Origin of the sequence: Paenibacillus sp. MAHUQ-63 (genome assembly GCF_028765165.1) — a bacterium.
GTDB lineage: Bacteria > Bacillota > Bacilli > Paenibacillales > NBRC-103111 > Paenibacillus_E.
Genome location: NZ_JARADB010000009.1, coordinates 1 through 162,790 on the forward strand (window position 1 = coordinate 1; position 162,790 = coordinate 162,790).

Annotated in this window: 128 protein-coding genes, 2 rRNA genes, 2 pseudogenes and 1 other annotated feature; of the genes and pseudogenes, 98 read left to right on the forward strand and 34 right to left on the reverse strand. The window is 53.1% G+C overall.

Features of this window, described 5'->3' with window-relative positions:
* The first annotated feature begins 10 nt into the window (after positions 1-10).
* The 4 genes from rrf to PUT07_RS31195 all read left to right on the forward strand — a co-directional run bounded on the left by rrf (position 11) and on the right by PUT07_RS31195 (position 2,402).
* Positions 11-127 (forward strand): 5S ribosomal RNA (gene rrf, locus PUT07_RS31180).
* A 360-nt stretch (positions 128-487) separates the two neighbouring features.
* On the forward strand, positions 488-943 hold the full coding sequence (locus tag PUT07_RS31185) for a DinB family protein (RefSeq protein ID WP_274472692.1): 456 nt from the start codon (positions 488-490) through the stop codon (positions 941-943).
* Positions 944-1,125: 182 nt separating this feature from the next.
* On the forward strand, positions 1,126-1,533 hold the full coding sequence (locus PUT07_RS31190; RefSeq protein WP_274472693.1) for a MarR family winged helix-turn-helix transcriptional regulator: 408 nt from the start codon (positions 1,126-1,128) through the stop codon (positions 1,531-1,533).
* Between the two features lie 56 nt (positions 1,534-1,589).
* The gene (locus tag PUT07_RS31195; RefSeq protein WP_274472694.1) at positions 1,590-2,402 is read left to right on the forward strand and encodes an alpha/beta hydrolase; all 813 of its coding nucleotides are present in this window, start codon (positions 1,590-1,592) and stop codon (positions 2,400-2,402) included.
* A gap of 44 nt (positions 2,403-2,446) precedes the next feature.
* On the opposite strand, the gene PUT07_RS31200 is transcribed toward PUT07_RS31195, so the two are convergent.
* From PUT07_RS31200 to PUT07_RS31210, 3 genes are all read right to left on the reverse strand, one after another.
* The gene (locus tag PUT07_RS31200; protein ID WP_274472695.1) at positions 2,447-2,863 is read right to left on the reverse strand and encodes a RidA family protein; all 417 of its coding nucleotides are present in this window, start codon (positions 2,861-2,863) and stop codon (positions 2,447-2,449) included.
* A 499-nt stretch (positions 2,864-3,362) separates the two neighbouring features.
* A complete protein-coding gene (locus PUT07_RS31205; RefSeq protein WP_274472696.1) occupies positions 3,363-3,551 on the reverse strand; it encodes a DUF3934 family protein in 189 nt (62 codons plus the stop codon).
* Positions 3,552-3,576: 25 nt separating this feature from the next.
* The gene (locus PUT07_RS31210; protein ID WP_274472697.1) at positions 3,577-4,017 is read right to left on the reverse strand and encodes a HEAT repeat domain-containing protein; all 441 of its coding nucleotides are present in this window, start codon (positions 4,015-4,017) and stop codon (positions 3,577-3,579) included.
* A gap of 520 nt (positions 4,018-4,537) precedes the next feature.
* Here PUT07_RS31210 and PUT07_RS31215 point away from each other — a divergent pair.
* Both PUT07_RS31215 and PUT07_RS31220 read left to right on the forward strand, forming a co-directional pair.
* Positions 4,538-4,888 (forward strand): nucleotide excision repair endonuclease, encoded by a 351-nt coding sequence (locus PUT07_RS31215; RefSeq protein WP_274472698.1) that lies wholly within the window; start codon positions 4,538-4,540, stop codon positions 4,886-4,888.
* Positions 4,889-5,120: 232 nt separating this feature from the next.
* Positions 5,121-5,462, forward strand: a complete 342-nt coding sequence (locus PUT07_RS31220) for a DUF3139 domain-containing protein (RefSeq protein WP_274472699.1) — start codon at positions 5,121-5,123, stop codon at positions 5,460-5,462.
* A 358-nt stretch (positions 5,463-5,820) separates the two neighbouring features.
* Here PUT07_RS31220 and PUT07_RS31225 read toward each other — a convergent pair whose 3' ends face one another.
* The gene (locus tag PUT07_RS31225; protein ID WP_274472700.1) at positions 5,821-6,834 is read right to left on the reverse strand and encodes a zinc-dependent alcohol dehydrogenase family protein; all 1,014 of its coding nucleotides are present in this window, start codon (positions 6,832-6,834) and stop codon (positions 5,821-5,823) included.
* A gap of 118 nt (positions 6,835-6,952) precedes the next feature.
* Between PUT07_RS31225 and PUT07_RS31230 the strand changes: the two genes are divergently transcribed.
* The 3 genes from PUT07_RS31230 to PUT07_RS31240 all read left to right on the forward strand — a co-directional run bounded on the left by PUT07_RS31230 (position 6,953) and on the right by PUT07_RS31240 (position 9,176).
* Positions 6,953-7,342, forward strand: coding sequence for a winged helix-turn-helix transcriptional regulator (locus PUT07_RS31230; RefSeq protein WP_379241067.1), 390 nt, complete (start codon positions 6,953-6,955; stop codon positions 7,340-7,342).
* 275 nt (positions 7,343-7,617) lie between these two features.
* On the forward strand, positions 7,618-8,586 hold the full coding sequence (locus tag PUT07_RS31235; RefSeq protein ID WP_274472701.1) for an SDR family NAD(P)-dependent oxidoreductase: 969 nt from the start codon (positions 7,618-7,620) through the stop codon (positions 8,584-8,586).
* A 38-nt stretch (positions 8,587-8,624) separates the two neighbouring features.
* Positions 8,625-9,176: an SRPBCC family protein gene (locus PUT07_RS31240; protein ID WP_274472702.1), complete on the forward strand. Its 552-nt coding sequence runs from the start codon at positions 8,625-8,627 to the stop codon at positions 9,174-9,176.
* 191 nt (positions 9,177-9,367) lie between these two features.
* On the opposite strand, the gene PUT07_RS31245 is transcribed toward PUT07_RS31240, so the two are convergent.
* The 3 genes from PUT07_RS31245 to PUT07_RS31255 form a co-directional block, all read right to left on the reverse strand.
* Positions 9,368-10,279, reverse strand: coding sequence for a glycosyltransferase family A protein (locus tag PUT07_RS31245; protein ID WP_274472703.1), 912 nt, complete (start codon positions 10,277-10,279; stop codon positions 9,368-9,370).
* 119 nt (positions 10,280-10,398) lie between these two features.
* Positions 10,399-11,418 carry a DUF5667 domain-containing protein gene (locus tag PUT07_RS31250; protein ID WP_274472704.1) on the reverse strand — a complete coding sequence of 340 codons (1,020 nt, stop codon included), beginning with the start codon at positions 11,416-11,418 and terminating at the stop codon, positions 10,399-10,401.
* A 188-nt stretch (positions 11,419-11,606) separates the two neighbouring features.
* Positions 11,607-11,966, reverse strand: a complete 360-nt coding sequence (locus PUT07_RS31255; RefSeq protein ID WP_274472705.1) for a MerR family transcriptional regulator — start codon at positions 11,964-11,966, stop codon at positions 11,607-11,609.
* Between the two features lie 102 nt (positions 11,967-12,068).
* Here PUT07_RS31255 and PUT07_RS31260 point away from each other — a divergent pair, with 102 nt between their 5' ends.
* The 16 genes from PUT07_RS31260 to PUT07_RS31335 all read left to right on the forward strand — a co-directional run bounded on the left by PUT07_RS31260 (position 12,069) and on the right by PUT07_RS31335 (position 30,323).
* The gene (locus PUT07_RS31260) at positions 12,069-12,779 is read left to right on the forward strand and encodes an SDR family NAD(P)-dependent oxidoreductase (RefSeq protein WP_274472706.1); all 711 of its coding nucleotides are present in this window, start codon (positions 12,069-12,071) and stop codon (positions 12,777-12,779) included.
* 571 nt (positions 12,780-13,350) lie between these two features.
* Positions 13,351-15,087: a sensor histidine kinase gene (locus PUT07_RS31265; RefSeq protein ID WP_274472707.1), complete on the forward strand. Its 1,737-nt coding sequence runs from the start codon at positions 13,351-13,353 to the stop codon at positions 15,085-15,087.
* Positions 15,088-15,090: 3 nt separating this feature from the next.
* Positions 15,091-16,734: a response regulator gene (locus tag PUT07_RS31270; RefSeq protein WP_274472708.1), complete on the forward strand. Its 1,644-nt coding sequence runs from the start codon at positions 15,091-15,093 to the stop codon at positions 16,732-16,734.
* A 108-nt stretch (positions 16,735-16,842) separates the two neighbouring features.
* Positions 16,843-18,507, forward strand: a complete 1,665-nt coding sequence (locus tag PUT07_RS31275; RefSeq protein ID WP_274472709.1) for an extracellular solute-binding protein — start codon at positions 16,843-16,845, stop codon at positions 18,505-18,507.
* A gap of 112 nt (positions 18,508-18,619) precedes the next feature.
* Positions 18,620-19,513 carry an ABC transporter permease gene (locus PUT07_RS31280; protein WP_274472710.1) on the forward strand — a complete coding sequence of 298 codons (894 nt, stop codon included), beginning with the start codon at positions 18,620-18,622 and terminating at the stop codon, positions 19,511-19,513.
* Between the two features lie 15 nt (positions 19,514-19,528).
* Positions 19,529-20,407: a carbohydrate ABC transporter permease gene (locus tag PUT07_RS31285; RefSeq protein WP_274472711.1), complete on the forward strand. Its 879-nt coding sequence runs from the start codon at positions 19,529-19,531 to the stop codon at positions 20,405-20,407.
* Positions 20,408-20,480: 73 nt separating this feature from the next.
* Positions 20,481-22,136: an MGH1-like glycoside hydrolase domain-containing protein gene (locus PUT07_RS31290; protein ID WP_274472712.1), complete on the forward strand. Its 1,656-nt coding sequence runs from the start codon at positions 20,481-20,483 to the stop codon at positions 22,134-22,136.
* 15 nt (positions 22,137-22,151) lie between these two features.
* Complete coding sequence (locus PUT07_RS31295; RefSeq protein ID WP_274472713.1) at positions 22,152-23,048, forward strand: glycoside hydrolase family 43 protein; 897 nt, start codon at positions 22,152-22,154, stop codon at positions 23,046-23,048.
* A 120-nt stretch (positions 23,049-23,168) separates the two neighbouring features.
* Positions 23,169-23,642, forward strand: a complete 474-nt coding sequence (locus tag PUT07_RS31300) for a hypothetical protein (RefSeq protein ID WP_274472714.1) — start codon at positions 23,169-23,171, stop codon at positions 23,640-23,642.
* Positions 23,639-24,142 (forward strand): hypothetical protein, encoded by a 504-nt coding sequence (locus PUT07_RS31305; RefSeq protein ID WP_274472715.1) that lies wholly within the window; start codon positions 23,639-23,641, stop codon positions 24,140-24,142. Before PUT07_RS31300 ends, PUT07_RS31305 begins: the two co-directional genes overlap by 4 nt.
* A gap of 122 nt (positions 24,143-24,264) precedes the next feature.
* Positions 24,265-25,656, forward strand: coding sequence for an aminotransferase-like domain-containing protein (locus PUT07_RS31310; RefSeq protein ID WP_274472812.1), 1,392 nt, complete (start codon positions 24,265-24,267; stop codon positions 25,654-25,656).
* Between the two features lie 114 nt (positions 25,657-25,770).
* On the forward strand, positions 25,771-26,880 hold the full coding sequence (locus PUT07_RS31315; protein WP_274472716.1) for a flavin monoamine oxidase family protein: 1,110 nt from the start codon (positions 25,771-25,773) through the stop codon (positions 26,878-26,880).
* Positions 26,880-27,848: an alcohol dehydrogenase catalytic domain-containing protein gene (locus PUT07_RS31320; protein WP_274472813.1), complete on the forward strand. Its 969-nt coding sequence runs from the start codon at positions 26,880-26,882 to the stop codon at positions 27,846-27,848. The genes PUT07_RS31315 and PUT07_RS31320 overlap by 1 nt, the downstream gene beginning before the upstream one ends.
* A 24-nt stretch (positions 27,849-27,872) precedes the next feature.
* Complete coding sequence (locus PUT07_RS31325; protein ID WP_274472717.1) at positions 27,873-29,186, forward strand: MFS transporter; 1,314 nt, start codon at positions 27,873-27,875, stop codon at positions 29,184-29,186.
* A 151-nt stretch (positions 29,187-29,337) separates the two neighbouring features.
* Positions 29,338-29,451 carry a YjcZ family sporulation protein gene (locus tag PUT07_RS31330; RefSeq protein ID WP_274472718.1) on the forward strand — a complete coding sequence of 38 codons (114 nt, stop codon included), beginning with the start codon at positions 29,338-29,340 and terminating at the stop codon, positions 29,449-29,451.
* 365 nt (positions 29,452-29,816) lie between these two features.
* Complete coding sequence (locus PUT07_RS31335) at positions 29,817-30,323, forward strand: DUF3189 family protein (protein WP_274472719.1); 507 nt, start codon at positions 29,817-29,819, stop codon at positions 30,321-30,323.
* Positions 30,324-30,390: 67 nt separating this feature from the next.
* On the opposite strand, the gene PUT07_RS31340 is transcribed toward PUT07_RS31335, so the two are convergent.
* Positions 30,391-30,897 carry a C40 family peptidase gene (locus tag PUT07_RS31340; RefSeq protein ID WP_274472720.1) on the reverse strand — a complete coding sequence of 169 codons (507 nt, stop codon included), beginning with the start codon at positions 30,895-30,897 and terminating at the stop codon, positions 30,391-30,393.
* A gap of 373 nt (positions 30,898-31,270) precedes the next feature.
* Here PUT07_RS31340 and PUT07_RS31345 point away from each other — a divergent pair, with 373 nt between their 5' ends.
* Complete coding sequence (locus tag PUT07_RS31345) at positions 31,271-31,591, forward strand: helix-turn-helix domain-containing protein (RefSeq protein WP_274472721.1); 321 nt, start codon at positions 31,271-31,273, stop codon at positions 31,589-31,591.
* Between the two features lie 1,090 nt (positions 31,592-32,681).
* On the opposite strand, the pseudogene PUT07_RS31355 reads toward PUT07_RS31345, so the two are convergent.
* Positions 32,682-33,070, reverse strand: a pseudogene (locus tag PUT07_RS31355) (RNA 2'-phosphotransferase).
* Between the two features lie 484 nt (positions 33,071-33,554).
* On the opposite strand from PUT07_RS31355, the gene PUT07_RS31360 reads away from it, so the two are divergent.
* The 4 genes from PUT07_RS31360 to PUT07_RS31375 are packed head-to-tail and all read left to right on the forward strand — an operon-like array spanning position 33,555 to position 36,324.
* Positions 33,555-33,884, forward strand: a complete 330-nt coding sequence (locus tag PUT07_RS31360; protein WP_274472722.1) for a PadR family transcriptional regulator — start codon at positions 33,555-33,557, stop codon at positions 33,882-33,884.
* Positions 33,885-33,900: 16 nt separating this feature from the next.
* Positions 33,901-34,767, forward strand: a complete 867-nt coding sequence (locus PUT07_RS31365; RefSeq protein WP_274472816.1) for a pentapeptide repeat-containing protein — start codon at positions 33,901-33,903, stop codon at positions 34,765-34,767.
* An 18-nt stretch (positions 34,768-34,785) separates the two neighbouring features.
* Complete coding sequence (locus PUT07_RS31370; RefSeq protein ID WP_274472723.1) at positions 34,786-35,556, forward strand: ABC transporter ATP-binding protein; 771 nt, start codon at positions 34,786-34,788, stop codon at positions 35,554-35,556.
* Positions 35,557-36,324, forward strand: coding sequence for an ABC transporter permease (locus tag PUT07_RS31375; protein WP_274472724.1), 768 nt, complete (start codon positions 35,557-35,559; stop codon positions 36,322-36,324).
* Positions 36,325-36,491: 167 nt separating this feature from the next.
* Here PUT07_RS31375 and PUT07_RS31380 read toward each other — a convergent pair whose 3' ends face one another.
* On the reverse strand, positions 36,492-37,937 hold the full coding sequence (locus PUT07_RS31380; RefSeq protein WP_274472725.1) for a hypothetical protein: 1,446 nt from the start codon (positions 37,935-37,937) through the stop codon (positions 36,492-36,494).
* A gap of 302 nt (positions 37,938-38,239) precedes the next feature.
* Between PUT07_RS31380 and PUT07_RS31385 the strand changes: the two genes are divergently transcribed.
* The 4 genes from PUT07_RS31385 to PUT07_RS31400 all read left to right on the forward strand — a co-directional run bounded on the left by PUT07_RS31385 (position 38,240) and on the right by PUT07_RS31400 (position 42,161).
* On the forward strand, positions 38,240-38,878 hold the full coding sequence (locus tag PUT07_RS31385; RefSeq protein WP_274472726.1) for an FHA domain-containing protein: 639 nt from the start codon (positions 38,240-38,242) through the stop codon (positions 38,876-38,878).
* 18 nt (positions 38,879-38,896) lie between these two features.
* The gene (murA, locus tag PUT07_RS31390) at positions 38,897-40,189 is read left to right on the forward strand and encodes a UDP-N-acetylglucosamine 1-carboxyvinyltransferase (RefSeq protein ID WP_274472727.1); all 1,293 of its coding nucleotides are present in this window, start codon (positions 38,897-38,899) and stop codon (positions 40,187-40,189) included.
* A 145-nt stretch (positions 40,190-40,334) separates the two neighbouring features.
* Positions 40,335-41,042: a DNA alkylation repair protein gene (locus PUT07_RS31395; protein ID WP_274472728.1), complete on the forward strand. Its 708-nt coding sequence runs from the start codon at positions 40,335-40,337 to the stop codon at positions 41,040-41,042.
* Between the two features lie 402 nt (positions 41,043-41,444).
* Positions 41,445-42,161, forward strand: coding sequence for a hypothetical protein (locus tag PUT07_RS31400; protein ID WP_274472729.1), 717 nt, complete (start codon positions 41,445-41,447; stop codon positions 42,159-42,161).
* 438 nt (positions 42,162-42,599) lie between these two features.
* Here PUT07_RS31400 and PUT07_RS31405 read toward each other — a convergent pair whose 3' ends face one another.
* Complete coding sequence (locus tag PUT07_RS31405) at positions 42,600-42,758, reverse strand: hypothetical protein (RefSeq protein ID WP_274472730.1); 159 nt, start codon at positions 42,756-42,758, stop codon at positions 42,600-42,602.
* Positions 42,759-43,163: 405 nt separating this feature from the next.
* On the opposite strand from PUT07_RS31405, the gene PUT07_RS31410 reads away from it, so the two are divergent.
* From PUT07_RS31410 to PUT07_RS31435, 6 genes are all read left to right on the forward strand, one after another.
* Positions 43,164-43,643 (forward strand): carboxymuconolactone decarboxylase family protein, encoded by a 480-nt coding sequence (locus PUT07_RS31410; protein WP_274472731.1) that lies wholly within the window; start codon positions 43,164-43,166, stop codon positions 43,641-43,643.
* Positions 43,644-43,766: 123 nt separating this feature from the next.
* Positions 43,767-44,765, forward strand: a complete 999-nt coding sequence (locus PUT07_RS31415; RefSeq protein WP_274472732.1) for an AraC family transcriptional regulator — start codon at positions 43,767-43,769, stop codon at positions 44,763-44,765.
* Between the two features lie 186 nt (positions 44,766-44,951).
* Positions 44,952-45,743 carry an SDR family NAD(P)-dependent oxidoreductase gene (locus PUT07_RS31420; protein WP_274472733.1) on the forward strand — a complete coding sequence of 264 codons (792 nt, stop codon included), beginning with the start codon at positions 44,952-44,954 and terminating at the stop codon, positions 45,741-45,743.
* A 173-nt stretch (positions 45,744-45,916) separates the two neighbouring features.
* On the forward strand, positions 45,917-46,327 hold the full coding sequence (locus PUT07_RS31425; RefSeq protein ID WP_274472734.1) for a GNAT family N-acetyltransferase: 411 nt from the start codon (positions 45,917-45,919) through the stop codon (positions 46,325-46,327).
* 23 nt (positions 46,328-46,350) lie between these two features.
* On the forward strand, positions 46,351-46,911 hold the full coding sequence (locus PUT07_RS31430) for a maltose acetyltransferase domain-containing protein (RefSeq protein ID WP_274472817.1): 561 nt from the start codon (positions 46,351-46,353) through the stop codon (positions 46,909-46,911).
* A gap of 158 nt (positions 46,912-47,069) precedes the next feature.
* Positions 47,070-49,214, forward strand: coding sequence for an ABC transporter transmembrane domain-containing protein (locus tag PUT07_RS31435; RefSeq protein ID WP_274472735.1), 2,145 nt, complete (start codon positions 47,070-47,072; stop codon positions 49,212-49,214).
* Between the two features lie 90 nt (positions 49,215-49,304).
* Here the strand turns inward: PUT07_RS31435 and PUT07_RS31440 are convergent, their stop codons facing one another.
* The 4 genes from PUT07_RS31440 to PUT07_RS31455 form a co-directional block, all read right to left on the reverse strand.
* Positions 49,305-50,870, reverse strand: a complete 1,566-nt coding sequence (locus PUT07_RS31440) for a GGDEF domain-containing protein (protein ID WP_274472736.1) — start codon at positions 50,868-50,870, stop codon at positions 49,305-49,307.
* 154 nt (positions 50,871-51,024) lie between these two features.
* The gene (locus PUT07_RS31445) at positions 51,025-53,496 is read right to left on the reverse strand and encodes an S-layer homology domain-containing protein (protein ID WP_274472737.1); all 2,472 of its coding nucleotides are present in this window, start codon (positions 53,494-53,496) and stop codon (positions 51,025-51,027) included.
* A 315-nt stretch (positions 53,497-53,811) separates the two neighbouring features.
* Positions 53,812-54,924: an NADH:flavin oxidoreductase gene (locus tag PUT07_RS31450; RefSeq protein ID WP_274472738.1), complete on the reverse strand. Its 1,113-nt coding sequence runs from the start codon at positions 54,922-54,924 to the stop codon at positions 53,812-53,814.
* A gap of 110 nt (positions 54,925-55,034) precedes the next feature.
* The gene (locus PUT07_RS31455) at positions 55,035-55,352 is read right to left on the reverse strand and encodes an ArsR/SmtB family transcription factor (RefSeq protein ID WP_274472818.1); all 318 of its coding nucleotides are present in this window, start codon (positions 55,350-55,352) and stop codon (positions 55,035-55,037) included.
* A 496-nt stretch (positions 55,353-55,848) separates the two neighbouring features.
* Between PUT07_RS31455 and PUT07_RS31460 the strand changes: the two genes are divergently transcribed.
* From PUT07_RS31460 to PUT07_RS31505, 10 genes are all read left to right on the forward strand, one after another.
* Positions 55,849-56,733: an ABC transporter permease gene (locus tag PUT07_RS31460; protein ID WP_274472819.1), complete on the forward strand. Its 885-nt coding sequence runs from the start codon at positions 55,849-55,851 to the stop codon at positions 56,731-56,733.
* Positions 56,733-57,602: a carbohydrate ABC transporter permease gene (locus PUT07_RS31465; RefSeq protein ID WP_274472739.1), complete on the forward strand. Its 870-nt coding sequence runs from the start codon at positions 56,733-56,735 to the stop codon at positions 57,600-57,602. The genes PUT07_RS31460 and PUT07_RS31465 overlap by 1 nt, the downstream gene beginning before the upstream one ends.
* 87 nt (positions 57,603-57,689) lie before the next feature.
* On the forward strand, positions 57,690-59,237 hold the full coding sequence (locus tag PUT07_RS31470; RefSeq protein WP_274472740.1) for an extracellular solute-binding protein: 1,548 nt from the start codon (positions 57,690-57,692) through the stop codon (positions 59,235-59,237).
* A 121-nt stretch (positions 59,238-59,358) separates the two neighbouring features.
* Entirely contained in the window at positions 59,359-60,696 is a 1,338-nt protein-coding gene (locus tag PUT07_RS31475) for a Gfo/Idh/MocA family protein (protein ID WP_274472741.1), read from the forward strand.
* Entirely contained in the window at positions 60,693-62,879 is a 2,187-nt protein-coding gene (locus PUT07_RS31480; RefSeq protein ID WP_274472742.1) for a glycoside hydrolase family 88/105 protein, read from the forward strand. The genes PUT07_RS31475 and PUT07_RS31480 overlap by 4 nt, the downstream gene beginning before the upstream one ends.
* 100 nt (positions 62,880-62,979) lie before the next feature.
* Entirely contained in the window at positions 62,980-65,262 is a 2,283-nt protein-coding gene (locus tag PUT07_RS31485) for a helix-turn-helix domain-containing protein (protein ID WP_274472743.1), read from the forward strand.
* Positions 65,263-65,300: 38 nt separating this feature from the next.
* On the forward strand, positions 65,301-67,358 hold the full coding sequence (locus tag PUT07_RS31490; RefSeq protein WP_274472744.1) for a glycoside hydrolase family 65: 2,058 nt from the start codon (positions 65,301-65,303) through the stop codon (positions 67,356-67,358).
* A 36-nt stretch (positions 67,359-67,394) separates the two neighbouring features.
* Positions 67,395-68,534, forward strand: a complete 1,140-nt coding sequence (locus tag PUT07_RS31495; protein ID WP_274472745.1) for an oligogalacturonate lyase family protein — start codon at positions 67,395-67,397, stop codon at positions 68,532-68,534.
* 29 nt (positions 68,535-68,563) lie between these two features.
* Positions 68,564-69,706: a glycoside hydrolase family 88/105 protein gene (locus PUT07_RS31500; protein WP_274472746.1), complete on the forward strand. Its 1,143-nt coding sequence runs from the start codon at positions 68,564-68,566 to the stop codon at positions 69,704-69,706.
* On the forward strand, positions 69,690-72,236 hold the full coding sequence (locus PUT07_RS31505) for a glycosyl hydrolase family 95 catalytic domain-containing protein (protein WP_274472747.1): 2,547 nt from the start codon (positions 69,690-69,692) through the stop codon (positions 72,234-72,236). The genes PUT07_RS31500 and PUT07_RS31505 overlap by 17 nt, the downstream gene beginning before the upstream one ends.
* Before the next feature lie 281 nt (positions 72,237-72,517).
* Here PUT07_RS31505 and PUT07_RS31510 read toward each other — a convergent pair whose 3' ends face one another.
* Both PUT07_RS31510 and PUT07_RS31515 read right to left on the reverse strand, forming a co-directional pair.
* Positions 72,518-73,609 carry a sensor histidine kinase gene (locus PUT07_RS31510; RefSeq protein WP_274472748.1) on the reverse strand — a complete coding sequence of 364 codons (1,092 nt, stop codon included), beginning with the start codon at positions 73,607-73,609 and terminating at the stop codon, positions 72,518-72,520.
* Positions 73,606-74,298 (reverse strand): response regulator transcription factor, encoded by a 693-nt coding sequence (locus PUT07_RS31515; protein ID WP_274472749.1) that lies wholly within the window; start codon positions 74,296-74,298, stop codon positions 73,606-73,608. The genes PUT07_RS31510 and PUT07_RS31515 overlap by 4 nt, the downstream gene beginning before the upstream one ends.
* 190 nt (positions 74,299-74,488) lie before the next feature.
* Between PUT07_RS31515 and PUT07_RS31520 the strand changes: the two genes are divergently transcribed.
* The 10 genes from PUT07_RS31520 (at position 74,489) to PUT07_RS31565 (ending at position 84,866) form a co-directional block, all read left to right on the forward strand.
* The gene (locus PUT07_RS31520) at positions 74,489-75,523 is read left to right on the forward strand and encodes a DJ-1/PfpI family protein (RefSeq protein WP_274472750.1); all 1,035 of its coding nucleotides are present in this window, start codon (positions 74,489-74,491) and stop codon (positions 75,521-75,523) included.
* Positions 75,516-76,139, forward strand: a complete 624-nt coding sequence (locus PUT07_RS31525; protein WP_274472751.1) for a DUF2306 domain-containing protein — start codon at positions 75,516-75,518, stop codon at positions 76,137-76,139. The genes PUT07_RS31520 and PUT07_RS31525 overlap by 8 nt, the downstream gene beginning before the upstream one ends.
* A 74-nt stretch (positions 76,140-76,213) precedes the next feature.
* Positions 76,214-76,603, forward strand: a complete 390-nt coding sequence (locus tag PUT07_RS31530) for a VOC family protein (RefSeq protein ID WP_274472752.1) — start codon at positions 76,214-76,216, stop codon at positions 76,601-76,603.
* A gap of 73 nt (positions 76,604-76,676) precedes the next feature.
* Positions 76,677-77,075, forward strand: a complete 399-nt coding sequence (locus tag PUT07_RS31535; protein ID WP_274472753.1) for a VOC family protein — start codon at positions 76,677-76,679, stop codon at positions 77,073-77,075.
* 152 nt (positions 77,076-77,227) lie between these two features.
* The gene (locus tag PUT07_RS31540) at positions 77,228-77,764 is read left to right on the forward strand and encodes a GNAT family N-acetyltransferase (RefSeq protein ID WP_274472754.1); all 537 of its coding nucleotides are present in this window, start codon (positions 77,228-77,230) and stop codon (positions 77,762-77,764) included.
* A gap of 82 nt (positions 77,765-77,846) precedes the next feature.
* Positions 77,847-78,758 carry an SDR family oxidoreductase gene (locus PUT07_RS31545; RefSeq protein ID WP_274472755.1) on the forward strand — a complete coding sequence of 304 codons (912 nt, stop codon included), beginning with the start codon at positions 77,847-77,849 and terminating at the stop codon, positions 78,756-78,758.
* Between the two features lie 157 nt (positions 78,759-78,915).
* Entirely contained in the window at positions 78,916-81,183 is a 2,268-nt protein-coding gene (locus PUT07_RS31550; protein ID WP_274472756.1) for an AraC family transcriptional regulator, read from the forward strand.
* A 151-nt stretch (positions 81,184-81,334) separates the two neighbouring features.
* Positions 81,335-82,861 (forward strand): DUF3502 domain-containing protein, encoded by a 1,527-nt coding sequence (locus PUT07_RS31555; protein WP_274472757.1) that lies wholly within the window; start codon positions 81,335-81,337, stop codon positions 82,859-82,861.
* A gap of 196 nt (positions 82,862-83,057) precedes the next feature.
* Positions 83,058-83,978 (forward strand): ABC transporter permease, encoded by a 921-nt coding sequence (locus PUT07_RS31560; RefSeq protein WP_274472758.1) that lies wholly within the window; start codon positions 83,058-83,060, stop codon positions 83,976-83,978.
* Positions 83,979-83,990: 12 nt separating this feature from the next.
* Entirely contained in the window at positions 83,991-84,866 is an 876-nt protein-coding gene (locus tag PUT07_RS31565) for a carbohydrate ABC transporter permease (protein ID WP_274472759.1), read from the forward strand.
* 62 nt (positions 84,867-84,928) lie between these two features.
* On the opposite strand, the gene PUT07_RS31570 is transcribed toward PUT07_RS31565, so the two are convergent.
* Positions 84,929-85,360, reverse strand: coding sequence for a NucA/NucB deoxyribonuclease domain-containing protein (locus PUT07_RS31570; protein ID WP_274472820.1), 432 nt, complete (start codon positions 85,358-85,360; stop codon positions 84,929-84,931).
* Positions 85,361-85,389: 29 nt separating this feature from the next.
* A complete protein-coding gene (locus tag PUT07_RS31575; protein ID WP_274472760.1) occupies positions 85,390-85,797 on the reverse strand; it encodes an Lrp/AsnC family transcriptional regulator in 408 nt (135 codons plus the stop codon).
* 119 nt (positions 85,798-85,916) lie between these two features.
* Here PUT07_RS31575 and PUT07_RS31580 point away from each other — a divergent pair, with 119 nt between their 5' ends.
* From PUT07_RS31580 to PUT07_RS31590, 3 genes are all read left to right on the forward strand, one after another.
* Positions 85,917-86,678 (forward strand): MBL fold metallo-hydrolase, encoded by a 762-nt coding sequence (locus PUT07_RS31580; protein WP_274472761.1) that lies wholly within the window; start codon positions 85,917-85,919, stop codon positions 86,676-86,678.
* Between the two features lie 358 nt (positions 86,679-87,036).
* Positions 87,037-87,888, forward strand: a complete 852-nt coding sequence (locus tag PUT07_RS31585) for an SDR family oxidoreductase (protein ID WP_274472762.1) — start codon at positions 87,037-87,039, stop codon at positions 87,886-87,888.
* A gap of 240 nt (positions 87,889-88,128) precedes the next feature.
* Positions 88,129-88,890: an SDR family oxidoreductase gene (locus PUT07_RS31590; protein ID WP_274472763.1), complete on the forward strand. Its 762-nt coding sequence runs from the start codon at positions 88,129-88,131 to the stop codon at positions 88,888-88,890.
* Between the two features lie 77 nt (positions 88,891-88,967).
* Here PUT07_RS31590 and PUT07_RS31595 read toward each other — a convergent pair whose 3' ends face one another.
* Both PUT07_RS31595 and PUT07_RS31600 read right to left on the reverse strand, forming a co-directional pair.
* Entirely contained in the window at positions 88,968-89,138 is a 171-nt protein-coding gene (locus PUT07_RS31595) for a hypothetical protein (protein WP_274472764.1), read from the reverse strand.
* Positions 89,139-89,217: 79 nt separating this feature from the next.
* Complete coding sequence (locus tag PUT07_RS31600) at positions 89,218-89,646, reverse strand: MarR family winged helix-turn-helix transcriptional regulator (RefSeq protein WP_274472765.1); 429 nt, start codon at positions 89,644-89,646, stop codon at positions 89,218-89,220.
* A gap of 119 nt (positions 89,647-89,765) precedes the next feature.
* On the opposite strand from PUT07_RS31600, the gene PUT07_RS31605 reads away from it, so the two are divergent.
* Positions 89,766-90,353 carry an NAD(P)H-dependent oxidoreductase gene (locus tag PUT07_RS31605; RefSeq protein ID WP_274472766.1) on the forward strand — a complete coding sequence of 196 codons (588 nt, stop codon included), beginning with the start codon at positions 89,766-89,768 and terminating at the stop codon, positions 90,351-90,353.
* A gap of 134 nt (positions 90,354-90,487) precedes the next feature.
* Here PUT07_RS31605 and PUT07_RS31610 read toward each other — a convergent pair whose 3' ends face one another.
* Complete coding sequence (locus PUT07_RS31610) at positions 90,488-90,889, reverse strand: VOC family protein (protein ID WP_274472767.1); 402 nt, start codon at positions 90,887-90,889, stop codon at positions 90,488-90,490.
* Positions 90,890-91,090: 201 nt separating this feature from the next.
* Between PUT07_RS31610 and PUT07_RS31615 the strand changes: the two genes are divergently transcribed.
* Both PUT07_RS31615 and PUT07_RS31620 read left to right on the forward strand, forming a co-directional pair.
* On the forward strand, positions 91,091-91,573 hold the full coding sequence (locus PUT07_RS31615; RefSeq protein WP_274472768.1) for an SRPBCC family protein: 483 nt from the start codon (positions 91,091-91,093) through the stop codon (positions 91,571-91,573).
* Positions 91,574-91,593: 20 nt separating this feature from the next.
* Positions 91,594-91,992 carry a DoxX family protein gene (locus PUT07_RS31620; RefSeq protein ID WP_274472769.1) on the forward strand — a complete coding sequence of 133 codons (399 nt, stop codon included), beginning with the start codon at positions 91,594-91,596 and terminating at the stop codon, positions 91,990-91,992.
* A 539-nt stretch (positions 91,993-92,531) separates the two neighbouring features.
* Here PUT07_RS31620 and PUT07_RS31625 read toward each other — a convergent pair.
* The gene (locus tag PUT07_RS31625) at positions 92,532-93,044 is read right to left on the reverse strand and encodes a CBO0543 family protein (RefSeq protein WP_274472770.1); all 513 of its coding nucleotides are present in this window, start codon (positions 93,042-93,044) and stop codon (positions 92,532-92,534) included.
* A gap of 157 nt (positions 93,045-93,201) precedes the next feature.
* On the opposite strand from PUT07_RS31625, the gene ybaK reads away from it, so the two are divergent.
* Positions 93,202-93,675: a Cys-tRNA(Pro) deacylase gene (gene ybaK / locus PUT07_RS31630; protein ID WP_274472771.1), complete on the forward strand. Its 474-nt coding sequence runs from the start codon at positions 93,202-93,204 to the stop codon at positions 93,673-93,675.
* A gap of 335 nt (positions 93,676-94,010) precedes the next feature.
* On the opposite strand, the gene ilvN is transcribed toward ybaK, so the two are convergent.
* Together ilvN and ilvB are read right to left on the reverse strand one after the other, a co-directional pair.
* The gene (gene ilvN, locus PUT07_RS31635) at positions 94,011-94,529 is read right to left on the reverse strand and encodes an acetolactate synthase small subunit (RefSeq protein ID WP_274472772.1); all 519 of its coding nucleotides are present in this window, start codon (positions 94,527-94,529) and stop codon (positions 94,011-94,013) included.
* Positions 94,530-94,534: 5 nt separating this feature from the next.
* Positions 94,535-96,277, reverse strand: coding sequence for a biosynthetic-type acetolactate synthase large subunit (gene ilvB / locus PUT07_RS31640; RefSeq protein ID WP_274472773.1), 1,743 nt, complete (start codon positions 96,275-96,277; stop codon positions 94,535-94,537).
* A gap of 157 nt (positions 96,278-96,434) precedes the next feature.
* On the opposite strand from ilvB, the gene PUT07_RS31645 reads away from it, so the two are divergent.
* Positions 96,435-98,372 carry a LuxR C-terminal-related transcriptional regulator gene (locus tag PUT07_RS31645; RefSeq protein ID WP_274472774.1) on the forward strand — a complete coding sequence of 646 codons (1,938 nt, stop codon included), beginning with the start codon at positions 96,435-96,437 and terminating at the stop codon, positions 98,370-98,372.
* A 612-nt stretch (positions 98,373-98,984) separates the two neighbouring features.
* On the forward strand, positions 98,985-106,844 hold the full coding sequence (locus PUT07_RS31650; protein WP_274472775.1) for an S-layer homology domain-containing protein: 7,860 nt from the start codon (positions 98,985-98,987) through the stop codon (positions 106,842-106,844).
* 69 nt (positions 106,845-106,913) lie between these two features.
* Here the strand turns inward: PUT07_RS31650 and PUT07_RS31655 are convergent, their stop codons facing one another.
* Positions 106,914-108,983 carry a LuxR C-terminal-related transcriptional regulator gene (locus tag PUT07_RS31655; protein WP_274472776.1) on the reverse strand — a complete coding sequence of 690 codons (2,070 nt, stop codon included), beginning with the start codon at positions 108,981-108,983 and terminating at the stop codon, positions 106,914-106,916.
* A 196-nt stretch (positions 108,984-109,179) separates the two neighbouring features.
* Between PUT07_RS31655 and PUT07_RS31660 the strand changes: the two genes are divergently transcribed.
* A complete protein-coding gene (locus tag PUT07_RS31660; RefSeq protein ID WP_274472777.1) occupies positions 109,180-109,644 on the forward strand; it encodes a VOC family protein in 465 nt (154 codons plus the stop codon).
* Complete coding sequence (locus PUT07_RS31665) at positions 109,641-118,115, forward strand: S-layer homology domain-containing protein (RefSeq protein ID WP_274472778.1); 8,475 nt, start codon at positions 109,641-109,643, stop codon at positions 118,113-118,115. The genes PUT07_RS31660 and PUT07_RS31665 overlap by 4 nt, the downstream gene beginning before the upstream one ends.
* Before the next feature lie 56 nt (positions 118,116-118,171).
* On the opposite strand, the gene PUT07_RS31670 is transcribed toward PUT07_RS31665, so the two are convergent.
* Together PUT07_RS31670 and PUT07_RS31675 are read right to left on the reverse strand one after the other, a co-directional pair.
* Positions 118,172-119,158: a GNAT family N-acetyltransferase gene (locus PUT07_RS31670; RefSeq protein WP_274472779.1), complete on the reverse strand. Its 987-nt coding sequence runs from the start codon at positions 119,156-119,158 to the stop codon at positions 118,172-118,174.
* Between the two features lie 1,108 nt (positions 119,159-120,266).
* Positions 120,267-121,151 carry a TetR/AcrR family transcriptional regulator gene (locus tag PUT07_RS31675; RefSeq protein WP_274472780.1) on the reverse strand — a complete coding sequence of 295 codons (885 nt, stop codon included), beginning with the start codon at positions 121,149-121,151 and terminating at the stop codon, positions 120,267-120,269.
* A gap of 257 nt (positions 121,152-121,408) precedes the next feature.
* Between PUT07_RS31675 and PUT07_RS31680 the strand changes: the two genes are divergently transcribed.
* The 3 genes from PUT07_RS31680 to PUT07_RS31690 all read left to right on the forward strand — a co-directional run bounded on the left by PUT07_RS31680 (position 121,409) and on the right by PUT07_RS31690 (position 123,592).
* A complete protein-coding gene (locus PUT07_RS31680) occupies positions 121,409-122,116 on the forward strand; it encodes an MBL fold metallo-hydrolase (RefSeq protein ID WP_274472781.1) in 708 nt (235 codons plus the stop codon).
* Positions 122,113-123,201 (forward strand): AbrB family transcriptional regulator, encoded by a 1,089-nt coding sequence (locus PUT07_RS31685; protein ID WP_274472782.1) that lies wholly within the window; start codon positions 122,113-122,115, stop codon positions 123,199-123,201. Before PUT07_RS31680 ends, PUT07_RS31685 begins: the two co-directional genes overlap by 4 nt.
* An 82-nt stretch (positions 123,202-123,283) precedes the next feature.
* Complete coding sequence (locus PUT07_RS31690; RefSeq protein WP_274472783.1) at positions 123,284-123,592, forward strand: hypothetical protein; 309 nt, start codon at positions 123,284-123,286, stop codon at positions 123,590-123,592.
* 68 nt (positions 123,593-123,660) lie between these two features.
* Here PUT07_RS31690 and PUT07_RS31695 read toward each other — a convergent pair whose 3' ends face one another.
* Positions 123,661-124,218 (reverse strand): DJ-1/PfpI family protein, encoded by a 558-nt coding sequence (locus tag PUT07_RS31695; protein ID WP_274472784.1) that lies wholly within the window; start codon positions 124,216-124,218, stop codon positions 123,661-123,663.
* 167 nt (positions 124,219-124,385) lie between these two features.
* Positions 124,386-124,638: a binding site (T-box leader), on the forward strand.
* Positions 124,639-124,691: 53 nt separating this feature from the next.
* On the opposite strand from PUT07_RS31695, the gene ileS reads away from it, so the two are divergent.
* A complete protein-coding gene (gene ileS, locus PUT07_RS31700) occupies positions 124,692-127,775 on the forward strand; it encodes an isoleucine--tRNA ligase (RefSeq protein ID WP_274472785.1) in 3,084 nt (1,027 codons plus the stop codon).
* 69 nt (positions 127,776-127,844) lie between these two features.
* Here the strand turns inward: ileS and PUT07_RS31705 are convergent, their stop codons facing one another.
* Positions 127,845-128,717, reverse strand: coding sequence for an AraC family transcriptional regulator (locus PUT07_RS31705; protein ID WP_274472786.1), 873 nt, complete (start codon positions 128,715-128,717; stop codon positions 127,845-127,847).
* 117 nt (positions 128,718-128,834) lie between these two features.
* Here PUT07_RS31705 and PUT07_RS31710 point away from each other — a divergent pair, with 117 nt between their 5' ends.
* The 12 genes from PUT07_RS31710 (at position 128,835) to PUT07_RS31765 (ending at position 145,855) form a co-directional block, all read left to right on the forward strand.
* Positions 128,835-129,941, forward strand: a complete 1,107-nt coding sequence (locus tag PUT07_RS31710; protein WP_274472787.1) for a glycoside hydrolase family 172 protein — start codon at positions 128,835-128,837, stop codon at positions 129,939-129,941.
* Positions 129,942-130,144: 203 nt separating this feature from the next.
* Positions 130,145-131,494, forward strand: a complete 1,350-nt coding sequence (locus tag PUT07_RS31715) for an ABC transporter substrate-binding protein (protein WP_274472788.1) — start codon at positions 130,145-130,147, stop codon at positions 131,492-131,494.
* Between the two features lie 69 nt (positions 131,495-131,563).
* Positions 131,564-133,348 (forward strand): cache domain-containing sensor histidine kinase, encoded by a 1,785-nt coding sequence (locus PUT07_RS31720; protein WP_274472789.1) that lies wholly within the window; start codon positions 131,564-131,566, stop codon positions 133,346-133,348.
* 7 nt (positions 133,349-133,355) lie between these two features.
* On the forward strand, positions 133,356-134,972 hold the full coding sequence (locus PUT07_RS31725; protein ID WP_274472790.1) for a response regulator transcription factor: 1,617 nt from the start codon (positions 133,356-133,358) through the stop codon (positions 134,970-134,972).
* Between the two features lie 224 nt (positions 134,973-135,196).
* The gene (locus tag PUT07_RS31730; RefSeq protein ID WP_274472791.1) at positions 135,197-137,077 is read left to right on the forward strand and encodes a GH32 C-terminal domain-containing protein; all 1,881 of its coding nucleotides are present in this window, start codon (positions 135,197-135,199) and stop codon (positions 137,075-137,077) included.
* A 25-nt stretch (positions 137,078-137,102) separates the two neighbouring features.
* Positions 137,103-138,020: a carbohydrate ABC transporter permease gene (locus PUT07_RS31735; protein ID WP_274472792.1), complete on the forward strand. Its 918-nt coding sequence runs from the start codon at positions 137,103-137,105 to the stop codon at positions 138,018-138,020.
* Positions 138,021-138,037: 17 nt separating this feature from the next.
* The gene (locus PUT07_RS31740) at positions 138,038-138,874 is read left to right on the forward strand and encodes a carbohydrate ABC transporter permease (protein WP_274472793.1); all 837 of its coding nucleotides are present in this window, start codon (positions 138,038-138,040) and stop codon (positions 138,872-138,874) included.
* A 77-nt stretch (positions 138,875-138,951) separates the two neighbouring features.
* The gene (locus PUT07_RS31745) at positions 138,952-139,926 is read left to right on the forward strand and encodes a carbohydrate kinase family protein (RefSeq protein ID WP_274472794.1); all 975 of its coding nucleotides are present in this window, start codon (positions 138,952-138,954) and stop codon (positions 139,924-139,926) included.
* An 89-nt stretch (positions 139,927-140,015) separates the two neighbouring features.
* Positions 140,016-141,425 carry a glycoside hydrolase family 32 protein gene (locus PUT07_RS31750; protein ID WP_379241113.1) on the forward strand — a complete coding sequence of 470 codons (1,410 nt, stop codon included), beginning with the start codon at positions 140,016-140,018 and terminating at the stop codon, positions 141,423-141,425.
* 903 nt (positions 141,426-142,328) lie between these two features.
* A complete protein-coding gene (locus tag PUT07_RS31755; RefSeq protein ID WP_274472796.1) occupies positions 142,329-143,198 on the forward strand; it encodes a helix-turn-helix domain-containing protein in 870 nt (289 codons plus the stop codon).
* A gap of 120 nt (positions 143,199-143,318) precedes the next feature.
* On the forward strand, positions 143,319-144,587 hold the full coding sequence (locus PUT07_RS31760) for a hypothetical protein (protein ID WP_274472797.1): 1,269 nt from the start codon (positions 143,319-143,321) through the stop codon (positions 144,585-144,587).
* Positions 144,584-145,855 (forward strand): FAD-dependent oxidoreductase, encoded by a 1,272-nt coding sequence (locus tag PUT07_RS31765; protein ID WP_274472798.1) that lies wholly within the window; start codon positions 144,584-144,586, stop codon positions 145,853-145,855. The genes PUT07_RS31760 and PUT07_RS31765 overlap by 4 nt, the downstream gene beginning before the upstream one ends.
* A 95-nt stretch (positions 145,856-145,950) precedes the next feature.
* On the opposite strand, the gene PUT07_RS31770 is transcribed toward PUT07_RS31765, so the two are convergent.
* Complete coding sequence (locus tag PUT07_RS31770) at positions 145,951-146,652, reverse strand: 3D domain-containing protein (protein ID WP_274472799.1); 702 nt, start codon at positions 146,650-146,652, stop codon at positions 145,951-145,953.
* A gap of 121 nt (positions 146,653-146,773) precedes the next feature.
* On the opposite strand from PUT07_RS31770, the gene rpoN reads away from it, so the two are divergent.
* Positions 146,774-148,093: an RNA polymerase factor sigma-54 gene (gene rpoN, locus PUT07_RS31775; RefSeq protein ID WP_274472800.1), complete on the forward strand. Its 1,320-nt coding sequence runs from the start codon at positions 146,774-146,776 to the stop codon at positions 148,091-148,093.
* A 13-nt stretch (positions 148,094-148,106) separates the two neighbouring features.
* Here the strand turns inward: rpoN and ablB are convergent, their stop codons facing one another.
* A complete protein-coding gene (gene ablB / locus PUT07_RS31780) occupies positions 148,107-148,970 on the reverse strand; it encodes a putative beta-lysine N-acetyltransferase (protein WP_274472801.1) in 864 nt (287 codons plus the stop codon).
* Between the two features lie 165 nt (positions 148,971-149,135).
* Between ablB and PUT07_RS31785 the strand changes: the two genes are divergently transcribed.
* The 7 genes from PUT07_RS31785 to PUT07_RS31815 all read left to right on the forward strand — a co-directional run bounded on the left by PUT07_RS31785 (position 149,136) and on the right by PUT07_RS31815 (position 156,508).
* On the forward strand, positions 149,136-149,399 hold the full coding sequence (locus tag PUT07_RS31785; RefSeq protein ID WP_274472802.1) for a YokU family protein: 264 nt from the start codon (positions 149,136-149,138) through the stop codon (positions 149,397-149,399).
* Positions 149,400-149,418: 19 nt separating this feature from the next.
* Positions 149,419-150,759 carry an aspartate aminotransferase family protein gene (locus tag PUT07_RS31790; RefSeq protein ID WP_274472803.1) on the forward strand — a complete coding sequence of 447 codons (1,341 nt, stop codon included), beginning with the start codon at positions 149,419-149,421 and terminating at the stop codon, positions 150,757-150,759.
* Positions 150,760-150,771: 12 nt separating this feature from the next.
* Complete coding sequence (locus PUT07_RS31795; RefSeq protein WP_274472804.1) at positions 150,772-151,482, forward strand: CoA transferase subunit A; 711 nt, start codon at positions 150,772-150,774, stop codon at positions 151,480-151,482.
* Positions 151,449-152,111, forward strand: coding sequence for a 3-oxoacid CoA-transferase subunit B (locus tag PUT07_RS31800; RefSeq protein WP_274472805.1), 663 nt, complete (start codon positions 151,449-151,451; stop codon positions 152,109-152,111). The genes PUT07_RS31795 and PUT07_RS31800 overlap by 34 nt, the downstream gene beginning before the upstream one ends.
* Before the next feature lie 37 nt (positions 152,112-152,148).
* Complete coding sequence (locus tag PUT07_RS31805) at positions 152,149-153,522, forward strand: peptidase (RefSeq protein WP_274472806.1); 1,374 nt, start codon at positions 152,149-152,151, stop codon at positions 153,520-153,522.
* The gene (gabT, locus tag PUT07_RS31810; RefSeq protein WP_274472821.1) at positions 153,488-154,849 is read left to right on the forward strand and encodes a 4-aminobutyrate--2-oxoglutarate transaminase; all 1,362 of its coding nucleotides are present in this window, start codon (positions 153,488-153,490) and stop codon (positions 154,847-154,849) included. Before PUT07_RS31805 ends, gabT begins: the two co-directional genes overlap by 35 nt.
* 240 nt (positions 154,850-155,089) lie before the next feature.
* Positions 155,090-156,508: an aldehyde dehydrogenase family protein gene (locus PUT07_RS31815; RefSeq protein WP_274472807.1), complete on the forward strand. Its 1,419-nt coding sequence runs from the start codon at positions 155,090-155,092 to the stop codon at positions 156,506-156,508.
* A 771-nt stretch (positions 156,509-157,279) separates the two neighbouring features.
* Here the strand turns inward: PUT07_RS31815 and ablA are convergent.
* Both ablA and PUT07_RS31825 read right to left on the reverse strand, forming a co-directional pair.
* Positions 157,280-158,674: pseudogene (gene ablA / locus PUT07_RS31820) on the reverse strand (lysine 2,3-aminomutase); the annotation flags it as partial.
* 116 nt (positions 158,675-158,790) lie between these two features.
* Positions 158,791-160,212 carry a sigma-54 interaction domain-containing protein gene (locus tag PUT07_RS31825; RefSeq protein ID WP_274472808.1) on the reverse strand — a complete coding sequence of 474 codons (1,422 nt, stop codon included), beginning with the start codon at positions 160,210-160,212 and terminating at the stop codon, positions 158,791-158,793.
* Positions 160,213-160,397: 185 nt separating this feature from the next.
* Here PUT07_RS31825 and PUT07_RS31830 point away from each other — a divergent pair, with 185 nt between their 5' ends.
* The 3 genes from PUT07_RS31830 to PUT07_RS31840 all read left to right on the forward strand — a co-directional run.
* A complete protein-coding gene (locus PUT07_RS31830; RefSeq protein WP_379241115.1) occupies positions 160,398-161,096 on the forward strand; it encodes an ABC transporter ATP-binding protein in 699 nt (232 codons plus the stop codon).
* Between the two features lie 15 nt (positions 161,097-161,111).
* Positions 161,112-162,332, forward strand: coding sequence for an ABC transporter permease (locus PUT07_RS31835; protein WP_274472810.1), 1,221 nt, complete (start codon positions 161,112-161,114; stop codon positions 162,330-162,332).
* Between the two features lie 351 nt (positions 162,333-162,683).
* Positions 162,684-162,790 (forward strand): 16S ribosomal RNA (locus PUT07_RS31840); the annotation flags it as partial.

Sequence of the window (162,790 nt, forward strand, 5' to 3'; positions counted from 1 at the left end):
GCTTTGACTGTTTGGTGATGATGGCGGAGGGGACCCACGCGTTCCCATCTCGAACACGACCGTTAAGCCCTCCAGCGTCGATGGTACTTGAACCGCAGGGTTCTGGGAGAGTAGAACGTTGCCAAGCAGATAGACCTCACTTTTAATAGTGAGGTCTTTTTCTTCTATTTTAGCATATTAATTATTTACTTATTAAACTTAGCAGAGCTATAAGATCAATTCTTCAAATGCGTATCTATTGATAGAAACTCACTCGGCTAATGTATGTTTCAATCCAGAACTCTATCGTGTGTTTTTAAGGTTTGCCAATTATTTAATAGTGTAATAACATAGCTTCACGGAACCAATTTATTGAACTGGGATTACGAGAATATATCGGCTAAAGAGTTTCTACATTAAGCGTATGAACGAGCAAAAAGGCTGGAAGCATTACGCTTACGGGACCAGTAGGTTCAAGTAATCGATGAGACGAGAAGGGGGAACCGAAATGAAGACGATCAAGCGCATGATGGATCACCTGTACTGGGCGGACGGACGCATCTTGGACGCTCTCGACGAGAGTGAGACCAAGAACAAGGACCTGCTGAAGCTGGTACGGCACGTCGCGGTCGCGGAACGAGTCTGGCTGTCCCGGTTGCAGGGCAAGGGCAGCGCGCAATATTCGTTGTGGGAGGAAGCGGAAGACCTGACGGTGATCCGGACGATGTTCGAAGAAAACGCCGAGCATTATCGTATCTATATCGAAGGGCTTGAGGAATCCGAGTTGGACGAGATGATCGACTATGCGAACCTGAGCGGGGTTCTGTTCCGAACGTCCGTCCGGGACATCCTATTGCAAGTCCTCTTACATGGGCAATACCACCGGGGGCAGATCAACCGGGCACTTCGGATCGAATCGGCAGAGCCTGCTCAAGTCGATTACATTACGTTCGCGAGGCTCTAACAGGGCCTAATAATGTGTCAATGAGACAATATGGCTTAAAATCCATTTTTGATTTTCACCACAAGGCCGGCAAACCTTTGAGTTTACTGGCCTTGTGTAATTTGTCTCCCATCCAAACGATATGGATTCTGCTTGACATTGGTTTGATGTCAAACTATAATGCGAATATGGAAACAAGAGATGTGATTTCATTGATCTCCAAAATTAGGGAAGAGGTCAATCGGTTTATTGTATCGGAAATGGAGAGATATGGGCTGGACGGTATTGCCACGTCACATGGGGATATAATCTATTCCCTATTTAAGAATCCCAGACTCACGATGGCTGAGATATCCAAGGGAATTAATAAGGATAAGTCTACCGTCACTGCACTTGTTGAAAAGTTGGTCCGGCTTGGATACGTAACTAAAGAAAGGAGCAAAGAGGACACAAGGGTTGTTTATGTTGCTTTAACCAATAAGGGGAGAGAACTGGAACCTGCCTTCGATGCAATATCCGAAAAATTGCTAACCGTGTTTTACTCTAACATTTCAGATAAAGAAAAAAAAGATGTTCTTAGCGTGTTAACAAAGATTTATAACAACTTTTGATTTTTTTTGAACAAATAGTTTGATATCAAACCAACGTAAAGAGAGGGGAAAACATCGTGCGAGATTATACGAAAGCATTGCCTGACCATACGGAAACTTATATTGGGGAGAACGATTTATTCTTAGAGATTTTCGAAGGGGAGACCGTCTCAGAAAACAGGCCGCCGTTACTTTTTGTCCACGGTGCTTATACAGGCAGTTGGATGTGGAGCAAATACATTCCTCACTTTATAAGTGATGGGTGGAAATGCTTTGTCATGAACTTGAGATGTCACTACAAAAGCAGGGTGCTGGATATAACAAAGATCACTTTCGAAGATTATTTGGAGGATATTAAAGAGGTTATCGCGATGTGCGGAGTCCCGCCGATTCTAATCGGATTCAGCATGGGCGGAATTTTGGGCCAGAAACTGGCTGAAACTGTTGATCTTGCCGGTTTGGTGTTGATCGATTCAAGCATAAGCAGGGAAGTTCATGATCTAGTTCCTTACAAGGAATTAGCACAGATGTCTCCAGGCATGATTGTGCCGCCGCCGGTACGCGTTGAGCATTCAACGATCGACGAGTCGGCGGATGACATTGCATTCCAAAGAAAATATTTGGCGATGGAATCATCAAAGGCGTTTAGTGCTTTTTCTTATTTATATGGATCGAAGGGCATCTCTATAGAAAGTAACTCGATTTCTTGCCCATGCTTGGTTATCAAAGCAGTAAATTGTGAAGATGACGATCGTCGAGGGAGACTGACAGCTGAACACCTCCATGCCCAATATATGGGCATTAGTCATACAACTCACACGGGCTTGCTTGTAGGACAGAGATACAGGGAGCCGGTGGATGGAATCATGGAATGGTTAAAAGGTTTCTAAGAAGTCCTCCGGCTACCTTTCATTAACACTAGGGACGAAATAGCTTAGTCTATATCCTCAATAACAGCAATTCCATCTATTTCAAGAAGGCAAGAAGGACGGGCAAATTCCGAAACAAATAAAACGGTGACCAAAGGTGGATTTTCTAAAATACCAGCTACCTCTTGGAACGCTTTGTAACCAATTCGCGGGTCGCTCCCACTGACTAAATATATATTGAGTTTAACCAGGTTGGCGAAACTTGCATTTTCAGAAGCTAGTATAGTTGCGATATTATTAAGCGCCTGCCTTGTCTGCAATTCCAAATCGCCAGCCCCGATTAGTTCACCTGATGAATTAGTAGCGTTTTGTCCGCCTATGTAAATTGTTTTTGCCTTTCCACTTACTGTGATCGCTTGACTAAATGCTTTTGATACAAATAAACCCTCCGGGTTTTTATGCTCCATTTTGAAAGTAGACATTTGGTTTTCCTCCTTAAGAATCGTGTTCTACTTTTATTATAAGAAACTTCACTGACAGTTACTGTCAGTGAAGTTGCTAAACTAATTCCTGAATTCTACTTGCTGCGGTTTTTTGTTTAATTTGTTGAATTGGTCAAGTCCCCAGATCCAAACCGTTCCATCTTTTTTGATAATGGACTCTGTTGTCACAGCGTAACTGGTGATATTAACTGAAGCAGCGTCTTCAATACCATCCAATTTAAAAAATCTTTCCAGACCTTTTGGGGTAGAAGTTTCAAGAATTCATAATTTTTGAGAATATTTCCCTTGGATACTAACTATATGGAATTGCAATTTCAGTATCGATCTGGTTCAGGGGAAATTCCAGCCTCGGTTGTCGTGACCACAATAACGAGATCGCAGGAGCTAGGAAAGGGGGCGTCTTTCAGGCTTTTAAAACAAAAAAACAAGGACCAGCTGCCGCGGCATACTGTCCCTTGTTTTTTTAAATTGCACAATGCTACTCGGTTGTCTTCTCACTTTTGCTGCTGATTGCTGATTTTGCGGCGGCTTCCGCGGCGGCTTTAAGTCCCTTGCTTTTATAAGGCTTGGGGGCGCTCTTTGCTCGATTGGCACTTACTTGCCAACGATTCCACCCCTTTTTATCCGTCCCTCTGCCTGTACCGCCTTTACCTTTTGCTTTACTCATGTGTTCACTCCATTACGTTGTGTTTCTACTTCTTCAGTAACGAGGCCCACGTCGATTCAAGCCATTGGTCAAACTCTGGTCCCTTGTCGCCTTCGTAAGTATCATATACATCGCTTCTCGTTTTTTGTAACTTCTCCTTAAATTCTTCGAATGTGTGGCCATCTGGTAAGCTTTTCTTAATTCTTAGCAAAATTTTACCTGCACCTTTTATCAAGTCGCCTTTTTTCCTTGACGGTAGCTTGACATCCTCACCAAATGCTTTGAGTTTACGATAGGCGGCCTCTTGGATAGGGTAAACAGCATCACTAGTCATCAAACGCGTTAGTATGTTAATGGCTTGTTGGTCATTATACTGACCTAACTCTTCAACTGCTGCTAACCGTTCTCTCCAGTTGGATGTTCGATTGGCTGATTTCTTTAATTCTTCGAATTTCGCGGGGATTTCATTGGTACGTTCAATGTTCAACGGATTTAGGCTCCTTCTTGCTGCTGAAACTATAATAAGTTTCATTGATTAGACTGATGTTACACCTTTTTTGCGATGAATGCCAACTTTTGACGGAGTTATTTAATGGTTTCGTTGATTTTAGCGTAATCGCTTAACCAAATGTGAATGTGGAGCATCAAAATGCTGTTTAATTTTCGAACAATGACATTCTTTCAGAAGTTCCTTTCAACTGAAAATACGCATGAGTAAATTGGAAAAAAGCCGGTCAATGAAGGATCACGTTAACGGTGGTGAATGTGAAATGATCAGGGAGCAGATCGAAACGGTGGTTGCTGTCGCTGATTGAAGTAACGGGCAGGTTAAATTAAGGGTGTGACAGGAGTGGCTCTATCTTTATATATTGATGTATACTTTGAGGTCAAGTTGTGCTTTGTGTTTGGATAAATTACGGTGAGCCGCATCACAAGTGATGGTAGATTAGGTTTACACTTAAATTCATGGTAGTATAGAGCTACATTAAAGAGGATGTGAATCAATCGTGATCAATATAACCATACCGAAGCCAGACGTGACCCTAACCAAACAGAGTAATCCCCAGCAAAGCAATATTTATGGGTTTACCGATTTTCATTTAATTTCTAGAGAAACAGGCGGAATATTTATGTTTTACAATGATAAAGATGAGCTGCTGTTTGTGGGGAAAGCGAGAAAGCTGCGCCCAAGAATTAAAAAACACTTTGAAGATACGGTATCGCCAGTCAAAAACCACAGAGATGAAATTACGAAAATCGAGGTTTGTATCGTTGAAGGACTTCTGGATCGAGCTATCTATGAAATCTATATTGCAAATAAGTACAGAGCGAAGTACAATGCAGACAGAGTACTGTAAAACGAACGGCAGCTTACTATAATTAAAATAAAAGCACAGAACGTTATCCGATAGGAACTCGTTTTGTGCTTTTTTGAGTTTCCTTAACGGATTGCTGACCCATATGAGCAGGTGAAATCCCCCTGTTGTAGAAGATAATATGTACAAAGGAATAATGAGGAACGATAGATGGGGTGATCATGACTACCGGGGGAATCCTTCTGGTTAAACGATTTCAGGAGGTGGAAGCTCAATGAAAAATCGCCCTCTAAGATTCATTATTATTGGCCTTTCCGTTTTCTTATTAATGGTATTTTGTTTTGACGAGCTTCAAAAGATTTCTCTAAAGCATGATGTAACAAATTATTTATTACAACAGGGTTACTCAAAGGATCATATTAAAAGTATAAGAACTTACTCTTCCAAAGCGCCACGATATAGTGCAAGAGTAGTTTTTTCTGATGAAGATAACATAATTTATTATTATAAGAGTGACAAAAACGGGGTTAGGCAATTTGGCACTCCAAGTTTTGTAGGTGGGAATGAAGTGTCAGATGCCTACAAGTTAAAACATTCAGATGGACCTTTCAACTAACGAGGAGACGATGGCTAAGCTTCAGAAAGTCTGTCATGGTGGAAGAGGGGATGTTTTGGATAGAAGAAAACGAAAGTTAGTTGCCCTTATTATTTTTATTATTATGCTAAATGTAGTGGCAAACTTCCGATGGAATTATAACAACTTTGAAGGTGATATGAGATACAAAACAGATCGATGGACTAATAAAGTCTGGGTTTAATTTTATCCGCCCCTTGCAAAAAAGAAAGAATTTTACGAGAAGTAGTCTGTTGAGCTAAGCGGAGAACGATAGCGCATACAAAGGACAGCTGCCTGCCGTAGCCATCTGCCCCTTGTTTCCTTGAAGTAACGGACCTTATCTTAAAGGATTGACCGGTCAGAATTTGATGCATATTTTCCCGAAATGTTCACCACTCTCTAAGTATTGAAGCGCTTCTACTGCTTGTTCGAATGGGAATATGCGGTCCACGACCGGCCGGAGAACGTAATGCTCTATCGCCCGGTTCATCGCCTCGAACATAGCGCGACTGCCAACATTGATCGCTTGGAACCGCGCTTTTCTCAGTATAGCAGGAACCAGATCCAGCCCCTCCACACGAGCTCCGGACAGCACACCGACAATGCTGATCTGTCCGCCTACCCGCAATGCCGATATCGAGCGGTTTAAGGTAACGGCACCGCCCAAATCGACAATATGATCTGCTCCCAGCCCATTTGTCAGATTTATCACAGCTTTGTCCCAATCAGGGCTTTGTCTATAGTTAATCCCAGCATCGGCGCCCAGCATTTTCACCCGCTCGAGCTTCTCGTCGCTGCTCGAAGTCACGATGACGGTTGCTCCATGAAGCTTGGCGAATTGAAGGGCGAACAGCGATACGCCACCTGTACCTTGGACGACGACTGTATCCCCAGCCTTGACCTTTCCTTCCTCCACAATAGCGTGCCAAGCGGTCACAGCTGCGCAGGGCAGTGCAGCGGCCTCTTCATCCGATAGATACGCAGGTACATGAACTAAGCCATCTTCGGGAAGGACCGCGTATTCCGCCAGTAGTCCGTCTAATGGACTCCCGAGTGTGCTCATCCAGTTTGCTTTCGTAGGTTCACCGCTGATCCAACTCTGGGTAAAGATTCCGCTGACCCGATCCCCCAGCTTCAAGCGGGAGACCTGCTCTCCCAATGCAACAACCTCGCCTACTCCGTCGGATACCGGAATCAGTGGCTCCTGCAGATGCGGGTTATAGAAACCTCCAATCACGCCAAGGTCCCTCGAATTCAGCGACACTGCTCGCAGTTTGACAAGCACTTCGCCTGGACCGGGAACCGGTACGGGCCGTTCAGCAGCTACCAAATGATCGAGTCCAAAACCGCCTTGAATTTGATATACTTTCATAAGAATACGTCTCCTTTTCGATGGGGATGTATATACAATATTTCATTAACTAAAATAATGTAAGTAGGCACTTTGTGGTTCATTGGGAACCTTTAGGTGCATAAAGGAGGACGTCCTAGTGAAAATTCCAACGAAAGTTATACACGCGGACATCTCGCTTTCCGTTTGCGGATACAGTAAGGTGCTCGAGATCATTTCTAACAAATGGACGGCACTTGTCATCTATGCATTAGAAGATGGAAGCATGCGTTACGGGGAGATTGGGAGGCGTATAGACGGCATATCTAAAAAGATGCTCACCCAGACGCTGCGGCAACTGGAACGGGATGGACTAGTCAAACGCGATATCACGGCATCTGTCCCTCCAATCGTCGATTACTCGCTAACTGCGCTGGGTGAAACCTTAACGGTACCGTTGAAACATTTGAAGCAGTGGACCTCCGCCTATTACTCTGAAGTTGAGAAAGCGCGGGAAGCATATGACGAAATAGAAAGCCCAAGCGATTAATTTGTGATATCCTACAGATCCCACCGATTCAGTATATGGATTACCGGTCTCATATTGCTTTTGGTTGTGGTCTTATTTGGATCTTGCCGTTTGTGGGTCCGGGATAACTAGGGAGTGACTCGCCATGGGAGCTGCTCCCTGATTTCGTGTATTAGAACTGAGTCTAGGTTTTACATCAAAACTCCAAATTAGTGATTGACTAATCAATAACAAGATGATAAGATGAGTTCAAGTTAGTGATTGATCAATTACAAATCGAAATGAGGCTGAAGAGAATGAAAAATGCAATTGTTATTGGAGCAACGGGCGGGACGGGAGCAGCGATCACGGAAGAATTGGTCAAACGGGGGATTCGTACCATTGCTTTTGGACGTTCGCGTCAGAAATTAGAGCAGTTTGCTAGAAGGCTGGGTAACCCTAACCATTTGACGCTTGCCATAGGAGATGCAATGCGCCCTGACGATATTGTAGCCCAGGCAGGCGGGGCCGACGTATTGTTCCATTGCGCGAATGTACCTTATCACGAGATGGTGAACAAGCTAATTCCGCTAGGCGAATCGGTGATGGAGGCGGCAGAACGGCTTGCGATTAAAGTGGTAGCAATCGACGGAATTTATCCTTATGGAAGAAGGAAGATGGAGCTTGTCACGGAAGAGCATCCCAAACAGCCTCATACGATAAAAGGAAAAGTACGGCTGGACTATGAACGGATGTTGTTCAGCAAGCGGTGGACGAAGGCCAAGGTTATGATTGCTCGCTTGCCTGATTATTATGGGCCTACGGCCAATGAAGCCTCGTATTTAGGCTCGACTCTGGAAGCGATAGCTGCCGGCAAAATGGCCTTTTTCGTCGGCAACATGCATGTTCCCCGCGAATTCATCTATTTACCGGATGCGGCTTCGATGGTTGCCGAGCTGGCAGGCAAAGACTTCGCCTATGGACAAAACTGGCATATACCGGGTGCCGGGCTTATTTCGGGGCGAGAGATTGTACAGATTGCACAAAAAGCAAGCGGCCATGTTAAACCGGTCATTCCTTTGAAAAAATTAGGTTTATCGTTAATAGGTATGGGTGTGCCCGTGATGAAAGAAGTTGTCGAGATGCTTTATTTAACGGAAGAGCCGCTGACGCTAAGTGGTGAAAAATACAAACGGTTAATCGGACCGATCACCGCGACGCCTTTCCAAGAGGGTATTGCCGCAACTGTACTGGCATTGAAGAAGAGTAAGGCTTCTTTTGTTTAATAGTAATTGGTCAATCAATAATAAGGAGATGAAATAAAATGAATATATCGTTCAAGTCAAAAATATTCAAGATTAGCTTTCTTTTATTCATAGTTTTAATTGGTGGGGTCATTTTTGCGAGTCGCTTTGATGATTCAAAGCAGTCTACCATCGATGTCGATCGAAACGCCCAGGTCATCGTCGACCTGTCTGTCGAAATCAACGCTTCAGAGGAAACCGTATGGCGGATACAAACTGGTATCGACCAGTGGCCAGCATGGCAGAAAAACGTCACCCAAGCCCGGTTATCCGGCCCAATCGCGGTAGGAAGCACCTTCCAGTGGGAGACCCATGGGCTGCCTATCCATTCTACCATCCGCGAGGTTGATCCCATGAGACGGATTGTGTGGGGAGGACCGGCACAAGGCATCGAGGGTGTTCATGTATGGACCATCACTCCCACCGCCAAAGGAGTCATCGTGCATACGACGGAATCTTGGGACGGTCCGCCAGTAGCGGCTGATCCCGAAGGCATGCGTGCGGCTCTCACGACCTCGCTCAATACCTGGCTCGCCGACCTCAAGACGACTGCCGAGGCGCAGACATCTTAAAGTGGTGATGTGTGCTAGTCGAGTGGCTGGGATGGCAATCCTTATATTCAAAAGTTAAGGGCACTAATTGATTTTTACAGAGGACATTGTTCTGATCAAACGAGTTTATCCTGCCAGAAAGCTGGCAGGATTTCTAGTTCCAACACGTTCAAACGATGGAGAGATATATCATGGATTATTAGATTTCATAACTATAGAGATTCCTTCTTCGCAAATAACAGAAATTTCATCCCTTTTAAGTAACCTACTGACGCATCTTTATTTTTCTTAACCAGTTCTTTACCTATCGAATACACAATAGTCCATAATAGGGCCCCGTAATTCAAAAGCCCTGCTTGTTTCATTTTAAGGAAATAGTAATGATTTACGACCTTGGCCTTAGCCACATTTTCGGCTTTATCCCTGGATTGAGGCGATTCGTGATGGATGATTTTTAAACCCGGATCTATAACCAATCTGCCATATTGGCTTGCATAGCAGCACATATATAAATCATCGCCAACGGCATAATTTTCCATCCAGTTTAAAGGCTTCATGTCTTTAAGTGAACTCTTTTTAAATGACATATTGCACCCATGGAAAAATTCCGTTTCAAAAGTCGACTTGGCTTTATGCCAATTGGCTATAGATCCTGCTAAACCGCTTTTGGACAATTTCCCCAACGAACGGGACATTTGAAACGTAGCTATTCCGAGCGCATTTGCTAGTTTGCTAGAATATAAACCCTTGGCTATACCTCCTACTCCTGCCAGGCTTGCATCATCTTCGTAATTTTTTAGTAATTTGCTTATATAGTAAGGATCATCTAATTCAACATCATCATCTAGATAAAGGATAATTTCATGGGCGGCGATTCGGACACATTCAACCCTTGAAAGCCAAACTCCAGCTTTTAGTTTCTTAAAGTATGACAGCTTCATGCCTTTTATTTTTGATAAGATAGCTTCAAATATATGTAATTGTTCCTTATTGATATCTCCATCATCCACAATTAAAATCTCAACCTCACAATTAAGCTCAACCTGCCTACTGATGGATTCGATGCATTTGGTGATATCTGCAATTCGATTTCTAGTACAGATTGCAATTGTAATATTTTGCAATTTTAACGCCTCCGATTGGTTCATCTGTTCTATAAAAGTAAAAAGAGTGTATAACTTTGGACAAGCTATACACTGTTTTTTGCTTTTCATTCACGAAGAGTAGGTACCAATAGCAATGATTATTCTTGTTTATTTCCCTTATTCTTATCGTTTCCTCTACCGTGCTCATTCCAGCTGCCGCCATGTTGATTATTGTTCTTTTTTTCTTTTTCTTGCGTGGATCTATTTTTATCTTTGTTGTCTTTACCCTTTTTCATATGATCGGCTTGTTCCTCTACGGAGTCGTCTTGTTTTACTTGGATAGAGACAACAGCGTCGTTACGAACTTGTGATGTTGCTGGTGATGGAACTGGAGACGGTGACGGAACTGCGGATGGAACCCATGAAGCAACGGGTTGCGGCTCATCTTTATCAGCTTGATCTGTTACAACCTTGATTGTCTGCCCCTGTTGCGTTTTCTTTTCGATTTTAGACAGTTTTTTATCTAAGTGATCAAACGATTTTTCTATATTTTTCATTAGAGCTGACTGGGCTTTTGGATTCCCCACTTTTTCCAATGCGGAAGCCAAAGCCAGGATGTTGTGCTGTAAATCGGTTTTTACCTTCAGTACCTTCTCAGGGTGTTTGACTTCGATTTCACTATCGTTCTCAATTTTGGTTTCAGTTTGATCTGTTGCTGCAGTCGCTGTTTCCGTATTTACCGACGGTGTCGCAGACGCAGCGGGTGCAGATGTTTCGGATATCGACAAACCGGAAGCCTGTTCTGTTTTTTGGATCGCATTTTGTTGAGTTTCTAGCGACTTCTGAAGAGATAGGCTCGCTTCATTCGTTTTTCCCTTGGCGAATAAGGAGTTGGCCTCCCCAAGTCGTTCTTGGGCATAGGAGGTAAGCAATCTTGCTTCATTAATGTCATTAACAGTTAAGGCTAAGCGAATATTTTCGTACATGGTTTTTACGAAATAGAAGAAGTCTCCAGGCAATAAACTTGTGGTTTCCGTTTTATTCTCGGTTACGCTCACGGATGCAGGCGTAGAGGACGGTGTTGGTGTCGGCATCTCTGAAGCGAATACACTGCTTGTGCCTACGCTAAAAACGAGTAGGCTAAGCATGGCGCTTTTGGTTATAAAATTGTATTTCATATGTACTGCCACCTCTTGTTTGTAATTTGTCGGCCGATACTAAGGTATACGAGACCTATGATTATTTTCAGGGGGCATGGGAACGTATTCCCAGGAGCATTGTATCAGTTTGGGTGTTAAAAGCATAAAGGCAGCCGGCCCAGATGAAGAGGGTCGACTGCCTTTAGATTCTTATTCGCCGTGGTCTTTTAGTAATTTTCCCCGCGATAATAGCGCTTCAGTTTGTTCTCCAAATGAACGAGCTGCGCTTCCTTCTCTTCAATATCTTTCAGCAGCTTTTGCTTTTGATCTTCAATCAGTCGGATTCGCTCCGGCAGGGTTGAGGTTCCTTCGTTCACCTTATCATAATACTTCTTGATGTCCTCCACACTCATCCCGGTTTCGCGCAGACATTTGATGAAAACCAGCCAGCTCAGATCCTCATTCGTATAAAGACGGTTATTCTGCTCGCTTCGGGCAGCAGGTTTCAAAAGTCCTTTTCTTTCGTAAAAGCGGATGGCTCCGATATTGATTCCAACTTCCTTCGCCACTTCTCCAATCGTTAACATACGAACCCTCTTTTATATAAAATTAGTTGTTGACCTGCACTAAGTGTAGCATAGTAATTTATAAATTGTTAAAGAAAAATCAATTGGGAAAGAAGGATTCGCATGAAGAAGACCGCCTTTGTAACCGGAGCCAATAAAGGAATCGGATTTGAAATCGTTAAGCAGTTAGGTGAAGCAGGCTGGAAAGTTATCCTTGGCGCACGCAGTGCCGAACGGGGGGAAGCCGCCGTTACCGAGTTAGCTTCCAAGGGGTTAGACGTAGAATTTGTACGAATTGATATGGGTGACTTGAAAACTATCGAACAGGCAACCGACACGATCAGCAAGAATTATCCGGACTTGAAGCTTCTGGTCAATAATGCTGGTATGCCCGGCGCTTTCTCCCGTTCATTTACGGATACCCAAGAGGAGGATCTGCGGAATGCCTTCGAAACCAACTTTTTCGGGACCTTCCGTTTGAACCAGCGTTTGTTCCCGTTGATCAAAGAAAACGAAGGCACAATCGTCAATGTATCGACTGACATGGCTTCTCTGGACCATATGCAAAATGCCGAATTTACATTAAACGCATTCGATTATAACTCATCTAAAACGGCCAACAATGCCATGACACTATCGATGGCTTATGAAGTCAAAAACAGCAGCGCTCAAGTGTTCGCGGTAACGCCTGGCTTCACCACAACAGACCTTAACGGCAATGCTGCAGGCGGTAAATCGAAAGAAGCCGCCGCTGCGATTATAGTGGGGTATGCGACGGATGGCAAACGTCATAACGGCGAATTCTTGAATGAGAAGGGCGTTTACGCCTGGTAACCCGCGTAGGATGCCTCCTACTAACAGCAAATGAAAGATAGCCGGTTCATGGGGCTATCTTTTTTCATTTACATCATTCCCGCACAAGCAAGTATATGGAAATTTAATAGAATATAGTGAAAGAAGGTGGTTTTATGGCAGAAATTTTCAGCGTTGGGACAAGTGTTCCTGGTGCATCGAGCGGTTCTCTTTCTCGTACTCCCTGCAAGAGCTCACAATCACCTTTCAAGCCATCGATTCGAACGTTGCTTCAATATCCAACCAAAACTACTCCCTAACTGTACAGCTGGAACCAGGCTTGTTAGTCGGCGCAACAGTTACAGGTCCCGTCACGTTCTCCGGTATTTCCTACTTGTACTCATAATCTACGTCGTTCCTGGACGGATGTTTGTTTAGTTAAGGAAGGCAGCCGACTTCAAGTGGCTGCCTTTTCTCCGTTACCGTTTTTCTTCCTGTATATTTTTATCACTGGTGGAGACGCAATAATTCAGCTTATAATAGCTTAAATTCGATGAAATTGAAGACACATAGAGAAACTAGCCATTTAATTGTCAGACAAAAGGGGATAACTATGAATCTTATGAAACACCCGTGGAAGAAAAATGCGCTAAAAAGACTGATTCTCTCGTTTATTTGTATTCTCTTACCCCTCTATATCCTTAGTATGATTATCTACAATTGGGGGATACGAACGCTGCAAGACGAAATCTCCAAATCGATGATCTCGCAGGTATCGCAATATTTCAGTGGCTTGGAAGAGGATTTCAGACGGATCCAAACGCTGCAGTACGATGCCTTAACCGATGACAATCTTAACGCGCTCGGAGCGATTCCGGATTCCTTGAATGATATTGAGAAAATGCAAAGCATTTTACGACTTCAGCAGAGGCTCAATGCGATTCGAAACAGCTCCATGTATATCAAAGATGTTTACGCTTACATACCGGCGATCCAAAAGAATGTGTCGGCGTTAACGATTTCCGCCTTCGATCAACAGCAATTTGAAAATCTGCGGAACATTCCATTTACACTGGATTCGCAGGTCATGAATGTGAACGGGGGACTATTTCTAAGCGCTGTGTATCCTTTCTCCACGCCAAGCAGTAAAAGAAGTCCGCTGTTCATTGTGGCGATCGAACTGTCGAAGGAAAAGCTGGAGGAGCATCTCAAATTGATGGTGAATTCTCCGGATGAAGGCTTGATTCTCAATAGCTCGCAATTCGTGATCTCCACGAGTCCCGACGCTGACTTCGATAAGGAAATCTCGCAGCATATGGTCATTAGCGGGAATATTGGCAAAGTGCAGAAGCTGGTCATTCAAGACAAGCACTACCTTGCCGTGTATACCGCCTCTCCCTTTTTTGGCGCCGTGTTAAGCAAGTATGTGCCGGAAGCCGCCGTGTTCGAACCGCTGCAGAAATACAGAAGCTGGTTTATCCTGCTAGCTGCCGTAGCTCTTATTATTATCGTCATTTACTCCTTATATGTGTATAAATACATTCATAAACCGCTGGATAAGCTGGTGAAAGCTTTCCGCAAAATCGAGTATGGCGATTTCGATGTTCAGATCGAGCATGGCATCAACGATGAGTTTCAGTATATATATACGCGGTTCAATGTGATGTCGGGCAATTTGCAATCCTTGATCGACCAGGTATACAAACAACAAATTCTGACGCAGAAGGCCGAATTGAAGCAGCTGCAGTCTCAGATTAATCCTCACTTTCTGTACAACAATCTCTTTATTCTTGGCACGATGGCCCGCGTTGGCGATTACGAGAATCTCGAGCAGTTTACGAATCAATTAGGCGAGTATTTCCAGTTCGTGACCCGAAATAGCTCGGATGAGGTACCGCTGTGGAAAGAAGTGAATCATGCCAAAGTGTACGCGGAAATTCAAGCCATGCGATTCGCGAACCGGCTGCGGGTTGAATTCGATGAGCTGCCGGAGCATATCGGTCACGTCATGGTGCCACGGTTAATTCTGCAGCCGATTATTGAGAATGCCTTCGAGCACGGTTTGGAAAGGAAGGCCGCGAACGGTATTCTGAGGATCCGGCTCGTTAAGAGCGATCATGAGATACGGATGATCGTGGAGGATAACGGCGAAGCGGTGGACGATGAGCGAATCGCATCGCTTAATCAAGCATTAACCAAACATGAAGGGCTGGAGATAACCGGCATTCTGAATATCCACCAGCGCATCCGATTGAAGTTCGGACCGTCCAGCGGGCTGTATGTGGAGCGAAGCGAATGGGGCGGCTTTAAAGCAACAATGGTCATCGATTACATGGGTGGAGGCGTATAGACAATGTACAGGGTTCTGGTAGTTGACGATGAGATGATTATTGCAGACGGATTATGCGAGGTGCTGCAGGGGATTCCACAGCTGGAGTTAGACGTATATAAAGCCTATTCGGGCATGGAGGCATTGCGGCTTTTTGACCGGACTCGTTTCGATATTGTGCTGACGGATATCCGGATGCCGGAGCTCGACGGCTTGCAGCTGCTGGAGAAAATCCGTGAGAGATGGCCGCAGTGCAGGGTGATTTTCCTTACGGGTTATAACGAATTTGCCTATGTGTATTCGGCTATCCAGTATGAGGGGGTCAGTTATTTACTGAAAACGGAAGGCTATCCGAAGGTGATCCAGATGGTGGAGCATGCCGTTATGGAAATTGAAACCGAGTTCAAGGCGCAGTCCCTGCTCATGAATGCGCAGCAGCAGCTGGATGATATGAGAGGGATGCTGCAAAACGAGTATGTGAAGCGGATTCTAAACGATCAGCTGGATGTACGAGAGATTCATCAAGAACAATTCAATGAATTGGCGATTCCGCTGCAAGCCGACCGTCCTGTCCTCCTCATGATAGGCCGAATGAACGGTATGCCGGGCAAGATGACGTATTCGGAGAAATCGCGGCAGCTCTACCGGATTAAGCTGATCGCTGAGCCCTATCTGGCTTCGCATGTGTCTTTTGTGGCAGCGGTGAATGAACATATGGATCTGGTGTGGTTCATTCAGCCGTTCCAAGATCATATGGAGAGGGAAGGCTGGGATCGCACCTTGACCTTCATGAAAGGGACGGTGGAATTAATCCAGGCGGCGTGCCGCGAATCCGTCGGTGCCGTGCTGTCCTTTGTGCTGGATGACAGCACGGTTGTCTGGCGCGAGGCCGCCGAGCGGTTCTCGACGCTAACGATGCTGATGAATTATCGCATCGGCCAAGGCGGCGGCATGCTGCTGCTGGACAAGCAGCATGTAGAGGGCGGCCATCGCGAGAAGCCGCAGATCCGGCAAGCCAAGCTGGATCAGCTCGCAGATCAATTGGAGCACGGGCAGCGAGCCGACTTTAACAGTACGCTGCTCGCCTGTGCGGCCTCTGTACAAGAGATTGACAGCATGCATGATGTTCCTGCACAAGAGCTGTATTATGCCATCGGATTGGTCTTCTTATCCTATATGAATCGTTGGCATTTGGTAGAGACCGTGGCGGAGCAGATCGGACTTCATAAGCTGATGCAGCCGGGCGAGCATGAATCCTGGAAGGTGGCTTTTGACTATCTAGGGCGTGTTGAGGACATTCTGTTCAACCTTCAGAACCAAGAAGAGGAGAGAAGGGCGAATGCGATTATCGGATTCATTCAGAAGCATATTAGAGATCATCTGCACAACCCGGACGAAATCTCGCTGGTGAAATTAGCCGAGCTGGTATATTTCAATCCTTCCTACCTCTCCCGCTTGTTTAAGCAAGTGACCGGAACCAATCTATCCGACTATATCTCCGCTGCTCGATTGGCGAAAGCGAAAGCGCTGCTGGAGAATCCGAATATTAAAATTCAAGATGTGGCCGAACAGGTCGGGTATGGAACCGCTACGAACTTTACGAGGTATTTCCGCAAGGCAGCGCACATGACACCGCTCGAATATCGGGCTACGATCATGAACAAGTAAACAAGTGATTCAAATGTAAAGACATGAATATTGAATGCCGAATGAATGCGCTTTACCATTAGAGAGGTAGGCATGCTACTACATGATCGATCTTTCGGGGAGGTTCACATGAGAAAAAGAGATAAAGCCAAATCAGCCGTTATTCTCTCGGCAGCAGGACTAATGGTGCTCTCAGCTTGCAGTTCATCAAGTACGGAAGACAACACGGCCAAAGCAACGGAGAAGCCGGGCGCAGCAACGCCTCCAGCCAACCTGATGGCCAAGTATGAGAAGCCGGTCGATATTACCGCCTGGCGTTACACGGAAGCCACCTACAAGTACGAAAACGGCGATACCATTGAAAATAACATTTATACAAAAGCCTATCAGAATGAGCTCGGGATCAACTTGAAATACCAGTGGACCGTGCCCATCGAGCAATTCGATCAAAAGCTGAATGTGGCGATTGCCGCTGGAGATTTGCCGGATATCATGTGGCTGAAGAATAAGCAGCTCACCGACCTGACGGATAATGATATGCTCTATGATTTGACCGAGCTGTATGAGAAATATGCATCGCCTATGGCGAAGAGCATCCTGCAGCAGGATCAGAAGGCCTTCAACACCGCCAAAATCGGCGGCAAGCTGATGGCGATTCCACAAACGTCATCGGCGATTGACGGACTCCCGCTATTTTATGTTCGAACGGATTGGCTGAACAAGCTGGGACTCTCCGAACCGAAATCGATGAAGGATGTTCTGGCTGTAGCGGAAGCGTTCACGAAGAAGGATCCGGACGGCAACGGCAAGGATGATACGTTCGGGATGGCGTTTACGAAAACGTTTTTGACCGATTCCCATTTCGGCACGTCGGGCTTCTTCTCCGGCTTTCATGCCTATGCGGGCAAATGGGTGAAGAATGCCTCCGGCAACTTGGTTTATGGAAGCACTTTACCGGAAACCAAGGCTGCGCTGAAGCAATTGCAGGACATGTACGCACAAGGGCTGCTGGATAAAGAATTCGGTGTCAAAGACCGCGCGAAAGTTACGGAGTCTGTAGCCGGCGGCAAAGTGGGTATCTTCTATGGCAGCATGTCCGCGCCGCTCTCGATCACGCAGAAGAATATCGACAACGATCCGAAGGCGGAATGGAAAGCGATTCCACTGCTTTCTATCGATGATAAGAAGGCTACGCCAATCGGTAAAATGCCGATTCAACGGTATTATGCCGTCAGCAAGAAGAGCAAAAATCCGGAAGCGATTATCAAATTACTCAACTTCGCGATGGATGGCTATGACGAAAGCAAGAAGCCTAACCCAGAGATGAGCTTCAGCAAAACGAATATCCCTGTTTATCTCTACAGCTTAATGAATCCGGAGCCTGCGAATAAAAACTTGAACGCACATCATAATGCGCTCAGCGCGATTGCTGCGAACGATCCTTCCAAGCTGTCGACAGAAGAGAAGGGCTACTACGACAAAATCGTAGATTTCCGTAAAGGAAATAAAGCGAATTGGGGAACAGAGCGCGTCTTCGGTTCGCCAAGCTCCTTCGATGTCATCTCTCAATATGTAAAAGATGATAACTACATGCTGGACGCCTTCTATGGCGCAGCGACACCGACGATGGTGGAGAAGAACGCCTCCCTTCAGAAGATGGAGGAGGAAGTATTCACGAAAATTATTATGGGTCAATCCATCGATACGTTTGACAAATTCGTTGAAGATTGGAAGAAGCTTGGCGGCGATCAGATCGCGAAAGAAGTGAACGACTGGTACGCGAAAAATAAATAAGTATCGGACAGCCTAATAAGACGAGACGAAAGCTTAGGGGAAAGCGGTCGTAACACTGCTTTCCCCTTCGTTATTCGTCCACCAATGCAAACGGAGAGGAGTACAAGTGGAGATGAATAAAAAACTGCAGGAAATTCCTTTGCATCTCATGCTGCTGCCAGGCGTCATCCTTACCCTGATTTTTAACTATGTCCCGATCGCAGGGATTGTCATTGCCTTTCAGAAGTTTGTACCATCCAAGGGCATTTTCCATTCCAAATGGATCGGACTCGATAATTTCCGCTATATGCTGGAGATGCCCAATTTTTCGAGCGTTGTATGGAACACTGTTTTTATCGCCGTGATGAAAATTATTGTTCATTTAATCGTGCCTGTTATTTTTGCTCTGCTGCTGAATGAGGTTATTAGCACGGCATTCAAACGTACTGTACAAACCATCATCTATTTCCCCTATTTCCTGTCCTGGGTTATTCTGGGGGGCATTCTCATCGATATCCTTTCGCCATCCGCCGGCATTGTGAATCAATTTCTGGGTCTGATCGGCATCGAGCCTATCTTTTTCCTTGGCAATGAAAACTGGTTTCCTTTCACACTTGTCGCATCAGACACTTGGAAGGAATTTGGATATAGCACGATTGTGTATTTAGCCGCCCTGACGGCGATCGATCAATCTCTGTATGAAGCTGCGGTCATGGATGGGGCTAATCGCTGGAAGCAGACGCTTCATGTTACAATCCCCGGCATGATGCCGATCGTCACGCTAATGACCGTATTAAGCTTAGGCAACGTACTGAATGCGGGATTCGATCAGGTGTTCAATCTGTACAGTCCAATGGTTTATAGCACGGGTGATATTATTGATACGATGGTGTACCGAATCGGGTTAGTAGATGCGCAATACGGCGTAGCGACGGCGGTTGGATTGTTTAAATCCGTGATTGCCTTCATCCTCATCGTGATCTCCAATAAGCTTGCCAATCGATTTACCGGTTATCGGATTTTCTAGGTAGGGGGTAAGGTTATGCAAAAAATGACAGTGAGCAGAAAAATATTTCTGTTATTCAACTATATTTTGTTGGGGTTAATCGCCTTTCTATGTCTCCTGCCGCTGATCAACGTATTAGCTGTCTCATTTAGCTCCAGTAGCGCTGCGGCAGCGGGATTCGTGAAGCTATGGCCGGTGGATTTCACGATTGCCTCTTACAAACATGCCCTAACGAAGAGGGAGTTTATGGAGGGCCTGTACGTTTCGGTACAACGCGTAGTGCTGGGGTATGTGATCAATATGGCCATTACGATCCTCATTGCCTACCCGCTTTCCAAAGAAACGAGCGTGCTTCGTTCAAGGAACGTGTATGCTTGGTTCTTCATCATCACTATGCTGTTTCACGGCGGATTAATTCCCAGCTATATGACCATGAAAGCACTTGGCTTGCTGGATACGATATGGGCGTTGGTGCTGCCGGGAGCTGTGCACGTGTTCAATATGATTCTGCTGCTGAATTTCTTTCGGAACTTGCCGAAGGAAATTGAAGAGGCTGCCTACATCGATGGAGCGGGCCATTGGAAGGTGCTGTGGAGCATGTACATTCCATTATCCAAGCCTGCGCTCGCAACGATCACGTTATTCACCGTCGTGATGCATTGGAATTCTTGGTTCGACGGCTTGATCTACATGAACTCGCCTTCGAATTATCCGCTGCAAAGCTATTTGCAAACGATTATCGTCAATCCTGACTCCAGTACGCTGTCATCAACCGAGCTTTATATGTCCGAGGTATCGGACCGTACGTTCAAAGCGGCGCAAGTCTTCCTTGCGGCATTCCCGATTTTGATTTTTTACCCCTTTCTACAAAAATATTTCATGAAGGGCCTCGTCATGGGCAGCGTGAAGGGTTAAGGCAACCTGATCATAGACTGAGCGAATTGGGCTGCCTTTGGCAGTCTTTTTCATCAAGGAGGAATAAGAAGGTATGCATGAACAACTATTGAACCGGCTTCGGGGCCTCTCCGTAGAGGAGCAGGTGGGTCAGCTGAAAAAAGCGACGGACGGAGACGTGCTCCAAGCCTGGCAGCAATCCGGAGTGAAGTTCGCATCGACGGGCGGCCGTCTCGAGGCAACCTATTACACGGCGCTGCGCAAGCTGCTGGATTGCATCGTGCCAACGATGGGGGAAGCCCCTGTCCTGCACGAAGGCGGCATTTATTTGGGGTGCTGGATGGAAAGCACGGGAACGATCAATAATGAGCTGCTATCGCGTTTCCTGCCGGCGGTATCGGAGGACACCTTTGAGCTATTTGCGGACTATCAGAAGGAAGACGGGCAGATGCCCTATAAAATAACGGAAAACGGTCCGGCTTACCGGCAAATTCAGATGGTAACGCCGCTGGCTCGCAGCGTGTGGAATCACTATACGCTGAATGGACGCAATCAAGCCTTTCTGAGAAAAATGTATGAGGCGATGGCACGCTTTGACAAGTGGCTGGCGACGTACCGCGATACACGGCAAACCGGCTGCGTAGAAGCCTTTTGCACGTTTGATACAGGGCATGACCTGTCTCCGCGGTTCTGGCATGTGCCGGATTCCGCGCATCTTGACGATGCGAGACAGTATAATCCGGACTCTCCGATTTTGCCTTTCTTAGCGCCGGATTTGACGGCGAATGTATATTGCCAGCGGCTTTATTTATCGCGCATAGCCCGAGAGCTGGGGGATGCGGAGGCGGCTGCGGGCTGGGAAGCCAAGGCTCAACAAAGCTTGGATAGCTTGTTTGAACATTGCTACGACAGGGCGGATGCCTTCTTCTACGATGTGGATCGGAACGGTGAATGGGTCCGCATTCAGTCGGATGTTCTCTTGCGGGTGTTGGCTTGCGAGGTGGGCGATGGCGAATTCTTTGCGGCTTCGCTGCGGAAGTATTTGCTCAATACGAGCAAATTTTTCGCCAAATATCCGTTTACCTCCATTGCCATGGATGACCCCCGCTTTGATCCGTTCTCCAGCTACAATACGTGGGCAGGCACATCCAATTTCTTGAGTTTGATCCGTACGCCGCACGCCTTCGAGCATCATCATCGTTATGTGGAGCTGACGTGGGTGCTGAATCCGATCGTTACGGCCTTGGCGCAGATGACGCGTTTTGCGCAAACTGTTAGCCCTTGGACAGGGAAAGAGGGCTTTACGGAGTCCTATTCGCCTGCCATTCTGTGCCTATTAGACTTCGTTGAGCGGATGAGCGGCATCGTGCCAAGGCCTGATGGGGAACTCTGGTTCACTTCATTAATCCCGTATCCGCAGGACCATGGCGAGGTGACGGCCGCCGAGATCGGCTACAGCCGAATCATCGATGGGGTCACGTTTGAATGCCTGACGACAAAGGAAGGAAGCACCGTCTATCGTAACGGCGAAGCCTATTTGCAAATCCCGAGCGGGACTCGGGCTGTGACCGACAGAAGCGGCCGATTGAAAGCCGTCATCGGGATGAATGTGCGTACAATTGAAGGAACGGTTAGGTATGAAGGACAAGAGCTTCCTCTTGTGGTGAAGGGAAATGAGCAAGTCGAGCTGTCACAAGGACGATTCATCCGTGTGCGCGATCTAGGCATTATCTATCCAACGTATCGATAAAGGAGGTGTTCATCTATGGCTGCGGTTCATAATCATCAATTGCAAGTGCGGGATCCCTTTGTCATTCCCGTTCAAGCGGAAGGACTATACTACTTGTTCGGGAGTACGGATCCGAATATTTGGGGCAAGGGAATCGGGTTTGACGTGTACGTGGGGAGAGACCTGGAAACCTGGGAAGGGCCTTACCAGGTCTTCCGGCCCGATGCGGACTTCTACGCGGAGAACAATTTCTGGGCGCCGGAAGTGCACAAGTACGAGGGCCGCTTTTATATGTTCGCGACCTTCCGCCGGAAGGACAACAACTTGCTCGGCACCGCCGTGCTCGTCAGCGACAGCCTGTTAGGTCCTTTTACCCCGCATAGCGAGGGGCCGCTGACGCCGAAGGCATGGTGCTCGCTGGACGGGACTTTGTTTATCGATGAGGAGGGTCAGCCTTGGATGGTGTTCTGCAGAGAATGGCAGCAGGTAAGAGATGGCCAGGTTTGCGCGGTCCGCTTAACGAAAGATCTGAAGGGCACCATCGGAGAGCCTGAGCTTCTCTTTACCGCTTCACAAGCGAAGTGGCCGACTTCTTTCCAGCATGCGCGTTATCCAGGTCAAGACAACTACGTGACCGACGGACCTTCCATGTATCGTACAGCCAAGGGCGAGCTGATGATGCTATGGGCTAGTTTTATTCACAATACGTATGCTGTCGGCGTAGCGAAGTCCGTATCCGGTCGGGTACAGGGGCCATGGGTACAGGAGGAAGAAGCTTTATTTCGAAGCGATGGCGGACATGGCATGCTATTCCATGCCTTCGACGGAACCCTGATGCTCGCGGTTCATACGCCGAATCAGACACCGAATGAGCGGCCGCTTTTCCTGCCGATTGAAGAGGTGAACGGCACGCTGAGAGTGCTTAAAGAATAGGAACTAATTAGACACCTCCGCTGAGGTGTTTTTTTTACGGATAAACGATTTGGATGATTTCAGGCATGTATGGGAATAATTTGTATCTGTATCAGCTAACTTCTTCAAAGGATGATTGCAATGTCCATTGCGATTCTGGCTTTAATGGCATGGTTGGTGATGATTGTATTCTCGCTTGTGCCCAAAGGGTTAACACTTACGGAAATGGTTCTTCTATACTTCGTCATCGTCGTCTTAACCATTACGATATTCACTATCCTTGATGTTAATCTGAACTGGGTTCCACTCACTCGCAAAGTTGAAGGTTCCTTTGCCATGTATATTTGTCGTTTCTTCGTAATCCCTCTTCTTGTCCTCATGGCTGCCTGCGTCCTCCTTTCGAACATGAAAGTGAAATGGCGTGTGGTTTTATCGGCGATCATCGTCATGGTCTTATCTGGGGCGGATCGGATTTATTTGAGGCTTGATCTCATGGAGTTCGTGAGATGGAATGTAGGCTATTCCGTTCTCATGTACGGGGTATTTGTGATCCTCATCTGGCGTATTGCCCATTGGTATATAGGCCTGGATAAGGAGGTCTCAAAAGAATCTTGAGCGAAATTCGTTACGACTATTCCTTTAATCTGAATGAGTGGTTTATCGTCATTGCCCTCATTGTTGGAACCTTGATGGTATTATGGCTGCCACGACGTTTTTCTAAAAAGACGGCCTGCGTGTACCTGATGTGCGGCGTATTTAACGGTTTCTTTTTCGATCATACGTTGAGTGTGTTTCCGGTTAGTTTTTATGATATTAATGATACTTCCCGCTTTGAAGTGATGGACTTTTTTTCCCATGTGATGTACGCACCCTACAGTTATCTTTTCTTTTATTTATATGACTTCTTCCGTGTCAAAACGAGTAATGCTATGTTGTACATTCTGGTATGGGCATTCGTAAGTACCGGTTTCGAGCGATTGTGCGTGCTAGTTGGGATCTTTCATTACCAACAAGGATATAGCATCTATTACTCTTTCTGCATTTATTTGGTCGTCTTGAGCTTGTGGGTGACCATCTATCATGTCTTGAAGAATCATGGAGACCAACGTTTTTAGCTATTCGCAAGGCCGGCAGCAATTGATTATGGTTCTAGAGGGTTAGTGTAATGAAGGGTTCAAAGGTTATAATAGAGCATACCTCGTTCTTCAAACTAGTAAGATGACAAAGGATGCCGATCATGCCGATTAATTCTTTTGATAACTATCCAATGAGCTGGAAACCATCGATTGATAAAACCCAAAAACCTATTTATAAAGTACTCGCAAGGCAATTGTATCAGGATATTCTAAACGGAGTTCTGTTACCCGGAACAAGACTCCCTTCGCAGCGGGAACTGGCCGATTTCCTAGACTTAAATTTGAGCACGATATCCAAAGCGTTTAAGATGTGTGAGTTGAAAGGTTTGTTAAGTGCAGCCGTTGGCAGTGGAACATTCGTATCGTATGATGCGTTATCCAATGCGTATTTACTTGAAGATACCAAGCCGAAGCACTTAATCGAAATGGGAGCGACACTGCCGGATAATGCTTCATACGAGCCGTTGCTGCTTCAGTTGAAAAGTATGCTGCAAGATACGGATTATGAAAAGTGGTTCGGTTATGGCCGTTCAGGCGAAAGCCTCTGGCAAAGGGACGCAGCTCTTAAACTCATCCGAAGAAGCGGCCTTGAAACAACAGTCGATCGCATTGTACTGGCTAATGGCGGTCAGAATGCCATTGCGGCCACACTTGCAAGTTTATGTAAGCCTGGAGACCGCATTGGTGCCGATCCGCATACATACCCTGGTTTAAAAACGGCTGCAGCGATGCTTAGTATCCAAATTGTACCGATAAAGTCGGAGAACGGCGAAATGAGTCCGGCTGCTTTGGAATACGCGTGTAAAAATGACAATATGAAAGGCGTTTACTTAATTCCGGATTATCATAATCCGACAGCTAGTACGATGTCGGTAGAGAATCGCCAAAGGATTGCAGCCGTTGCCAAAAAGTATAATCCATTCATTATTGAAGATGCGTCTTACAGCCTTCTGAGCGACAAACGGCTTCCCGCAGTGGCCTCCTTCGCGCCGGAACAGACCATCTACATAGCGAGTTTATCCAAATCGATCGCACCGGGCTTGCGGCTAGCCTATGTAGCCGTTCCGAGTCCCTTCAAGGAGCTAATTGCCAAGGCTTTATATAATTTAAATGTTTATGTGTCGCCGTTGTTTGCCGAACTGGCAGCGCGTACAATTGTATCTAATCAATTCGAAAGCATAATTGATGGCCATCGGGAACAAGCCATTCGCAGAAATCGAATCGTAAACCGATACTTGTCAGACTATACGTGCTTGGGGGCTGAAACAGGTATCTTCCGTTGGCTGCTGTTACCAGGCAGTATCACAGGTGCAGAGTTCGAAAGGCTAGCCGCACAGCAGGGGGTTCAAGTGTATGCGGCTGACCGGTTCGTAGTGGGGAATAGTACCCCAGAGCGGGCTGTAAGGATTGCAGTCTGTGCACCGGCAACGGTCCAAGAGCTAGAGGAAGGATTAGCGATCCTTCAATATATACTTCACGAGATAACCGAATAGGAAAATTGTTTGCCATACAATTATGATATTGTATGGCATTTTTGTGCGTGTTATGATGGAGCAAATCTTGTTGAAGGGTAGCAAGAAGCTTGCTTGAAGGAAGGAGGAAGCCTTATGGACAATCAAGTGGTTATTGTTGGAGCCGGTTTAAGCGGCCTTCGGGCTGCCTCTCTGCTTCATGTGCACGGGATCTCATGCAGGGTGCTAGAGGCTAGAGACCGGATTGGCGGCAGGGTCATGAGCACTTCTGTTCTGAATCGGCCTGAGCTGGGCAAGTTTGACCTCGGACCGACATGGTTCTGGCCGCAATATGAGAGCGCGATTACCAATCTGGTTAAAGAATTACAGCTAGAAACCTTCATTCCGTACACCAAAGGGGAGATACTGCTGGAACGGTTTCACAACGAGCCGGCAGAGCGATATAGGCTGCCAGCTAACGCGAATGAAAGCTCGATTCGATTCACAGGAGGCGTACAGTCGCTTATTGATGCGTTAGCGGATACGATTCCTCCAGGGACCATCGAGTTAGAGACACGAGCTACAGCTCTTCGGCTCAATAGTAATGGTACGGTCACGGTTGATGCCGTTCATGCAGACGGAGAGCGTGAACAGATAACAGCAAACGCGGTGATTCTAGCCTTGCCGCCTCGCCTTGTGGCGCGGCATATGGCATTCACGCCGCTTCTTCCTCCAGAACTGGTTGCCGACCTTGTCAACAAACCTACGTGGATGGCAGGACAGGCCAAGGCCGTTGTCGTCTATGATCGTCCTTTCTGGCGGGAATTGGGGTTCTCCGGATTCGTATCAAGCCGGGTCGGACCCTTGCAGGAAATTCATGATGCTTCTCCTGGTACAGGCTCAGGAGCGCTATTCGGTTTCTTCGGCATACCAGCCCCCATGCGCCATAAACTAGGGCAGGAGGAATTGAAGAAAAGAATCATGGACCAATTGGTTAGGCTGTTTGGACCCCAGGCTTGTCAAGAACGTGCTTTTCTTTACAAGGATTGGTCGGAAGATGACGAAACGGCTGTTGAAGAAGACTTCGAACCACTTATGAATGCCCCGGCCTATGGTCAACCCTCGGTCGTTGGGAGATGGGAGAAGAAAATCTTCTTTGCCGGTACAGAGACGAATTCGCCATTCGGCGGGCATTTGGAAGGTGCGCTTCGGTCTGCTGACAAGGCAGTTTCAGAGATAAATAAATGGATAGGAGGCCGTGCATGATGAAAGTGATGAACGCCGTACAAATTCCCGCCAAAGGGGAAAAAATGCGATTGGTGCAGATTCCGGTGCCCCAGCCGGGAGAAGGGCAAGTCTTGCTTCGTGTAGAAGCATGCGGCGTATGTCATGGTGACTCGCTCGCCATTGGAGGGGCGTCCCCAGCGTATCCCCGCATCCCTGGCCATGAAGTCATTGGCAGCGTTGTGCAGCTTGGCGCCGGTTCCACGAAATGGAACATTGGCGATCGCGTGGGTATTGGATGGCATGGTGGGGACAACCACGTTACAGGCCTGACCATCGACGGCGGTTACGCTGAGTACATGGTTGCCTATGAGGAGAGCTTGTCATTGATCCCGGAGGAATTGTCCGCGGTAGAAGCAGCACCCCTTATGTGTGCAGGTGAAACAACCTTTAGTGCACTTCGGAACAGTAAAGCTCGGCCTGGCGATCTTGTAGCCATTCAAGGGATTGGCGGACTTGGGCACTTAGCGGTTCAATATGCCCGCAAGGCGGGGTTCCGCACGGCAGCGATTTCGCGCGGCAGCGACAAAGAAGAGCTGATACGTCAACTTGGGGCCCATCACTACATTAATTCCGACAAGGAAGACCCGGCTTTGGCCTTGCAGGCGTTAGGTGGGGCCAAAGTCATTCTCGCTACTGCGCCGAACGCCCAAGCGATCGCTTCCCTCATGAACGGGCTTGGATCGGATAGTGAGCTCATTATTGTAGCCGGCTCGGGTGAGCAGCTGGGTTTATCGGCAAGAGATTTCCTCAAAGGACCGAATACGGTGAGAGGCTCCTTTACTGGACATGCGCGAGAAATTCAGGAAGCCGTTAACTTCAGCGTGCTTACGGATGTACGGCCCATGATTGAAACTTTTCCGCTGGAACGTGTTAGCGAAGCCTATGACCGAATGATGGCGGCATCCACTCGGTTTCGGGCCGTTCTCCATATTCATGAAGGCAATTAATTGGTAATAGAAGGGGATGGGGACATGTCGAGCCGAACAGCACTCGATCAAGAACAAATAGAAAACGGGAGAGAATCACTGAAGCAATATGTGGATTCCCCTGAGAAACAGCGTCAGCTGCACCAAAGAACGATGATCATCGTCGTTGCCTCTCAAATTTTTGGCGGGGCGGGATTGGCTGCAGGAATCACGGTAGGGGCACTGCTCGCACAGGATATGCTCGGAACAGACAGCTTTGCCGGCGTTCCGACTGCCCTGTTTACGTTAGGCTCTGCTGCCGCGGCGCTAATCGTCGGCCGTCTGTCCCAACGCTTGGGGCGTCGTGCGGGGCTGGCTGCGGGTTTCTTAACAGGCGGGCTTGGCGCTGCAGGCGTCGTCCTGGCAGCCGTCTTCCATCATATCGGGCTGCTCTTGCTTTCGCTGCTGCTCTATGGAGCAGGGATGGCAACCAACCTGCAGGCCAGATATGCCGGAACGGATCTGGCCCTCCCGACAGGAAGGGCCAAAGCGATAAGTACGGCTATGGTTTTCACGACCATTGGCGCGGTTGCCGGGCCGAATCTTGTCACGTTGACAGGTCGGATAGCGACATCTCTTGGCGCTCCTGCGTTATCCGGGCCCTTTATGCTGGCGGCCATCGCATATCTGTTGGCGGGATTCGTGCTGCTCATCTTCCTGCGGCCTGATCCTTTGATCGTGGCCAAAGCCATTGCAGAGGTTGAGCGATTAAAAGATCGTCAGAACGGCACACTGCCATCATCGCATGTATTGGAAGCTGGTTTCAATAAACGGGGGATCATTGTTGGCGCGTCAGTGATGGTAGTAACCCAGATTGTTATGGTCGGCATTATGACCATGACGCCGGTTCACATGAAGCATCACGGACACGGACTTGGAGAGGTTGGTGTTGTGATCGGCATCCATGTTGCTGCGATGTATCTGCCATCGCTATTAACGGGTGTTCTCGTCGATAAGTACGGAAGATTGCCCATGTCCTATGCCTCCGGTATTACGCTGCTCTTGGCCGGCTTACTGGCTGCCTATGCACCCGGGGACTCAACAGTGCTGCTCGTTCTTGCACTTGCGCTTCTTGGATTAGGGTGGAACTTCGGGTTGATCAGCGGGACAGCGGCGATCGTCGATGCCACGACTCCCCAAATACGCGCGAAGACGCAAGGGACCGTAGACGTTCTTATTGCTCTGGCTGGGGCATCCGGAGGCGCCTTGTCCGGGATGGTTGTGGCTCAGTCCAGCTATTCGACACTCTCCTTGGCTGGAGGATTTCTGTCCTTGCTTCTTATTCCGGTTGTGTTGTGGTCCCGTAGAAAAGGGGGATGATAGGGAGCGGGAATAAGTGATAAAGACACAGCGGGGGCCGGCCATGAAGGGATAGGCACATGTAACTGATCATTCCGTCCAAGCAAATGCGCTAATAGGTTCGTACTTTATAAAGTCGTCAAACTTTTGATTACAAGAGGAGGAGCACTTTATGGGTTACACCGCGTCATCTGCTGGAAGCTATGGTGGAGGGTATACATCGGCAGCAACCGTCCTTGTTCTGTTCATCTTACTGGTTATCGTTCTCACTTCAGTATGCTTGTAAGGTCTTACACTTCCTTAATTGCGATTATGACACTTGGATGGAAATTGGCAGCATGGATTCCTCTCTATAGGTGATTGCTTTTTCCAAGGAAGGAGGATATGAACTATGGGGTATACAACAAGTAATACGACAAGCGCAGCCGCAATTTTAGTTCTCTTCATTCTATTGGTTATTGTTACTATGACATTCGTCTGGTAATTAGCAAAGAATCGTTCTCATCATTATTTTGATAATGTTGTTCAGCCTGTGGCGAATTAGCTGCAGGCTTTTTTAATTTGCACGGGGCTGCAGATGTCAAGCATTGTATCGATTGTTTTTGTCATTGTGGGGGATAATGATAATAAAGAGAATGAGGTGGCTTGCCAATGATATATATTTATAACGATTTCGGGGGGACGCATACGACGGCTTTGGCTGCAGCTTATCATCTGAAGAAGTTGGATGAAACTCGCGAGCCCACGAAGAAAGAAATCCTAAACACGCATAATTTTAATAAATTAGTGTATAAGGACAGAGGAAAGTTATACTTTCACGGGAAAGATGAGGACGGCAACAAGGTCTATACAATGGGGAGAGGCAGGTCTAAGATTCTTGTTCCCGGCATTTATAATTTGATCGATATGTTGATTGAGGAGGGGGTTCTGCATGAAAAAATTATATTATCCAATACGTCTCCGACGGTGCCTTTTTCAATGACATGTGGCGGCATGCTGTCACGGTGGCTGAAGATTGATTTTATAGGCGTACCGTTATTAATTATTGGAGCTAAACAAGCCTATCAAGACATTATCCATCTCGTTCATCATACAAAGAAAATCGCAAAATCCTCAAATACACAATTAATCATGCTGGAAAATAAAGAATTCAAATGATGGTAATATGAAAAAACGAACTACTAATCTCAAAGAGATCAATAGTTCGTTAACCGTTCTGTGGAACCTATTTAATCACACGGCGTGCTGTCATGTAGTGAGACTTCCAATAGGAGTTAATCGTAGTGATTTTCACACCGCCGGCACCGTAAGTGTTTAACATTTTGTTATTTCCAACGTAAACGCCTACATGGCCGACTCCGGGTCTGCCCGGAACGGAGAAGAATAGCAGGTCGCCTTTCTTCCAATTGCTTTTCGAAACATAACTACCGACTCTCGATTGCTGAGCAGCTGTCCGCGGTAGGCTAATGCCGTATTTCCCGAAAATATATTTCGTTAAGGTCGAGCAGTCGAAGTTGCGTGTCTGTCCGACTTTGGCCCCGAATTTATAAGGCGTGCCCAAATATCTTTTCCCTAAAGAAATAATTTTATCCGCTTTTGACGTTGCGGTGATTGTAGCAGCAGTAGCAGCTTGAGTAGGTTGTGGACTACTGATTAGCCCTCCTGAGATAGCAACTGTTGCTCCAATTGTCATAATTGCCAAGCGCTTGCTCCATTTATGATGTAGTTTCATAGTTGTCTTCCTCCTTGTTATGAGCGCTATTTCGTAGCTAAGCCTAGTATAGCAGACTGAAAGTCTCCTATAATTTACTAGAGGGAGAGCAAACCGTGGGCTCGAAAGGGATCAGACCGCTTTATTAGAAAACCATGAGAATCTTCTTTGAAAATTATTCTTGACTAGCTGTAGATCAACAAAAAGCTCGGTTTTAAGCCATTTATAAGGGCTCATCCTGGCCCCGACGCAAGCGTAACTGGAATTTCTCCTTTTATTTCAGCTTAAAAATCCTCTTGTAGAGATATAACTGGAAATTCCTCTTAGGCCCCTTAATTAAACTGGAGTCCTCTCAACCAATAAATTAAACTAAAAGCAAGGGAGATGATCCAGAATGAAAAAGAGGTTTAAAGAGGAAGAAAAACTTAAAATAGTTAACGAAGCATTGGCCGGTGTTAAGATTGGGGTACTCGCCCGCTTATATGACACACACCCCGAAACCATCCGTTTGTGGGTGAAGGATTACCGCGACGCCATCCCAGAATCGGAGATCCCTCGAACAGATGAGAACATAGAGGAATTACGGCGACTGCAGGAGGTGGAGGAGCGCTATGAAAAAGCGGTGAAAGTTCTTGGTGAGAAAGAACTCGAAATAGAAATCCTCCGAGAGCTATTAAAAAAGAAAAACCCCGCTTATCAGAAAAATTTGAAGTAGCAGACCCATTCATTAAGCGGGGTGAGCCAGCAGCAGTTGTACTGCGCATCCTTGGGATATCGGAGTCAACATACTACGAACGTAACGTGATCTACTCAGCCTAAGAGCATTTAATACGCTTGGGGAGGATGCTTCTGAAGCGTTCGAAACCTATATGGACTTCTATAACAACCGTAAAATGCATGGAAGCTTAGAATTGATGCCACCGACTAAGTTTTCAAATTGGGTGGACAAGACACCTATTTAGAGGGCCTAGCCGCGGAAATACAAGCCCTTATTTCAGTATAACGAGGGCCAATAGCCGTGGAAGCGGAAATAAGATGCGTTATTATGCTGATTGAGCTATGAAACACCCAAATTCAGCAAGGATAACGCGTTGTATTTCCGCTTTACCTTCCAGAACCGCTAATTCAGCCGTAATAGCGAACTGTATTTCCGCTGGCGTGAGAGTCCTTGGGCCACAATATTTCCAAGGGGGAACTCGTGGGGTTGTTAGGCAATAAATAGTAGCGAGGTCATTCCGGCGCGGCAGCTTGTTAGGTGGATGTGTGCGACATTGAAGGGACAGGCTCTTAAGGGTACGAGGATGGAGTTCTGCCGTGATGACAGTAGATTCGGTTGGGAAGCTTGGCGGCGCGTGAGCGGAACGGAAATACAGGCCCTTATTTTAGTAAAACGAGGGCCAATAGCCGCTGAAGCGGAAATAAGATGCGTTATTATGCTGATTGAGCTGCGAAACACCCAAATTCAGCAAGGATAACGCATTGTATTTCCGCTTTACCTTCCAGAACCGCTAATTCAGCCGTAATAGCGAACTGTATTTCCGCTGGCGTGAGGGTCCTTTGGCCTCAGCTCCGACCGTGGAACGCCCACAGTTACGTGGACGAATGCCGCGCTATGTCGCGCTTTCGCGCCGTCGCGCCGCCGCACCACCGGCGCCACCGCCGCCGCCCACCGGCATCGCCGCCCCCCATCCCGCTTACCGGGCCGCGACAAGCTGCTTCTCACGCTCGTGCCGGCCGCACCTTCGGTGACACGCCGGCTTCCAGCGCTCTTGCGACCGATCGCCATCGAACGACCGGCGCATGGCTCACGTCTCGCCTTCCTTATATAGTGAGATGAATTGGGCCGGCACAGCATCTGCAAGCCACACTTCATTGCCCGCATAGTAGAAGTTAACTCCCGCCGAACGGGCCTTAGCCAAATTTATGCATAGAATGACTAGCTCCCCTCTTCGCCTGCCAGCCAGCATGGCAAAATGCAGCCCTTCGGACATATGCACGTATTGGCAGCCATGGCCTGCATTCCTTCCTTCAGAATCACCGGCGCAGCCTTTGCATTCGTTCCATGGAAAAGAAGCACCGGCGGCTCTCCGACGGGGTATTGCACTTTATCGTGGCTACGCCCGTAACGGGCTCGAATCCGGTCGCCGTAAATTTCATAGTGCTGCTTCTCGCAGCAGGCAACCAGTTCTTCAATTTCACTTTGCGCCTATCCCAGACCAAGCCTTCTGCGCGCATAGAACTTCTAGAGATATAACTGGAGATTCTCCTGTTATCTCGATGAATAATGCCGCAAAGTGGCCTGTTCAGCCCTATTTTAACGGGAGAAATTCCTGTTATTCATCTCCCAAGGCCAGCTCTAGCTTCGATTAACTGGCGTTTTTCCAGTTATGCTGCAGACTTAAGGACTAGCCGCTGTGCGCTTGCTTGCTTATCAGGAAAGATGCTTGCGATAGAGGTAAGGATCATCAGGATGAAAGCTGCCTGGCGTCTGTCGTAAATCGCAGACAAGCTGAAGGAGCGGGAACAATCCCCGCCTTACATCATCCAAGAAAACCGCGCTCATGCGCGGGTTTTTTATTATGAATCCGCCGATTTTTCTAGGCAAAGTATTTAATTTAAAACAGTACCTTGACAGTCATAGTAATATGACTTATTATACGGATATGGAGGTGATTGAATTGAGCGAGAACAAGATCACATCCGACCTGCTTCGCGGACATACGGATACGATGATTTTACGGCTCTTGTCTGAAGCTGATCGCTATGGCTACGAGGTTGTCAAACTGATTGCCGAGCGCTCGGGAGGCGAGTATGAGTTGAAGGAAGCGACGATGTACTCCAGCTTCCGGCGGCTTGAGGCAGACGGGGATATCGAGTGGTATTGGGGCGATGAAACTCAGGGAGGACGGCGCAAATATTTTAGAATTACCGAGAAGGGCAAGGACACTTACACCCGTAACAAAAGCAATTGGGAATACGCCAAGCGCGTATTAGAAAATTTAGTATAAGGAGAGATTGGATATGATGAATCCCAAATTGACGGATTATTTGAACAGCGTTTTTACGCCATACGATGGGGTGAAAAGCGTCAACGAATTAAAGGCCGACCTGCTCTTGGATTTACAGGAGCGATACCGCGAACTCAGAGCGGAGGGCAAGGATGATGAAACAGCGTTTCAGATGACGATTGAGAGCATCGGCGATATTGAACAAACGATCCTGGAGGTCGCCAACCTCTCCCGTTCGCTGGAACGGCAAGTCGTGACAAACTTTAGCGCAAGCAACTTGGCCAAAAGCGACTTTGCAGGCGTTACCGCGCACAAAGGGCAGTTTAAAGGCAGCGCGCTGCATGGTTCCGATTTCTCGGGCGCAGATTTGACCGGCAGCTCGTTTAAGAGCAGCGACGTACGCGAAGCCATTTTTGACGGCGCGAATCTGACGGACTGCAGCCTATCCACGCTTGACCTGTCCAAGGCAAGCTTCCACAAGTCGATCCTAGTACGAACCAATTTCAGCAAGTCGGGGCTTGACGGCGTCAAATTCACAGGAATAAGAATGACCGACGTGACGTTTACAATGACCGATCTTAGAAAAACGATGTTTGAAGGTTGTTCATTTGATGGGGTTGACTTCACATACTCCGATCTGACCGGGCAGTGCTTCGACGGACAGACGTTTATCGGCGTTAAGTTTGACAAAGCGGGATTGAACGGAGTTTCCTTCAAGGGCGCTACTTTAAAGAATGTTTCTTTTCAGTCTGCGTTTACGTTCTCTAAGAAGTACTATCGTGCGATCAAAACCATCTGCTTTGACGGCGCAACGATGGATAAACTGACCTATGCATTGCTCAAAGGCATGGAAGCCAATTTGTCCCAAGTTACTGTCGTTTAATTTAAGGGAGGGAATCCGATGCCAACCGTGCAAACCAATCCCATTCAAGTAAAAGGACTGATTAAATCCTACAAGCAGCATCAAGTGCTGAAGGGCGTAGATTTCGAGGTGGAAAAAGGGAGTATATTCGCTCTCCTTGGCTCCAACGGGGCAGGCAAGACAACAGTTGTCAAAATTCTCACCACGCTGCTCCAACCGGATGGCGGCACTGCCGCTATCAATGGATTCGATGTCGCGGCTAAGCCCGATCATGTCCGTCAGGCGATTAGTCTGACCGGGCAATTCGCCGCTGTGGACGAAATTTTAACCGGACGGGAAAATTTGATCATGATTGCGAAGCTGCGATACCTCAAGGATCCGCGTCAAGTAGCGGACGACTTGCTCCGACGCTTCGGCTTGACAGACGCCGCGGACCGCAGGGTGGCTACTTATTCGGGCGGGATGCGCCGCAGGCTCGACATCGCCCTTAGCCTTGTGGGGAAACCGCAGATCATTTTCCTTGACGAACCGACCACAGGGCTTGACCCCGAAGCGCGTATAGAGGTTTGGAAGATTGTCAAGGAGCTGGCGGACAAAGGCACGACCATCTTCTTAACTACGCAGTATTTAGAGGAGGCAGAGCAGCTTGCCGACCGAATTGCCATTCTGCATGAGGGCAGGATTATCTCCAGCGGCACGCTCTCGGAGCTGAAAAAGCTGTTCCCACCCGCCAAGGTGGAGTATGTGGAGAAGCAGCCGACTTTGGAAGAGATCTTCCTCGCCATCGTCGGCACAAAGGAGGAGAAGTGAATGGAGACGACAAAGAACCATTTTTTCAGCGATATGGGCGTTATGGTTGGACGTTCGATGCGTCATATTTCCCGCAGTATGGATACCATCATCACGGTCACCATCATGCCGATCGCTTTCATGCTGCTGTTCGTTTATGTGTTCGGCGGTGCCATTCAAACCGGAACGGATAACTATGTGAATTACCTGTTGCCCGGTATACTGCTGATTGCTATTGCCAGCGGTGTGGCTTACACGGCTTATCGCCTGTTTACCGATGTGCAGCGGGGCATCTTCGAGCGGTTTCACACCATGCCGATTTCCCGTTCCACCTTGCTCTGGGGGCATGTCCTCACCTCGCTAGTATCCAACGCAATCTCCGTTGTCGTCATCCTTCTCGTATCGTTGATTATGGGCTTTCGTTCATCCGCTGGCGTGCTGCCATGGCTGGCCGTAGCCGGCATCCTTGCGCTGTTTACGTTGGCCTTAACTTGGGTTGCCGCTATAGCCGGCTTGTCCGCAAAAACGGTCGATGGCGCAAGCGCCTTCTCCTACCCGATTATCTTCCTGCCCTTTATCAGCTCAGCATTCGTGCCAACTGAGTCAATGCCGACCGTCGTTCGTGTCTTTGCCGAAAACCAACCGGTAACCTCGATTGTAGAAGCCATCCGCGCATTGCTGTCAGGACAACAAGTGGGGAATGAGATATGGATTGCGCTTGCGTGGTGCATCGGCATTGTGTTCGTCGCTTATTTCTTTGCCATGAAGGCTTATAAAAAGAGGGTATGACATTCGCGGGGTAGACGAATTTGGAGGAAGTACGCGTGCGAACAAGTTATAAAGTACTGAAAATCAGCAAACAATAAAAGCCATAAGATTCCCAGGAAGGGAGCTCCTATGGCTTTTTTATTGTACAATCCACTTGTACCCGCACCGAATTGCCCCGGCACCTCATGTTATTGATCCAAATCTGCATCAAACCAACGCCAAACTTCATCCTTCGCTTGGTCAACGATCGTGTTATTTGCCCGAATAATGTAAATTTTGTGTGTTTTATCCATGTAATAGAGGCCTTCCGCAAGCTCGGATACACGCTCCATTTTTAGTTCGGTTGTCATGGTGTACAGCCCGCTTTGCTCGTTCGGTGAGAAATCTTTTGAATTTATACCGTTCATCACGACGTACAACTTGCCTTCCCCGACGGAAGGATCTGCAAGCAGCGGGTTCGTTATGCCCAGCACCTGAACGTCCAGCTCACCAAGCAGGTCGTTTACGTCGTGAACATTTCCCTCCCGATCCAGTAAAGCTAGCCGCGCCGTGCCGGAGATCATGCCATTGCGGCCTGGCAGCAAGGCCGATGCGATCCACGTCGTCCCGTCTGGATTCGGTATGACCCGGTCCAGCCTTTGACTCAAATCAGCGAGCTGCGTCACCTTGCCGTCGCGGACCAAGAAGTTGTAGGTAGTTCCATAGTTCGGACCGATCACAGGGATTGGAAGTCTTAGATTGATAGAGAGAATATATGCGTTATTCGCCGCCTCGAACCTCGTATAGGAATGTACCGGCGGACCCCAGTCAGCTGCTTCCCATACATCGGAGTCCGTCAGTGTGTAGATCTTCAGGTTACCATCATATAAATCGCGGCCTTTGCGCGTCAACTCCACGGGTTTCCCGCCCATAGGGTGCTTGGAATCGATGAGTCGGTTGGTGAACGCCTCCAGCGCTTTGCGGTTTTGCAGCTCGGCTTGATGAGTGGACTTGTCGATTTTCACCATCGCCTTCTCGTCATCCGCACCCAGCAAAGAATAAAAATACAAGGCTTGATCATCGTCGCCGATGAGTCCCTGCATGACATTCTGACCGCCAATGATGCCAAGCCCCGTTTGTTCATTCCAAACAAGATCGAGTCGCAATAAATCATGGGCGAATTGCCATGTAAGCGGGATGTAGGTGATGTCCCGGAATGTTAAGAACGGATAAGGCTCTTCCGCATTCTCGATTTTCTTTTCCCCGAATTGAATCGGGAAACTTGCCAATTGAACGGAGTACGATGTACTGTTACGCGTTTTGCTCAGATCCTGCTCGGCCCGAGACGTCCGTATAGGAGGCGGATAATTACGATTTGGCCATAAAATCAGCCCCGCATCATCGCTCCACTGATACTCAATATTCAGCGATTGAAGATTGTTCCACGTCATAGGCATGTAGGTAATGTCTTTGTAAAGTAAAAATGGGTACTCACTGTAGGCCTGGTCCAATGAAGTGTTGTTAAGTGTAATAGGAAACTTCGGAATGGATGCACGGATCGAGGTACCGGCCGTGGCTTGAACGGGCAGCGCTGCACACGCAAGCAGCACAATGGCCGCACAGCTAAGTGCAATTTTTCGAACGGATAATAGCAAGCGATCAACTCATTTCCTATAAATTGAAAACCGCGTATTTCACATAAATAGACGTCAAGCCGGTGGTAAAGTTGCATGAATTTGGGAACTGCATGCATGCTTTCCGGTTCCCGATGTTACCGAAATGTGAGCGAGACGTCAGTGTCAAGGGGTTTTAATCAGCCTGCGTTTGGGGTACGATGATGACTGGGGTTATCCCATTAGAAGGGGGAAAGCTGTTTCAGCGAATGGAGGGGAGAATACTGGAAAACTTTGCATGCTTATACATCGTACGTGGTGAACCCTATCGACCGGGCACCATCGTGAATCTCAGTGAAGATGAAACGCGGGTCGGCCGGGTATCCAATCAGTTTACTCCGGACTTGGCCTTAACGAACGCTTTTATTTCCCGGGAGCATCTCGTCATCCGCAAAGAACAAGACGTGGCGGTGCTATATGATTTAGGAAGCCGGCACGGAACGGAGATCAATGGCGTACTGTTAACGCCGCACACCCCATATACGTTGAAAAATTTTGATATCATTAAGCTCTCAAAAGGGATGACCGTCATCCACTTTTCATATACGTTCGCCGATCAGACTCTAGAAATCGAACCGCTTAGCGTCACCAGGATGCTAGAAATTCCGGAACTGCCACTCACGATTCATTGGGAAAGAAGAGAATGTATCGTCGAAGGCAGGCGAATCCTCATGTCAGAGAAAGAATATTTACTGATTCGTGTGCTGCATGAGAATGCCAACCGGCTCGTTCCGCTCGAGGAAATTAAATCCAGCGTATGGCCGGAAAGGTCAACGGGAGCAGAAGGCTTCTCCGATGTGACGTTGGACGAGCTGAATGCCTTGATCTACCGGGTACGCAAAAAGTACGGCAAAGCTACCTTTCTGATTAGTGCAGTGCGAGGCAGCGGCTATATGCTCGAAACGGAATTGAAATCGTCATAACGAAAGTAGGGACACTTCATGAAGTATATACAGGCTGAGTTCTCAGGTCCCCTGAACGGAACGGTACATATACCGGGAGCGAAGAATAGCTCCCTTGCTTTACTTGCCGCCGCTTGTCTGGCGGACAGTATCGTAACTTTAGAGGGGATTCCCCGTATAGACGATGTCCGCATTATCGCCGATATCGGCCGGGATATCGGGATAAAGCTTAGACAGGAAGGCCGGCAAGTCATCATTGACCCGCGATGGATTCATAGCTCCGTGATCGATCCAGGCAAAGCTTCGAGCTACCGGGCGTCTTATTATTTCGCAGGTGCGTTACTGTCCAAATTCGGCAAAGTGACGATCGGATTGCCTGGCGGTGACGATTTCGTCTCAAGACCGATTGATCAGCATATCAAGGTATTCAAAGCGCTAGGAGCGCAGGTGCGTCTCTTCGAAGATTATTACGAAGTTGAGGCTGCTGAGCTGAAGGGGGCGGACATTTATTTCGACACCATTACTTCCGGCGCGACGATTAATGCGATGCTGGCGGCTGTGCTGGCCAAAGGACGGACACAACTGTACAACGCAGCTGTAGATCCGGAAGTGTGCGATACGGCAAACTTCCTGAACCAGTTGGGTGCGCGAATCTACGGGGCAGGTACGGATTTTATTCGAATTGAAGGCGTCTCCTATCTGAACGGTGGAACGCACACGGTGATTCCCGACAGGCTGATTGCCGGTGCCTTTCTGATGGCGGCCGGGCTCCACGGGGGGCAGGTTACCGTCATGGACGTCATCCCCGAGCATCTGGGCTCATGTCTGGCCAAGATGGAGGAAATAGGGATGCATTTGGAATGCGGCGAGAGCCACATTACGGCTTATGGGGCGAATTCGCTGAAAGCGACGCGTATCCGCACAGGCATGTATCCGAGCTTCGCCACCGATTTGCAGCAGCCCATGACTGCGCTCCTCCTGCAAGCGAAGGGCAAGAGCATCGTTACCGATCGTGTCTACCCCAAGCGGTACGCTCACGTTCCGCAGCTGCGGCGGCTTGGTGCAGAGATCGAGCTGCGGCAGGACAGCGCGTTGATCAGCGGAGGACGGCCCTTGCAAGGCGGCTGGGTGCATGCTACTGATGTGCGTGCAGGCACTTGCTTGCTGATGGCCGGTTTAGCGGCTGAGGGCAGCACGTGTATAACAGGTGTCGAGCACCTCGAGCGCGGCTACGAAGACGTTATCGGCAGCTTCAGATCGATAGGGGCCAAGCTATCGATGCGCGAGTTGGACGCACAGGCGCATCCAAGTCAGATTCGTGAATCTTATTGATGTTTCAAAATATGAACACCGTCTTGAAGTTGGCGGTGTTTTTTCGTTTGGTTAACTGGGGACTTCCAGCTCTGGTTGTACCACTAACGGGATGAATATATGGTAAAATAAGGGCGTAAACAACCCGCAGAAGGAGTGTTACAGTATGGATCTTGAAATGGTTATGCAGGAGCTTGAAGCCCTTGGCAAAGAACGGCTCAAGAAAATGTACATATCCAATGGCGCGAGAGAGCCGTTATTTGGCGTTGCGACGGGCGAGATGAAGCCGATTCTCAAGAAAACCAAGCTCAATCAATCTTTGGCGGAGCAGTTATATGCCACAGGCAATTACGACGCCATGTACTTCGCCGGCATCATTGCAGAACCGAATGTCATGACGGAGGCGGATTATGATCGTTGGATGGATGCAGCGTATTTCTACATGTTGTCCGATTATGTAGTGGCTGTCACTTTGTCCGAAGCGGACATTGCTCAGGATGTTGCTGATAAGTGGATTGGAAGCGGTGAAGATTTGAGAATGTCGGCAGGCTGGAGTTGTTATTGCTGGCTCTTGGGCAGCCGGCCGGACAGTGAATTCGCTGAAAGCAAGCTCGCCAAGATGCTAGAACAAGTGGAAAATACGATTCGCGATGCTCCTGAGCGTACGAAATATGCCATGAATAATTTTATATACACGGTGGCGACGTCCTATTCGCCGCTTCATGATCAGGCGGTCGCAACGGCTAAGGCCGTATGCCCGATAGAAGTCATAAATGACAAGGGAAAAAGCAAGTTTCTTAACGCTTTGGAAAATATTCAAAAGGCAGAAGCGAGAGGAAAGCTTGGTTTCAAGCGCAAGCATGTCAGGTGTTAACGGATAACTTGGCAGAATCAGGGGGAGTGCTTACATGTGGCTTCTCTTAAAGAGCAGGAGAACATAATCAATTCGCGAATATCTACATGTAAATATTTACCGGCAGTCGAAAACTGCTGGAGAGGATGCAGAGCAGAAACTTAACCTAAGGAAGGATGAAATGAGATGACTGCCAAAGATTCCGAATGGCCGATCACCGAGCCGAAGCAATCGGTCATCGCGTGGCTGCTTGACGGGGACCCTGCGATTCGTTGGCAAGTGATGCGTGATCTGACCAAGGAGCCCGATGACGTTGTTGCTGCAGAGAGGTCCCGGGTTGCCTCGGAGGGCTGGGGCGCACGGGTCCTTGACCTGCAATCCCCCAAGGGCAACTGGGGCGGTGACGCCGACGCACGCAACTGGTTGTGCACAAGCTACACCTTGCTGCTCTTGAAGGATTTGGGCCTCGACCCGTCGGGTGAGGAAGCCCGCAGATCCATCGGCCTTGTGCGCGAGCATATCACCTGGCCGCAGCAAATGGGCGGTCTGCCATACTTCGACGGCGAGACTGAGCCTTGCGTGAATGGGTGGATCCTTGGTGTGGGTGCGTACTTCGGAGAGGCAAGTGACCGGTTGGTCGACCGGCTCCTCAGCGAGCAGTTGGAGGACGGAGGCTGGAATTGCGACGCTCCTCAAAGCCGGCGTTCCTCGTTCCACAGCACCATTTGTATTTTGGAGGGACTATTGGAGTACGAGAAGGCGAAGGGCGCAACGGCTGCTGTCACCGAAGCCCGCGCCCGGGCACAGGCATATATGCTGGAGCGTCGTATGCTGAGGTCCCTGTCATCCGGTGAAGTCATCGATCCCGACTGGACGCGGTTCTCGTTCCCGACTACGTGGCATTACGACGTGCTCCGAGGGTTGGATTACTTGCGCAGCGCAGGTGTCGAACCCGATGAACGGGTTGCCGAGGCCGTCGGTCTGGTGGCGAAGAAACAAGATCATAACGGGATGTGGCCGCTGGAGAACGTTCATCCCGACCGAGTGCACTTCGACATGGAGGGTGCGGAAGGCGAGCCTAGCCGCTGGAACACTCTTCGCACCCTGCGTGTGCTGGACTGGTATTCAACACGGTATTAAGTTAGCGGATATATGATTTTGAAAGAGAAGAAGGAACAGTTTGCCATAGGGCAGCTGTTCCTTTTTTGATGGGGGAGAAGTCTCGAAAGACGGGCTTGGCGTAATCCGAAAATAAGTTTGCAAAGCCATCTCTGCTGTTCGAGAACGGCCGGCCGGCTGTATTGTACTGCGCGGTTGCGGCAGGTACGAACCGGAAGATCAACAACCGCCTAGCCGGGCAGCCATGGTCCGCACTCCGGCATTTTGGAGGGCGGATTTTTGGCGTGGCTAACGGACACAGTGGCCGTTATTTGCCGAGTTTGGGCGGGACGCGGGTTCTAACGGACACCAGTGCGGTTATTTGTCCCGTTTGGCTCTGATTTTGTCTTGAAATCGGCAAATAAGGTTCTTGGTGTCCGCTAGAATCCGGATGAGACGATTTACGGGGCAATAACGTTCCTAGTGTCCGTTAGCTTCGCGAGGCAGCGCGATACACCAATTACGGCGATGCCTGCTATGCCGTAAGCACAAAGCCTTGCCGCAGCGGCCGAGCAGTAAGCTGGCTGCCGTAACCCGGCGGATCAGAATTATCGCCGCTACGAGAAATTTCTTAGCCATATACCTAATTGAAATCCATGGACAGGCCCGAATAATTTCGGTAGAATTTCTTGCAACTTATTAACTACGTTAATTGTCGTTACGATGCTTCTCATCATGGTAACGAATTATTTTCGTTCTGTGGACGTGGTTAAGCGTGACAATAGCAATTATATGCAAGGGGGCATCTCTCAACTGAAGCAGACGATTGCAGCGAATAGCGAGCATATCGTTCGAATTCTCGATACCGTTGCTTACAATAGTCAGACCGTTCGAAGCTACTTCTACATACGAAAGTCAATATTCAGACGAATGATCGAAATAGTGAAGAAGCAATGTCTGCCAAAGTGTCACAGATGGAAGACCCCATTTGTCTTATTAGTGTCTTCGAAATAATAACTAATTAAAAATTGGAGGAATCTAATCATGACACAGCGTTTAAATTATATGCAGCAATCCCCGGAGCTTTTCAAAAAGATGATGGAATTCAGCAACGCCGAGAAGGAAAGTGCAATTGAAGAGAAAATTCTTCACCTTGTGCACATCCGCGCTTCGCAAATGAATGGGTGCGGGTTCTGTCTGGATATGCACGTCAAGCAAGCCAAGATGCATGGCGAGAGCGAGCTTCGCCTCTATCACACTTCGATTTGGCGCGAATCGACGCTGTTCTCTCCGCGTGAAAGGGCGGCACTCGCATGGACCGAGATTTTGACCAAGCTGCCGGAACATGGCGTGCCGGACGAATTGTACGAGCGCGTTCGCGGTCAATTCTCGGAGAAAGAAATCTCGGATCTGACGTTCTCGGTCATGGCGATCAACGCTTGGAATAGAGTCAACGTTGCCTTTAAGACGGTACCGGGCTCTGCCGACGCAGCATTCGGGTTGAACAAAGCCGGCTTGAGCTAAGCGTTCGGGAAATAAATCGAATGAGGAGATCCGCCTTGCTGCGGGTCTTCTTTTTATTTACTTTACTTTTCGTATAGACTGGAGTAGAGCAATTAGTAAGATACATAAGGAGATCCATTCGGCATGAAATTCGAACGTATCAAGTTTCCGAACGGGTTTTGGGCGGGTTTACAGCACTTGGGCATCTCCCCGCACGACGTAGTTCGCAAAGCGCAGCTGCCGCTATCCCTAATCACCGAACAAGCCGCGGTAACATCCGAAGAATATTTCAGCATCTGGCAAGCCTATGCCGACCTAATTGGCGGCACGGCCATCGGCATCGTCAAGCTTGTTAACGTGTTTGAAACGACACAATACCCGCCGACCGTCCTGGCGACGTACCATGCCCGTGACTATCGCGATGCTCTTAACCGAATGGCGCGGTACAAACAACTGTGCCCTCCGGAAAGCTTGCGTATCACCGAAGAGGGTGAGCGTTGTACAATCGAATTGGCTTGGATGCGCAGCGAGCAAGCGGGGCCGCCAGTGCTCACCGGTGCCACGCTGGCTTTCCTTCTGGAGCTTGGCCGGCGGGGGACGGGCAAGCCGTTGACGGCGCGATCCGTGGAATTTATTCAACCGATGGACGATATCCAATTACTTGAGGCTTACTTCGGGTGTCCTGTCCGGGCCGGAGCAGCCGTGAACCGATTGACGCTGCATCGAAGAGATCTGGAGCAACCTTTTACATCGTACAACCAAGAGTTGTTGGAGGTTCTGACGCCCATATTGGACCAGTCGTTGGATGAACATCGCAGCCGTCCGGTTCCGGAGATGGTCAAGTGGATACTGAAGCGCAGCCTGTCCGGAGGACACCTGGACATGCGGGCGGTGGCTCGTGAGCTGGGCATGAGCAATCGTACCTTGCAGCGCCGTCTTACCGACGAAGGGACAACGTTCAAGCAGCTGCTGACACAGGCCCGGCATGAGCAGTCGCTGGAATATTTGAAAGATCCCAAGCTGGAACTTAAAGAAGTGGCTTTCTTAATTGGCTACACGGACCAGAACTCCTTCTACCGCGCCTTCCGCCTATGGGAAGGGGATACTCCTGCCAATTGGCGTTCCGCATACGTAAGGTCGTAAGGTCACACCCGCTGGTGTAGAACGAATCGGCTCCAACCCACACCCTCTTTAAGGTGGCGGCATGAATGATGGCGTGTTGAACTAGAAATTTGGCGCCGCACGCTAGTTACTGAACGATCCAGACCAAGTAATATGATCTCTATTCGGGACGCAGAAGTCTTGAAGACAGCAAAGGAGACATCGGGTATGGATATGGGATTAAAGAACAAAACAGCTTTAGTAACGGGATCGACAAGAGGGATAGGGAAAGCGATTGCCATCGAACTTGCCAGGGAAGGGGTCCATGTTCTCATTAATGGGCGAAATCATGAAGAGGTAGAACGAACGGTAGCTGAGCTGAAGGCGGAGTTTCCATCCACCTTGCCTCAGAATGCAACCGCGGATCTTGTGGATAGGGAGCAAAGAGAAGCGTTATGCCGGAAATATCCCCGTGTCGATATTCTTATTAACAGTATGGGGATTTATGAAATCATGTCCTATGAGGACGTTGACGATGAAGTATGGGAAAGATACATTCGGACGAATGTCCTTGCGGCTAATGGATTATCTAAATGGTATTTGCCTGAAATGTTGAAGAACAATGACGGACGAATCATTTTTATCGCAAGTGAAGAGGCGGTTATGCCTTCAGGACAAATGCCTCAATATAGCGTGACCAAAACGATGTTGCTTTCGCTATCCAAAAGCTTATCTAAATTAACGGCGGGAACGGACGTCACGTCCAATGCAATCATGCCGGGACCGACGCTTTCCGAGAATGTATATCAAATTATCGATCATTTATTTCCTGATGATAGGGCATTTGCCGAGAAAGAGAAAGCATTTATGACTGCCAACCTGCCCCAATCGGAAATTCAGCGGTTTATCAGGCCTTCCGAAATAGCCAGGCTGGTTGCCTTCGTATGCAGCCCTTATGCGTCTGCATTTCGAGGCTCCGCCATCCGTATGGACGGGGGGATGGTACCTACCATTATTTAACATAAGCAGCAGGCTGCCGGTACTGGCGGCCTGCTGCTGTTTTTGAAGATTAAGGTCCTAAAGTTTTCACAATCTGCGGCGATCAGGCCGGCGTAATCGGATGTATCGGATCGTTTTTGTGTTAAAATATGGATATCGCGATGGCTAACGAGAAGACCAGGAGGGATCTAGAGGTGAAAATCGTAGCTGCAAGTCATTTGGACTATGCGTATATCCAAGAGCATGATCCTCATATTATGAAAGACCTGATCTTACATAAAATTAAGGGAAACGAGATTTACCTCCTGCGTGACGATGCAGATATGAATATCGGCTTCCTGCGGTATGGATACTTCTGGGATAACACGCCGTTTATGAATTTGATTTGGATCGATGAACCCTATAGGCGCCAAGGGATGGGGAAACAAGCCGTCCTTTTTTGGGAACGTGCGATGAAAGAGAAGGGGGTTGAACGGGTGATGACCTCTACCCTGGCCAATGAGGAAGCGCAGCACTTCTACAGAAAATTAGGCTATCGCGACTCCGGGTGTCTCTTGCTCGAGAATGAGCCATTGGAAATCATTTTAATCAAAAAAGTTGAATAGACAGGAAGGAGCTGCACATGGATCTGAGAACCGAGAAAGAGAAAATGTTAGCCGGAGAGCTCTATCAGGCGTCCGACCCGCAATTAACGAAGGATCGTGAAAATGCCCGGAAATGGACGCGCTTATTGAATGAAACGCTGGAAACGGAATATGAGAGACGTGTAGAGCTGCTCAAACAGCTTTTTGGTTCAACCGGCCCGAGCCTGTATGTGGAACCGACGTTCCGCTGCGATTACGGCTACAACATTCATGTAGGCAACAACTTTTACGCCAATTTCGACTGTGTGATTCTGGATGTATGTGAAGTTCGTATCGGTGAAAATTGTTTATTGGCTCCAGGCGTTCATATATATACAGCCACTCATCCGCTGAATCCGTTGGAACGAGCCTCCGGGGCAGAATTCGGGAAGCCTGTGACGATCGGCAATCAGGTGTGGATAGGAGGCAGGGCGGTCATTAACCCGGGAGTTACCATTGGCGATAATGTGGTTATAGCATCCGGGGCCATTGTGACGAAAGATATCCCTGCCAATGTTGTCGTAGGAGGCAATCCTGCAAAAGTATTGAAAAACATCGAGTTTTAATCGATTGTACGACTTCCTTAGACTGCCGGACGACCCATCGGCGGTCTTATTCGCATGTCAACGGACGGGGAGAAAAATTTGTTTAGATGATAGATTATTAGTATGGTAAAGTAAATACTACAGAGTTTGCCAATTGGTTGGATACGGGGGCGCTGATTTTGCATTTTATACGAGAAATGTTTCGACTGGCAGCGTCGTACAAGCTTCTTGGCGGCGTATTCCTGGCGGGCGTTCTGACAGAGGCGGCTTACACAGTCGCAGCTCCGCTCAGTTTGAAATTTATGGTGGACGGCGCTTTTTTGCAAAAGAATGTGCATATGTTCGTACTAATCTTAACGTTATTAATCATAGGAGGAGCTCTCAATGTTTGCGCCAATTTGGCGGGGGATTACGCGATCGGCCGGCTGAGCGCGAGCATCGTTCGCAAGCTTCGGGTCGACTTGTATACCCATATTCAGCGTCTGCCGCTATCGTTCTACCAGCGGTACCGCATCGGCGATCTGATGACCCGATTCGCAGACGATCTGCATGCCGTGGAGCGGACCGTTCGCCTGTTGAGCCCTTACTTTCTCAGGGAGACCTTCAGCGTAGCTATCGGATTAGTGCTGCTTTTCTCGCTTGAGTGGAAGCTGACCGTTGCCGTGCTTGCCGCTTCCGCGCTGATGTTCCTAAGTCCGCGATTGCTCGCGCGCCGTGCGGAGAACGCCAATCTGTCGTACAAGGAAGCGCAGGAGCGCTTCGCGAACACGATCGACGAAACGTTGAAAGGTCATAGAACGATAAGGGGATTGCATCAAGAGCGCCGTTTCCAAGAGAAAGCCCGCGAGCAAATCAACGAACTGTTTACGTTCGGAGTGAAGCTGCAGAGTGTGAACGCGCTGATGGAACGCGTACCGTTAACGGTACTGCTGCTATTGAACGGGATTATGATCGGTTACGGCGGGTCTCTCATCTTCCAAGACGAGCTGAGCGTCGGCGGCTTCATGGCTTTCTTCACGCTGTTTCTGAACGTCGGGCAATCGGCCACCAATCTTTCTACGATCATCCCGGCTATTATCGAATCGGGCGTAAGCTACCGGCGGGTTCGCGAAGTGTTCGACGAGCCGGTGCTCGACGAACCGGTTCAGCCGAAGGGGATGCCGGCGGTTCTGCAGCGTCTCCGCTTAGACAGCGTTTCCTTCGGTTACGGGGAGGACGCGCTGCAGCTGCATGACGTTACGGTCACGATCCCGGGAGGGACCTACGCCGCGTTCGTAGGGCCGAGCGGCTCCGGGAAGAGCACGGCCTTGCAGCTGCTTGCTCGCTTCTACAAGCCTAAGGAAGGCGCTGTAACGCTGAACGACATCGATCTGTTCGAGATCGATGAAGCGTCATTCCGCGGCGCGACGGCGCTTGTGTCCCAGGACGCGTTCTTCTTCCACGGAACGGTTCGGGACAACCTGGTCCTGGATCGAACCGGACTGACGGAAGAAGAGATCGGAGAAGCCGCGGCGCAAGCGAACATTCACGATGTCATCCTCCGCTGGCCGAACGGGTACGATGCGGCGATTCACGGGAACGGAGCTTCCTTGTCCGGCGGGGAGCGGCAGCGGTTATCGATCGCCCGAGCGCTTCTGCGGAGCCCGAAGCTGCTGCTGCTCGACGAAATCACAGCCGCGCTCGACCCGGCTTCCGAAGCGGAGATCCATGCATTGGTTCAGCGGCTCCGGCCGGATCGGACGATCGTATCCGTCACGCATCGGCTGGATTCCGTCGTCGACGCCGATTGTATTCATGTCTTTGACAGAGGCCGCGTCGTGGAATCGGGGACGCACGATGAGCTTCTGCAGCTCAAAGGGCTGTATAGCAAGCTGTGGGAGAAGCAGCACGGCTTCCGACTGTCGGATGACGGACTGCATGCCGAGGTGGAAGCGGAACGGCTGTCGCGCATCTCGTTCTTCGAAGGGATCGATACGTCGTTGCTGCATCATATTGCGGGCTTGTTCGCAACGGAGGTCTTTCAAGCGAATGACCTCGTCGTCCGTGAGGGAGACGAAGGGAATAAGTTTTATATTATTGTGCGCGGTCAGGTCGAAGTTCTTAAGCGTACGCCAGGCGGCGGAGAGGCTCGGGTCGCCACCTTGCAGGACGGGGATCATTTCGGCGAAATCGCCTTGCTGAGGGGAATTCCCCGAACCGCTACTATACGCGCAACGAGGCGATCGGTGCTGCTGTCGGCGAGGCGGGAGACGTTCCGTCAATTGATCGAGGGTTATCCGCAAGTCCTTGCAAGTCTGGAACGAACGCTGGAACAGCGGATGTGAAACGTGCAACCCATGATGTGACCGTTTCCGCGAAGATACGGGCAGCAGAAGATCCCCAGGAACAAGTTGTTCTGGGGATTTTCGATTTGCTCAATTCCAGGGTGCCGGAGCAGGCAGCTGCTTTCTGGCGCGTTTCATTTTGTACATAGCCTCATCTGCGATCTTCATTAAGGTGTCAAGGTCCGTACCGTCTCTAGGGGACAGACTGAAGCCGGCACTGAACGAAATCGGAATTTCAATCCCCTCATGCCGGAAGGGAATTTTATCCAGGAGGGACAACCCTCTATGGATCATGGTGTCTAATTCACTATCTTCCGCAGATGAAATGACCCATACGAATTCGTCCCCGCCAATACGTCCTATCCGATCATCGGGCCGGGAGCTATTTTCCAAACGATGAGCAATATGCTTCAGATAAAGATCTCCAACGAAATGTCCGTATGTATCGTTAATCGGTTTGAACTGATCCAAGTCGATCATGATGAGGGCAAAAGATTCGCGATGCGCTATTTTTTGCAGCAATTGCTCCTGAAGGGCCGCGCGATTGTATAAATTTGTCAGTGAGTCATGATGGGCCAAATATTTGTAGCGCTGCTCGGACTCCAGAAGTTTGCGTTCCGTATCCTTCAGCGAAGTAACGTCGGTCAGGTGCATGACGAACAGTTTCTCATCGGTCTCTTCCAGCAATTCAAGGCCGATGATCAGATCCATATCGCCTTTATTCGGATTAACCATTCGAGCTTCCCATTGAGCTTCATTCTCCCGTTCAACCCGTGCCAACCTGTCGGCCAGACTCAGTCTGTCTTCGAACTGGATATAACTCACGATGTCGGGGGCAGGGATTCCTTCCAGCCACTGTGTGGCTCTTGGATTCATTTCCTTAACGGTCCCTTTAGGGTCCAGAAGCAGAATGGCTGTAGGAGCCGATTGGAAAAGAATGTGAAACAGCTTGCGGTAATCCGGCATAATGTCATATTTGCCAATCAAATGGCGAAGTATAATTCCCCAGAATAAATAACCGATGAAAAATAAGATCATCGCATTCCGCGAAGTGGTTAGCTTCGATTGCAGGAGAAAGGTGACCAGGACAAACCAGGCAAAAAGCATAAATAAACTGAGCAGCAAGGAACGAAGAATGGTCCTATGCTTTGGTTCGCGAACCCGGTACCAGGAAACGGCGAGGATCACAACCGAAATCAGGATATAGCCCGCCACGAAGAGAACGGTAAGCAGCAGAAAGAGCGGATCGAGCGGACTTCGCCCATCCGTCACGGCGGCATTGTATAATACCCGATGATCCTTGGTAATCAGAAAAATCATCCACAACGTGTAGGGTGCGGCGTAAACGAGAGGCAGCCATCGCTTCAAGGGCGATGCAGCGGGGCCGCCGATGAGCATGCTGAGGTGGACCAAGCAGCAGATGACTAACAGAAGCATCGGGCTATTCCCATAAAGGACGATCTGCATTTGATACTGGGGCAGCAGCGACGTTTTGATATATTCCCCTAGGAAATAAAATTGAAAAGCCAGCATGAGTACGGCAGCAATCCGGTTCAGCATACTTTTCATATTTCGATGTATTAATGTGACGGCCATATAGAAAAAGAAATAAGTAGGGAGCAGAATCGCTAAGAAATCCATGAAAAGTTCGTTCATATCGCCATACCCTTTTGTGTTAATTGAGTCCATCTCACAGTAGCATGAACGTTACCGCCGACGCAATAAAAACCGGCTGAAAAAGATAGGCGTTCGAGCAAGGAAAGACGCCCTTCCGGTATGGGAGAGGGCGTCATTGGCAGGTCTATTTTTCTTAATAGCCTAATGTAACGTTGCACCACGACCGTTGTTGCGAGGGTGTGATGAGCTCGATGCTGAAGCTTTGCAACGTTTTCTTCGAATAGTCGAAGGAGCCGTCGGCTTTGCGGGCAGCAGGCTCATAATGCAGCCTGTACTTGTCGTCAATCCAGATTTTATCCTGTAAGGTCGCGTCTTTCACGCTCCACTTAGGCGGATATTTGTTATCCGTATCAATGGCCACTTGGACCTTCAGCAGATCGAGGTTATCCACGAAATCCGTGATGCCGCCATCGCTGGTGTTCTGGTATTTGTAGCCGAATTGATCGGTGGACTGAACGAAATATTTGAAGAAGCCGCTTTCGTATTTCACACTCTGCCCAAGATTGTCGCTGAATTTGAGAAACTCCCATACATAAGGGTTGCTTGCGAGATAGTCGGAGCCTCTGATTTGTTCGGATGTACCGTCTGATTTGACGATTGTATATACGGTGTTTAAATTGAATTGCAGCGCCGTATTTTTGAGCGCCACCGCTTTCGCGACAGGCACGCCGCCGTCAACGGTCACCTGGTATTTGGTTAATGTTTTCAATCCGCTTGGCGTATAGAACGTTACGTCTACGTTGAATAGCTCCGTCGGCTGGATGCCGTACGCCTTGTACACCGGAATGCCGGACGTATTCACGCTTGGGGCGGCCAGAATCGCATCTTTCGTATCGGGGGATACTTGCTGCACGACGGAAATCGGCTTGCCGGCTTTGTCTTTGAATACCTTGGTGATATCGATTCTCCGGTTTTTGTCATCGGAAGCGATAATGTTAATTTCTTTCCCGTAATAAGGATATTTGGCATTCAGCGCGGCGACATCATCCGGAGAGCCTAGTGAATGGCGTTCGAATAAATATTGGCCTGCCGCAAAATGATCATCGAGCATATCCAGCTCGTATTTCATGAAAGGGTCATAATCCTTCCAGTTGTAAATCTCTAAGGAAGACGTCGCCGAGGCTATCGATTCAGCGGTGTCTTGCTTGACGACAGAAGCTGTAAGTTGATAATGGGAGCCCTCCGGGCCTACCGGCTTCTGAAGGGACTTGAACATAAATTTATACAAATCGCCGCTTTTGTCTACTGGCAGCTGCCAAGTCAGGACGCTGCGATCGGCGCCATCGCTCCATGGCGACTCGAAGAACTCCCCGGCGCTTTGCAGACCGGGTTCGCCGGATATTCTCTCCAGTTTATAGGCTATCAGATAACGGTTGGGATCCTGGGAAGAAGCCGCACGGAATGCTTGGCCATATTGGTCTTTGATTGTAAAAGCGAGGCCTTGCGGCTGTTCATTCTCGGCGAGCACGACCATCTCTTTGGCATTCACCTCAACGCTCGCAGGAATGCGCATAGGCGCTACGGTAAGCGTCCGGCTCGCCGTGGCATCGCCCACATGCGTAAGGCTGGCCGTGATCGAGGCGTCGCCCTCCGCAGTCACTTCTTTGACGACAATTTTGCCAAGTCCCGCATAGCTTTGACCGACGGCCGGCTGATCGAGAACGATGCCGCCCGCGGCGGATATATCGATATAACCGCTGCTGTAGAGAGTTTCAATCTGACTCAGGGTAAATTCGTAATTGTCCGGCCCCGTCACTTTCAGACCGATCACCGGCGGCTGCCCCGTTGTCGAGATATGCCCGTCCGCATCATAATAAGCATCTCCTGCGCTCAGCTTAACGGCATTATCGAGTTCAATCTTAGTGGGCAGCACCGTAATACCCGCGGGCAGGCTCTCGGCTGCGGCGGGACTGCCGGAGACAGGACTCGCCTTGCTCTGATAAGCCTGTCTGGCTGCGAAGCCGGCGAGAGCAAGCGTCTTCCGGGTGGAGGGGGCTGTGCCGCCGAAGCTCCCCACGGCTACGTTCGTCATGAGCTTATTCTGAAGCGCCAGCGCGACATAGCCTTGTGCCCAGGCATCCACCGTACTGTCCGCAATCGGCGCAACACCGGCATCCTTCCACTTCAGCCCGCGGATCAAGAACGCTGCCAGCTCTTGCCGGGTGACTTGCCCTGCCGGATTGTACAGCTTGCCTTCTTCGTCGACGCCATTCGTAAGTCCGGCCGCAAGTAACGCTTCGATGTAGGGGAGGGCGTAGCCGTTAGCCGGGTCGTCGGAGCGGACATCGGCAAAGGACGATGCGGCAGCCGACAGATTGACCGGCAGGGCGAAGATGATGGCGGCAACCTTGGCGAACTGCGCGCGGTTCATTTTATCGTTCAATCCGAACCTATCGTCCGAAACTCCGTTGAATACACCGTCCTGAATCAACGAATCCAATTTGGCTTTCGTTTCCTGCGGCAAATCTATCAAATCTTTAAATTTCTCGGCTTGTTGCTCCGTAGAAGCTCGGTTAACATGAACGGCAGCATTCTCCGCATGAACAACCGGGATTAAAGTTAAGCTAATGAGGACCATAGGCAGTAATAAGGATAGCCACTTCATTCACGTACACCTTCTTATCCCATATTTTCATTTCCATTGCCTAACGATCAACCTGACCAAGCATGATGGATTGAGTGCCTTATCCGCCCCTTTCAGTTGCAGCTTTCTAGCTCACGTAACGATTATAGGGATAGATGCGGAAGGGAATATAAGCGCTTTCAATCAAAATATTAGGCTGAATCGACCTTTTGTACGAACAGCAGAAAAGGGCAGCCGGATGGCTGCCCTTCGAAGGGATGCATCAGCAAGTGCTGACGTCATCTGCTTATGATTGCATGTACCCCGGCCGGCTGAGAATCCGGGATTCCGCGTGAATCAGCTCAGCGTGCCCAGCGCCTCCCGGGTGAAAGGCTGCAGCTCGTCGGTGCGCTCATCGCGAATTTTGACCGCCCAGGCCGGATCGGTCAACAGCGCGCGGCCGACGGCGACGAGATCGAATTCGCCGCGCTCCAGACGCTCGATCAGGCTATCGAGACCGGCTGCCTGCCCGCCCTTGCCTTCCGAGAACAAGGAGGTGAAATCCGAGTCCAGCCCCACCGAGCCGACGGTAATCGCCGGCTTCCCGGTCAGCTTGCGCGTCCAGCCCGCCAGGTTGAGGTCGGAACCCTCGAACTCAGGCTCCCAGAAGCGCCGCGTGGAGGCGTGGAAGATATCGACGCCTGCCGCGGACAACGGGGCGAGGAAGCGCTCCAGCTCCTCCGGATTCGCGGCCAGCTTCGCGCTGTAATCGACCGGCTTCCATTGGGAGAAGCGGAAAATAATAGGGAAGTCGGGACCGACCGCGGCTCTTACCGCTTCGATAACCTCGACCGCGAAGCGGGTGCGGCCAACGAAGTCGCCGCCATAGGCATCCGTCCGCTTGTTGGTCACGTCCCAGAAAAACTGGTCGATGAGGTAACCGTGCGCACCGTGAATCTCCACCGCATCGAATCCGATACGCTTCGCATCGGCCGCTGCTTGGGCATACGCCTGTATGAGACCGCGAATCTCCTCGACGGTCAGCGGCTCGGATACCTGTTCGCCGGTCAGGCTCAGACCCGACGGCCCGATCGGAGCGGCATTCGAATCCGGGAATTTCTCCCTCGAGCGGGCCGTACCGACGTGCCAGATTTGCGGAGCGATTTTGCCGCCGGCTGCGTGCACTTCCCGGACGACGCGCGCCCAGCCTTCCAGAGCTTCCTCCCCGTAAAAGTGCGGCACGCCATGATCGGCGGCGGCAGCCGGATGGTTAATAACGGTTCCTTCCGTGATGATGAGGCCGACGGCATTCTCCGCCCTCCGGCGGTAATATCCGGCTACGTTCGGACCTGGAACGCCATTCGGCGAAAAGGAGCGGGTCATCGGCGCCATGACAACACGGTTGTCGAGCTGCAGACGGCCGCCTTCAAAAGGCTTGAACAAAGCCTTGGATGTTTGGGATAGGGTCATGATATTCTCTCCTCCTATAAATGAAAAGGTTATTTATTAATCTGTATATACAAATATATAGATTAACTTGGTGAAATGCAAGCACTACAGATCAGACCGTGGAAACATCCTTAGTCCTTTTTGGCCTGCAGCCCCGCGGCGAAGTTCTCCAAGAAGGCGGCGATCGCTTCTTCGTTGCGCCTGTAATAGGTCCATTGACCATAGCGACGGGACTCCAGCAATCCGGCTTTCTGCATGGAAGAGAGGTACGAGGAGATGACCGACTGCGCCAGGCCGGACTTTTCCTGAATGCTTCCCACACAGACACCGCCGGAGAACTCCTCTTTGATAACGTTCGGCAGCTTCATGTTCAGCTTCTCCGGCTCCCGCAGCCAGCACAGGATGTTGAGACGAGTCTCATTCGAGAGAGCCTTCAGCACCGCAAGCATATCTTCATTTTTCAACACTCGACACCCATTTCTAGTTGGTTTGTTCCCAGTATACCAAAAGTCCGGCACCTGAGAAATAGGATAACCGGATTCTTGTTGGTTCAAACGGGATGGCCAAATGAGCGCGATTCACATGAAAATGGTTCATTAATTCGAATAAACAAATGCTCCAAAACATCAACAATTCCTCTATGCAAGATAATCTTATATACCGGCCGCCTATATGCAGGCTATGTGCAAATCCCAGGCAGAATCGGTGTTCGGGGCATCAACCTATCCTCCAGTTCACTTACGAATTGCAGGGAATCAGCCGATTCGCGGATCGGTTCATGTCCTAGAGGATTGAACGATTGTATTCCAAGCGCCCCGGCGGGTAAGATGGCGGTACTAGACGTGAAGGAGGTTTGCGACAGTGGCAAAGCTGTATACAGAAGCGAAGGCCGGGATCGCAGATAGAGAATTGACACATTCGAAGTCCGCGCAAAACCGGTATCTGATGAATATGCGAAAACATTGGGTTCTGTATCTAATGATCATCCCCGGGCTCTTATACTACATTATTTTTAAATACGTGCCGCTCATGGGGAGTGCGATCGCTTTTCAGAACTATCAGATCTTCAAGGGAATCTTGGGCAGCTCGTGGGTAGGGTTCGACAATTTCAAATTCATCTTCACCTACCAGGACTTCTACCATGTATTAAGAAACACCGCCACGATAGCCGCCTATCAGCTTGTGTTCGGCTTCCCGGCGCCTATCATTCTGGCCCTGCTGTTCAATGAAGTGAGGCTGATGCTGGTCAAACGGGTCGTGCAGAGCATGTTTTATCTCCCGCACTTCTTATCCTGGGTCGTTGTAGGCGGCATCGTGTTCGAGCTGTTGTCCAATCAAGGCGTGGCTAACATGGTACGCGGATGGTTCGGTCTCGAGCCGGTCTTGTTTATGCAGCAGCAGAGCTATTTCCGCACCATTGTCGTGCTATCGGGAATTTGGAAAGAGGTCGGCTGGGGGACCATCATCTACCTCGCCGCAATTGCCGGCATCAATCCGAATTTGTATGAGGCGGCCGTGATGGACGGGGCGAACCGTTGGAAGCAGACGCTTCATATTACGCTCCCTGTCTTGTTCCCAACGATTCTCGTGCTGTTCCTGCTGCATATCGGCAATTTCCTGGAGCTTGGGTTTGACCAGATTTATAATCTATTGACGCCAATGACGTACTCCGTAGGCGATATTATTGAGACCTACGTCTACCGTGCAGGGGTTCTTCAAGGCCAGTACAGCGTTACAACAGCGATCGGGCTGTTCCAATCCGTCATCGGCTTCGTGCTGCTGTGGATCTTTAACCGGATGGCGAGAAAGTCAGAACAGGGGTTGTGGTGATGAAGCAGACATACGGTGAAAAGGTATTTCAAGCGTTGAACTATGTGTTTCTCGTTGCGGCCGCCGCCACGATGCTGATGCCGCTTATCCATCTGCTGGCCGTATCGCTCAGCTCGCCGATCGCGGCCGATTCGAAGCAGGTGTTCCTGCTTCCCGTAGAATTCACTTGGGCCTCATGGGTCCACATCATGCAAAATAAAGGATTATGGACCGCCTTCGGGGTGACGGCCTACATTACGGTTGTCGGTACGCTGCTGAGCATGCTGTTCTCGGTCTTAACCGCGTTCCCGTTATCCCGCAAGGAATTCCTGATCCGCAAGCCGATGATGCTCGGCATCATTATTACAATGATCTTCAACGCCCCGATGATTCCGTTTTTTCTGACGGTTCGGGAGCTGGGCATGATGAACTCGCTATGGTCGCTTATTTTGCCAGGATTGATCGGAACATTTAACATGATTATTATTCGTACGTTCTTCATGGGGATTCCCGCTGAACTGGACGATTCCGCGCGCATCGACGGCTGTACGGACGCCGGCATTCTGTTCCGGATTTACCTGCCTCTGTCCAAGCCCGTGCTGGCGACGGTTTCCCTATTTTATGCGGTCGGGTATTGGAATACGTTCCAAAGGGCTGTCCTGTTCATCCGAGATCCGAACAAATGGCCGCTGCAAATGAAGCTTCGCGCCTATCTGCAGTCGCCGGAAGAGCTGGCAGCCGTGAATTTGTTCCTGGGCGACTACGACTTTAATACGACGACTCTGAAAGCGGCAACTATTTTATTCGCGACGGTACCGATCATTCTGGTGTATCCGTACTTGCAAAAGTACTTTGTCAAAGGCTCGATGCTGGGGTCCTTGAAGGAGTAACAAAGCAGCGGGTATCAAGCCATAGAGGCTTCATATAAGCAATTGCAATCCTACGTTGACGTGCCACTAAAAAGGGAGGTTACATGCATGAAGAAACGTTTATTCGGTAAAAAGGTTGCGCTGACGGCAGCAGCGGCGTCGCTGCTCGCGGTCACCGTGCTTGCGGGCTGTTCGCAGCAAGGGGACAAGGCACCCGCCGCGCAGGGCGGCGAGCAGGGCAACAAGCTGGTTCAAGTGAAAGTATTCAAAAGTCATATGGGCGTAGGCACCATCCCGGATGCCAATAACGCGCATGTCAAATATGTAGCGGAGAAGACGGGGGTCGAATATCAACTGACAACGACGCCTCCGGGCTCCGAACCGACGGAGTTCCTGAATCTGATGATCGCATCGAACGATCTGCCGGATATTCTGCGCCCGATCGGCGGGATCGAGCAGACGCTGATCAAGCAGGGCGGCGCGCTGCCGCTGGAGGACTTGCTGCCGAAGTACGCACCGAATGTATGGAAGAACGTGCCGAAGGAGGCGTGGGACGTCGTGCGTTCGGCATCGCCGGACGGCCATATCTACTATGTGCCAAAGGTATTCCTCGTTCCCGAGCGGGCGCCGATGATCCGGAAGGATTGGTTGGATAAGGTCGGATTGCCCATGCCGAAGACGGTAGCCGAATACAAGGAAGTGCTGAAGGCGTTCCGCGATAAGGATCCGAACGGCAATGGCGTGAAGGACGAGCTGCCGACTTCGGGCCGGGAGTTCGGCAAGTGGATGGACCACTTGTTCGGGATCTACGGAGTCGCCATGTGGGAAGGAAGTCCGGAGTGGGACGTATACGACGGCAAGATTCAGTATGCGGGCGTTACGCCGAATATGAAGGCGGCCATCGGTTTCATCCGTGAGCTGTATGCAGAGAAGCTGCTGGATAATGAGACGTTCCTGAATAAAGGCGACGTCTGGCAGGCCAAAATCAACAACAATTTGGTCGGCAGCTGGTACCACCTTCCGGCCAATGTGCGCGATCGTTATACCGCGATGCTGAAAGGAGCGCCTGATGCGTATATTGTCGGCATGCCGATACCGAAAGTAGAGGGCTACCAAGGCTTCGTCACGATGAAGACGATGGGCGAGCCGGAATGGATCATCCCGGCCAGTGCCAAGGACAAGGCGGAAGCGTCCCTGAAGCTGCTCGACTTCTTCTACGATCAGAGCAACGATGAATTCATCCGCTTCGGCATCGAAGGACTGCAGCACCAAGTCGTGAACGGCAAGAAAGTGCTGCTGCCGCCGGAGGATAGCCGTCCGCTTGCCCTGGGCATGCGCAATCTGACGACCAAAGAGGATATGGACATTCGGATTAAGGAAACGATTCCGGAGAACATGCAGAAGATGGTGCAGGATATGTTCACCGTCAATACAGCCGATGCCCGCCGCATTGCGGGAGACGGATTGCCGAACACCGTGTACGAGGGCTTCCCGGATATTCAATCGCACAAGCTGTTCCAGGAATACTTGACCAAAATCGTGATCGGCGAATGGCCGATGGAGAAATTCGACGAGTTCGTCGACCGTTGGAATAAAGCGGGCGGCGACAAGGTCACGCAGCGCGTCCAGGAATGGTACGCGAAGGTGAAGAAGTAACGGTGTGAAGACCGGCGCGAGGTCCGCTGCAGAGCCTGCTTGGCCTCTGGCGGGCCCTGACGCGCTGCAAGCACGTTGGCAATGATAACATTACGGATGGCATGGAAAGGAATGGAATTTCATGAAAAAGCGCTATGCAATCTGCGGGGTTAGCGGCCGGGCATTGGGGATGTTCGCCAAGCCGATTCTATCGACGTTCTCCGGCAGCTGTGAGCTGGTCGGCTTGTTGGATCGCGACCAGGCTCGCTTCGAGCTGTTCCGGTCCAGATTTCCGGAGCAGCAGGAGATCGGTACCTATAGCGAGCACGAATTTGACCGGATGGTGAAGGAAACGCGTCCGGACGTCATCATCGTCGCAGGGCGGGACGATACGCATGCGAGATATATCATTGCGGCCCTTGAACATGATCTGGATGTAATCACAGAGAAGCCGATGGTGACAACGGGTGAAGACGCAAGGCGGGTGGCGGATGCCGAGCAGGCCAGCAAGGGAAAGGTGACCGTTACGTTCAATTACCGCTATGCGCCTATCCATACGAAGATCAAGGAAATGATTCTGGAAGGCAAGCTCGGCCGGATCACGTCGATTGATCTGAATTGGTACCTCGACACCTATCACGGCTCCAGTTACTTCAAACGCTGGAATCGGGTCCGAGAGCTGTCCGGCGGATTATCCATTCATAAATGTACGCACCACTTCGATCTGGTGAACTGGTGGATCGGGCAGCAGCCTGTCGAGGCGTTCTCCTATGGCGCCTTGAACTATTACGGAGCGGAAGGGGAAGCGAATCCGAAGAAGGAAGACGGCCGGTTCTGCAGCACCTGCGAGCTGACGGAAGAATGCGATTATTATTCGCGTTGGAATGCGCGCAGTAAGAACCTGCAAGTACAGGACGACCATCTCGGTTCGCTGGGTGCGGTGAAAAATAAATTTCCTTACTCCGATTACCGGCCGGATCAATGCATCTTCGATTCGCAGATTGATATCGAAGATACGTACACGGCAACGGTTCGGTACAACGGCGGCGCTCTCCTCAGCTATTCGGTCAACTTCTCCCTGCCGTACGAGGGATACCGGCTGGCCATTAACGGCACGAAGGGCCGAATCGAGTCGGTGGAGTATCATATGCCGAGCCGGACGCCATTCCCGACGCCGGTGCAGACGATCGATTACTTCCCGCTATTCGGTTCCAAGGAAACGATCCATGTCGTACACCGGGAAGGCGGGCATGGAGGGGGAGATCCGCTGCTGCTGGAGGATCTGTTCATGGGCGAAGACCGCCGGCGGCCGTACCGGATTTTGTCCGGAGCCGTAGACGGCGCTTACTCGGTTGCGACCGGCGAAGCCGTGTGGCGATCGGTGAAGGAACACCGGCCGGTGACTATCGCGGAAGTGCTGGGCGGAGGCTTGCCTCAGCTTGAACTCAGTCTGAGCGGCAAAGGAGGGGGCGGCAGGTGACGACTTCCTTAACCCGTTATATAGATCCGGAAGAAAGCATGGCCGCCCAAACGAACGGCACGGACATTCCTCATGTGCTGACCGTCATGGCGCAGCGTTATATCGGCGAGCATCCGCCTCACGGCCCGGTATACAGGGTGACGCGGGCGAGCGAAATCCGCAAGCTGGATAACCACTCGTATTCGTTTCCGATCGACCGCATGTTTCCGGAGATGCGTGCGGATCAACGGGTTTATGCTTGGGCGAAGCTGTGGATCGAGGAGCCGCATGAGTTTATATTTCTTCTTCGTTGTTTCGGTCCCGTCCGCTTGTTTCACAATGGGGAGCAGCGCTTCGGCTCTGCCCTGGAGGAGGAAGCGGAAGGGGCGCAGTCGCTCAAGCTGAAGATCGGTCTTGTCCGGGGCTGGAACCATTTCGTGCTGGAGCTTGGCCGACGGGCTGACGGGAGCAGCGGAGCTGAGTTCGGTACCGGTAACCGCAAAAATAAACCGTATGCCTTCCTTGCGCCTTCCTTAGAACGTGAGGGCGAGGAAGGGTGGATTCATACGGCTCCGATGGAGGGACCGCTTGTACCGATTCCCGCTGCAGCTCAGGCGGAAGCGGCCGCAGGCACGGGATCTTGGCTGCCCTTGCGAGCTTCCGGCAATCCCGGAGAAGGCCGCCTTGAACGGCTCTACGGCTTGCTTCCCGGGATGAAGGCGATCTCTTGGACATCCGTCCGGGTCGATCCGGCGATGACCGGTCCCGTTACCGTCTCGGGGACCGCCTACGGTCCGGTAACCTTCGTCTGGAACGGACATACGGTTTATGAAACGGCCGGAGCGGGCACGTTCAGCTTCAACCTGGAAGCGTGCCGGCGAAGCGGCAGCCTGGTGGCATACAGCACCTGCGGCGATGAAGGCTGGGGCTTCGGGCTGCTGGGGGATTTGACGAATGCAGCGCTGTTCGCGCCGGTCAAGGTTCACGGCTATGCCGGGGAATGGCTGCATTTGGGACCGTTAGCCGCGGACAGCACAGTTCGCGCAGAAACTTATATGCGCATGGATACGGTGGCGAGCGGACCTGCTGGCGAGGTGTTCTGGACGACGGATGAACCGGGCGCTTACGTTCGCCCCTTCCTCGAGAACGAGCTATTCGGCCGTTGGAATTATCCGTTGGGCGTGACATTGAACGGGCTGCTCGAGACGAGCCGTCTGCTCGCACGAGCCGATATCGCGGAATACGTAACCCGCCACGTGGAGTTCGCTACTTCAACCTATGCGTATTCGCTCTGGGACCGGAAGCATTTCGGAGCAGCGGGCTTGAATAATCAGCTGTCGCACATCGACAGCCTCGATGATTGCGGCTCCTTCGGAGCGCTGGCGATTCTTGCGGACCGGCAGCGGCAGCTGACGGGGGCGCGCGCGGTTGCGGAGGACATCGCCGATTACATCATGAACGTGCAAGACCGCCTGGAGGACGGGACGCTGTACCGCCGCATCGGCGTATCGCCAAGCATGCATAACACGATGTGGTGCGATGACATGTATATGAGCGTACCGTTCCTATGCCGCTATAGCGAGTTGTCCGGGGATTCACAATATGTCGAGGAAGCGTCCCGTCAAATGCTGTTGTACAAAAAGTACTTATATATGCCGCAGCGGCAAATTATGTCCCACGTCTATGACGTCGGCAGCGGCAAACCGTCGCTGACAACGTGGGGGCGGGGGAACGGCTGGGTATTCTTCTCGCTCGCCGTCCTGCTGCAGGCGCTGCCGAAGGGGCATGCCAACTACAAGGGAATTCTTCGCTTCTATCAAGAGCTGGCGGAGGGCTATCTCCGGCTGCAGGGCAAGAACGGCTTGTGGCATCAGGTACTGACGGATCCGGAATCGTACGAGGAGGCGTCCTGTACGTCAATGTTCATGTACGGCTTCGCGCTCGGCGTACGCCACGGATGGCTGCCGGAGCCGCAGGTCTATACGAAGGCGGTAATCGCCGGATGGATCGGCTTGTGCTCGCGCGCCATCGATAAACGCGGCAATCTGTACGGCGTGTGCAAAGGCTCCAGCTGGTCCTATTCGAATGCCTACTATAAGCATGACCTCGGCTGGAACTTGAATGACACGCATGGGATCGGCATCGTGCTGCTTGCCGGGATCGAAACGCAGGCCATGATGAACAGTTTAGGGATGACAATCTGATAAGGGTACGGGATGAGCATAAGAAGCCGGGCGGAACGTGTCGCGATTGAGCGGATCGCGCTATAATAATAAGATCTTGTTATAAGGTGGGAACCTCAACGTGACACAATCCATGATGAAGTGGTTGAAATACAATCTGGCCCATACGCAGACCCGGCTCGTGTTCATTTTAACCGTTTCGGTTTTTCTTATCATTTTGGCAGTGAGCCTGACCTCTTACTATACGTCCAAATCCGTGCTGCAGGAAGAGCTCAGCGAGCCGCAGCGCCAGTTGCTTCAATTGAATATGAACGTGATCGATGACGTGATCAAAGAAAGCGATAATGTCGCCATTCAGGTGGCTTTGAACGCGAATATTTATACGTTTCTGACGAGTGAGGAACAAAACTCGTATGGCAATATCTCGGAGCTGTATCAGCTGCTGTCTACCTTAATCAGCAATTCGAAGTATATCAAGAGCATCTATGTGTATGACACGGTCAGAGAGAGCTTCGTCGCGATTCCGCAGGGCTACAGCTCCAACAAGGTGAACTTCGATGACTCCGATTGGACCTCGGTGACGGAAGAGTTCGGCGGCGGCTTGAGGGTGATCAAGAAGCGTCAGGTGCCGGAAGGAGCGGGGCGCAAAGGGTCCGAGGTTACGCTGTTCCGGAAAATTATGATTCAAGGGCAGCTCAAAGGCGTAGTCGCGGTCAATCTCAAAGATGAGGAGCTGTTCGCCAAGCTGAATCCTCCTGTATTAAACAATTTGGACCGCATGCGGTACGTCATCGACGAGCATGACGAGATTCTGTATGCCGTTTCCAATTACGATTTCGATCAGGAGTCGATCCGGCAGGCGCTCACCGAGCTGCGGGAAGACGGCAGCGGCGACATTACTCATCAGAACCGCAAACTGCTGGTGAATCAACTTGTTTCGCCAGTCACAGGATGGAAATACGTTTCGATTGTCGTACAGGACAGCTTGCTGGCCAAGTCCAAGAAGGTACGCAATGCCGTATTGATCGTCTCCGTGGCTGCACTGGGGCTTGGCTGCGCGACGATTTTCTACATCAATGCCGCCGCCTTCCGCCCGGTCCGCAGGCTGAGGCAGCTGTTCAGCGCTTACGACCGCAAGTCGCTCAGTCCCGAAGGCATCGACCTGGAGAAGCTGGCGGGCGAGCTGCTCACGAACCATGCCCATCTGTCCCAGCTTGTCCGCGAGACGATGTCGGAAGCGTCGTCCAAGCTTCTTTACGATATGTACACAGGGAACTTGACGGGCAGACGGGACATCGAGGAGAAGTGGAGCCGCTATTTCGGAGAATGGACGGCCGAGCCGGTGACGGTAGCCGTTCTATCGATCGACCGTTATGAGGAATGGTCCCGCTCTTACAGCCGCGATGATCAATCCTTGCTCAAGTTCGCAATCGCCAACATTGCCGCCGAGCTGTTCGAGCAGAAGTGGCGGGTTGTCTGCGCCGACTTCGGCAAAGACAAGATGGCGATCTTGCTCCAACCGCTTGAAGCGGGCCTCCACCTTGAGCGCAAGCTGGAGGAATCGATCGAGGTCGTATCCAGCTTGCTCAAGTTCAGTGTTTCGGCCGGTGTAAGCACACCGCAGACGGAGATTGCACGCCTGCGCCAGACGATGCTGGAAGCGGAGAATGCCCTGCACTACCGGCTTTACCAAGGCTACGGGCAGATCATCCCGTTCCATGAAGTATCGGGGCATGAGGTCAAGGAGACGGTTGTGGATGAAGGAACGCTGGATGAACTGACGCAGTTGATTGAATCGGGGGACGAGGCCGGTTCGTTGGAGGCGGTCGAGCGTCTAATCGCCGATGTGCGAAGCCAATACGGGTATCCCTCAGCGGCTTTAACGTTCCTGCGAGCAGCGCTGGAGCGCATCGGGCAGCTGTCGCAGGCGGAGGACGAGGGGGCTGCCGAAAGCGCGTTCGAGAGGTTCGATACGCTGCATCTGGGCGACATTCAGGATGAACTCAGCAGGCGGGTCCTACCGCTCGTGCAGCGCTTCCACCGGCTTATCCAAAGCAAGGATTTCATTACATGCCACCGCATGATCGATTATATGAAGCAGCATTTGAGCGAGGCGATCGGCATCCCCGAGATTGCCGACGAGGTAGGGATCAGCAGCTCCCTGGCCAGCCAGATTTTCAAGCAAGAAACAGGGGAAACCATCTACAATTATTTGACGCAGCTGCGCCTGGAACGTGCGGACGAGCTGCTGCTGAAGAGCGAATATAAGATCTCGGATATTGCGGTCATGGTCGGTTATCAGCACGAGAACAGCTTCATCCGGAGCTTCCGCAAATTCAAGAATATTACCCCGGGCAAATACCGGGATATGATGAGAACCCGCACGGACGCTATGCTGGAATAGAGCGGCGTCCTGCCGGGCCAATGAGATGAGGAGGAACCATGGACAGACGACAAATCATTACACGGCATAATCCGGAATTGCATAAATGGGATCCGTTATCCCCTTTTTCCGTCGGTAACGGCGAGTTCGCTTTCAGTGCCGATATCACCGGGCTGCAGACTTTCCCGGAACAATACGAAGTGCCGCTTGGCACGCAATCCAACTGGGGATGGCATTATACAGGCGGACGCGATCGCTTCACCGATCAGGATGTTGAATATCAAATGTTCGAAACGCACGGCAGACTCGTCGGCTACCCGATGAAGCCCGGCAGTACGCCGGAGGCTTATCACTGGCTGCGGATGAACCCGCACCGGTTGCAGCTAGGGCGAGTTTCGTTCCGTTTCCTGCTGGAATCGGGCGAAGTCGCGGATGCGGCCGACGTGAAGGAGATCAGCCAACAGCTCGATCTGTGGACGGGCGTGCTGAACAGTTCGTATACGGTTCAAGGGGTGCCGGTTCAGGTGACGACGGCTTGTCATCCAACCATGGATGCCATCGGCGTGCGTGTCCGGTCGAGTCTGGTGACGCAAGGGCGGCTGCAGGCTTTCATTCGTTTCCCGGCGCCGGATATGACGAATACCGGCTGGGCCAAAGCGGTATTCCCGGACTGGGAGAACGATGACCGGCATAAGACCGAGATTCGCGAAGGAGGCCATGGGGAAGCGCTGCTGGTCCGAACGATGGATGAGGACAGGTATGAGGTGCGCTGGAATTGGAAGGACGGCAGCTTCGAACGGACCGGAACGCATGAGTTCACTTTGTTCCCTCCGGTAGAGCAAGAAGAATTGTTCGAATTTTCCGTCAGCTTCGATCAGCAAGCGGCTCAATCGGCACCGCCGGTAGAAGAGACGATCGCTGCAAGCGGAGACTATTGGGAGCAATTCTGGCTGAGCGGGGCGTCCATCGATTTCTCCGGCAGTTCGGACCCGCGGGCCTACGAGCTGGAGCGGCGCGTCGTTCTGTCGCAGTTCCTGTGCGCGATGCACAGCGGAGGCTCCCTGCCGCCGCAGGAGACGGGACTTATGTACAACAGCTGGTTCGGCAAATCTCACCTGGAGATGCATTGGTGGCATGGCGCACATTTCCCGCTATGGGGGCGGGCGAGCATTTTGCTGAAAAGCATGGATTGGTATACCCGCATCCTGCCGGTTGCCCGCGATCTGGCACGGTCACAAGGGTACGAAGGCGCCCGCTGGCCGAAAATGGTCGATTACGAAGGAAAGCCTTGCCCTTCGCCGGTCGCGCCCGGGCTGATCTGGCAGCAGCCGCATCCGATAGCGCTTGCGGAGCTGTGCTACAAAGCGGAGCCGACCAGGGAGATGCTGGAGCGATTCCGCGATATTGTCTATGAATCGGCCGATTTCATGGTCTCTTACGCTCATTGGGACGAAGAGAAGCGAGTTTACGATCTGGGTCCCCCGCTAATTCCGGCGCAGGAGTGCCATCCGCTTGCAGGCAGTAAGAATCCGCCCTACGAGCTCGAGTACTGGAAGTACGGCTTGACGATTGCGGTGCGCTGGGCGGAGCTTTTGCAGGAAACGCCCGATCCGAAGTGGGCGGAGGTTGCTGCGAACATGGCCCAGCCGCCGCAGCTGGAGGGGGTATATCTGGCCCACGAGCTGTGCCCGGATACGTTCACAGCCAAGAATCACGATCATCCGTCGATGCTCGGCGCGCTCGGCATTCTGCCAGGCACGATGATCGACCGCGAAGTCATGCTGAGCACGCTGCTGAAAGTGAAGGACGTCTGGAAATGGGGCTCCGCATGGGGCTGGGACTTCCCGATGTGCGCCATGACGGCGGCCCGGCTTGGCGAGCTGGACTTGGCCGTAGACTTCCTGCTCCTGGATGCGGCGAAGAACACGTATTTGACGAACGGCCACAATTACCAGCGTCCCGGATTGTCGGCGTACTTGCCGGGCAACGGAGGCTTGCTGGCGGCCGTCGCCATGATGGCTGCGGGCTGGGAGGGCGGACCGGAGGGCGGTAATCCGGGATTCCCGCAGGATGGAAGCTGGAAGGTGAGTTGGGAAGGCTTGAAGCCTTGGCTGTAAGCGAGCAGGACGAGAGAGGAATCAGGAGGCGATAACATGGGAAAAGGAACGGTATGGCCCTCGGAACGGAAATCGGCAACGGACCGGTTCACTGGCCTTGAGGTCACGCAGCTGACGGATTATAAGGCGCACAGCCATCATTTATATTTTACCGAGAGCGGCTGGTACGACGGGGAGCAGCGTCTGCTCTTCGTCTCGGACCGCGGGAATAGTACGAATTTGTTCAGCCTGCATGTGGAGAGCGGTGTCATCACGCAGTTGACCGATTATGCCGGGAACGACCAGCTCGATGCTTGTCTGCTGCCGGACGGCAGTGCAGCTTACGTGAAGCTGGGAAGACAGCTCGTGCGCCTCGATCTGGCGAGCCTGGAAGAGCAAAACGTCTATGAAGCGCCGCAGGGCTATCATCTTGGCAATGTTAGCGCCAGCGCGGATGGGAAACACATCTATACCTGTGTGCAAGAGGATTTGTCACACCGGATTCGCCTGGATCTCGGCAACGGGTATGTCGGGCACCGGGAGCTGATGGAAGCCGCTCCTCACAGCATGATCGTTCGCATCGATGCAGGAGCCGGCGGCGCGGAGACCGTCTACGAAGCCAACCGCTTCATCACGCATATCAATGCGTCTCCGACGGAGCCTTGGCTGTTGACCTTTTGCCATGAAGGGCCTTGGCATCTGGTCGATCACCGCATCTGGGGACTGGATCTGCGCACGGGTGAAGCGTGGAAAATTCGCGAACGGCTGGAACCGGGTGAGAAGGTGGGGCATGAATTTTTCTTTCCGGACGGCGTCACCATCGGTTATCACGGGTTCCGGACGAATGGAACGAATTTCTTCGGCAGCATCCGGTATGACAATACAGGGCTGGAAGAGACGGAGTTCGGCTTCGACACGTGGCATGGGTATGCCGACGGCCTGGGGCAAGCGATTGTTGACGGCAAAGGCCATGTGAAAACGCTGAGCATCTGGCGGAAACGGGACGGCGTTTATGACGGTCCCCGCATGCTGTGCGAGCTGCGCTGCAGCTTCCACTCGCAGAAGGTTCATGCGCATCCGCGCTTCGACGCGGGGGGCAAGCGTGTGCTTTTTACAAGCGATAAGAATGGATACGGTAATTTGTATCTCGTCGATGTGCCGGAGGATTTGACCGTGCTGCCGATGTTTACGCCATAACAACATCCAAACCGAAGGAGGCATAAGCTATGAAGGCTTCTATGCTGGATACGAAGATTGAACGCATGTCCGTGAAGGTTGGCGAGACCATTTTATCGCATAGCGTGGATGGCTATCATCCGAAAATTGCAAACCAGTGGGGCTACGTCGCAGGAATGGCGCTGGCGGCCATCGATAAGCTCGGCGATTGGACGGGCGAGGCCAAATATCATGAATTCGTCAAACGGCATATGGACGTGTTCGTTCAAGAAGACGGATCGATTCACGGCTATAAATTGGAAGATTACAATCTCGACCATATTAATAAAGGAAAAAATCTGCTTCGGCTGTGGAGGGAAACCGGCGAAAGCAAATATGAGAAGGCGGCGCGTTTGCTGATCACGCAGCTGGCCGGGCAGCCCCGAACGGATGAAGGCGGATTCTGGCATAAAAAAATATACCCGTTCCAAATGTGGCTGGACGGCCTGTATATGTCGTCGCCTTACATGGCTGAATATGCCCGTACCTTCGACGACAGCAGCTGGTTCGACGAGACGGCGCATCAGCTGCTATTGGTCGAGCGGCGGACGCGCAACCCGCAGACGGGCTTGCTGCATCACGCCTGGGACGAGACGAAGGAGCAGCGCTGGTGCGACAGCTTCGGCACGGGCCGTTCGCGACATGTGTGGGGCCGGGCGATGGGCTGGTACGCCATGGCGCTGGTCGATGCGCTGGAGCATTTCCCGATCGGGCATGCGAAGCGGGGGCAGCTGATGGGTATTTTCGAGCGGATGGCGAACAGCGTCGTGCGCGCGCAGGATCAGGACAGCGGCCTCTGGTACCAGGTCATGGATTGTAATGGCCAACAAGGCAACTATCTGGAGGCGTCGGGCTCCTGTATGCTGACTTATGCCATCGCAAAAGGCATCCGTCTGAACTATTTGGCGGAAATCGACCGGAGCGTCGTTGAACGGGCTTATGAGGGGATTCTTCAGCGGTTCGTGACGGAAGACGAGCAGGGTGTGCACCTGCATAGCATCTGTCACGGTGCGGGTCTTGGCGGCCGCAAATACCGGGACGGCTCCTATGCGTATTATTTGAGCGAAGCGGTTGTCAGCGACGTGCTGATGGGGGTCGCCCCGCTGCTGCTGGCCAGCGTGGAGATGGAGAAGCTGCGTGAACAATCGGCATGAGGAGACGGCGGAGCCGATGGAAGATCGCGATAAGGATAAGCTGACGCTGAGCTATCCGGCCTCCTGGTGGCGGAATATGTGGCGTGAGGCGCTGCCCGCCGGCAACGGCGTGCTGGGCGCGTCCGTATTCGGCGGCGTTCAGGAGGAAACGGTGCTGCTGAATCATGCGAAGCTGTGGCATTGGGGGCATCGGGATGAGCTGCCCGATGTCAGCTGCACGCTTGAGCGGACGCGGCAGCTGATGGACGAGCGGCGTTATCTGGAAGCGAGCTGGCAGCTGGCGGATGCGCTGAAGGAGCAAGGCTACGCGACGAAGCTCGCTTCGAGGTTCCCGCTTGCCGCCATCCGGCTGACGATGCCGTGCCGGCACGCGTTCCGCGGGTACAGCCGGGAGCTGGATATGGACAGCGGCGAAATTACAGTCGCTTGGAACGACGGGAATTGCCGATATAAGCGGACATTGTTCGTTTCCCGTGCCGACGATTGCGTCGTCTATGCAATTGAAGGAGAGGGCGGAAGCGGCATCGCCGGGGAAATCGGCCTGCAGCTTCATCCGAGCGACCGCTTCGCGGATACGCCGGAGTTCAAGGAACTGGAGCGTTCCGTGGCAACAGGGGCAGACGATGTGCATGCTTGGTACGCGGCAACCAATGATGACGGCACGGATTATGGCGCCGTGCTGCGCATTGTGCGGGATGGCGGGCTTGCGGTCCGGGCGGATGCAAGTGCAGATGCAGGTGCAGATACAAGTGCAAGTGCTAGTGCAGATACAAATGCAAGTGCAAGTGCAGATGCAGATGCGGCTGGCGTCATCCGATTCAATGGCGCCAGCCGAGTGCTTGTTTTGGCCAAAGTGTTCGTAGGCGGCAAACGCGAAGAGGACTGGCCGCGCTTGAAGCGCGAGCTTGCGGCGCTGCATTCGGCTGGAGCAGCGGTTCCAGGCGCTATGTATGAGCGTTTGCTTGAGCGGCATACCGCGCTGCATCGGCCGCTCTATCGCTCGGCACTGCTGGAGCTTGGCGATGATGTAGCGGAACCTCGCTCCAACGAACGGTTGCTGCTGGATGCCTATGAGGGAGAGGCTCCGCTGAAGCTTATCCGCAACATGTGGGCGTACGGGAGGTATTTGTTCCTCAGCGGCACGTCGGCTTCGGAGGAGGCGGAGCCCTTTGGCTTGTACGGCTTGTGGGGCGGGGATTACCGCCTCGTCTGGAGTCATAACATGGCCAACGAGAACATCCAGATGATGTATTGGCATGCGCATGTCGGCGGATTAAGCGAGCTTGTTCCGACACTTTTCCGCTATTACGAGCGGCTGATGGACGACTTCCGGACGAATGCGCGCAAGCTGTATGGCTGCAGGGGGATCTATATTCCGGCGGGCACGACGGCGGGCGTCGGCGTACCCAGCCAGATCGTGCCGGTCATTCTGAATTGGACCGGAGCCGCCGGCTGGCTGGCCCAGCATTATATCACGCACGCCAGGTTCACGGAGGAGGCCGGGTTTCTGGAGGAGCGCGCGCTTCCTTTCATGAGAGAGGTATTGGCGTTCTATCAGGACTTTGTTGTGACGGACGCTAACGGTCAAATCAACATGTACCCTTCCGTATCGCCGGAGAACACGCCGCTCAATTACATGCCGGAAGACGGCAAGCCGCTGGCGCATCCGATGCCGACAACGATCAACGCGACGATGGACATCGCGATCATGAAGGAATTGCTGCAGCATCTGATCGAGGCGACCCAGGCTATTGGCCGTGACGAGAAGGATGCGGCGGCGTGGCGGGATATGCTGGGGCGTCTGCCCGCATACCGGGTGAACCGCGACGGAGCGGTGAGCGAATGGATTCATCCCGATTTCGAAGACCGGTATGCGCACAGGCATTTGTCGCATCTGTATCCGCTCTTCCCGGGACATGAAGTGACCGAGGAGACCGACCCCGCTTTGTTCCGCGCTTTCGAGAAGGCTGTGAGCAAGCGCGAGATCGGGGCGCAGACCGGTTGGTCGCTCGGGCACATGGCCGCCATCTACGCCCGGCTGGGTGATGGAGACGGCTCGCTCGAGTGTCTGGATTTGATGTCAAGAGCCTGCCTGCTGCCCAATCTATTCACGCTGCACAACGATTGGCGCGGGATGGGAGTGTCGATGGACATGACGGCGGCGCCGGTTCAGCTCGATGCCAATCTGGGCTGGGTGAACGCGGTCCAGGAGATGCTGCTCCAAGTATCGCCGGGCTTCGTTAAGCTGCTGCCTGCGCTGCCCGGACGGTTCAAGCGGGGGAGATTATCCCGCTGGAGATTTCATACGGGACAGGTTGCCATGGAATGGGACACCGAGTCGGGGATGTTCCGCGCGGAGCTGACAGCCGAGCGGGAGACGGCCGTCATCGTCAAGCTGCCGGCATGGGTACGCTCCTGCGTAGTAACCGGTGCGTCTGTTCAGCAGTCGCCGCTGGGGGAGCTATACTACTCGGTACAGCTGAAGGCGGGGGATCCGCCGGTGGTTTTGGAGGCGGAACGGCGAATATGAGGCTGTTTACCCGGCGTGGTTTGCTCCCCCGGCGGGCTAACCGACACAGCTGCCGTTATTCGGCGAAAACGAGCCTATTTGAGATTGTAACGGACACCAGTACCGCTATTTGCCGCTTGGGGCTCGATTTCGCCCCGATTTTGGGCACATAACGTCGCTGGTGTCCGTTAGTTTTGTGGCGGAAGGATATTGGCGGAGTTAACGGCTGCAGTGTCCGTTAGCTATGACTTCCGCAGCGCGGGATCCCGTCGGGGGGCGGGCGGATTAACCCTGCCTCACCACTAGGCAGGCAGCCAGCCGGAGAGGACGGCTCCTCCGTCCGGATGGTTGCTCGCAGCAAGCTCGCCGCCATGCTGGCGGATAATTCGCTGCGAGATGGTCAGCCCCAATCCGGCGCCGCCCGTTGACCGGCTTCTCGATTGCTCCCCCCGGTACAACGGCTCGAAGATACGTTCGAGCTCCTCCGGCGCGAAGCCTGCCCCGGAATCATGGATCGTAAACGTGATTCGGCCGTCCTCCTGCCGGCAGTGTACAAGAATGCGGCCATGCTCGGGCGTATGCCGCACAGCATTATCCAATACATTGCTGAAGGCTCGCTCCAGCAAGTGCGCGTCCGCTTGAAGCTCACAGTCCTCCGGCGCGTAATGGACAGAGATCGCAATATGTTTCCGCAGTGCTTGCGGTCTCAGACTGTCGATCGCCTGCTGAACGATAGCGTTCAAGCTAACTGTGCGTTCCGCGATTTCCACGTGTTCCATGTGTTCCACGCGTTCGCCTTCCAGATACGCCATCTTCGTGAAGGTGAACAGATCCTCCACCAGCCGGTCCAATTGCGCCGATTTCTCTTTGCACACGGCGACATACTTCGCGATCTGCTCCGGCGATCTGGCAATCCCTTGCTCGAGCCCGTCCAAATAACCGCGCAAAGCAAACAGAGGCGTCCGCAAATCATGAGCGACGGCCGCAATAATGAACCGCCGCTCCTCCTCCAGCGCCGCTTGCTTCCGGTTCGCGGCTTGCAGTGCATCCACCATGATTTCGAACCCGTCCCGGACTTCGGCAATTTCCCGGATCGTCGTTCGGGGGAGCGTTACGTTCCAATCGCCCCCGGCAATTTGCCTTGCCGCCTGGCCCATCCTCTCCAGAGGGAGGAGAAGCAGCCTTCGCATCCTTACGGCGACAATAACGAAGGCGAGCAGCAGCCCTGCGAACGCCGCAACCATGGGAATCACGTATGACGAGTTCGGCCGGTCCGCTCCGAGCCGCAGCGACTGAGTTGTGATGAAGTGGGCCGTTACGAAGAAAATCCATGGCAGCGTCAGGAGGAGCACCAAGCTCAGCAAGGCATACGTGCGAACACGAAGTTTGCTCATAGGACGCCCCCCTCGAAGCGATAGCCGATTCCCCATACATTAGTCAAATATTGCGGTTGCTCCGGATCGAGCTCGATTTTCTCGCGAAGCCGGCTGAGATGAACGCGAATCGTATGCTTATCGCCGACGCCTTCCCAGAATTTCGCCAGCAATTGGTCATATGTAAACACATGTCTCGGATGCTCCGCAAACAATCGCAGCAGCTCATATTCCTTCGGCGTGAGCGAAACGGTTTGGCCGTCCACGAACACTTCCCGTGTTGATAAATCGAACTTGATACGGCCATAGTCCAATACTCTGGCCAAGTTTGGCTGCGACGCGTTCGTGCGGCGTAAAACAGCCTTCACGCGAGCCACGATCTCGCCGGGCGAAGCGGTTTTGACGATATAATCGTCGCCGCCTAGCGTCAGTCCGCGAATCTTGTCCACATCGTCGCTGCGCGCGCTCAAGAACAGGATCGGAACGCTGCTCTCCGCCCGGATGTTCCGGCAGAATTCGAAGCCGCTCTGGCCCGGCATCATAATGTCCAGGATGATGCCATGTACCGTGTGCTGTTGGAACGCCGTCCAAGCTTGTGCCGCATCATTCACCGTTACGACGTTAAAATGATCGTTCTCCAAAAAGTCCCTCAACAATTCAACGATGCTCTGATCATCGTCCACGACCAGGATCGTCGGTCTTTCATTCACACTAATCCCACCTTCACTAGACGGAGCGAAATGCTCTTCCTCTTCTATATCCCAGTGTAACATCTCTCCCGCCAAAACAAACGAGCCCCTCACATATTGTGACGGTTTGTTTATCGTTTTGTTACTTTTATGGGGCTTATTTCGAGAGGTTCCTCTGCTATTCTTACTAGACTAGAAGGAGGTTATTTCAATGTTAACCGTACAAATCGTGCTGTTCGACGGCTTTGATCTTATGGATGCGATTGCGCCTTACGAAGTATTTTGCGCTGCGGGGGCTGCCGCTCGTGGTACGCTGCATGTGGAATTCGTTGCGGCGGAAGGAGCGGGCCTCGTGACGAGCGGGGTGAACGGATTGAAAATCGAAGCGCAGAGCAAGCTTAGTCTGGATCATAAAGGTATTATTCTAGTACCCGGCGCAGCCGGCGAGGTGGAGGGAGACGGTCCTGACGCTATTCCGGTCATTCTGAACAGAGCCGTGAACACGGCGTTGACGGGCATCCTTGAGCAGGCGCTTCAGCAGCCGGATATCGTGGTTGCCACCGTATGCGGGGGTTCTCTGGTGCTGGCGATGGGAGGTTTGCTGGAAGGCCGGCCTGCTGTAACGCATCATATGGGGATGGGGCTGCTTGAGGCAGCGGGGGCACTGCCGGTTACGGCCCGCGTCGTCGATGACGGCAATCTCGTTACCGGGGGAGGCGTAACCTCGGGACTTGATGTCGCCCTTCATTTGGTAGAACGGGAACTGGGGCCTCGCATTGCACATGCGGTAGAGCGGTTGTTCGAGTATGAGCGGAGAGGAACGGTATGGCGCAATCATGGTATAGTCCCGAGAAGCGGGGGAGCGGTTAGAGAACTGCCGTCCGCACCTTGTAGACCTCAAGCTGCAGCGGATAACGGCGAGGCTCCGGCTTTCGACGGGGAATGGGATGCGACAATCACGACGCCGGTCGGCAAGCTGGAGGTGAAGCTCCGTATTCGGTCGGATAACGGCATCCTGCAAGGCACGGCGACTATGGGGGAAGAGGTGAGCCCATTCCTCGATCCTGAGCTGGATGGCCGGATGCTTCGCTGGTCGCTGCGGATTATGAAACCGATGCGGTTGAATTTGAAATTCGAAGCAGAGGTTGACGGGGACCGGATGACAGGTACCGCCAAAGCCGGTGTTTTGCCGGTGTCGAAATTAACCGGGAAGCGGGTATGGCATGAGGGAGGAAAGCATGAATAGGCATTTTTATAAAATCATCGCTTGTGTCTGTACCTTATACATCCTGTATGCTCTGATTAACAACTTCATCATCAACCCTGGCGCTGAGACGTTCCTAAGTCATAAAGCGGATCTGGAGCGTGAACTTAAGCCCCGAATCTGGCTAACGGTCATGTACATACATGTTGGATTCGCTTGTATAGCGATGGCATCGGGACTCGTTAACTTTGCCTCCCGCAGCTATGTGAAGCACCGTACCTTACACCGCCTGAACGGGTATGTCTATGCGGCGTCCGTGCTTGCTGTCGTGCTTACTTCCGGGTACATGGCACCGTTCGCCACCGGGGGGAAAATCAGCAGCATGGGCTTCAATCTGCTGAACATCCTCTGGTTGATCTTCACGGCAGCTGCTCTTATTCATATTTTCAAAAAGCGGATTCCCCAGCACCGGAGATGGATGATTCGGAGTTATGCTTTTTGTTTCACGAATATGCTCATTCACTTGTTCACCTTCGGACTTAACCAGGTTGCCGGCGTCGAGTACTCGACCAGCTACACCATCGGTTTATACGGCTCGATTGTACTGCTGTTGGCCGCCCCGGAAGCGCTCTTCAGGATCGAGAAGCGCATAGGCTAAAATTTCCTTTACAAGCGAACGTGTATTCGCTATTCTGAAGATGGGTGATTTTACCAGTTTCGAAGGAGTGATGAATGGTGGAAGTGATGAGAACGAAAGTCGAGAATTCGCTTACCGTCCTGTTGGTCTCCGATTTCGAGAAGTCCAAGCGGTATTATGAGAACGCCTTAGGGTGCGAAGTGAATGAACACTGGGCTATTCGTGACAATTTCGGCTTAGGCTTCAAGTTGCTTCAAGCAGCGAATCGAGAAGACGTCAGACCTAACCAAGGTACGTGGAATACATACGCTTATGTGAAAGACCTTCATGCTCTTGATTGTTTATATGAAGAACTGAAATCTAATGGCGCCATGATTGCTTCCGAGCCTCAAGTAACCGAGCATGATTGGGGAACCTGGAAGGATTTCTCGGTTCAAGATCCGGATGGATACGTGATCGGGTTCGGTTCGGGGAGCAAGAAATGATCAGAGATCCGCAGGCTTTTTTTAACTGATGAATAATTAATACCATTGATTATCGGAAGCGAGGACGGGTGAAATGAGAAAGTTCATTCCAAGAATCTCCGCCATTGAACTGCCGGTTTCGAATTTGGACAGGTCGATCGAATGGTATGTTAGGGTGCTGGGATTAGACATACAGTTCCGAAGTGCCAATGATGCCATGTTAACATTTAACGAGGTAGGTGTGCCGGGAATTTTCCTTTGCCAAACGGAGGATACGCACCGGCTGCAATTCGTTAATACCGTTAACGGTATTACCCACAGTGTAGTCGATTTCTATACGGCTGATCTGGAGGCGTTTCGAACCTATCTCATCGAGCAATCGGTTGAAGTCGGTGTGCTGAATATGAGCTCGGATCACGGTGGATTTGGTTTCGGAGACCCGGACGGTAATAGGTTGAGTGCCTGCAATGCTATTCAACGAGGGCAGGTATGAGTGGGTTTGCTGTCTCGGCAGCCGATTTATAAGGAGCGGGTCTGCCTAGGCAGCGGCTCGCGTTATGAGAAGCGAGAGGACTTTCGTCGAGGTAGGGTGGTGTTAACTTTGACGGAGGTCTTTATTATGTCAGAAGATTCGGAGGCCAAACCATGCACCAATCCGTCAAACTGATCAAGCCATCAGCAGACTACAAGCAGGAGTACATATCGTTTTACGAAGACTGGAAATCGACCGGCGAAGATATCGTTCCATGGGTAGTGGAGAAAGAGCCCTACGATTTTACGGCGATGGTGAATTTCCTGTACTCGCAAGATACGGAGGATAAAATCGAGGATCACAGCTTTGTCCCGCATTCGACCTATTGGCTTGTGAACGAGCACAACCGGATTGTCGGGGCCGTTAACATAAGGCACAGACTTAACGCGAAGCTCCTAAATAGCGGCGGACATATCGGTTACGGCATCCGCCCGTCAGAAAGACGGAAGGGATATGCATCCGCGCTTCTGGCATTGGCTTTACAAGTGACGCAAGAGATGGGTTTGGACAAGGTGCTGCTTGTTTGCGATAAGGGGAATGTGGGATCGGAAAGAACTATTGTCAAAAATGGCGGCCGCTTCGAATCGGAATACGTGGAGGAGGACGGAAATGTCGTCAGGCGGTTCTGGATTCAGCTTCAACGAAGCTAACCCGTCACGCTATCCATGACATAAACTGACATACTTAAGGGTTATACTTGGTAACAGATCAACCGAAGGAGTGTAACCCTAGATGAAACCTTTACAAGGAAAAGTAGCTTTGGTGGCAGGTGCGACACGAGGCGCAGGCAGAGGCATCGCGATCGAATTGGGAGCGGCCGGGGCCACGGTCTATGTGACAGGTCGCACGACACGGTCGCAGCCGTCCGAGTACAATCGCCCGGAGACGATTGAGGAAACCGCAGAGCTCGTTGGCGATGCGGGCGGACAGGGGATTGCGGTCCAAGTGGACCATCTGGATCCCGATCAGGTGCAAGCGTTAATAACCCGCATTGAGAAGGAGCAGGGGAGACTGGACATCCTGGTCAACGATATCTGGGGCGGCGAGCATTTGACCGAGTGGAACGTGCCGGTGTGGGAGCAGTCCCTGGAGAAGGGATTTCGCTTGCTGCGGCTTGCCATTGATACGCACATTATAACGAGCCACTTCGCGCTTCCTTTGCTAATTCGCAACGCGGGAGGGCTTGTCGTAGAGATGACGGACGGTACGGCGACGTATAACGATACCAACTACCGTTTATCCATGTTCTACGATCTGGCGAAGACGTCCGTCAATCGTATGGCCAAATCATTGGCTCATGAACTCGCTCCTCATGCATGCACGGCCGTCGCTTTAACGCCGGGATGGATGCGTTCGGAGATCATGCTCGAGCACTTCGGCGTGAAGGAAGCGAACTGGCGGGACGCTACGGCGGCCGAACCGCATTTCGGCATCTCCGAATCGACGCGTTACGTCGGGCGTGCGGTTGCCGCACTGGCCGGGGATTCGAAGGCCGCCAGATGGAACGGCCGCTCACTCTCAAGCGGCGAGCTCGCGAGGGTCTACGGATTTTATGACCTTGACGGTTCGCAGCCGGACTGCTGGCGGTATCTGGTTGAAGTGCAGGAGGCAGGCAAGCCGGCGGATACGACGGGTTACCGGTGAAAAGAGCAGGCCTGCCGCGAAAGCGGCAGGCTTTTTCCGCTGTCCACCGCCGTCCCGGCGCATGTTAAAATCCGCACCTTTTTGGTAAGATTCATACTGTACAATACACATCACCTGTCTTATGTTAGTTAAGATTGTACAGGAGGAATGATAGGGCATGTGGAGCCGGATGAAGCCGAAGAAAATGTATTTAAGCATCTTTTTGTATTCCTGTTTGGCTATAAGCCTGCTTACCCTCGTATTCACGATATTCCTGAGCCAGCAGTTTTCCAAGAGCGCGTTGGATGAAATGGATAAGTCGAATCAGGAGAAAATCAAACAAGTTGTGAAGACATCCGAATTCACACTGCAGAAGCTGCGCCAATTCGCTTTAAGAGTGTACTCGGACGACAGCATTGCGAGCTGGCTGAACATGAAAAGAGACGATTACTCCCCTTTATTCTTGAACAAAGCGGCAATCAGCGTCAGGGAATTTATGAGCAGCGAGCCGTTCATACACGGCATATATTTAATCAATTTCAATACGGATCAGATCTATACTTCGGACTCCAGTGTTTATACGACGAAGAATTTCTACGATCAAACGATGCTGAATTACATAAGGGGTCAGAAGACGCCGTACATGCAGTATTTTAACCATGAAGCGGATGGCGAATCGTTCCTGGCGCTTGTCGTCCCGGCAGCAGGGCCGAATCAGAGCTATCAGGGATATGTCGCGATTCTGTTCAGTAAACCGCTGCTGAATGAGAACATGCTGCAGATTGCACAGGAAGATCAGAATAAAGTTTATATCGAAGGCGCGAAACACGAATTCATATTAGGCAATACGGATCCAGAATTGACCGAGGAGCTGCAGGAAGCGGCGAACCGAACCACGGAACCTAGTTGGCAATGGAAGTCCGGCAACGAGACATGGTCGATTCGGACAGAGCGGCTGCCTATCGAAGGATGGAACGTATACCATCTGTCGCCGATCTCTCTATGGCAAGCGAAGGTCGCCAAAATCCGGGTGGAAATTATCGGATCTTCGATCGTACTTGTATTGGCTCTTTTATTATTCTTGTTTTGGCAATCGTACCGAAGCTTGAAGCCCATCAGCGATTTGGCTTCGCAAATCCAGAGCAAGCTGGGCAAAAAGCAGACCGCCTCTGAGACGAAGAATACGAATAATGAGATGGAGACGATTCATACCGGGTTCCATTCGTTGGTGGAGCAGCTCGAGCAATTGGACTTGTCGATCAAGAGCAGTCAAGCTTTGGTCAAGGATGATTTCTTGCGACAATGGATTCTGAATGCGCAAGCTTCCAAACCGATTGAACAATTCATTCGCAATGAAACGGCCATCCTGGCGACAGGTTGGTTTCGTATGGCTGTCCTGCGGTTGGAGTCGTACGGACGCTTCGAAGAGCAGTACGATTTCGCTTCGCGGAAGCTGCTGCGTTACGCCATGGGGAACATTATGGCCGAAGTCCTTGCGAATCACGGGTTCTCGGCCGAAACCGTCGATTTCAATTCGGATCACATCGTCGCCTTACTCTCCTCTTCCGGGTCGGAAGAGGAGAGGGCGCTGGCCATCCGGGCGATGGAGGATGTCAGGGAGCAGATCAGACGTTGGCTGAAGCTGGAACTGCATGCCGCGATGAGCTCCGTTATGGATGCGGAAGAGAATTTGCATATTATTTATACGCAGTTGTACGAACTGTCGTTATTGGGATTCATCCATCACGAGGACAGGGTGTTTACTTCAGAAGATCTGGAGCGCTATGAACGAGGCAAAGACAACAGCGATCTGGACGAAGTGCTGCTGAAACAAGTGATTCACTCCGTGCAGCTTAAGAACGACATGGCGCTGGAAGGATACTTGGATCAACTTACGATGCATATGCAGGCGTTGAGCTACGAAGAATGCAAGCTGCAGTTGACGCACATTATTTATTCGATTATGAAAAGCTTCAAGAGCTATACAACGTTTCAAGGGATGAAGGGGATTCACACTTTCCTGGAACAATTTGCAACCTTGGAAGAAGTGAAGACCTGGCTGTACCGAGAGCTGCTGCAGATTATGGACCAGCATCGCAAGAAGAGTACCGCCAGCCGGAAGGATGAGGTCGCAGCAGAGATGATCGAGTATGTGCGTAATCATCTGCATAATCCGATGCTTACCGTCGATGACATCGCGGCGCACGTCTCCATGTCTGTGAACTATGCCAGACAAATTTTCAAGGACCGTTTCCTGTGCTCCATTTCGGATTACATAACGAACCAGCGGATCGAATATGCGATCAATCTGCTGACAACGACCGATTGGACCGTTGCGGATATCGCCGTGCAATCCGGTTTTCAAACGAAGAGCACCTTCTTCTCTCTGTTCAAACGGGCAACCGGCATGACGCCGAACCAATACCGCTCGGAGCTTAAGAATTAAGGGAGTCGGAATTCGTACTCGGCGTGTTAGCAAATTCAAACTCCTTCTTTTGTAACAATTCATACTGATTGATAGATACCGGACTGTACGGCAACAGATCGTTCTGCGTATGATCTATCACGAATCGATCATCACACAGGAGGGGTTAGCAATGAGAGCAAGCAGGAAAAATATTTTATTATCAGCAGTCTCGCTATTATTAGCGGGTACACTTGCCGCATGCGGTTCGACCAATGAGACAGGCGGTGCGGCATCGCCAGAGGGCAAACCGGTGGCTTCCGACAGTGCCAAGTTGAGTCCGGTAACGCTGAAAATTATGTTCCCCGGGGATCCTCCGGCCAACTGGAGCGAAGTCAAAGGCGAGATGGAGAACCGTCTGGCCGGCACATTGAACGTGAAGTTGAACGTGGTCTTCATCCCATGGGCGGATGTCCTGCAGAAACGTCAGGTTGCCCTGTCGTCTGCGGAAGATTACGACCTGATCTGGGATAATAATCCGTACCAGAATATTGCCGCAGGACTCTACGAGCCATTAGACGCTATCCTCGACAAAGTGGGGCCGGACATCAAGAGCAACCGCTCCGCCCAGTTGATGGAAGCCAATAAGGTGAACGGCAAATTGTATGCGGTTCCGCTGGAAGTGAATTTCATCCGGCCGTGGACGTTCGTGATCCGCAAGGACATCCGGGAGAAGCTTGGCATTGAGCCGATCAAGAGCTATGACGATTTGGTCAAATTCATGTACGCGGTGAAGGAGAAAGCTCCCGAGATCACGCCGTACATTCCGAACGGCACCGAGCATGTGGGCATAAAGATGGCCGGTATGCTGGATCCCAAAGCCAATCTCGCTCCGATTTCGAATTATCCCGGGCTTTATACGAAAGGATCTGACGGCAAAGCATATAATATTTTCGATAACATGGATCCGATGATCATGAAAAATTTCGAGCAAAACTATAAGCTCTATCAGGACGGAATTCTCGCCAAAGATACGCTGATTCTGAAAAATGCGGAATTCGCTAAGGGGAAAGCGGCGGTATCCACCTTCAACGATTTCGGCGTTGCGCTGAGCACGCGGACTTCCTTGGAAAAGTCGGTTCCGGGGGCAACGGCAGAAGCCTTCAGTCTATACGATTCGAGCATGAAGCTGCCTTCCACGTTCAAAGCAGGCAACTTCATCGCCGTTCCGGTCGTCAGCAAAAATAAGGAACGCGCCGTTCAATTCGTCAACTGGCTGAATCAGAAGGATAATTACGACTTGCTCGCCTACGGGATCAAAGGGAAGAACTGGGAGGATGCGGGCGAAGGCTTGTATAAACCGATCAAAGAAAATCCTTACGCCGGCGTTCCCTTCGCATGGGGCTGGAACTCCAAGCTGGACCGCATTGATGCCAGCCTGCCGGAGGACGTCATTAAGCTGAACAAGTGGCAGCGCGATCCCAACAATTTCACCTCGGATATTTTGGCCGGATTTACATTCGACCCAAGCCCGGTATCCAACGAAATTGCTCAACTGAGTTCCGTAGGCAAGGAGATGTACGATCCGATCATTATGGGGGTCGTCGAGCCGAAGGCAGGGTTGGCGAAGTTCAAGGATAAGGCGTACGCCAATATCAAGAAGATTCAAGATGAGTATCAGAAGCAGCTGGACGCTTTCTTGGCCGGCAAAAAGAAATAAACGGCCAGCAAGCCGGCGACCTGGATGTCAGGTTCGCCGGCTTTTTCAATTGGTAAACTCCGTACTGCGTCGTGTGGTAGAATTCGTACCCCTACAAGCCGTTACCGTTCGAACTCATTGATAAAAGCAAGACTATACGCCGCCATCGGCAATGAGTAAGATACAAGCACAGACGAAAGGAAAGGTGAGCTTGGTCATGAGCATAATACAGGAACTCAGAAAAAATAGATGGCTGTACGTGATGGCGCTTCCTGTGGTGGTGTATGTATTCATTTTCTCTTACATGCCGATGTCCGCACATTTGCTGGCTTTTAAGCAGTTCATTCCGGTGAAAGGCATTTGGGGCAGCCGGTGGGTCGGATTGGATAATCTGACGTTCTTCTTCACAGGTCCCGATTGGCTGGCGGTTACTTTAAACACGGTGTTTTTGAACCTGTTGTTTATTGTTGCAGGCACCGTGAGCTCTTTATTAATTGCATTACTATTAAATGAGATTAAACAAGCGTTTTTCAAGAAGCTGACGCAATCGCTCGTCATCCTGCCCCATTTCATTTCCATTATTGTGGTCAATCTGATGGTTATGAATTTCTTTAACGGACAGGACGGCATGATTAACGGCATTCTGAAGGCGGCAGGTTTGCAGACGGTCGATTGGTTCCAGACGCCATCGGTCTGGCCGCTGCTGCTGACGATCATCTTCGTCTGGAAGGGAGCGGGCTGGGGGTCGATTATTTATTTGGCGACGATCACCGGCTTCTCGGAGGAATATTATGAGAGCGCCAGAATGGACGGCGCCAAGCGCTGGCAGCAGATTTGGTACATTACCCTGCCGCTCTTGCGTCCGACAATTATCGTCTTGACGCTGCTTGCATTGGGACGGATCTTCTACGGCGATTTCGGCCTGATCTATGGGATTATCGGGGACAATTCCTTGCTCTTCAAGGCAACGGATGTCATCGATACGTATACGTACCGGGCTTTGAGAGACGTTTCGAATATGAACAGCTACAGCAATGCGGCGGCCGTAGCCTTGTTCCAATCGGTCATGGGCTTTGTCACGATCCTGTTTTTCAATTGGGTTGTCCGCCGGGTCGATGGCGACTCGAAGTTATTTTAGGAGGAAGATCACATGATTGTGAAACAGAGAGATACATCCGGGTGGACGGTGTCTGCCATCGCGTATGTCTTCATAGGCTTGTTCGCCCTTATTTGCTTCATTCCCTTCTGGCTTGTGTACATCGGCTCTTTCACGGCGGAGCATCAGATCGTCAGGGGGTTCCAGATGTTCCCGACAGCCTTTACGCTGGATTCCTACCGGTTCTTATTCGATGGCAGCCAGGTGTACCGCAGCGGCTTCGTATCCATTTTCGTTACCGTAGTGGGAACCGTCGGCGCCGTGCTGATGACCTCGATGTTCTCCTATGTGGCCGCTCATTTGAAGGTGAAGTACCGGAATGTCCTGTCCTTCTACATTTATCTTACGATGCTGTTCGCGCCGGGGCTGGTCGGCTATTATTTGCTCATCTCCAACTGGCTGCACCTGCGGGACTCCTTATTGGCGCTAATTTTGCCGCAATTGTTTTCCGCATTCAACGCGTTCCTGATGACCTCCTACTTCCGTACGCTGCCCTTTGAGCTCAATGAAGCGGCGACGATGGACGGCGCCCATGAACTGTATATTTTCTTTCGAATCATATGGCCCATATCCATGCCTGTGATCGCGACGATTACGCTGTTCTATGCGCTGTCCTATTGGAATGACTGGTTCAATGCGCTGATGTTCATAGACGATCCGCATAATCATCCGCTGCAGATGATGCTTAGAAGAATCGTATCGAATGCGCAGAATCTCGATTATTTAAATACGAATATCAATATCCCCGTCTCTCCGTCCGGCGTTCAGCTTTCGACCGTATGCATCACGATAGGGCCTATCATTTTCTTGTATCCATTTTTGCAGCGATATTTCATTAAAGGAATGACGGTTGGGGCGGTTAAGGGGTAGACTTGTGGAAAAAGGCAGCCGGTCCTCTCGGACCGGCTGCCTTCTGCTGCTGTGGAATTATCTCATCTCACCATGATCTCAACTCTCGTGCCGTCCGGGTACTTCTCCAGCTGGTTCGAAATCCAGGAGCCTGCGCCGCGGTTATCGGACGGTGCGACATATTGGATATCCGCTCCGGCGCCGCCCTCTGCGCACATGGCCATAGGCCATTCATCGCGGTCATACCCTTTCTTGGTCGGTACTCCTTTCAACGATAAATCCCGGTTATGCTCCGCACCGGCTCTATCGATGGTACAAATGTTGGACTCCCCATGCTCAATGGCAGACTGAATGTGGGCTGCGGTTTCGGGATAACGATCCTTAGGGAAGACGAGGGTTACCGTCGAACCGTTATGGGCGGTTGGTTTGTCTGAGAGGAATCCGGACTTATTTACATAGAATACCGTAGAAATGAGGGCTAATAATACGATTAATCCGAGTAATTTCTTGATGATCCATCGACCTTTCTGCGTTTGTTTTCTTTTTACTTGATCACAATGGATAATTTATAGTTGGCATAGCCGTTCAATGCGTTAAGAAACTTATCGAGATCCTCGTTCGAAGGAAATCTGCCTTCCATGAGGTAGCAGCCTTCACCGCTAATTTTGAAATGGTTCATCACATAAGGGCGCTGTGATTCTATGAAGGATAATAACGGCCGATGATCGGGGCTTTTCGTAAAAATCGTAATAAACGCATGAACGGAATATCCTATCTTTCTATAGTTTAGGCGAACGGTATAACCTTCGATCACTTCCTCTTCTTCGAGTCTCATGACCCGATTGGCCGCCGCCTGACCGGTCAGATGGACGTTCTCGCCGAGCTTTTTCATCGACATACGGCCGTCCTTGGCCAGTTCCTCCAGAATACGTTGATCTGTGGGATCCAACATCGTCATAACCTCTTTCAACAATCAAGTCGTAGAGCCAAATTTCTTGATTTCGTTTATGTAAGAATGCTTTCTTAAATGGTAACCTAAAAAGGAGATTTATGAAAGGGAGGCACACCACCATGCAAATCAGACAAATCAGGAATGCGACGATCGTGTTGGAATACGGAGGCTTAACGTTCCTCATTGATCCGTACTTAGGAGAAAAAGGGGCTTATCCGCCCGTTAGAAATACGGCGAATCCAGTGAATAATCCAACTGTCGGGCTGCCGGTTGCCGTGGAGGACCTCGTCGCGACGAAGTTCGACGCCGTCATCATCACCCATCTGCACCCCGACCACTTCGATGCGGCGGCGATCAAGGCGCTGCCCAAAGATGCGAATGTCATCGCGCAATCCGATGAGGATGCGGAGACCATCAGGAAAGAAGGCTTTGTGAGCGTGCAGGCCATCGATCGCGTATCCCGGATAGGCGACGTCCGTTTGGCCCGGACCCGAGGTCAGCACGGTACAGGTGAAATTGGACGGTTGATGGGGAAGGTGTCCGGCGTCGTTTTTGAGCATCCGGATGAGAAGACGTTGTACGTAGCGGGCGATACGATTTGGTGCGGCGACGTCGAGGAAGCCATACTCGCACACCGCCCGGAAGTGATCGTCGTCAATGGAGGCTCCGCGCAGTTCCTGCAGGGAGATCCCATTACGATGGGCAAGGAGGACATCCGCCGGACCCACTCGGCGGCTCCGCAAGCAACGATTATCGTCTCCCATATGGAAGCGGTCAATCACTGCTTTTTATCAAGACGCGAGCTGACAGGCTTTATTGAAGAAATGGGCCTAGCAGCCCATATTTTGGTGCCTGCCGATGGCGAAACGATCATTCGTTGAATCAGGCGCAACTTGCGGCTTGCGCTTTGCTGCTGCATGAGGTTATAGTCTGGCATAACGGACACAGAGGACGCTATTGGTTGAGTTTGGGGCGATTTGAGCCGCTAACGGACACCAGCGCCGTTATTTGCTCATTTCACTGTGTTTTTAGCCGGATTATGGGTGAATAAGGTCACGTGTGTCCGTTAGAATTGAAACGCAGCGTTTGGATCGAAAATAACGGCGGTCGTGTCCGTTAGAAATTCGGCGGCTATTTGTGCAGCAGAACAGCAGAGAGCAATAGGCAAAATTGGCTTCAACCTCACCATTAATGGCATAATGATATCGTCGATATGTATCCGACGGGGAGGAGCCCATTATGAAACTTTTAGTAACCGGAGCAACAGGAAATCTCGGCGCGCTGGTCGTCGAAGCATTGTTGAAGAAAGTGCCGGCTGCGGATATGGCAGTCAGCGTGCGCGACCCGAAGAAAGCCGAACATCTAACCGCTTTAGGGGTCGATGTGCGTTATGGCAGCTTCCACGACTATGAATCGCTGGTAACGGCTTTCACCGGTATTGACCGATTGTTGATGATCTCATCCGGCGATATGCACAACCGGGCCGAACAGCATGCTACGGCCGTCAAGGCTGCGAAAGAAGCCAACGTTGGCTTCATCGTGTATACAAGCGCACCGAATGCGGCCGAAAGCCAGTTTGAACTAGCCAGTGACCATCGCGAAACCGAGAAGGCCATTATCGAATCAGGGATTCCCTATGCGATCCTGCGCAATAACTGGTATTTGGAAAATGAAATGAGCACGTTCCAAGCCGTACGGAACGGGGCGCCATGGATCATTGCCTCGGGAGCGGGGAGAATTGGTTGGGCAGCCCGCCGCGATTATGCGGAGGCAGCAGCCAATGTCCTTATCGGTACAGGGCATGAGAATACGATCTACGAGCTGTCCAACAAGCTGCTGACACAGGATGAGCTTGCCGCTATCTTTGGGGAGGCCTTGAACCGCGAGGTCCAGGTGATGCATGTGGATGACGAAGCGTACGGTCGAATATTGAGCGATGCCGGCGTCCCCGATAGTGTTATTCCGTTCCTGGTTGCCATGCAGCGCGGGATACGAGAAGGCGGGCTGAACGTCGAGAGCAATGATTTGGAGCGGTTGCTGGGGCGTTCGGCAACACCGCTGCAAGAGGCTATTCGACAATTGTTCGTTTAGCATTAAGGAGGCAGTCTGCTGAGGCAGCTGCTTCCTTTCCTTTTAGTGTCACAGGGGGATAACTTATGAACAAGATGGGAAGCTTCCAAATTTTATTCTTTACCGATCGTTCTCAATATGGTAAGGTAGTTGTAACAGTTCACCGAGAGCGAACTTATTTTTTTGCTCTAATTAGAATGATCATTCTCATTAAGGGGTGCTGTACAACTATTATTGTAAAGTGTAAAGGAGAAATGATAAATGAGCACAAATACGAACATGCTTGAGGGCAAAGTTGCTTTAATTACAGGCGGAAACCGCGGTATCGGTTTGGAAACAGCCCGTGAGCTGGGCAAGCTTGGCGCAACCGTCATTATCGGAGCGCGCAGCGGGGAGAAGGGGAGCGATGCCGCGGAGACGCTGCGTGCGGAAGGCATCAAGGCGGAGAGCATCAAGCTTGACGTTACGGAGGCTGAAGATCATCAGACGGCTTATGACTTCATTGAAGAGCGCTACGGCAAGCTGGATATTCTGATCAATAATGCCGGTGTACAGCTTGAAGTTGATCATCTTGTCCCTATGAACGAAACGAGCAGGGTTACTCCAGCGGTTCTGCGCGAGACATTCGATGCGAACTTCTTCAGTCTCATTGAATTGACACAGGGACTGCTCCCGTTAATTCGCAAATCGCCTGCGGGCCGAATCGTTAACCTTTCTAGTGTTCTAGGCTCATTAGCTTTGCATGCGAATCCGGACGCGCCAATTTATGGGATGAAGCTGCTGGCGTATAACACCTCGAAGACTGCCTTGAATTCATTTACCTTGCATCTTGCGCACGAGCTTGGGGATACGGCAATTAAAGTGAATTCCGCTCACCCGGGTTGGGTGAAGACGGAGATCGGCGGCAAATTCGCGCAATTGAATTCGTCAGAAGGCAGCAGAACCAGCGTTATGCTGGCGACTTTGCCTGAGGATGGACCTACGGGGAAATTCTATCATTTGGATGAAGAACTGCCTTGGTAATCATGAGGCGTGCATAGAGAACGCAGAACAACCAGCAAACGATAGTTTGCTGGTTGTTCTGCTGCTTGGCCATTTGATTAGCAGGTGGGCAACTCGTCCAGATATTGTGAAATGTTAATCAGATCCATTCTTATCGTCAGACAGGATCTCAGGATGTTGTTCAGTTCTTTCCAACCTTCATCCATCTCGGCAATCATCCTGGTAATATCCTCATTCGTGATTCGGCTTTCCTTGGCTTCGGCCAACATATGAAATCCCCTCGATCCTTCTTCGCATAGTTTCATATATACTTCGTTGCCCAAGCGGCGAATGAGGGTGTTGGCTTGCTTAATAAAATACTTTGCGCTGCAGCAGATCAAGAGCGCGCTCTATCTCTCGAAGTTCTTCTTCCGTAACGGCTCCGATCCGCTGAGCGAATAAAACCCCGACACGTTGAAAAACGCCGTTCATCAACGCTTCTCCCTCTTGGGACAGCCGGATCGACTGCTTGCGGCGGTCTTCGGGGGCGGCGACCTTCTCGCACAATTGCTTCTCGCTCAATTTCCTCAGCTCGCGGCTCGTGTTCGGCATGGACATATGCATGCAATCGCTGATTTCACTGAGCGTAACAGGCTGGCTGACGGCAATGTATTCGAGAATTTTATATTGAACGGGCGTGAGCGCATCGGCTCGCACGCCTTTGGTCATATCGTTCGTTATTTGATGAACGGAAGTGGTAAAAGCCACGAATTTCTGAAACAACGCGTTCTTGTCCATAGGATCACCTCTTCCTGCAACGATACCAAAATAATTATCAAAAAACAATTATCATTTGACAACTAATTAGGGGCGTGCTACGATTTGCTTATCAAATGATAAGTAAAGGAGCAGCCAACATGAAAACGTTAATCGTGTACACGCACCCGAATCATCAGAGCTTAAGCTATGCTTTCCTGCAGAAGGTCGTACAGGGAAGCGCGGAGAATCCCAGTATCGACGAAGTGAACGTACTGGATCTTTATGAGGAAGAATTTAATCCGCTGCTGGTGTTTAACGAGCATAAACGCAGAAGGGATATGCATGCCGACCCGAAGCTTGCCGTCTACCGGGAACAGCTCCTATGGGCCGATAAAATCGTGTTCGTCTATCCGATTTGGTGGGGGCGCCCTCCGGCTATGCTCATGGGGTATATCGACCAGATGTTTGCCTCGGGATTTGCCTATAAGGAGAAGGGCGGTCTATTGCCGGAAGGGCTGCTGAAGGGGAAATCGGTGGTCTGTATTTCGAGTATGAAAGGACCGGTTCATTATCCGCTGTTATGGCTGAACAATGCGCACAAAATTTTGATGAGGAAAGCGTTGTTTAACTATGTAGGCATCAAGAAGGTTAAATTTTTTGAGTTTGGCAGCATGGAAAGCCCGCGCGGCAAACAGCAGCAGAAGCTGGAGAAAGTATATCGCTATTTCAAAACGGTTGCCCAATAGATAGCAGATCTTATCCAGGTCCTGCTGCTCCGCACCGGTGCACTTATAATATATAGGTGAGGGGAAGTCTTCGCCGCGGAATACGACACCATGCTATGCGCTGCCGATGAGGGAGTGCATAGCTTTTTTTAAGACTACTTCTTCGGCAGATTGAGCTGCCAGGAGACGCCGTAACGGTCATTGAGCCAGCCGAACCTCTTGCTGAAGCCATAGTCGCCTAACGGCATAAGGGCTTGTCCTTCCTCGACCAGCTTCGCATAGAGCACGTCGAGCTCCTCCTCCGAACTGCAGTCGAGGAAAATTGAGAAAGAAGGCGTGAAGCCGAACGCATGCTTTACATAACTATCTATGCACATGAATGCTTGCCCTTTCAATGAAAAGGTGGCAGTCACTATCGTTCCTTCGGGACCTGCTTCATTCGCTCCGTAACGGACGATATCCGTAATGGCTGAATCTTCGATGATCGACGTGTAGAAAGTTATCGCTTTCTCGGCTTGTCCATCTTGGAACATTAAGAAGGGCGTTACTTTTTGCATGAAGACGTCTCCTTTTTTTTGATAAAATGGTCTTTTTCATATTAGTTATAAATCATTAATATTCCTTCGTGTTTACTTTTTTATTAGGGAAGAAAAGTCCTTGTAAAATACCTCTAATATTCCTTGACAGGAATATTCCTGATAAGGTATATTTAAACCATGAAGAAGAGGTACGCAAACCGAAATTGGAGGAATGAACAAATGTTGAATAACCAGGCAGCGAATGACACCACAGCAACCGTGAATGGCCCGGAACTGATCGTCACCCGAATGTTCTCCGCACCGCGAGAGCTTGTATTCCGCACATGGACCGATCCCGCTCATTTAACGAACTGGTGGGGCCCTCAAGGCTTCACGCTTACCATTCATTCCATTGATGTCAACCCAGGCGGCGTATGGCGCTACACGATGCACGGTCCTGACGGAACCGATTATGAGAACAAAATATCTTACATCGAAGTGATCCGTCCGGAGACTCTTGTCTACTCCCACGGCGATGCGGAGGAGGACGAACAATTCCGGGTTACCGTCAACTTCGCCGATCGCGACGGCCGAACGGAGCTTACCATGCGGTCTTTGTTCAAGTCGGCGGAAGATCTGGAATACGTTGTGAAGAACTACGGGGCTGTTGAAGGAGCCAAACAAACGCTTGACCGGCTGGCGCAAGAGCTGGCGAAACTGTAAATCCGGGAGGAGTAGAGGTTATGAGAAAAACAATTGTGATTTATTGGATTTTCACAGGTTTATTAGCCGCTCTTATGCTAATGGGATCCATCCCCGATGTCATGTCAGTACCCTCAGCCGTTGAACTATTTCAGCACCTTGGTTATCCGGCCTATTTGCTTCCTTTCCTCGGCATCGCCAAAATATTGGGTGTTATCGCGATCGTTGTTCCAGGCTTCCCGCGTTTGAAAGAATGGGCGTATGCAGGCTTTGTCTTTGATTTGGCGGGAGCTATGTACTCCAGTATTGCGGTCGGTGATCCGGCAAGCAGCTGGTTGATGTTTCCGATTGGTTTTATTTTGATCGCCGGTTCCTACGTCTATGCCAATAAAAAAGCAAACCTAGCGGTGCCAACGTCGAGAGGAATTGATTTGTCCTGAAGCGAATTTCGAAGTGGTATTTTCTCCTATTTGCAGCCGCCGCGCTTGCAGGAGGGATCTACTTTTACTTCGTTGGTATTTGAAAAACGAGCCGGAGGGCTCGTTTTTTTTCGCTCAATTCACTCCATACGTCATCCGCCGCCGCTTAAAATTCCTCCTAGGGTCGTTGCCTCACTTAGTTAACGCTGCTCTCCCCAGTATCCGTTGCACATTCTATTACCGCTTCTCTCACACCGTTAGCGTTCCCAGCCCTACTACGGTTGATCTGATTGATTTTACGAATACATGAATCGGAATTGACGCCAAAAGCCAGAATATATGCTATTTTTCATATCGATTTATCGATTTTGCTTCATTTGAGCGATATGTATATGATTTTTCATATAGAATCAGGCGAGCAGGTGTGGGGCGGGCAGGCTGGCAGTTTGTGGGGTTACCGCCGCCATGCGCCGGTTACACCGGCGGAGAAGAGGCAAGAGTAACGCGCAGGCGACAGCCGGGCCGTATAGAACGTCCAGCAGCCGACAACACGCGTCTACCTACTTCATTTTATCGAGGGATACATGGAACAAGAACATCAATAACCCCGTATACAGAACGGAAATACCGATGCCGAACAAAGGATGGCGGAAATGAATCCGGAGCATGATGAACATGATAATGTCAAAGAGCAGCGACCACCATAAATTCCATCCGTTATGGTAGGTAATGGATCCGCATTTGACAGAAACAAATTCAAGCAGCAAGAAAACGAACGTAAAGAACAGGATGTAATAAACTTGCGGAAGGAGCTTTGCATTCGCAGGGTATTTCGATAGAAACACCCAGGTGGATAGAGGCATGCCGATTAAAATAAGCAAAAGGATGGGGATTGTAGCCGCGGGAAGTCCATTCGGTTCCATTTGCCATAACTGGTGCTGGTAGCAAAGGATTTCATATAAGGCATTGGACAACGCAGCAAAGAGAAGTGTCGGATAGTACGGCTTCCAATCCCGGTCGGCGAAAGCCATTGCCGCAAGGATCCAGAGGATCGAGTAAATAATTGCAACCATAACTTCACAGGACTCCTAGAACCATAATAGTTACAATATTTCCAAATGTAGTAAAACCAATACGATCTGCGGGGAGTGCCCGTCGAAAAGGGCGAGGCTTTTTGGTATAGTCAATGTATGGATTGCGAGATGAACACGAAAGAGGTATCGTACACCTATGTCTATGAAAACGAATGCCTGCCGGAAGCTCGACTCGCTCCGCATGGCGTATTCCTTGCATGAATACGATTGGGACGAGGATCAGCTGGATGTGGGGACCGTTGCCGGGAAAGTGAGCTTACAACCCCATCAATTATTCAAAACGCTTATTCTGCGCGGTGACAAGACAGGGGTGCTCGCGGCCTGCATTCCCGGAGACCGCGAGCTGAACCTGAAGAGCTTGGCCGCCGTTAGCGGGAACAAGAAAGTGGAAATGGTTCCTGTCAAGGAGATTCAGGCTTTGACAGGTTATATTAGAGGCGGTGTGTCCCCCCTCGGGATGAAGAAGAAATATCCCTTCTACCTGCATGCCTCTATCTCAGGCATGGAGTTGGTCAGCATTAGCGGCGGCCGGCGGGGGTTGCAAATTTTTCTGCGCGGCGACGATTTGGCGGCGGCCTCGGAAGGCCAACTGGTCGATATCGTAAGCTGAGCCGGGCGAGCCGAGAATGAGAAAGGAGTTGAGCCTTCTGTGAGGCTCAACTCCTTTCTCGTTGCCAGGGCGTTGGCGGCCGGTTAACGGACACCACAGCCGTTAATGTCCCGGAATGCGGCATGATCCGAATCTAACGGACACCCGGTGCCTTATTCGCCGTTTTCGAGGCAAAAATATGCCTGAAACCGGCGAATAGCGCCTCGGGTGTCCGTTAGATTTGTAAATCGGCTCAGATGTGACGATTAAGAGCAGCTGTGTCCGTTAGCCGGCGGAAAACGCTGCTGTCACGGCGGCCATCGCCGGGAGCGCATCCGGTGCGCCGACGTAAGCTCTTACAGGCCTTCCGTCCGCAGAGACAACGCTGCAACGCCGGTCCTGACCATATTGACAATGGGGTAGCGTCCAATTGCTTCAATGAATTGTTCCACCTCCGCCGTCCCCCCGGACATCTCGACGAGACAAGCTCCCGCCTCAAGCTGCACGATTTTTCCTCCGAATGTGGAGACTTGCCCGGCTATTGCGGTTGCGGAATACTCCGGCCCTTCCTGACCCGGACCTGCTCCGGCGGCGAGCTTAAGCAGCACCAGCTCCCGCTCGAAAGGCTGTTCGACAGGCTGGACCGTGATCACATCAATTAGTTTACTTAATTGTTGAACCATCTGCTGCATGACCTTCCTATCGCCATAAGTGCGAATGGTCATCCGGGAGAAGCCGGTTTGCTCCGAACCGCCGACCGAGATACTGGCGATGTTGAAGCCTCTTTTCGCCAAGAGCATGCATACCCGCTGCAGCACGCCCGGCCGATCATGAACGAGCAGTGATAATAGGAAAGATTGTGCCGGATCAGCCATCTCGTTCAGTTCACCTCCTCAATCATTTCGCTCAGCGTATGGCCGACGGGGACCATCGGCAGCACCAGCTCCTGCTTATCGACTTGAAAGTCAATGAGCACCGGTCCCGGATGCGCGAGCGCCTCTTTCCACACCTGCTGCGCTTCCGCCTCCGTAGCCGCTCTTAGCCCCTTGACGCCGTAAGCCTCGGCCAGGAGTACAAAATCCGGGCTGCCGGACAAATCGATATGGCTGAAGCGGCTCTCATAAATCAATTCCTGCCATTGCCGGATCATGCCCAGGGTTTGATTATTAATGACGACAATCTTGACAGGAAGCTTGTGAATCGCACAAACGGCAAGCTCTTGAGCGCACATCTGCATGCCGCCGTCGCCGTTGATGGAGATGACCAGCCTGTCGGGATGGGCGATTTGTGCGCCGATGGCGGCAGGGAAACCGAAGCCCATCGTACCCAGGCCGCCTGAGGAAAGCAAGGACCGCGGATGCTGGAAACGGTAAAACAGTGCCGTCCACATCTGATGCTGACCGACGTCGGTCGTCACGATGGCTTCGCCTTGCGTGCTCTCGGACAGCATCTCGATGACATACTGCGGCTTCAGAAGCTCTCCGCCTCCCCGATAGCGGGGAGGCTGTTTCGCTTTCAGCTCGCTCAGATGGCGGACCCACTGTTCCAGATGCGCGGATGCGGGGGGAACAATCCTGGATTGCATGTGGGCAAGCACCTCCTTCACATCGCCGGCAATGGCCATGTGTGCCGTTACGTTCTTGCTCAGCTCTGCGGCATCGATATCGACATGGGCGATTGTCGCTCGGGGGGCAAAGCCGTCCAACCGCATCGTAACGCGGTCATCGAACCTGGCGCCGAGCGAGATCAGCAGATCTGCTTCGATGAGCGCACGGTTCGCCGCAGCCGTTCCATGCATGCCCGGCATCCCCAGCCATAACGGATGGACGGCAGGGAAGCCGCCGATGCCCATGAGCGTTGTCGTGACGGGGATCCCGCTCTTTTGGACGAAGGCGAGCAGTTCTCCGCTCGCCTCTCCGTGGACAACACCGCCGCCGGCCAGAATGACAGGACGACAGGCTGCTTCAATAGCGGCGAGCAGATCGTCGATGCTTTGGCGAGGGAGGGGAGGCTTCGGAACATATCCCTCTAACTCAACCTGGCCGGGGTAGGCGAATAGTGCCCGCGCAGCGGAGACGTCCTTGGGAATATCGATGAGGACCGGGCCCTTGCGGCCTGAACCCGCTATATAGAAAGCTTCGCGAATCGTTCGGGCCAACTGCTCGACATGGCGCACCTGGAAGCTGTGTTTCACGATCGGCATCGTAATGCCGATGATGTCCGTCTCCTGGAAGGCATCCGTACCGAGCTGCTCGGACGGCACATTGCCGGTTATGATGACGAGCGGCACGGAGTCCATCTGCGCCGTCGCAATGCCGGTGACGAGATTGGCCGCTCCGGGGCCGGAAGTTGCCAGACATACGCCGGTTCGCCCTGTGGAGCGGGCGTAGCCGTCCGCCGCATGAATGGCGCCTTGCTCATGTCTGGTCAGTACATGCCGGAAGTGCGGATTGCCGTGCATGGCGTCATATAAATAGAGGACGGCCCCTCCCGGATAGCCGAACACGCATTCGACCTCTTCCAGCAGCAGAGATCTCAACAAAATCTCCGATCCTGTCAGCATTTCCGGCAGCTGCAGCGTTTGGCGCCAATTCCGCTGCGTTTTGTAAATGGGGGTGTTCATTTTAAATCCTCCTTAGCGCAGTCGCAGTTCATGTGTTTGAAGTATAGCAAGCATGCGGAAGAAGGACTATTATACCGGAGTATAATAGACGTATACGGCTTGTTGTTTCAGGTTGTATACTGAGGGAAATTAGCTTTACATGAAGCAGGTGAATTTCATGAGTTCAATGGACATTCCGTCCTCTGCGGCAACCTGGGCTGAGCGCAAAGAATGGCTGGAGGCCTCCTATTTCGTGGGCAGGCAAGGGGAGCTGGCCATCATCGCTCAGTGGTACCGGGAAGAATACAAGCAGCTGCCTATTTTGCATCTCAAAGGACCGGCAGGCAGCGGCAAAACTTCGCTGATGCAAGCGGCCTTGAGGCAAGCGGGACGGGAAGGCTTCGCGGTGCATGCGCTCGATTGCCGAAGCTTCATGACCGCAGCGGATCTCCGCAGTGCCTTGAATCGGTTGGATTTGGAGGCGCAGCAATCGGAGCCGCCCGCCCTCGTATGTTTCGATCATTTTGAAGAAAGCGGATACTGGGAGAGCTGGTTCAGAGAAACATGGCTGCCCGGTCTTCCGGTTACGGTTCGCATTCTGATCGCCGGACGCGGCGGGATGGAAGGCGCTTGGCAGTTTCAGCCGGTGTGGAAGCGCTCCATACGCCTGCTTACGCTTGCTCCGCTCACTTACCGTGACACGGCCGCATACGCCAAACGGCATGGCGTAACGGAAGAGCGTCATATCGAGAAGCTTTGGATCATTTCCAAAGGTCATCCGTTGACCCTTTCGTTAAGTATCGAGTGGCTGCTGGCTTCCCGTCCCGAAGGCAATGTGTTCGAAATGGATACGTTTCAACATGTTCTGGCCTCTTGGCTGCAGGAAGTTCCGGACCCGGAGACCCGGAGACTGTTGGAAGCGGCATGCGTGCTGCGTTCTTTTGACTACGATAAATTAACGTTTCTCCTTGGCCCGCAAGCAACAATAGAGCGTTTCGACCAGTTGCTTCGGCTGACCTTCATTGCCAAATGCACTGATGGCTGGACGGTTCAGGCCTCCATTCGCGATGGCGTCCGGCTCGCTTTGCGGGCTAGAAGCCAGGAGCAATATTTGGCGCTGGAGAGAAGGGCGGCACGCTATTACAGGAATCAATTTCTGACTCCTTCCTCTGAGCCGACGCCGTTCCGAGCCCTGGGGGACCTCCTCTACCATACCGGAAATCCTCTGATTCGAGCCCATTATCACTGCTCCAGAACGTCTCCGAATTCCCTAGTCCGGGTTACGGCAACCAATATGCACGAGCTGCGGTCCTACTTGGCGCGCAGGAAAGCACAAAGCGGCAGTTACAGGATCGCATGCGGCGAAAATGATACCGGCCAGCTGTTCCATTACCAGCTTTCGCAAGAGGATAGCAGGCTGGGCCTGCCTGATGAGGAAGAGCTTCGCGAGCTGGCATCCTGCGGTGCCGAACTCATGCTCGTGATGAAGGATGACGGTCTGATCGCGGGCTTCAGCGCCGCTGTTCCATTGAGCGACCGCGCCAGGTCCTACTTGCAGCGCAATCCGTTCACCTGCGATTATTTCGGGACTGCCGAGTGGGAGGAGGCAAAGCGTTGCGGGGGCTGGTTCATCCGGCTGATCGATATCGATAATCCCGAGGACGAAGCGCTGCGGCACGACTCCTTCAGGCTCAGGATGTCTTATATTCAACCTGGGACGATCGTCATAGCCTGCCCGCCGCCGCTGCCTTTTTATGAGGATGCGCTCCTTCAACTCGGCTTTGCCCAGGTCCTTGAAGTCCGGCATACCGGCTATGGCGCAGAACGTCCTTCAATCTGCTATGTTTTGGATTTGCGCGGTGAGAGGCAAGAGGCTTTCCTGAACAAACTTGCGGAATGGGACGACGCCCAGCCGATTGCGTTCAGCTCAGAGAGATTGACCAAACAGGAAGCCAAGGTCGCCTCCATGCTGCTGCAAGGGCACTCCAATGAAGAGATGGCTGCGATGCTGTTCGTCAGCGTCATTACGATCAAGAAGCATTTGAGCGCTATTTACCGCAAAACCAACGTTCATAATCGCGTGCAATTCATGGCCAAACAACTTCATTTATCCTAGACCCGGGGATAATCCATCGCGGCTCAGCACAGAAAGCCTATTTTCTTGAAAAAGAAAGTAGGCCTTTTTGCATTTTCCCTTCGATTGGCAGGAAATTTTTCCCGTTCTCCTGGGAATTATTCCCGGCTCATTTTCCCGATTAGGGCAGGAAGGGTGCTCTTGCCCGCGGGAATCGGGCCTCGCTATGATAAGGCATGTAAAGCCTTAAGCCGCAACCGATGCAACATTTTGGAGGAACACTAGCCAGCTTCTAGCTATCCTATTGGCTCCCAAAAGTATGCTTAAGGATAATAGGGTTCCCGGACGTAAGCTGTCATAATTGGCTTTGCGAAACAAGAGAGGAGACACGTGACGATGGTCAAAACAAATCGTACTCCCGCGCTGCTGCGCACCAGCCTGGCTAGAGCCTGCTGGCTGCTCGGGAATATGCGGGGGAACGAGGCATTAACCTGGGAGGGAGCCGTCCGGATCTGAAAGTTTTTTTACCGAAGCACCACAGGCGCACAGGGTTCCATCTTGAGCCTTCTATTGCGGGCGTACATCATTTCTGCTGAACCTATCCCTGTAGCCGGACATTTTTCTACATTTGGAAAGAAATGAGGAACATAGAGAATGAGACGCTGGGTAGCTGTTCTGTTAAATATGAGTTTACTATTCGGCCTGTTTCCTGTGCCCGTTCCAGCAGCGGCAGCGATCACGGATCCGCCCGTATCCTCTCCGCGATACGCCAAGGAGCAGCATACGGTGAAAGTCGGCGACTTGATCGCCCTTTCGACGGAGGAAACGGCTGTAACCAAGCAAGTGTATGATCTTGGACCCATCAAGGCTGCGGCAGTTCCGGAGCTGGCGCAACCGGTGATCAACCCCTTGCCGGCTAAGACGAACCAGAACGAAGTACAGATTACCGGGACTGCGCCGCTGGATGCGGAAGTGACGATCAAGTATGGGCTGATCGAGAATGGGATGCCGGATACGGAAGAAACGGCCGTTGCTTCGGAGGTGTACGGACCGGGGCTGGGCCGGTTCGCGATGACGCTGCATTTGGCGGAAGCGGGGGTTTACCAGGTGAGGGCAATCGCCAAACGGGAAGAGCAAACGAGCGCGGAAACCGATCCGGTCCGGATCGAACTCGATCAGCTCCCGCCTTATGGCCGGTGGATGAATTTGCGGTCAGTCGGCTCAACCGACAGCCAGATCGAGCTGCAATGGGATCCCATCACGGGTGAGACGATTGATTATTATCAGCTGCAATGGAAAGACGGTGAGTCGTGGTCGGTTCTCAAGGAAACGAAGGATGACCTGAGATTCGTTCATACGGGTCTGCCGGAGGAAGCCTTCCAGCAATACCGGCTGTTCGCTTTCGATGAAGCGGGCAATGCTTCCGATGGGCTCTTGTTCTTCGGATCGACCTTTCATAGCGACGCGAAGGAAATTGCGAATACGTCTCCGGCGGAGCGCCATCGCGGGTTCTGGGACGCGGTCATGAGCAAGGACGGGTCGACGGCGGCTTTTATCTCGAACAGCAATGAGCTGCCGGGTTACGATCCGGAGAATCCCGATGTCGAACGCGTTTATGTGTATGATACAGCCTCAGGCAGCTTGACGAACATCGGTCACCTGGGCAATCGCTACCGGCAAGGAGAGATGATTGCGCTTAGCGCAACAGGACGGTATGCGGCCTTCGAAACTTGGGATGAGGGAGAAGAGGTCAACGTTCTGGAGGTATACGACCGAACTCTGGACCGGCATGAACGTGTCGTTACGACAGGAGAAGGGCACTTTGCGCATTTGTCCATGAGTGAAGACGGCAGCAAACTGGCCTTCGTCTCTGAAGCCGGCAACCTGGTGGCGGGCGATACGAACGGACGATTGGATGTATTCCTTGTGGACCGCAGCGGGGAGTCGGGCGGCACTGTGAAGCGAATCAGCAGTCCGGAAGGGAAGCCCGAAACGACCGCCGACAGCGAAGAGGTGGCGCTCAGCGGGGACGGACGGTATGCGGCTTTTGTCTCCCGTGCGCCTGAACTCGTACCGGATGGCGGCGCAGGCGACGGCAAGAACAAGCTTTTCGTCTATGATACGCTACTAGGCCAACTGCACTACCAGAATATCAGGCAGCCTGGATCCGACACTGAAGTGACGTCTCCGAGCTTGACGGCTGACGGACGTTACATGGCGATCCGTTATGCGGATTACCGTGGCGTGGAGATAGCCGTTCTGGAGCGTGCGGGGACCGCTTGGTCGAAGAAATGGCAGTGGAGTACGGCCGCTTCGAGCGTAGATCTCGGCGCGCCGCATTTGACAGCAGACGGCAATTATATTTATTTCCGCTATGAGAATTACGATTCACTGAACATGCAGGCTCCTTACCTGCAGTGGGCTACGATCCGTTTCGACTTGGCCGATACTTCCATGTACCGGTACATCGGCAAGCTATCTGCAGACAATGGAAGCATCTCGTTGAGCGGAGACGGCAAGAGAGGTGTATTCACGGAGGAGTACGGCGGAGAGTCGTTCGGAACGAACCGCGTGTTTACGGTGTGCTTGGATGATTGCAGCACAACTCCGCCCCCCTCTAAGGATACCGTGAAAAGAGCGGACGTAACTATCCCTCAACTTGTTCATGGTCAGGCTCCGATCGGCTCCGTACTGTCCATCCGGGCTTCGGCGGATGCCGGGAAGAATCTGCAGGCGGTTATTGCCTATGAGCTCGACGGCGATGCGTCCATACATGAAGACACAGTGGCGTTAAGCCTGTCGCCTAGCAATCCGCAAGTCTATATCGGCAGCTACAAGCTGCAAGAAGAGACTGTGCGTGTCGCTTCTGTCCGTGTGCAGCCGAAGGGCAGCCCGGAAGCTGCCAAGGCCGCATCGGGCTTTCCTGTGGAAGTTGCCGGAGAGCTGAATGTGAAGCTGGTGACGGATCATCCCGGACACCTGCGCGGAAGTCAAGTGACCGTGTGGAGCGAAAGCCGCAATACGGGCCGCTCCGCAGCGTTCGGCGAGGCGCTTGAGGCGTCCGTTGCGCTGGCTGCGGCCGACGACTACACCGTGCAAATCACGGATGCAGCCGGCCGGAAGCTGCTCGAGCGGCGAGGCGTCGCGCTTAAGCGCGCGGAGCGGACCTCTATCGCGGAGACCGTCTCGCCTCTAGCGGAATTCACTCTGCATGTTAGGGGAAGCCGCAATGAAGAGATGCCTGGAGTAACGGTTCATTTCCAGGACGCAGACGGGAAGCCGAACTATAGCGGGAAGACGGATGCGAGCGGGGCGATCAGGCTCAGAGGCGTTCATTCTGCGGGGGAAACCATCCGAGTGAAATTGGAGACGCAGCCTCCCTATGAGACCCCGGAAGTTATAACGGTTACCTTGGAACCGGGGAGAAATGAACGAACGGTTCAACTGAATGATTTGACGGACGGCATTCTACAAGGCGTTACGTTTGGGGGAGGCAAAGCGGTCCCCGGCGCACATGTAAGCATAGTCTCCGTTTCCGAGAATAACAGCACATCGGTCGAGCTCGTCTCGGATGCGAACGGGAAGTTCACGTTCCGGGGATCCCCCGGCACCTATGTGATTAATGCCAAACGGAAGGCGGCTCCTATGTATCATAACGAGCAGCCGCAGCGGGTGACGCTGGTTTCCGGGGAGACGACGGAATTGGTCGTCCCGCTGGTAAACCGGGGAATCGGGACGTTAGCGATCCGAGGCTGGCTGAAGCCGGTAGACGGGGATTACGGTCCGATTGACGTATCGGATTGGCGGGCTGCCGTTCATTACAGACTGACGGTCAGCTCCAAATCATCCGGCATGCAAAGCTCGCAAGGGATGCTATGGAACAATGGCGGCGGGCTGGCAGCGGGTAGCGTGAAGGTGTACGGCGCCTCGGGAGAAGGCTTCGAGGTTTGTCTGAACGGCTCGGAAGCCGGACTGACGACGAACTGTACGACGGCTGTTCTCGACGATGAGTGGAATGCGGTCGCCGAAGTGAAGCTGGAGGAGAAAGCGCGGATCGAGGGCGCTGTCCTGGATTTGGCGGATGCTTCCCAGTATCAGGTTACAGCCGGCTATAAGGAGGACGGAAAGAGCACGGCGATATACAACGCGATGGTGGAGACGGACGGCCATTTCTCCGTTTCGCTGCCTAAAGCGGGGAAATACGAGCTTGCCATAACCAAGCGCACGCCGATTGGCTACTATGGCGGTTCCCCGACCTACCGCATCGTGACGCAAGTGGCTGAAGGCCAGAAGTTAGTGCTGCCTCCGGTTGCCATTCCGAAAGGGGAGGTCATCTTCACCGGCGATCCGAATAACGGCTTCGCCGTCACGGAACTGACGGTATCGACGGGGCAAAGCGTCACGCTGCAAGCGCGCTACATGCTGCCGGGAGCGAAGCCCGCCGTCACCGATGCGGCGCTGCTGCTGACCGTGCCGGAGGGCACTGAGCTGCTTTCGGATAGCGTTGTACTTAATGGAACTACTATTGTCCCTGGAGCAGTGGAAGGCGGTACCTACCGCATCCCGTTAGGCAATTTGAAGCCGGGCAATAAAGGGACGTTGAATTACCGCTTGCAGGTCGGCCAGCCGGCAGACAGCAAGGTCGAAGCGGGCATTGCGATGGAATACCGCAAAACGGCGGATGCTTCTCTCACGGTTGAGCCCCTGGGCAGCACGTATATTCACGTTGCTCCTGTCACGCTGGAAGTGCCGTCGCGAACGCAAGGCCTGGAGATTCCGGTAAGCGGCCGTGCGCCGGCGGGGAAGGAAGTGCTAATCTTCGCTAACGATGAGCTGATTGGCCGGACGGTGGCGACACCTGGCGGACTCTGGTTTACGCGCGTCACACTACCGTCGATGGAGTCGCCCGGCATATGGAGCGATTCGGCGCAGTATTACCGGGTTACGGCCAAATCGGAGATCGATGGGGCTTATATCCAGTCGGAAGCCCGGCAGGTTACCGCAGATCGCTCGCTGCCCGCTGTGACTGAGGTCGTGCTCAGGCAGCCGGACGGGCGCGAGGTTACGTTCGACCCTTCGAAGGGCGTATCGCGTTTCCCTTATGTCGTTGTTCCTTCGAAGCCCTTGCTGCTTCAGGTCAAACTGGCTAACCCTGAGCGCGCGGAAAATGTGCGCATTCGCGTAGGCAACACGGAAGTTGCGGCCACTCCGGCGGGTGCCGGTCTCTACACAGCTTCCCTGCCTGTCAGCTCGAACGGGCTTGGCAGCGGCATCTACGTCAAGTACAATACGGCGCCTGCAGCGCCATCTCCGCGCCCCGTTCCGCCAACAACGGCCGAATGGCAGGCCGCCAGGCAGCAGCTGGCGGACACCTGGCGCAACGCAGAGTTCAGCATCGCCGACGAGAGCAGAGAAGGACCCGACGGAGATACCGTTTATACACCTACGTACCGCGCCGTTTTGGGTGATAAGAATCGCACGGCGATGAATCTGCGAGTCAGTATGAAAGCGGTCAAGATCACGGACAGCGGCACGGCAAAGCCTTATCGTGATTTCACGTACGGGCTGAATCCGAACGATTTGACCTTCCGGATCAGCGGCAATGTTGCGCTGTCCGCCATTTCGCAGCAGGACGCCGAGCAGCTGCGCGCGATGTTCCCGCAGACGCTGGGGGGCGACACCATCTCGACGGATTACGTCACGATTGCGTTGTCGCTGGCGTTCCCTGAAGCCAAGAAGGCGAATGAAGTTCTGGGCATTCTGGGCACGTTGAAAAGCCTTCTCTCGGACGCCGGAGATTCCATGACGTTCGCCGATCAGCTGCTCGAATTCCAGGATTATGTCATTAACAATGAGTGCAATTTACCGACTGTGAATTATTACATGAGACGGATCAATCTGCTCTACGATCATGCGGCCAACGGTCTGTTGGGCAAAAATCTGCTCACCGGCATCGGCGGCGTCGTTGGGGTGATCGATAAAATTCCGAACAAAGTGGGCAATTCCATCGCTGCCGTTTTAACGGCATTGGGCGACGGCATTCTCGCCAGCTGGCAGGCGGATCTCAATGAGCTGAAGGAAGAGTTCGAGAAAGAAAAGAAATGGCGCGACGATATGGCTGAAGCGGGTGCGATCGAGCGCTGCAACAAGAAGAAGGACGACGATGACGATGAAGACAAGGTGCCTCCCCCTAAGAAGCCGGATAAGCCGGATAAAGTAGCGGACCCGATCTGGATCTGGGACCCGAGCGGCTACGTCTACGAAGCTTTGCCGGAGAACCGGATTGGAGGAGTAACGGCTACGGTTCTGCAGCAGGACAGCAGCTCGCCGGAGGTATGGCGCGAGTGGGATGCCGGATGGTTCGGACAGAGCAATCCGCTAACCACCGATAAGCTGGGACGGTACGGATGGGATGTGCCGGAAGGCAAATGGCGGGTTATGTTTGAAAAAGAAGGCTATCTGCCGGCACAAAGCGCCGACTTGACGGTGCTGCCGCCTCATTTTGACGTCAATGTGGGGATGATTTCGCTGGCTCCGCCTACAGCTTCCGTCGGCCAGGTCGTTTATGGCTCCGGTATTCCGCTGAGCTTCAGCAAGTATATGGTGGCGGATACGGTGAACGATCTATCCGTGTATGCCGAAACCGAGGATGGTTTCCGCGTGGCCGGGCATGTAGAGGCTGTGGATCCCAAGCCGGATGCCGCAGAGGTTGCTCTTACCAAGCAATTCACGTTCATACCGGATGCCCCGCTTGCAGAAGGAGCGGTGTACCGTCTTCACATAATGGCTGACGTACAGAGCTATGCGCGTGTAGGCATGAATGAAGAGCAAAGCTTCACGCTCACGGTACAGCCTTCGACCGCCAGCCCTCTGGAAGCTGTCAGTGCTGTGAACATCACAGGAGGCTCCAGACAGCTGCTTGCGGAGTGGGCCGAGGATGACACTGTTGATTACGACCACGTTCACTTGACCGCTTCGCCTCTTGGCAGCACATGCGCAGCCGTCGATATAAACGTTCCTCGGGGAAGCGGAAATGCCGTTATTGGTGCGTTGTGTCCCAATACGGCATACGAGCTTCGCGTAGCGACCGTAGGTCGCAACGGTGTGGAATCGATAGGCGTAGTATCGTCAGGAACTACGTTAGCAGAAATGGAGCTTGTCCTGGATACGACAGCGCCGCAAGAGGCCGGCGAGATCGCTGCGGCTGCAAGTACGGACAGTCTGACCGTCACTTGGCGGGATCCGGCTGACGCCGACCTGCACCAAGTGCTCGTCGCCTGGAAGAAGAAAGGCGAAGCTCGTTATTCGCCGGTCACCTATGTGGACCGGGGCGTGCAGTCTTGGCGCATCGACGGGCTGGAGCCGGCAACCGACTATGAAATCCGGCTGCTGACGGCGGATTCGTACAGGAATACATCGAACGGAGCTACCGTTCAAGCAGCGACCAAGAACGGCGGCGGCGGTTCCCCAGGTCCGGGACCGGGTACCGGTTCCGGTGGTGCGTCAGGCGGCGGATCTGCTCCGGTGCCGGCGAAAGAGGAGACGGCGGAACTCGAATTGACGGGCCATTCGCAGGAATGGTCCGGGTTCGAAGGGCGTGTCCGGGTGTCGATTCCGGACGGAGCCTTCCTGCCTGGACGCAAGCTGACAGCCATCCGGGTCCTGGTGTCCGCAGCCTCCGAATCCGGCTACAAGCCAATCGGAGATTCGGTGGTGTTCACCACCGATGACAAGACGAACCCGAGCAAGCCGCTGCGCCTGTCGATGGCGGCGGGCTTGACCGAGGATTCGGCGATGGACCTGCGGCGTCTCGGCATCTATAAGCGGGACAGCGCTGCGGCAGCGGGCTGGACGTACATCGGCGGTGTCGCCGATCTCGCTAACCGGCGCATCGAGGCGGATATTGCGGCATTAGGCGAATATGCCATCTTCCTGTACGATCGGGCGTTTACCGATCTCGAGGAGCATTGGAGCCTGCCGGACGTGAGCGTGCTCGTAAGCCGCCATATCGTGAACGGCACGGATGCCGGGCATTTCCAGCCCGACCGCCCGATCACGCGAGCGGAAACGGCGAAGCTGCTTCTGGAGGCGCTGGGTCCCGTCGAACGGCATGCAAGCCGTACTGCTTCCCGCATCAGTGATGTTGCCGACGAAGCTTGGTATGCAGCGTATGTAGCCCGTGCCGCTGAGATCGGGCTTGTCGAAGGGGCGGACGGTCAGTTCCGTCCGAACGACGCCGTCTCGCGTGAAGAGCTGGCTGTGCTGTTCCAGCGCTTTACGGAGCTGCGCGGTTTGAAGCCGGCGGACGCTCCGGCGCCAGACGCTTTGGATGCCTTCGCGGATGCAGGCGCCATCTCCGGCTGGGCGAAGGACGCGATGGCTGCGGCTGTGGCGAGAGGCTGGCTGCAGGGAATGTCGGCTGCGCACATCGCGCCGGCAAGTCCGGCAACACGCGCACAGACGGCCGTTATGCTGCTTCGGGTTTTGGCGCAAGCGGGAGACATCGTGAAGTAAAAGCAAAGAAGACACCCTTCGATAACGAAGGGGTCTTCTTGTATAGCGCAGCTGGCACTCTGCAAGTATTCACTCCAACAGCTTCTTCAGCAGCTGCGTCCGGTTAACCGCATCGAGTTTAGCGAACATCGACTTCATATGTTTCTTGACCGTTACTTCGCTGATATAGAGCGTTGCGGCGATTTCTTTGTTCGTAAAGCCCGCTTCCAGCAGTTTCGCGACTTCCTTCTCTCTGGAGGTGATGTCCGTCCGTAGCGAGATACGGTCAAGCGCGGCAGCTGCTTCCTCCTGAACGGCAGGCGTGCTTTGCTGCAGCGTTGCCGCCGCTTCCTGCTGAAGCAGCATCTGCTGCCCGGTGAGTGCAAGCATGCGATGAATGTAAGCGACAACCTGCTCGTTCTGCATATCGAGAATGAACGTGTCTGTCGGCGTTTCACCGTCATAGTTCGTATGCCTTCCGTTAGGCGCAATTTCAAAGCCGAGACTCAAGTGCGTCTGGATGAAATATGGGATGGGTGCCGGGGACTCGACGAGCAATTCACCTGTAAAAATAAGCGCATGCAGCAAGTGCCCGATCGCAGCCTGCTGGGAAGCATCGGCGTAATCCGCCGTATCGATCGTCTCAATGAACCATCCGGCTCGCGTATGCGCGGGGACCGACAGACGTTCGTTCATTTCGGGCGATAAGCTGTTGAAATAAACGGAGGAACGCGGCGCCTTGCGTAAATAAGGCAATGTATCGCGGTGAATCGGGATGACGACGGCGATTCCGATAATGCTGCCATCCGCGTCCCGCATGGCCCGGACAACGTCATAGCCGAGCGAGAAGAGCGCCTTGAAGTCTAGCTTGTGCACGGTGAAGCCGGCTTCTTGGGCCGTCAGGTTGAAATTGAAATGACCGTTCGTCTGCGGGTCGTACAGCTCGATCCGTGTATCTTTGGCTGAGGCTTTCCGCTTGGCGACGTAGGCTTCCAACTCTGCGAGGTGATGGCTGCCGACGGTTTCGTAATGCCGGGGCGAGAGCTCGAACCAGTTCATGAAAGCCCGGATGAGGGAGTCGCCGATGTAATACATCAGCTCGAAGCCCTCCCGCCGGTCCGGCGCCGTCTTGCTGCCATCGGTCAACCGCTTGTAATAATATTGCAGCGCCCTGACCCGCACTTTCTCGTAATGGCTAGGGGTTCTGGAGAGAAGCTCCCGCGCCACGGCGTCGCGCATCAGGCTGTGTACGGTATATCCGCGGTCGACCCTCCGGATGAAGGAGAAGCGGATTAATTGATAAAACTCGGATGCCGTAATCTCTCTTTCGGTGACGAAGGAGAGGCTCTCTTGATTAAAATGACGGAGCACGCATGCAGCCTCGATATAAGGACGCAGATGTTCACCCGGCACCTCGCGAAGCCACTGGGAAATCAAATAGGGCAGCGATTCGTCCCCGCCGGGATGCTCGGCTCTATCTTCATAATCCGGTTGACTGAACAGGAAGGTGATCAGGGACAGCGTCAAGGGATGACCTTTGGAATAACGCCAAATCCGTCCGATGGTTTTCTCGTCGGTGATGTATGTATTTTCAGCAAACCGGGCGACAGCGGTGTAATCGAGCTCGGAGAGAGCCATTCTCGTCAGCTGCCTCCTCCACACAGGGGATAGATGCCAGGCTTCGCTAAGCGAATGCCGGCCGGCGATGACCGTGAGGATGTTGTTGTCGAGCTTTTTCAGAAAATAATCCCGCAGCCACTGGTCCATGCTCTCCATCTGCTCGTAGACGTCGATAAACAAAACGACCTGACGCTCTGATGCCAATTGATTCAAAGCTTGCAGGCAAGTTACGGGCAGATCCGTCGTTTCCGTTGCCCGCCCGGCGGTCCCGGCAGGCAGCAGGCGCAGGATGTGCTCGCACAACGCTTCCGGCGTTTTGACATCGCCTTCGCTGTCGATGGAGAGCGTCCACGCGCCTCCTGCTCTGGCCAGACGTTGAAACTCGTCGAGCAGCGAGCTTTTGCCGATGCCGGCGGTGCCGAAGACATTCAAGATTTTGTATGGTTTGGGGGAGGCTTCGAGCAGCTGCAGGAATTCGTCTATCTCCCGCTTCCGTCCTACGAGCCACTCGCTTTCTTCTTCATAGCGCTCATCGATCACGCGTATCCATCACCTGCTCTATCAGACTGGGTATCCTTTATTTCCCATTCTACATGGACGGATACACGCGGTATAGATACAAAATTTGCGGAGGTATCCATATGGATACCCCATTTGCAGCTAGTGGGATAATTATGCCTTCCCGTGAATAGTGATATTTTTGATGTAATAGCAAGTTCGAAAGGTTGTGTGTGCAATGAGTAATTGCTTGAGGCTGGGCAGTGCGGGCTTATATGCCCGCGACAGACGCAGACTGGCGGCATTCTATCAGTCGACGTTCGATATGCAGCTGCAGGATCCGGATGCCGATCAGGAAGTGTCTCTGCTGACGATGGGGCAGGCTCCCCATTACAGCCATCTAAGCATTGTCAGCGATCCCATCGCCGTGCGGATGGTGTTCCATACCGGATCTCTTACCGAGATGAAGCGGCTGTGGGAGAAAGTGAAAGCCGGCGGGGTCCCTGCAAGGGGATTGTATATACAGGACGAAGGGATCTCCTTTCACTTCCCGGATCCCGAGGGTAACCGGGTAACCGTGTTATGGCCCCAGGAGCTGCAGGACGGCCAAGGCGCTAAGGATTGGAGATTGCATGGCGACGCCGAGAACGTGCAGTGGGTTCAACATAATTTGGCTAGAAAGCCGAAAGGTGGGCAGGTATGAGCAGGACATGGAATTGCCATAGGATTATGGCGGCGGTACTTATTTTAAGCATGATCATGACCTCGTCATTTCCGTCGCTATGGCTGACCGAAGCGTCGGCAGCGGGGAATGGGGGACAAGGCTCCGTTATCTCCGGGGACAGTGTGACGAAAGAGATATGGCCCGATTGGGCGAAGAAGGAAATTGAGGAGCTGCTCGCAGCAGGGCTTATTGCCGGGTATGAGGACGGGAGCTTTAGACCGGACCGATTGGTAACGAGAGCGGAGCTGATCGCGTTAACGGCTCGCCTGAACGACGCCTTGCAGCCGGAAACGGATGAACAGTCCCTGAATGTAACCTTCCGGGATGTTCAGGACGAATGGTTTGCGGCGGATGTGCAGAAGGCTGCCCGGCTGGGCTGGGTGCAGAGTTCGGCCGACGGCCAGTTCCGGCCGAACGCGCCGGTAACCCGTGCCGAGGCAGCGGTTATTATGAACCGGCTGCTGAAGCTGGATGCGCAGGGGGCCGAGTCTTTCAAGGATGCGTCAGTCATCCCGGCTTGGGCGGCGGAAGCTGTCGCAGCGATGTCTAAGGCCGGGATGATCGGCGGTTATCCCGATGGCACCTTTCAGGGAGACAGACCGCTGACGCGCGCGGAGATTGCCGTGATTTTGCACCGGATATGGGTGTATTGGAAAGATAAGCAGGAGCAGGCGTTGACCGTCAACGTGCAGGGGCTGCAGGGCGAACCATTAGCCGGTGCGCATGTTACGGTGCACGACAAAGGCGACCGTTCCGTCCGCTTGTGGGGGATGACGAATGCCGAGGGCCAGCTTTCCTTGCAGCTGCCTTACGGTCAATATGAAATAACGGCAGGTGCTGACGGTCTTGCCGCTCATGAGGCGGTACATTTCCGCAAGGGCGTGCAGACCGCTGAGTTGAAAGCTGTGGAGGCCGCAGCATTCAAGGGAGTGCTGAAGGGCGAAGACGGAAAAGGGGCGGCAGGCGTTCTGCTCGCTTTCGCTACGAATCCTACCTTCTTTACGGTTACCGATGCTCAAGGCGCATTTACAGTTTATGTGCTGCCTGACCGCAATTACCGGGGGATGGTGCTGGAGGACCGATCTGCATCGACCCTCTATAGCGGGCAGGTTCCGCCTGTGCTTCGTTATTTGGACGGCAAGTCGTCCGAACCTGACGGATGCCAATGCCGCATTCAGGAATGGAAGCAGGAGTTGAAGGGAGCGAAGGCGGGGCAAGTCACCGATCTGGGATCCGTTGAGCTCGCGGATATCAACAAGCCTCCAGGTCATGGAGGCGGAGGTGGAAGTGGCGGTCATGGCGGCGGAGGCGGCAATGGCAACGGCAATGGTAATGGCAACGGTAATGGTGGTGGCACGCCTGACCGGACGCCGCCGGCCGTACCAGGTACGCTTACGGCAAGCGCCAAAACCGCAGCAGTTGAGCTGCATTGGCAGCAGGTGCCGGATGCCGACTTAGCCGGTTATCGATTATACACGTCAACGAATGGGGGCTTGCTTTGGGGGCCTGCCCAGCCGTTAGGGAAAGTGATTCAGTATACGGCGGAAGGACTGGTTCCCGGTACGCTGTACACGTTCGCCGTCACAGCGGTGGATGCGGCAGGCAACGAATCGGCGAAGTCGAACGTCGCGAATGCCGTGCCGCTCGCTGCTGTTGACTCGACGCCGCCGGACGTCCCTAGCGGATTGACGGCAGCAGCCGGGATGCAGACCGTCGGTCTTAGCTGGCAGGCGGTCAGCAGCAGCGATTTGGCCGGATACTATGTGTATACCTCGCATGATTTCGGCGCAACGTGGTCGTCTCCGCCTGCGACCGTTACGGGAACGACTTACAGCGCGCTGAACCTTACGGCCGGCGTACCGTATACGTTCGCGGTGTCGGCGGTGGACGGCAGCGGGAATGAATCCGCCAAATCGTCTCCCGTCACTTCCGTACCGCTTCCAGGTATCGATGTTACGCCGCCGGCGGCTCCCGGCGGTCTGCATGCCGTGTCAGGCGTCGGCCGTGTGGATCTGTCATGGCTGGCAGGCAGCGAGCCGGATTTGGCCGGATACCGCATTCATACATCGACGGATTATGGCCTCACATGGGGCGCGCCTTCCGTCACAGTCACCGGAACGACGTATTCGGTGACGCAGTTAACCTACGGCGTAACGTATACGTTTGCCGTTACAGCGCTGGACTTGAGCGGCAATGAATCGCCGAAATCCTCCTCCGTTCAGGCGGTACCGCTTGCCGAGCCCGATCATACGGCGCCTGAGGTGCCGGCGGAATTGGCCGCCACAGCGGCTGCAGGCAAAGTCAGCCTGCAGTGGCGCAGCGTAACGGATCTCGATCTGGCCGGTTATATCGTCTATTATTCGGGGGACGGCGGAGCCTCATGGACAGCAATTCCGACCGGGGGAACCGTACCTGCATATGAGGTAAGCGGACTGACTCCGGGTACATCCTATCTCTTCGCCGTTGCGGCCAAGGATCTGGCTGGCAATGAATCCGACCGGTCGGCTGCCGTTTCTGCAACCGTCACGCTCCCGTTGGAGCTTCCGCCCGATCCGGGCGAAGTGGCGACCGAGATTCCGGCTGACGGCACAGCGAAATTCGCCGACAATAATGCTTTCATCTACAGCGGAAGCAATCCGATTCAGACCGGCGTTACGCCGGGAGCGATGGAGCCGGAACGGCTCTCGGTGCTGCGGGGCTTGGCGCTGGATGAAGAAGGGAAGCCTCTCGCTGGGATAACGGTTTCCATTGTCGGCCACGAGGAGTTTGGACACACCTTGACGCGTGCCGACGGCATGTTCGATTTGGCCGTCAATGGCGGTTCGAATGTCACTGTTCATTATGAAAAGCAAGGCTACATGGCTATTGGGCGCAAAGTGCATGCATCCTGGGAGAGCTATGTGACGCTGCCTGATGTCGTGCTCAAAGCGTTCGATACGAAAGTAACAACCGTTGAACTGTCCGGAAGCTCCACGGATTTCCAGGTCGTTCAAGGCAGTCCGGTCACGGACGCCGACGGTACGAGACAGGCGACGCTGCTCATTCCGCAGGGGACCACGGCATATATGAAGCTTGCCGACGGCTCGACCGTACCGCTTCCAAGCATGAATGTCCGAGCGACGGAATATACCGTAGGAGATAAAGGCAAGCAGGCGATGCCAGGCGATCTTCCGGCATTCGTAGGCTATACGTACGCCGTGGAGCTTTCGGCGGATGAAGCGGTGGCTGCAGGGGCGTCCGAGGTTCGCTTCAGCCAACCGATCTATACCTATGTGGATAACTTCTTGGAGTTCCCTGTTGGGGAGACCGTTCCTTCCGGTTATTATGACCGTAAAGCAGGAGAATGGGTGCCTTCCAAGAACGGCAAAATCATTCAAATATTGCGAGTTGATGGCGGTAGAGCCGTCATAGACTCGGATGCAGACACCTTGGAAGACGACGCTGCGAAGCTTGCGGCGCTCGGGTTCACGGAAGCGGAGCTGTTGAAGCTCGGCGGCATGTATGAACCCGGCAAAACCTTGTGGCGCGTGCCGATTGAGCATTTTACCCCATGGGACTTCAACTGGCCTTACGGTCTGCCGGGGGACGCGGCGAATCCGCCGAACCGGAAACCGAATTCCAACGATCCTAATGTCAAAGATCCATGCAAGAGTTCGGGATCGGTGATCGGCTGCCAGGAGATGACGCTCGGGGAAGTCATTCCGGTGACAGGGACGAATATGACGTTAAATTACTACAGCCGCAGAGCCGAGGGCTACCAAGGCAAAGCAGCGCTGGAAATCCCTGTTCTCGACGGTCCGCTGCCGCCGTCCGTTGTGGCCGTTACGGTGGACATTCAGATTGCAGGACGCCGAATCACGGCAAGTATCCCATTATCGCAAGGAAGCAAGCCTTACCGTTACGTTTGGGATGGCAAAGACGCCTATGGCCGGCAATTAATCGGTATTCATGAATATCAAGTTACGGTGCAGTATCATTACATGCCTGTGTATTATTCTTCATCGGGCTCGTTTGCAAGCAGCTTCGGCCAAGCGGCAGGCGTGACCAAAGGATCCAGAAACGTCATCGGAGGGGGAAGAGCGGCGACGACGATTGCGACCTCGCGCACATGGAACGGCACTATCGAAAGCCCGATCGATCCGTACCAAGACATGGGCATAGCCGGCTGGAGCCTTAGCCCGCATCACAGCTACGATAAGTTGACCGGCACGCTTGGCAAAGGCAGCGGCTTCATCGAGCAGCGGCCAAAATCCGTGCGCAACGCTCAAGAAATCGTGTTCCGTGAGAGCCCTTCTGCTCCGGGCACAGGGATTGCGGCCGGCAATAAAACGACGATTCCGACAATGATGGCTGTTGGACCCGATGGGGACTTATATCTTAATACGTATAAGACACTCCCGCTGCCCTATCCGGATAACGTACAAACGGATGTATTCCGCCTGCAAGGAGACGGCACAGCTGTTGAGGTGGCCGGGATGAAGGGTCAGCTGTCGATGAACGCGCTGGCGGTGGATGCTGAAGGCACCTTGTATGGAACCAGCTGGGGGACTTACCGGATTTGGAAGAAAGCCGTAGCGGACCCGGAGTGGGTGCCAATTGCAGGTAGCGGCCTCCTTGGCGCCGAGTATGAAGATCCTGGCGATGGCGTTCCGGCGACGCAAGTGAAGCTGTACGATCCGAGAAATATTGAAATCGCTGCAGACGGCAGCATTTACTTTACCGATTCCAGCCGGTTATACCGGATTGGCGCAGATGGCATACTGACTGCTCTCGGCGAACGCGGATATAGGAGTAAGGACAATTTCGGCGTAGACAACGGTCCGGTAACGAAAAGAAACGTCGGCATCGTGGACGATATCGAGCTTGGCCCTGACGGCTCCTTATATTTGCTGGATGTAGCAGGTTGCTCGGGAAGCAACTGCACCTATGCGCGAATCCGCAAAATGACGGAGGACGGCACGATTTCTCTGTATGCGGGAGATATCACGCCTAGTCTCGTTCAATTCTATGAAGGCATCCCGGCAACCGAGGCGGTCTTCAACATCGAAGGGCCGCGGATGGAAATCGACCGGGCGGGGAACATCTACGTACTTGTACCGAGTCCGTCGGACGACCGCAAGTTGTACCGGATCACAACGGACCAAATTTTCCAAGAGGTAGCGGCGGATTTCATTGCCAGCGTCAAACAGCAGGTGAAAGATGAAGGCGGCGCCTACTCAGGGACCGTGCCGATCCGATTGATGTCCACGGGACCTCAGGATGAATTGATTATTCAAGTGCAAAGCAGCAAAGCGGCCGGCGATTTCTTCTACCTGTACCGGTTGATGCCTGAGGCGAAGCCGGATTTCGTAAACGGCAGCGCCACGGAGCGATATTTATTCGATCCGAACTCGGGTCGGCATGTAGAAACGAAAAACGCGCTCACCGGCGGCACGATCACTCGTTTCGAGTACGATGGGGAAGGCCGCTTAATCAAGCTCTACGACCGCAATAACAATGAAGTTCGCGTAGAGCGGGACAGCAGCGGGGTGCCTACGGCCATTGTGGCGCCAGGCGGCCAGCGGACGGCGCTAACCGTGGAGCACGGACAATTGACGCAAATCGCGAATCCTGCGGGAGAGTCGTTCGTCATGACATATGACAGCAAGGGACTATTGAAAGAGTTTGCCGATCCGAACCGGCATGTGCGCAAGTACGGATACGATGCCCAAGGTTATCTGACCAGCGCGGAAAATCCGCTGGAAGGCGTATCAACATTGGCACGCGAAAGTGCGGTTAACGGATATAAGGTGATTTACACGAAACCGGGCAACCGGATCACGACGTATGAAGTAACGCGGGAATTAGGCCAGTTGAAGCGGGCGACCACCGATCCCTCCGGTGCGAAGACCGTCTACGTGGTGAAAGACGATGGAACGGAAACGACGGATTACCCGGACGGAACCAAAGTTATCCAGACGAAATCGCCTGACCCGCGTTGGGGAGACGATTCACCGGTCATTTCCAGTATGACGGTGACTTCGCCGTCCGGCCGGAAATGGACGCTCGGAGAGAAGCGCGTTGCGCAGCTGGAGAACAGAAGCGATCCGTCAAGCTTGAAGTCGTTGACCATGACGTACTCGATGACCGAGACGAATGCAGGACGTACGACGACATCGAGCTCATCGATTCTTTATACAGTTGCTGAGAAGAAGTTCACGGAAACAAGCGCGGAAGGCTACGTAACGCACACTTATCTGGACAGCTACGACCGAGTGGTCAAAATCCAAGATTCCGATCCGAAGCTGGCGCCGACCCTATTCCTATACGATACGAAGGGAAGGCTGCAGCGTGCGGAGCAGGGAGAGCAGTTCGTCGTGCAGACGTACGATGCGAAGAACCGGCTGGAGCAGACGACGGACGCGGCGGGGCAGACCAAGCGGTATACGTACGACGAGGCGGACCGGGTCATTGCGATCCAGCTGCCAAGCGGCAAAACCGTTGGCAAAGGCTACGACGGCGCCGGCAATCTCACCGAGGTGACGACGGCGGGTCTGGACGTTTACCGTCAAACCTTCAACGGTTTGGATCAGTTCAGCTCCTTTGCGCCGGATAGCGCAACCGAAGCGTTGACGGTCCTGTACAATGCATCCGGCAAGTTCGATAAAGCGGTGCTGCCTAGCGGCCGGGAAGTTGCCTACGGATACGATGCAACAGGGCGTGTGAACAGCTTGAACGACGACGAAATTTCCCGAGCGTTTACGTATCAAGGAAATACGGACCTTGTCAGCAAGCTCGAGAACACAATTTCGGCCGATCCGGCCTACAAACAATCCATGGGGTACAAATACGACGGATCGTCTGTGACTGAGCTAACGCTGTCCGGTCTGGCGAACGGTAAATTCACCTATACGTATGACGGGTATTCCAATCTTACAGGCTTTAAAATGACGGCCGGCAATGTGACGAACAAAGAGACTTTGCTGGGCTATGATAAAGATTTGAATATGATCCGTTTCGGGCCGTTTACCTTTAATCGCACTGCGCCGGGCAAGCGGGTAGGCTCTATCACGGACGGCGCAATGAACGTAGGCAAAGAGTATGATGGTAACGGCCGTGTCAAAGGATTAACTTACACTTTGGGCGGAACGGAAGTCTACAAAGTGGATCACATTTTCGATAAGCGCGGCTATTTGACGGATAAAACCGTAACGACATCGGCCGGGCAGGAAGTTTACTCCTATGGATATGGAGACGACGGGCAACTGACGAGCGTTACGAAGACAGGTCCGGACGGTCCGTTCACGGAGAGCTATGATTACGATGACAGCCGCAACCGGATTTACCGGGACGTTACGGGGTCATCGGCCGAGAGTGCAGAGTTCGGCGACTATAATTTGCTGAAATCTTCGGGTTCGGTACCTTATGTATTCGATAAAGATGGCTACCTGACCAACAAAGGCAGCGATACCTTCACCTATGCATCCAGAGGCGAGCTGTTGGAGGCTAACGTCGGCGGCATCACGTACAAATATGGTTATGACGCCATTGGACGGCGGGTGTCCCGCGAAGTATCCGGGCAGAAGACGCAGTACTTGTACGGTAATCCGAACTCGCCGCACATGGTGACGGCTGTTGTGGACCCCGATCAATCCGTTACGAGCTATTTCTATGACGAGCAAGGGAAGCTGCTGGCTTTGGAAAAAGGAAGTGTCCGTTATTATGTTATTACGGATGGCGTAGGGACTCCGCAGCTTGTGCTTCAAAGCGACCGTACCGTCGTGAAGAAGCTGCAGTATGATTCCTTCGGCAATCTGCTTGCGGACAGCAATCCGTCGTTTACATTGGCGCTCGGCTATGCCGGCGGTTTGGCGGATGAGGGCACGAAGCTGGTGCGCTTCGGCTTCCGCGATTATGATCCGCATACCGGCCGCTGGACGGCTAAGGATCCGATCCTGCTGGACGGCGAGCAGTCCAATCTGTACGCCTATGTGAATAACAACCCGATCTCGTATCGGGATCCGTGCGGCTTGTTCTGCGTCGGCGCGAGCGCTTATGAAGGCTTGGGCGGAGGCGGCAAGGTGTGCATAACGGACGAAGGCGTGTCGGCTTGCGCCGAGGTTGGCGTCGGTGTGGGCGGCGGCTTCGAAATCAGCCCGGTGGAAGATCTATCGAGCACGGAATTGGCCGTTGAAGCGACAGTGAAGGCTTCATGGGGGCCGGCGTCCTTCTCGGACGGCGTGAAGCTGACGAGCAAATGGAACGGCGATTGCCCGCAATTTTCGCTGCTGGCCAAGGGAGAGCTGGGACCGTTCGGTTATGACTTCATGAGCCCGTCGGAATCGTCGATGAATTTGGAGTTGGACCATTTCGGCACGGATGTGAAAAATGCCAAAAACTTGTTCAAGAAGACGGGCACCAGCTTCGAGGCAGCTTTGAAAACGAAGGCTTGTGCGCAGTATAAGTGGTAAAATAGATGGAAGCCCCGGCAGTTCGTTGCCGGGGCTTCTTCGTTTGCGGGAGGCGCTTAGTTCAATTCGCGCACCATTTTGTAGTTGCCGGGCTCGGCACGGAAGCCGATCAAGTCGCGGTTGATTCGCAGCATCGGTCCGTTCATGGAATCGTTATGCGTGCGCAAATAAGGGACGCCGCAGGAGCGGGCCGTTCGCACGCCGAGCATTTTGAGCGCGAGGGCGATCCGCCTTCCGCGGTATTCCGGCAGCACGCCGGTGTACTCATGGTACATCGCCCGCGTTTGCTCGTTCTGCTGGAGCGTAACGACGCCTACGTATTTGTCGCCATCCTTGGCGATATGAATCCATTCCGGCCGTACACCCGCCTGCCCGATCGTCCATTTCTTCCATTCTTCGAACCAGGGGAAGCTGCCCGAGTACCCCGGGATATCCGGATGCGTAACTTGGTAGAGCTCGTGCAGCTTTCTTTCGCTCGCTTCTCCAGGTTCATCAGCCAAAGTGATGAGCCGAATTCCGCTCTGCTCGGCTTGTTGAATAGCGTCGAACAGCGTTTCGCCATCGAATACCGCCAAGTCTAGAACGGACTCGAACGTATGGCGTTCTTGGACGTAACCCCGGCGGCGTGCGAAATCGAGCGAACGCTCATCCGATTCCCGCATATAGTCGATGAGGCGGGAGGCCTTGACTTCCAAGGCCCATTGCAGGAGCGTGTCGTACAGCGCGCTTCCGATTCCTTGTCCGCGTCGTTCCGGGTGTACGACAACGGTGTGGCTGAGTGTGCCCGGCTCCGTCCAAGGAGCCCGCCAGGCGATCGCGTAAGCGACGACTTGTCCGCGCTCGTCTTCGGCCACCCATTTGGGACGGTCCCAGCCCATCAGTTCGCCCTCTTCGTTGTAATGAAGCTTGCCGGGCGGAATGTTCTCCTCGTCGAGCTGCAGCCGTTCAGCGGTCGTCGGCTCGGACCAGATCGTATTCAACAGCGGAGCGACCGCTGCGAAGTCATCAGGATGCCGCAGCGGTCGAATCCTAAATTTGGACATGTAGTTTACCTCCATTTGTATCAATAGTAGGCCATATGCAGCCATTATGACACGGATGGACGGAGTTGTATTGGTAAAGTCTGGATATAGGGAAATATTCGGGATGCGGGAAAAGGAGGCAAGAAGCTCATGGCCGGCGAAAGGAGCAGGTTTTGGCGGGAGTGAAGCTGTGCGGAGGAGATGAGCGGGGGGGCACGAGGGGAGCGCTCGGGGAGTGCGCGGCGGGCGCTACATAAAGCGTAACTGGAATTTCTCCAGTTATTTCATCCATTTCCCCCTTCAACCGAGGCGATAACTGGAAATTCTCCTGCTAATTTCACGAGAAATCGCAATAAGGCTCGTCAATCGCTAATTTTAGATGGAGAAATTCCTTTTATTCCGTCCCGTGGGCTGCCTGGACACTGGAATAACTGGAGTGTTTCCAGTTATTGCAGCGCGGCTACTTGTACAGCTTGTGCAGCGCAGCTTAATGTGGTGCAGTTTTGCGCCGCTCGCGCAGTTCAACGCAGCGCAGTGCAGCAACAGAACGCACAAGCAATTCCCTTACGCTATCCAACAGGCAGCAGCGGCACGGTGGTACAGCTGCAGCATTTCGGGCGCACCACCTCCCTCACCAGCAAGTTAACGGAAATACGATTCGTTATTTAGCCTCAAGAGGGAGCATTTGGGGAGCGGAAGTGTAAGACCTTATTTCGCGGTTGTTCCTTCAAATTCTGCAAAAAACCACGTAATAACGAATCGTATTTCCTCTTCATCCGCAGAATGGGTGGTCCTTGATGAAATAGCGAACTGTATTTCCTTTTCACCGATGGATATGCAATGCCGCTGCGTCAGCAATGTGGAGGCCATCGCCGTGCTTAGGCTAACGGACACCAGTGCCGTTAATGCCGCGAAAACGGCCTCGTTCCGGATCTAACGGACACCACGGTCCTTATTTGCCGGCATCGAGGCGAAAATACGCCTCGGATTGGCAAATAGCGGTACTGGTGTCCGTTAGATTTTTCGATTCGGCCCGAACGGCCGAATAAGGTCCGCTGTGTCCGTTAGCCGGACCGCGGGATCTCGCCGGCACAGCTGCCGGCTAGCGCGAGCTGCCCCCGCAAGGCAGCTACGCCAACAAATAATGCAGCTGCCGAATGTACGGACGAAGCTCCGGAATGAAGTCCAAATAAGCGGCCAGCACGCGGATCAGCGTCGGATCGGGCACCTCGCGCCCGCATTCCGTTCCGAGCATCGCCGCGACCTTCAGCAGCTCAGCGCGCTGATCGTCCGGCTTCGACAGCTCGCCGATCTTGGAGCGCATGAGCTCCATCAGCTGCGCGACGGTCGTCTGCCGGGCCGGGGCATCGCTCGGATTCAAATAGTTGATGTACGCGCTGCTTCCGTCAATGACGGGAGCAGGCGACGTGCGAATGAGATCCTCGATGAGCGCATCGAGCCGGTCGACGATGAAGGCAGCCAGCTCCGACATCGGTAGCGCGATGACTTTCTGCTGGACATAGGACAAGTACTCAATATGAATGCCGCGGAAAATCGCGACGATATCCCAAATAAAAGGCTCGATCTGCGGCCCGTAAGCTTCGATCAGCAGCTCGCGGCGCCACGTGTGCAGCGCGGATTTTTTGCGTTTCCAGGCGGCGATGAAGTATTCGTTCGACGTGATGGGAAGCTCCCGGAAATCGAGCATGAACAAATGATTTTTGACGGTATATTGCAATTGGAATTCAATCTTCCGCCGCAGCTTCTCTTTCGAAGACAGGCCCAGCTCCGTTCCTGCACGGTCGAGCGCAGCAGCTTGATCCAATAAGGTTTGATGGCAGGCGACGAACGCAGCGGTGAATAATTCTTCTTTGGTGGCAAAATATTTATAGATGCTGGCTTTAGCCATGCCGCAGGCTTCGGCGATATCCTGCATGGATGCGGCGCTGTAGCCTTTTGTCCGGAACAGCTCGATGGCTGTGTCTAGGATTTTGTTTTTTTTCGAATCGACCATCGTGATCCCTCCACCCCTATCTTGACATGAGAGCAAGTGGCCGTCAATGTTCCGCGTTGACGCGAAAACCAGTCAGTTCTATAATGAACTCATAAGTTCTCGCGCCGCGGCAACATCGCGGCTGGACCACATTTGGAGCATCCATCATCACTGGCATCATCATTCATCTCATCATCCCATTATAAAGGAGGTGGCCGCTGCGTCCTTCATGCAGGCGAGGCAGCGGCAATCGAATGCGCATAGCTGAAGGTATAGAAATGCTGGAATTGCAGGTAAGTCCGACAATGAAGATTCATCCGACCATCGTATACGACGAGAACGGTTGGGCACTGGCCGATACGGGCATGCCGGGCTCCGCTCCGGCGATTCGGGAGCTGGCGGGCGCTGCCGGGATCGGGAAGCTACCGCTGCGCCATATTATTTTGACCCACCAGGATATTGACCATGTCGGGGGTCTGCCGGCTTTTCTAGCGGAGGAAGACGAGATGCCGACCGTCTATGCCCATGAGGATGACAAAGGCGCGATTAACGGTACGCAGCCCATGATCAAGGTGACGCCGGAGAGGCTGGCGGGTCTGCTGGAGCAGCTCCCGGAAGCGGTTCGGGTTCAATTCGAGCAAACGTTTCTGCATCCGTCGCGCCCCAATGTAGAGCGAACCATCGCTGACGGAGAAACGCTGCCGATTGCCGGAGGCCTCACAGTCATTCATACGCCGGGCCATACGCCAGGCCATGTCTGCTTGTACCATTTACCGAGCAAGACGCTGATTGCCGGCGATGCCATGATTGTTGAGAATGGCGAATTGCAAGGGCCTAGACCGGCCGTAACACCCGATATGGAGCAAGCGCTGTTGTCGCTCAAGAAGCTCGCGGCCTACGACATCGCGGCCGTCATTTGCTATCACGGCGGGTTCTATCAAGGCAGCGCGAACGAGCGCATTGCCGTGCTGGCCGATCAGCCGTGAAGAGATTCCTGATCACGCTCGTTATCGCATTGGCGGGCGGAGCGCTGTTTACGCTGATTCATTCGCCGCTGCCGTGGCTGCTGGGGCCGATGGTGTTCGCTTTCCTGGGAACGCGGCTGCAGAAGAAGATAAAGCCGCTGTGGCCCGGTTACCTGCGGAATACGGCGCTCATCATCATCGGCTACTCCATCGGCTTGTCGTTCACGGTACAGACGTTGAAAGAAATGGGGCAGCAGCTGCCGAATATGATTTTGCTTACGGTGCTGCTTCTGCTGCTCAGCGCCTTGATCGCATACGGTGTTTCCAAGTTATCGGGGCTGCCGTTTCCGACGGTATTGATGGGAAGTATTCCCGGCGGCTTGTCGCAGATGATTATTATTGCGGAGGACACCCGGGGGATCGATTTGACGGTCGTGACATTTCTACAGGTGTCCCGGTTGATGATGATCATTTTCTGCGTTCCGCTGCTCGTCTTCAGTCCGCTGTTTGGCAGTACCCACTCGGCGGTCACGGAAGCCGCGGAAGCCGTCCCGCAGTGGGGAGATCTGTTCCCCGGCATTCTATTGTTTGCCGCGGTTTGCGTGATCGCTGGCTATTACGGGAATAAAATCCGCTTTCCCTCGGCTTATCTGCTCGGCCCCATGTTTGCGACGGCCGCGCTTCATCTGTCAGGGGTGCACGGACCCGCGCTGCCGTCCGCTTGCCTGGACGTTGCTCAGCTGCTGATCGGCACATACGTCGGCCTGCTTCGCCCGGAAACCTTGACGCGCAAGGTGCGGGTCGTCTGCCTGGCGATCCTGAGCGGCGCTGTGCTGATCTTGGGGGCGCTGGGCTTAAGCGCGCTGCTCACCCGGCTGCACGGAGTCTCCGCAGCTACGGCTTTTCTGGCTATGGCGCCGGGGGGCATGGATCAGATGGGAATCATGGCCAAGGAAATCGACGCGAATATTGCCGTCGTCTCCTGTTATCAGCTGTTTCGGACATGGTTCATTTTCTTCGCGGTTCCTCCTCTGTTGAAGCTGGCTTTCAAACGTTGGATGCCGGCTAAGGGGCCTGGAAGGGACGAAGTGCACGGTGAGGTTTAGAAGGAAGCAGTTGCCGCAGGCAGCTGCTTTTTATTATGATGGGATGATGAGCGGTATAAATAGATAACATGGAGGAGTTGCCATGAGCAGACGCTTTCGAATTACGAGAACGTTACAGGAGCAAGGCCGGTCTGACCAAGCCATCTCCTTGGAAGAGTGCAAAAGTTACTTTGCGTCCAAGCCTGATTTTACATACTCATCCGTGTTTACGGTGACAGGCACGACTACGATGTCCATTCAGGGCGATTTTTTCATGTGGAGCTATGGCGAGGTACAGATCCCGTTCCGTCACTATGATGGGGATATTTACGTTTCGGGGGCGAACGAAGCGGTTATTCCGAAGATGCTGGAGGTCGCAAGCGAGCTGGAAGCGGATGTCGTAGAAGGGTAACCGGTCGTCCCGCGAATAACGAAGAGAGGTCCCAAGCGGAACGGCTTCGGACCTCTCTATGTATATTGTTAGGCAAGCAGCTTCAGAAACTCGCGCATGAACCCCGGTAAGTCCGGCCAGGCATGTCCGCTGACCAATCGGCCGTCCACGTGCAGCGTCTCCGTCGTATACTTGGCGCCTAACTGCTCGACGTCCAACCGGCAGGCGGAATACGCCGTCATCGTGCGGCCTTCGAAATATTGATTGTCCTTGAGCGCAGAGAACACCAGCGCGGCATGGCAGATGGCGCCGACCGGCTTGTCAGCTTCCAGGAAGTGGCGAATAATGCCCGGGAGATGCTCGTTCGAGCGAATGTATTCGGGGGCTCTGCCTCCCGGAATGATGAGGCCGTCATATTGACTCGGGTCTACATCGGCGAAAGCAACGTGCGAAGGCAGCAGATGCGCCGGCTTCTCCGTGTAGGTTTCCCAGTCTTCGATAAAATCATGGACGACTGTACGAAGCACTTTCTTCGTCGGGGATGCAATAACAGCTTCGTACCCTTCCTCCAATACGCGGAAATAAGGGTAGTAAACCTCGAGCACTTCGGCCGCATCGCCGGTGAGAATTAAGATTTTTTTGGACATCGTATCACTCCTTGGAAATAGATGGGAACCCATAAATTATTATGAAGAAACCTCGATTCGTTGTAAACGGGTGGAATTTGAGACGATTTGTCGAAATTCGGTTCTTTGTAAAATCATTTGACTTTTCAAGCGGGAAGGTGTAGAAATAAACTAACTGAATGTTCTGATTAAATTCATTGACGAGATCGAGTACGCTAAACCGTTGATCCCCAGAGAGTTGGCCCTGCGCTGAAAGCCAACGTTCAAGATTTAGCCGAAAATCCTCTCCGAGAAGGAAAGCTGAAGTGTCCAGGTAAGCTGCCCCGGGATCCTGCCGTTACAAAGGACGCGTATGATGGTGCGCAGATGAGGTGCCGAAGATCGAGTATTCGATGGTTCGGAACAAGGGTGGTATCGCGAGAATGAAATCTCGTCCCTTAGGGGACGGGATTTTTTGGCGTTCATTGGTATTGTACAAGAGAGGATGAGTGACCATGAGAAAAGTCGATGTCAAAGAAAAAGCGAGAAATCGGGAGCTTCGTATTCTAGAGCAATGGCAGCACAACGGGACGTTCCAAGCGTCCATCAACCATCGGGCCGGCAAGCCGAATTTTGTCTTCTATGAGGGACCTCCTACGGCGAATGGCAAGCCGCATATCGGACACGTGCTCGGACGCGTCATCAAAGATTTCATCGGCCGCTATAAAACGATGGCCGGCTACCGGGTCGTCCGGAAAGCCGGATGGGATACGCACGGGCTGCCCGTCGAGCTTGGCGTGGAGAAGCAGCTGGGCATCTCGGGCAAACAAGAGATCGAGAAGTATGGAATCGCCGAATTCGTGCAGAAGTGCAAGGACAGCGTATTCGAATATGAAAAGCAATGGCGCGAGCTTACGGAAGCCATCGCTTATTGGACGGATATGGACCATCCCTATGTGACGTTAACGAATGATTATATCGAGAGCGTCTGGCACATTTTGGCCGAAATTCATAAGAAAAGGCTCCTGTACAAAGGACACCGCGTCAGTCCCTATTGTCCCGATTGCCAAACGACGCTTAGCTCGCATGAGGTCGCGCAAGGCTATGAGGATGTCAAGGATTTGAGCGCGACGGTGAAGTTCCGGAGCAGAACGGGGCAGGACATCTTCCTGGCTTGGACGACGACGCCTTGGACGCTTCCGGCCAATGTAGCGCTGGCGGTCAACAAAGATACGGATTACGTTAAAGCCAAAAAGAACGGCGAAATCTATGTGGTCGCCAAGAACTTAGCGGACAAAGTGCTGAAAGACAACTATGAAATTGTATCCACGCACAAAGGTTCTGAATTCGTAGGTACCGCATATACGCCCCCTTTCGACTACTTCCCGGTGAATCATGGGCATGTCGTCGTCGATGCGGATTACGTGAGCGATACGAGCGGTACAGGAATCGTCCACATCGCACCTGCGCACGGTGAAGACGATTACCGGACAGCCCGCCAGCATGGGTTGGATTTCGTCAACGCAGTGAATCAGGCAGGACGCTACATCGAGCAGGTTGCCGATTATGCAGGACGCTTCGTCAAGGATTGCGACGTTGACATTGTCAAAAGTCTGGCGGAGCGCGATCTGCTGTTCGCCAAAGAAAAGTATGAGCATAGCTATCCGTTCTGTTGGCGGTGCAAGTCGCCGCTTCTCTATTATGCGATGGAGAGCTGGTTCATCCAAACGACGGCCGTGAAAGATCAGCTGATTGCGAACAACAACCGAGTGAACTGGTACCCGGCGCATATTCGCGAAGGGCGCTTCGGCAAGTTTCTCGAAGACCTGGTAGATTGGAATATTAGCCGGAACCGATACTGGGGGACCCCGCTGAATTTATGGCTATGCCAGGCATGCGGGACCGAATACGCACCCGGCAGCTTGAAGGATCTGCGCGAGAGATCCGTGGGAGGAATCGACGACAATCTGGAGCTGCATAAACCGTATGTAGATGAGGTGAAGCTGCGCTGCTCCTGCGGCGGAACGATGGAGAGAACACCGGAAGTCATCGACGTCTGGTTCGACAGCGGTTCAATGCCTTTCGCTCAGTACCATCATCCGTTCGGCGATGAGCAGGTGTTCGAGGAGCAGTATCCGGCCGATATGATCTGCGAAGGAATCGATCAGACGCGCGGCTGGTTCTACAGCTTGATGGCGGTATCGACCTTGTATAACGGCAAGCTGCCTTATCAAGCGGTCATTTCGACAGGTCACGTCCTGGATGAGAACGGCTTGAAGATGTCCAAAAGCAAAGGAAACGTGATCGATCCTTGGGAAATCATCGACGAGTACGGAGCGGATGCGTTTCGCTGGGCTTTGCTGTCCGACAGCGCGCCGTGGAACAGCAAACGGTTCTCGAAACAAATCGTTGCGGAAGCGAAGTCCAAGGTGGTCGATACGATCCACAACGCTCATGCCTTCTATTCGCTCTATGCGTTGATCGATCAATACCGGCCTGAGGATCATCCGCCGCGGTCGTCCTCCAATGAATTAGACCGCTGGGTGCTGTCCAGATTGAATACTCTGCTGCAGCATGTCGTCAAAGGGTTGGAGGATTACGACTTCCTCAATCCCGCCAAGCACATCGAGGCTTTCGTCGACGAGCTGAGCAACTGGTACATCCGTCGTTCCCGCGACCGGTTCTGGGGCAGCGAGATGACGGAAGATAAAGTCTGCGCGTACCAAACGCTGCGCGAGGTGCTATTGACATTAGCCCGAATGATCGCGCCGTATATGCCGCTTATTGCGGAAGACCTATTCGGTAATCTTGGCGGGGAGGGCAGCGTTCATCTGTCCGACTATCCGGTCGTGAAGGAATCGGCAATCGACGAAACGTTGGAGAGCGATATGGCCACAGCGCGCCAAATCGTGGAGCTGGCAAGAAACATCCGGAACGAGACGGGAATCAAGACCCGTCAACCGCTGTCCGAGCTAATCGTCGCACTGGACCGTGAGTTCAACCTGCCGCGGTTCGAAGCCATCATCCAGGACGAAATGAATGTGAAGCGGATTCGGGTGGAATCAAGCGACAGCTCCTTTATCGACTACCGGTTGAAGCTGAACCTGAAAGCAGCCGGCAAGAAATACGGCAAGCTTGTCGGAACCCTCCAATCGAGGTTGAAGGAGCTGTCCGCCGCCGAAGCCCAACAGGCCGTTGAGCGAGGCTATGCAGAAATTGCGAATGACGGGGAAGCTATTCGTCTGACCCTCGATGAGCTGCTTGTAGAGAAGCAGGGCAAGGAAGGGATTGCCTTCGCTTCCGGTTATCGCATCAACGTTGCTCTGAATACGGAGATCACGGAGGCGCTGGAGCAGGAAGGTCTCGTGCGCGAAGTGATCCGCGGTATTCAGGATTACCGTAAAAAGCTCGATTTACCGATCGAACAGCGAGTCATCCTGACGCTTCAAGTGGATGCACCGCTGAAAGCGGCGCTTGAGCGGTTTGATCATGTTTTGCATGATAACGTCTTGCTGGCTGATGTCCGGTATGCGGATGGGAAGGATGATATGGAGGAAGTGTCGTTCGGCGATCACAAGTTCCGGTTGCGGATCGAATAAACTTAAGGGTACGAAGTAACGGCAACGGGAAACCGCCTCGTTCATAAGAACGAAGCGGTTTCTGTCGTGTTACGGGGTCCTTGTGCGGAAATAAGACGGACTGCGGCCTGTGGCCGTTTTAAATGCACGGCTGAACGTATGAATATTCAAGAATCCGAGATGCTCGGCTATTTGGCTTAAGGGCATGGTTGAGAATTGGATCATATTTTTGGCTCTTTCCATACGAATGTGCTGATGATATTGGATCGGCGTCATGCGAAACATCTTCTTGAACAAATGGATGAGATAAAATTTGCTGACGTGGAACTGCTCGGTCAACTCGTCCAGCGTGACAGGTTGATTGACGTTCCGGTCGATATAGCTGCGGATTTCGGATAGAAATTCGACCTGTCCGTCCTTTCCCGTCAGACTGCTATAGTATTGCTCCCTCAGCAGGAAGGCCAAGATATCCAGCATATTGCTTTTGAGACGCAGCTCGTAGTAGGGCGGCTTCGTTTCGTATTCACGGATCAGCTCGAACAGCACTCTCTCCAAGTAGGCGGGATCCCGGGGCCGGAAATGGTTCGGGATGAAATAGGGGTGCTCCGACAGCTGGTTGATCCGGAACCAGCCTTTTTCCTTATCGCTCATCTGGTCGAAGGCCTTGAAGGACACTGTTATTTCCTCGCAATTCGGAAGAACGTGTAGATCGAAATGGACGTGAGGCTGCCGAACGGCTTGCGGACCTGTCGATTGAATCGAGTGCCTTTGATTCGGTTTGAAAAAGAAAACGTCCCCGGGCCGCCCTTCGTACGTTTCCCCCTCCACCGTCACCAATAAGTGCCCTTCCATGAGAAAAAGCATCTCATAATCCCAGATGACGCGCTCTTCGATCGTCCATGGCGTTTCGACCACACTGTCGAATGCAACGCGGATATAAGGTGAAACGTTAACCACATCCATGACATCACCTCAGCAATATGTGGTAAGCAAGTCGGCAATCTATGCTAAAGAAATACAAGGGAAACCTAATATAATTAGATACATGAACCACAATAAATGATACATGAGGTGATGGATATGCTGCAACAGCACGGCTTAGGCAATGGTCTGGGAACGGCTCCTCTCGTAACTAATGGACGTACGCGTTCGATTACGGCGGAGAATCCGACGGGGGCGAAAGGGCAGGGCGGTCAAGCCGCAAGCAACTTGGGCGCAGCCAGAAAAGGGCGTCCTTGCATCGATCTGAAACAAGGCGAGACGGCAACGCTTGCTCATATACAAGGGACAGGCATTATTCAGCATATGTGGATTACGGTTACGAATGAAACGGGCGGGAAAGGGCATGATTCGCGCTATGTCCTGCGGGATCTCGTTCTTCGAATGTATTGGGACGAAGAGGAGACGCCTTCCGTCGAGGTTCCGCTCGGGGACTTCTTTTGCAACGGGTTCGCCAGACGCAGCCTTGTTAATTCGTTACCGATTGCCGTCAACCCGACGGGCGGGATGAATTGTTACTTCCCGATGCCGTTTCGGACCTCCGCCAAAATTACAGTTGAGAATCAGCATGCCCACGATATCGGCGGATTTTTCTATACATTCAACTATACGCTTGTTGACGAGCTGCCGGACAATGCGGCCTACTTCCACGCCCAATGGCGCAGAGAACGTCAGACGGAGCCCGGCAAGGACTACACGATTCTGGACAACGTTCAGGGTGCGGGACAATATGTCGGTACATACCTGGCCTGGGCCGCGCTGGAGCGCAATTGGTGGGGCGAGGGGGAGATCAAGTTTTATATGGACGGCGATGACGAGTGGCCGACCATCTGCGGGACGGGAACGGAGGATTATGTAGGCGGCGCTTGGTGCTTCAGCAATTTGGAGACGAAGGAGCCGGAGAGCTACTCGACGCCATACTTGGGTTATACCTACTACAAGGATACGACCCGGATTGACCCTTGGTACGGCCATCAAGTGCCGATGCACGGCATGTATCGCTGGCATCTGCCTGATCCGATCCGGTTCGAGCGCGATCTGAAGGTGACCATCCAGCAGATCGGCCATGACCATGGGCAGCTGTTCGAACGTTCCGACGACGTTTCGTCAGTGGCTTATTGGTACCAGGCGGAGCCTCACGCCGATTTCCCCGTGCTGCTTCCGGTGAAGATGAGATGGCCCCGGTAAAAAGAGGCGGTTGCCGTACGGGATCGGCAGGCTGGTTGTGATCCGAGACCGGCCGCTGCCAACTTGGGACAAGGGCGATATTCGTGTACAATAAGCATGAGCATTTTGCAAGTTCAAAGCAGAGCAAATTGAATTTAATTGGATAGCCCCTTTGCTATGATGATGACAAGAACAACAATAGAGATTGAAAGGGGCATATTATTTTGAAAAAGCTGAGTCAAACAGTCGTAAGCGCTATCGTCATCGGCGGGCTGCTCGCCGGGTGTTCCGCACAGGATGGCAGCGGGAACACAGCCGCATCTTCTTCTTCATCGGCGCCTGCCGTTAAGAAAGAAGACAAAATCAAGCTGACGTTCTGGAGAAACTCCGGAAATGATACGGAGAACGCCGCCTATGATAAGCTCGTGGCATCCTTTATGGAGAAGTACCCGAACATTTCCGTAGAAATGACACCTATCCCATACTCGGATTATGACACCAAACTCAGAGTTTCCATTGCTTCAGGCAGTCCGCCGGACATCATGGCGCTGGACGCTCCGACTGTAGGATCTTATGCGAATGCAGGCGCACTCAAGCCGTTGACGGCGTATTTCAAGGCGGACGGCCATATGGAGGATATCCCCAAATCAACGCTGGCCACTTATACGTACCAGAATGAAATCTACATGGCCCCGCTGACGGAATCGTCCATCGCCATGTTCTACAATAAGAAAATGTTCCAAGCGAAAGGCATCCCGCTGCCTTCCAGAAATCCGGACGAACCATGGACATGGGATCAAGTGCTTGATGCCGCAAAAAAAATCAATGACCCGGCCGGCGGCGTCTTCGGCATCGATCCGGCACAAGGCTTCGGCAACGCCGGGGGAACGGCGTACTTCAAATATCCGATCATTTGGCAGCTTGGCGGGGAAATCATGAGTCCCGACGGCACGACGGCCAAAGGCTATCTGGATTCGCCGCTAACGAAGAAAGCCATCCAGTTCTTCTCGGATTTGTACAACAAGGACAAAGTGTCCGCGCTGGAGTATCCGCCGGACCCGTTCCCGAACGGCAAGCTGGGCATCACGATCGACGGCTCCTGGTCGCTCGCGAATCTCAAAGAGAAATTCCCGAACTTCAAGCTCGGCGAAGACTATGATATCGCTCCGCTGCCGAAAGGCACGGCGCAAGCGGTAGCGAACGGAAGCTGGGCGCTGGGCATATCGGCCAAAAGCCAATATCCGGACGAAGCGTGGAAATTCGTCAATTGGGTCACCGGTCATGAAGGGCAGACAACGTATGCCGGCATGACCAAAGATATTCCATCCCGCTACTCGGCGGCGAAGGATTTCCCGGAATTGAGCCAATATCCGAAAAACATTTTCGTCATCCAGAATCAGAAATATGGCAGGCCGCGGCCGATAACACCGATTTTCCCGCAAATGGCGGATGCCGTGAACAAAATGTTCGAGGACGTTACCATCGGCAAACGGAATATCGACGCTTCCGTAGCCGAAGCGGTTGCGGCGATCGACAAGGCTTATGCCGATGTGAAAGCACAGCAGAAAAAGTAAGGCAATAACATAAGCTGAGACGAATCATTCCGATGATCGTCTCTTTGTCGTTAGGAAACGGGGGATCCTATGTTTTTCTCATTGCGGAGCCGGCTGATGGCTATTTTCTCGCTTCTGCTCATCCTTCCATTTGGGCTGCTAGCTTATATACTCAGCGAGGAAGCGGCGGCAACCATCGAGGCATCGACTCAGTCCATGGCCGCACAGACGATCGAGCAGTTCGCCTCGCACGTCTTAACGCTCCTGACGCAGGTCGAGGATACCGGCAACCAGGTGGTCAGCTCGCGGATCACCCAGGAATGGCTGAGTCAGCACTTGAATCCGGACCTAACGGTTCAGGAGCGGGTGCTGGCCAAGATGAGGCTGCGCGAATACTTCTCCTCGTACGGGGTGAACAATGCCAGCGGCATTTCCATCAGTGCGTTCACCGAGGATGCCGGAGGCGTATGGACGCAAGACCAAACCTACAGGAGCAGCGCTTGGTACCAAGCATTCGCGACCTCAGGCCGGCGCTGGACAACAGCCCATAAAGATCCGGATCAGCCCGACGATCTGATGAAGGCTCGAACAGTGAACGCTTTCCTTTTTCCTCTTGTTCAGCTGCAGTCGCTCCGCAATGCCGGTTTTATCAAAGTCAATTACCCTTCGACGCTGTTGAAGAGCGCAATTGAGAAAATCCGGTTCGGACATACAGGACAAGTCGTTCTGTTGACGCAAGAAGGCCAGCCGGTTCTGGATCAAAATACGGCCGGGCACCGCGATCTGCTGGAGCGGGGGCTTGCACGGATCGACGCTCAGTTCCAGGCGGAGACCGGCGGAAGTTTTGCCATAGAAGACAATGGCGGAACGAACCTGTTATTTTTCCGTAAGCTGCCCGCACAGCATTGGATTATCGTCGGCACCGTTCCCGAAGGGGAGCTGTACGAGAAAATCACGCATATCCGGCAGACGATGATCGCCGTTTCGGCCGGGTTGCTCCTGCTTGCCATGTTCGCAGCCTTCTGGCTGTCTGCGGGCATTACGAGACCGCTGAGCAGTATGGGCAGAGCGATGAAATTCGTGCAGCGCGGCGAGTTCCATCAAGCTTTGCAGATCATGCCGAAAGTCAGCGAAGGACACAGCGAGGTCGGCTATGTGACCGGGGTTTTCGAACAGATGACGCATCGGCTGCGGTATTTGATCGAAACGGAGTTCGAGACGAATTTGCGCCGGAAAAACGCCGAATACAAAGCGCTGCTGCTGCAGATCAACCCGCATTTCTATAATAATACGCTTGAAATTATAAGCGGCTTGGCGGCTATGAAGCGCGAGGATCTGGTGATGGATGCGACCGAGGCTCTGGGCAAAATGATGAGATATTCGCTTAACTTGAATAGCGATCTGGTGAAGGTGGCCGACGAATTGGCTTACATTCGCGATTATTTGTTTATTCTTCATCTGCGCCATGAGGAGCGGCTGCAGGTGGTCATTCAGGAAGATCCCGCAGCGAAGGATCTTGTGATTGCAAAATTCCTCATTCAGCCGCTGGTGGAAAACGCCGTGAAGTATAGCCTGGAGAAGGAAGGCACCGCGCAGGTGTATCTGACGGCCTGCGTTGAGGGCGGCGAGCTGTTGATCCGCGTTAAGGATAACGGCATCGGCATGTCTCCCGAGCTGGTACGGGATCTGCAGACCGAACTCGAGGCGGGAGGCGATTCCGTGGCCATCCTTAGTACGGAAGGGCAGAGCATCGGGCTTCGCAACGTGCTGTCCCGCTGCCGCTTGCAGTATGGAGAGCAATTCCGGATAGATTTACATTCCCAATTGGGCGAAGGAACGGAACTTATTCTGCACTTTCCGCTTATAAGGAGCTGACAACCAGATGTACACCATTATGCTCATTGATGACGAAGTTGGCGTGCGTAACGGCATTAAAGCCAAAATCGATTGGGAGTCCGCGGGCTTCGTCATTGCCCAAGAGGCTTCCAATGGCGCGGAAGCGCTCCGCCTGCTTCAGGAGCATCCGCTGCCCGATGCCGTCATTACCGATGTCCGCATGCCGCAAATGGACGGCATCGCGTTCGTGAAAGCATGTAAGGAGAAGTATCCGGAGCTTCGCGTCGTCGTGCTTTCGGGCTACTCGGACTTTGAATATATGAAGGCGGCCATACAGTTCGGAGTCAAAGACTATTTGCTCAAGCCTGTCGGGCGCAGCGAAGTTATAGCGCTTCTGGGCAAGCTGTCCCTCGAGCTGGAGCAGGACCGCAACCGCCTGCGCGAGCTAGAGCAGGAGGAACTGAAAAATAATCAGCTGCTGTTATTGATGCAGGAGCAAGTGATTTGGCAGCTGGTGAAGGACGAGTGGTTCAGCATCGCTACGGTCAAAGAGCGCATGGAGCAGCTGCATCTGTCCGGCTTGGCCGTAGATGACCTGCGTGCACAGTTCGCGGCTGTGGAGATGCGTATCCCCCAAGGCAGGCTGGACGATTGGAGCGAGCGGAAAGATCTGCTGTATTTGGCCTTCCAGATGCTCTGCCGGGAGTATGCGGAGAAGCGGGAGCAGGTCTACCCTTTCGGCGCCAGCAGCCATCCGGCTATGATGCATTTCCTGATTCTGGTGAAGGACGCGGAGTCCCATGCCCGGTTGATGGATGATTTCGTCCGCGAATTGAAGCGAAATATTCAAAGGTATCTGCGTGTCGAGAGCGTAGTGGGCGTCGGCGAGCCTATCAGCGGACTGAGGCAGTTGAAGGATGGGTATGCATCCAGCATGCTGGCCTGGAGTCAAAGCACGGTCCACTCGGATAGGGCGGAGCCGAACCGGAGCGTGCTGGCCATGACGCACGCGTTCTCCCCGGAAGTGGAGCGGAAGCTGGTGCAGACGGTGGAAAATCTCGACATGCCGGCTTTTACGAAACAGCTGCAGGCGATTTTCGCTGAGGATCGCGATACGCCGATGTTCGTCTTCACCTTTTTGACGCTGAGGATAATTCTGCTGTTTAATGCGATTGCCAAAAAGTTCGAACTCGGCGGCGCCTCGCTGCAGAGCTACCTCTGGAATTGCCAGATGACCGTAAGGGATTACTCGTCGCGGGAACAGGTGCTGGAGCAGCTGCACGACATGGCGCAGCTCGTTATGAATGAGGTGCGCCGAACGCGGTTTTCCAGCGGCCAACAAATGATGGAGGCGATTCGCAACTATGTGGACGAGAACTATTCTTACGAGCTCACGCTGGCTTCGCTGGCCGATATGTTTCATCTGAACGAGACGTATCTTTCCGGGTTGTTCAAGCAAAGCGCCGGTGTTACGTTCAGCGACTACGTGACGAAGCTTCGGTTGAGCAAGGCGGTTCAGCTATTGAAAGAGAATGAGCTCAAGCTAACCGATATCGCTACGCTGGTCGGCTACTCCAGTTCGAGTTATTTCAGCACAGCGTTTAAAAAGCATTACGGTAAAGGCCCTAAGGAGTACCGTGAAGAACTACTAGGTAAAAATTGAGCTTTGGGGCGCAGTGGCCTTGCGCCGGTGTTCTGCATCTGCGGCCTTGCTCCGCCCCGCGACATATAACCCCACTACCACGTTTCCTGTGGTGCTGGGGTTTTTCTCATTTCCATGGCCAATGAAATTGAAAGGGAATTTCCGATGATTTTGAAATCTTTCGCCGCCGGTTCCCGGTACAATGACCATACGGTATAACCCGAACATTGTGCAGGAGGGGAAGTATGCGAAAGACGATAAGCATGTTGGCTGCCGCCGTAGCTGCTGCCGCATTGCTGGGATGGGGGGGAGCGGCCATGATGCGAAGCGGTGGAACTTCAGCGGATTCCGAATCCGCAGGCTTAACGGACTCTGCTGCGCGAAGCGGCGCAACGGCATCTGCGTTATCAGCAGATCCTGACTACTATACGGAAACCTACCGGCCGCAATATCATTTATCACCGGAATCCGGCAATATGAGCGATCCGAACGGAATGGTTTATTTCGATGGAGAGTACCACCAGTTCTATCAGAACAGCGGCCAGTGGGGACATGCGGTCAGCAAGGATCTTGTGCATTGGGAGCATCTTCCCGTCGCTCTGGCGCGCGATTCGCTCGGAGAGATTTGGTCCGGGAGCGCGGTGGTCGATGCCAAGGATTCCAGCGGATTCTTCGGAGGGAAAGCGGGATTGGTGGCCGTCTTTACCCACTTCAAAGCCGGCTTGCAGTCGCAGAGCCTTGCATACAGCTCCGATAAAGGAAGGACATGGACGAAATACGAAGGCAACCCGGTGATTCCGAATCCGGGCTTGAAAGATTTCCGCGATCCGAAAGTCATCTGGCACGCGCCGACGAAGTCGTGGGTAATGGTAGTCGCGGCCGATAACCGGGTGCGCTTCTATGTATCGCCCGATTTGAAGTCATGGACGATGACCGGCGAGTTCGGCAGCGACCAAGGCTCGCACGCGGCCGTATGGGAGTGCCCGGACTTGTTCGAGCTGCCGGTTGAAGGCTCCAAAGCGAAGAAATGGGTGCTGGCGGTCAGCATCGGCAACAACGGGGCGACGAAAGGATCCACGGCGCAGTACTTTGTCGGCTCGTTCGACGGCAAGACGTTCAAGAATGATAACAAGCCGTCCGACGTGCTTTGGACGGATTATGGCAAAGATTTCTATGCGGCGGTGTCCTACTCGGACATTCCAGCCAAAGACGGACGCCGCATCTGGCTCGGCTGGATGTCCAACTGGCGATATCCGTTCGCGATGCCGACCGGTGCGTGGAAGGGCAGCATGTCCATCCCGCGGGAGCTGAGGCTAAGGGACGTCCCCGGCCAAGGACTGCGGCTCGTACAGCTGCCGGTCATAGAGCTGGAGCGGCTGCGCGGCAAGGAGATCGCGCTGGGGCCGCAAACGGTGGCCCCAGGAAGCAATCCGTTTGCCGACATCAAGGGAACGTCCTACGAGCTCGTGGCGGAGCTGGGCGTCAAGCCGGGAGCCAAGCTGGCGTTGGAGCTTCGCAAAGGTCCCGGCCAAGGGACGACGGTCAGCTATAATGCGGCTTCGGGGCAGCTCGCCGTAGACCGTACGCGTTCAGGAGCCGCTTCGTTCGAGAAAGGCTTCGCCGAGATCATGACGGCGCCCGTCGCCCTGAAGAACGGCAAGCTGAAGCTGAGATTGTATGTCGATGAATCCAGCCTAGAAGTGTTCGCGAATGACGGCGAAGCTGTCGTTACCTCGCTCATCTTCCCGGACCCTACCAGCAGCGAACTTATGCTGACAGCTGCAGGAGAAGGCGTCTCGCTGGAGAGCGCGCACTTCTACCCGCTGAGGACCGTCTGGCGTCAAGAGGATACAGCTGCCGGCAAGCCGCTGCGGGTCGTGCTGAACAAGAGCTCTCTGGACGTGCCGGTTAACGGGAGCGAGCAAGTCCGCTCTTTAGTAGTGCCGTACAATGCTGCGCAGGATCTAAGGTGGCAATCCAGCGACAATTCGGTAGCGTCAGTTGCGGCCGTATCCGGCGGAGCCATCGTCAAAGGCCTACAGGCCGGGCAAGCGGAGATCAAAGCGATTAGCGAAGACGGCAGCGCGGTTTCCACCCTTCGAGTTTTCGTATATGGAGATAACTAATTTTACATGAATGGAGAGAAGAACCATGGATACGGTGATCCAGACTGCCTCACAGACCAGGAAGAAATCGCATGCCTTCCGCAAGCATGAACAGGCGACCGCATTCTGGTTTATTTTGCCCGCGATCGCTTTGCTGCTCGTTTTCGTGTTCTACCCGATGCTGCAAGCCTTCGTCATCAGCTTCAAAAACTACTCGCTTGTAGGCGCGGGCGATGTGTTCGTCGGATGGGACAACTATGTGCAGCTGATGAAGGACCAAGCTTTTATAAACAGTCTGAAGCATTCGTTCTATTTCGCCGTTATCGTTATTCCGGTTCAGACGAGCATTGCGCTGGGACTGGCGCTTTTGATTCAGAGAAAAACAGCCGGTACGGCTCTGTTCCGCACGCTCTATTTCATTCCCGTGATTATATCCACTGCGGTCGCAGCGACGGTGTTTAAGCTCATCTACAACAAGGAGTTCGGGCTGCTCAACAGCGTGCTGAAGGCGATGCATCTGCCGGCAACAAGCTTCCTTTCCGATCCGGATACGGCGATGAACGGCATTATTGTGCTCGGTATATGGAAGGGCGCAGGCTTTTTCATGATTATATTTCTTGCGGGATTGAACAATATTTCCCCTGATCTGTACGAGGCTGCCCGGGTCGACGGCGCTTCGCGGATACAGCAGTTTGCCAAGATTACGCTGCCGCTGCTGAACCGGACGATGGCCTTCGTGGTCATTATGACGACGATCGACGCAATTAAGCTGTCAGGGCTCGTGTTCGTCATGACAAACGGGGGACCGAACAGCTCGACGGAGACAGTTGTTTTCTATATCTACAAGCAGGCGTTTACCCAGATGCGGATGGGGTATGCGACAGCGGCGGCCTTCGTCCTGTTCGCGATCGTGCTGGCGATTTCGCTTATCCAGATGAAGCTGTTTAATAAAGATGCGGATTAAATAAGGGGGGAACCGCTGTGAAAACGATAGCCAACACCATTAGACTCATCGTCATGATCGTCATCGCGCTGATTTCGGTCGCTCCGATCGTATGGATGGCGGCTGGGGCGTTCCGGCCTTATCAGGAGCTTTTCCGATATACGTCGCTGGACATTCATTTGCTTATTCCTGTGGACTGGACGTGGCGCAATTTCCATAATGTTATTTTCAATACCAGGAATCCGTTCCTTCGCTATATGTGGAATACATTATTCGTCGCTTCTGTTGTTACCGCAGGCGTGCTGATCATTAACGCCATGGCGGCTTTCGCGTTCGCCAAGCTTAGATTTCGTTGCAAGACCGTCCTGTTCGCCTTGTTCATGTCTGCGATGATCATTCCGGGGGAAGTTACGCTCGTGCCGAATTATTTGCTCATGCATGATTTGGGCTGGCTCAATTCGTACAAGGCGCTGATCGTGCCTTCGATGCTGTCGGTATTCGGCATTTTCATGCTGCGGCAATTTTTCGCGGAAGTTCCTGGTGAAATGATGGAGGCGGCGCGCATAGACGGGGCCGGCTTGCCGCGCACCTTCGTATCGATCGTGCTACCGGCGGCAGTACCGGCTTTGATTACATTAGGTTTGATGACCTTCCTTGGCAATTGGGACTCGTACCTCTGGCCGCTTATTGTCATTAACGATCAGAAAATGCAGATGATTCAAGTCGGCATTGCCGCCTTTTCCTCCAATGAAGGGACGGACTGGTCCAAAGTGCTTGCGGCCAATACGTTGTCGACGGCGCCGATTCTGCTGTTGTTCCTTTTTCTACAGCGGTACTATATTCAGGGGATTACGATGTCGGGCATAAAAGGATAGGGCTTTACTGGTTTGCACGCATACCTAATTAAAGCTGGTCGAAAGGACTGTATAAACCGGGTGAAAGGAAGCTTAAGATGAATTATGATGTAATTGCAATAGGGGAATTCTTGATTGACTTTACACCGTATGGCGTATCCGATGCCGGGCAGCCGGTCTACGAGCGCAATCCGGGAGGCGCGCCTGTGAATGTCGCGGCGGCGATGGCAAAGCTGGGCGGGAAGAGCGGTTTTATCGGCAAAGTAGGCGCGGATCCGTTCGGAACATATTTGCGGCAAGCGCTGCTGGAATATGGCATCACAGAACAGGGGCTCGTTACCACGGCAGAGGCGCATACGACGATGGCTTTCGTTCAGCTGGATGCGCAAGGGGAGCGGTCGTTTCATTTCTCGCGAAGTCCCGGTGCGGATCAACTGCTGCGTGAGGATGAAGTGAACCTGGCGCTGCTGGAGGGAGCCCGCATTTGCCATTTCGGATCGATCTCGATGACAGTGGAGCCCGCCTGTTCGGCGACCGTTTATGCTGTAAGCAAGGCTAAGGAGAGTGGAGCGCTTATCTCGTATGATCCGAACTGGCGGCCTTCTTTATGGGAGAGCGGTCAACAAGCGAGGAAGGCGATAGCGGCTGGACTGGATCTGGCCGATCTGGTTAAGGTATCGGAAGAGGAGCTTACGTTCCTTACGGGGGAGGCGGATATTCAGCTGGCCTCGCATCAGTTGGCGGAGCGGCATCGCATTGGGCTTGTGCTGGTCACGGCCGGGCGGGCCGGTTCCTATTACCGGCTGGGCAGCAAATGGGGCAAGGTCGACAGTTTTCCTGTACGGACGGTGGATACGACGGGGGCGGGCGACGGTTTTCTGGGCGCTTTCCTATACCGGGTGCTTCAGGCCGGCAAGCCTGTGCAGGGATGGAGCGAGGATGAGCTGCGGCAAGCGCTGACTTTCGCGAATGCGGCAGGAGCCTTGGCGACAACCCGCAAAGGGGCGATTCCGTCGCTGGGGACGATGGCGGAGATAGAAACACTGATGCAGTCGAAGGGAGAAGGCGTATGAGTGAGCGATTGGATGAACGGGAACAAAACGCGAAGCATGAGCGGTATGTGGAGCGGGCTGGTGCGGTATTGGAGGGTAAAGCGGCCGGGATGGGAGACGACAGCTACAGACTGCGCTATCATTTGATGCCGCCGGCAGGCTGGATGAACGATCCGAACGGACTCATTTATTATCAAAATGAATATCATGCTTTCTATCAGCACTACCCGTACGAATCCTCTTGGGGGCCGATGCATTGGGGGCATGCCAAAAGTAAAGACCTCGTGAACTGGGAACACCTTCCGGTTGCTCTCGCTCCTTCGGAGACGTACGACGCGGGAGAGACCGGCGGCTACGGCTGCTGGTCGGGCAGCGCTGTCGATGATGACGGCGTGCTGACACTGATCTATACGGGACATGTCGACGGGCGAACACCGACGGAAGTCCAGTGTCTGGCGACAAGCGGCGACGGGGTGATCTTCCGCAAGGAGGCCGGCAACCCGGTCGTTGCCGGACCGCCGGAAGAAGGCGGCTTCGGTTTCCGTGATCCGAAAGTATGGCGTCATGACGGGGCTTGGTACATGGTCGTCGGTTACGGCAAAGACGGCTTGGGCAAAGCGCTCCTGTATACTTCGCCGAATCTGCGCAATTGGCGCTATCTGGGCGCAGCCGCCGAAAGCGACGGTACGATGGGCGATATGTGGGAATGCCCGGATTTGTTTCCTTTAGGCACAGGTGACGACCATGTCCTTATCATTTCCCCGATGAATATGGGGGCGACGAAGACGATGTATATGACCGGCTCGCTAAATTACGAGACGGGGGTTTTCGAGCGCCGTTATGCCGAGCGGCTGGATTACGGGTTCGACTTCTACGCTCCGCAAACGTTCGCCGACGATAGCGGCCGGCGCATCCTGTTCGGTTGGATGAATATTTGGGGGGCCCGCATGCCGGAGCAGGAGCGGGGCTGGATGGGGGCGTTCACACTGCCCCGCGAGCTGACGCTGGCGGAGGACGGCACGCTGCGGATGCGGCCTGCAGCGGAGTTGACCGCGCTGCGCGGAGAGCACCGGCGTGTGAGCGGGCTTACCGTCGGCGCCGGTACGGTGGTGGCGCTGCCGGGCGTGGCCGGCGATTCGCTGGAGATTATCGCCGTCTATGATGTGAGCAATTCCGCTGAGCATGCGGAATTCGGCCTGCTGCTGCGCTGCTCGGAAGACGGCTCTGAGTACACCAAGGTGGTGTACTCGGCGGCTGAGCGCAAGCTTGGCGTTGACCGCACGCGCGCCGGCGCCGGCGACGCGGGCGTCAGCGAGGTGCAGCTGGAGCCGCTGGCGGACGGGCGCGTGAAGCTGCACCTGTTCCTCGACCGCTCGTCGGTCGAGCTGTTCGCCAATGACGGGATGAAGACCGTCACGAACCGGATCTATCCGGCGGCGGACAGCGTCGGCATCAAGCTGTTTGCCGAGAGGGGAGCGGCTCGGCTGGAGAGCTTGGATGCTTGGCAGCTGGGGGAGTGATCCGCTTCGCAGGGGCCGGGCAGCACGACTGCCGTGAAAAAGGCTGTCTACTCAAGGCTTAACGAAGCCTGGGCAGACAGCCTTTTGTGGTGTGGCCGATGGGCGCTCCCTCTAGGCGGCAGCTAGTGAACCAGGGCGCCGCCAATCTGCGGAAGACTAGCTGCATGTACGGGCTGCAAGTCGGCCGAGGGCCGTTCGCCGGACCGAGGGTTGCGGTCGCTGCGGGCCGACCGGGCCTGCTTGCGGCGGCTATGCCGAGGCACCGGAGAGCAGACGCGCTCCTCCACGTTTAACGGACAGTACGGCCGTAATTTGTGCCAGGAGCGCGAGCTAGCCGATCTAACGGACACCCGTGTCCTTATTTGCCGAGATCGGTGCGGTATCGCACTGATTTTGGGCAAATAGCTGCACGTGTGTCCGTTAGATCATGAATTCGGCCGCAAAAGGCCGAATAAGGGCTGCTGTGTCCGTTAGGGGGAGTTCGCAGCCAGCCGGGGCAAGCCTGACTGCGGCCCACGGATCAGCAGAGCAATCGTCTCGATGATACCCGGCTTTACACATCATATATCCGCTTGCAGCCAAGTCCCCGAGTTATGTCCTCGACTTCACGCACGCATCTGTCTGCAGATTTGCCCCGGCCTCCTCCTTGCTGCATATCTATATGATTTTTCGAATAGAATCGCCGATTTCCCGCGATCATTTTCGAGTACAACCGCCGATTTCCCGCGATCACCGATGAATATATACGATGTGTCGGATCAAGCCCGATCCGGACTCCCTTACACCCCTCTGCGCACCGCCTGATAGGCCAGCGGAACTCTGGTTGAAAGCACTTACTTTCCAATCCTCCCGGATTCTTTTAGAATAGAAAGATCCTATGAAGAACGGAGAATCCCAATCCCCATGTCCGCCGAGTCGATTTTCAATCAAAAGCTGCAGCCGTACATCCGTTACGCGGACCTGCTGCACTTCCAGCAATGGATTACGCCGCCGAGAATCATCACCGATTATATGCTGCTTTATGTGCAGAATGGGTCATTCCGCCTGCGGGTAGAGGGAGAGCAATATGAGGTGAAGCAGGGGCAGTTCATTTTCGTCCAGCCGGGCATCGTGCATCAGATGGAATCCCAGTCGCAGTTGACGCTTTTGTCGCTGCATTTGGAGCTGTTCCCCTACTTGGCGGAGAATCGCCCCGAAATGATCGTGCCGGTCGACCAAGGCTATAATCCCGATGCAGTTGCGATGCAGCCAAATTTGAAAGCTTACGCGGATATCGCGATTCCGTATGTGCTCAAGCTGCCCAGACACGAATGGATGCTGGAGTCGCTGCAGCAGGCAATCGCGCACTGGAACCGCAAGAACGCCCTCGATTTCCTCCAGGCGCAGGTGCATGCTGCAGAGATGGTGCTGGAAATTTTGAAAGAGTACACGACCGACATCACGACCGAGCATAACCGCTCCACTTCGCTGAATTGGGTTCCCGCCTATATGCAGTACCAGCTGGCCGAGCCGCTCACCGTGGAGGAAATGGCCCATAAGGCGCTCATGTCCCGTTCTTACTTCTCCATGCATTTCCGCGCGCAATTCGGCATGGCCCCCCATCAATATTTGCTCAAGCTGCGTCTCGACTACGCGACGGAGCTGCTGCGAAGCACGGCTTTACCGCTTCAGGACATCGCGGACAGCTGCGGCTTCTCGAGTGTGCACCACTTTTCAAAAATGTATAAACTCCGCTTCGGATGCCCGCCAAGTCAAATCAGACGCAAATCATGAAAAAGACGTTTTGATAAATTACCTATGCATTTTGACAAAGCCAGAGAGTCGCTTAGCCCCCTATAATGAAGCCAGAGAGCGAACATAAACATCACTTCATGATAGGGAGGCTGCCAGGCGATGCCGGGAACTGCGTATGTAGGCATTCTTCATCCATATGAAACGGGCAGGTACAGCGTGGAGCAGAACTCCAAGCTGCTGCGAAGATACAGCTATATTCATGAGCGGCTGTTTCGCTGCGCCGCCGGCCAGCTTCCGGCGAGAAGCCATTGGCACCTTAAGGCTGCGCTCGGCAAGCATCTCTATGAAGACGCTGAAGCGGTCGGATCGCTGCGCCGCCGCATGATGGAGCTGCGAACGTCTCCGATGATGCTGCACAAAGAGCCGAACATCTCGCTGGCGCTGCTGTTCGATGAGCTTATCCATGCTGAGAGCGACATGGAGCTGCTGGTAGGCATCTACCGAGTGGTGAAGCCGGCATTGCTGAAAGCGTATACGCAGCATATGGCGGACACGCAGCAGCTGGTGGACTATCCGACCATTCGCCTGCTGAGGGGACTCTGTACCGATTTGCAGGAAGCGATCGCGTGGGGCGAAAGCATGATTCAGACGCTGCAAAGCGAGGGTGAGTCCGTGGCGCAGGCCGAAGAGTTCGAGCGCCGGATCGGCTCTTTCCTGGCTGCAGCCGGCGGTATGACCGGCGAGCAAGGCGCTTCGATTAAGCTGCCGCCCCGCTGGCGTTCGGGCACGGCCTACGAAATGCCGAGGCAGGCCGTTCGCGACGCCAAGCGCATGGGCCCGCCGGCACTCGGCCGCACCGCCATCCCGGGTCAATCCGATGACCCTGTGCGCGTGAAGCTGCTAAGTATGATGAAATCCCGGCAAGAGGAAATGGCGGCGGTAGAAAATGTGGCGAGCGTTATCTACGATCAAGCGAATATGCCGTGGGAGTTTTATCAGGACCTGGCGCGCCATCTATGGGATGAAGTGCGGCATGCGCTGTTCGGGCAGGCGGCGATGGAGGCGGAGGGTATTGATTGGATGGCGCTCCGGCAGTATGTCGGCGGTTACGACCCGCTGATCGTCAAGCACCCGGCCCAGCGTTATGCGATTCTTAGCATCGGCTTCGAAGAGAAGGCGATGCGGCGCCCGGGCAAAATCGCCGAATACGAGTTTTGCCGGGATGAAGCGAAGCACAAGCTGATGGAACGGTTCCAGGATTATGACTGGGCGGATGAAGTGACGCATGCCGCTTTCGGAAGGAAGTGGACGCCGGAGCTGTTTGGCGAGGATCTCGATTACGTGCGCCAGGTGGCGGATTACGAATTTGAAGAGCGGCAGAAAGCCTTTGAGGCATGGGCCAAACGGGAAGGGAATGAAGACAAATGACGAATGATAAGCGGACTTACGATTTTCAAAGACAAATAGAGACTTACGATCGAGCCGATGTAGTGGTCATTGGCGGAGGGCCTGCCGGAACGGCGGCTGCGATCTCTGCAGCCAGACGCGGCAAGAAGGTGATTGTGCTGGAGAAATCCGGGCAGCTCGGCGGCATGGGGACGCTGGGGAACGTCAGTATTTTCATGCCGATCGGGAATGTGACCGGAATCTATCGGGAGATGATCGCCGAGGTGCTTGCCGAATATTTGCCGGAGCATCACGATGTGTCCATTGCCCCGCAATATTCGCCGTTTGAGCTCAGACATTATTTGAATGAGAAAATGAAGAAAGAAGGCGTCGAAGTCATTTATCACACGGAGTTCGTCGGTGCGGTTAAGAACGGAAGCCGCTTGGAGGCCGTGGTCGCTTCGACCCGCGAAGGGCTGAAAGCATTTGAAGCGCTGCAGTTTATCGACTGCACGGGGGATGCCAGGGTCGCTCTCGATGCCGGGGTGCCGCATACCTCGGGAAGGGAAGGCGACGGGTTGACACAGCCGATGACGCTTATGTTCATGATGCAGAACACGGGGAAGCCGGTAACTCCGATTTTGCCGGAAGGCTGCTACTATTACGAGAACGTGTCCGACCTCCCGCAGGGACGGCACTTGTATTGGGAGCGCAACAAGGACGGGCAGCTGCTCGTGAACATGACCCGGGTCAAAGGAAACGGCGCCACGATCAAGGATGTCAATTACGCAGAGACCGAGGCGCTCAGACAGGTGTTCTCCATTGTGCATTACTTGCAGCGGAACGGCTTCGAGACGTACGCGCTGTCTCATGTAGCCAATCAGGTCGGCGTGCGGGAAACGAATCAAATTCAAGGACTATATACGCTCACCGAGCACGACGTGGTGGAAGGACGCCGCTTCCCGGATGTTGTGGCTCAGACCAATTATGAGATCGACATCCACAGTCCTGACGGGAAGAAGACGACGGACGAACGCAAAGTCAGCGGCTACGATATTCCGTACCGCTGTATGGTGCCGGCTGCCATCGACAATTTGCTGGTGGCGGGACGCGCGATCTCCGCTACGCATGTCGCCATGTCTTCCATGCGCGTGCAGCCGACCTGCTATGCGCTGGGTCAGGCGGCCGGCATCGCAGCATCAATTGCCGTAGACCGTTCCTGCGAGATTCGGCATGTGCCGATCGATGCGCTGCATGACGGGTTGCGCGAGATGAACGTCGTGTTTCATAAACTGGCTTCTTATTCGTAGTGACGGAGAAAACCTAGTCGCAGTGAACTGCACCTCCAATTCTTCAATGGTGTTTAACCATGGGGGGCATTTCACGCACTAGGTTTTTTTACCGTCTAAATCAGTTCCCTATCCAGTACATACACCTTCACATTTTTCTTTATGCCGAATTCCTTGGCTTGTCCCAGATCGTTCATGAACACGTCGATGCGCGAACCGCGAATGGCCGAGCCGATATCCTCCGCTTTGCGAATGCCGATCCCTTCGATGAACACCGTAGATCCCAGCGGAATGACGTTAGGGTCGACGGCGATCGTTCGTCCCTCTTTGGCCTTAAGTCCGCTGTACGTTATTCCGTACTCGGGGTGAGAGGCTTTTTTGCCTGTAGATTCGAAGCCGGCCGTATAAGCCGTCAGTGTGGTGTTGATCACTTTTTTTATAATTTTCGGCTGCGACCTGGGGGCGTCTGTGCCTCCGACCGATGCCGGGATGGTCAGTGTTTGGCCGATCGTTAAGCTTTTCGGATTGTAAATTTGGTTGGCAGCCATCAAGTCGTTGACGTCGATCCCGAAATCACGGGCGATTTGAAAAAGGGTATCTCCCCGGTTTACCTGGTACTGAGTCGTAGGCACCGCAGCGGATGCAGCCGTTGACGCGCCGGTGTCAGGCTCCGGTTCCGTGACCTTTGCCGCAACCGTGTAGGAAGGGGGAAGATCTGTATGATCATCACTGCTTGGATAGGAATAGGCTTTATCTGCAAGCCATAAACTGAACAACAAAGGAATGGTCAACACCGTAAATAAGATTCTTAGCAACATCGTAGCTCCTCCTCAAAAGAAAAATAATAGAGTTATAGCTACTAGAGTTGTCTATTTTCTATTTTTCTATACGTAATCTATCGAAATTTACTAGAGTTGCGACCTCAAAGGAATGATGCTTATGCGCCCGGGATACGGGATGTATCAACAGCAATCGGTGAAAATGCGGCTGACACCGCAGCTGCGCAAAGCCATCTCGATCCTGCAGCTGTCAGCGCCGGAACTCATGGAGGTTGTCCAGCAGGAGATGTTGGAGAATCCGCTTTTGGAATTCTCCTCGCCGCATGCATGGGGGGGATCCCGCTATATGTCCAATCGCCGGGATGCGGTGGACATGGAAGCAGACCCGCTCTATCGAGCGGCTTCGAATGAGGTCTCTTTGGAGCGGCATTTGAAAGAGCAGCTGCTCTTCGCCCGTGAGCTCCCGCCAGCCATGCGGCGCATCGTTATGTTCCTCATCGGCAATTTGGACGGCAACGGCTACCTGAGATCCTCGATCGATGAAATAGCGGACATCCTGAAGGTCGACCGTGAGCGTGCCGAGCAGGCGTTGGCCATTTTGCAGTCTTTGGAGCCGGCCGGCGTAGGCGCCAGGAATCTGCGGGAATGCTTGCTGCTGCAAATCGGGCCTGTGGCCGAAAGCTTCCCGCTTGTCGCGGAGATGATCCGCAGCCACCTGAAGGATGTCGGGGACTATCATGTACACAAATTGGCGCAGGTCTTGCAGGCATCACCGCAGCATATTCAAGCGGCCATGAACGTTATTCGAGGGCTCAATCCGAAGCCCGGCGCTGCCTTTCAGACGGAAACCGTTCCTTATGTCATACCCGAGGTCATCTATGAGCAGGCGGACGGCCGTCTCGCCCTGTCTGTCTGCCAGGCCGGGCTCCCGCGCCTGTCCTTGAACGGCTACTATGAGCGCATTGTGAAGGAGGGAAGGGACGCGAGCGAGGCGGCGCGGTTTCTTGCCGGCAAATGGCAGGCGGCGACGTTCTTCCTGAAATGCCTGGAGCAGAGGCGCAAGACGATTCTCCGTGTTGCGGCGGCGATTGCAGAGGAGCAGAGCGCCTTTTTCGAGCAGGGTGCAGCCTACCTAAGGCCGCTGACATTGAAGCAGATCGCCGATAAGCTCGGCATGCACGAATCGACCGTCAGCCGGGCGACAGCTGGCAAATACGCCCAAACGCCGTGGGGCATCTTCGAGCTGAAGTATTTTTTTCCGTCAGGGCTGGCGCAGGGCAGCGGAGACGATACGTCGTCCGAGTGCGTGAAGGCGAGACTCAAGGAGCTGATTCAAGGCGAGCAGCTTACGAAGCCATACTCCGATCAGAAGCTGGCCGATCTGCTCGCCGGGGAGGGCATTGCCGTTTCGCGCCGGACGGTGACCAAATACCGCGAAGAACTAGGCATTTCTTCTTCCTTGCGGAGGAAACGCATATAGATAGCTTAGAGGGTCAAGGCGCGTTTAAGGCTTTGGCCCACAAATTCATATCTTCATACTTGTCGTAGATATCGCAATTTTTCGTCAGCCTGCCGTAATACCCGTAGCCCATCTGGTAGAAAACGGCGTTCATGCCCGGCGACAAGGCTCTGGACAGCGAATACGCGCAGGTGATTCGGCGGGTGAGCAGCTCATCCTCCAAAGCATGCATCAGAAGCCGCATCAGCCCTTGATTCCGGTATGCAGGCAGTGTGGCGCAGTCGGTCATTTCCGCATTGGCGTAGGCCGCATTCACTTCTGCCGAAGCGGCGCTGACGAGCTCATCTTGCGATTCGACCAGATAATAAATCGTTCCCTCCCGCATCGTTGCGGCTACATATGCCGGATCGTTCATCGGGGTGGGATAGGTTTGGAAAATGCGGCCGTACAAATTTGACAACCGATCCGCATCCTCCGCCAGCGCGATACGCAGGGTGAGATGGTCCGGCACCTTGGGCCGGTCCGGTTTGCGGGCAAGCGCCAACACCTGCTGCAAAATGCGGTCCTCCTCGATCCAATAATCGCTGCTTCTCCGCTCCAGATCGGTATAAAAGGCCATGCAGTACGCATCCATGCCGTGAAAGTAGCCCTTGTAAATGCCCTCAAGCATACAACCTTTTCCCAGGAAATATTGCCAGTCCTGCTCCCGCGATTTGATGAAAACCTTCGTTAACGCATGGCTTTGAGCCGCTTCGGCGACCCGTCTGTATATGGCCTCGGGGTTGCCCTGGTAGTCGTCCACCCGCAATCGCTTATTTCTGTAATCGAGGCAAAAGCTTACCGTATAGTCGCTGCCTGTCTCAACCTCATTCGTATAAGCCGGCCGATCGCTTGGCATCTCGCATTTCCCCTTTCTTACCAAGGTTATATGCACCGTTCCGTCAGATTAGCCTTGAATCTAATCGTCCTGCCTGCTTTGAAGTTGGCATGAATTTTGCTTCGTAAATAGGCAGCAGCAAGCTGCGCGCAAGGAATCCGGCAAGCCATAAGGAGGATGAAACCAATGCCATGCATGTGGTGTGAAAGAGAAGACGTCCGCGAGAGTGTTAAAGACTGCTATTGGATCATGCCGGATGGCAGAATGGCGGTGCAGATCAAGGACGTTCCCGCCATCGAGTGCGCCAATTGCCGCACCTATGTGTCCGAAGAGACGGCCCAGCAAATTGAGGAGATGCTGTACTGGCATGATGTCTCCGCGCTGGGCAGCGCATTCCGTTATGAGGAGCTGCTGAAAGCTCCGCGCATCAAAAATATGTTCTTGAAGTAAACCTTCAAGGGGGTGTCCTATGGAGCGGGAGCATGTCATCAAGCCGGTTTTGAATCGTCAATATCCTACTGTCCATTACGGGAAAGGGGTGTTCCTCTACGACGAGCAGGGTAAGGCGTATCTCGATGCGTCATCGGGAGCTGTCACCGCCGGGATCGGGCACGGCGTGCAGGAAATCATCGATGCGATGATGGAGCAGGCGGCCAAGGTATCCTTTGTATACCGGTCCCAGTTTACAAGCGAGCCGGCCGAGAAGCTGGCGAAGAAGCTGAGCGATTTGGCGCCCGGAGGGGACTACTGGTCCTTCTTCGTGAACAGCGGCTCCGAAGCGACGGAAACGGCGATGAAGATCGCCATCCAACACTGGCAAGAGCGCGGGCGCCCGGGCAAGAACAAAGTTATTTCCCGGCGGATGAGCTATCACGGCATCACCATGGGCGCGCTGTCGATGTCCGGACATGTGCTGAGACGCAGGCGGTTTATTCCGCTGCTGGAGGATTACCCGGTGGTCGCACCGGCTTATTGCTACCGCTGCCCGCTTAAGCTGGCGTCGCCGTCATGCAAGCTGGCCTGCGCCGATGACTTGGATACCGCGATCAAGCGGATCGGCGCCGAGCATATCGCCGCTTTCATCGCGGAGCCTGTCGTCGGGGCTGCCGGAGGGGCTCTTGTGCCGCCCGAAGGCTACTTCGGCAGGATCAAGGAAATCTGCGACCGCCATGAGATTTTGTTGATCGCCGACGAGGTCATGACCGGCATCGGCCGGACGGGCGCGATGTTCGGCATCGAGCATGACGGCGTCCAGCCCGATTTGATCGCGCTGGGCAAAGGCATGAGCGCCGGCTATACGCCTATGGCTGCCACGATGGTCAAGGACCATGTCATGAAGCCTATCCTGCAAGGCTCCAAGAGCATCATGGCCGGCCATACGTACAGCGCCAACCCGCAGTCGGCGGCCGTGGCGTTGGCCGTCCTGGAGTACGCCCAGAAGCACCGGCTGGCTGAGGCTGCGCAAAGCAAAGGCGATTATTTGCTTGCGAAGCTGCGGCAAATGGCGGACGGCATCGCCCAGATCGGCGATGTCAGAGGCCGCGGGCTGCTGCTTGGGCTCGAGTTCGTCCGCAGCCGCGACGACCGGTCGATGTTTCCGCCGGAGGCTGGCGTCACCTCCAGGATCATCGACCGCGCCTTTGCCAAGGGGCTGTTGGTGTATCCGGCCGGGGGCGCAGTCGATGGCGCGGGGGATGCGATCATTGTGGCCCCGCCGCTGGTCATTACGGAAGCGGAGATCGATCTGCTCGTACAGCTTTTGGAGGAAGCCGTTCGGGAAGTCATAGAGGAGCTCGCGATAGACCCGTAGGAGGTGGCTCGGATGGAAAGAGCGGAACGGAGCAAGGTGAGGAGCCTGGAGGAGGCGCTTCACAAGATTAACGACGGCTGCACGCTGATGTACGGCGGTTTTGGCGGGATCGGTACGCCGCCGACGCTGGTCGAAGGTATGCTGGCCAAAGGGGTCGCCGAACTGACGTTAATCGGCAACGATACCGGGTTCCCGCATATCGGCATTGGCCGTTTGGTGACGGAAGGGAGAGTGAGGAAGGTCATCGCCTCTCATATCGGCTCCAACCCGCACGCCGGCCAGCGGATGGAGGACGGGAGGATGGAGGTCGTCTTCTACCCCCAAGGTACGCTGGCGGAAAAAATTCGGGCCGGCGGCGTCGGACTCGGCGGCATCCTGGTCGACGTCGGCGTCGGCACGATGATGGGGGAGGGCCGGGAGACGGTCAAGGTCGGCGGGCGAACGTATCTGGTGGAGCCGGCTTTGACGGCCGACATTGCCATCGTGCATGCGCGGAAAGCCGACCCGTTCGGCAACCTGGTTTACGAGAAAAGCGGCAGAAATTTGAATCCATTGGTTGCCATGGCCGGAGCGTTTACGATTGCTGAAGTTGACGAAATTGTACCGTTGGGGACATTGGATCCGGAGAGCATTGTGACACCGGGCATTTTCGTCGATATGGTCATCCAGAGCAAAGGAGTGAACTGGCAATGGGTATGGGAAAAGAAAACCGCGAGCGAATAGCGAGGCGGGCCGCTCAGGAACTGCGAAACGGCATGGTGGTCAATCTCGGCATCGGCATTCCGACCCAAGTTGCGGATTATGTCCCGGAGGATGTGCACGTCGTTTTTCATGCAGAGAATGGAATTCTGTGCGCGGGGGGAGCCCCGGAGCCGGGGGAGGAGGATGCCTTCCTCTGCAATGCCGGCGGGTACCCGGTGACCGTTGTCGACGGAGCTTCTTACTGCGACAGCTCGATCGCCTTTGCCATGATTCGCCGCGGCCGCATCGACATGACGATTCTCGGGGCGCTGGAGGTCAGCGAGCGGGGCGATCTGGCGAATTGGATCGTGCCGGGCAAACGGGTGGCCGGCATTGGCGGCGCTATGGAACTCGCGCAGAAAGCGAAGCAAGTGATCGTGCTCATGAACCACGTCAACCGGCAGGGCGAGTCGAAGATCAAGAAGCGGTGCGATTTGCCGCTGACGGCGATGGGCTGTGTGAAGCTGATTATTACGGAAATGGCTGTGATGGAAGTGACGGAGCATGGACTGCTGCTCAAAGAGATCATGTCTCCCTACACGGTTGAAGACGTTGTGCGGAACACGGAAGCCGCTCTAGTGATACCGGAGCATATCGTTTACATCCCCTGAAGGGATGCCGGGAAGCCGTACCTGAGGAGGGATTGCGATGACGAAACCGGAGCCGCCCGATCTGCGGGGGCTGGTGCATGCATGGATTGCAGACCATCGGGATGAAGGAACGGCGCTGCTGCAGCGCATGGTCAGAATGGCCAGCACGCAAGGCAACGAACAGGAAGTTCAGCTGCTCGTTGCCGAGCGGTTGCGGGGATTGGGCATGGATGTCGAGATGTGGGAGCCGGACGGCGAGGAGCTTGCCGGACATCCTTATTTCTGCTCGCCGCGCAGCAGGTTTGCCGGAAGCCCCAATGTTGCGGGCGTATGGAAGGGAGCCGGCGGAGGCCGCTCGCTTCTGCTGAACGGTCATGTGGATGTGGTGCCGGAAGGGGAGCGCGGCCAGTGGCGGCACGATCCGTACAGCGGCCAAGTCGCGGGCGGGAAGCTGTACGGACGCGGGGCGACGGATATGAAGGGCGGCAACGCTGCGATTATGCTCGCGCTTGGCGCTATTCAAGGGCTGGGGCTGAAGCTGAAGGGCGACGTCATTGTCCAAAGCGTCGTAGAGGAAGAGAGCGGCGGAGCGGGAACGCTGGCTGCCATTGTGAAAGGCTACCGGGCCGATGGGGCGCTTATACCGGAGCCGACTAACATGCGCATTTTTCCCAAGCAGCAGGGGTCGATGTGGTTCCGCGTGACGGTCAAGGGCCGCTCGGCCCATGGCGGAACGAGGTATGAAGGGGTCAGCGCGATCGAGAAAAGCGTGAAGGTCATCGAACATATCCGGGAGCTGGAACGTGTTCGCAATGACCGGATCACAGATCCTCTGTACGCGAACAATCCGATTCCGATTCCCATTAATTTGGGGGTCATTCAAGGGGGGAACTGGCCATCGTCCGTTCCCGATTCGGTGAAGCTGGAGGGCCGCATGGGGGTGGCTCCGGAGGAGCTGCTGGAAGAAGCCAAAGCGGAAATGCGAACGTGGATGGAACGGCTGCCGCAAGCCGATCCTTGGTTTGCCGAGCATCCCCCGGAATTGGAATGGTTCGGGGCGCAATGGGTTCCGGGCAGCGTCGATCCCGCTCATCCTCTCATGGAGGTGCTCATTCGGCAGTACCGGGAGGTTCAGCGGGAGGAGCCTGCGATCGAGGCGTCGCCTTGGGGGACCGACGGCGGGCTGTTGACGTTGCTGGGGGAGACGCCCTGCATCATCTTCGGCCCCGGCATCACGCAAGCTGCGCATTATCCGAACGAACACATCGTGCTGGATGACTTGTTTGCGGCGGCGGAGATCATTGCGCTGACCTTGATTCACTGGTGCGGTTTTGACAGAATGGAGGTCATAGGGGATGGGGATGGAGAAGGAAATGGAAATGGAAATGGAAATGGAAATGGAAACCCAAGGGAAGCCGACGAAATTCATTGAGATGCGAACTGCGCTGCCGGGACCGCAAGCGCAGCTTCTGCTGGAGCGCCGGCTGGCTAGCATCCCGCGGGGGCCGTTCAATACGGTCCCGACCTTTGCAGCCAAGGGTGCGGGAGCACTGCTCACCGATGTCGACGGCAATACATTTATCGATTTCGCAGGGGCCATCGGCTCCTTGAATGTCGGGCATTGCCCGCCAAAGGTCGTCGAAGCGCTGAAGGCACAGCTCGATCTCTATGTGCATCCCAGCTTTCATGTCATGATGTATGAACCCTATGTGGCTTTGGCCGAGAAACTTAACGAGATTACGCCGGGGCAGCATCCGAAGAAAACGTTCTTCTTGAACAGCGGTGCGGAAGCTGTCGAGAACGCGGTGAAAATCGCCCGCAAATATTCGGGGCGCAGAGCGGTCATTTCCTTCGAGCGAGGCTTTCACGGCCGCACTTATATGGCGATGTCGCTGACCAGCAAGGTGAAGCCCTACAAACACGGTTTCGGCCCGTTCGCGCCCGATACGTATAAGCTGCCTTATCCGTACTATTACAGAGCGCCGGAGGGCATGTCCGCCGAGGAGCTGGATGCCTTCTTGCTGCAGAAATTCGACGACTTCTTTCTGGTCGAGGTGCCGGGCGAGGAGGTCGCTGCCGTCATCCTGGAGCCGGTTCAAGGCGAAGGGGGCTTCGTCATTCCGTCTTCGCGCTTCATTCAGGGCGTTAAGGCCGTATGCGAGCGATATGGCATTCTGCTGATCGCCGACGAAGTGCAGACGGGCTTCGGGCGGACGGGCAAAATGTTCGCCATGGAGCACCATGGCGTCGTGCCCGACTTGATGACGATGTCCAAATCGATTGCGGCCGGCCTGCCGATCAGCGCCGTAACCGGCAGAGCGGACATCATGGACGCTCCCGGCGTCGGCGAAATCGGCGGCACGTACGGCGGCAGTCCGCTTGGCTGCGCAGCTGCGCTGCAGGTCATTGACATGCTGCTGGAGGAGCGGTTAGCCGATCGCGCTGTGGCGATCGGGGATGCCGTCAGCGAGCGGTTTCTGCGGCTGCAGCAGGAATTCGGCTGCATCGGGGACGTTCGCACGCTCGGCGCGATGAGTGCGATCGAGCTGGTGAAGGACCGGGAGAGCCGGGAGCCGGATAAAGCGTTGACGGCGCGGGTGCTGCAGGAAGCTCACCGGCATGGGGTTATCGTGATGAGCGCGGGCATCTACGGGAATGTGATTCGCATGCTGAGTCCGCTGGTGATTACGGACGATCAGCTTGCGGAAGGATTGGATGTGTTGGAGCTTGCCTTGCGGGCTTGCGTGCCGGCGGAGTAGCGGACTGCAGATGCGCGCTATTCAATCCCGCCCTCAGCTAAGCCCAACTCAGAGCTAGCTAAGCCCAGCTCACCCAGCTCAGCCAGCTAAGCCCAACTCAGCCCAACTTAGCCCGTTCTAGCTCATCCCAGCTAGTCCCAGCCCCGGTGCTAGCCGTCTTAGCCTGTTCTGGCTCCTGTCCTAACCCCGTCCTAACTGAGCGCTGACGGTGCTACTTCTAACGCTGAAAGGAAGAACAGCATGAGAAAAAAACTATACATTGATGGGCAATGGGTCGAAGCAGATGATTACCGCCCATTGTTCTCGCCTTATAGCGGCGAACAAATCGCCGAAATTGCATACGCGGGTCCGGCTGACGTACAGCGCGCGATTGAAGCGGCTGAGCGTGCGAAGCCGCGGATGGCGCGGATGCCGGCGCATGAGCGTGCCGCGATCTTGGAGCGGCTCAGCGCCTTGATTCGCGAGAAAGCGGAAGAATGCGCGCAGTTGATCGCGCTGGAAGCGGCAAAACCTCTGAAAACAGCAAGGCAAGAGGTAGAGCGAACCATAACGACATACAAGTTCGCTTCGGAAGAGGCGAAGCGGATACACGGTGAAACGATTCCGATGGACGCTGCCCCCGGCGGGGAGGATCGGATCGCCTACACGATTCGCCAGCCGCTGGGCGTCGTGGCGGCAATCACCCCGTTCAACTTCCCGATGAACTTGGTTGCCCACAAAGTAGGGCCTGCGCTCGCTGCCGGCAATACGATCGTGCTGAAGCCGGCAGGTCAAACTCCTCTGTCCGCGCTGCTTTTGGCGGAGCTGCTGGAGCAGGCGGGACTCCCTGCCGGGGCGCTCAATGTCGTCACGGGAAGCGGGAGCGCGATCGGCGACATGCTGGTGACGGATGAGCGCGTCAAAGCGGTGAGTTTCACCGGCAGCCCGGAGGTCGGGATTGCGATCCGCAATAAGGCTGGACTTAAGAAAGTTACCCTGGAGCTGGGATCGAACTCGGCGCTCATCGTGGATCAAGGCGTGAACGTGGATGAAATGATCGCCAGGGCCGTTACCGGGGCATTTTCCTATGCCGGCCAAGTATGTATCTCCTTGCAGCGCATCTACGTGCATGAAGCATTGTTTGACGAGTTCGTCTGGAAATTTGTCAAACAGACGGAATCGCTCCAGCTAGGCGATCCGCTCGATCCGCAGACGGACCTGTCCGCGGTCATCTCTCCCCATGATGCGCAACGCGCATTGGCTTGGGTCGCGGAAGCCGAGCAGGCGGGCGCGGTCATCGCTGCCGGTAACCGCAGCGACGGCAATCTCGTGCATCCGACGGTGCTGCTGCATGTTCGTCCTGACAGCAGCATCTCCTGCTCGGAAGCTTTCGCTCCCGTCGTGATGATCAACAAAATCGCCTCGGTCGAAGAGGGCATACAGCTGGTCAACGATTCCCGGTATGGCCTTCAAGCGGGCGTTTATACGTCTGATCTGCGAACGGCTTTTGCCGCCGCAGAGGCGCTCGAGGTGGGTGGCGTTATGATCAACGACATCCCCACTTTCCGCGTCGACCATATGCCGTACGGAGGCGTGAAGGAGAGCGGAACCGGGCGGGAGGGCGTCAAATACGCGGTAGAAGAGATGACGGAGCTGAAGCTGGTCTGTTTCAAAAAGTAGAGGAGCGCTGCTTTTGCGCCTATAATTGGAGCCTAAGCGGCAACCTTCCCAAATGACTCCCCTTTGGAGGGAAGGGGAAATACAATCCGCTATTTGAACGAAGATAAGAGAATTTCAAGGTTAAGCGGAAATACAGTTCCTTAATTGCACTCAAATGCTTATAAGTGGTCGGAAAAGAGGTAAATAGCGAATCCTATTTCCCTCATCCGGCCGAGAAGGGGACTTTCAACATGATTAGCGCATCCTATTTCCGTTCGTCTAACAAGCAAGCAAAAACAGGCTATCCATTCAGGTCACTAGGACCGGATGAGATAGCCTGTCATTTAAAAGGAGCAGGGTTCCGCAGGCGTTCGCTCAATTCTCCCCGAGCAGCAGATGACTTTGTCCGCCGCAAGCTGCCAAGCGCTTACCGCCTTACTCACCGTTCCGCTCTTCACCTGCATTACTCACTGTTCGGCTCTTCGCTCATTGCCTAACTCACCGTCCGGCTCATCGCACGTCTTACTCGCTGTTCGGCTCTTCACACACCTTATGTTCGTTCCGCTTTTTACCGCCTTACTCACCATTCGTCCCTTCGCCTGTCGCCTTGCTCTCCATCTCCGATCCTGTCGCCTTGCTCTCCAACTCCGATCCTGTCGCCTTGCTCTGCATCACGGATCCTGTCGCCTTGCTCTGCATCTCCGTTCCTGTCGCCTTGCTCTCCATCTCCGATCCTGTCGCCTTGCTCTCCATCACGGATCCTGTCGCCTTGCTCTGCATCTCGGATCCTGTCGCCTTGCTCTCCATCTCGGATCCTGTCGCCTTACTATCCTTCTGCTGCGCCTTCATCAGCTTATCCTTCATCTCATCCCGCTTGGAGCGGCGATCCTTCAAGGAGGCGTGGTCCGGCGAGTCCAGATACGCTTTGCGGCGGCCGATACGGCGCAAATTTTCTGGCACCAGGTTGAATTTTTCATCTTTCATGAGCGCGATGATGCCTGTGCTTTCCGGCTGCTTCTCCAAACCGTATACCTCGTTGAAATATTCGTCTGCACGGCCCGGCACATAGTTCTTGGGCTCGGGATATCCGACGATCACGCCCTCGTAGTTGCGCAAAATGACTTTATCCTGGCTCTGCGAGATCAAATAGTTTGGCTGCAATGCTATTTTGCCGCCTCCGCCGGGGGCGTCGACGACGAAAGTAGGCACAGCGTAGCCCGACGTATGCCCGCGCAGCGACTCGATAATCTCCAGCCCCTTCGATACCGGCGCGCGGAAATGGCCGATACCCTCGGACAAATCGCACTGGTAAATGTAATAAGGGCGCACGCGCATTTTGACGAGGTCATGCATCAGCTTCTTCATGATGTAGGTGCTGTCGTTGATGCCGGCCAAAATAACGGACTGATTGCCCAGCGGTACCCCGGCGTCGGCGAGCATGGCGCAGGCCTGTTTGGCTTCTTCCGTCATTTCGAGCGGATGGTTGAAATGCGTATTCAGCCAGACCGGATGGTATTTTTTGATCATGGTGCACAGATGCTCCGTAATCCGCTGCGGGAATACAACCGGCGCCCGCGTGCCGATGCGAATAATTTCTACATGGGGGATCGCCCGCAAATTTTTCAATATATACTCCAGAATGTTGTCGTTGATCAGCAGCCCGTCACCGCCGGATAACAGCACATCGCGAACTTCCGGCGTATTGCGGATATAGGCGATTGCGTCGTCCAACTGTTTCTTGGGTACGCCCATGCCGACCTGGCCGGAGAAGCGGCGGCGCGTGCAGTAGCGGCAGTACATAGAGCATTGGTTGGTGACGAGGAATAGCACCCTGTCCGGGTAGCGATGTGTCAAACCGGGCGTGGGGGAGTCCTCATCCTCATGAAGGGGGTCCTCCAGGTCGTATTTGGTTTTCAATAATTCGGCGGAGACCGGGACGGACTGCATCCGAATCGGGCAGCGCGGATCGTCGGGATTCATCAGGGATGCATAGTAGGGGGTGATATTCAAAGGTATCGTTTGCGTCGAAATACGCACGCCCTCTTCTTCTTCGGGAGTTAAATGGACCACCTTCTTTAAATCATCCAAGGAACGAATGGTATGTGTCAGCTGCCAAAGCCAATCGTTCCACTGCTCATCCGTGACGTTGCTCCATAGCGAAATCTGTTTCCAGTGACGTCGTTCCATATGGGCACCTCCAGTATTGATGTCGTCTCAGTTATAGAAGATGCAAGAAGCATGCCAACGTTTACTCAGCCCCGCGTCACAACGAAAAAAGACTCCCTACGGAGTCGAACGACCTGCTATGGCTTCCTCACAATGCCGTAACGGTTCAGCTTATATTGCAGCGCTTGCCGCTTCATTCCAAGCGCCTGTGCCGTCAGGGTGATGTTGTACTGATGCCGGGCAAGGGCGGCGGTGATGGCATCCTTTTCCAACTGCTTCACTTTATCGGTTAGCCCGTTGACGACAGGAGCCTCCTCGATGCTTATCGACTTGTGGTTGCGTATCGACGAGGGGAGATGGGCTTCCTCAATGATTTCGCATTCGAGATCCATCATATTGTAGGTCGATTCGATTGCATGGCTCAGCTCGCGAATATTCCCCGGCCAAGGATAGTGAAGCAGGCGCTCCATGGCGGCCGGCGTGATTCCCGCTATTTTCATCCCGAACATGGCATTGAACTTATCGATAAAATGATGGGTAAGCAGCGGTATATCATCCGTTCTTAGCGATAGCGGGGGAAGAGTGAGATTGACGACATTCAGCCTGTAAAAAAGATCGCTGCGCAGAAGGCCTTTATCCAAGGCTTCTTGGGGATCCATGTTCATGGCGGTAATGATGCGGACGTCCACCTGCTGTTCCTTCGTCCCTCCGACCCGGCGAACGAGCCCGTCCTGCAGCACGCGCAGCAGTTTGGCTTGCAGGAACAGATCCAGGGAATTCAGTTCATCGAGAAAAAGCGTCCCGCCGCTGGCCTGCTCGAATAAACCCGCCCTATCGATGGCCCCCGTGAAGGCGCCCCGTGCGGTACCGAACATAATACCCTCCATCAGCTCATTGGGGACGGCGGCGCAGTTTTGTGCAATAAACAGGCGGCTTCTCCGCGCCCCGGCATTATGGATGCTCTGGGCGAACAGTTCTTTGCCAGTGCCGGTAGGACCGCAGATCAGGACGGGCGAGCTTGTACGCGATGCTTTTTTGGCGAAGGAGACCGTCTCCAGGAACTGCTTGTTATGGCCGATCAGATCGCTGAAATGGTAGCGGGCGGAGCCTGCATGTTTTTTATCTTTGGCCGAGGAGGGGGTCTCGTAAATTTGATGGCGCAGATCCAGGATCTGATCGTGGAGCTGAACGATGCTCGTTATGTCTTTCGCCACCTCGAGAGCACCGATGACCTCTCCGTTATCCAGAAGCGGGTATGTGCTGTTGATGGTGGTAATTCTTTTGCCTGTGACGCTGACATAGGTTTGGATTTTCTCCCGGATCTCGACGCCGGTTTGGAGCACCTTCATGAATGTACTTGTTTCGTGGGTGAGCGAAGGGAAGAGCTCAAAGAAATTTTTCCCGACGACCTCCTCCCGCTGAAGCCCGTCTGTTTCCGCCATTTTGTCGTTATAGAAAATAGTGATGCCTTTGCGGTCGATAAGATGAACGCCGACATCGATGATATTCAGCACTTTCTCGAAATAAGCAGATCCATGCTCGTGCTGCCCTGACATCATGCACACCTCCTCATCATCGAAGGATAGGACGGTTCAGTTATTCACTTAGTACTATATGACTGGGGACGCTGGATAAGACCATGCCTAGGGATGTCTAACTTGAAAAATAAGGGCGGACATGCAAGAATTCAATATATAGGATGCGACGCGAGGAGATGTGGCCGGGAATGCCAGAAGAACAACGAATGGCTGTATTAGATGTACATATCGATCAGGCTGGTTACGAAGAGGCTCCGGATACGATCCGAAATATTCATTTTCAGGTGCGGCAAGGCGAGCTTGTTGGCCTGCTTGGACCGAACGGAGCCGGCAAAAGTACAACGATGAAAAGCATCCTGGGCTTGTTGAAGGATTTCAAGGGCACGGTTTCCTTTAGAGGGGAACGTAAAAGCTATGCCTACATTCCGGAGCATCCGATTCTGTATGACGAGCTGACGCTGTGGGAGCATATGGAATTCGCCGCTTCCGTCTATGAGCTGGATCGAAACGTATTTCTGGAGCGTGCGGACGATCTGCTGCACCGTTTTCGGCTGCTGGATGAGAAGCATCAATTGCCGGGGAAGTTTTCTAAGGGGATGCAGCAGAAAATTATGCTGATTCTCGGATTTTTGAATAAACCGGATGTGTATATCGTCGATGAGCCTTTCATTGGTTTGGACCCGAAGGCGATCAAGGATTTCTTGGGGATGCTGGATGAGGAACGCAAGCGCGGCGCCGGTATTCTGATGAGCACTCATGTGTTGGATACGGCGGAGAGAATTTGCAGCTCGTTCGTGCTGCTGTCGGGGGGAAGATTGGTGGCGGAAGGCACTCTGCAGGACATCAGGCAGCAGTGCGGCATGCCGGACGCGCCGTTATTCGACTGCTTCCACTCTTTATTGTGAGAGGGGGCGTGAACCTTGACTAACAGCTTTCAGATTTTTGCGCGGCGTGTTCGGTCCGATTGGTTGTATCAATATAAAGCTTTGCGAACAGCGGTGGATTGGATTATTGCCATTTATTTCGTCATTCCGCTGTTGATTGTGGCAGGCTATCAATATTACTCATGGTGGATGAGTCCGCCTTCCTGGTTTAGCATGATCCCGCTGTTCACTGTCGGCACGGTATGCTATCTGTTCACTTGGCTCGGAACGATTCGGTATTATGTCGAAGAAGGGGACCAGCTCTTTCTCAGACAGAACGAGGGATGGTTTCAGCATCTCATGCTGCTTGGCTACAGGTACTCGCTTGTGCTGCAAGGGGTCACAACGCTGCTGCTTATGCTTCTGTTCCTGCCCCTGCTGGTTAAGACGTATGCCTTTGGAGTGTCTCAGGCTGTCAGCCTCTGGCTGCTTACTTATTTGCTTAAAATTAATCTAGGCTTGCTTCGCCAACTGCTGGCACTGCGCTTTCGTGGTGTTGTGCTTTGGCTGCTGCGGATCGCGGCTTTTGCGGCGCTTTTCTTCCTGTATCAAACATTGGTTGCTGCGATTAGCCATAACACGAGTTATATTTGGGCGGTTTTGCTTGCTCTCTTGGCTTTGATTGTGTACTTAGGGAGAGTGCGGCTGCGTGAAAAGGGGACGTTCTTCGCGGACATCGCCAGAGAAAGAGATGCGCGGATGCGGATCGTCTCTCTGATGCTGATTCGCGTCGTGGAACGGAACAGAAGACCGAAGCGGAAGCGGCCGCTGTTGTTCAAGAGCTCTCAGCGTTTGTTCAAGGGAAAGGGCGCAAGCAACGGAATCGCCGATCTGCTCGCCAAATCCTTCTTTAGAAACGGTACGCAGTGGAAGCAGTCTCTGCAGTTTGCCGCCTTGATCAGCGGAGTTATGTTTATTTTGCCCGGATTTCTGAAAATTACGGTCTGGATTCTTGCAGCATGTCTGCTGTCCTTTTGGAGGAAATCGTTTTGCAAAGATGAGTTAACGGCACCGTTTCTGTCCCTCTTCTCAATTGAGGATACGGAGAAGCATCGAGCTCTTCAATTGGCGACTCCAATTCTTGTGCTTCCGGCGCTTATCTTGATTAGTTTGTTTTTGGGGATTTCTATGTTCACGTGGTGGGGGCCGATTATCATGATTGGAGCGGCAATACCTTTGGCTTACGGGACTTCTTCAGTTTTCACAAGCTGGTATTGAAGAGCGAGATACCTAGGGAAAGAACAAAGTTTCGGCTTTGTTCTTTTCGAGGTTGATTTCATGCTGGAACCATGGTATATTGCTATTCTGTCGTTGTGAGGCAAGTTGAAAGCAGCATGAAATGCTCTTCAAAAAAGATTAAAAAAAATACTTGCAAATCAAATTTCGACATGGTATATTACATTTCGCTGCTTCGGAAACGCGGCAGTGTACGAAAGACATTGATCTTTGAAAACTGAACAACGAGTGAGTAAACATGAACGAGCAATCGTTCAAACATGAGATTAATAATCTCGCTAGCAAGTCAATTGAGCTATTCAGCTTTCAATAAGGACGAGCAATCGTTCAACTATTATGGAGAGTTTGATCCTGGCTCAGGACGAACGCTGGCGGCGTGCCTAATACATGCAAGTCGAGCGGAGCACTTCGGTGCTTAGCGGCGGACGGGTGAGTAACAC

Excerpts from the sequence above, each read along its gene's own strand:
- ileS (WP_274472785.1), top strand. The coding sequence starts at position 124,692 with ATGAGAAAAGTCGATGTCAAAGAAAAAGCGAGAAATCGGGAGCTTCGT.
- PUT07_RS31725 (WP_274472790.1), top strand. The coding sequence starts at position 133,356 with ATGTACACCATTATGCTCATTGATGACGAAGTTGGCGTGCGTAACGGC.
- PUT07_RS31445 (WP_274472737.1), bottom strand. The coding sequence starts at position 53,496 with ATGAAGTGGCTATCCTTATTACTGCCTATGGTCCTCATTAGCTTAACT.
- PUT07_RS31220 (WP_274472699.1), top strand. The coding sequence starts at position 5,121 with ATGAAAAATCGCCCTCTAAGATTCATTATTATTGGCCTTTCCGTTTTC.
- PUT07_RS31550 (WP_274472756.1), top strand. The coding sequence starts at position 78,916 with ATGTGGAGCCGGATGAAGCCGAAGAAAATGTATTTAAGCATCTTTTTG.
- PUT07_RS31590 (WP_274472763.1), top strand. The coding sequence starts at position 88,129 with ATGAGCACAAATACGAACATGCTTGAGGGCAAAGTTGCTTTAATTACA.
- PUT07_RS31285 (WP_274472711.1), top strand. The coding sequence starts at position 19,529 with ATGCAAAAAATGACAGTGAGCAGAAAAATATTTCTGTTATTCAACTAT.
- PUT07_RS31410 (WP_274472731.1), top strand. The coding sequence starts at position 43,164 with ATGACACAGCGTTTAAATTATATGCAGCAATCCCCGGAGCTTTTCAAA.
- PUT07_RS31255 (WP_274472705.1), bottom strand. The coding sequence starts at position 11,966 with ATGTTAACGATTGGAGAAGTGGCGAAGGAAGTTGGAATCAATATCGGA.
- PUT07_RS31365 (WP_274472816.1), top strand. The coding sequence starts at position 33,901 with ATGAATCCCAAATTGACGGATTATTTGAACAGCGTTTTTACGCCATAC.
- PUT07_RS31345 (WP_274472721.1), top strand. The coding sequence starts at position 31,271 with ATGAAAAAGAGGTTTAAAGAGGAAGAAAAACTTAAAATAGTTAACGAA.
- gabT (WP_274472821.1), top strand. The coding sequence starts at position 153,488 with ATGGAAACCCAAGGGAAGCCGACGAAATTCATTGAGATGCGAACTGCG.
- PUT07_RS31540 (WP_274472754.1), top strand. The coding sequence starts at position 77,228 with ATGCACCAATCCGTCAAACTGATCAAGCCATCAGCAGACTACAAGCAG.
- PUT07_RS31280 (WP_274472710.1), top strand. The coding sequence starts at position 18,620 with ATGAATAAAAAACTGCAGGAAATTCCTTTGCATCTCATGCTGCTGCCA.
- PUT07_RS31260 (WP_274472706.1), top strand. The coding sequence starts at position 12,069 with ATGAAGAAGACCGCCTTTGTAACCGGAGCCAATAAAGGAATCGGATTT.
- PUT07_RS31200 (WP_274472695.1), bottom strand. The coding sequence starts at position 2,863 with ATGTCTACTTTCAAAATGGAGCATAAAAACCCGGAGGGTTTATTTGTA.
- PUT07_RS31225 (WP_274472700.1), bottom strand. The coding sequence starts at position 6,834 with ATGAAAGTATATCAAATTCAAGGCGGTTTTGGACTCGATCATTTGGTA.
- PUT07_RS31825 (WP_274472808.1), bottom strand. The coding sequence starts at position 160,212 with ATGATGTCAGGGCAGCACGAGCATGGATCTGCTTATTTCGAGAAAGTG.
- PUT07_RS31830 (WP_379241115.1), top strand. The coding sequence starts at position 160,398 with ATGGCTGTATTAGATGTACATATCGATCAGGCTGGTTACGAAGAGGCT.
- PUT07_RS31450 (WP_274472738.1), bottom strand. The coding sequence starts at position 54,924 with ATGACCCTATCCCAAACATCCAAGGCTTTGTTCAAGCCTTTTGAAGGC.
- PUT07_RS31600 (WP_274472765.1), bottom strand. The coding sequence starts at position 89,646 with ATGGACAAGAACGCGTTGTTTCAGAAATTCGTGGCTTTTACCACTTCC.
- PUT07_RS31575 (WP_274472760.1), bottom strand. The coding sequence starts at position 85,797 with ATGTTGGATCCCACAGATCAACGTATTCTGGAGGAACTGGCCAAGGAC.
- PUT07_RS31565 (WP_274472759.1), top strand. The coding sequence starts at position 83,991 with ATGATTGTGAAACAGAGAGATACATCCGGGTGGACGGTGTCTGCCATC.
- PUT07_RS31710 (WP_274472787.1), top strand. The coding sequence starts at position 128,835 with ATGCTGCAACAGCACGGCTTAGGCAATGGTCTGGGAACGGCTCCTCTC.
- PUT07_RS31580 (WP_274472761.1), top strand. The coding sequence starts at position 85,917 with ATGCAAATCAGACAAATCAGGAATGCGACGATCGTGTTGGAATACGGA.
- PUT07_RS31415 (WP_274472732.1), top strand. The coding sequence starts at position 43,767 with ATGAAATTCGAACGTATCAAGTTTCCGAACGGGTTTTGGGCGGGTTTA.
- PUT07_RS31315 (WP_274472716.1), top strand. The coding sequence starts at position 25,771 with ATGGACAATCAAGTGGTTATTGTTGGAGCCGGTTTAAGCGGCCTTCGG.
- PUT07_RS31760 (WP_274472797.1), top strand. The coding sequence starts at position 143,319 with ATGCCGGGAACTGCGTATGTAGGCATTCTTCATCCATATGAAACGGGC.
- PUT07_RS31545 (WP_274472755.1), top strand. The coding sequence starts at position 77,847 with ATGAAACCTTTACAAGGAAAAGTAGCTTTGGTGGCAGGTGCGACACGA.
- PUT07_RS31595 (WP_274472764.1), bottom strand. The coding sequence starts at position 89,138 with ATGTTGGCCGAAGCCAAGGAAAGCCGAATCACGAATGAGGATATTACC.
- PUT07_RS31555 (WP_274472757.1), top strand. The coding sequence starts at position 81,335 with ATGAGAGCAAGCAGGAAAAATATTTTATTATCAGCAGTCTCGCTATTA.
- PUT07_RS31320 (WP_274472813.1), top strand. The coding sequence starts at position 26,880 with ATGAAAGTGATGAACGCCGTACAAATTCCCGCCAAAGGGGAAAAAATG.
- PUT07_RS31680 (WP_274472781.1), top strand. The coding sequence starts at position 121,409 with ATGCTGGAATTGCAGGTAAGTCCGACAATGAAGATTCATCCGACCATC.
- PUT07_RS31510 (WP_274472748.1), bottom strand. The coding sequence starts at position 73,609 with ATGAGCAAACTTCGTGTTCGCACGTATGCCTTGCTGAGCTTGGTGCTC.
- PUT07_RS31325 (WP_274472717.1), top strand. The coding sequence starts at position 27,873 with ATGTCGAGCCGAACAGCACTCGATCAAGAACAAATAGAAAACGGGAGA.
- PUT07_RS31250 (WP_274472704.1), bottom strand. The coding sequence starts at position 11,418 with ATGAAATACAATTTTATAACCAAAAGCGCCATGCTTAGCCTACTCGTT.
- PUT07_RS31650 (WP_274472775.1), top strand. The coding sequence starts at position 98,985 with ATGAGACGCTGGGTAGCTGTTCTGTTAAATATGAGTTTACTATTCGGC.
- PUT07_RS31440 (WP_274472736.1), bottom strand. The coding sequence starts at position 50,870 with ATGAACGAACTTTTCATGGATTTCTTAGCGATTCTGCTCCCTACTTAT.
- PUT07_RS31500 (WP_274472746.1), top strand. The coding sequence starts at position 68,564 with ATGAAGGCTTCTATGCTGGATACGAAGATTGAACGCATGTCCGTGAAG.
- PUT07_RS31470 (WP_274472740.1), top strand. The coding sequence starts at position 57,690 with ATGAAGAAACGTTTATTCGGTAAAAAGGTTGCGCTGACGGCAGCAGCG.
- PUT07_RS31735 (WP_274472792.1), top strand. The coding sequence starts at position 137,103 with ATGGATACGGTGATCCAGACTGCCTCACAGACCAGGAAGAAATCGCAT.
- PUT07_RS31745 (WP_274472794.1), top strand. The coding sequence starts at position 138,952 with ATGAATTATGATGTAATTGCAATAGGGGAATTCTTGATTGACTTTACA.
- PUT07_RS31330 (WP_274472718.1), top strand. The coding sequence starts at position 29,338 with ATGGGTTACACCGCGTCATCTGCTGGAAGCTATGGTGGAGGGTATACA.
- PUT07_RS31620 (WP_274472769.1), top strand. The coding sequence starts at position 91,594 with ATGAGAAAAACAATTGTGATTTATTGGATTTTCACAGGTTTATTAGCC.
- PUT07_RS31755 (WP_274472796.1), top strand. The coding sequence starts at position 142,329 with ATGTCCGCCGAGTCGATTTTCAATCAAAAGCTGCAGCCGTACATCCGT.
- PUT07_RS31340 (WP_274472720.1), bottom strand. The coding sequence starts at position 30,897 with ATGAAACTACATCATAAATGGAGCAAGCGCTTGGCAATTATGACAATT.
- PUT07_RS31785 (WP_274472802.1), top strand. The coding sequence starts at position 149,136 with ATGCCATGCATGTGGTGTGAAAGAGAAGACGTCCGCGAGAGTGTTAAA.
- PUT07_RS31730 (WP_274472791.1), top strand. The coding sequence starts at position 135,197 with ATGCGAAAGACGATAAGCATGTTGGCTGCCGCCGTAGCTGCTGCCGCA.
- PUT07_RS31290 (WP_274472712.1), top strand. The coding sequence starts at position 20,481 with ATGCATGAACAACTATTGAACCGGCTTCGGGGCCTCTCCGTAGAGGAG.
- PUT07_RS31800 (WP_274472805.1), top strand. The coding sequence starts at position 151,449 with ATGGGTATGGGAAAAGAAAACCGCGAGCGAATAGCGAGGCGGGCCGCT.
- PUT07_RS31765 (WP_274472798.1), top strand. The coding sequence starts at position 144,584 with ATGACGAATGATAAGCGGACTTACGATTTTCAAAGACAAATAGAGACT.
- PUT07_RS31490 (WP_274472744.1), top strand. The coding sequence starts at position 65,301 with ATGGACAGACGACAAATCATTACACGGCATAATCCGGAATTGCATAAA.
- PUT07_RS31525 (WP_274472751.1), top strand. The coding sequence starts at position 75,516 with ATGAATAGGCATTTTTATAAAATCATCGCTTGTGTCTGTACCTTATAC.
- PUT07_RS31795 (WP_274472804.1), top strand. The coding sequence starts at position 150,772 with ATGGAAAGAGCGGAACGGAGCAAGGTGAGGAGCCTGGAGGAGGCGCTT.
- PUT07_RS31790 (WP_274472803.1), top strand. The coding sequence starts at position 149,419 with ATGGAGCGGGAGCATGTCATCAAGCCGGTTTTGAATCGTCAATATCCT.
- PUT07_RS31605 (WP_274472766.1), top strand. The coding sequence starts at position 89,766 with ATGAAAACGTTAATCGTGTACACGCACCCGAATCATCAGAGCTTAAGC.
- PUT07_RS31585 (WP_274472762.1), top strand. The coding sequence starts at position 87,037 with ATGAAACTTTTAGTAACCGGAGCAACAGGAAATCTCGGCGCGCTGGTC.
- PUT07_RS31420 (WP_274472733.1), top strand. The coding sequence starts at position 44,952 with ATGGATATGGGATTAAAGAACAAAACAGCTTTAGTAACGGGATCGACA.
- PUT07_RS31625 (WP_274472770.1), bottom strand. The coding sequence starts at position 93,044 with ATGGTTGCAATTATTTACTCGATCCTCTGGATCCTTGCGGCAATGGCT.
- ablB (WP_274472801.1), bottom strand. The coding sequence starts at position 148,970 with ATGCCAAGCGATCGGCCGGCTTATACGAATGAGGTTGAGACAGGCAGC.
- murA (WP_274472727.1), top strand. The coding sequence starts at position 38,897 with ATGAAGTATATACAGGCTGAGTTCTCAGGTCCCCTGAACGGAACGGTA.
- PUT07_RS31690 (WP_274472783.1), top strand. The coding sequence starts at position 123,284 with ATGAGCAGACGCTTTCGAATTACGAGAACGTTACAGGAGCAAGGCCGG.
- PUT07_RS31475 (WP_274472741.1), top strand. The coding sequence starts at position 59,359 with ATGAAAAAGCGCTATGCAATCTGCGGGGTTAGCGGCCGGGCATTGGGG.
- PUT07_RS31395 (WP_274472728.1), top strand. The coding sequence starts at position 40,335 with ATGGATCTTGAAATGGTTATGCAGGAGCTTGAAGCCCTTGGCAAAGAA.
- PUT07_RS31750 (WP_379241113.1), top strand. The coding sequence starts at position 140,016 with ATGGGAGACGACAGCTACAGACTGCGCTATCATTTGATGCCGCCGGCA.
- ybaK (WP_274472771.1), top strand. The coding sequence starts at position 93,202 with ATGTCTATGAAAACGAATGCCTGCCGGAAGCTCGACTCGCTCCGCATG.
- PUT07_RS31405 (WP_274472730.1), bottom strand. The coding sequence starts at position 42,758 with ATGGCTAAGAAATTTCTCGTAGCGGCGATAATTCTGATCCGCCGGGTT.
- ilvB (WP_274472773.1), bottom strand. The coding sequence starts at position 96,277 with ATGAACACCCCCATTTACAAAACGCAGCGGAATTGGCGCCAAACGCTG.
- PUT07_RS31265 (WP_274472707.1), top strand. The coding sequence starts at position 13,351 with ATGAATCTTATGAAACACCCGTGGAAGAAAAATGCGCTAAAAAGACTG.
- PUT07_RS31300 (WP_274472714.1), top strand. The coding sequence starts at position 23,169 with ATGTCCATTGCGATTCTGGCTTTAATGGCATGGTTGGTGATGATTGTA.
- PUT07_RS31460 (WP_274472819.1), top strand. The coding sequence starts at position 55,849 with ATGAATATGCGAAAACATTGGGTTCTGTATCTAATGATCATCCCCGGG.
- PUT07_RS31370 (WP_274472723.1), top strand. The coding sequence starts at position 34,786 with ATGCCAACCGTGCAAACCAATCCCATTCAAGTAAAAGGACTGATTAAA.
- PUT07_RS31705 (WP_274472786.1), bottom strand. The coding sequence starts at position 128,717 with ATGGATGTGGTTAACGTTTCACCTTATATCCGCGTTGCATTCGACAGT.
- ilvN (WP_274472772.1), bottom strand. The coding sequence starts at position 94,529 with ATGGCTGATCCGGCACAATCTTTCCTATTATCACTGCTCGTTCATGAT.
- PUT07_RS31770 (WP_274472799.1), bottom strand. The coding sequence starts at position 146,652 with ATGTTGCTAAGAATCTTATTTACGGTGTTGACCATTCCTTTGTTGTTC.
- PUT07_RS31240 (WP_274472702.1), top strand. The coding sequence starts at position 8,625 with ATGAATATATCGTTCAAGTCAAAAATATTCAAGATTAGCTTTCTTTTA.
- PUT07_RS31805 (WP_274472806.1), top strand. The coding sequence starts at position 152,149 with ATGACGAAACCGGAGCCGCCCGATCTGCGGGGGCTGGTGCATGCATGG.
- PUT07_RS31720 (WP_274472789.1), top strand. The coding sequence starts at position 131,564 with ATGTTTTTCTCATTGCGGAGCCGGCTGATGGCTATTTTCTCGCTTCTG.
- PUT07_RS31270 (WP_274472708.1), top strand. The coding sequence starts at position 15,091 with ATGTACAGGGTTCTGGTAGTTGACGATGAGATGATTATTGCAGACGGA.
- PUT07_RS31615 (WP_274472768.1), top strand. The coding sequence starts at position 91,091 with ATGTTGAATAACCAGGCAGCGAATGACACCACAGCAACCGTGAATGGC.
- PUT07_RS31665 (WP_274472778.1), top strand. The coding sequence starts at position 109,641 with ATGAGCAGGACATGGAATTGCCATAGGATTATGGCGGCGGTACTTATT.
- PUT07_RS31675 (WP_274472780.1), bottom strand. The coding sequence starts at position 121,151 with ATGGTCGATTCGAAAAAAAACAAAATCCTAGACACAGCCATCGAGCTG.
- PUT07_RS31660 (WP_274472777.1), top strand. The coding sequence starts at position 109,180 with ATGAGTAATTGCTTGAGGCTGGGCAGTGCGGGCTTATATGCCCGCGAC.
- PUT07_RS31610 (WP_274472767.1), bottom strand. The coding sequence starts at position 90,889 with ATGCAAAAAGTAACGCCCTTCTTAATGTTCCAAGATGGACAAGCCGAG.
- rpoN (WP_274472800.1), top strand. The coding sequence starts at position 146,774 with ATGCGCCCGGGATACGGGATGTATCAACAGCAATCGGTGAAAATGCGG.
- PUT07_RS31235 (WP_274472701.1), top strand. The coding sequence starts at position 7,618 with ATGAAAAATGCAATTGTTATTGGAGCAACGGGCGGGACGGGAGCAGCG.
- PUT07_RS31295 (WP_274472713.1), top strand. The coding sequence starts at position 22,152 with ATGGCTGCGGTTCATAATCATCAATTGCAAGTGCGGGATCCCTTTGTC.
- PUT07_RS31495 (WP_274472745.1), top strand. The coding sequence starts at position 67,395 with ATGGGAAAAGGAACGGTATGGCCCTCGGAACGGAAATCGGCAACGGAC.
- PUT07_RS31560 (WP_274472758.1), top strand. The coding sequence starts at position 83,058 with ATGAGCATAATACAGGAACTCAGAAAAAATAGATGGCTGTACGTGATG.
- PUT07_RS31530 (WP_274472752.1), top strand. The coding sequence starts at position 76,214 with ATGGTGGAAGTGATGAGAACGAAAGTCGAGAATTCGCTTACCGTCCTG.
- PUT07_RS31455 (WP_274472818.1), bottom strand. The coding sequence starts at position 55,352 with ATGCTTGCGGTGCTGAAGGCTCTCTCGAATGAGACTCGTCTCAACATC.
- PUT07_RS31535 (WP_274472753.1), top strand. The coding sequence starts at position 76,677 with ATGAGAAAGTTCATTCCAAGAATCTCCGCCATTGAACTGCCGGTTTCG.
- PUT07_RS31815 (WP_274472807.1), top strand. The coding sequence starts at position 155,090 with ATGAGAAAAAAACTATACATTGATGGGCAATGGGTCGAAGCAGATGAT.
- PUT07_RS31335 (WP_274472719.1), top strand. The coding sequence starts at position 29,817 with ATGATATATATTTATAACGATTTCGGGGGGACGCATACGACGGCTTTG.
- PUT07_RS31185 (WP_274472692.1), top strand. The coding sequence starts at position 488 with ATGAAGACGATCAAGCGCATGATGGATCACCTGTACTGGGCGGACGGA.
- PUT07_RS31670 (WP_274472779.1), bottom strand. The coding sequence starts at position 119,158 with ATGTCCAAATTTAGGATTCGACCGCTGCGGCATCCTGATGACTTCGCA.
- PUT07_RS31520 (WP_274472750.1), top strand. The coding sequence starts at position 74,489 with ATGTTAACCGTACAAATCGTGCTGTTCGACGGCTTTGATCTTATGGAT.
- PUT07_RS31310 (WP_274472812.1), top strand. The coding sequence starts at position 24,265 with ATGCCGATTAATTCTTTTGATAACTATCCAATGAGCTGGAAACCATCG.
- PUT07_RS31375 (WP_274472724.1), top strand. The coding sequence starts at position 35,557 with ATGGAGACGACAAAGAACCATTTTTTCAGCGATATGGGCGTTATGGTT.
- PUT07_RS31275 (WP_274472709.1), top strand. The coding sequence starts at position 16,843 with ATGAGAAAAAGAGATAAAGCCAAATCAGCCGTTATTCTCTCGGCAGCA.
- PUT07_RS31695 (WP_274472784.1), bottom strand. The coding sequence starts at position 124,218 with ATGTCCAAAAAAATCTTAATTCTCACCGGCGATGCGGCCGAAGTGCTC.
- PUT07_RS31645 (WP_274472774.1), top strand. The coding sequence starts at position 96,435 with ATGAGTTCAATGGACATTCCGTCCTCTGCGGCAACCTGGGCTGAGCGC.
- PUT07_RS31205 (WP_274472696.1), bottom strand. The coding sequence starts at position 3,551 with ATGAGTAAAGCAAAAGGTAAAGGCGGTACAGGCAGAGGGACGGATAAA.
- PUT07_RS31465 (WP_274472739.1), top strand. The coding sequence starts at position 56,733 with ATGAAGCAGACATACGGTGAAAAGGTATTTCAAGCGTTGAACTATGTG.